The organism is Aestuariimicrobium sp. G57, assembly GCF_050110855.1.
Classification (GTDB): Bacteria; Actinomycetota; Actinomycetes; order Propionibacteriales; family Propionibacteriaceae; genus Aestuariimicrobium.
In genome coordinates this window covers 408,031-638,716 of the sequence record NZ_JBNINW010000002.1, presented here as the reverse complement: position 1 = coordinate 638,716, position 230,686 = coordinate 408,031, and the positions used below count along the sequence as shown (strand labels likewise).

General features: G+C 68.3%; 190 protein-coding genes, 4 tRNA genes and 1 pseudogene (1 of these 195 cut by a window edge). 95 read left to right on the top strand and 100 right to left on the bottom strand.

Annotated elements, in window-relative coordinates; translation table 11 throughout:
* Window positions 1-23 precede the first annotated feature (23 nt).
* Window positions 24-977 carry a VOC family protein gene (locus ACQCX5_RS06880; RefSeq protein ID WP_434541269.1) on the top strand — a complete coding sequence of 318 codons (954 nt, stop codon included), beginning with the start codon at window positions 24-26 and terminating at the stop codon, window positions 975-977.
* 118 nt (window positions 978-1,095) lie between these two features.
* Here ACQCX5_RS06880 and ACQCX5_RS06875 read toward each other — a convergent pair whose 3' ends face one another.
* From ACQCX5_RS06875 to ACQCX5_RS06865, 3 genes are all read right to left on the bottom strand, one after another.
* A complete protein-coding gene (locus ACQCX5_RS06875) occupies window positions 1,096-2,607 on the bottom strand; it encodes an FGGY-family carbohydrate kinase (protein ID WP_434541268.1) in 1,512 nt (503 codons plus the stop codon).
* The gene (locus tag ACQCX5_RS06870; protein ID WP_434541267.1) at window positions 2,604-4,247 is read right to left on the bottom strand and encodes a glycerol-3-phosphate dehydrogenase/oxidase; all 1,644 of its coding nucleotides are present in this window, start codon (window positions 4,245-4,247) and stop codon (window positions 2,604-2,606) included. Before ACQCX5_RS06870 ends, ACQCX5_RS06875 begins: the two co-directional genes overlap by 4 nt.
* 188 nt (window positions 4,248-4,435) lie before the next feature.
* Window positions 4,436-5,218, bottom strand: coding sequence for a DeoR/GlpR family DNA-binding transcription regulator (locus ACQCX5_RS06865; RefSeq protein ID WP_434541266.1), 783 nt, complete (start codon window positions 5,216-5,218; stop codon window positions 4,436-4,438).
* A 367-nt stretch (window positions 5,219-5,585) separates the two neighbouring features.
* Between ACQCX5_RS06865 and ACQCX5_RS06860 the strand changes: the two genes are divergently transcribed.
* A complete protein-coding gene (locus ACQCX5_RS06860) occupies window positions 5,586-6,446 on the top strand; it encodes a TY-Chap domain-containing protein (RefSeq protein ID WP_434541265.1) in 861 nt (286 codons plus the stop codon).
* Between the two features lie 48 nt (window positions 6,447-6,494).
* On the opposite strand, the gene ACQCX5_RS06855 is transcribed toward ACQCX5_RS06860, so the two are convergent.
* Window positions 6,495-7,271 (bottom strand): DUF1206 domain-containing protein, encoded by a 777-nt coding sequence (locus ACQCX5_RS06855; RefSeq protein ID WP_434541264.1) that lies wholly within the window; start codon window positions 7,269-7,271, stop codon window positions 6,495-6,497.
* Window positions 7,272-7,308: 37 nt separating this feature from the next.
* Here ACQCX5_RS06855 and ACQCX5_RS06850 point away from each other — a divergent pair, with 37 nt between their 5' ends.
* Complete coding sequence (locus ACQCX5_RS06850; RefSeq protein WP_434541263.1) at window positions 7,309-8,118, top strand: phosphatase PAP2 family protein; 810 nt, start codon at window positions 7,309-7,311, stop codon at window positions 8,116-8,118.
* Here the strand turns inward: ACQCX5_RS06850 and ACQCX5_RS06845 are convergent.
* From ACQCX5_RS06845 to ACQCX5_RS06825, 5 genes are all read right to left on the bottom strand, one after another.
* Window positions 8,108-9,148, bottom strand: a complete 1,041-nt coding sequence (locus tag ACQCX5_RS06845; RefSeq protein ID WP_434541262.1) for an alcohol dehydrogenase catalytic domain-containing protein — start codon at window positions 9,146-9,148, stop codon at window positions 8,108-8,110. The two genes, ACQCX5_RS06850 and ACQCX5_RS06845, sit on opposite strands and share 11 nt — an antisense overlap.
* A gap of 2 nt (window positions 9,149-9,150) precedes the next feature.
* A complete protein-coding gene (locus ACQCX5_RS06840) occupies window positions 9,151-9,942 on the bottom strand; it encodes a class I fructose-bisphosphate aldolase (protein ID WP_434541261.1) in 792 nt (263 codons plus the stop codon).
* A gap of 85 nt (window positions 9,943-10,027) precedes the next feature.
* Entirely contained in the window at window positions 10,028-10,852 is an 825-nt protein-coding gene (locus tag ACQCX5_RS06835; protein WP_434541260.1) for an aldo/keto reductase, read from the bottom strand.
* Between the two features lie 167 nt (window positions 10,853-11,019).
* Window positions 11,020-11,790: a DeoR/GlpR family DNA-binding transcription regulator gene (locus ACQCX5_RS06830; RefSeq protein WP_434541259.1), complete on the bottom strand. Its 771-nt coding sequence runs from the start codon at window positions 11,788-11,790 to the stop codon at window positions 11,020-11,022.
* A 555-nt stretch (window positions 11,791-12,345) separates the two neighbouring features.
* Window positions 12,346-13,728 (bottom strand): PLP-dependent aminotransferase family protein, encoded by a 1,383-nt coding sequence (locus ACQCX5_RS06825; RefSeq protein ID WP_434541258.1) that lies wholly within the window; start codon window positions 13,726-13,728, stop codon window positions 12,346-12,348.
* Window positions 13,729-13,841: 113 nt separating this feature from the next.
* On the opposite strand from ACQCX5_RS06825, the gene ACQCX5_RS06820 reads away from it, so the two are divergent.
* Together ACQCX5_RS06820 and ACQCX5_RS06815 are read left to right on the top strand one after the other, a co-directional pair.
* Window positions 13,842-15,068 (top strand): Tm-1-like ATP-binding domain-containing protein, encoded by a 1,227-nt coding sequence (locus ACQCX5_RS06820; RefSeq protein WP_434541257.1) that lies wholly within the window; start codon window positions 13,842-13,844, stop codon window positions 15,066-15,068.
* A gap of 58 nt (window positions 15,069-15,126) precedes the next feature.
* Window positions 15,127-15,954 carry a phosphoenolpyruvate hydrolase family protein gene (locus ACQCX5_RS06815; RefSeq protein WP_434541256.1) on the top strand — a complete coding sequence of 276 codons (828 nt, stop codon included), beginning with the start codon at window positions 15,127-15,129 and terminating at the stop codon, window positions 15,952-15,954.
* Between the two features lie 737 nt (window positions 15,955-16,691).
* Here ACQCX5_RS06815 and ACQCX5_RS06810 read toward each other — a convergent pair.
* The gene (locus ACQCX5_RS06810; protein WP_434541255.1) at window positions 16,692-18,566 is read right to left on the bottom strand and encodes an ABC transporter ATP-binding protein; all 1,875 of its coding nucleotides are present in this window, start codon (window positions 18,564-18,566) and stop codon (window positions 16,692-16,694) included.
* A 107-nt stretch (window positions 18,567-18,673) separates the two neighbouring features.
* Here ACQCX5_RS06810 and ACQCX5_RS06805 point away from each other — a divergent pair, with 107 nt between their 5' ends.
* On the top strand, window positions 18,674-19,120 hold the full coding sequence (locus ACQCX5_RS06805; protein ID WP_434541305.1) for a MarR family winged helix-turn-helix transcriptional regulator: 447 nt from the start codon (window positions 18,674-18,676) through the stop codon (window positions 19,118-19,120).
* A 528-nt stretch (window positions 19,121-19,648) separates the two neighbouring features.
* Here the strand turns inward: ACQCX5_RS06805 and ACQCX5_RS06800 are convergent.
* The 4 genes from ACQCX5_RS06800 to ACQCX5_RS06785 form a co-directional block, all read right to left on the bottom strand.
* On the bottom strand, window positions 19,649-20,902 hold the full coding sequence (locus ACQCX5_RS06800) for an FUSC family protein (RefSeq protein WP_434541254.1): 1,254 nt from the start codon (window positions 20,900-20,902) through the stop codon (window positions 19,649-19,651).
* Between the two features lie 77 nt (window positions 20,903-20,979).
* Window positions 20,980-22,263: a hypothetical protein gene (locus ACQCX5_RS06795; RefSeq protein WP_434541253.1), complete on the bottom strand. Its 1,284-nt coding sequence runs from the start codon at window positions 22,261-22,263 to the stop codon at window positions 20,980-20,982.
* Window positions 22,260-22,829, bottom strand: coding sequence for a SigE family RNA polymerase sigma factor (locus ACQCX5_RS06790; protein ID WP_434541252.1), 570 nt, complete (start codon window positions 22,827-22,829; stop codon window positions 22,260-22,262). Before ACQCX5_RS06790 ends, ACQCX5_RS06795 begins: the two co-directional genes overlap by 4 nt.
* Window positions 22,830-22,924: 95 nt before the next feature.
* A complete protein-coding gene (locus tag ACQCX5_RS06785) occupies window positions 22,925-24,481 on the bottom strand; it encodes a DUF2252 domain-containing protein (protein WP_434541251.1) in 1,557 nt (518 codons plus the stop codon).
* 113 nt (window positions 24,482-24,594) lie between these two features.
* On the opposite strand from ACQCX5_RS06785, the gene ACQCX5_RS06780 reads away from it, so the two are divergent.
* A complete protein-coding gene (locus ACQCX5_RS06780) occupies window positions 24,595-25,977 on the top strand; it encodes a sn-glycerol-1-phosphate dehydrogenase (RefSeq protein WP_434541250.1) in 1,383 nt (460 codons plus the stop codon).
* Window positions 25,978-26,117: 140 nt separating this feature from the next.
* On the opposite strand, the gene ACQCX5_RS06775 is transcribed toward ACQCX5_RS06780, so the two are convergent.
* Both ACQCX5_RS06775 and ACQCX5_RS06770 read right to left on the bottom strand, forming a co-directional pair.
* Window positions 26,118-26,474, bottom strand: coding sequence for a hypothetical protein (locus ACQCX5_RS06775; protein WP_434541249.1), 357 nt, complete (start codon window positions 26,472-26,474; stop codon window positions 26,118-26,120).
* Window positions 26,475-26,632: 158 nt separating this feature from the next.
* Window positions 26,633-26,884, bottom strand: coding sequence for a hypothetical protein (locus tag ACQCX5_RS06770; protein ID WP_434541248.1), 252 nt, complete (start codon window positions 26,882-26,884; stop codon window positions 26,633-26,635).
* A 266-nt stretch (window positions 26,885-27,150) separates the two neighbouring features.
* Between ACQCX5_RS06770 and ACQCX5_RS06765 the strand changes: the two genes are divergently transcribed.
* Both ACQCX5_RS06765 and ACQCX5_RS06760 read left to right on the top strand, forming a co-directional pair.
* Window positions 27,151-27,861, top strand: coding sequence for an NAD-dependent deacylase (locus ACQCX5_RS06765; RefSeq protein ID WP_434541247.1), 711 nt, complete (start codon window positions 27,151-27,153; stop codon window positions 27,859-27,861).
* A 48-nt stretch (window positions 27,862-27,909) separates the two neighbouring features.
* The gene (locus tag ACQCX5_RS06760) at window positions 27,910-29,571 is read left to right on the top strand and encodes a CopD family protein (protein WP_434541246.1); all 1,662 of its coding nucleotides are present in this window, start codon (window positions 27,910-27,912) and stop codon (window positions 29,569-29,571) included.
* Window positions 29,572-29,623: 52 nt separating this feature from the next.
* On the opposite strand, the gene ACQCX5_RS06755 is transcribed toward ACQCX5_RS06760, so the two are convergent.
* Window positions 29,624-31,150, bottom strand: a complete 1,527-nt coding sequence (locus ACQCX5_RS06755; RefSeq protein ID WP_434541245.1) for a xylulokinase — start codon at window positions 31,148-31,150, stop codon at window positions 29,624-29,626.
* 136 nt (window positions 31,151-31,286) lie between these two features.
* On the opposite strand from ACQCX5_RS06755, the gene ACQCX5_RS06750 reads away from it, so the two are divergent.
* Complete coding sequence (locus ACQCX5_RS06750; RefSeq protein ID WP_434541244.1) at window positions 31,287-32,015, top strand: glycerophosphodiester phosphodiesterase; 729 nt, start codon at window positions 31,287-31,289, stop codon at window positions 32,013-32,015.
* Window positions 32,016-32,040: 25 nt separating this feature from the next.
* Here the strand turns inward: ACQCX5_RS06750 and ACQCX5_RS06745 are convergent, their stop codons facing one another.
* The 7 genes from ACQCX5_RS06745 to ACQCX5_RS06715 form a co-directional block, all read right to left on the bottom strand.
* Window positions 32,041-32,703, bottom strand: a complete 663-nt coding sequence (locus tag ACQCX5_RS06745) for an HAD family hydrolase (protein ID WP_434541243.1) — start codon at window positions 32,701-32,703, stop codon at window positions 32,041-32,043.
* A 132-nt stretch (window positions 32,704-32,835) separates the two neighbouring features.
* On the bottom strand, window positions 32,836-33,069 hold the full coding sequence (locus ACQCX5_RS06740) for a hypothetical protein (RefSeq protein ID WP_434541242.1): 234 nt from the start codon (window positions 33,067-33,069) through the stop codon (window positions 32,836-32,838).
* Window positions 33,066-33,743, bottom strand: a complete 678-nt coding sequence (locus tag ACQCX5_RS06735) for an EcsC family protein (RefSeq protein WP_434541241.1) — start codon at window positions 33,741-33,743, stop codon at window positions 33,066-33,068. The genes ACQCX5_RS06740 and ACQCX5_RS06735 overlap by 4 nt, the downstream gene beginning before the upstream one ends.
* Before the next feature lie 479 nt (window positions 33,744-34,222).
* Entirely contained in the window at window positions 34,223-35,248 is a 1,026-nt protein-coding gene (locus tag ACQCX5_RS06730) for an NAD(P)-dependent alcohol dehydrogenase (RefSeq protein WP_434541240.1), read from the bottom strand.
* Between the two features lie 141 nt (window positions 35,249-35,389).
* Window positions 35,390-35,533 (bottom strand): hypothetical protein, encoded by a 144-nt coding sequence (locus tag ACQCX5_RS06725; protein ID WP_434541239.1) that lies wholly within the window; start codon window positions 35,531-35,533, stop codon window positions 35,390-35,392.
* A 49-nt stretch (window positions 35,534-35,582) separates the two neighbouring features.
* Window positions 35,583-36,134, bottom strand: a complete 552-nt coding sequence (locus ACQCX5_RS06720) for a DUF1648 domain-containing protein (RefSeq protein WP_434541238.1) — start codon at window positions 36,132-36,134, stop codon at window positions 35,583-35,585.
* A 16-nt stretch (window positions 36,135-36,150) separates the two neighbouring features.
* Window positions 36,151-37,200, bottom strand: a complete 1,050-nt coding sequence (locus ACQCX5_RS06715) for an N-acetylglucosamine kinase (RefSeq protein WP_434541237.1) — start codon at window positions 37,198-37,200, stop codon at window positions 36,151-36,153.
* Window positions 37,201-37,284: 84 nt separating this feature from the next.
* Here ACQCX5_RS06715 and ACQCX5_RS06710 point away from each other — a divergent pair, with 84 nt between their 5' ends.
* The 5 genes from ACQCX5_RS06710 to ACQCX5_RS06690 all read left to right on the top strand — a co-directional run bounded on the left by ACQCX5_RS06710 (window position 37,285) and on the right by ACQCX5_RS06690 (window position 42,908).
* A complete protein-coding gene (locus tag ACQCX5_RS06710; RefSeq protein WP_434541236.1) occupies window positions 37,285-38,040 on the top strand; it encodes a sugar isomerase domain-containing protein in 756 nt (251 codons plus the stop codon).
* A 92-nt stretch (window positions 38,041-38,132) separates the two neighbouring features.
* Complete coding sequence (locus ACQCX5_RS06705; RefSeq protein WP_434541235.1) at window positions 38,133-39,191, top strand: LLM class flavin-dependent oxidoreductase; 1,059 nt, start codon at window positions 38,133-38,135, stop codon at window positions 39,189-39,191.
* Between the two features lie 239 nt (window positions 39,192-39,430).
* Window positions 39,431-40,828, top strand: a complete 1,398-nt coding sequence (ngcE, locus tag ACQCX5_RS06700; RefSeq protein WP_434541234.1) for an N-acetylglucosamine/diacetylchitobiose ABC transporter substrate-binding protein — start codon at window positions 39,431-39,433, stop codon at window positions 40,826-40,828.
* 131 nt (window positions 40,829-40,959) lie between these two features.
* Window positions 40,960-41,961, top strand: coding sequence for a carbohydrate ABC transporter permease (locus ACQCX5_RS06695; protein WP_434541233.1), 1,002 nt, complete (start codon window positions 40,960-40,962; stop codon window positions 41,959-41,961).
* Window positions 41,958-42,908, top strand: coding sequence for a carbohydrate ABC transporter permease (locus ACQCX5_RS06690; RefSeq protein WP_434541232.1), 951 nt, complete (start codon window positions 41,958-41,960; stop codon window positions 42,906-42,908). Before ACQCX5_RS06695 ends, ACQCX5_RS06690 begins: the two co-directional genes overlap by 4 nt.
* Window positions 42,909-42,947: 39 nt before the next feature.
* Here the strand turns inward: ACQCX5_RS06690 and ACQCX5_RS06685 are convergent, their stop codons facing one another.
* Window positions 42,948-44,552, bottom strand: a complete 1,605-nt coding sequence (locus ACQCX5_RS06685; RefSeq protein WP_434541231.1) for a helicase HerA-like domain-containing protein — start codon at window positions 44,550-44,552, stop codon at window positions 42,948-42,950.
* A 201-nt stretch (window positions 44,553-44,753) separates the two neighbouring features.
* Between ACQCX5_RS06685 and ACQCX5_RS06680 the strand changes: the two genes are divergently transcribed.
* The 3 genes from ACQCX5_RS06680 to ACQCX5_RS06670 all read left to right on the top strand — a co-directional run bounded on the left by ACQCX5_RS06680 (window position 44,754) and on the right by ACQCX5_RS06670 (window position 45,788).
* A complete protein-coding gene (locus ACQCX5_RS06680) occupies window positions 44,754-45,047 on the top strand; it encodes a type II toxin-antitoxin system VapB family antitoxin (RefSeq protein ID WP_434541230.1) in 294 nt (97 codons plus the stop codon).
* Between the two features lie 20 nt (window positions 45,048-45,067).
* Entirely contained in the window at window positions 45,068-45,640 is a 573-nt protein-coding gene (locus ACQCX5_RS06675) for a LytR C-terminal domain-containing protein (RefSeq protein ID WP_434541229.1), read from the top strand.
* A gap of 60 nt (window positions 45,641-45,700) precedes the next feature.
* Window positions 45,701-45,788: transfer RNA gene (locus tag ACQCX5_RS06670), tRNA-Ser, on the top strand.
* A gap of 88 nt (window positions 45,789-45,876) precedes the next feature.
* On the opposite strand, the gene ACQCX5_RS06665 is transcribed toward ACQCX5_RS06670, so the two are convergent.
* Together ACQCX5_RS06665 and ACQCX5_RS06660 are read right to left on the bottom strand one after the other, a co-directional pair.
* A complete protein-coding gene (locus tag ACQCX5_RS06665; protein ID WP_434541228.1) occupies window positions 45,877-46,308 on the bottom strand; it encodes a nucleoside deaminase in 432 nt (143 codons plus the stop codon).
* A 62-nt stretch (window positions 46,309-46,370) separates the two neighbouring features.
* A complete protein-coding gene (locus ACQCX5_RS06660; protein ID WP_434541227.1) occupies window positions 46,371-47,156 on the bottom strand; it encodes a tRNA adenosine deaminase-associated protein in 786 nt (261 codons plus the stop codon).
* 494 nt (window positions 47,157-47,650) lie between these two features.
* Here ACQCX5_RS06660 and upp point away from each other — a divergent pair, with 494 nt between their 5' ends.
* The 3 genes from upp to ACQCX5_RS06645 all read left to right on the top strand — a co-directional run bounded on the left by upp (window position 47,651) and on the right by ACQCX5_RS06645 (window position 49,466).
* A complete protein-coding gene (gene upp / locus ACQCX5_RS06655) occupies window positions 47,651-48,292 on the top strand; it encodes a uracil phosphoribosyltransferase (RefSeq protein WP_434541226.1) in 642 nt (213 codons plus the stop codon).
* A complete protein-coding gene (locus ACQCX5_RS06650; protein ID WP_434541225.1) occupies window positions 48,289-48,990 on the top strand; it encodes a GNAT family N-acetyltransferase in 702 nt (233 codons plus the stop codon). Before upp ends, ACQCX5_RS06650 begins: the two co-directional genes overlap by 4 nt.
* A 77-nt stretch (window positions 48,991-49,067) precedes the next feature.
* Window positions 49,068-49,466: a hypothetical protein gene (locus tag ACQCX5_RS06645; protein ID WP_434541224.1), complete on the top strand. Its 399-nt coding sequence runs from the start codon at window positions 49,068-49,070 to the stop codon at window positions 49,464-49,466.
* Between the two features lie 121 nt (window positions 49,467-49,587).
* On the opposite strand, the gene ACQCX5_RS06640 is transcribed toward ACQCX5_RS06645, so the two are convergent.
* Window positions 49,588-50,508, bottom strand: a complete 921-nt coding sequence (locus ACQCX5_RS06640) for a 1,4-dihydroxy-2-naphthoyl-CoA synthase (RefSeq protein WP_434541223.1) — start codon at window positions 50,506-50,508, stop codon at window positions 49,588-49,590.
* 195 nt (window positions 50,509-50,703) lie between these two features.
* Between ACQCX5_RS06640 and ACQCX5_RS06635 the strand changes: the two genes are divergently transcribed.
* Entirely contained in the window at window positions 50,704-52,470 is a 1,767-nt protein-coding gene (locus ACQCX5_RS06635; RefSeq protein WP_434541222.1) for an alpha-amylase family glycosyl hydrolase, read from the top strand.
* 108 nt (window positions 52,471-52,578) lie between these two features.
* Here the strand turns inward: ACQCX5_RS06635 and ACQCX5_RS06630 are convergent, their stop codons facing one another.
* Window positions 52,579-53,136 carry a hypothetical protein gene (locus tag ACQCX5_RS06630; RefSeq protein WP_434541221.1) on the bottom strand — a complete coding sequence of 186 codons (558 nt, stop codon included), beginning with the start codon at window positions 53,134-53,136 and terminating at the stop codon, window positions 52,579-52,581.
* 288 nt (window positions 53,137-53,424) lie between these two features.
* Between ACQCX5_RS06630 and ACQCX5_RS06625 the strand changes: the two genes are divergently transcribed.
* Window positions 53,425-54,111, top strand: coding sequence for a DUF1707 SHOCT-like domain-containing protein (locus ACQCX5_RS06625; protein ID WP_434541220.1), 687 nt, complete (start codon window positions 53,425-53,427; stop codon window positions 54,109-54,111).
* Between the two features lie 23 nt (window positions 54,112-54,134).
* The gene (locus ACQCX5_RS06620; RefSeq protein WP_434541219.1) at window positions 54,135-56,153 is read left to right on the top strand and encodes a S9 family peptidase; all 2,019 of its coding nucleotides are present in this window, start codon (window positions 54,135-54,137) and stop codon (window positions 56,151-56,153) included.
* 188 nt (window positions 56,154-56,341) lie between these two features.
* On the opposite strand, the gene ACQCX5_RS06615 is transcribed toward ACQCX5_RS06620, so the two are convergent.
* Window positions 56,342-57,475 (bottom strand): glycerate kinase family protein, encoded by a 1,134-nt coding sequence (locus ACQCX5_RS06615; RefSeq protein ID WP_434541218.1) that lies wholly within the window; start codon window positions 57,473-57,475, stop codon window positions 56,342-56,344.
* Window positions 57,476-57,716: 241 nt separating this feature from the next.
* Window positions 57,717-57,792, bottom strand: a tRNA-Arg gene (locus ACQCX5_RS06610).
* Window positions 57,793-58,006: 214 nt separating this feature from the next.
* Between ACQCX5_RS06610 and ACQCX5_RS06605 the strand changes: the two genes are divergently transcribed.
* The gene (locus ACQCX5_RS06605) at window positions 58,007-59,866 is read left to right on the top strand and encodes a phosphoenolpyruvate carboxykinase (GTP) (RefSeq protein ID WP_434541217.1); all 1,860 of its coding nucleotides are present in this window, start codon (window positions 58,007-58,009) and stop codon (window positions 59,864-59,866) included.
* A 76-nt stretch (window positions 59,867-59,942) separates the two neighbouring features.
* Here the strand turns inward: ACQCX5_RS06605 and ACQCX5_RS06600 are convergent.
* A tRNA-Ser gene (locus tag ACQCX5_RS06600) sits at window positions 59,943-60,031 on the bottom strand.
* A gap of 216 nt (window positions 60,032-60,247) precedes the next feature.
* Between ACQCX5_RS06600 and ACQCX5_RS06595 the strand changes: the two genes are divergently transcribed.
* Window positions 60,248-62,011 (top strand): LCP family glycopolymer transferase, encoded by a 1,764-nt coding sequence (locus ACQCX5_RS06595; RefSeq protein WP_434541216.1) that lies wholly within the window; start codon window positions 60,248-60,250, stop codon window positions 62,009-62,011.
* A gap of 310 nt (window positions 62,012-62,321) precedes the next feature.
* Window positions 62,322-63,206: a DUF559 domain-containing protein gene (locus tag ACQCX5_RS06590; protein WP_434541215.1), complete on the top strand. Its 885-nt coding sequence runs from the start codon at window positions 62,322-62,324 to the stop codon at window positions 63,204-63,206.
* On the opposite strand, the gene ACQCX5_RS06585 is transcribed toward ACQCX5_RS06590, so the two are convergent.
* Both ACQCX5_RS06585 and ACQCX5_RS06580 read right to left on the bottom strand, forming a co-directional pair.
* Window positions 63,188-63,637: a hypothetical protein gene (locus ACQCX5_RS06585; protein ID WP_434541214.1), complete on the bottom strand. Its 450-nt coding sequence runs from the start codon at window positions 63,635-63,637 to the stop codon at window positions 63,188-63,190. The two genes, ACQCX5_RS06590 and ACQCX5_RS06585, sit on opposite strands and share 19 nt — an antisense overlap.
* A gap of 1 nt (window position 63,638) precedes the next feature.
* Window positions 63,639-63,721 (bottom strand) — tRNA-Ser (locus tag ACQCX5_RS06580).
* A 347-nt stretch (window positions 63,722-64,068) separates the two neighbouring features.
* On the opposite strand from ACQCX5_RS06580, the gene ACQCX5_RS06575 reads away from it, so the two are divergent.
* Window positions 64,069-65,079 carry an NAD(P)H-quinone oxidoreductase gene (locus ACQCX5_RS06575; RefSeq protein WP_434541213.1) on the top strand — a complete coding sequence of 337 codons (1,011 nt, stop codon included), beginning with the start codon at window positions 64,069-64,071 and terminating at the stop codon, window positions 65,077-65,079.
* 197 nt (window positions 65,080-65,276) lie between these two features.
* Here ACQCX5_RS06575 and ACQCX5_RS06570 read toward each other — a convergent pair whose 3' ends face one another.
* The 3 genes from ACQCX5_RS06570 to ACQCX5_RS06560 are packed head-to-tail and all read right to left on the bottom strand — an operon-like array spanning window position 65,277 to window position 69,726.
* Window positions 65,277-66,755, bottom strand: coding sequence for a HAMP domain-containing sensor histidine kinase (locus ACQCX5_RS06570; protein ID WP_434541212.1), 1,479 nt, complete (start codon window positions 66,753-66,755; stop codon window positions 65,277-65,279).
* Entirely contained in the window at window positions 66,752-68,551 is a 1,800-nt protein-coding gene (locus ACQCX5_RS06565; RefSeq protein ID WP_434541211.1) for an ABC transporter transmembrane domain-containing protein, read from the bottom strand. The genes ACQCX5_RS06570 and ACQCX5_RS06565 overlap by 4 nt, the downstream gene beginning before the upstream one ends.
* Entirely contained in the window at window positions 68,548-69,726 is a 1,179-nt protein-coding gene (locus tag ACQCX5_RS06560) for a hypothetical protein (RefSeq protein WP_434541210.1), read from the bottom strand. Before ACQCX5_RS06560 ends, ACQCX5_RS06565 begins: the two co-directional genes overlap by 4 nt.
* 239 nt (window positions 69,727-69,965) lie before the next feature.
* On the opposite strand from ACQCX5_RS06560, the gene argG reads away from it, so the two are divergent.
* The 3 genes from argG to ACQCX5_RS06545 all read left to right on the top strand — a co-directional run bounded on the left by argG (window position 69,966) and on the right by ACQCX5_RS06545 (window position 75,186).
* A complete protein-coding gene (argG, locus tag ACQCX5_RS06555; RefSeq protein ID WP_434541209.1) occupies window positions 69,966-71,384 on the top strand; it encodes an argininosuccinate synthase in 1,419 nt (472 codons plus the stop codon).
* Window positions 71,385-71,733: 349 nt separating this feature from the next.
* Window positions 71,734-72,579, top strand: coding sequence for an ABC transporter ATP-binding protein (locus ACQCX5_RS06550; RefSeq protein ID WP_434541208.1), 846 nt, complete (start codon window positions 71,734-71,736; stop codon window positions 72,577-72,579).
* Between the two features lie 3 nt (window positions 72,580-72,582).
* Window positions 72,583-75,186 carry an ABC transporter permease gene (locus tag ACQCX5_RS06545; protein ID WP_434541207.1) on the top strand — a complete coding sequence of 868 codons (2,604 nt, stop codon included), beginning with the start codon at window positions 72,583-72,585 and terminating at the stop codon, window positions 75,184-75,186.
* 120 nt (window positions 75,187-75,306) lie between these two features.
* Here the strand turns inward: ACQCX5_RS06545 and ACQCX5_RS06540 are convergent, their stop codons facing one another.
* The gene (locus ACQCX5_RS06540; protein ID WP_434541206.1) at window positions 75,307-77,253 is read right to left on the bottom strand and encodes an ABC transporter ATP-binding protein; all 1,947 of its coding nucleotides are present in this window, start codon (window positions 77,251-77,253) and stop codon (window positions 75,307-75,309) included.
* Entirely contained in the window at window positions 77,250-79,160 is a 1,911-nt protein-coding gene (locus ACQCX5_RS06535; protein WP_434541205.1) for an ABC transporter ATP-binding protein, read from the bottom strand. Before ACQCX5_RS06535 ends, ACQCX5_RS06540 begins: the two co-directional genes overlap by 4 nt.
* Window positions 79,161-79,599: 439 nt before the next feature.
* On the opposite strand from ACQCX5_RS06535, the gene ACQCX5_RS06530 reads away from it, so the two are divergent.
* Both ACQCX5_RS06530 and ACQCX5_RS06525 read left to right on the top strand, forming a co-directional pair.
* Window positions 79,600-80,172 carry a WhiB family transcriptional regulator gene (locus ACQCX5_RS06530; protein ID WP_434541204.1) on the top strand — a complete coding sequence of 191 codons (573 nt, stop codon included), beginning with the start codon at window positions 79,600-79,602 and terminating at the stop codon, window positions 80,170-80,172.
* Between the two features lie 202 nt (window positions 80,173-80,374).
* The gene (locus ACQCX5_RS06525; RefSeq protein WP_434541304.1) at window positions 80,375-81,139 is read left to right on the top strand and encodes an HAD family hydrolase; all 765 of its coding nucleotides are present in this window, start codon (window positions 80,375-80,377) and stop codon (window positions 81,137-81,139) included.
* A 39-nt stretch (window positions 81,140-81,178) separates the two neighbouring features.
* On the opposite strand, the gene serS is transcribed toward ACQCX5_RS06525, so the two are convergent.
* Window positions 81,179-82,453, bottom strand: coding sequence for a serine--tRNA ligase (serS, locus tag ACQCX5_RS06520; RefSeq protein ID WP_434541203.1), 1,275 nt, complete (start codon window positions 82,451-82,453; stop codon window positions 81,179-81,181).
* Between the two features lie 74 nt (window positions 82,454-82,527).
* Between serS and ACQCX5_RS06515 the strand changes: the two genes are divergently transcribed.
* Entirely contained in the window at window positions 82,528-84,093 is a 1,566-nt protein-coding gene (locus ACQCX5_RS06515; protein ID WP_434541202.1) for a diacylglycerol kinase family protein, read from the top strand.
* On the opposite strand, the gene ACQCX5_RS06510 is transcribed toward ACQCX5_RS06515, so the two are convergent.
* Genes ACQCX5_RS06510 through ACQCX5_RS06500 form a run of 3 tightly spaced genes read right to left on the bottom strand, consistent with a single transcriptional unit; the run spans window position 84,068 to window position 88,348 of the window.
* The gene (locus ACQCX5_RS06510) at window positions 84,068-86,593 is read right to left on the bottom strand and encodes an HAD-IC family P-type ATPase (RefSeq protein WP_434541201.1); all 2,526 of its coding nucleotides are present in this window, start codon (window positions 86,591-86,593) and stop codon (window positions 84,068-84,070) included. The genes ACQCX5_RS06515 and ACQCX5_RS06510 overlap by 26 nt on opposite strands.
* Window positions 86,590-87,495 carry a prephenate dehydratase gene (gene pheA, locus ACQCX5_RS06505; protein ID WP_434541200.1) on the bottom strand — a complete coding sequence of 302 codons (906 nt, stop codon included), beginning with the start codon at window positions 87,493-87,495 and terminating at the stop codon, window positions 86,590-86,592. The genes ACQCX5_RS06510 and pheA overlap by 4 nt, the downstream gene beginning before the upstream one ends.
* A 28-nt stretch (window positions 87,496-87,523) precedes the next feature.
* Window positions 87,524-88,348, bottom strand: coding sequence for a DUF2510 domain-containing protein (locus ACQCX5_RS06500; RefSeq protein ID WP_434541199.1), 825 nt, complete (start codon window positions 88,346-88,348; stop codon window positions 87,524-87,526).
* A 188-nt stretch (window positions 88,349-88,536) separates the two neighbouring features.
* On the opposite strand from ACQCX5_RS06500, the gene ACQCX5_RS06495 reads away from it, so the two are divergent.
* On the top strand, window positions 88,537-89,883 hold the full coding sequence (locus ACQCX5_RS06495; protein WP_434541198.1) for a S8 family serine peptidase: 1,347 nt from the start codon (window positions 88,537-88,539) through the stop codon (window positions 89,881-89,883).
* A gap of 68 nt (window positions 89,884-89,951) precedes the next feature.
* Here ACQCX5_RS06495 and eccCa read toward each other — a convergent pair whose 3' ends face one another.
* From eccCa to eccE, 4 genes are all read right to left on the bottom strand, one after another.
* Window positions 89,952-94,019: a type VII secretion protein EccCa gene (gene eccCa, locus ACQCX5_RS06490; RefSeq protein ID WP_434541197.1), complete on the bottom strand. Its 4,068-nt coding sequence runs from the start codon at window positions 94,017-94,019 to the stop codon at window positions 89,952-89,954.
* A gap of 68 nt (window positions 94,020-94,087) precedes the next feature.
* Window positions 94,088-95,518 carry a type VII secretion integral membrane protein EccD gene (gene eccD, locus ACQCX5_RS06485; protein WP_434541196.1) on the bottom strand — a complete coding sequence of 477 codons (1,431 nt, stop codon included), beginning with the start codon at window positions 95,516-95,518 and terminating at the stop codon, window positions 94,088-94,090.
* 202 nt (window positions 95,519-95,720) lie between these two features.
* Entirely contained in the window at window positions 95,721-96,392 is a 672-nt protein-coding gene (locus ACQCX5_RS06480; protein ID WP_434541195.1) for a hypothetical protein, read from the bottom strand.
* The gene (gene eccE / locus ACQCX5_RS06475; RefSeq protein ID WP_434541194.1) at window positions 96,392-97,564 is read right to left on the bottom strand and encodes a type VII secretion protein EccE; all 1,173 of its coding nucleotides are present in this window, start codon (window positions 97,562-97,564) and stop codon (window positions 96,392-96,394) included. The genes ACQCX5_RS06480 and eccE overlap by 1 nt, the downstream gene beginning before the upstream one ends.
* 211 nt (window positions 97,565-97,775) lie before the next feature.
* On the opposite strand from eccE, the gene eccB reads away from it, so the two are divergent.
* The 3 genes from eccB to ACQCX5_RS06460 all read left to right on the top strand — a co-directional run bounded on the left by eccB (window position 97,776) and on the right by ACQCX5_RS06460 (window position 99,991).
* A complete protein-coding gene (eccB, locus tag ACQCX5_RS06470; protein ID WP_434541193.1) occupies window positions 97,776-99,167 on the top strand; it encodes a type VII secretion protein EccB in 1,392 nt (463 codons plus the stop codon).
* A gap of 185 nt (window positions 99,168-99,352) precedes the next feature.
* Window positions 99,353-99,661: a WXG100 family type VII secretion target gene (locus tag ACQCX5_RS06465; RefSeq protein ID WP_434541192.1), complete on the top strand. Its 309-nt coding sequence runs from the start codon at window positions 99,353-99,355 to the stop codon at window positions 99,659-99,661.
* A gap of 39 nt (window positions 99,662-99,700) precedes the next feature.
* Window positions 99,701-99,991, top strand: coding sequence for a WXG100 family type VII secretion target (locus ACQCX5_RS06460; RefSeq protein WP_434541191.1), 291 nt, complete (start codon window positions 99,701-99,703; stop codon window positions 99,989-99,991).
* Window positions 99,992-100,050: 59 nt separating this feature from the next.
* Here ACQCX5_RS06460 and ACQCX5_RS06455 read toward each other — a convergent pair whose 3' ends face one another.
* Both ACQCX5_RS06455 and aat read right to left on the bottom strand, forming a co-directional pair.
* Window positions 100,051-100,914: an Fpg/Nei family DNA glycosylase gene (locus ACQCX5_RS06455; RefSeq protein WP_434541190.1), complete on the bottom strand. Its 864-nt coding sequence runs from the start codon at window positions 100,912-100,914 to the stop codon at window positions 100,051-100,053.
* Window positions 100,907-101,677 (bottom strand): leucyl/phenylalanyl-tRNA--protein transferase, encoded by a 771-nt coding sequence (aat, locus tag ACQCX5_RS06450; protein WP_434541189.1) that lies wholly within the window; start codon window positions 101,675-101,677, stop codon window positions 100,907-100,909. The genes ACQCX5_RS06455 and aat overlap by 8 nt, the downstream gene beginning before the upstream one ends.
* 107 nt (window positions 101,678-101,784) lie before the next feature.
* On the opposite strand from aat, the gene ACQCX5_RS06445 reads away from it, so the two are divergent.
* Together ACQCX5_RS06445 and alr are read left to right on the top strand one after the other, a co-directional pair.
* Window positions 101,785-102,462, top strand: a complete 678-nt coding sequence (locus ACQCX5_RS06445) for an EcsC family protein (protein WP_434541188.1) — start codon at window positions 101,785-101,787, stop codon at window positions 102,460-102,462.
* A gap of 33 nt (window positions 102,463-102,495) precedes the next feature.
* Window positions 102,496-103,641, top strand: coding sequence for an alanine racemase (gene alr / locus ACQCX5_RS06440; protein ID WP_434541187.1), 1,146 nt, complete (start codon window positions 102,496-102,498; stop codon window positions 103,639-103,641).
* Between the two features lie 89 nt (window positions 103,642-103,730).
* On the opposite strand, the gene ACQCX5_RS06435 is transcribed toward alr, so the two are convergent.
* From ACQCX5_RS06435 to pdhA, 4 genes are all read right to left on the bottom strand, one after another.
* Window positions 103,731-104,651 (bottom strand): ROK family protein, encoded by a 921-nt coding sequence (locus ACQCX5_RS06435; RefSeq protein ID WP_434541186.1) that lies wholly within the window; start codon window positions 104,649-104,651, stop codon window positions 103,731-103,733.
* A 716-nt stretch (window positions 104,652-105,367) separates the two neighbouring features.
* On the bottom strand, window positions 105,368-107,002 hold the full coding sequence (locus ACQCX5_RS06430) for a dihydrolipoamide acetyltransferase family protein (RefSeq protein WP_434541185.1): 1,635 nt from the start codon (window positions 107,000-107,002) through the stop codon (window positions 105,368-105,370).
* A 33-nt stretch (window positions 107,003-107,035) separates the two neighbouring features.
* Window positions 107,036-108,055 (bottom strand): alpha-ketoacid dehydrogenase subunit beta, encoded by a 1,020-nt coding sequence (locus tag ACQCX5_RS06425; RefSeq protein ID WP_434541184.1) that lies wholly within the window; start codon window positions 108,053-108,055, stop codon window positions 107,036-107,038.
* Window positions 108,052-109,197 carry a pyruvate dehydrogenase (acetyl-transferring) E1 component subunit alpha gene (pdhA, locus tag ACQCX5_RS06420; protein ID WP_434541183.1) on the bottom strand — a complete coding sequence of 382 codons (1,146 nt, stop codon included), beginning with the start codon at window positions 109,195-109,197 and terminating at the stop codon, window positions 108,052-108,054. The genes ACQCX5_RS06425 and pdhA overlap by 4 nt, the downstream gene beginning before the upstream one ends.
* A 241-nt stretch (window positions 109,198-109,438) precedes the next feature.
* On the opposite strand from pdhA, the gene ACQCX5_RS06415 reads away from it, so the two are divergent.
* The 3 genes from ACQCX5_RS06415 to ACQCX5_RS06405 all read left to right on the top strand — a co-directional run bounded on the left by ACQCX5_RS06415 (window position 109,439) and on the right by ACQCX5_RS06405 (window position 116,073).
* On the top strand, window positions 109,439-111,151 hold the full coding sequence (locus tag ACQCX5_RS06415) for an FG-GAP repeat domain-containing protein (RefSeq protein WP_434541182.1): 1,713 nt from the start codon (window positions 109,439-109,441) through the stop codon (window positions 111,149-111,151).
* Window positions 111,152-111,276: 125 nt separating this feature from the next.
* The gene (locus tag ACQCX5_RS06410) at window positions 111,277-113,010 is read left to right on the top strand and encodes an FG-GAP-like repeat-containing protein (protein ID WP_434541181.1); all 1,734 of its coding nucleotides are present in this window, start codon (window positions 111,277-111,279) and stop codon (window positions 113,008-113,010) included.
* Window positions 113,011-113,289: 279 nt separating this feature from the next.
* Window positions 113,290-116,073 carry a 5'-nucleotidase C-terminal domain-containing protein gene (locus ACQCX5_RS06405; protein WP_434541180.1) on the top strand — a complete coding sequence of 928 codons (2,784 nt, stop codon included), beginning with the start codon at window positions 113,290-113,292 and terminating at the stop codon, window positions 116,071-116,073.
* A 92-nt stretch (window positions 116,074-116,165) separates the two neighbouring features.
* Here ACQCX5_RS06405 and argF read toward each other — a convergent pair whose 3' ends face one another.
* On the bottom strand, window positions 116,166-117,164 hold the full coding sequence (argF, locus tag ACQCX5_RS06400) for an ornithine carbamoyltransferase (RefSeq protein WP_434541179.1): 999 nt from the start codon (window positions 117,162-117,164) through the stop codon (window positions 116,166-116,168).
* A 639-nt stretch (window positions 117,165-117,803) separates the two neighbouring features.
* Here argF and ACQCX5_RS06395 point away from each other — a divergent pair.
* The 5 genes from ACQCX5_RS06395 (at window position 117,804) to ACQCX5_RS06375 (ending at window position 122,240) form a co-directional block, all read left to right on the top strand.
* Entirely contained in the window at window positions 117,804-118,298 is a 495-nt protein-coding gene (locus ACQCX5_RS06395) for a low molecular weight protein-tyrosine-phosphatase (protein ID WP_434541178.1), read from the top strand.
* Between the two features lie 22 nt (window positions 118,299-118,320).
* Window positions 118,321-119,073, top strand: coding sequence for a hypothetical protein (locus ACQCX5_RS06390; protein WP_434541177.1), 753 nt, complete (start codon window positions 118,321-118,323; stop codon window positions 119,071-119,073).
* A 73-nt stretch (window positions 119,074-119,146) separates the two neighbouring features.
* Window positions 119,147-119,833 (top strand): response regulator transcription factor, encoded by a 687-nt coding sequence (locus ACQCX5_RS06385; protein WP_434541176.1) that lies wholly within the window; start codon window positions 119,147-119,149, stop codon window positions 119,831-119,833.
* Between the two features lie 130 nt (window positions 119,834-119,963).
* Entirely contained in the window at window positions 119,964-121,352 is a 1,389-nt protein-coding gene (locus tag ACQCX5_RS06380; protein ID WP_434541303.1) for an ATP-binding protein, read from the top strand.
* An 81-nt stretch (window positions 121,353-121,433) separates the two neighbouring features.
* Window positions 121,434-122,240: a DUF2786 domain-containing protein gene (locus ACQCX5_RS06375; protein ID WP_434541175.1), complete on the top strand. Its 807-nt coding sequence runs from the start codon at window positions 121,434-121,436 to the stop codon at window positions 122,238-122,240.
* Here ACQCX5_RS06375 and ACQCX5_RS06370 read toward each other — a convergent pair.
* Both ACQCX5_RS06370 and ACQCX5_RS06365 read right to left on the bottom strand, forming a co-directional pair.
* Window positions 122,173-122,712 (bottom strand): hypothetical protein, encoded by a 540-nt coding sequence (locus tag ACQCX5_RS06370; RefSeq protein WP_434541174.1) that lies wholly within the window; start codon window positions 122,710-122,712, stop codon window positions 122,173-122,175. The genes ACQCX5_RS06375 and ACQCX5_RS06370 overlap by 68 nt on opposite strands.
* A complete protein-coding gene (locus ACQCX5_RS06365; protein ID WP_434541173.1) occupies window positions 122,705-123,715 on the bottom strand; it encodes a DNA-3-methyladenine glycosylase family protein in 1,011 nt (336 codons plus the stop codon). Before ACQCX5_RS06365 ends, ACQCX5_RS06370 begins: the two co-directional genes overlap by 8 nt.
* Window positions 123,716-123,853: 138 nt before the next feature.
* On the opposite strand from ACQCX5_RS06365, the gene ACQCX5_RS06360 reads away from it, so the two are divergent.
* The gene (locus ACQCX5_RS06360) at window positions 123,854-125,272 is read left to right on the top strand and encodes a YibE/F family protein (protein WP_434541172.1); all 1,419 of its coding nucleotides are present in this window, start codon (window positions 123,854-123,856) and stop codon (window positions 125,270-125,272) included.
* A gap of 583 nt (window positions 125,273-125,855) precedes the next feature.
* On the opposite strand, the gene ACQCX5_RS06355 is transcribed toward ACQCX5_RS06360, so the two are convergent.
* Together ACQCX5_RS06355 and ACQCX5_RS06350 are read right to left on the bottom strand one after the other, a co-directional pair.
* Window positions 125,856-126,203, bottom strand: coding sequence for a DUF1905 domain-containing protein (locus ACQCX5_RS06355; RefSeq protein WP_434541171.1), 348 nt, complete (start codon window positions 126,201-126,203; stop codon window positions 125,856-125,858).
* Complete coding sequence (locus tag ACQCX5_RS06350; RefSeq protein ID WP_434541170.1) at window positions 126,181-126,867, bottom strand: alpha/beta fold hydrolase; 687 nt, start codon at window positions 126,865-126,867, stop codon at window positions 126,181-126,183. Before ACQCX5_RS06350 ends, ACQCX5_RS06355 begins: the two co-directional genes overlap by 23 nt.
* Before the next feature lie 125 nt (window positions 126,868-126,992).
* On the opposite strand from ACQCX5_RS06350, the gene ACQCX5_RS06345 reads away from it, so the two are divergent.
* The 3 genes from ACQCX5_RS06345 to ACQCX5_RS06335 all read left to right on the top strand — a co-directional run bounded on the left by ACQCX5_RS06345 (window position 126,993) and on the right by ACQCX5_RS06335 (window position 132,483).
* Complete coding sequence (locus ACQCX5_RS06345; RefSeq protein ID WP_434541169.1) at window positions 126,993-129,329, top strand: ATP-binding cassette domain-containing protein; 2,337 nt, start codon at window positions 126,993-126,995, stop codon at window positions 129,327-129,329.
* 65 nt (window positions 129,330-129,394) lie between these two features.
* The gene (locus tag ACQCX5_RS06340) at window positions 129,395-130,054 is read left to right on the top strand and encodes a TetR family transcriptional regulator (protein WP_434541168.1); all 660 of its coding nucleotides are present in this window, start codon (window positions 129,395-129,397) and stop codon (window positions 130,052-130,054) included.
* A gap of 116 nt (window positions 130,055-130,170) precedes the next feature.
* A complete protein-coding gene (locus ACQCX5_RS06335; protein ID WP_434541167.1) occupies window positions 130,171-132,483 on the top strand; it encodes an MMPL family transporter in 2,313 nt (770 codons plus the stop codon).
* 69 nt (window positions 132,484-132,552) lie between these two features.
* On the opposite strand, the gene ACQCX5_RS06330 is transcribed toward ACQCX5_RS06335, so the two are convergent.
* From ACQCX5_RS06330 to ACQCX5_RS06315, 4 genes are all read right to left on the bottom strand, one after another.
* Entirely contained in the window at window positions 132,553-133,197 is a 645-nt protein-coding gene (locus ACQCX5_RS06330; RefSeq protein ID WP_434541166.1) for a DUF305 domain-containing protein, read from the bottom strand.
* Complete coding sequence (locus ACQCX5_RS06325) at window positions 133,197-133,841, bottom strand: DUF3105 domain-containing protein (protein WP_434541165.1); 645 nt, start codon at window positions 133,839-133,841, stop codon at window positions 133,197-133,199. The genes ACQCX5_RS06330 and ACQCX5_RS06325 overlap by 1 nt, the downstream gene beginning before the upstream one ends.
* 184 nt (window positions 133,842-134,025) lie before the next feature.
* Window positions 134,026-134,457: a DUF4265 domain-containing protein gene (locus ACQCX5_RS06320; RefSeq protein ID WP_434541164.1), complete on the bottom strand. Its 432-nt coding sequence runs from the start codon at window positions 134,455-134,457 to the stop codon at window positions 134,026-134,028.
* 327 nt (window positions 134,458-134,784) lie between these two features.
* Entirely contained in the window at window positions 134,785-135,789 is a 1,005-nt protein-coding gene (locus ACQCX5_RS06315; RefSeq protein ID WP_434541163.1) for a YeiH family protein, read from the bottom strand.
* 133 nt (window positions 135,790-135,922) lie between these two features.
* Here ACQCX5_RS06315 and ACQCX5_RS06310 point away from each other — a divergent pair, with 133 nt between their 5' ends.
* The 7 genes from ACQCX5_RS06310 to ACQCX5_RS06280 all read left to right on the top strand — a co-directional run bounded on the left by ACQCX5_RS06310 (window position 135,923) and on the right by ACQCX5_RS06280 (window position 143,744).
* A complete protein-coding gene (locus ACQCX5_RS06310; RefSeq protein ID WP_434541162.1) occupies window positions 135,923-137,032 on the top strand; it encodes a low molecular weight phosphatase family protein in 1,110 nt (369 codons plus the stop codon).
* A 24-nt stretch (window positions 137,033-137,056) separates the two neighbouring features.
* Window positions 137,057-137,683, top strand: a complete 627-nt coding sequence (locus ACQCX5_RS06305) for an HAD-IA family hydrolase (RefSeq protein ID WP_434541161.1) — start codon at window positions 137,057-137,059, stop codon at window positions 137,681-137,683.
* A gap of 643 nt (window positions 137,684-138,326) precedes the next feature.
* Window positions 138,327-138,734, top strand: a complete 408-nt coding sequence (locus tag ACQCX5_RS06300) for a hypothetical protein (RefSeq protein ID WP_434541160.1) — start codon at window positions 138,327-138,329, stop codon at window positions 138,732-138,734.
* Window positions 138,735-138,859: 125 nt separating this feature from the next.
* A complete protein-coding gene (locus ACQCX5_RS06295) occupies window positions 138,860-140,905 on the top strand; it encodes a metallophosphoesterase family protein (RefSeq protein ID WP_434541159.1) in 2,046 nt (681 codons plus the stop codon).
* Window positions 140,906-141,708: 803 nt separating this feature from the next.
* The gene (locus tag ACQCX5_RS06290) at window positions 141,709-142,086 is read left to right on the top strand and encodes an ArsR/SmtB family transcription factor (protein WP_434541158.1); all 378 of its coding nucleotides are present in this window, start codon (window positions 141,709-141,711) and stop codon (window positions 142,084-142,086) included.
* Entirely contained in the window at window positions 142,079-142,738 is a 660-nt protein-coding gene (locus ACQCX5_RS06285; RefSeq protein ID WP_434541157.1) for an SRPBCC domain-containing protein, read from the top strand. Before ACQCX5_RS06290 ends, ACQCX5_RS06285 begins: the two co-directional genes overlap by 8 nt.
* 208 nt (window positions 142,739-142,946) lie before the next feature.
* Complete coding sequence (locus ACQCX5_RS06280; protein ID WP_434541156.1) at window positions 142,947-143,744, top strand: polyprenol monophosphomannose synthase; 798 nt, start codon at window positions 142,947-142,949, stop codon at window positions 143,742-143,744.
* 209 nt (window positions 143,745-143,953) lie between these two features.
* On the opposite strand, the gene ACQCX5_RS06275 is transcribed toward ACQCX5_RS06280, so the two are convergent.
* Window positions 143,954-145,237 carry a hypothetical protein gene (locus ACQCX5_RS06275; protein WP_434541155.1) on the bottom strand — a complete coding sequence of 428 codons (1,284 nt, stop codon included), beginning with the start codon at window positions 145,235-145,237 and terminating at the stop codon, window positions 143,954-143,956.
* A 205-nt stretch (window positions 145,238-145,442) separates the two neighbouring features.
* Between ACQCX5_RS06275 and ACQCX5_RS06270 the strand changes: the two genes are divergently transcribed.
* Window positions 145,443-147,287: a hypothetical protein gene (locus tag ACQCX5_RS06270; protein WP_434541154.1), complete on the top strand. Its 1,845-nt coding sequence runs from the start codon at window positions 145,443-145,445 to the stop codon at window positions 147,285-147,287.
* 72 nt (window positions 147,288-147,359) lie between these two features.
* Here the strand turns inward: ACQCX5_RS06270 and ACQCX5_RS06265 are convergent, their stop codons facing one another.
* Window positions 147,360-149,108 carry an FUSC family protein gene (locus ACQCX5_RS06265; protein WP_434541153.1) on the bottom strand — a complete coding sequence of 583 codons (1,749 nt, stop codon included), beginning with the start codon at window positions 149,106-149,108 and terminating at the stop codon, window positions 147,360-147,362.
* Window positions 149,109-149,205: 97 nt separating this feature from the next.
* Here ACQCX5_RS06265 and ald point away from each other — a divergent pair, with 97 nt between their 5' ends.
* Window positions 149,206-150,327, top strand: coding sequence for an alanine dehydrogenase (gene ald / locus ACQCX5_RS06260; protein ID WP_434541152.1), 1,122 nt, complete (start codon window positions 149,206-149,208; stop codon window positions 150,325-150,327).
* A 136-nt stretch (window positions 150,328-150,463) separates the two neighbouring features.
* On the opposite strand, the gene ACQCX5_RS06255 is transcribed toward ald, so the two are convergent.
* Genes ACQCX5_RS06255 through ACQCX5_RS06240 form a run of 4 tightly spaced genes read right to left on the bottom strand, consistent with a single transcriptional unit; the run spans window position 150,464 to window position 152,454 of the window.
* Complete coding sequence (locus ACQCX5_RS06255) at window positions 150,464-150,769, bottom strand: AzlD domain-containing protein (RefSeq protein ID WP_434541151.1); 306 nt, start codon at window positions 150,767-150,769, stop codon at window positions 150,464-150,466.
* Entirely contained in the window at window positions 150,766-151,413 is a 648-nt protein-coding gene (locus ACQCX5_RS06250) for an AzlC family ABC transporter permease (RefSeq protein ID WP_434541150.1), read from the bottom strand. Before ACQCX5_RS06250 ends, ACQCX5_RS06255 begins: the two co-directional genes overlap by 4 nt.
* A 9-nt stretch (window positions 151,414-151,422) precedes the next feature.
* Window positions 151,423-151,872, bottom strand: a complete 450-nt coding sequence (locus ACQCX5_RS06245) for a DUF2231 domain-containing protein (RefSeq protein WP_434541149.1) — start codon at window positions 151,870-151,872, stop codon at window positions 151,423-151,425.
* Between the two features lie 6 nt (window positions 151,873-151,878).
* The gene (locus ACQCX5_RS06240) at window positions 151,879-152,454 is read right to left on the bottom strand and encodes a COG4315 family predicted lipoprotein (RefSeq protein WP_434541148.1); all 576 of its coding nucleotides are present in this window, start codon (window positions 152,452-152,454) and stop codon (window positions 151,879-151,881) included.
* A 142-nt stretch (window positions 152,455-152,596) separates the two neighbouring features.
* On the opposite strand from ACQCX5_RS06240, the gene ACQCX5_RS06235 reads away from it, so the two are divergent.
* Together ACQCX5_RS06235 and ACQCX5_RS06230 are read left to right on the top strand one after the other, a co-directional pair.
* Window positions 152,597-153,166 (top strand): RNA polymerase sigma factor, encoded by a 570-nt coding sequence (locus ACQCX5_RS06235; RefSeq protein ID WP_434541147.1) that lies wholly within the window; start codon window positions 152,597-152,599, stop codon window positions 153,164-153,166.
* Complete coding sequence (locus tag ACQCX5_RS06230; RefSeq protein WP_434541146.1) at window positions 153,159-153,860, top strand: anti-sigma factor family protein; 702 nt, start codon at window positions 153,159-153,161, stop codon at window positions 153,858-153,860. Before ACQCX5_RS06235 ends, ACQCX5_RS06230 begins: the two co-directional genes overlap by 8 nt.
* Before the next feature lie 76 nt (window positions 153,861-153,936).
* On the opposite strand, the gene rplI is transcribed toward ACQCX5_RS06230, so the two are convergent.
* The 6 genes from rplI to ACQCX5_RS06200 all read right to left on the bottom strand — a co-directional run bounded on the left by rplI (window position 153,937) and on the right by ACQCX5_RS06200 (window position 157,733).
* The gene (gene rplI / locus ACQCX5_RS06225) at window positions 153,937-154,383 is read right to left on the bottom strand and encodes a 50S ribosomal protein L9 (RefSeq protein WP_434541145.1); all 447 of its coding nucleotides are present in this window, start codon (window positions 154,381-154,383) and stop codon (window positions 153,937-153,939) included.
* Between the two features lie 14 nt (window positions 154,384-154,397).
* Entirely contained in the window at window positions 154,398-154,637 is a 240-nt protein-coding gene (rpsR, locus tag ACQCX5_RS06220; RefSeq protein WP_434541144.1) for a 30S ribosomal protein S18, read from the bottom strand.
* A gap of 94 nt (window positions 154,638-154,731) precedes the next feature.
* The gene (locus tag ACQCX5_RS06215; protein WP_434541143.1) at window positions 154,732-155,256 is read right to left on the bottom strand and encodes a single-stranded DNA-binding protein; all 525 of its coding nucleotides are present in this window, start codon (window positions 155,254-155,256) and stop codon (window positions 154,732-154,734) included.
* Window positions 155,257-155,397: 141 nt separating this feature from the next.
* Window positions 155,398-155,688, bottom strand: a complete 291-nt coding sequence (gene rpsF / locus ACQCX5_RS06210; protein ID WP_434541142.1) for a 30S ribosomal protein S6 — start codon at window positions 155,686-155,688, stop codon at window positions 155,398-155,400.
* 470 nt (window positions 155,689-156,158) lie between these two features.
* Window positions 156,159-157,124, bottom strand: coding sequence for a peptidoglycan DD-metalloendopeptidase family protein (locus ACQCX5_RS06205; RefSeq protein ID WP_434541141.1), 966 nt, complete (start codon window positions 157,122-157,124; stop codon window positions 156,159-156,161).
* 150 nt (window positions 157,125-157,274) lie between these two features.
* Window positions 157,275-157,733, bottom strand: a complete 459-nt coding sequence (locus ACQCX5_RS06200; protein WP_434541140.1) for a MarR family winged helix-turn-helix transcriptional regulator — start codon at window positions 157,731-157,733, stop codon at window positions 157,275-157,277.
* Between the two features lie 104 nt (window positions 157,734-157,837).
* Between ACQCX5_RS06200 and ACQCX5_RS06195 the strand changes: the two genes are divergently transcribed.
* Window positions 157,838-158,299, top strand: coding sequence for a general stress protein (locus ACQCX5_RS06195; protein ID WP_434541139.1), 462 nt, complete (start codon window positions 157,838-157,840; stop codon window positions 158,297-158,299).
* Between the two features lie 88 nt (window positions 158,300-158,387).
* Here ACQCX5_RS06195 and thrC read toward each other — a convergent pair whose 3' ends face one another.
* Together thrC and ACQCX5_RS06185 are read right to left on the bottom strand one after the other, a co-directional pair.
* A complete protein-coding gene (gene thrC, locus ACQCX5_RS06190; protein WP_434541138.1) occupies window positions 158,388-159,830 on the bottom strand; it encodes a threonine synthase in 1,443 nt (480 codons plus the stop codon).
* Window positions 159,831-159,878: 48 nt separating this feature from the next.
* Window positions 159,879-160,535 (bottom strand): 4a-hydroxytetrahydrobiopterin dehydratase, encoded by a 657-nt coding sequence (locus tag ACQCX5_RS06185; protein ID WP_434541137.1) that lies wholly within the window; start codon window positions 160,533-160,535, stop codon window positions 159,879-159,881.
* Window positions 160,536-160,678: 143 nt separating this feature from the next.
* Here ACQCX5_RS06185 and ACQCX5_RS06180 point away from each other — a divergent pair, with 143 nt between their 5' ends.
* A complete protein-coding gene (locus ACQCX5_RS06180; protein WP_434541136.1) occupies window positions 160,679-166,234 on the top strand; it encodes a carboxyl transferase domain-containing protein in 5,556 nt (1,851 codons plus the stop codon).
* A 163-nt stretch (window positions 166,235-166,397) separates the two neighbouring features.
* Here the strand turns inward: ACQCX5_RS06180 and ACQCX5_RS06175 are convergent, their stop codons facing one another.
* Complete coding sequence (locus ACQCX5_RS06175; RefSeq protein WP_434541135.1) at window positions 166,398-166,673, bottom strand: hypothetical protein; 276 nt, start codon at window positions 166,671-166,673, stop codon at window positions 166,398-166,400.
* 156 nt (window positions 166,674-166,829) lie between these two features.
* On the opposite strand from ACQCX5_RS06175, the gene ACQCX5_RS06170 reads away from it, so the two are divergent.
* Window positions 166,830-167,834: an IS481 family transposase gene (locus ACQCX5_RS06170; RefSeq protein WP_434541134.1), complete on the top strand. Its 1,005-nt coding sequence runs from the start codon at window positions 166,830-166,832 to the stop codon at window positions 167,832-167,834.
* A 6-nt stretch (window positions 167,835-167,840) separates the two neighbouring features.
* Here ACQCX5_RS06170 and ACQCX5_RS06165 read toward each other — a convergent pair whose 3' ends face one another.
* The gene (locus tag ACQCX5_RS06165) at window positions 167,841-168,053 is read right to left on the bottom strand and encodes a hypothetical protein (RefSeq protein WP_434541133.1); all 213 of its coding nucleotides are present in this window, start codon (window positions 168,051-168,053) and stop codon (window positions 167,841-167,843) included.
* 175 nt (window positions 168,054-168,228) lie between these two features.
* Between ACQCX5_RS06165 and ACQCX5_RS06160 the strand changes: the two genes are divergently transcribed.
* The 3 genes and pseudogenes from ACQCX5_RS06160 to ACQCX5_RS06150 form a co-directional block, all read left to right on the top strand.
* A complete protein-coding gene (locus tag ACQCX5_RS06160; protein WP_434541132.1) occupies window positions 168,229-169,563 on the top strand; it encodes a hypothetical protein in 1,335 nt (444 codons plus the stop codon).
* 3 nt (window positions 169,564-169,566) lie between these two features.
* Window positions 169,567-169,908, top strand: coding sequence for a hypothetical protein (locus tag ACQCX5_RS06155; protein ID WP_434541131.1), 342 nt, complete (start codon window positions 169,567-169,569; stop codon window positions 169,906-169,908).
* Between the two features lie 485 nt (window positions 169,909-170,393).
* A pseudogene (locus ACQCX5_RS06150) lies at window positions 170,394-170,594 on the top strand (transposase); the annotation flags it as partial.
* A gap of 143 nt (window positions 170,595-170,737) precedes the next feature.
* Here the strand turns inward: ACQCX5_RS06150 and ACQCX5_RS06145 are convergent.
* Together ACQCX5_RS06145 and ACQCX5_RS06140 are read right to left on the bottom strand one after the other, a co-directional pair.
* On the bottom strand, window positions 170,738-171,109 hold the full coding sequence (locus ACQCX5_RS06145; RefSeq protein ID WP_434541130.1) for a rhodanese-like domain-containing protein: 372 nt from the start codon (window positions 171,107-171,109) through the stop codon (window positions 170,738-170,740).
* Window positions 171,109-172,476, bottom strand: a complete 1,368-nt coding sequence (locus tag ACQCX5_RS06140) for a glutamyl-tRNA reductase (RefSeq protein ID WP_434541129.1) — start codon at window positions 172,474-172,476, stop codon at window positions 171,109-171,111. The genes ACQCX5_RS06145 and ACQCX5_RS06140 overlap by 1 nt, the downstream gene beginning before the upstream one ends.
* 123 nt (window positions 172,477-172,599) lie before the next feature.
* Here ACQCX5_RS06140 and hemE point away from each other — a divergent pair, with 123 nt between their 5' ends.
* The 6 genes from hemE to ACQCX5_RS06110 all read left to right on the top strand — a co-directional run bounded on the left by hemE (window position 172,600) and on the right by ACQCX5_RS06110 (window position 178,842).
* Window positions 172,600-173,709, top strand: a complete 1,110-nt coding sequence (gene hemE / locus ACQCX5_RS06135) for a uroporphyrinogen decarboxylase (protein WP_434541128.1) — start codon at window positions 172,600-172,602, stop codon at window positions 173,707-173,709.
* Window positions 173,706-175,199 (top strand): protoporphyrinogen/coproporphyrinogen oxidase, encoded by a 1,494-nt coding sequence (locus ACQCX5_RS06130; protein WP_434541127.1) that lies wholly within the window; start codon window positions 173,706-173,708, stop codon window positions 175,197-175,199. The genes hemE and ACQCX5_RS06130 overlap by 4 nt, the downstream gene beginning before the upstream one ends.
* A 127-nt stretch (window positions 175,200-175,326) precedes the next feature.
* Complete coding sequence (gene hemQ / locus ACQCX5_RS06125) at window positions 175,327-176,001, top strand: hydrogen peroxide-dependent heme synthase (protein WP_434541126.1); 675 nt, start codon at window positions 175,327-175,329, stop codon at window positions 175,999-176,001.
* Between the two features lie 49 nt (window positions 176,002-176,050).
* The gene (locus ACQCX5_RS06120; protein WP_434541125.1) at window positions 176,051-177,289 is read left to right on the top strand and encodes a ferrochelatase; all 1,239 of its coding nucleotides are present in this window, start codon (window positions 176,051-176,053) and stop codon (window positions 177,287-177,289) included.
* Window positions 177,289-178,191 (top strand): hydroxymethylbilane synthase, encoded by a 903-nt coding sequence (hemC, locus tag ACQCX5_RS06115; RefSeq protein ID WP_434541302.1) that lies wholly within the window; start codon window positions 177,289-177,291, stop codon window positions 178,189-178,191. Before ACQCX5_RS06120 ends, hemC begins: the two co-directional genes overlap by 1 nt.
* 342 nt (window positions 178,192-178,533) lie before the next feature.
* Window positions 178,534-178,842 carry a hypothetical protein gene (locus ACQCX5_RS06110; protein WP_434541124.1) on the top strand — a complete coding sequence of 103 codons (309 nt, stop codon included), beginning with the start codon at window positions 178,534-178,536 and terminating at the stop codon, window positions 178,840-178,842.
* A 14-nt stretch (window positions 178,843-178,856) separates the two neighbouring features.
* On the opposite strand, the gene ACQCX5_RS06105 is transcribed toward ACQCX5_RS06110, so the two are convergent.
* Together ACQCX5_RS06105 and ACQCX5_RS06100 are read right to left on the bottom strand one after the other, a co-directional pair.
* Entirely contained in the window at window positions 178,857-179,300 is a 444-nt protein-coding gene (locus tag ACQCX5_RS06105) for a HepT-like ribonuclease domain-containing protein (protein ID WP_434541123.1), read from the bottom strand.
* Window positions 179,297-179,626, bottom strand: coding sequence for a nucleotidyltransferase family protein (locus tag ACQCX5_RS06100; protein ID WP_434541122.1), 330 nt, complete (start codon window positions 179,624-179,626; stop codon window positions 179,297-179,299). The genes ACQCX5_RS06105 and ACQCX5_RS06100 overlap by 4 nt, the downstream gene beginning before the upstream one ends.
* Before the next feature lie 73 nt (window positions 179,627-179,699).
* Here ACQCX5_RS06100 and ACQCX5_RS06095 point away from each other — a divergent pair, with 73 nt between their 5' ends.
* Genes ACQCX5_RS06095 through hemL form a run of 3 tightly spaced genes read left to right on the top strand, consistent with a single transcriptional unit; the run spans window position 179,700 to window position 184,359 of the window.
* The gene (locus tag ACQCX5_RS06095) at window positions 179,700-181,997 is read left to right on the top strand and encodes a RecQ family ATP-dependent DNA helicase (protein ID WP_434541121.1); all 2,298 of its coding nucleotides are present in this window, start codon (window positions 179,700-179,702) and stop codon (window positions 181,995-181,997) included.
* A 59-nt stretch (window positions 181,998-182,056) separates the two neighbouring features.
* Window positions 182,057-183,052, top strand: a complete 996-nt coding sequence (hemB, locus tag ACQCX5_RS06090) for a porphobilinogen synthase (RefSeq protein WP_434541120.1) — start codon at window positions 182,057-182,059, stop codon at window positions 183,050-183,052.
* A complete protein-coding gene (gene hemL, locus ACQCX5_RS06085; protein WP_434541119.1) occupies window positions 183,049-184,359 on the top strand; it encodes a glutamate-1-semialdehyde 2,1-aminomutase in 1,311 nt (436 codons plus the stop codon). The genes hemB and hemL overlap by 4 nt, the downstream gene beginning before the upstream one ends.
* Window positions 184,360-184,456: 97 nt before the next feature.
* Here the strand turns inward: hemL and ACQCX5_RS06080 are convergent, their stop codons facing one another.
* From ACQCX5_RS06080 to ACQCX5_RS06065, 4 genes are all read right to left on the bottom strand, one after another.
* Window positions 184,457-185,413: a type IV toxin-antitoxin system AbiEi family antitoxin domain-containing protein gene (locus ACQCX5_RS06080; RefSeq protein WP_434541118.1), complete on the bottom strand. Its 957-nt coding sequence runs from the start codon at window positions 185,411-185,413 to the stop codon at window positions 184,457-184,459.
* Window positions 185,414-185,556: 143 nt separating this feature from the next.
* On the bottom strand, window positions 185,557-187,089 hold the full coding sequence (locus tag ACQCX5_RS06075; RefSeq protein WP_434541117.1) for a carboxyl transferase domain-containing protein: 1,533 nt from the start codon (window positions 187,087-187,089) through the stop codon (window positions 185,557-185,559).
* On the bottom strand, window positions 187,086-188,252 hold the full coding sequence (locus ACQCX5_RS06070; protein WP_434541116.1) for a CaiB/BaiF CoA transferase family protein: 1,167 nt from the start codon (window positions 188,250-188,252) through the stop codon (window positions 187,086-187,088). The genes ACQCX5_RS06075 and ACQCX5_RS06070 overlap by 4 nt, the downstream gene beginning before the upstream one ends.
* Window positions 188,253-188,291: 39 nt before the next feature.
* Entirely contained in the window at window positions 188,292-189,005 is a 714-nt protein-coding gene (locus ACQCX5_RS06065) for a FadR/GntR family transcriptional regulator (protein WP_434541115.1), read from the bottom strand.
* Between the two features lie 165 nt (window positions 189,006-189,170).
* Between ACQCX5_RS06065 and ACQCX5_RS06060 the strand changes: the two genes are divergently transcribed.
* Window positions 189,171-190,529, top strand: a complete 1,359-nt coding sequence (locus ACQCX5_RS06060; protein ID WP_434541114.1) for an SLC13 family permease — start codon at window positions 189,171-189,173, stop codon at window positions 190,527-190,529.
* A 403-nt stretch (window positions 190,530-190,932) separates the two neighbouring features.
* Here ACQCX5_RS06060 and ACQCX5_RS06055 read toward each other — a convergent pair whose 3' ends face one another.
* Complete coding sequence (locus ACQCX5_RS06055) at window positions 190,933-191,679, bottom strand: potassium channel family protein (RefSeq protein WP_434541113.1); 747 nt, start codon at window positions 191,677-191,679, stop codon at window positions 190,933-190,935.
* Window positions 191,680-191,752: 73 nt separating this feature from the next.
* Between ACQCX5_RS06055 and ACQCX5_RS06050 the strand changes: the two genes are divergently transcribed.
* Complete coding sequence (locus tag ACQCX5_RS06050; protein WP_434541112.1) at window positions 191,753-192,718, top strand: NINE protein; 966 nt, start codon at window positions 191,753-191,755, stop codon at window positions 192,716-192,718.
* Between the two features lie 3 nt (window positions 192,719-192,721).
* Here ACQCX5_RS06050 and ACQCX5_RS06045 read toward each other — a convergent pair whose 3' ends face one another.
* Entirely contained in the window at window positions 192,722-194,659 is a 1,938-nt protein-coding gene (locus tag ACQCX5_RS06045) for an AMP-dependent synthetase/ligase (RefSeq protein ID WP_434541111.1), read from the bottom strand.
* Window positions 194,660-194,835: 176 nt separating this feature from the next.
* Between ACQCX5_RS06045 and ACQCX5_RS06040 the strand changes: the two genes are divergently transcribed.
* Window positions 194,836-195,297 carry a hypothetical protein gene (locus ACQCX5_RS06040; protein ID WP_434541110.1) on the top strand — a complete coding sequence of 154 codons (462 nt, stop codon included), beginning with the start codon at window positions 194,836-194,838 and terminating at the stop codon, window positions 195,295-195,297.
* Window position 195,298: 1 nt separating this feature from the next.
* Here ACQCX5_RS06040 and ACQCX5_RS06035 read toward each other — a convergent pair whose 3' ends face one another.
* On the bottom strand, window positions 195,299-196,090 hold the full coding sequence (locus ACQCX5_RS06035; protein WP_434541109.1) for a deoxyribonuclease IV: 792 nt from the start codon (window positions 196,088-196,090) through the stop codon (window positions 195,299-195,301).
* A 201-nt stretch (window positions 196,091-196,291) separates the two neighbouring features.
* Between ACQCX5_RS06035 and pta the strand changes: the two genes are divergently transcribed.
* Together pta and ACQCX5_RS06025 are read left to right on the top strand one after the other, a co-directional pair.
* Window positions 196,292-198,439 (top strand): phosphate acetyltransferase, encoded by a 2,148-nt coding sequence (gene pta / locus ACQCX5_RS06030; protein WP_434541108.1) that lies wholly within the window; start codon window positions 196,292-196,294, stop codon window positions 198,437-198,439.
* Between the two features lie 45 nt (window positions 198,440-198,484).
* Window positions 198,485-199,678 (top strand): acetate/propionate family kinase, encoded by a 1,194-nt coding sequence (locus ACQCX5_RS06025; protein WP_434541107.1) that lies wholly within the window; start codon window positions 198,485-198,487, stop codon window positions 199,676-199,678.
* A gap of 674 nt (window positions 199,679-200,352) precedes the next feature.
* Here ACQCX5_RS06025 and ACQCX5_RS06020 read toward each other — a convergent pair.
* Window positions 200,353-201,360 carry a Gfo/Idh/MocA family protein gene (locus tag ACQCX5_RS06020; RefSeq protein ID WP_434541106.1) on the bottom strand — a complete coding sequence of 336 codons (1,008 nt, stop codon included), beginning with the start codon at window positions 201,358-201,360 and terminating at the stop codon, window positions 200,353-200,355.
* 137 nt (window positions 201,361-201,497) lie between these two features.
* Between ACQCX5_RS06020 and ACQCX5_RS06015 the strand changes: the two genes are divergently transcribed.
* The 6 genes from ACQCX5_RS06015 (at window position 201,498) to ACQCX5_RS05990 (ending at window position 208,664) form a co-directional block, all read left to right on the top strand.
* Window positions 201,498-202,028, top strand: a complete 531-nt coding sequence (locus ACQCX5_RS06015) for a hypothetical protein (protein WP_434541105.1) — start codon at window positions 201,498-201,500, stop codon at window positions 202,026-202,028.
* Window positions 202,029-202,089: 61 nt separating this feature from the next.
* On the top strand, window positions 202,090-202,866 hold the full coding sequence (locus ACQCX5_RS06010; protein ID WP_434541104.1) for an SDR family NAD(P)-dependent oxidoreductase: 777 nt from the start codon (window positions 202,090-202,092) through the stop codon (window positions 202,864-202,866).
* A gap of 6 nt (window positions 202,867-202,872) precedes the next feature.
* Window positions 202,873-203,748, top strand: coding sequence for a lysophospholipid acyltransferase family protein (locus tag ACQCX5_RS06005; RefSeq protein ID WP_434541103.1), 876 nt, complete (start codon window positions 202,873-202,875; stop codon window positions 203,746-203,748).
* Entirely contained in the window at window positions 203,745-205,493 is a 1,749-nt protein-coding gene (locus ACQCX5_RS06000) for an FAD-binding oxidoreductase (RefSeq protein ID WP_434541102.1), read from the top strand. The genes ACQCX5_RS06005 and ACQCX5_RS06000 overlap by 4 nt, the downstream gene beginning before the upstream one ends.
* Before the next feature lie 907 nt (window positions 205,494-206,400).
* Window positions 206,401-207,603 (top strand): lipid II:glycine glycyltransferase FemX, encoded by a 1,203-nt coding sequence (locus tag ACQCX5_RS05995; RefSeq protein WP_434541101.1) that lies wholly within the window; start codon window positions 206,401-206,403, stop codon window positions 207,601-207,603.
* Window positions 207,603-208,664: an alanine racemase gene (locus ACQCX5_RS05990; RefSeq protein WP_434541100.1), complete on the top strand. Its 1,062-nt coding sequence runs from the start codon at window positions 207,603-207,605 to the stop codon at window positions 208,662-208,664. Before ACQCX5_RS05995 ends, ACQCX5_RS05990 begins: the two co-directional genes overlap by 1 nt.
* A 13-nt stretch (window positions 208,665-208,677) precedes the next feature.
* Here ACQCX5_RS05990 and ACQCX5_RS05985 read toward each other — a convergent pair whose 3' ends face one another.
* A complete protein-coding gene (locus ACQCX5_RS05985; protein ID WP_434541099.1) occupies window positions 208,678-211,431 on the bottom strand; it encodes a hypothetical protein in 2,754 nt (917 codons plus the stop codon).
* Window positions 211,432-211,713: 282 nt separating this feature from the next.
* On the opposite strand from ACQCX5_RS05985, the gene ACQCX5_RS05980 reads away from it, so the two are divergent.
* Genes ACQCX5_RS05980 through ACQCX5_RS05970 form a run of 3 tightly spaced genes read left to right on the top strand, consistent with a single transcriptional unit; the run spans window position 211,714 to window position 215,951 of the window.
* The gene (locus ACQCX5_RS05980) at window positions 211,714-213,540 is read left to right on the top strand and encodes a polysaccharide biosynthesis protein (protein ID WP_434541098.1); all 1,827 of its coding nucleotides are present in this window, start codon (window positions 211,714-211,716) and stop codon (window positions 213,538-213,540) included.
* Window positions 213,530-214,696: a glycosyltransferase gene (locus ACQCX5_RS05975; protein WP_434541097.1), complete on the top strand. Its 1,167-nt coding sequence runs from the start codon at window positions 213,530-213,532 to the stop codon at window positions 214,694-214,696. The genes ACQCX5_RS05980 and ACQCX5_RS05975 overlap by 11 nt, the downstream gene beginning before the upstream one ends.
* Before the next feature lie 37 nt (window positions 214,697-214,733).
* Window positions 214,734-215,951, top strand: a complete 1,218-nt coding sequence (locus tag ACQCX5_RS05970; RefSeq protein WP_434541096.1) for a glycosyltransferase family 4 protein — start codon at window positions 214,734-214,736, stop codon at window positions 215,949-215,951.
* A gap of 44 nt (window positions 215,952-215,995) precedes the next feature.
* Here ACQCX5_RS05970 and ACQCX5_RS05965 read toward each other — a convergent pair whose 3' ends face one another.
* On the bottom strand, window positions 215,996-217,300 hold the full coding sequence (locus ACQCX5_RS05965; RefSeq protein ID WP_434541095.1) for a nucleotide sugar dehydrogenase: 1,305 nt from the start codon (window positions 217,298-217,300) through the stop codon (window positions 215,996-215,998).
* A 323-nt stretch (window positions 217,301-217,623) separates the two neighbouring features.
* Here ACQCX5_RS05965 and ACQCX5_RS05960 point away from each other — a divergent pair, with 323 nt between their 5' ends.
* Window positions 217,624-218,547 (top strand): hypothetical protein, encoded by a 924-nt coding sequence (locus ACQCX5_RS05960; protein ID WP_434541094.1) that lies wholly within the window; start codon window positions 217,624-217,626, stop codon window positions 218,545-218,547.
* 123 nt (window positions 218,548-218,670) lie between these two features.
* On the opposite strand, the gene ACQCX5_RS05955 is transcribed toward ACQCX5_RS05960, so the two are convergent.
* The 5 genes from ACQCX5_RS05955 to ACQCX5_RS05935 form a co-directional block, all read right to left on the bottom strand.
* Window positions 218,671-219,396, bottom strand: a complete 726-nt coding sequence (locus ACQCX5_RS05955) for a hypothetical protein (RefSeq protein ID WP_434541093.1) — start codon at window positions 219,394-219,396, stop codon at window positions 218,671-218,673.
* Between the two features lie 634 nt (window positions 219,397-220,030).
* The gene (locus ACQCX5_RS05950; protein WP_434541092.1) at window positions 220,031-221,029 is read right to left on the bottom strand and encodes a Gfo/Idh/MocA family oxidoreductase; all 999 of its coding nucleotides are present in this window, start codon (window positions 221,027-221,029) and stop codon (window positions 220,031-220,033) included.
* A 1-nt stretch (window position 221,030) separates the two neighbouring features.
* Entirely contained in the window at window positions 221,031-222,125 is a 1,095-nt protein-coding gene (locus ACQCX5_RS05945; protein WP_434541091.1) for a DegT/DnrJ/EryC1/StrS family aminotransferase, read from the bottom strand.
* A complete protein-coding gene (locus ACQCX5_RS05940; RefSeq protein ID WP_434541090.1) occupies window positions 222,125-222,730 on the bottom strand; it encodes a DapH/DapD/GlmU-related protein in 606 nt (201 codons plus the stop codon). The genes ACQCX5_RS05945 and ACQCX5_RS05940 overlap by 1 nt, the downstream gene beginning before the upstream one ends.
* A gap of 124 nt (window positions 222,731-222,854) precedes the next feature.
* The gene (locus ACQCX5_RS05935; RefSeq protein WP_434541089.1) at window positions 222,855-224,381 is read right to left on the bottom strand and encodes an O-antigen ligase family protein; all 1,527 of its coding nucleotides are present in this window, start codon (window positions 224,379-224,381) and stop codon (window positions 222,855-222,857) included.
* 99 nt (window positions 224,382-224,480) lie between these two features.
* On the opposite strand from ACQCX5_RS05935, the gene ACQCX5_RS05930 reads away from it, so the two are divergent.
* The gene (locus ACQCX5_RS05930; protein WP_434541088.1) at window positions 224,481-225,197 is read left to right on the top strand and encodes a hypothetical protein; all 717 of its coding nucleotides are present in this window, start codon (window positions 224,481-224,483) and stop codon (window positions 225,195-225,197) included.
* A 142-nt stretch (window positions 225,198-225,339) separates the two neighbouring features.
* On the opposite strand, the gene ACQCX5_RS05925 is transcribed toward ACQCX5_RS05930, so the two are convergent.
* A complete protein-coding gene (locus tag ACQCX5_RS05925; protein ID WP_434541087.1) occupies window positions 225,340-226,644 on the bottom strand; it encodes an O-antigen ligase family protein in 1,305 nt (434 codons plus the stop codon).
* On the bottom strand, window positions 226,641-227,897 hold the full coding sequence (locus tag ACQCX5_RS05920) for a glycosyltransferase (RefSeq protein ID WP_434541086.1): 1,257 nt from the start codon (window positions 227,895-227,897) through the stop codon (window positions 226,641-226,643). Before ACQCX5_RS05920 ends, ACQCX5_RS05925 begins: the two co-directional genes overlap by 4 nt.
* 82 nt (window positions 227,898-227,979) lie before the next feature.
* On the opposite strand from ACQCX5_RS05920, the gene ACQCX5_RS05915 reads away from it, so the two are divergent.
* Window positions 227,980-229,419 (top strand): lipopolysaccharide biosynthesis protein, encoded by a 1,440-nt coding sequence (locus ACQCX5_RS05915; RefSeq protein WP_434541085.1) that lies wholly within the window; start codon window positions 227,980-227,982, stop codon window positions 229,417-229,419.
* On the opposite strand, the gene ACQCX5_RS05910 is transcribed toward ACQCX5_RS05915, so the two are convergent.
* A protein-coding gene (locus ACQCX5_RS05910) for a glycosyltransferase (protein ID WP_434541084.1) crosses the window boundary here: on the bottom strand, window positions 229,349-230,686 show its 3' portion. It continues 3 nt past the right edge of the window; 1,338 of the gene's 1,341 nt are visible here — the last part of the coding sequence; its start codon lies off the right edge, out of view — the gene reads right to left on this strand; it ends in the stop codon at window positions 229,349-229,351. The two genes, ACQCX5_RS05915 and ACQCX5_RS05910, sit on opposite strands and share 71 nt — an antisense overlap.

Genomic DNA, 230,686 nt, shown 5'->3' with positions numbered 1-230,686 from the left:
AACATTCAATTTATGCTGAGGGTATGACTTCGCAGGCCTCCCCCGCCACCGACCACAACCTCGCCGCCGAAACCCACCTCGCCGCCGAAACCCACCTCGCCGCCGAAACCCACCTCGCCGCCGAAACCCACCTCGCCGCCGAAACCCACATGGGCCGGCTCGAACTGCGCGTGCGAGACATGGCCACCCAGCTCGCCTTCTACACCGAGGGGGTCGGGCTCGAACCACTCACCGATGAGCCCGGAGCGGTCGTGCTCGGCCACGGCGGCACCCCGATCGTGCGACTGAGCGAGTCGAAAGACCTGCGCCCTGCGCGGCGCAACGAGGCCGGGCTGTTCCACACTGCGGTCGTCTATGACCAGCTGCCGAACCTGGCGATGACGCTGCTGAGCATGTTCCAGCGCTACCCCGAGACTTACACCGGCACCGGCGACCACCATGTGTCACAGGCCTTCTATTTCACCGACCCCGAGGGCAATGGCGTCGAGCTGTACCACGACCGCCCCCGCGACCAGTGGCTCTGGAACAACAACCAGGTGCACATGACCACCGAATACATCGACCCGGTCGACTTCGTGAATACCCACCTGGGTGGCCTGGACCTCGATCGCATTGCACCCACCGAGGCCGAGCTGGGCCACGTGCACCTGCAGGTGGGCGATGTCGCGTCGGCGCGGGCGTTCTATGTGGACGCCCTCGGATTCGACGAGACCGCAGCGCTGGGCAACCAGGCGCTGTTCGTCTCTGCCGGCGGCTACCACCACCACATGGCCATGAACGTCTGGAACTCCCGCGGCGCCGGCCCCCGCGCCAAGACGCTGGGCATGGGCGTGGTCGACATCCTGGTGCCGACCGACGAAGAGATCGCGAAGGTCAACGAGCGGCTGACGTTCGCGGGCCGGGCGGCGACCTTCGACGGGCGCACCCTGAGCACGCTCGACCCCTGGAACAACGAGATCCGGCTGTCGGTGGCCTGAGCCCGCGCCTGTCCTGAACCCGGCTGTCCAGAACCCGGCAGTCTTCATCCCCAACGACACTCTGCTGCCGCATTCGGACGAAGCCTGCCGGGTTCTGGTCACCAGCACTTCACGGGCGTCAGTGCTTGGCCGACTCCCACCACGACTTCTGGGCCTCGATCTGCTCCATGAACCGCTCGAAGCGGTGCTGCATCCGCGCGGTGCCCTCAGGCGTCGGCTCGATCACCTGGGTCTCACTGCCCATCGCCTCATAGGCCTCGGCGAGGTTGGCGAATTTGCCCGCACCCACCGCGGCCACCATGGCCGTGCCCAGCGCACCGCCCTCGGCCTTCACCGGAATCCGGATCGGCTTGCCCATCGCATCAGCGAACATCTGCGGCCAGATCGACGAGCGGGTCACGCCGCCCACCACGAAGATGTCGGTGACACCAAAGGCCTCGATCAGCGGGTCGCAGTGGATGCGGTGGTTGAACGCAATGCCCTCATAGACCGCGCGCAGCAGGTGGCCGCGCTTGTGCCACGCCCGCAGCCCCGCGAACGTGGCCTGGCCGTCGATGTTCATCGGGTTGCCGTACAGGAACGGCAGGAACGTCACGATGTCGTCGTCATCGCTGGTCTGGGCGATCTCTTCATCGATGAACCCGTACGGGTCCATGCCCGCTCGGGTGCGCCCATCCAGGTCGGCCTGGCACAGCGTGGTCGCGAACCACTCCAGGTTCGCCGAGCTGGCCGGCGAGATCGACATGTTCATCCATGTGCCCTTCTCGACGAAGGCGCGGCAGAACCACTCCTTGCCAAGCTTGGGCTTGTCAGAGATGACTTCGTTGATGCTCCAGGTGCCCGCCATCACGGCCAACTGGCCAGGGCGCACCGCACCCGCGCCGATGGCGCCGGCATCGACGTCATGCAGACCCGCGACGACGGGCAGGCCCTCGGGCAGACCCGTGGCGATGTGGGCCAGCTTGGTGACCGTGCCGATGACTTCGGTGGCATCGTTGATGGGCGGCACGCGGTCCTTGTACTCCTCGACGCCGTACAGCCTGAAGGCCTCGTCGGTGTACTCCTGGGTGTTGACGTCGGTGAACGCCGTGCTGGCCTCGGTCAGGTCGGTGCCGACCGAGTCGGTCAGCTTGATGCGCAAGAAGTCCTTGGCATAGATGAACCACCGCGCCTTGGCGTAGTTCTCGGGCTCGTTGTCCTTCAGCCAGCGCAGGATGACACCGGGCGATGCCGGCCCGACACCCTGCCCCGTCTCGCGCAGCAGGTCGTCGAAGCTGGACGCGTTCAGCGCCGCCGCTTCGTCAATGGCCCGCGAGTCCAGCGAGAGGATGCCAGGGCGCACCGCGTCACCCTCTTCATCGACCAGCCAGCCGCCGTCACCGTGAGCCGACAGCGCGAGTGAGATGGCCGTGTCACCGGCATTGTCGATCTTGGTCGTGACGGCGCGCATCATGCGCGAGAACAGCGCCCAGTACTCGCGGCCGTCGCGCTCGACCCAGTGCGGGTGCGGGATTTCCTGCGGTGAGGTCTCGCGGGCCTCGTGCACGGGCTCCCCGCGCAGGTTGAAGGCAACCACCTTCATACCGGTCAGGCCAATGTCAACGCCGAGGACGAGTTCCTGTCCACTCATGCCTGGGCCTCCTTCCAGGGGGTGAAACGGGTGATGTAGTGGCGGTACGCCGCAACTTCGGCCTCGCGGCGTTCGTTGCTCCAACCAAGGACGCGCGTGCACACATCGGCGATCGCGTCGAGGGCTGAGACGCCGAGGTCGTTCTCGACGCCGATCATCGTCCGGCGGGCAATGACGTCACTGAGCCGGTACGCGTCTTCGCGGGTGATGGCCCATTCGACTTCACCGACCGTCAGGCCGAAGTCCTGGTGAATGACCTGGCGGCGTTCGTCGCTGTTCACGATGAACTGGGCCAGGTCGGCCGCCCGGGTGCCGTAGAGGTCGGCGAGGCGGTCGAGGATGTGCGCCGGCAGGTCGAAGCGGTTCAGTTCGCGGCGCTGCTGGGCAAGGTCGCTGCGTCCGCCACCGGGCAGGCACAGCGAGTGGGTCACCGACTTGCGCTTGATGTGCATGCGCTTGGCGAGCAGGTCGACGACATCCTCACCCACCTGTCGGAAGGTGGTCAGCTTGCCACCGACCAGTGTGTACAACCCGTCGATGCCGGCGTGCTGGCGGATGTCATGGCGTCGGGTGATGTCAGAGACGTCCGATGCCTCGTCCGCATATGGCAGCGGTCGCACACCGGTGAACGAGTAGTGAACATCGTCCATCGTCAGGTGGGCACCGGGCAGCACCTTGTTGGTCTCGCTGAGGATGTAGTCAAACTCGTCCTGGGTGGCCGCGGCCATGTCGAGGTCATCGTCGAAGCGGATGTCAGTGCTGCCCAGCAGGTAACGACCCATCCAGGGGATGACCATCATGGGGCGGGCGTCGACCGACTCGTAGTAGAAGGCATCCTTGGGTGCCCCCGGGAACGGGTCAACGACCAGGTGCGTGCCCTTGGTGCCGCCGTTCATGCGCGGCAGCTTCAGCTCATCATTGTTCTGCCAGACGAGGTCGATCCACGGCCCAGCCGCATTGACCACGAACCGGGTGGGTACGGTGAATTCGGTGCCGTCGATCTCGTCGCGGACGACCACGCCGGTGACCTTGCCGCCCTCGCGGTTGAGCTTCAGCGCACGCACGTGCGTGAGCACCTCGGCCCCCGCGCCCTTGGCGGCCTCGGCGACCTCCCAGGTCATGCGCTCGGCATAGTTGACCTGGCCGTCGGAATACACGGCCCCACCGGTGAGGCCTTCGGGATTGAGCCCGGGCTCGCGGTTGAGGATCTGGGCGCGGTTCATCAGGTTGAACCGCTTCAGCGACTTGTCGAAGCTCAGGATGTCGTAGGCGACCATGCCGAGGGCCAGGATGGCGTCGGAGTGGGCGTTGTTCTTGTAGAACGGGATGATGAAGCGCAATTCCTTGACGAGGTGCGGCGCCGCCTTCAGCAGCCACTCGCGCTCGCGCAGCGACTCGCGGACGAGGCCCACGTCGTACTTCTCGAGGTATTTCAGGCCGCCGTGGATCATCTTGCTCGACCACGACGAGGTTCCCGAACCGATGTCGCCCTTCTCGACGAGCAGCACCCGCAGGCCGCGCAGGGCCGCATCCCAGGCGATGCCACAACCGTTGACGCCACCGCCGACAACCACCACGTCATAACCCGCGCGAGTCGCCTCGAGCCGGTCACGCCGCAGGTCTTGCGGGGTCTCCGCCATGATGTTCCCCCTTGAACTCAGGATCGCCTTGATGCGATGGGAACAACTATGGCACTTCTGAAACAGCGCTGATTGATGCTGGTGTTACGTCTTGCCGCTGGGTAAATCAGCTGACCACAGCCGGGTTGACTGATCGTCGCAACAGTGGCGTGTCACAGGTATCACATTTGCTCGCAGCAGAGTAACACTCAAACTGTTACGGTCTCGATGGCGACTTCAGCCAGCTCGGTCGGGTCGGGGCTGCCCGCGATGACCAGCAGGTCGAAGTCGTTGACCCGGCCCAGTTCGTGGGTGGCCCGGTGCCCGAACTTCGAGGCGTCAGCGAGCAGGAAGGACCGCCGCGACCGCTCGATCATCGTCCGCTTGATCGCGACGTTCTCTTCGATCGGGTGGTAGAGCATGCCGTTGCTGATGGCCGTGGACGACATCACGCAGAAGTCGGCCGTGAGCGTGCGCAGCACGGCGATGGTCGATTCGCCGGCATAGGAGTTGTACGTGGGCCGATAGGCGCCGCCCACCACGAACAGCCGCAGTTCGGGGTGGCGCGCGGCACTTTCGGCGATGGCCTGCGAGTTGGTGATGATCGTGATCGGCGCCTGCTCGGCCAGCATGTCGACAAGGGGGATGACCGTCGAGGAGTCGTCCATGAAGACGGTTGAGCCGGGACGGATGCGCCCCCGCACCGCACCACACATGGCGGTCTTGGCATCGGCATGCAGCGCGATCCGAAAGTTGTGCGCTGTTTCGGTGAAGGACGAGGCACTGGCGACGGCGACCCCATGCCTCAGGAACAGCGCCCCTGAGCCCTCGAGTTCGGTGATGTCGCGGTAGACGGTCATTTTCGTGACCCCGAAATACTCGGCCAGGTCGGCGATGGGGACGGCGCCGCGCTCGAGCACGTGCTGCGCCAGGGCCACGAGGCGTTGCTGCTTGCTGTTGGGCCGTACCGGCCGTCCCGGGTGGTCAACCATGGCTCCCCCTCCCGTGTTCGGTGACTGCGGCTTTGCGTGACATCACGGTATCGCGGGCGTGCGGCGAGCTGTGGTGGTGGCTTGCCAGGGGGATTTCTGGTCGATCCGACACCTCAGACCGTGGGCGGATCGACCAAGGTTGGGGCCTGGCGCCCCGGTGTCCAGAACCCGGCAGGCTTCGAGCCCGGCGACCCTCTGATGCCGCTACCGGGCCAGGCCTGCCGGTTTCTGGTCAACCCGACGGGCGGACGATACGCCCCGCCCTCGAGCCCACCGGCGCAGCGACACGCGCCCCTGTCAAAGCCGCGCAGAAAAATGTCAGACCCCCTCCGTAGCTTGGTTTCAGGGTCGACACACAGGAGGGGCAGTGGACTCACCGCAGTTCAACTTCGATGCCATGCTCGACGAGCAGTGGCACGATTTTCACCTCGAGCTGGCACGCCAGCTCGCCAGGCCCGAAATGGCCAGTTGGCACGTCGGGCTCGGGGATGAACACGACGACACGGAACGTGGCCCGTTCGCGATCCTGAGGGTCTACCCGGACGATGACGAGGTCACCCTCGAAGTCAACCGCAACGCCGAGGTGGCCCCCCGATACCAGCTGAGCCGGGCCCAGATGGCCACGGTGCGCAACGACCTGGGGCTGCACGCCGAGGGCATGGGGCACTACCAGGGCACCTTCGACTGGAGCCGGTGCGCCGACGTTGCCGAAGTCGTGGGCCGCTACTTCCGCGAGGTGATCGGGGTGCCGGCACCCTCGTTCCTGGTGTGGCACTGCCCGGATGATGACGCTGGGGAGGAAGATGCCGAACTGCTCAGCAAGGTTCACCTCGTCGCCTCCCTGGTGCAGGAGGTGCTGGGCGAATCGGCCGTCCGCCATGACCAGGACCTCTTCCACTGGACGATTGATGGCGAGTTCGGCCACTACCAGGCCTCGGTGCTACGCAACTCGGACAGTCTGCGGCTCTCGCGCACGTGGCAGCTCATGACCACCATCAACCCCGACGACCTGCTGCGCGCGATCAACCGGATCAACTACGACGTCGGGCCGCGGCTGGTCTCGATCGGGGATGGCCTGGTGTCGGCGATCAGCGACATCGACTGGCAGGTGCTCTCCGGGCCACGACTCCGCAGCATGGCCGCGGAGTTCGACGAGATGTCAGCCCTGGTCTACGCCGAGTTCCGCCGCTCCGTCCCCCACAGCGATGAGCCGGCAGACCAGCTCTGAGGGCCCACGGCTGCCGGGTCCGCGGGGGTCACCCACCCCGCGGGCCCGTCACACCCGGGCGTACTTCGCCCGGGCGAACGAGTACAACCCGTAGGCGACCAGACCCACGGCCACCAGTGTCACCAGGGCCTGGCCCCACGGCACGCCCATCAGGGTGCGCAGGGCACCGTCCATGCCCGATGCCTTCTCGGGGTCATGGGTCAGCGCGGCCGCCATGAACAATCCGCCGACCACCACCAGCGCCACACCCTTCGCGACGTACCCGACGGTGGCCAACACCTCGACCACGCGGCCGGGGTTCTCGCGCAGGTCGTCGTGGTACTTCTTCGCGACCCCCTTGTACACGTGGTAGCCGCCCACACCGAGCACGACCACCCCGATGACCACGACCACAGCCACCCCCGCCCCGCTCGACAGCAGTCGGGCGGTCAGGTCCCGGCTCTGGCCGGCGCTCGACTCGTCATTGCCGGCGACGACGCTGAGCGCGCCGAACGTCATCGCGGCATAGGTGAGCCCCTTCGCCACATGTTTCACGCGGGTACCTGCACCTTCCCGGGTCAGCGCCGCCTCGATGAGGTTCCACAGGCCCAGCAGCACGAACCCAATCGCCAGCACGACCAGCAGCACCAACCCGGCACCCGATCCGCGCAAGGTCTCGAACGCCCCCGCCTGGTCGGCCTCGCCGCCGTAGCTGCCCCATGCCAGCCGCAACGCCAGCCAACCCAGCAACAGGTGCAGCACCCCGCTCGCGGCATAGCCCACGCGCGCACCGTAGGTGACGACCGGATGGTTGGAGGCCCGCCGGACCTCTTGCTCGACGCTCATACGCCATGGGTACCAGAGATGGCGCTACCTTTTTGGGATGAGTGTTATGCCACGCCCGCAATCCGGTGTTGTGCCCGCCACGGCCCGCACCCACCCCGCACTGGTACCGGTCGGTCTGGTGATGTTGGCCGCCGGGGTGCTGCTGGGCATCCTGGGCCACGACCTCTCCGCCACCGCCACGGGCGAACTGCGCGTGCTGCAGTGGTTCCAGGGCATCCGCACCCCCGCGCTGTCGTTCGTCGCCGAGGCCCTCGAACTGCTCGGCGGCCCCAAGGTGGTGCCGTGGTTCCTGGCCGCGCTGGCCACCGCGCTCGCCCTGACCAGACGTTTCGTCATGGCCCTGCTGGCCGTGCTCATTCCGGGCCTGGGTTGGCTGCCGGGCCACTTCGCCAAGAAGCTGTTGCCCCGCGAACGTCCACCGGCATCACTCGAGCCGGTGGTCGTCTACCACGACATCGCCAGCTTTCCGAGTGGGCACACGGGCTTCGCCACCTCGATCACCATCTTCGTGCTGTTCGCCCTGACCATGTGGGGCCTGCGACGTCGTTGGATGGTCTGGGTCGGCGTGGCAGTGGTGGCCCTGATGGGCTTGTCGCGCATGTACGCCGCAGCTCATTTCCCCATGGACGTCCTCGGTGGCGCATTGCTGGCGGCGGGCACCGCGACCGCGCTGTGGTCGCCCGCGGCCTGGGCCTGGGGACGCGCGCAGGCCAGCGATTCGTGGCTCACCGAACCGCAGCTGCGCACACCCCCACGACCAGAACTCGCGGAGCAACCCGACCACACCGAGCTACCCGACCACACCGAACTGCCCAACCACACCGAGCAACCCGAAATCAGGGCTTGACGGCCACCTTCACACCCTGGCCGCTGCCGGTGAACTCGATCGCCTCGACCACCTGGTCGAGCGAGAACTGGTGCGTCACGATCTTCGATGCATCCAGCACACCCGATTCCAGCAGTCGCATCGCCGCCTCGCCATGATCACGCCGCGAGTTCGACGTGCCGGTCACATCGATCTCGCCGTAATGAATCAGGTTCGGGTCGAACTCCACCGAGCCGCCGGCCTTGAACCCGGCGAACGCGTTCACGCGTCCACCCTTTCGGACGAGGTTCAGGGCGTCGACGAACAACTCGCCGCGGCCGATGCAGATGACGGCCACGTCGGCCCCACGCCCGCCGGTGAGGTCGCGGGCGAGGTCGCCCAGCGGCTGCTGGGTGGGGTCGACCGCATGGGTCGCGCCCAGCCCCAGGGCGATCTCACGCCGCTCCGCCGACAAGTCCGAGACGATGACATTGCTCGCGCCGCCGATGCGGGCCAGTGCGGTGTGCAGCAGGCCGATCGGCCCCGCGCCCATCACCACCACCGTGTCGCCCAACTGCTGCTGGTAGTTCTCGCGGCCGTTGAGCACGCACGACAGCGGCTCCATCAGCGCCATGTGCTCGAACGGCAGGTCGGCGCTGTGCGAGACGATCGCGTTGCCGCGCTCAACGGCCCGGGCGGGCAGCACGCCGTACTCGGCGAGGCCCCCATTGATGCGGTAGCCGAACAGGTCGACCTGCTCGCAGAAATGTTCCTCGCCGTGCTTGCAGAACCAGCATCGTCCACACGTCACCGACGGGATCACCGCGAACCGGTCGCCGACCTTGTAGTTGGTGACACCGGCACCGACCTCGACCACCTCACCGGCGATCTCATGACCCAGGATCACACCGCGGTCGATGCCCTTGGACTTCTCACCACGCAGGATGCGCAGGTCGGTGCCACACACGGTGTTCGCGCCGACCTTGTACAGCACCTCACCGGGGCCAACGGTCGGGTCGGCGACCTCTTCGAGCGCGAGCTCGCCCGGTCCCTTGAAGATGGCAGCCTTCATGATCAAGCCTCCTGGGGTGCGTGGGTGATGGCGGTCAGGGCCTTGGTGGTGGCGACCACGTCGTCAGTGTTCCACACGTTGCGACCGAAGATCAGGCCCTTCGCGCCGGCCTTGATGGCACCGGAGGCAGCGTCGCGCACGGCCTGCTCGTCACCCTTCGCACCACCCAGCGTCAGCACCGGGATGTCGCCCACGGTCTCGATGATGCGCGGCATGGTCTCGGCATCGGTGTACTCGGTCTTGATGGCGTCCGCACCCATCTCGGCGGCGATCCGGTTGACGGTGGCGAGCGACTCGGGGTCCTTGCGGTCCACGTTGCGCAGGCCCCACAGGGTGCCCTCGACGATCAGCGGGATGCCGACGCGGCGCGCCTCCTGGGCGGCCTTGGCCACGGCGTTGACGTTGTCGGCGAACATGCCGCCGTCTGTGGGGCGGTAGATCAGGTACATGCAGATGGCGCCGGCGCCGAGCGCGAGGGCCTCAGCAGGGCTGGTCAGCACGCGGTAGCGCTCGCCCAGTTCGTTCTTGTCCTTCTCGTCCAGGAAGCACCAGTCAGCGCGCAGCACCGGGACGGGGGCGCCACGGCGCGCGAACAGGTGCGCGCCCTGGCGCAGGATGCCGGGGTTGACCAGCACGCCCTCGGGGCCGCCCTCGATGATCTTCTCGAGCAGCGTGATGGGGTGGCCCGAGGTGGCCGGCATCGGCAGCGACTGGCCGTGGTCGAAGGCGGTGATGAACGAGCGGCCGCTCTCGGCGTTGAACAGCTGCTGCAGGCGAATCTGGGTTCCACTCATGTTGTCCTCCATGACGGTGTTGGTGGCGGGGTTTTCTGTGGTGACGCGGTTGGTGGTTGGGGGTGGACGACGCGTGGGGCCCGGATCAGTACTCTTCGTCGACGTCCGGGTCCTTGCCGATGCGCACCTGCTCGAACGTGGCGAGCAGCGCCATGTCGTCATCGGTGAGCATGAAGCTGTCCAGGTCGAGGTTCTGGCGTCGGCGTTCGGGGTTGCCCGACTTGGCGATGACCGGCACGCCCTGCTGCCATGCCCAGCGCATGGCCACCTGCGCGGGGCTCACCCCGTGCTGGGCCGCCACCTGCTGCAGTCGTCCGTCTTCGAGCAGGCCCTTGCCACGCCCGATCGCACCCCACGACTGGACGACCACGCCCCGGTCAGCCATCTGCTGGCGAAGGGCGTCCTGCCGCCAGCCGACGTGGCATTCCACCTGGTTGACCGCGGGTGCTTCACCGGTGGCGGCGATGAGCGCGTCGATGTGCTCGGCGGTGAAGTTCGAGACACCGATCGTCCGGATGAGGCCCTGGTCGCGCAGTTCGTGCAGGGCCTGCCAGGTCTCGACATAGAGGCCCAGCCGTGGCAGCGGCCAGTGGATCAGGTAGAGGTCGACGTAGTCGAGCCCAAGGTTGCGCAAGCTGGCCTTGAACGCACGCTCGGCCTGCTCGGCGCCATGGTCGCCGCCGCGCAGCTTGGTGGTGACCATGAGCTGTTCGCGCGGCACCGACGCGGTGCGCATGCCGGCGCCGACACCGGCCTCATTGTGGTAGCGCTGGCCGGTGTCGAAGGCCCGGTAGCCCTCGGTGGCCGCATCGCGGACGGCCTGCTCGGCGGCAGTGTCGTCGAGCTTCCAGGTGCCGAACGTCACGGGCGGCAATACCTGGCCAGATGAGAGTTTCACTCCGTGCTCCATGGGTTCACTCTAACCGGGGGCCTCAGGACAGAACGGGACGGTCGTGATACTCGTTGAGCTGAATGAATAGCCTAGCCACACCGGCTTTGGCAGGCGTTGGTGACGCCGTGTTGGGACGACAAACGGCCTACTGTGACCGCAAGTATCAGCCTCGCGTGTGACAACTATCAGCCCTGTATCACCATCACGTTGGGCTCGTTGAGCACCGCGGCTTCGCCCGGTGGCACCTGGCCCGAGATGACGACGTGGTCGAACTCCGACAGGTCGGCAACGCGATGGGTGGCCCGGTGGCCGAACTTGGAGCCGTCGACGATCAGGATGCTGCGGTCTGCCTGCCGCATCATCGTCCGCTTGACGGCGACGTTCTCCTCCATGGGGTGGTAGGCGATGCCCTGGCTGATGGCGGTGACCGACATGATGCAGACGTCGGCGCTGACCTGGCGCAAGGCGCTGAGGGTGGCCTCGCCCAGGAAGGACTCGAACGATGCCCGGTAGCGGCCGCCGGTGACGAACAGCCTCAGTTGCGGATGCGCCGCCACCGCATTCGCCGCCGCCTGGGAGTGCGTGATCACAGTCATCGGCGCCAGATCGGCGAGCATCGGCACCAGCAACAGCGCTGTCGAGGAGTCATCGAGCATGACGGTCGACCCCGGACGCAGCAGCCGGCACACGGCCCGGCAGGCGGCGATCTTCGCGTCGCGGTTGAGCGTGCTGCGGAACGCATTCGTGGTCTCGGTGAACGACGACGCGCCGGCCACCGCCTCACCCTGGCGCAAGTACACGACCCCGGCCCGCTCGAGTTCGGCGACATCGCGATAGACCGTCATGCGCGAGATCTCGAACTGCTGGGCGAGCTCACGCATCGGCACGGCACCGGCTTCGAGCACGTACTCGGCCAGGTCGACGAGCCGTTGCTGGCGCGTGAGCGGACGGGTCATACGGCAATCCTATTCAGAGGGTGCTGAGCGGTTGGGGCCGGGGTTGGTGAACGGACGTGGGGCACCCAATCCTCGCCCCAGCCCCGGAACCTGCACACGTGACACCAGCGCCACCAATACCCCCCGAATCAGTCAAACGAGCTGCACACGCGACATGGGCGCCACGTGTGCAAGCCAGGGCGTCCCGGGGACGGTCCCCGCGGCTGCACTCGCGGCGCTGGCGCCAGGAGCGCAGGTGTGTCAGCACGCGGCCGGGCCCATGCCCGTCCACCCGCGCCCAACAACATGCACCAGCGCAACGATTTCGCCTCCACCAGCCCGAACACCCCGAAATCCTTGCCCCGGCGCAACGATTTCGGGCCGACACCGGGCAACGCCGAGCCCCCCAAACCTGCACAAGTGGCACCAGCGCCACCAATACACCCCGAATCAGCAGTACGAGCTGCACACGCGACATGGGCGCCACGTGTGCAAGCCAGGGCCTCCCCGGGACGGTCCCCGCGGCTGCACTCGCGGCGCTGGCGCCAGGAGTGCAGGTGTGTCAGCACCGAGCCCTCACCCCAACCGCCCCAGCGCCTGCGCCAATTGTTCCGGCTCATGCCACACCGGCAGCCGCAGCATGGTCCGCTGGCCCTCGTGCGCTGAGAAGCTCGGCCCGGCCACCAGCTTCACCCCGACCCTCTTCGCCCGCTCGGCCAGCGCCTGCGCGTCGGCGTGGGTGTCGATCCACAGCCCGGTGCCACCGGCCGGGGACGACCATGTCCACCCCGGAAAGAACCTGCGCACCACCTGTTCGGTCGCCGCCAGCTGGCGCCCCAATTGTCCGCGTCGTTCGGCCCTCGCGTCGTCCACATGGCGCAGCATGGCCACCCCATACAGCTGGTCGACGACCGAGGTGGCCAGGTCGGCCGCCTTGCGCAGTTCGACGACCGCGCGCACCCGTGATTCCGCCGCACGCATCCAGCCGACCCGCAACCCGCCCCAGAACAGCTTCGACAGCGTGCCCATGCTGATCAACAACTCCGGGTCGACCAACCCCACAAGTGTCCGCGCCGGTCCCCCACGCCTGGTGAGGTCATAGCTGCAGCAGTCCTCGACCACTGGCGCGCCGATCACGTTCAACACCGCCGCCAGCTCGCGACGTGCGGGCATCGCGGCCGTTGACCCCACGGGGTTGTGCACGCCCGTCTGGCAATAGATCATCGCCGGACGACGTGTTGCCGCACGCCGGAGCAATTCGACGTCCATCACCCCTCGTCGCAGGGGCACCGCCTCGACATGCGCCCCGAACGCACGCAGCGCTTCGATCGCGCCACGAAAGGTCGGGTCTTCGACCAGCGCCAGGTCGCCACTGCTGATCAGGTGGCGCACCGCCAGCGACGTCGCCTGCTGCCCACCCGCGGTCACCAGCACCTGCTGTGGCACCGTCGGCAGGCCGTCGCGGGTCAGCTGCTCGGCGATCGCCTGCCGCAGCACCGGCAACCCGGCCGGGAAGTACCCGTCTGTGCTCAGGTAGTGCGCCAGGTCGGGCGGCGGACCCGACGCCAGCACCCGCCGCGCCACCGCCGAGGCCGGCAACGCCCCCGTCGACAGGTCAATCACCTCCGCCGGGGCATTCGTGAACGAGAAGAACCGCCCCTCACCCACATGCTTCGACGCCACCCGGCCTGACCGCACCCGCGTGCCCGAGCCCTGCTGCGCGATCAGGTACCCGCGTTCGCCCAACGCCACATACGCCGCGGCGACCGTGCCGCGCGAGACGCCCAGCACTGCGGCAAGTTCCCGCTGCGGCGGCAGGGTGATCCCGGGCGGCACGAGTCCATCATCGACCAACCCGATCATCGCCGCCGCCAGCGCTTCGGGCAGCGCCGATGCCTCATCCGTCCACGATTGCAGCAGGCGGCTGAGCACCGCTGAGTCCATGCGGGTGGTGGCCATGACCCCCAGCTTGCCAATCCGTTCATCAGATTGGACCATTCCACCAGAATTGGTCCAGCAGCGCCCTCTCGTCCGGCCTAACGTCGGGCCCACGACGAGGAAGGGAGTACCCCATGGCAACAGTGGCGTTGTTGGGCACACTCGACACGAAGGGTGAGGAATGCCTCTGGCTGCGCGACCGCCTGCGCGAGCTCGGGGCCGACACATTGATCATCGACGTGGGTTCGTTCTCACACCACAAGATCGCCGACGTCACCTCGGACGAGGTGGCGCGCGCGGCCGGCGAGGACCCCGAGGCCCTGCGCGAGCACCACGACCGGGGCGAGATGATGCGCATCATGGGCACCGGCGCGGCAGCCGTGGCCAAGAAGCTGGCGTCCGAGGGTCGTATTCACGGCCTGCTGTCATTCGGCGGCTCGGGCGGCTCGTCGGTGGCCGCGCCGGTGATGCAGGCGCTGCCGGTCGGGTTCCCGAAGCTGCTGGTCTCGACGATGGCCTCGGGCAACGTGAAGCCCTACGTCGGCGAGGTCGACGCGACGCTGATGTATTCGGTCGTCGACGTGGCGGGCATGAACTCGATCTCGTCCAAGGTGTTCGGCAACGCCGCGGCCGGCATCGCGGGTATGGCGACCGACTACGAACGCCGCCAGGCCGCGCCGCACGACGAAGGTCACAAGCCGAACATCGGCATCACCATGTTCGGGCTGACCACACCGGCGGCCGATGAGGCCCGGCACACACTCGAGGCGTTGGGCTATGAACCGCTGGTCTTCCACGCCACCGGCACGGGCGGCCAGGCCATGGAGAAACTCGTGCACGACGGCCTGCTTGCCGGCGTGTGCGACCTGACCACCACCGAGCTGTGCGACGACCTGGCCGGGGGCATCCTGTCGGCAGGGCCCGACCGGCTCGAAGAGGCAGGCAAGGTGGGCCTGCCCCAGGTCGTCAGCCTGGGCGCGCTCGACATGGTCAACTTCGGCCCGCGTGACGAGGTGCCGGCCAAGTACGACGGCCGCAACTTCCTGGTGCACAACCCGACCATCACCCTGATGCGCACGACCCCTGCTGAGATGGCAGAACTTGGACGCCGCATCGCCCGCAAGCTGGCGGCCGCGACGGGGCCGACCGAGCTGTTCATCCCGCTGCGGGGCATCTCGGGCATCGACATCGAGGGTGGGCCGTTCTGGGACCCCGAGGCCAATGCCGACATGATCGCCGAGCTCAAGGCGGGACTTGAGGGTTCCGCGGTGGTCGTGCACGAGCTCGACCAGCACATCAACGATCCGGGGTTCGGCCGCGCCATGGCAGAGGCCCTGCACCGGTTGATCACCAGCGCATGAAGGCGTCCGGTCGTCCACGACTATTTCAAGATCAAGAAGCACTGACAAGGGGAAACACATGAACCGTGCAGATATTCTCGCCAAGTTCCGCCAGCAGGTGGCTGACGGCAAGCCCATTGTCGGCGGCGGCGCCGGCACCGGCATCTCGGCCAAGTCGGCCGAGGCGGGTGGCATCGACCTGCTGATCATCTACAACTCGGGGCGGTTCCGCATGGCCGGGCGCGGGTCGCTCGCCGGGCTGATGTCGTACGGCGACGCCAATGCCATCGTCATGGAGATGGCGATGGAGGTGCTGCCCGTCGTCAAGCACACCCCCGTGATGGCTGGTGTGCACGGCACCGACCCGTTCCGGATCATGCCGCTGTTCCTGAAGCAGGTGAAAGAGGTGGGCTTCGCCGGCGTGCAGAACTTCCCGACGGTGGGGCTGATCGACGGCGTCTTCCGGGCCAATCTCGAAGAGACGGGCATGAGCTATGGGCTCGAGGTCGACATGATCCGCATGGCCCACGAGCTCGACCTGTTGACCTCGCCGTACGTCTTCGACACTGACCAGGCCAAGGCGATGGCGGGGGCGGGCGCCGACATCCTGGTGCCACACATGGGGCTCACGACGTCCGGGACGATCGGCGCGAAGACCTCGATGACGCTCGAGGACGCCGCGAAGAAGGTGCAGGAGCTGGCCGATGCGGCGAAGTCGGTGAACCCGGACATCCTGGTGTTGTGCCATGGCGGCCCCATCGCCAACCCCGAGGACGCCCAGTACGTGCTCGACAACACCGAGGGCGTGGTCGGGTTCTACGGCGCGAGCTCGGTGGAGCGGTTCCCGACCGAGACGGGCATCAAGGAGCAGACCCAGAAGTTCAAGGCGATCACGTTCACGAAGTAGATCGTCGGTTCAGCGGGGGTGGGCGCGGGGTTCGTTGTCGGACGAGCCCCGCGCTTGCATTCGTCGCGCTTGCGCCAGGAGTGCAGCCAAGCCGCGCCAGTGCTCGTCCACGACCATCTCATAGGGGCATCATTGGTCAATCCGGCACCTCAGACTGTACTGAATTGACCAACGATCAGCCCAAAGAACGCTCCGCACCGGCATTCGTCGCACCCACACACGAAATGCAGGTCATCACCCCACCCGGCCTGCAATTCTTGCACTGGCGCAGGATACGCAGCCCCCGCCCTCAGGCAGCCTCAAGCTGGCCCACCTCGTGCGCCGCCAGCCTCGCGAACGCCCCGCCGGCCGCGAGATCCCCAAACCTGCACAAGTGGCACCAGTGCCACCAATACGCCTCGAATCGGCCGGACGGCCTGCACTCGTGGCATGGGTGCCAATTGTGCACGTCGGCCCCCACTAGAGCGACCGCACCGCCAGAAACCCCGGACGACCCCCGCGGATGCACTCGTAGCGCTTGCGCCAGGAGTGCAGCCAAGCCGCGCCAGTGCTCGTCCACGACCATCTCATAGGGGCATCATTGGTCAATCCGGCACCTCAGACGGTACTGAATTGACCAACGATCAGCCCAAAGAACGCTCCGCACCGGCATTCGTCGCGCCCACACACGAAATGCAGGTCATCACCCCACCCGGCCGGCATCTCTTGCACTGGCGAACGGAATCGCCGGACCACAGTCAGGCGGCCTCCAGCTCCACCTCATGGGCTGCCAGCCGCGCGAACGCCCCGCCGGCCGACCGCAACTGCTCGGCCGTGCCCGATTCGACCAGCCGACCGTCCTCGAGCACGACCACCTGGTCGGCGTCCTCGACCGTGGACAGCCGGTGGGCAATGGTGAGCGTGGTGCGTCCCTCGGCCAAGCTGTCCAGGGCCGACTGCACCTCGGCCTCGGTGGTGTTGTCCAGCGCGCTGGTGGCCTCGTCCAGCACCAGCACCTTCGGGTTGCGCAGCAGGGTGCGCGCAATCGCCAGCCGCTGCTGTTCACCGCCCGAGAACCGGTGCCCGCGGGCGCCGACGACGGTGTCGAGGCCGTCGGGCAACCCGGCGACAAGGTCAGCGATCCGCGCCAGCTCGAGGGCCCACCACAGCTGCGAGTCAGCAGCATCCGGCCTTGCCAGCAACAGGTTCTCACGCACGGTGGCGTGCACCAGATAGGTCTCCTGGCTCACCACCCCGACGATCGCCGCCAGGTCTTCGCCAGCCATGTCGCGCACGTCGATGCCGTCGATCAGCACCCGTCCAGCGGTCGGGTCGTACAGCCTCGGCACCAGCGACCCCAGCGTCGATTTGCCCGAACCAGTCGGGCCCACCACCGCCGTCGTCGTCCCCGCCGTGATCACCAGGTCAATGCCACTCAACACCGGCGCACCGTCGGCATAGGCGAACTCGACCCCTTCGAAACGCACCTCGCCACGCACCGCGTCGAGGTCCACCGCGACCGGGTCAACCGGCTCGGCCACATCGGGGGTGAGGTCGAGGTATTCGAAGATGCGGCTGAACAGCGCCATGGCCGTGACCCACTGCACGCCGACATTCATCAGGCCCATCACAGGGCGAAAGATCGTGCCCTGCAGAGCCGTGAACGCCACCAGCGTGCCGATCGTCATGCCGCCGGACGCCGCCGGGAACCCAGCTGCCAGGTAGATCGCCGCCGGGATCGCCGCGAACACGATCGCCATCGTCGCCATGCGCCACTGGCCGGCAAGCTGCGAGCGCAGTTCGAGCCCGACGAGGCGCTCGGACGATTCGGCAAACCGCTCGGCATTGCGTCCGGTGCTGCCGAGGGTCTTCGAGAGCCGGATGCCGGACACCGACAGCCCCTCTTCAACCTGGGTGTGCAGGGCGGCGAGCTCACGCTGGCGCGCGGCAGTGATGTCACGCCTCAGCAACGCCACGCGGCGGCTGAGCCAGATCGACGGTGGCAGCACCAGCAATGAGAGCAGCGTCAACCGGGGCGACAGCGCCACCATGGCCACGATGGTGGCGACCGCGGTGGTCAGGTTCGAGGCCACCGACGTGGCCGACGTGGTGACCACCGATTGCATGCCCGAGATGTCATTGGTCAGCCGCGACTGCACCTCTCCCCCGCGGGTGCGGGTGAAGAATGCCAGCGACTGCTTCTGCAGGTGGTTGAACAGGGACGTGCGCAGGCCATGCATGACGCGCTGCCCCATGCGCGTGGCCAGCCACGTCTGCACCACGCCGATGGCCGAGGTGAGCGCGGCCACGAGCACCATCGCCGCAGTGAGCATGATGAGCAGGCGGGTGTTCTGCTGTGGCAACGCGGTGTCGATGACGCCGCGCACCAGGAACGGCTGGGCCAGCCCGACCAGCGACGACGCCGTGATCAGCACGACCACCAGCGCGATCGTGAACTTGTGCGGGGTGAACAGTGCTGCGATGCGGCGCAGGTCGACGGGGTGCTGCGCCAGCTGTGTCCTGTCGGCAGCGCTGACGCGGCCCGGGCCATGGCCGTGGGACACGATGGCGACATCGGCGGCGGACACGGCCCTCGCGCCGGCACCGGGAGCGGAAGAAGATGGGGCTGCCATGAGGCATCACCTCCAGGAGAGGGAAGGCGCGGAGGGATTCACGCGCAATACTGAGGTTACCTCATTATGAGGTAACAGACAAGTTGGTGTAGCGTGGGGCCGTGCCCATGCCCGCCGAACTCGTGCCGCCCGAGCAGCCCACCGACCTGGGCACCCTGCTGCACGGCGCATTCCGGGGGCTTCGACACCGGTGGAGCGAACAACTCGCCCCCTGGGGCATCACCCCCGCGCAGTGGCGCGCGCTGATCACGCTGATGCACGACGACGAGGGCATGCGCCTGAAAGTCCTTGCCGACCGCCTGCGCATCGCCCCGCGCTCGACGACCGAGGTGATCGACCAGCTGCAGGCCCTCGAGCTGGTCAGCCGTGAACCTGACCCGTCCGACCGCCGCGCGGTGATCGTGACGCCGACGGTTGCCGGACGAGACCTGGCCGCGGCAGTGCTCGCCCAACGACGGCGTGACTCGGATGAATACTTCGCCCCGCTCGACGACGCCCAGCGGCAACAACTCGCCGAGCTGCTGACGGCGTTGGTCGAGGGCCACCGGCAATAGGGCCGCACCCCGTGTTTGCCTGCACCCGCCCCACTGGGGTTGTGCGACTTCCGAGCTCGTTCAACACCAGTCACCGCGTCCACCAGCCCTCATCCAGACAATGGTGCACCTGAACAAGTTCTTCGCCCGGATCAACCCACACCGCCCGAAACACTTGCACCAGCGCAAGTTTGTCTGGTTTCACCAGCTGCGCCGCTGTCGTGGGTCCGGCGCACCGATCACACCCCGGACGAGCATGAGCTCGGGCCTGCACCACCGCCAGCGAGCACCACCGCCGACACCTTGTTCGTCCACGCTGACACCCTTGGGTGCACTTCGACACCCGTCGACAGGTGTCGACGCGTACACAATGGTGTCGGCGCGCACCCAGGGGGCGGATCCGGCTCGCATCAACCCTAAACAAGGGCCCGAGCCCACTCCTCCCAATCCCGCACACACCACCAGTTGCCCTTCTAACGAAGTTTGCCTGCGACATATCGAAGGCAAACTTGGTTATGAAAGGCAAACGCGGACCAAACGCCCACCCCCTCACCCCTCCGGATCGCTCGGCGTCACCTGCACCGCCGGCATCGTCACCGTGCCCCACAGGCTCGACCCATGTTCCTCGGGCAGCTGCGCCTTCACCCGATCAGGGTCCAGCGTCCCCGGCTGCTCCAGCGTCGCCCGCGCCTGTTCAAGCGAGAGCCCCGTCAACAGCAGCAGGTCGACCACCACCGCCCGCAGCAGCGACACCAGCGCCGTGGTGCGCCAGTCCCCCTTCGCGGCCAGCTCGAGCGGCGTCAGGTCGGCCGCCACCTGCATGGCCTCGTTGCGCGCCAGCACCGGCTTGGTGAAGTGGTCGATCGCCGACGACAGGTGTCGCATCGCCGTGGCCACCTCGAGCACCAGTTTGCCCGGCACCGGCACCGCACCCTGTTCGCCCACCATCGAGCGCGCCTGCCTGGTCAGCATCGTCAACGACGTGTGCATGCGCGACGTGATCGTCAACAACCGGTCGATCTCGGCCAGCTCAACCCTGTCGCCCCGAAACCGCGGGTTGATCAGCGCCAGGTCAGCCGCCGACGACTGCGCCGCGCTGCCGTCGGTCACCTGGTGGCGGACGACGGCCAGGTGGCCCACCGCCGAGCGGATTTGGCCCCCGTCGCCCTTGACCAGCCCCTTGCCGATGGCCTCCAGGGCATCGGCCGACCGCTGCACCGCCGTCGCCGCGTACCGCCGCGGACGGGTCGTGATGCTGCGCGGCAACACCAGTGCCGCCACCAGTGCCACGCCCGAGCCAATCAGCGCATCCGTCCACCGGCTGATGCCGCTCTGGCCGGGCACGCCCGCCGCGATCGAGATCATCGAGGCCACCACCATCGCGTTGATCGTCGACTGGAATGTCATCAGGTCTGCCCGGTCGATGAATCTGGCCACCAGCGGCGTCACCATCATGATCAACAGCAATTGCCACCAGCCGAACCCCAGGAACCGCCCGACCATCTCACCGACGAACACACCGAATGTGGCACCCAGGCCGATCTCGAGCACCCGCCGCGGTTGGCGGTTGCGGCTGAACCCCATGGCCAGGTAGCAGGCGATCGCCGCAAAGATCGGGTGCGGCTCGTTTAACCCATACCGGCAGATCAACCATGCGATGGTCGCGAAGATGGCCGCCTGGGTGTTGGGGACGAGCGCACCGCGTGCGCGGGTCCAGCCGCTGCGGGCCCGTGACCTGATGTAGGCCGCGACCGAGCGCCACCCTGCCCGCAGGATCTGTTCCATGCTCTGGTCTTCGGCCACAGGACGAGTCTAGGGCGGGGCCATCATCCATGGCCCCGCCCAGCATCACCCGCTGTCACCCGCTCAGCAGCCCAACTTCAACAGCCCAACCTCAGCTCGGACGCATCCATGACAGCCCCCGCACCCTCGGCCCCCGGACCCGGGGCCCGCACCAGCACATCGTCTGCGGTGATGCGCCAGATGTCGTCGCTGGGGCCCGTGCTCGGCGGCAACGTGGTCCGTCCGCCGGTGCGCAGGTCGACGAGATAATAGGTGCCGGTGCCCTGGTTGTCCATGGCCCGCACCACGGCGAAGTTGCGTCCCACGCCGGGGTCGGTGTTCATCGCGTCGGTGACCTTGAGCGGCTGCGGCATGGCCGGCGACCACACCCAGGCCCCCGCCGAGTTGCTGGCCCCCGAGAACACGTAACTGTCGCCATTGCTGCCGAAGGGCGGGAACATCGTCTTGTCACCGGAACGCATCGCCGGCCCGGTGCCCGCGATTTTCACCGCTCCCGCGTTCGGGGTGAGCAGCACGTAGCGACCGCCGTCCAGCAGGTGTGCCGAGACGAACTCGCCGTTGTGCACGACCGTGCTCGTGCCGGCCGCGAGGTTGAACAGTGTCAGCTCTGCTGTCGCCTTCTCGGACGACGTGGTCGTCTTCGCGATCAGGGCATGGCCGTCGCGCACCTCGAGGGTGCCCGACTGGGGCGTGACGAGCAGTTGCTTCGGGTCACCACTGCCCTGAGAGTCCCATACGTAGTACGTGGCGGCCATGTCGTCACTGTTGGCGGTGTGGGCGACCGCGAGCACCACGAACCGACCGTCGGTCTGGGCACCGAGGTAGCCCATGGTGTCGGGCACGGTGTATTCCAGCTTCACCACATTGTCGATGGTGACCGTCGCAGTGCGGCTGCTGGCGGTGACCAACAGGCGCCCACCGGGGCCGGCAGCCATCAGCCCGGCCACCGAGCGCAGTTGCGGCAGCGCCGTCGTCGACGTGCACAGCCCCAGCACCGCCCCCTGCGACGTCGTGGATCGTGTGGTCTGCTGAGAGGTCGGCAACGTCGCGGGCAGCGAGCTCGCCGGCGCGCTCGGCTGTGCTGTCGTCGGCGACGGCCGCACGGGACTCGGCGAGGTCGTCGTCGGCGCAAAGGTCGGAGTGCCGGCCCAGGTCGGCGTGGTCTCGGTGGTGCGCCCGAGCGCGCCCGCGCCCCAGGCCACCGCGAAGGCCGTCACCGCAGCCGCGGCGGTCATGCCGCCAGCGACGACCCGCCTGCGGGTGCGGGCCTGCTTGGCGAACTGCAGCATCTGGGTGCCATCGAGGCGGTCGTCGCCAGGCCCGTTGCCCTGCATCAGATCGCGCAAATCGTCCGTGTTCATCGCTCGCCCCTTTCGTGTGCGGCGGGGCCGGCGGCCATCGCTGGCGCGGCAACGACCCTGAGTTTGGCGAGCGCCCGCGAGACGGTGCTCTTGACGGTGCCGACAGCAACCCCCATCTGGTTGGCCACTTCAGCCTCTGACATGTCTTCGCAGAACCTCAGCACCACAGCGGTCCGTTCGCGGTCCGTCAGTCGGTCGAGGCCCCGGCGCAGCAGGTCGCGGTTGACCACGAGCGCTTCGGGCGAACGCGATTCGGGGGTGACCCACTGCAGTTCGCCGTCGCTCATTACCTGGGTGCGTTCGGGGTCTCGCTGGCCTGACTTTCGTCCCCAGCGCATGACGCGGCGCAGCCCGTCGTTGTGGGCGTTGACCATGATCGTGCGCACGTAACCGAACTGGCCGCCCGGTTCGAGCTTCGCCCACTTGCAATAGGCGCGCTCGAGCGCGGTCTGCACGAGGTCGTGGGCCTCGTCGCGTTGCCCGGTCAGGTACATCGCCACGCGCAACAGCTCTGCGCTGCGTTCGTCGACGAATTGCACGAAGCTCGCGTCGGTGTCCCGGCTCATGCCTGCCCCCTCTCCCTGTCCGTCACCACGCCCGGCGGTCGGGAAAGGTTGAGCCGTTCACCACAGAATTCTCGACGATAGAATTCTGGACGAGCTCACTCACCCTCTGGTTGGGGCAGCCTGCCCTGCTTGACGGCCGCCAGCATCGCCGCGTGGTCGGCCTCGGTCTGGTCGGCATAGGCCTGCGCAAATCGGACGAAGGCATCCGGCACCGTGTCGGACTTGCCGATGTATCCGGCGATCATCGAGGCGCCGGACGTGCGGGCATGCCCCTTCGCCAGCAGCAGGCCCAACACCTTGGCGTAGTCAGCCAGCGCCGGGGCGTCCAGACCGTCGACGACGACCGCACCCTTGAGGTTTCGGTACTGGCGCACGTAATAGTGCTGTTCGGGGCCGTCATCGCCCGGCAGCATTGTCAGCCGGGTGTTTGCCGGGTCGACCGCGCCGATCGAGCACCAGCCCAGCAGCGGGTCGGACGCGGTCTGCAGCGCCTGCTGGTATTCCACGACGCGGCGGCCCTGGTGGTCGTGCAGCGGGGTGTCGCCGTGCACATAGGGGGCCAGCACTGAACGCCTGGCCTGCTTCAGCTGCAGGAACAGCACGTCGTCCGGGCTCGAGCCCTCGAGCAGCGCAATGAACGCCCGCAAGCCGACCGACCCCACGCCGACGACCTTGTGGGCGACGTCGACCAGGGTGTAGCCCGACACGGTGCGTGCCCACTGGGTGGGCAGCGTGGTCAGGTAGTCATCGAGGGCCTCGCCGATCTGCTCGAAGCGCTCCCGTGGTGAACGCATGGTGATGGGCGGCGCGTCGATGATGCGCCGCTGGCCGCTCCCATCGGGTTCGGTGAGCTTCGGCAGGGCGCGGTCAGAGGTCTTGCGGCGGGCCTTGGCGGTGGCCCGTTCGACCTCGTCGCGCAGCGACTCCTCGCTGACGGTTTCGCTGAGCCGATCGACATCGAGCCGGGCGAATGCCCTGGTCAGCAGCGGCTGCGCCGATTCATGGCGCAGCTCGTCGCGGTAGGCGCGCACGCACTGGGCGACGGCCTCGGCGCACTGGTCCTCGCGCAGGCCGTTCTGGCGACCTGCGACCCAGACGCTGGCGACGAGACGCCGCAGGTCCCATTCCCACGGGCCGGGGTGGGCCTCGTCGAAGTCGTTCAGGTCGATGACCAGTTCGCCCTCGCTGGTGCGGTAGAAGCCGAAGTTGCCCAGGTGGGCGTCACCGCAGATCACCGGCATGATGCCGGAATAGGGCATCACGGACGAGTCACTCGCGGCCACGTTCGCCGCCCCCCGCAAGAAGCCGTAGGGCGAGGCCGTCATGCGCGCCACCCGCAGCGGGATGAGTCGTTCGATGCGTCCGGCATGCGAGGCGATGATCTGTTCGACGGGGTCCTCGGTGCGGGCGGTGGGTGTCCAGAGGCCCAGGTCGGCGCGCGGCACCCGGTCGCGCAGCGACTTGCCATAGGCCATCCGCACGGGACGCGACGCGTTGCGGCGGCGTACCGAGAATTCCTGTTCGACCGACTCGGCGGGGTCACCGATGCGCACCTCGTCGTCGTTGGGCACGAATTGCTCGACCTCGGTACGCATCTGCGTCATCGAGTCGAAGGCGACGGAGCCCGGGGCGATGGGAGCTGGCGCTGGCATGGGCACGATTTTGCCACCAATCCCGCAGCACGCCGCACGTTGTCACCCACCCCTGACGTGATGGTCACGGATCGATATCGTTGGGCCATCGACTCGACTTGATGGAGGCAGTGATGTCAGAACTGATCGACAAGGCCCTTGAGAACGCCACGGATACCAAGGCCATCGTGACCGGCCACGGTGTGCTGGGGCAGGTCGGCGAGGTCTTCACCAAGACCTTCGGTGATGCCAAGGCCGTGCTGGTCGCCGACGAGAACACCTGGGGTGTCGCCGGCGAGCAGGTGAAGAAGTCGCTCGAGGATGCGGGCGTCGCACTCGAGGAGCCCATCATCTTTCCGGGCACCCCGACCCTGTACGCCGGCTACGAGAACGTGACCGCGCTGCGCGATAAGCTCGAGCCGCTCGACGCCGTGGCGGTCTCGATCGCCTCGGGCACCCTGAACGACATCACCAAGCTGGCCTCGGGCGAGCTGGGTCGGCTGTACATGAACGTGTGCACGGCCGCGTCGATGGATGGCTATGCCGCGTTCGGTGCCTCGATCACCCGGGACGGGTTCAAGATCACCCGCAACTGCCCCGCCCCGACCGCGCTGGTCGCCGACTATGACCTGATGGCGGCCGCGCCGAAGCGGCTGACCGCCACCGGTCTGGGCGACCTGATCGAGAAGGTTCCGGGCGGCGCCGACTGGCTGGTCGCCGACGAGCTCGGCATCGAGGCCGTCGACGAGTACGTCTGGGGCCTGGTGCAGGGCCCGCTGCGCGACGCGCTGTCCGACCCGGACGGCCTGGCCGCTGGTGATGCCAACGCCATCGAGGGCCTGGCCGACGAGCTGCTGCTGTCGGGCCTGGCCATGCAGGCGCACCAGTCGTCCCGCCCCGCCTCGGGTGCCGGGCACAACTTCAGCCACCAGTGGGAGATGGAGGGCCACGGCCTCGACTGGGAGCCCCCGCTGAGCCACGGCCAGAAGGTCGGCATCGGCACCATCGCCTCATCGGCCGTCTATGAGGTGCTCGACCAGCTCGACGTCGCCGCTGTCGACCCCGAGAAGCGCGCCGCCGAATGGCTCACCCCCGAGCAGAACGACCAGCGGATCATCGACCTGCAGCCGATCCCGGCCATCCAGGAGGCCGCACTGGGGCAGTCGCGCGCCAAGTACATCCCGCGCGAGCAGGTCGCCGAAAGGGTGCAGCTGATCAAGGACCACTGGCAGGCCATCCTCGACCGGGTCAAGCCGCAGGTGATGACCCCGGCAGAGATCGCCGACATCCTCAAGCGCGTCGGCGGGCCCTACCACGTCGCCCAGATTGACATCTCGATTGACAAGCTGAAGCAGACGTACTACCAGAGCCAGACCATCCGCTCGCGCTACACGATCATGGACGCGCTGTTCGAGCTGGGCCTGCTGGACGAGGTCGTCGAGAAGCTGTTCGGCCCCGAGGGCTACTGGACCAACGCGCCGGTGCCCACCGACGGCATGATCGCGCCGCAGGTGTGAGCTGAGGGCGGCATGACCGTCTGAAGCACGGTTTCTGAGGCATGGTTCGGGGGGCTCTGGGGAGCCCCCCGAACTGCGTTCCGAGCCGAACAGCGCCAACACCAGCAGGATGGGATAGGCAAGCCAACCTGGCTCGGGCGCTACCAGTCCCGGGGCCCCTGCCACGGTCGCTCGCGAGAACGATCCCCATCGCCGGAGCGCACGCCTCGCCACCAGCTGTTCATCACTGCAAAGGTGTAGCAGATTCCGAAAACGCCGATGGCGAGCGCAAATGCCGGTGAATCGAACGAGTCATGGCGGGCAGCCCGGTAACAGCCAACGAGCACGACCAAGACCGGCAACTGCAGCACGAGCGCAAGATTGGCAGGGCGGGTCGCACTCTCACGAGAATGCATCAACAGGCGGGATCCAAGCCATGGCAGCAGCGCGGCCAGGACCAACCACAGGACACCGCCGATACCACTGCCTTGCCAGTACCGCCATTCCAGGTCCGCCATCGGAGCACACGAGAGCATGGCGACAAGCCATGCGCCAGCTATGGCGCGCCAGCGGCCAGATCGATTCATGGGGGCAAGTTACCCTGATCCGAACTATGAGGTCACGCTATTCGCCATCATGGGACGCTACAGAAGGTGCGGTGATCCAGCTTGGACCCTCACTCCTCATCCAGAGGCTCGACGCCGTCCGCTTCCAGCCCGCGCTCTCCGGGCAGGTCGAGGTAGACGACATGCCCCTCGACCCGATCCAAGGGCAGGTCTCGAATCTGCCCGCGCAACGATTCAGCGGCTGGATCGCCTTCCCCCTCCATCTGTTCCAGGCGCAGCTTCCACAGTCTCGAACGATCACGCATCACAATCGCCCGGACCACTTTCAGCTTCCACAGCCATGGTCGTCTCGTCGGCTCCATACCTCGTTTCATCAGAGTGCACACTCCCAGCCGGTGCGTGAACGAGGCCTACCCACGATGCGCCCCGCACACGATGGTCTCGCCATCCCATTGGCAATGGTCGTCGGCCACACGCGATGTGAGACCCTCTTCAACGACTTGCCTCCACGTCGAGGCAATGGGAGTCCCATGACGAGTGCTCCGTCACGTCACCAAACATAGCGTGGGTGGTGCGGCCGTTGAGGGCCTTGGGTCCCCAGAAAGCCTGAATCGGATACCTTGCACCCATGAAGCTCGTCGTGCTCACCGGTGCCGGCATCTCGGCCGAATCGGGGTTGAAGACGTTTCGTGCCAGCGACGGACTGTGGGAGGCACACCGCATCGACGACGTGGCAACCCCCGAGGGATTCGCCCGCGACCCCGACCTGGTGCACGCCTTCTATGACACCCGCCGTGCGCAGGCCCAGGGCGTCGTCCCCAACGCTGCGCACGCCGCGCTGGCCCGACTCGAGGCGCACCTGACCAGCACGGATGACGCCGGCTTCACCCTGGTGACGCAGAACATCGACGACCTGCACGAACGCGCCGGTTCGGTGCGGGTCGTGCATATGCACGGCGAGCTCAACAGCGCACTGTGCAGCCAGTGCGGCGCCCGACTGCCGTGGACAGGCCCGCTCGGCAACCGCCCGCCCTGCCCCCGCTGCGGCGGGCACACGCTGCGCCCCGACGTCGTCTGGTTCGGCGAGATCCCCTACCGCATGAATGAGATCGCCCAGGCAGTCGACGAGTGCGACCTGTTCGTGGTGGTCGGCACGTCAGGCGTCGTGTACCCCGCCGCCGGGTTCTCGTCAATGGCCCGCGCTGCCGGGGCACGCACCGTGCTGCTGAACCTGGAAGAGCAGGACGGCTGGGCCCGCTACGACGAGGTGCACCTGGGGCCGGCGTCCGAGGTGGTGCCGCGGTGGGTGGACGACCTGATCGGCGAAAGCCACACTTGAGATACCCGGCCTGCCTGCGGCCGACTGCCCCACACAAGGACCTCGCCCATGCCCCGTCGCGTCATCACCACCGCCCCCGCTCGGCACCCGTGGCTGCGTGTCGGGCTGGTGACCCTGTTCATGCTGGTGCTGGCCATGCTCGGCGCGTCCCCGGCGCACGCCCACGCGGAACTGGTCGGCACCGACCCCAGCGACGGCGCGGTCCGGCAGACCGCGCCCGAGGTGGTCATCCTGACGTTCAACGAGCCCGTCTCACCCGTCGAGGGTGCCCTGACCCTGTTCGAGCCCGGCGGCAGGTCGGCGCGGGTCACGGCAGTTTCGCGCGATCGGCAGGTGCGCATCATCATGCCCACAAGCATGGGCGAGGGCACCTACCAGCTGGTCTGGCGCGTCGCCTCGGACGACGGGCACCCCATCAACGGTGTGCTGACGTTCCACATCGGGCAACCGGGCACCACCAACCCCGCCGCCGCGACGGTGCGCGACAACACCGCGGTCGGCACCATCGTCACCGCGCTGACGGGGCTGCAATACCTGGGGATGCTGCTCGGGGCAGGCATGGCCACCTTCACCGTGCTCGTGCAGCAGGGCACTGCGCTCGGTGACCGGTTCGATCGGCAGGTGCGCCGCATCGCGACGTGGGCCTGGGTGGTGGCGGTGCTGGCCACGGCGTTGCTGGTGCCGTTCCAGACGGTGCGCGTGCTGGGGCTCGGCCCGGGGACGGTGCTGCGCCCGTCGCAGTGGTGGCCCGATGTGCTCGAGGCCCAGCTGTTCGCCCTGGCGTTCATGGTCGTCGGGGCCGTCGGGGCGGTGCTGCTGCGCCGACTGCGGATCGGGGCGCTCGTCGCCGTCGCTGCCGCCCTGGTCGCGCCCGTGCTCATCGGCCACACCCGCACCGTGCCACCCATCCCAGTCATGGCGTTGGTCGACTGGGTGCACCTGGCGACGGCGGCCGTCTGGCTGGGTGGGTTGGTGTGCCTGGTGGTGGCCGCGCGTGCTCGTCCGGACGACGAGAGCGGCGGCACTCTGGCGACCATGGTGGCGCGGTTCTCGGGGGTGGCGCTGGTCAGCGTGGGGGTGCTCGCCGCGGCGGGGGTGTTGATGGCCTGGCTGGTGACCCGCGACCTGTGGTCGTTGCCGTCGACCAACTACGGACGCACGCTGCTGGTGAAGGTGGCGCTGGTGGCGGTGGCGGTCGCGCTGGCCATCTGGAACAGGTTCGGGTTGCTGCCGTGGCTGAGGCGCCAACCGGGCGACCGGGCCCCGGCGCGGCGGCTGCGGCGGGTGCTCATCGCCGAGGCCGGGGTGCTGGTGCTCGTGGTGGCGGTGACGGGGTCACTGACCCAGTTGACGCCGCACCCATCGGTGGCGGGGCCGTCCGGGGGCACGGCGGCAGAGGTGCGGGTGACCTCGCAGGGGCTCTCGGTCGAGGGCACCATCACGCCACTGCTGGCGGGGGCCAACACGTTCGAGATGACGCTGGCATACCACGGTGCGCCGGTCGCGGGGGGCCAGGTCGAGGTCACGGCGAGCCTGCCCGAGAAGCAACTCGGGCCGCTGCCGGCGGCTGTGAGGCCGGTCGAGAGCACGCCCGGGCGTTATCGGGTCGAGCTCACCCTGCCGACGGCCGGGGTGTGGCAGGTGCACGTGGGCGCGCGGGTGTCGCAGTTCGAACAACCGGTGGCGGTGGTGAAGGTGCCGGTGCGGTGATGTCAGGCACCTGGCCCCGCGGTGATCAGCACCGCGGGGCGCAGGGCATACCTCAGTCGTTCAGCGGGTACTTCTTCGAGAACTCGTACTGCGCCTCGAAGACGTCCTTCATCGCCGGGTAGACCTGCGCCTGGATGGCCCCCAGCTCGTTGTAGCGCTCATGGGTGGCCATGTCGGGTTCGCTGGTCGAACCGAGCGACGCCATCGCTTTGGCGGCCGACTCGATCGAGTCATGCGCCCCGGCGGCAGCCATGGCCATGACCGCGGCGCCCATGGCCGAGACCTCGGACTGGTTGACCTCGGTCAGGCCCACCCCGCACGCATCGGTCATGATCTGGCGCCACAACGGCGACCGCTGCCCGCCACCGACCACACGGATCGTGGTGAGCGGCACCCCCGTCGTCTCTTGCAGTCCTTTCAGGTTGCTGGCCATCTCGATGCTGATGCCCTCGAGCACCGAGCGGTACATCACGCCGCGGGTGTGCGCGCCAGCCAGGCCGACGATCGCGCCCTTGGCAATCGGGTCCCAGTGGGGCGACTGCACGGCATTCCAGTAGGGCAGGGTGACCAGGCCACCGCAACCGGCCGGCACCGCAGCCGCGGCCGCCTCGAGCGCCGGGTCGGGCTTGCCCTCGAGCGTCGGGTCGCCGAGCTCCTGGCGGAACCAGCCAGCCAGGTAGGCGCCGGAGTTCTGCACGATCTCGAGCACGTACTGCCCCGGCAGGCCCGCCGCATCGGTGCGGAACACCCCGGCATGCTCATACGTGGGCGAGTGGACGCCCGCCACCAGCGCGGTGCCCATGTTGAGGTAGGCCTCGTCCGTGCCGATGGCACCGGCACCCAGCGCCGCTGCCTGGCCGTCGCCACAGGACGCGACCAGCGTGACGGCCTGTGTGAGCCCCCAGCCCTTGCTGACCGACGGCAGCACGATGTCGATGCTCGAGGCGGAATCGACGAGCTCGGGCAGCTGCTCGCGGCGCAGGCCCACCAGGTCGAGCAGTTCGTCCGAGAATTCCTGCTTCGACATGTCGAACAGGCCCAGGCTGTCGGCGGTGCCGCGCGAGTCGACCCAGCGCCCGGTCATCGCATAGACCAGGTAGGCGTGCACACCGACGACCTTGGCCGCACGGTCGAGCACCTCGGGTTCGTTGTCACGCAGCCACGCGATCTTGTAGAACGACGGCGTCACATCGGGCTGGAACCCCGACAGCACATGCAGGTCCTCGCTGCCCAGGCGGCGCACCTGTTCGGCGGCGCGTCCGTCCAACCACAAAATGCCCGGACGAAGCGGCTGCCCGGCATGGTCGACCAACGCGAACGACTGGCGCTGGATGGTGGCGCAGACGTGGGTGATGCGGCCACGGTTGGGGCCAGAGAGGTTCGAGACCGCCTCTTTGATGGCGGCGTTGGTGGTGCGCCACCATTCGCGGGGGTCCTGCTCGTAGAAGTCGACGCGCGGGGTGCTCATCGGCACCTCGGCGCGGCCCTCGGCGAGCACGGTGCCTTCGGCATCGACGACGATCGCCTTGGTGCTGGTGGTGGATGAGTCCACCGCGATCACGAGTGCAGAATCAGACATCAGAACCTCCTTGTCCAGCCCAGGACGACCCCCGGACACGCGAATTGTTCCCAGACTAGACCGGCGTGGTTGGGAATTTGTCGCGGGGTCGCAGACAGGGTGCTGGGCCGTGGGTGGCTCGGGTAGCTTGTGCGTCATGACGCAGATCTGGGCCCACCGCGGCTCGTCGTCCGAAGCCCCCGAAAACACTCTCGAAGCGTTCGCGCTGGCGATCGAGCACGGTGCTGATGGCATCGAACTCGATGTCCAACTCTCCTCTGACGGTGTCGTGGTCGTCTGCCACGACGAAACGATCGACCGCACCAGCGACGGCACTGGGTTCGTCGGCCAGCAGACGCTGGAGCAACTGCGGCAGCACAACTTCAACAAGGGCATGCACGGGTTCACCTGTCGCATCCCGACGCTGGCCGAGGTCTTCGACCTGGTCGCCGACACCGACCTGGTGGTCAACATCGAACTCAAGAACTCGGTGCTGCCCTACCCCGGTCTCGAGGGCGCCTGCGAGGTCGCCATCGCCGGGTCGCGGCTGGCGAAGCACGCGGGCGAACGGGTGCTGTACTCGTCGTTCAACCACCGCTCACTGGCGAAGCTGGCCGATTCGGGCACGACGGTGCCGCTGGGCGTGCTGCACGTCGAGCCGCTGGTGCGCTCGTGGGACTACGCGCGCTCGTTCGGCGCGTCGGCGCTGCACCCGTACCACGGCAGCCTGGCCGAGGACGAGATCGCCAGTGCGCACCTGGCCGGGGTGAAGGTGAACCCCTGGACAGTGGACGACCCCGAGGTGATGAAGCGCCTGGTCGACCAGGACGTGGATGCGCTGATCACGAACGTGCCGCTGGTGGCGCGCGAGGTACTGGGGCGCTGAGGGCTGGTGCTGGTGCGCCGCGGAATCAGCGGCTGGTGAGCACGATGTCGACGGCCTCGCTGAAGCTGTCGGCCATGGCGGTCGGGGCCACGACACCCTCGGGGTAGTCACGGCCCCGGCGCAGCCAGATCGAGCGGAGCCCGGCACTGTGGGCGCCCTGCACATCGGCTTCGGCCGAATCACCGATGTGCCATGCCCCGGCGAGGTCGTCCGTGGTGAGGCCGGGCACCTGCTCGACGGCCAGGGTGAAGATGACGGGGTCGGGTTTGGCAACACCGCATTCTTCACTGATGACCCAGCCGTCGACGTGGGCGGCCAGATCGGTCGCGGCGAGCTTGGCCTGCTGCTGGCTGGTGGCGCCGTTGGTGACGATCAGCAGGGTCCAGCCCTGGGTGCGGGCGCGGGCCAGTGCTTCGATCGCATCGGGCACCAGCGTGAGGTGCTCGATGATGCCGGCGCGCAGGTCTTCGATGATGCGGGCGGACTCGTCCGGGGTGAGGTCGAGCAGCCTCGTGAGGTCGTCGCGCACCTCGGGCTTGGGGCGGTGGCCGCCGCCGTCGGCGGTGATGGCGGCATGGACGAGGCCCTCGTTGCCGCCGCGGGCAATGACGAAGGCGCGCAACCAGGCATTGGCAGCGGTGTCGCGGTCGACGAGGGTGCCGTCGAGGTCGAGGCAGAGCAGGGGCATGGTTCGACCTTAATTGGTGGTGGGCGACTCGGGGGCTGGTGACGTGTGGGCGCGGTCGGGCGTCCGGGCGCGGTCGCGGCGCAGGGCGGCGCGATCGCTGCGCAGGGCGCGGCGAGCCTGGACGAAACCGAGCTAGCCGTTCACGACGAACAGCGCGGTGATGGCAATCGCGACAAGGGCGACCACGGTGTCACCGGCGTTGATGGCTTTCACGGCGAACCAGCCGCCGACCACCAGCGCGCCGACGCCGAGCGCAGGGTTGAGCCAGTAGGAGAGCTTGGCATAGGGCTCGGTCTCCTGCAGCTGACCCTGCTCGTCGTACGGGGGGCGCGATGGTGGTTCGGGCGGCTGGTGCGACGGGATCACTGCCGTGGGAACTCCTTGCGGGCGTGACTGCCGATGCGCTGCATCATCCAGGCATCGAGGCCACCGCCGACGACACCGCCGGCGACGGGGACGCCCTTGCCGAGCTTGACGAGCAGCTTGCTCGTCGACGACTTCACGATCTGGAAGCCGACGGCCTTGTTGACCACCATCAGGGCGGCGGCGGGCAGCTTCGAGAGGGCGAGCTTGGTGATCGAGCCACCCATCGCCCCGCCGAGGCCGACCTTGCTGAGCACCTCGTCGGCCTGGTTGCCCGTCAGGGCAAGCAGCACCGCGGCGCGGACGCTGGGCTCGGCGAGGTTGTAACCGCGCAGGTGGGCGACCCCGGCGGTCATGCGGGTGGCGAGCACATAGAACTCGAGCACGTTCGCCGGCAGGGCGACGGGCAGGGTGATGAACCCGCCAAGACCGGTGACGAAACCGCCGGCGGTGGCGGCCTTGACGTGGTCGCTGACAAGGTCTTTCACGGCCTTCTCGACATTGCCGTTGGCCTTGTGCAGGGCCTTGTCCGCGGATTCCTTGGCGGGCTTGACGGGGCCGACACCGTCGATGCCGACCGAGAGCAGTTGTGAGACCAGCTTCGTGACGACGTCGTCGGGCACGTCATTGCTGGTGGAGCCTGACGAGTTGCTGGTGGTCTTGTCGAACAGTCCCATGCGGGTGGTTCCTCTCTGGCGGGCGGCTGGTGGGCGGGCGCCGTCTTCCAGCTTGCCAGTCTGCAGGTGGCAGACGGCGATTGTTCAGGGCAGGTTCAGGGAATGGTCGGGGGTGGTGCCCGGAACCGGGCGGGCTTGGGGATGGCGCCGGGTGCAACAGGGGGATTCGGGGCATGCCTGCCGGATTCTGGACACAGGCCGATGGTGGGGCTTGGTGCGGCGAGCGCATGACATCGACAGTGTGTGAAAAGACGTCCTCGGGGACGTCTTTTCACACACTGTCGCCCGGGTGATGGCCCCAGCCCACCACGGCCCCGCCACCAGACCCCGCCACCAGACCCCCGCGACCAGAATCCGGCAGGCCCGGGCCGAAGGCACCACCAACAGCGCCATCCGGCCCGAGCCCGCCGTGAAATGGACAGGAGCGGGGTGAAGGGGGCGGCGCGGCAGACCCAGCGGGCCGAACCACCCTCAGCCCGTCACGGAATCAGGATCGCCCGGCCCCGCACCCGGCCGTTGTCGAGGTCGTCGATGGCCTTCTGGAAGTCATCGAGCGCGTACTTCTGGGTGTGCAGCGTCACCTTGCCCTGCGCCGCCAGCGCCATCAGGTCCTGCAGGTCTGAATACGAACCCACCAGGTTGCCGATGAAGCTGATCTCGGTCGAGATGATGTCAATCGTCGGCACGTTGATGTTCTCGCCATAACCGATGACGTAGTAGAACCCTGCCCGACGCAGCATCCTCACGTTCTCGGCCGTGGCCCCACCCTCGCCGACGAAGTCGAGTACGGCCTGTGCACCCCGCCCCTCGGTGAGTTGCAGCACCTTGTCGATATGGCTGCCATCAGCCAGGAAGGCATGGTCAGCCCCCAGCTGCTTGGCCAGCTCAAGCGCTTCGGGATTGCGGTCGAGCACCACCAACGTGGCGCTGCTCATCGCCTTCATCACCTGGATGCCGATGTGCCCCAGCCCGCCTGCACCGACGATCAGGCAGAAGTCCCCCGGCCGCAGCAGCTTCGACGCCTTCGCCGCCGCATGCTGGGCCGTCAGGCCTGCATCCGCGAGCGCGGCCACATCGGCCGGCTCGAGTGAATCGTCCAGCTTCACGCAGCATCGCGACGACGTGCGCAGGTAGTCTGCGTAGCCGCCGTTCGTGTCGATGCCCGGAAACTGGCTGTTCTCGCAGTGCACGTCGTCGCCGATGCGACAGGCACGGCACTGGCCACAGGTCAGCAGCGGGTGCAGGATCACCTTGTCGCCGACCTTCACATTGGTGACGGCCTCACCGACCTTGTGCACCCAGCCGGCGTTCTCGTGTCCGATGGTGTAGGGCAGGGGCACGTGGGTCTTGGGCTCCCACTGCTCTTCAAGAACGTGCAGGTCGGTGCGGCAGACGCCTGCTGCACCGATCTTGATGATGACGTCGAGTGGTCCCTGCAATTCCGGTTCAGGGACGTCCTTCATTTCGAGGTTCTGGTGGTAACCAACAACCTGTACCGCGCGCATGTGTCCTCCTTGACATTCGCCCGGGCGGCGCCGAGTGGTGCCGTTCCCGGCATGGCGTTGCAGCTGACGCTACGTGGTCACCCCGGACGAGCGGAAGGTGGGGTTCTCACTGGGTGAGGCAACGCGCGCGGCTCAACCAGTTCACCCAGCCAGCGCGGCCACAGCAAGGCCGGCGACCAGCAGCACCGGCACCGCGAGCAGCACGGCCGCGCCGACCTTTCCGGCGGGGTGGGCCACGTTGACCGTGTAGTTCGTGCCCTGACCGCCGGTGGTGTCGACGAACACCCGTTCATCATCAGCGTCGCGATAGAACGGCCCCCACCACTTGGCGCGCTCAGCGGCGGGCAGCAGGGCCCGGGAGGTCCCGCGTGGCGACCACCACCAGCACTGCCGTCAGCGCAAAGACCGCCACCAGGAACACCAGCAGGTCCCATCGCGACGAGGTGCCGCTGTACCCCCGGGCGACAAGGGCCAACACCAGCGCCGACATCGCAAACAGGTACCAGCCCAGGTGTTTGCGGGTCACGGCCAGACCCTCGCTGCGCCGGCGCTGGCCTTCGAGTGCGGCCCCATCGCCCGGACGAGCACCCCGGTTGACCGCAGCCACCACTTCGATGATGCCGAAGACGACCAGGCAGAAGAACGGCCCGAGGCCGGCGATCGCGATGAATTCGCCGAGGCTCTTCGGCGTGAACCCGTCCGCAACCCCGGCGCCGTTCCAGTGCACGGGCATCGGGTCGGGCACGCCGGGATAGACCCGGACAACCAACACCCACACCCCGATGACGCCCAGCGCCAGCGTCGCGATCAGCCATCCCCAGTACGAGGACGAGGCCCGCACCTCGCCGGGGTGCTCGTCATCGGACCACAGGTGCTGATCGGTCATGGTCACCTCCCAACCCTCAGGCTACTTGCCCGTCGAGCCCCCTCGTGATCACCCCGAGCACCTCGTCATCGGCTCGCGCACCCAGTGCCCGCAGCGCCAGCAACCCCGCCCCCGCTCGGCCATCCCGCGCTCGTAACACCTTGTCAGCACCCAGTTGTTCGACCAGCTGGGCCATCACCAGGTCGCCCACCGGCGAGCCGGGCGAGACCACGCTGCCGCCGAGTACCACAGGCCCGTCGAGCGGACCCGCCTTCGGGGTGGTCACCGACGCATTCAGGTTCACCAGCAGCCGGTCGGCCGCCTCGGTGATGATGCCGCGGGCCACCGGGTCGTCCGGAACCCGCGCGACCAGTTCACCGGCGGCCGCGAGTTCGACCGGGCGGCGGCCGTACGACCAGGCGATGAGGTTGAGCAGCCGCTGGTCCTTCCAGGGCATGCCCAGCTCGGAATCGACGTCGACCATGGCCACCAGTTCGTCGACGAGCGCAGTGTCGGGGCCGCGCCGGTCGAGTGCGCGGCAGACGGCCTGCACGACCTTGCGGCCGATCCAGAACCCGGAGCCCTCGTCGCCGATCAACCAGCCCAGCCCGTCGTGGGTGTCGGCGATGGCCCCACCCGAGACCCTGGCCGAGGTGCAGCCGGTGCCCGCGATCAGCACCGCGCCCTCGTCGGCGGCGGTCGCCGAGAAATACGCGCTCAGCACGTCGCCGTGGAACGAGATGGGTGCGGGGATGCCCGCCTGTGCCAATGCCTCGTCCACCCCGGGCAGCCGCCCGCCCGCAGCCAGCACGCCCGCCATCGTGAAGGCAATGAAGCTGGGTGGGGGCACCTGGCCGTGGCGCTCGCGCGCCGTGTGGACGACAGCAGTGCAGGCGGCCACGATGTTCGCCACCGCCAGGTCATGCCCGGCCGAGGTGGGGTTGCCCGGGCCGGTGCGAGAAGTGGCGAGCACGCATCCGGTGTCATCGAGCAGCACTGCCTTGGTGCTGGTGCCGCCCGCATCGACCCCGATGACGATGCGCCGGGGTGGGTTCGGCGCGGTGATCTGCTCAGTTGGGGTCGTCATTGGCCCTCTCATCGATGGATTTGTCAGAGCGTGCCCCTAGAGTCTTGCGTGTCGCCACTGCTGCAACAATCCGAGAGGACCAACGTGACCACCATCGCCGACCGTTTCCAGGACGAAGTCACCCGTCGCCTGCCGCTGCTGACCCAGAGCTCGAAGGACGGCGACATCGCACGCGCGGCCGACATCATGGCCGACGCGGTGGCCGCTGGCGGCGTGATCACGGCGTTCGGCTCGGGGCATTCTGAGGCCTTCGCGATGGAGATCGCGGGGCGTGCCGGCGGCCTGATCCCCACTTCGCGCATGGCGCTGCGCAATGTCGTGCTCTACGGCAACCGCGAGGTCTCGGCGCTGAACAGCTCCGAGCTCGAGCGCGACCCGAGCGTGTCAAAGGAACTGTTCGAGCTGCACCCGCGCGACCCGCGCGACGTGTTCATCATCATCTCGAACTCGGGCGTCAACGGCTCAATCGTCGGTGTGGCCGAACAGGTGAAGCAGCACGGCCACCAGCTGATCGCCGTCACCAGCCTGGAGCACACCATGGCAGTGCAGCCCAAGCACCCCAGCGGCAAGCGGCTCAAGGACTTCGCCGATGTCACCATCGACAACCTGGCGCCATTCGGCGACTCGACCCTTGAGGTGACCGAGGGCATGACCATGGGCGCGATCAGCTCGATCACCGGCGCCTACGTCGCCCAGCTGCTGCAGCTGGGGGTGGCCGAGCGACTGGTGGCCCGCGGCATCACTCCCCCGGTCTACATCTCGGCGAACGTGCCGGGCGGCGACGAGCACAACAAGGCGTTGACCGACCAGTACGCCGGACGACTGCGCGTCGAGGCCTGAGGTCTGCAGGGCGGCGGCCCGGGAATGCCCACGGCCCCACCGTGGTTCTGCAGGTAGTTGATTCTTCAAGCATCTGATTCGAGGACCGCAGCATGACCGAGCAGCCCACCAGCCCCAGCACCACCGTCGAGATCGGGGTCGAAACCTTCGGCGACGTCACCGCCGACGCCGATGGCACCATGCTCAGCCACGGCCAGGTGCTGCGCGACGTCGTGGCCGAGGGCCAGCTGGCTGACCGGGTCGGGCTCGACTTCTTCGGCATCGGCGAACACCACCGCGTCGACTACGCCGTGAGCGCCCCCGAAGTGGTCATGGGCGCCCTGGCCTCGACCACGCAACGCATCAAGCTCGGCTCTGCCGTGACCGTGCTCAGTTCGGACGACCCAGTGCGGGTCTTCGAACGCTTCTCGACCGTGCAGGCCCTCTCGAACGGCCGTGCCGAGATCATCGCCGGGCGCGGGTCGTTCATCGAGTCGTTCCCCCTGTTCGGGTTCGACCTGCAGGACTACGAACTGCTCTTCGAGGAACGGCTTGACCTGCTCGTCGAACTGCTGCGCAACCAGCCTGTCACCTGGACCGGCCAGACCCGCGCCGGCCTGACCGACCAGCAGGTGTTCCCCACTGCAGAGCAGCCGATCCCGCTGTGGGTCGGTGTCGGCGGCACACCGCAATCGGTGGTGCGCGCCGCCCAGCACGGGCTGGGGCTGATGCTCGCGATCATCGGCGGCGAGCCCATGCGGTTCGCGCCACTGGCCAATCTCTATCGCCGGGCCCTCGACCAGCTTGGTCGTCCGCAGTTGCCGGTGGCGGCCCACCTGCACGGCTTCGTCGCCGACACCGATGACGAGGCGGCTGACCTGCTGTTCCCGCACTACGAGGCCCAGATGCGCAAGATGGGCTCCGAACGCGGCTGGGGCGGCTACAGCCGGACGGCGTTCGGCGCGGCGCTGGCCCCCGAGGGCAACCTGCTCGTCGGCAGCCCCGAGACGGTCGCCCAGAAGATGGCGGCCATCGTCAAGGGCCTGGGCCTGGCGCGCATCGACGTGAAGTACTCCAACGGCACGCTGCCCCATGAAGGCATCATGCGCTCGATCGAGCTGATGGGCACCCGGGTGAAGCCGCGCGTGCACGAACTGCTCGCCGGCCAGTGACCCAGGCCACCCCGACATCGGTTTCCATGCGCGAATGCCCCCAGCGTTGCGACCAGCAGTGCGTCGGCAGTGAGCGATCGCTCACTACCGTTGCAATTACGTCACGGCTTGGTGACGATCCGACGCACAACTGGGCACGCTGACTGTCTGTGGGCGTGACGCGGGGCTAGATTGCTCGCACGCCCTGTGTATGACCGGCGACGTGGCCGGCCAACACCTGAACCGCATACAGGAGCATCATGCCGGAATCCAAGATCGGTCGCCGCGGCATTCTGGGTGGCGCTATCGCCACCGCCGCGATCGCACCCCTCGCTGCGTGCGCTGGCTCGTCCAGCAGCAACGACACGACCGCCGCCCAGACGCAGGCCAAGTCGGACGACAACCCGTTCGGTCTCGCTGGCGGCACCTCGGTCGAGGCCGTCATCTTCAATGGCGGCTACAAGACCGACTACGTCGACTTCGCCGCAGCCGAGATGAAGAAGAAGTTCGCGGACGTCAAGGTTGAGGTCAAGCCCTCGACCCAGATCGCCCAGGAACTGCAGCCCCGCTTTGTCGGTGGCAACCCGCCCGACCTCATCGACAACTCCGGCGCCGGCTTCATTGGCTTCGGCTCGATCGTCGACCAGCTCGAGCCGATGGACGACCTGCTGGAGTCCAAGAACTACGAGGGCACCAAGATCGCCGACACCCTCTATGAAGGCGTCAAGGCCCCCGGCACCTACAACGACAAGTTCGCCGTGCTCAACTACGTGCTGTCCGTCTATGGCATGTGGTACTCGGCTTCGCTGTTCGAGGCAGAGGGCTGGACCCCACCCAAGACCTACGACGAGGCCATCGCGCTCGGCGCCAAGGCCAAGGCCAAGGGCAAGTTCCTGATGCTCTGGGGCAAGGAGGCCGCGACCTATTACCAGACCTCGGCCATGATCTCGGCCATCAAGGAGGGCGGCGACGAGGTTCGCCTGGCGCTCGAGAACCTGCAGCCGAACGCCTGGTCGCACCCCTCGGTGCAGGGCGTGTTCAAGGCGCTCGAGACCATCGTCAAGCAGGGCTACATGAAGCCAGGCGGCGCCGGCACCCAGTTCACCGCGGCCCAGGCCCAGTGGTCGAACGCCCAGGAAGCCCTGATCTACCCGTCGGGTGCCTGGATCGAGAACGAGATGAAGTCGCAGACCAAGGCCGACTTCAAGATGACCGGCATGCCGGAGCTCGTGCTCACCGACGCCCCCAAGCTCGGCTACGAGGCCCTGCGCGCCGAAGCCGGTGAGGGCTTCATCGTGCCGACCAAGGCCAAGAACCGCGCCGGCGGTAAAGAGGTGCTGCGCGCCATGCTGTCGAAGGAGGCCGCCACCAACTTCGCCAAGACGCGCCTGGCCCCGACCATCGTCAAGGACACCATCCCCGAGGATGGCTTCGGCTCGACCGCCCTGCAGTCGCAGAGCAAGATGCTGAAGGACGCCGGCACCAAGACCTTCGCGCTGCGTTTCGTCACCTACTACGGCCTGAACAAGGAACAGCTGGTGCTGTGGAACAGCTTCCTTGCCGGTCAGTCGGACGCTGCCGCCCTGACCTCGGGCTTGCAGAAGATCAGCGACCGTGTGGCCGCTGACTCGTCCGTCAAGAAGATCACGGTCACCTGATCGACTGACCCCAACCCGGTGCAACGCCCCGCCGACACGAGCCGCCGCCCGACCACGGTCGCTGCCTCGCGGCCGGCGGGGCGTTGCCCTGAGTGCTTGACCCCTACCGACCCCACAGCGAAGGGCACCCCATGACCACGCTGACACCGGTCGTCCCCGACACCGGAATGGCCACACCGTCGCGCAAGCGCAACCTGCGCGCCAGCCTCACCTTCGACAAGATTTCACTGTTCCTCGTCTTCCTCGGGTTGCCGCTGGTGTTGTACGCGGTCTTCGTCGTCTCGCCGTTCTTCCAGGCCATCGGCTACTCGTTCACCGACTGGAACGGCTTCACCGACAAGATGAACAATGTCGGCCTGAACAACTACACCAAGCTCTTCCAGGACGAACTGTTCCTGCGCGCCATGCGCAACAACATCCTGCTGGCGATCGTGCTGCCGCTGGTGATCGTCACGCTCTCGCTGGCCCTGGCCACGATGATCACCGTGGCCGGACGCAGCGTCGGCGAGATCAGCGGCTTGAAGGGCGCCAGCTTCTACCGCGTCGTCTCGTTCTTCCCCTACACGATCCCCGCCATCGTCGTCGGCATCATGTGGGGCCAGATCTTCGACCCCAGCGCAGGTCTCGTGAACGGTGTCCTGACCCGGCTCGGGTTCGAGCAGTTCGAGTCGTTCGCCTGGTTGGGCAATGTCAAGACCGCGATGCCCGTGACCATGTTCATCATCATCTGGGGCTTCATCGGCTTCTACATGATCCTGTTCATCGCCGCGGTCAAGGGCATCCCGTCCGAGATCTACGAAGCCGCACGCATCGATGGCGCCGGCCGTTTTCGCACCGCCATCTCGATCACGCTGCCGCTGATCCGTGAGAATGTGCAGACCGCCTACATCTACATCGGCATCATGGCGCTCGACGCCTACGTCTACATGCAGGCGCTGAACCCGTTCGGCGGCCCCGACAACTCGACCCTGACGATGCCGCAATACCTGATGACGACGGCCTTCGAGAAGAGCCAGTTCGGCCTGGCCTGCGCGATGGGCGTGATGATGGGCATTCTGACGGGCATCTTCGCAGCCATCGTGTTCACCGTGAACCGGCTGTCCGGCGGCAAGGACCAGGTGACGATGGCATGAGCACGACGACTGACACCAGCGGGGCGCAGGGCACCGCGCCCGAGGCACCGCGCCGCTCGATCGGCACGCTCGACACCCATGACGTGCAGGCCATCGCCAAGCGCCACCCCAGCGGCACACCCGGTGACAAGGCCTTCGGGGCCGTGGCCCATGTGCTGCTGGTCATCTGGACGATCATCGTCATCGCGCCCATGCTGTGGACGCTGATGACCTCGTTCAAGACGACGAGCGAGATCTTCGCGTCGCCGTTCGACCTGCCCAGCAGCCTGAACTTCACCAACTACGTGACGGCATGGAACACCGCAGGCATCGGCAAGTACTTCGGCAATACCGTGATCGTGGTGGTCAGCGCCGAAATCCTGGTGATGCTGCTCGGTGCCATGTGCGCCTATGTGCTGGCCCGGTTCAAGTTCCCCGGGGCGCGGCTGATCTATTTCGCGCTGCTGGCGGGGTTGATGGTGCCGGTGTTCCTGGCCATCGTGCCGCTGTTCTTCATCCTGCAGGGGTTCGGTCTGCTGAACACGCTGCCGGGTCTGATCCTGACCTACGTCTCGTACGCGCTGCCGTTCACGGTGTTCTTCCTGTATGCCTTCTTCCGATCGCTGCCCTATGAGATCAGTGAAGCGGCGGCCATCGACGGCGCCAGTGAGTGGACGACGTTCTTCCGCATCATGTTGCCCATGGCGCGGCCGGGCCTGGCCTCGGTGAGCATCTTCAACTTCCTCGGCCTGTGGAACCAGTTCCTGCTGCCCGTGGCCCTGAACACCAATGAAGACAACTACGTGCTCTCGCAAGGTCTGGCGCGGTTCGCCTCAGCCGCGGGTTATGACGTCGACTTCGGTGCACTGTTCGCCGCCGTGGTGATCACTGTGCTGCCGGTGCTGTTGATGTACGTCATCTTCCAGCGCCAGCTGCAGGGCTCGGTGTCGCAGGGCACGATGAAGTAGCCGCGCCATTCGGGGGCTCGGCCGTCCGGCGCCGTTGACTCAGCGGCGCCGGCGGGCCGTGCCGAAGATCGAGCGCACAATCTCGCGGGTCACGGTGTTGGTGGCCTGCCTGAACACACTGCTGCCGAACACCTTTTCGGCCATCGACGGCTCCGGCTTCGGCGCCCGTCCACGAGAACCGGACGACCGCTGGGGCGCGCGGTCGGCGGCTTCCTGCTGCTTTGCCGCCTGCTGTGCCCGCTTGGCTTCCTCAGCCTGCTGGGCCTCGATCTCGGCCTGCCGGGCGCCCGCCTCAAGCTTGCGGGTCAGCATTTCGTAGGCCGAGTCCCGATCGATCTCGGCGCCGTACTTCGCCATCATGGGCGAGCCCTGGATACCGGGGCCGAGCACCTGCGGCGACAGCGCCGCCATCAGGGTCTGCGGCGCCAGGATCCGCGTGGGGGCAACCGGCGTGGGCGCACCATCGGGGTCCATCACCGTGATGACCGCCTCGCCCGTGCCCAGCGTCTGCAGCAGCTCGGCCAGGTCGTAGTCGGTCGTCGGGAAGGTCTGCACGGTCGCCTTCAGGGCCTTGGCATCCTTGGGGGTGTGCGCCCGCAGCTGGTGCTGCACCCGTGAACCCAGCTGGGCCAGCACATCGTCCGGCACATCGGTGGGCACCTGGGTGACGAAGAACACGCCGACGCCCTTCGAGCGGATCAGCCGCACCGTCTGGGTGATGGCCTGCATGAACGCCTTCGAGGCGTCGGTGAACAGCAGGTGCGCCTCGTCGAGAAAGAAGACCAGCTTCGGCTTGTCGGGGTCGCCGACCTCGGGCAGCTCGGCGAACAGGTCGGCCAGCAGCCACATCAGGAACGTGCTGAACACCATGGGCCGGTCCTGCAGGTTCGGCAGCTCCAGCAGCGAGATGATGCCCCGGCCGTCACCGGTCACCCGCATGAAGTCAGCGGTGTCGAACTCCGGCTCGCCGAAGAACTCGTCCGCCCCCTGCTCGGCGAAGTTGATCAGGTTGCGCAGGATCACCCCGGCTGTGGCCTTCGACACACCGCCGAGGTTCGCCAGTTCGCCCTTGCCCTCGTCGCTGGTCAGGAACTGGATGACCGCGCGCAGGTCGGCCAGGTCGAGCAGCGGCAGCCCATTGTTGTCGGCGAAGTGGAAAATCAGGCCAAGAGTGGATTCCTGCACCTCGTTGAGTCCGAGCACCTTCGACAGCAGCACCGGCCCGAATGCCGTCACCGTCGCCCGGATCGGCACCCCGACACCCTGCCCACCGAGCGCGAAGAACTCGACGGGGGCCGCATGGGGCTGCCAGTCCTGGCCGATCTGCTGAGTGCGCTCGGCCAGCTTCGGGCTCGATTCACCGGGGGCGGCCAGGCCGGACAGGTCACCCTTGATGTCGGCGGCGAACACGGGCACACCAGCAGCCGAGATCGCCTCGGCCAGCACCTGCAGCGTCTTGGTCTTGCCCGTGCCGGTCGCACCGGTGATCAGCCCGTGGCGGTTCAGCATCGACAACGGGAAGCGGATACGGCTGCCCGGCACCGGCTCGTCATCGTGCAGCAGCACACCCAGGTCGATGGCCGGCTCGTCGAACGTGTAAGCCGTGGTGATCTGCTGGACGGGGTCGGTTGCGGGCTCACTCATGAGTCCTAGATTTGCACATCACGACGCCGGGGTGGGCACATCGGGGGACGGCATGCAGGCGCGACCCGCGTCCGGGTTTCGATCACGGCGCGGCATTCGATCACGGCGTGGCATTCGATCACACCGTCGTTCGATCACACCTTGGCAACGGACGGCTTGGCGGTGCCGCACGGCGCGCACCGTGTTGGGTAAGCTCGCAGGGTGATCTTCAAGCGAGTCGGCGATACGCGTCCCTACCCCGACCACGGGTATGTGCAGAAGCAGTGGGCTGCCATTGCGCCACACCAGGTGCGACTGGACGAGCTGGTGACCACCAAGCGCACGCTCGACCTCGAGGCGCTGCTTGAGGATGATTCCACGTTCTATGGCGACCTGTTCGCCCACGTCGTGGCCTATCGAGGCGAGCTCTACCTCGAGGACGGCCTGCACCGGGCACTGCGCGCCGCGCTGCAGCAGCGCCAGACCATGCACGCCCGCGTGCTCGAATTGAACTGACCGGACGAAAGCAGAAGCACGTGGCAGAGGGTTCGCAGCAACTGGAGTGGAAACGCGTCGCGCGCGCACTGGCGACGCCGGTGACGCTGCTGGTGCTGTTGGCGATCCTCTATTTCGGCGCACGCTGGGGCTACCGCAACCTGACCGCCGCAGTGCCGCCGGCCCCGGTGGCCTCGTGCACGCCCCAGTCGGTCGGCTCGGTGCTGCCCAGCTCGCGGGTGACGGTCAACATCTACAACGGCAGCACCACCCAGGGACTGGCCGCGAACGTGTCGCGCACCATGAAGGCGCGTGGATTCATCGTCGAGATCGTCGACAACACCGAAGAGAAGGTCGAGGGCACCGTCGTCGTCGGCGTCAGCAAGGACGACCCAGCCGTGAAGTTGGTGGCGGCACAGCTGGTGGGCGCGACCATCAAAGAGGACGGCGTCACCGACGGCGTCATCGACATCATGGTCGGCTCGAAGTTCGCGGGCTACACCAAGACGCCGTCGCCGTGGCAGATCGAGGTCAAGGACAACCCCTGCCTGCTGCCGCCGAGCGAGACCCCGACCCCCAGTGCACGGACGACCCCTGGCGCGACGCCGAGCTGAGCTGGTTGGTGGCGCTGCTCGATTTGCGGGGCAGCTTGCGGATTCGATAGCCTAATCGGCGGTGACGTGTCTGAGCGGCCGAAAGAGCTCGCCTCGAAAGCGAGTGTGGTGCAAGCCACCGAGGGTTCAAATCCCTCCGTCACCGCCAGCGGGGCCCCGGGAGACCGGGGCCCTTTGCATGTCTGTTCAGGTGACCAGTTGTGCCTGTCGGGCAGGGGTCAGGGTGACGGGGGATATCAGCGGTGGCCGGCGAAGAAGTCGCGCAACAGCTGGGCCGACTCCTCGGCCCGGATGCCGGCGACGACGTCGACCCGGTGGTTCAGCCTCGGGTCGCGCACGACATCCCACAGCGAACTGACCGCACCGGCCTTGTCATCGAAGGCGCCGAACACGAGCCGCTCGACGCGGCTCAGCACGATGGCGCCAGCGCACATGGTGCAGGGTTCCAGGGTGACCACGAGCGTGCATCCCTCGAGGCGCCAGCTGCCGAGCTTGTCGGCGGCGCGGCGCAGCGCGAGCACTTCGGCGTGCGCGGTGGGGTCACCGGTCAGCTCGCGCTCGTTGCAGGCGCTGGCCAGCGGGGTGCCGGTGGGGTCGAGCACCACACAGCCGATGGGCACGTCACCGTGCTGGGGGGCAATGCGGGCAGCATCCATCGCCGCCTGCATGGGTGCGTGCCAACGGGTGACGGGCTGGCCCTGGGGGTGCGCCGTGAGCGGATGGTCCGCGGTCAGCGGATGCTCCGGTCGGTGGCCAGGGCACGCTTGAATTGCACCCCGAACTTCAGCCGGTCGAAGAGTTCGGCGACCGCCTCGTCGGCGTCAACCTCGTCGGTCTCGTCGGCCAGTGATTCCATGTCCATCTCGCTGATGCCCAGATCGGCGAAGATGTCCAGGTCACCCAGGGCTTCGGAATCGTCATCGTCCTCAGGCGGGTCGACGCCGAGGAAGTCGGCGACGTCACGGGCGATGGGCCAGTCCTGCGCGGCCACGGAGTCGCTGAGCAGCACCCCAACGTTGTGCCCGCGCACCCGCACCAGCACGAAGAAGTCGCCGGCGATTGAGACGGCGCCGATGGCCCCGGTGTCACCGGGCAGGCGACGCAACTGGTTGATCAGCTCGTCCAGATCGTTGGCCAGTTCATGGTTGAGCGACTGCACGATGGGCTCGCCGTCTTCACGGTAGGCCGCGACGACCAGGTCGATGTCCTCTTCGGTGGCGTCCTCGATGAAGTCGTCGTCTTCGTCGTCTTCGTCGTCTTCGGAGTCGTCGTCCGAGTCGTCATCGTCGTCGTCCGAGTCGTCATCATCATCGTCGTCCGAGTCGTCGTCATCCTCTGCGTCATCCGAGTCGACGTCGTCCTCATCAAAGTCGTCGTCAACATCATCGAACGCGACGATGTCCTCATCAATCAGGTGGTCGTGCTCACCCCTGGCCTCGCGGGCATCCAGGTGTTCGACGTCTTCGCCGGTCATCACGTCCTCCTTCAAGGCGGCCAACAGGGTCCATCCTGCCATGCCGGACCGCATGTGCGCCCCCGGGTTAGGGGGTTCGTCGGCTGGGTGATCGCACGTGGTGTCCAAATCCCGGCGAGCTTGGCCGCAATGGCCGCTTGAACCCGCCATCCCACCCGAGTCCGCCGGGTACCGGACACCGGGCCAGACGCGGCTCGGCCCACCGCCCCTCACCACAAGCTCTCGGCGACAGTGAGCGAAAAGACGTCCCGGAACACGTCTTTTCACTCACTGTCCCCCCCACGGCCCCCGGATGTGCGGCGACTCGGCCGCCCCCAGCGCGGAGCCAACCCACGCTGCGTGAGCCGGCACCGGGGCGCCCCTGGTCTCCTGCTGGATCCGGATGAGGCCCGCCAGCCACTCCTCGCCCTCATTTGTCCAGATCCCGGCGGGCTTGGCCGGAATGTCCTCTCGAACCCGCCATCCCGCCCGAGCCGGCCGGGAATTGGTCACCGCCCTCATGTGCACCACCGCCCGCCTGTGGCAGAGTGTGCCCCGTGGAATTGCGCGTCGTCGATCACCCCCTCGTGGCCCAGAAGCTGTCCCTGCTGCGCTGCAAGGACACCCCGAGCACCACGTTCCGCCAGCTCGTCGATGAGCTGATGACACTGCTTGCCTATGAGGGCACCCGCGAGGTGCGCACCGAGCCGTGGCCGCTCGAGACCCCCGTCGCCCCGACCATCGGCACCAGGCTGTCGAAGCCGAAGCCCCTTGTCGTGCCGATCCTGCGCGCGGGACTCGGCATGCTCGAAGGGTTCATGCGGCTGATCCCGACCGCCGAGGTCGGCTTCGTCGGCATGGCCCGCAACGAAGAGACGCTGCAGCCGGTGACCTATGCCGAGCGGCTGCCCCATGACCTCACCGGCCGCCAGTGCTATGTGCTCGACCCCATGCTCGCCACCGGCGGGTCGCTGGGCGGCACGGTGAAGTTCATCGTTGACCGCGGCGCCGACCACATCACCTGCATCTGCCTGCTGGCCGCACCCGAGGGCATCGCCAACTTCCGCAAGCTGGTCGACGACCTCGACGTGCCCACCACCCTGGTCGTGGCCGCGGTTGACGAGCGCCTCAATGAGGTCGGCTACATCGTGCCGGGCCTGGGCGATGCCGGCGACAGGCTCTACGGGCTTGCGGAGTGACTCGCCACGCATCGCTCGACCTCGCCGAGGTCTACCCGCCGTTCGGGGTCCGCATCACCTGTGGTCCGCTGGTGCTGCGCGGCATCACCGACGACGACATCATGCCGCTCGTCGAAGTTGCCCGCCGGGGGCTGCACGACGCCGATGAAGAGCACAGCCCACTCAGCTTCGACTGGACCGCCGCTCCCCCGCAGTACCTCGCCATCAACTACGCCAGGTGGGCCTGGGGCCAGCGCTACCAGTTCACCGCGAAGTCCTGGATCCTTGCCCTGCTGGTCGAGCATGACGGCGAGGTCGTCGGTGTGCAGGAGGGCCGTGGTGAACAGTTCGCACGCGTCCGTTCGGTGTCGACCGGTTCGTGGCTTGGCCGGGCCGCCCAGGGCAAAGGCATTGGCACACTCATGCGCCAGGCCTTCTGCACCTTCCTGGTCGATGAACTCGGCGCGCTCGAGGTGACGTCAGCCGCCTTCACCGACAACCCCGCGAGCTGGCGTGTCAGCGAGAAAACCGGCTACCGCCGCCTCGGCACCCATCGTGCTGCCCGGGGCCGCGAAAGTGTCACTGACCAGGTCATGTACCAGCTCACCCCCGACACGTTGGTGCGGCCGCCGCATCCGCTCCAGGTCGAGGGGGCAGAACCGCTGCGACGCTTTCTGGGGCTGGACAGCTCAGCAGGCGGCACGGCCGAGCAGGGCTGAAGTCGTCCACGGGAATACCCCGGCAGGGTATGGCGTTGTGCGGGCGACAACCGATGCGCCCACTCGAAGGAGGACCCATGGACGCCCCCGACCTGACCGGATTCAACCTCGAGAGCTTCGAGTTCAAGCCCGACTGGAGCGGCAACCCCTACGGCCGCTACCGCTGGGCTGAGCAGTTGTTCTCGCAGAAGAAGTACCGCGAGGCCGCCCGCGAACTGCAGGCGCTGATCGCAGAGGTTGGCGTCGACGGTGATGTGCGACACGGCCTGCTCGACGCCCGGCTGCTGCTGGCCCGCGCGCACTACCACGCCGCGCACCTGAAGCCGGCCGAAGAGACCTGCCGCGCCATCCTGGCCGACCACCCGACCGAGGGTTATGCCGCGCTGCTGCTGGGCCGCACGCTCGAGCGGCAGTCGCGCAAGGACGAGGCCGCGCAGATGTTGGCCCGGGCCGCGGCCATGGGCATGACGGTGTGAAGGCGGCCGCCGCGGACTGATTGCCCTACAACGCAACATTTGCCCTTGTTCCGGAACAAGGGCAAATGTTGCGTTCTGGGGCAATGCGGTGGCTGGGCGGCCCTCAGCAGCAGCCGTCCGCTCAGTAGTAGTACGGAAATGCCGACCAGTCCGGGGCGCGCTTCTCGAGGAACGAGTCGCGCCCCTCGATGGCTTCATCGGTCATGTAGGCCAGCCGCGTGGTCTCGCCGGCGAAGACCTGCTGGCCGACCAGGCCGTCATCGACCGCGTTGAACGCGAACTTCAGCATGCGCTGGGCTGTCGGCGACTTGCCGCAGACCTTGGCCGCCCACTCGAGTCCGACGTCTTCAAGGTCGGCATGCGGCACCACCTTGTTGACCGTGCCCATCTCATAGGCGCGCTGGGCGTCATAGGTCTCGCCCAGGAAGAAGATTTCGCGGGCCACCTTCTGCCCGACCTGACGAGCCAGGTACGCAGACCCGAATCCGGCATCGAACGAGCCGACGTCGGCATCGGTCTGCTTGAACCGGGCCTGCTCGGCCGAGGCCAGCGTCATGTCACAGACCACGTGCAGAGAATGGCCGCCACCAGCTGCCCAGCCATTGACAAGGGCAATCACCACCTTGGGCATGAACCTGATCAGCCGCTGCACCTCAAGGATGTGCAGCCGGCCACCCTCGGCCGCCGCCCGGCGCGCGTCGACGGTCTCGGCGGTGTCACCCTCGGCGTACTGATAGCCCGATTTGCCCCGAATGCGCTGGTCACCGCCCGAACAGAAGGCCCAGCCGCCGTCCTTGGCCGAGGGCCCATTGCCGGTGATGAGCACGCAACCGACGTCGGGGCTCATGCGGGCGTGGTCCAGGGCGCGGTACAGCTCGTCAACCGTGTGCGGACGGAACGCATTGCGCACCTCGGGCCGGTTGATCGCCACGCGAACCGCCGGCACGTGCCTGGCCCGGTGGTAGGTGATGTCAGTGAAGTCGAAGCCGGGCACCTCGTCCCAGAGCTCGGGCTTGAACGGGTTCGTGTCGGCGTTGCTCATGGCCCTGAGCCTAGTGGGGTGTCCAGAAACCGGCGGGCTGGGGCCGAGGGGCGCCTCAACCCGCCCATCTGAAGAATGCCTGCCGGGTTTCGGTCACCACTCCGGCAGCAGGGCGACCAAGGCGGCAGACTGGGCACTGCAACCGCCGATGGACGCCCATGCCGGCGTCTGCGGCTTCGACACCAAGGAGCATCGATGGCCAACCTCGCAGGCATGGGAGCGATCCTCGACGGCAACGGCACTGCATTCCGCGTCTGGGCGCCGAACGCCGACAGCGTCGCCGTGAACGGCACCTTCAACGACTGGGATGAGACCAGTCACCCACTCGAGAACGAGGGCAACGGGTTCTGGTACACCTACGTCGCGGGCGCGAAGGCCGGTGACGAGTACCGCTTCATCATCACCAACGGTGAGCAGAAGCTCTCGAAGATCGACCCCTACGCCCAGCGGGTGACCAACTCTGTCGGCAACGGCGTCATCTTCGACCATGACGCCTTCGACTGGCAGGGCGACACCTTCGAGACCCCGCACCACAACAACCTCGTCATCTACGAGATGCACGTCGGCACCTTCGCTGCCGAAGATGGTGTGGGCACCCTCGAATCGGTGGCCAAGGGCCTCGACCACCTCACCAAGCTCGGCGTGAACTGCATCGAGCTCATGCCCGTCATGGAGTTCGCCGGCGACTACTCCTGGGGCTACAACCCCGCCCACATCTTCGCGGTCGAGTCGGCCTACGGTGGCCCCGACGCGCTGAAACTGCTTGTCCGCGAGGCCCACAAGCGTGGCATCTCGGTCATCGTCGACGTGGTCTACAACCACTTCGGTCCCAGCGACCTCGACCTGTGGCAGTTCGACGGCTGGTCCGAGAACGGCAAGGGCGGCATCTACTTCTACAACGACTGGCGTTCCTCGACCCCCTGGGGTGACACCCGTCCCGACTATGGACGAGGCGAGGTGCGGCAATTCATTCGCGACAACGCCCTCATGTGGATGGACAAGTACCACGTGCAGGGCCTGCGCTATGACATGACGCCGTACATGCGTTCGGTCAACGGTTCGGGCTTCGAGATCCCCGAAGGCTGGACCCTGAGCCGATGGGTCAACGACGAGGTGCACAAGGCCCATCCCAATGCGATCCTGATCGCCGAAGACCTGCACGGCGTGCACGAGGTGACCTCGGACGGGGCCGGCGGGGCCGGCTTCAGTTCACAATGGGATACCCATTTCGTGCACCCCGTCAGGGCCGCCATCACCGAGATCGACGACGCGAACCGCAAGGTCCCGTCCGTCGTTGACGCCGTGATGTACGACTACGGCGATGCGTTCGCGCGGGTGATCTACACCGAATCGCACGACGAGGTCGCCAACGGCAAGGCACGTGTGGTCGAAGAGATCGACCCGAACGACAACGGCAACTGGTTCGCGCAGAAGCGGTCGACGCTGGGTGCCGCACTGGTGCTGACCGCACCCGGCATCCCGATGCTGTTCCAGGGGCAGGAGTTCCTGGAGGGCGACTGGTTCCGTGATGACGTACCCCTCGACTGGGACCTCAACGAGGAATACCACGGCATCGTGCGCTACTACCGCGACCTGATCCGGCTGCGCCTGAACACGACCGGGGTCAGCAAGGGCCTGATGGGCCAGAACACCCAGGTGCTGCACGCCCACCCCGACAACAAGGTCTTTGCGTTCCACCGCTGGATGGATGGTGGCCCCAATGACGACACCGTCGTGGTGGTCAACCTGGCCAACAAGCTGTGGACGGGCTACCGCATCGGCATGCCCGCCGAGGGCGCGTGGACGCTGCAGTTCAACTCTGACTCGAAGATCTATTCCGACATCTTCAACGGCACGCCGAGCTTTGATGTGACCTCGGACGGTCATGACCAGGACGGCATGCCCGCCAGCGCCGCGGTCGACATCGCCCCGTACGGGGTGCTGGTCTACACCCGCAAGTGAGGGGCTGCGGCCCCCGTGATGCGCCCCTGAACGACACGTTTGCCCCTGTTTCGAAACAGGGGCAAACGCGTCGTCCAGGGGCAGGGCGTGGCGGGTGGTGCCGCAGGTTCAGCGCTGCAGCAGCGCGTCCATGCCCACGCCGACGGCCGCCGCGAACCTGAAGTCGATGCGCTGGTCACGGACGTCCACCGTGTACTTGTCGCGCACGCTGCCCTGGCGGTCGATGCTGAACAGCGGTGCGCCGCTCGAGTCGTTGTAGTCGAAGTGGATGGGCAGGAACGGGATGTCGCCGAAGCGCATCAGCAGCGCGACGAGCTGGCTGCGTTCCTGGCCTGTGCCCGCGAACCCGGGGCCCTCGACGTGGAAGGTCGAGCGGAAGAGGCTGGCTCCGAAGTCCTTCTTGAAGTAGCCGATGGGCGCGCCGGCCTCGTCGAACACGTCGTAGCCGGAGTTGAAATCCATCACCTTGCGGGCCTTGAAGCTGAACACCGGGCGGGTGCGCTGCGGGTCGGCGAAGAAGGTGACCTGCTCTTTGAACGCGAAGCGCTTCTGCTCGGCGGCGCAGATCAGTTCGCCCATCGAACCATCGGGGTTCGCCGCGATGATGTCGTAGCGGTTCACCGTCAGGGCGATCTTCTGCTTGATGAAGAAGCGGGGGATGTACATGGGGTCCTTCCGGGTGCTGGTGCGTGCAGCAACAAGTGTCCGGCGTGCGGGGGTCACCTGGAAGAGCGTGCGCAGGTGCACCTGATGCGTCTGGCCCGTTGAGCACCGGGGCACCCATCGGGCCCTCGTCCGGCCGCTCACAGCGGGGCGGCGTCCGTTTTCCGGCAGGCTCGGCCGCAGGGCCCACTCTACTGGCGGCCTCGCGGCAGGCCTGCCGCGTTCTGGACACCGCGCCACCAACCCCCTCGCCTGAACACCGCCGGCCTCGTCATCGATAACGTTGACCGCATGACGAGTGAGCCCTCGAACGGCGGCGACAACCGGCACCTGCGCATCGGAATCACCGAGCGCGAGCACGCCCTGGACGTGCTGCGCAATGCCGCCGCCGATGACCGCATCACCTTCGACGAACTCGAGGCCCGGGTGCCGGTGGCCCTGAACGCCCGCACCCGTGGCGACCTCGCCCAGGTGCTGCACGACCTCGTACCCGTCGAAGACCTCGATGGCGTGCTGGGCGACGCGTCGTCCGCTGGCGAGGGGCCGGGTTACACGTGGGACGACCCCGTGCGGCTGCAGGGCGGCAGCAACTTCGACGAGGTGACGATTGAGGGACCGTGGCACGTGCCGCCGTTCCTCGAAGTCGCCTCGAGTTGGGGCGGTGCGCGCCTCGATTTCACCCAGGCCACCACCCGCACGAAGGTCATTGACCTGGTGCTGATGGCGAGCGCTGGTACCGCCACGATCATCGTTCCCGAGGGCTGGGGTGTGGATTCGACCGCTTTCCAGGCCGAGCGCACCACCATGGAGCAGCGCAACGTCTGGTCCCGCCCTGACAAGGGCATGCCCCGCATTGTGCTGCGCGGCCATTCGAGCGGGGCCGTCAAAGTGCGCCGCACCAGCGAGCGTGACCGCAAGCGCGTGGCGAAGAAGCTGGCGAAGGGCACACTGACGAGACCACTGGCGATCGAGCCCTGATCAGGGGCGCTATGTTCTGACTCATGCGCCCCGATCAAGTTGACCTGCTCACGACCCTGTCCGCGCCCTCGCTGTCACCCGATGGCAACTGGGCCGTGGTCTCGGCCACTCGTCCCGACTTCAACTCTGACGAGTATGTCGGCCAGTTGTGGCGGGTACCCACCGACGGCAGCCCGCGGCGGCGCATCACCCGCGGCCACCGCGACACCGCCCCGCGGGTCTCGCCCGACGGCTCGGTGATTGCGTTCCTGCGCGCCACCCCCGGCAACCCGCCCCAGTTGGCCGTCGTCGAGGCCGCCGGCGGCGAACCCCAGGTGGTCACCGATGCCAAGCTGGGCGTGCCATCGTTCGCCTTCAGCCCCGATTCGGCCACGCTCGCCTATGTCACCCGTGTGCCTGACAAGGGGCGATACGGCGATGACGACGACATTCCCCCGGCCAAGGAGGACCCGCGCGACTTCACCGGCAACCGGCTGCAGGCCAACGGCACCGGCTGGTTCCGCGACCGCCCGGCCCAGGTCTTCACCGTCGCCGTGCCCGACCTGCAGGCCGAGCCTGCCACCAAGCCCGTGGGACGCGCGAAGGCCGCTGCCAAGCTGGCCGCCGACGACGCCGTCAGCCCGACCGAAGGCGCGCCGCAGAACCCGCTCGTGCCCACACCGCACCGGGTCACCGATGACCACACCGACTGGTCGGGCATCACCTTCACCCCCGACGGCACCGCCCTGCTGGCCATTGCCGCCCGCCACGACGGCCGCGAGGATGACCTGGCCAACGACATCTGGCGCCTGCCCCTCGACGGTGGCGAGCCGCAGCGACTGACCGGCGAGGGCGAGCTCGCCCTGGCCATCTCGGGCTTCGAGGTGGTTGGCGAGCAGGTCTTCTTCACCGCCGGCGACCTTGGCGAATCGCGGCGTGACTTCGTCGGCAACCACGCCGGGGTCTGGGTGGTCGACCTGGGCGGGGCGACCCAGCCACAGCGGCTGAGCGACTTGACCGTCACCAGCACCCTGGTCGCCCGTGACGGCGGGGTGCTGTTCGCCGACACCTGGCGCGGCACGGCACGCCTGCAGCATGTCGACGCCGAGGGCACGCTGACCCAGCTGAGCGATGGTGAGTTGGTGGTCGGCCAGCCCGACAGTGCGGGTGGTGTGGTGGTGGCCACGGTCACCAGCCCCCGCTCGATGGGCGAGGTGGCCGTGTTGCGCGACGGGGCCCTTCAGGTGCTCACCGATTTCTCGGCGGGGCTGGCGTCCGAAACGACCATCGTCGAGCCCGTCGAGGTCACCGCCACGTCGGCCGACGGCTACCCGGTGCATGGCTGGGTGATCACCCCGGCGGGCGAGGGGCCGCACCCGGTGCTGCTGAACATCCACGGCGGACCGTATGCCGCCTATGACAAGGCCTTTTTCGACGAGGCGCAGGTCTACGTCGAGGCCGGTTACGCCGTCGTGATGTGCAACCCGCGCGGGTCGTGGGGCTATGGCACCGAGCATGGACGAGCCATTCGTGGCGACATGGGCAATCTTGACGCCATCGATGTGCTGGCCTTCCTGGATCATGCGCTCGCGACCCTGCCGGGACTGGACGGGGAGCGCGTCGGCATCATGGGCGGCTCGTACGGCGGTTACCTGACCGCCTGGATCACGGCCAGCGACCATCGCTGGGCGGGGGCGATCGTCGAGCGTGGGTTCCTCGACTCGTGGACGTTCATCGGGTCCAGCGACATCGGCTGGTTCTTCCCGCGGGAGTACACGAGCTACGACCGGGCCGAGGCCGACCGGCAATCCCCCATGTCCTACGTGCACCAGGTGCGCACGCCGACCCTGGTGCTGCATTCCGAACTTGACCTGCGCTGCCCCATCCACCAGGCGCTGCAGTACTACACGCTGCTGCGGGCCGAGGGGGTCGAGAGCGAGCTGTTGGTGTTCCCGGGCGAGAACCATGAGCTGTCGCGCTCGGGCACCCCGTGGCATCGCCGCCAGCGGTTCGAGGCGATCCTCGACTGGTGGCAGCGGCACCTGCCGGTCGAACCGGCCTGATGGCCTGAACGGGCGAGCGGGGGTGAGCGGGTCTGCAGCACTGCAGCCCGACGCCCCCACCGGCGCTGACCATTTCCCGGCAGTCTCGGGCCGAGATCGCTTGTTGACGGTGATCCCGGCCCGGGACTGCCGGTTTCTGGTCATGGCGGCTGGCAGGGGTGGCACCTGGGCCCCAGTACCGCAGAGCCTCAGTGCCGCAGGAACCCCGCCACCGCCCGGCGCAGGTTCACCGGTCCCGCCGACAGTGCCTCAGCAAAGGGCTGCCCCGCCGGGGTGATGCCGGTCACCCCTGTGATCCCCGCCTTTCGCAGGGCATCACCGTCAGCCAGGTCAACCCGTCCAGCGAACACCTGGCACTCGACCCCAGCCGCACGGCACAACCCGGCCACACCCTGAACCACCTTGCCGCGCAGGGATTGCTCGTCGAACGAGCCCTCGCCCGTGATCACCAGGTCGGCCCCCGACACCAGTTCGCCCAGGCCCGTCAGCCCCGCCACCAACTCGAAGCCCGGCCCCAGGTCGGCCCCCACCAGCATCAGCGCCCAGCCCAGGCCGCCGGCAGCCCCGGCACCGGGGCGCCCAGCAACATCAGCACCCGCCACACCCGCAGCCCGAGCCAACCCGGCCAACAGCCCATCCAGCTCGGCCACCTGCTGCGGCGTCGCGCCCTTCTGCGGGCCGAATGTCGCTGACGCCCCGAGCGCACCCACCAGCGGTGCCGTCACATCGCTCGCCACCACCACCCGTGCCTGCGCCAGCCGCGCATCAAGCCCCGCCAGGTCCATCCCGACGGCTCCCCCGGCCAGCAACGCCGCCGGGGTCGTGCCCAGCGCCGCCCCGGCCTCGTCCACGAACCTCGCCCCCAGCGCCGCGAGCATGCCGGCGCCGCCGTCGTTCGTCGCTGTGCCACCCAGTCCCAGCACGATCTCGCAGCAGCCCGCATCGAGCGCGGCCAGCACCAGTTCCCCGACACCCGTCGTGTCCGACGCCATGATGTCGCGTCGCCCCATGGGAATGTCTGCCAGCCCCACCGCCTGCGCCACCTCGATCACGGCCCGCCGACCCTCGAGCAACCACCGCGCCACCACCGGTTCGCCCAGCGCATTCGGCACGGTCATGGTCTGCACGTCGAAGTCGCCGACGCCCACCAGCACATCGAGCAACCCCTCGCCCCCGTCCGAGAGCGGCACCAGCACCACCTGGCTGGCACCCAGCCCCGCGTCGAGCGCCCCGTCACGGATGGCTTCGGCGGCCACGCGGGCAGTCATGGATTCCTTGAAACTGTCGGGCGCGGCCACGATGCGCATCGCCGAAAAGGTCATGCCCCAGTCAATCACCCGGCTCGGACCGGCCCGGGTCACTGTGAGACTTCCCACAAACCGGTGTGCTTTTCAGTGTGATCCTGACAACACCCGACGCACTGCCCCCACCGGGGCTCGGACGAGTACAGGACACCTCACCCGATGCATAAGAGGCCGTCAGCGGCACCGCCGGGGAGGGGGAACAGAAAACCCTTCCAGCCACTCCCACCGGCCCGAATCCCGGCCAGCAGGGGCTGAAAGGTGGCGCGCTCGGAGGGACTCGAACCCCCAACCTTCTGATCCGTAGTCAGATGCTCTATCCATTGAGCCACGAGCGCAGGTCGGCTGATGCCAAGAGAAGAGAATAGTACGACTCTGCCCCGGACACCAAATCCAGCCCGCGAGCGTGCAGGTGCAGCGTCCCGCCCCCGCGGATTCCCGGCTTATGGTGGAACCAAGAAGTCTCGACGTGAAGAGACTTTGGTGCTCAGCCAACCAACCACCCCACACACAACCACCCCAACCACAACGAAGTGCTCTGGAGTTCCCGAGATGACCACCCTCGCCGCCCGCCCGTCCACCCACGAAGCCCCGATCTTCGGCAACGTCCCCGCCCTGCCCCGCCTCGTCGAGTGGGTCAATGAGGTCGCCGCGCTCACCAAGCCGGCCGCCATCCGCTACTGCGACGGTTCGGCTGAAGAGGCCGCCCAGCTGGTCGACGAGCTGGTCGCCGCCGGCACCGTCGTCCGCCTCAACGACGAGCTCATGCCCAACTCGATCTACGCACGCACCGACCCCGACGATGTCGCCCGCGTCGAGGACCAGACCTTCATCTGCTCGGTCAACGAGGCCGACGCCGGCCCCACCAACAACTGGATGGCACCGGCCGAGATGAAGCAGATCATGACGAAGCTGTACGACGGGTCGATGCAGGGGCGCACCATGTACGTCATGCCGTTCTGCATGGGCCCGCTCGATGCCCCCGAGGCCAAGTTCGGCGTCGAGATTTCGGACTCGGCCTACGTCGTGCTGTCGATGAAGGTCATGACCCGCATGGGTGACGCGGCCCTGGCCGAGATGATCAGGCGTGATGCCGAGTTCGTCCCCTGCCTGCACTCGGTCGGCTTCCCGCTGACCGAAGGCGTCAAGGATGTGCCGTGGCCGTGCAGCGACGAGAAGTACATCACCCATTTTCCCGAGGAGCGGATGATCTGGAGCTACGGCTCGGGCTACGGCGGCAACTCGCTGCTGGGCAAGAAGTGCTACTCGCTGCGCATCGCCTCGGTGATGGGACGCGACGAGGGCTGGATGGCCGAGCACATGCTGATCATCAAGGTCACCTCACCCGAGGGCAAGGCCTACCACCTCAGCGCGGCGTTCCCGAGCGCCTGCGGCAAGACCAACCTGGCCATGCTGCAGCCGACGATCCCGGGCTGGAAGGTCGAGACCATCGGCGACGACATCGCCTGGCTGCGATTCGGTGAGGACGGACGCCTGTACGCCACCAACCCCGAGAACGGGTTCTTCGGCGTGGCGCCCGGCACGGGTTACGAGACCAACCCGAACGCCATGGACACCATCAACGCCGGCAACAACATCTTCACCAATGTGGCGCTGACCGATGAGGGCACCGTCTGGTGGGAGGGCATGACCAAGCAGAAGCCCGCCCACCTGACCGACTGGAAGGGCCGCTCCTGGACCCCCGAAGCCGGCCCCGAAGGCGGCCGCAAGGGCGAGAAGGCGGCGCACCCGAACAGCCGCTTCTGCACCCCGATCGACCAGAGCCCCACCGTCTCGCCCGACTTCAACAACCCTCAGGGTGTGCCGCTCGACGCGATCATCTTCGGTGGCCGCCGCGAGAACACCATCCCGTTGGTGATGCAGGCGCGTGACTGGCAGCACGGTGTGTTCATGGGCGCCACATGCTCGTCCGAGACGACCGCGGCGGCGACCGGCGCGGTCGGCGTGCTGCGGCGCGACCCGATGGCGATGCTGCCGTTCATCGGCTACCACGTGGGTGACTACATGAACCACTGGCTGAACATGGAAAAGGTCGAGGGCGCGCAGCTGCCGCAGATCTTCTACGTGAACTGGTTCCGCCGGGACGGCGAGGGCAACTTCATGTGGCCCGGGTTCGGCGAGAACAGCCGCGTGGTCAAGTGGATCATCGACCGCATCGAGGGCAACGTCGGCGCTGAGGCAACCCCGATCGGGCTGCTGCCGGCCGAGGGTGACCTCGACACCGAGGGCCTGGACCTCGACCCGCAGGTGCTGCGCGAGGTGACCGCGTTCGCCCCGCAGGAATGGAAGGACGAGCTGCCCCGCCTCAAGCAGTGGCTCGACAGCCTGGGCGAGAAGACGCCGCACGCCCTGTACGACGAGTTGCTCGAGCTCGCCATCAGCCTCGGCTGAGCCAGGCGGGACAGCCGGGCAGGGCCCGGGAACAGCAGAACGCCCGAACCGAAAAACGGTTCGGGCGTTCTTCACGCGGAGGCGGCGGGATTTGAACCCGCGTGTGGCTTGTGACCACTCCCGCTTAGCAGGCGGGCGCCATGGACCGTACTAGGCGACGCCTCCCCATAGCTGATGGCGCCTGCGGCCACGGGGCCCATGACACCAACAGCCAGTCATGTTACCGGTACGGCGACAGCACCTGCAAAAGCTGCCCGTGGCGAGACCCTCATGCTGCGGTTGACGGATGAACAGGTGCCCTCGCCGAGGTTGGCGCGGGTTCGTATGATGGGGAAAGCTGCGATCGCGTGGCGACTACCGACATGCCGATCAGGAGGGCGCATGGGTGACGAGCCACAGGGCCCACTTGAGGACGGGTATGACGCCTTCTTCCGCCCGGGTTCGGCCCCGCGCCGCGCCGCAGAGCCCCGCCGGGGGTTCGTGCCGGACGACGGGGGCGAGGACTTGCCTGACGGCGAACACGACGCCTTCAACGACGACAGCCAAGGCCGGTTCGAGTCTGAACCGACGGTCGTGAACCCGATCGCCGCCCCGACGACACGTGCAGGGACGCCGCAGCGGCGCCACCCGTTCACCATCTCGCTCGGCTGGACGGCGCTGAGTGCAGTGGTGCCCGGCCTCGGCCTGTTGCCGACCCGTCGACGGGCGTGGGGGCTCGGGTTGGCTTCGGCATACGTGCTGGGGCTGCTGGGGCTCGCCATCTATGTGCTGCGCGATCCGTTCGAGGCGGCCAAGATCGCCACGCGGCCGACGGCCCTGCTGACGCTGTGCGTCGCGCTCGTGGTGCTGGCGCTGCTGTGGTCGACGGTCATCGTGGGTACCCACCTGTTGACCCGTCCGCGCCGGTTGACAGGCACCCAGCGGGTCGCCGGTGCAGTGGCCGTGGCCGTGTTGACGTTCGTGGTCTCGACGCCGCTGGCCGTGGCCGCGCGGTATTCATGGGACCAGGCCAGGCTCGTCCAGAATGTGTTCGGGCAGAACGACAACAGGAAATCGGGCACGCGGCCGACGATCAACACCAACACCTCATCGGACGAGGTGTGGAAGAACAAGCCGCGGCTGAACCTGCTGCTCGTCGGCACCGACCAGTCGTCGGTGCGCAACTACAGCGCCACGGACGTGTCGACCGACACGATGATGGTGGCCTCGATCGACACCCAGACCGGCAACATGGTGCTGATCCAGGTGCCGCGCAACATGGCGAACACGCCGTTCCCGCCCGACTCGGAGCTTGCGAAGGTCTACCCGAATGGGTTCAGCAGCGGCAGGGGCGACGACGCGCAGTACTTCGCGAATGCGATCTGGGGGCACGTGCCGGCCGAACACCCGGACCTGTTTGCCAACACCGACTACCCGGGGGCTGATGCGCTCAAGCTCGGCATGCAGGGTGCGCTCGGGCTGAAGATCGACTACTTCGTCGCGCTGAACATCGACGGCCTGGTGGGGCTCATCGATGCGATGGGCGGGGTGAAGCTGAACGTGAACGAACGCATCCCGGTGGCGGGCAACAGCGAGGGCAAACGGCCGACCGGCTACATCGAACCCGGCCCTGACCAGCATCTTTCGGGCTATTACGCCATGTGGTACGCCCGCAGCCGGTCGGCCTCGACCGACTTCTCGCGCATGAGCCGGCAGTCGTGCGTGATCAAGGCCGTGATCGACCAGGCCGACCCGCAGACGATGCTGACCCGGTACGAGGCCATCGCGAAGGCGGGGTCGAATGCGGTGAGCACCGACATTCCCTCGGACATGTTGCCGCACCTTGTCGACCTGGCCTCGCGGGTGAAGGACGGCAAACTGTCGCGGGTGCTGTTCGTGCACGGGTCGAACGGGTACGTGACCTATGACCCGGACTTCGAAATGATGCAGCGCCGGGTCTCGCAGGCCATCGCCGACCTGGGGGCCACTCCCCCGTCGATGCCCTTGGTGACACCCACGCCGACGCCTTCGGTGACTGCTACTCCGACGCCGACGCCCACACCGACGGTGACGCGGCCGGGGGCGACGCCGTCGAGCACGGGTACCCCGACACCGAAACCGGTCGAAGACCTGAACGATGCCTGCGCCTACAACCCAGTGAAGTAGGCGGCGCTCCCCGGCACCTGGCCATCTGGGGCTGTGCCTGGACCAGCACCCAGTGCGGCGTTCGGCCGTATTTGGCGGCCGGGAGTACGGCCCTCGCGGCACCCCCTTCGGCATGACTGGGCCTGCGTTGTCCAGATCCCGGCAGGCTTGCCCCGGATGGCGCTGGTGGAGCCACATACACTCGGCGCCTGCCGGAATCCAGTCAGCGGCCATGGTTGTGGACAACCCCTGCCGGGCAGATTCCCGCTGTGGAAAAGCGACACATCGGCTGATTCGGCCACATAACCGTGGTGTGAAGACTGCTGATGTGATGGATCACCTGCACCGTGCCGGGGTCGTGCGGGCCCGCGACCTGCCCGGGAGCGCCCGCACACTGTCGCGGCTGGCTGCCCGGGGGTTGGTGGTGCGGATGCTGCCGGGCATCTATGCACTGGCCGGGCTGGCCGACAACTTCCGCGCGAAATGCATGGCCATCATGTTGTGGGACCCCGACGCCGTCATCGCCGGGCGGGCCGCGGCCAAGCTCGACTACTGGCCTGACGCCCGGGTTGAGGTCGTGGAGTTCCACTCGACGCGCAAGAAGACGGCGCCGCGGGGCTTCCGGCTGCACCGGTCTCGCGTGCCGGACGCCGACATCGTCGAACGCGTTGGCCTGCGCATCACCCGCACCGCACGCACGACACTCGACCTGGCCCGCCACGACAATGGCGAGGCGATTGACGAGGCGTTCCGCCAGACCAGGCTGCAGCCCGGCGACCTCGTCAAGGCCCTGGGGCGCAGCGCGCGGCGGTGGGGCAACAAAGTGCGACGGTTCGTCGTGCGCAACAGCCGGGCCCGCCCGTGGTCGCAGGGTGAACGCCGCCTGCACAAGACCTTCTGGGACCACGGCTTGACCGGCTGGGTCACCAACTACAAGACCTATGCGTCAGGACGTCGGCGCTACCTCGACCTGGTGTTCCTGTCCGAACGGCTGGTGGTCGAGTTCGACGGCTTCAAGTTTCATGACCGCGAGCAGTTCGAGGGTGACCGCGAACGCAGGAATGCCCTTGTCAGGGACGGCTGGACCGTACTGCAGGTCACGTGGCAGATGCTGGCGGACCCCGCAGCCGTGGTCGCGCTGGTCAGGGAGGTGCTCACCCGGCTCAGGCGTCGGCGGCCCCGCCGGCGCCAGGTACCTCAGACGATGTTGCGGTAGCCGCGGCTCTTGTCGAGCCTGGTCACCACATCGTCGACAAGCGCCTTGAAGTCGGGGTCGGCAGCGCCCAGGGGCGACCACAGGTGGGTGCGCTGCACCTCGCCATGGCTGAACACCAACCGGGCGCCGTCGTCAGCCAGGGCCGCGCGGGTGACGTCTGACCATTGACCGTGCTTGTCAACACCGGGTCCGTGGATGTGGTAGCCGTCGTCGTCGACATCAACCAGCGTGCGCATCGTGCGCAGGGACAGCAATGCCCCTGCCGCCAGCAGCACCCCGAGGCCGAGCAGCACCAGCCCGATGATCGACACGGCGACGTGCCAACCCTGGGCGCTGCCCATGACCGCCACCAGCGCCCCGACGAGCGACAGCGCAGCGGCCACCACGAAGGCCCGCAGCGGCAGGCGTGGCCTGAGCGTGTAGGTCTTCACGCGGCGAGGGTGGGATTCGAACCCACGGAGGTTGCCCTCGGCCGCTTTCAAGGCGGCTGCACTAGTCCACTATGCGACCTCGCCATCCGGGCTGGGCCCGGCCGGACCATGCTACTCGATCGGCTCCGACTCCTCGATCCCGACGTGCGGGGTGTTCGACCTGCTTCGCCCATGCGCGGCCGCGCGCTATCCAGAACCCGGCTGGCTTGGCCCGGATGGCGCCTTGACCCGTGCTCTCACCCCGCGACGGCCCGGATCTGGACACCGCCTGCCGCGGTGCCCGCCCCGCCACCCTCCCACCCAACGCACGGAACCCCAGCACACGGAACCCCAGCACACCGAACCCCACCACACCGAACCCCACCACACGGAACCCCGCCGCATCCCACCCCACCATCCCCTGACCGCGGCACACATGGCAGGCTGGGCACATGCGCGCCATCACCGTCCGCCAGCCAGAACCCGGCCAGACCGACGAGTTGGGGCGCCCGCTGCGCCCCGGCCCCGAGGCCCTGGTCGTCGACCAGCAGCCCACGCCGATCCCAGGCCCCGGCGAGGTGCTGGTCAAGACCGTCGCAGCCGGCATCAACCGCGCCGACCTGCTGCAACGGCAGGGTCTGTACCCGCCGCCGCCCGACACCACCGATGTGATCGGCCTCGAAGCCGCCGGAATCGTCGAGCAGGTGGGCCCTGGCGTCACCGAATGGCAACCGAGTGACGAGGTGGTGGCCCTGCTGTCCGGGGGTGGCTACGCCGAATACTTCGTCGCGCCCGCGGGCCAGCTGGTCGCCCCGCCCGAGGGAACCGACCTCGTCACCGCCGCCACCCTGCTCGAGGTCGCCGCCACCGTGGTCTCGAACATGGACCTCGTGCAGCTCTCCCCCGGCGAAACCTTCCTGGTGCACGGCGGCGCCGGCGGCATCGGCACCTTCGCGATCCAGTACGCCAAAGCCCTGGGTTGCCGCGTCGCCACCACTGCGGGCACCGACGACAAGCGCGCCTTCTGCCGTGACCTCGGCGCCGACATCGCCCTCGACTACCACGGCGACTGGGTGGCCGGGCTTCGCCATGCCACCGATGACCACGGCGCTGACGTGATCCTCGACATCATGGGCGCCAAATACCTCGGCCCCAACATCGACGTGCTCGCCGCCGATGGCCGACTGGTCATCATCGGCATGCAGGGTGGGGTGAAGGGCGAGCTGAACATCGGCAGGCTGCTGAACAAGCGCGGCCTGGTCACCGCCACCAGCCTGCGTTTCCGCGACAGCGCCCAGAAGTCCGCGATCGCCGCCCGCGTTGCCGAATCGGTATGGCCGCTCGTCGAGAACGGCACCATCACACCCGCCCCGATCGAGCGCTTCGCCTTCGAGGACGCCGCAGCCGCCCATGCCCGACTCGCATCCGGCGAGGTCACCGGCAAGCTGGTGCTGACCTTCTGACCAGATTCCGGCAGGCTCGGCCCGGGTGCCACACCAATGATGTGATCCCAGTCAAGCCTGCCGGGTTCTGGTCACCGGCGCACCGCACCTCAGCCACACCGCCGCACCACCACCAGCGGCAGCCGCACCACAGCCACGCCGCCGCACCACTACCCCTCCGCCAGCGGCAGCCGCACCTCAGCCACGCCGCCGCACCACTACCCCTCCGCCAGCGGCAGCCGCACCTCAGCCACACCGCCGCGCGCCGCCCCAGCCCCAGCACCGTCCCCAGCCCCAACACCCAGCAACCGCACCGCACCCCCGTGCGCCTCGAACACCACCCGCGCCACCGCCAGCCCCAGGCCTGACCCGGCCCCCGGGTCCATCAACTCGTCCGGTGCCGTGCTGCTGCGCGCGAACCGCTCGAAGACCAGCTCACCCTCACCCTGCGGCACGCCCGCACCCGTATCGGTCACCCTGACCACAAGCTCCTGATCTTCGACCACGCTCGACACCACCACGCGGCCGCCGCCCCGCACCGCCTCGACGGCATTCGAGACCAGCTCATCGAACCCCCGTTCCACCAGCCCCACGTCGACCTGCAGCGGCACCGCCGCCGCCTGCCCCAGCACCACCTTTTCGGTCGCCCCCGCACCCAGGGCATGGGCCCAGCGCACCACCAGGTCGCGCAACACCTCGTCGCCGGCCACCACCTGAGGCACCACGAAATCCGCCCGACCGGCCCGGTTCAGCAACACCAGCGACGACGTGGCCCGTTCCAGCCGCACCACCTCGTCGAGCACTGCCGCCACCCCGTCAGCACCGCCCGCCACCAGGTCCTCGAGGCGTCCGTGGGCAATCGCCAACGGGGTCCGCAACGCATGGGCCAGGTCGTCCGAGAACTGCTGCTGGTCGGCCACCGCAGCATCGGCCCGCTCCAGCATCTGGTTGCCCGCCCGCGCCAGCCGCACGTATTCATCGCTGCCCTGCTCGACCAGCCGAAGCCGCTCACCACCCTCACCCACCCGGGCCGCCTCGCGTTCGAACTCCGCCACCGGACGAAGCACCCGCCCCGCCACAAACCATGCCCCGGCCCCGGTCGCGAGCAGTGCCGCCACCGCCAGCGCACTCAGCACCACCAGCTGCCGCTGCACATCGGCCTCGAGCGGGTCATGAAACCTCACCAGCACGATCAGCCCCGTCGTGTTGCCGACCCGCACCTCATGGTTGTCCCACGTCACCCTGCCCACCGGCCCGGACGCCATCGCCTCGCCGAACCGCCGCGTGCCCATCGACCCGGGCTCACTCAGCGTGTCGCGCACCCCCGGCGGCAGGTCACCCCACCGCGCGGCGTCCTGACCCACCGACTGCACCTCGTAGCCACGCTGCCCCAACCCGACGATCAGCTCGGCCCGCGCGGCCTGCTGCCGGTCCAGGTACACCTGCAAGAACCGGTCGACGCTCGTGAACGGCTTGCCCGTGTCGGGGTCGATGCCGTCCGTGGCGAACCGCGAGATCTCGCCGACCTCCTGTTCCATCGCCTCGTTGATGGACGAGTCCACGCCCGCGCGCAACACGAATGCGACGGCCACGATCAGCAGGGCCAGGCTGACTGCGGTCGAGATGAGCATCCAGCCCATCACCCGCAGCCGACCTGCTCCGGTCCGGCCATTGCGACCGCCCACACCCATGCTCATCCGTCCAGCTCCAGTTCCTCATCCACGTCGGCAGTCCCGCTGCCGACGGCCGCCACGGCCATCCGTTCGGGCGTCGCGCCGAACACCGGCGCACCGCTGCCACTCACATGGGTGCTGGCCCGCGGCAGTTGTGCTGCCACCACGGCCGGCCGGGCGACCACCCGCCCGGACAGGTCGTCCAGGTTCCACACGTCATAGGTCTCGCACAGTTCTTCGGGGTCGTTGGTGCGCATGACCACCGCCCCCGGGTAGTCCCGCAGCACCTGGCGCAGCATCCACCGACCCGCGGGGGCGAGCAGGTCGTCCAGGTGGTCGATGACCAGCAGCGGCGGGTTGCCGGCGATCGCCCGGGCCAGTTGCAGCCGGGCCCGGCCGTCGGGGTCGAGCGGCTCACCGCCGCGCCGAAGGGTGGTGCGTTCACCCTCGGGCAGGGCCGCCACGACCTCGTCCAGGCCCACCCTGGCCAAGTGTTCCATGGCAGGTGCCGACGAATCAGGCACCCGGTAGCGCACCAGCCGCGCGATCGTGCCGCGTCCCAGCAGCCCGGCCCGCGAGGCGACCCCCACCAGCGCCCGGCGTTCCGCATCGGGTAGGTCGCCGATGTGCCGGCCGGCGACCTCGACCCATGCCAGGGAGTCCTGCCGGTCGCCAACCAGGTGGTCGACCACCTGTTCGACGCGCTCGGTCAGGTCGCTGACCAGCAGCACCCGCGACCCCGGCGCCGCCACCAATCCCGGGATCGTGCCGTGCCCGTCGCGCAGCCCGGTCACGTGCACGGCCCCGCGCGCCAGCCCGGGGTGGTTGCCCCGGTGCGCCTGTCGGACGCGTGCACGCGCGCGGCGCCGACGGTCATCGACGGCCCGACGGGCCCGCACCAGTTCGGGCGCGAGCACCTTGGCGGCAGCCCGTTCGTTCTGCCGGTACTCGCTCACCCGCGCCAGGTCGTTGACGGGCGTGGCCAGCATGCCCGCCACCAGGATCGCTGCGGTGACCGCCTGCGGTGACGACCCGCCGGCGACGCCCACCACCACCACGAGCACGCCGATGACTGCGGCGAACGACGCAGCCGACCCTCTGATCACCCCTGAAACGGCCGCGCGCTCGAGCGCCGCCGACGAGACCTTCTCGCTGAGTTCGTCCACGTGCCGCAGTTCGCGGCGCACGCCGCCCGCCACCCGGATCGAGCGGCCCGCGCTGACGGTGTCGGCGATGTGGGCGGCCATGGTGCCGCGCACCTTGCGCAACCGGCGCGCACGCTTCAGGGCCGGCCCGGCCAGCACGACGAGCAGCAGCCCGAACACCAGCAGCACCGCGAGCACGGCCAGTCCCATGAGGGGGACGAGCACGAGCAGGGCCAGCACCACACCGCCAATCAGGGGGATGCCGACGGCCAGGGGGCCCACCCCGAGTGAGACCCAGTTCTTGAGCGCGGTCAGGTCGTTGGTGGTGCGGGCGACGGTGATGCCGAGGTTGGGGCCTCGTCCGGGGGTGAGCGCCGAGGCGATCAGCAGGCCGCGCACCTCGCGCACATAGTCCTGGCCCAGGCGTTCGGCGAGCATCCGCTCGGCCACCCTGGCCAGACCGATCAACAGCGCCGCCACCACGAGCCCGGCCAGCAGGCCCACCGGCACACCGGCCAGGTCGCCGTAGGTCATCAGCCGCGGCGTCAGCAGTGCCGTGGCCACGGTGAGCACCGCCTGCGCGGCGCCCACCCCGACCAGCAGCGCCAGCGTACGGCGGCGGCTGCCCGAGAAGACCGGGGGCAGCGCGCCGTCGTCCGCCTCGCGGGGGCTCACAGCCCGATCACGCTCCGGGCCACCTCGGGAACACACAGGTCGAAGGTGCCGATCACCGGGGCGGTGGTCACGGCCTGCGCTTCGCGGGTGATCAGGGGCGAGCTGGTGAGCCTGCCCGTGATCGCCCGCAGCGGCAGGTTCGCCTGCTCGAGCAGCGCCGAGCCGGCGGCCGCGCTCAGGGCCTCACCACACGCGAACACCACGGCGTCGACCAGTTCACGAAAGTCGTCGTCCTGGACCAGGTGGGCTGTCTCGCCCTGGTAGATGCCGTCGGCGATCTCGACCACGACCACCTCGGCACCGGTCTGCGCGAGTTCGGCGAAGACCGAGAAGACGGTGTCCTTGACCTCGGGCAGCGTCAGCTGGAACGTCGAGGCCAACCCGAAGTCGGTGAAGTCGAGCACCGTCGAGGCCCCCGCGTCGCGGAACAGGCCCGCGTCGTTGCCCGCACCGGTACCGGTGGCCTTGCCTGCGGCGACATCGAGCCCGGCATTTCCCAGCCCGTTGACGAGGCATCCGGCCGAGGTGGTCTTGCCCGAGTTCATGGACGACCCGAAGACCACCACCATGCGTGGCCGCTGCGGCAGCGCCTGGATCTCTTCGAGCGCCTGCTGCCAGCTGCGGACGGCGGCGGGGCTGTGGCGGCGCAGGTTGACCACGCCCTCGGCGTCAGCGATCAGCCCGATGGGCTCGATCTGGGTGGCAATATCGGTGTCGGCATGCTGTTCGATGACCCGGCCGGCCAGGCCGCCGGCGGCGACCAGGTTGGTGACGTCCAGGTTCGGGGGCACCTCGGCCAGGAACTGGTCCGGGGCGTAGCGGTGCCCGTACGCCACCACGATCTCGTCACCCACGAACAGGTGGCGGCGGCGCGAGTTGTGTGCCTCGAGCCGCTTGTGGTGACCGATTTCGACGATGCGGGCGAGCACCAGGTCGCCGGGGTTCGGCGCCACCGCGGCGCCGCGCACCAGGTGGTAACCCTCGGTACCCTCTTCACGGGTCACCTTGGCAAACGCACGCACCGTGTAGGCCTTCTTGGCCCGACGCAGGCGGCGCGGGTCGAGCGCGACCTCTTCATGGACGACCGCGACGGCCTCCCCGCGTCCGGCGGCGGCCGCTGCGAGGATGTCGGCCTCGGCCAGGTGGCTGAGTTCAGGGTTACGGGTGAGGGTCATCAAGGGTGCCTTCCGGGCTTCTCGAGTGGTGCGGCTGGTTCCGCCGCAATCATGAAGGTACGGGGCCAGCATGACTGGCCGGTGAACGCTGGATGAGAGAAACCTCACACGTTCTGGGAAATCCTGCGCCGCGCGCCCCCGCGGTGCCTGCTGTGCTGCGGCCACCCCCTCGCGCGGAATAGTTATTCGCCCCCAGGAATAGTTATGCCTTCACGGGGTGGTTGCGCTAGGCTCTGGCTGTGTCCAAAGTCCTGACCTCCATCCCCGCCGGCGAACGCGTCGGCATCGCCTTCTCCGGCGGCCTCGACACCTCGGTGGCGGTCGCCTGGATGCGTGAACACGGCGCGATCCCGTGCACCTACACCGGCCAGCTCGGCCAGTACGACGAGCCCGACATCGACTCAGTGCCCGGCCGCGCCATGGCCTATGGCGCCGAGATCTCACGCCTGGTCGACTGCCGCGAGGCGCTGGTCGAAGAGGGCTTCTCGGCCCTGGCCTGCGGCGCGTTCCACATCCGTTCGGGTGGCCGTGCCTACTTCAACACCACGCCGCTGGGTCGTGCTGTGACCGGCACCATGCTCGTCCGGGCCATGGCCGAGGACGACGTCAACGTCTGGGGCGACGGCTCGACCTACAAGGGCAACGACATCGAGCGGTTCTACCGCTACGGGCTGCTGGCAAACCCCAGCCTGCGCATCTACAAGCCCTGGCTCGACGAGGCCTTCGTGACCGAACTCGGCGGGCGCCACGAGATGAGCGCCTGGCTCACCGAGCGCAACCTGCCCTACCGCGACTCGCAAGAGAAGGCCTATTCGACCGACGCCAACATCTGGGGTGCCACGCACGAGGCCAAGACGCTGGAGCACCTCGACGCGTCCCTCGAAGACGTCGAGCCAATCATGGGCGTCAAGTTCTGGGACCCGAACGTGCGCATCGACACCGAAGAGGTCACGGTCACCTTCACCCAGGGACGCCCCGTTGCCCTGAACGGCAAGACGTTCGCGTCGTCCGTCGACCTGGTGCTCGAGGCCAACGCCATCGGTGGACGCCACGGCCTGGGCATGAGCGACCAGATCGAGAACCGCATCATCGAGGCGAAGAGCCGCGGCATCTACGAGGCACCCGGTATGGCGCTGCTGTTCATCGCCTACGAGCGGCTGCTCAACGCGGTGCACAACGAGGACACCCTGTCGAACTACCACTCCCAGGGGCTGCGCCTGGGTCGGCTGCTGTACGAGGGCCGCTGGCTCGACCCGCAGTCGCTGATGCTGCGCGAGTCGATCACCCGGTGGGTGGCCAGCGCCGTCACCGGCACGGTGACCCTGCGCCTGCGCCGCGGCGAGGACTACAGCATCATCAACACCGAGGGCCCGAACCTCAGCTACCACCCGGACCGCCTCTCAATGGAGCGTGTCGAGGATGCCGCCTTCGGCCCCACCGACCGCATCGGCCAGCTGACCATGCGCAACCTCGACATCGCCGACACCCGCGAGAAGCTCGAGATCTATGCCGAACAGGGTCAGCTCGGGGGTGCGCATGCGCACCTTGTCGGCGAGCTCGACCAGGGTCGGGCCGGCGCCATCCCGAGCATCGGCATGGGCCCCGACGAGGCCGACGAGCCGCTGGACCGCGCCGCCTTCGAATACGGCACCGACTGAGGTCGGGCCCGGCCTGCACGGCCCGGTCATCACCAGCGCCGCGTCCCTCTGGGGGCGCGGCGCTTTTTCCTGCGTTGTCCAGAACCCGGCAGTCCCGGCCACACCAGCACCACCATCGCGCCTTCCCGACCGGGCCTGCCGGATCCTGGTCACCGGTCAACCGCGTCGCCCGACCGATGCGTGCCGTGACCCACGTCACACCCCGGCCTGACCATCACTCAGGGGTTCTCAGGGTTGACGCCAGCATCATCCGGGGGTTCGTGGGGGTCGAGCCCCACAGACATGACCCCGCCCCGGCGACAAGGATCAAGACGTGAACATCCCCACGCCGCTCGAAGGATCCCCCACCATGTCCCCCACCCCCGCCGTCACCGCAGAGAACCTGATCAAGACCTATGGCTCCGGCTCTGCCAAGGTCACTGCCCTCGACAACGTCTCGGTGACGATCGCCCCCGGTCAGCTCACCGCCGTCATGGGCCCCTCGGGCTCGGGCAAGTCGACCCTCATGCACTGCATGGCCGGCCTCGACCGCCCCACCTCGGGCCGCGCGCTCGTCGGCCAGACCGACATCGGCTCGATGCGCGACCGCGACCTGACCAGGCTGCGCCGCGACCGCATCGGCTTCATCTTCCAGCAGTTCAACCTGGTCGCCACCCTCACCGCCAGGGAGAACATCCTGCTGCCGCTCAACATCGCCGGCCGCAAGCCCGACCCGACCTGGTACGACGAGGTCATCGCCGCGGTGAACCTGGCCGACCGCCTCGACCACAAGCCCTCCGAGCTCTCAGGTGGCCAGCAGCAGCGCGTCGCCTGCGCCCGCGCCCTGATCGGCGCCCCCGAGGTGATCTTCGCCGACGAACCCACCGGCAACCTCGATTCCACCAGCGCCGCCGAGGTGCTCGACTTCCTGCGCCGCAGCGTCGATGAGCTCGGCCGCACCGTGGTCATGGTCACCCACGACCCCTACTCCGCCTCGTACGCCGACCGCGCCCTCTTCCTCGCCGACGGGCGCATCGTCGACGACCTCGACAACCCCACCCATGCGCACGTCCTCGAGACCATGGGTCGCCTCGACCCCCGCCGCAGCCGCACCGGCGTGCGTGCGCTGCGCACCAGCCCTGCCACCCCGTCAACCGTCGACACCTCGGGCGACCTCAGCACCGACGACCTCGCAGGCGAAAAGGTCGGTGCCTGAACCATGTTCCGCGCCAACCTCACCTCGCTGTGGAGCCGCAAGCTGCGGCTCATCATGTCGCTGGTTGCCATCGTGCTCGGCGTCGCCTTCGTGTCCGGCTCGTTCGTCTTCGGCGACATGATGTCGGGGGCGTTCACGTCGATCACCCGCTCGACCATCTCTGATGTGGACGTCGCCAAGGACCCCGCGGCCACCACCACCGACGGCACCGCCGGCACCAGCAAGATCGACCAGGCCCTGGTTGACAAGGTCAAGCAGGTGCCCGGGGTCACGAACGCCGCCGGCTACATCAGCGTGCAGGGCGTCACCGTCATCGCCAGCAACGGTAAGGCCATCACGAGTTTCGGCCCGCCCCAGCTCGGCATGAACTACATCGACCTGCCTGCCTTCGACGGCGGCCAGGGCCTGCATGTGGTCACGGGTCGCGCCCCGCAGACCACCAACGAGATCGCGATCGATCCCGACACGCTGCGCAAGTCGGGCTACCAGATCGGCGACACGATCAAGGTGCTCACCCCCGAACAGGGCGCCATCTCGATGACCGTTGTCGGCACCGCCACCTATGGCTCGGGCGGCACCGCGGGTGCCACCTATGCCCTGATGACCACCGAGCGCATGCAGCAGCTGGCGATGGGCAGCAAGGCCACCTTCATGGGAATCTGGGTCGTCACCAGCCCGGATGCCGACCGCGCCCAGGTTGCCAAGGACATCCAGGCCATCATTCCCGACGGCTACCTTGCACGCGATGGTGAGGTGCTCGCCAAAGAGCTGGACGACAGCATTGGCCAGGCACTCGGCTTCGTGAACACCTTCCTGCTGGTCTTTGCCGGCATCGCGCTGCTGGTCGCCAGCTTCTTGATCATGAACACCTTCACCATGCTGGTCGCCCAGCGCTCGAAGGAGCTCGCACTGTTCCGGGCGATGGGCGCCAGCCGCGGCCAGGTGCTCGGCACCGTGCTCGGCGAGGCCTCCGTGCTGGGCCTGGTCGGTGCCGTCATCGGCGTGCCCGCAGGCATCGGCCTGGCGTTCGCCATCAAGGCGGCCATGGCGCTCGGTGGCTGGGACCTCGGCCCTGTGCCCGTCGGTCTCGACCCGATCGGTGTGGCGGCCGCGCTCATCACCGGCGTCGGCGTCACCGTGCTGGCGAGCCTCGGCCCAGCCCGGCGCGCCACCCGCATCGCCCCGGTCGAGGCAATGACCGCCGCCAAGACCGAGCAGGAAAAGGGCCTCGGTGCCCGCGCGGTCATCGGCACCGTGCTGGCCGCGGTCGGTGCAGCCGCGATCGTGGCCGCCCTCACCATGGACCTCGGCCAGGAACTCGCCGTGGCCGGCATCGGCATGGCGCTGGCACTCATCGGTGTGGCGATCGCCTCGCCGCTGCTGGGACGACCTGTGGTCTGGGTCGTTGGACGCGCCTACCGGGCCCTCTTCGGCGAGGTCGGACGGCTCGCCACGCTGAACTCGATGCGCCAGCCGCGCCGGACGGCCGCGACGGCGTCCGCGCTCATGATCGGGCTGACGCTCGTCACCACGGTGTCGATCTTCAGTGCGTCGGCGGCGGCGTCGGTGCGCAGCCAGGTGACCGACACGCTGCGCGGCGACTATGTCGTGGGGCAGCGCGGGTTCCTGGAGTTCCCCGCGGATGCGGGCGACAAGATCGAGAAGGTCGACGGCGTCGACAAGGTGTACCGCATGAGGTCGGGCATGTTCCTGGCGCTCGAGCCGGGCCAGGACAAGCCCACCGAGCAGCAGCTCAACGATGTCACCGGCCAGTACATGGTCGGCCTGGGTGCCATGCAGGCCGACAGCCTCGACAAGATCCTGCCGCAGTCGATCACCCAGGGCCGCATGTTCGCCGGGCCCCGCGAGATGATCGTCGAGAAGGAGACCGCCGAAAAGAAGGGGCTGGGAGTCGGTTCCACCGAGCGCTATTTCTCGCCCGAGGCCCAGCGCATCGTCGAGGTGACGGTCGTCGGCATCTACACCCGCGGCGACGGCCAGGCCATCTTCGACCGATGGGTCTCGACGCAGACGCTGACCGACCTGGGCCTGGCCAAGCAGGACACCTTCCTGGCCATCTACCTGACACCCGGCGCCGATGCGGCCGCGACGAGGACCGCGATCGATGCCGCCCTGGCCGACATGCCACTGGTCTCGGCCATGGACGTCAACGAGTACAGCGACCTGCTGATCGGCAATGTCGAGCAGGTGACCACGCTGCTGTATGCCCTGCTGGCCATGAGCATCGTCATCGCCGTGCTCGGCATCGTGAACACCCTCGGCCTGAGCATCGTCGAACGCACCCGGGAGCTCGGCCTGCTGCGGGCCATCGCCCTGACCCGCACGCAGGTGCGGCGCATGATCACCCTGGAGTCGGTGGTGATCTCACTGCTGGGCGCCGTGGTCGGTGTCGGCCTGGGCTGGGTGTTCGGCGTGGTGTTGCAGAAGGTGATGCCGGCTGATCAGGGCATCACCGTGCTCGAGGTGCCCTATCTGCAACTGGCGGCCTTCGTGGTGGCAGCCGGGCTGGTGGGCGTGCTGGCCGCCGCCTGGCCGGCGCAGCGGGCAGCCCGCACCAATGTGCTCGAGGCGATCGCCGCGGAGTGATGCCTGCCCGCACCCGGCCGCGCACTGTCTGCCCCTGAACGCAGCATTTGCCCTTGCTTCGAAGCAAGGGCAAATGCTGCGTTCGGGGGCACTTGTGGGGTGGCTCAGCTCGCTGGTGGGTCAGCTGGTCCAGGCCCGCCACAGCGCCGCATACTCCCCGTCGCGGGTCATCAACTCGTCATGGCTGCCCAGTTCGGCGATCCGCCCGTCGATGACCACCGCGATCCGGTCGGCGTCGTGGGCCGTGTGCAACCGGTGCGCGATCGCCACCACCGTGCGTCCGGTGAGCAGCGATGACATCGAGCCCTCGAGGTGCCGGGCCGTGCGCGGGTCGATCAGGCTGGTCGCCTCGTCGAGGACGAGCGTGTGCGGGTCGGCGATCACGAGCCTGGCCAGCGCCACCTGCTGGGCCTGCGCCGGCGTGAGCTTCTGGTTGCCCGAGCCCACCAGCGTGTCGAGCCCCATCGGCAGCCGACGCACCCAGTTCGCGGCGTCAACGGCCTCGAGGGCCTGCCACACTTCGTCGTTGGTCGCGGTGTCCTCACGGGCCAGGATGATGTTGTCGCGCACCGACCCCACGAACACGTGGTGTTCCTGGGTGACCAGCGCCACCTGCGTGCGCAGTTCGTCGACCGGCAGGCCCATGACATTGACCTCACCGATGGTGACCTCGCCCGTCCGGGGACCGTTGATGCCGGCCAGCAGGCGGCCCAGCGTCGACTTGCCCGAGCCGGAGGGTCCGACGATCGCCAGCCGTTCGCCCACCACCAGGTCGAGTTCGACCCCGTGCAGCACATCGTGCCCCTCGCGATAGGCGAACCGCAGGTCGGTGCCGACCATCTTCGTGCTGGCCGGGCGGGCCGGCAGCGCCGCCCGGTCGGGTTCGACCGAGTTGATGCCGAGCAGCCTCGCCGTCGACGCCACACCCGACTGCAGCCGGTCGACGCTCTGCAGCAGCACGTCCATGGGGCCGATCAGCTGCTGGCAGTACAGTGCCGCCGTCGCCACCTGCCCCAGGCTCACCCAGCCGCGCGAATACCCCACCGCACCGAGCACCACCAGCACCACCAGTGGCAGCTTCAGCGCGATGTCGGTGCCGGTGAACAAGATGTTGCGCAGGCTCATGGTGTAACGCTCGGCCTGCGATGACACTTCGGTGTCGCCGTCGGTGATGCGGGCGCGGCGGCGCTGCAGGTTGAGCGATTCCACGGTGCGCGCTGCCTCGACGGTCTCGGTCAGCGGCGTGTTCAGCGCCGAGTACGAACCGCCCTCGGTGATGTAGCCCGGCAGTGCCCGCCGCAGGTACCATCGCGCCACCGCGAAGAACAGGATCAACGCCACCAGGTTCGGCAGGGCCAGCAAGGGTGAGGCCACCAGCAGGGCCCCCAACGTGATCACGACCGTCGAGCTGCTGATCAAGAACTGCGGCAGCGCCCACTGCGCCGACTCGGCCATCACCGACACGTCGCGGGTCACACGAGTGACCAGGTCGCCGGTGCTGGCTGATTCCACCCGCGACAAGGGCAGGCGCAGCACCGAACGCACCACCTGCTCGCGGGCCCGCGCCAACAGGTCGTTGCCGAACAGGGTGGTCACGGTGCGCGCGAGAAATGCCAGCAGGGTCTGGACGAGCACAATGCCCACGCCCAGCAACACCAGCAGGCCAAGGTCACGCCCCAGCTCGGGGTCACCCGACTGGGCCCGGTCGATGATCCAGCCCAGCAGCGCCGGCAGCAGCACGCCGAACACCGCCGCCCCCGCATTGGTGCCCAGCAGCGCCCCCAGCATGCCCGGGCGCCGTCCGATCAGCTGGCGCATGAACGTGCCGACCTCGCTGTTCGAGGCCACGGGCAGCCCGCGCTCGGGCGTCCTCGAGGTACGGAAGAACTCAGTCGCACGGCGCTGGCGCAGCCGGTAGCGGGCCGCGAGGTCGCGCAGTCGCCGCAGCGGCCCGCCCTCGTGGGTCGGGAACAGCTCGTCGGGCAGGTCGGTGCGGCGCAGCGGGTCGTTGCTCCACGCCGCCTCCGAGCCGGCGAAGACCCGTTCAGGGGTCGGTGTCGTTGTCACACCAGCACCTCTTCGGCGTCGTCGTCGAACCCGCGGGCCACGATGCCGCGGTAGTCGGGGTGGCGCAGCAGGTCGTCGTGGCGGCCCTCGGCCACGCAGCGGCCGTCGACCATCAGCACGACCCGGTCGGCCTGGTGCAGCCACAGCGGTGAGGCGGTGGTGATCACGGTGGTGCGGCCGCGCCGGTGGGCGGGCAGCCGTTCGGCGATGCGCGCCTCGGTGTGCGCGTCGACGGCGGACGTCGGCTCGACCAGCACCAGCACCTCAGGATCGAGCAGCAATGACCGCGCCAGCACCAGCCGTTGGCGCTGGCCACCCGACAACCCGCGGCCACGCTCGTCGATGCGTCCCGACCAGCCGCCGGGCACCGCGTCATAGACGTCTTCTGCGTTGGCGACCACCAGCGCGGCCTCGGCCTGGGTGCGGGTGGCGAGCGCGTGGGGATCGACCAGTTGCTGCAGCGTGCCGGCAAAGACCGACGCCTGTGCATCGCTCACGACGATCCGTTCACGCACCTGGACCATCGGCACCTCGGACAGGTCGACCCCGCCCACCGTGACGCCCCAGCGCCCGCCGGCCCGTTCCCGGTCGCGTGCGGCCTGCGCGGCGCGCTCGGCGCGCAGCCGGCGGCGTTCGACCCCGGCGGCCTTGCGCGCCAGGTCGGTGTCGGCGGCCACCTGCACCTCGTCCTCGTCGGACAGGTAGCGACCCAGCCGGTCGGCCAGCGCGGCCGTGTCGTCGGGCACCGACGACACCACGACCGTCAGTTCACCCGGACGAGCGGTGAACCCGCTGCGCTCGTCGGCGATGACGGCATCGCGCGGCAGGTCGACCGGGTGGGTCGGGGGCGTCCAGGGCACCTCCTGACGCAGCACATGCAGCGCCTTCTCGGCCGACACGAGGCCCTGGTTCCAACGGTTGATGAAGACGAACAGCGTCTGGATGGGACCCACCAGGAACACGGCGTAACCGAAGAACGAGACCAGCTCACCGGCCGTCAGCTGCCCTGCCAGCACCTCGCGGGTGCCGAGCCAGGTGATCGCGACCATCAGGCCACCGCTCATCAACCCGGCCAACGCATCGACGCCGGCCTGCCACGGTGCGGCCCGGTCGCCGGACTGGCGCACCAGCTGCGACTGCCGGGCGTAGTTGTCGCCGAACGTGCGCTCACCGCCGATGCCACGCAGGATGCGCAGGCCGGCGACGATGTCGGTGGCCATGCCGGTGAGCACGGACGACCTCGACCTCATCTGCACGCGGATGCGCCCGAGTGGGCCCAACAGCGGCCACGACGCGATCACCATCAGCGGCGTGGCGACCAGGACAACCACGCCGAGCCGGGGTGAGGCCTGCAGCACCACGATCGAGACGACCACGATGGCGAGCACCGCGGCCAGCACGCGGGTCATGACTTCACCGACGGCGCCGAAGATGTCGGAATCGCCCATGGCGACCGAGAGCACCTCTCCCGTGGGGGTGCGCCGGGGCAGGTGGTGGCCGAGTTCGAGGCCCTTGCGGTTGACCAGCAGGGTGCTGCGGAACATCACCTGCAACCACTGGGACACCACCGTGGTATGCATCAGCGTGCCGCAGATCGAGGCGAAGGCGATGTTCAGGCCCAGCAGCAGCGCCCACCCTGCGGTGGTCGCGACACTGCCCGAGGCCACCCCGGCGTCGATCGTCCGCCCCAGGAACCACGGCGTCAGGCCGTTGGGCACGTACCAGAAGATCGCCAGCAGGTTGGTGGCCAGGAACAGACCCCGGGCCTTCCAGACCAACCACCACATGAACCGGGCGGGCGAGCGCAGGTCGGGGTTCTCGGGATTGGCCGACAGCGTCACCGGCAGGGGGCCCTCTGCGGTGGCGGGCAGTCCGAAGGCATGGACGCGGGGCGGGAAGGTGTGCATGGCACCCGCCAGCCTACGCGGCTGGACGCGCCCGCCGCATCGGACTTTTGGCCGTGCCGGGGCAGCCGGGCAGACGCCTCACACCGGCCATTCTGCTACATCGCGTAGTAAGAGCTCGGCGGGGGATCGAGGGCCGCGCAGCGCACATTGTTCACCCACTGTTCACTTCTGGGGATCTTTTCAGTTGAAGTTTGTATCAACTGCGTGCTGACTGAGTACTTCTACTCAGAACCACCCACGCCCCTACTCAACTTCGCGGCGTGCCAACACCCAGAAAAGTCAAGTAGTACGCCTGCCACTAGGCACTTCATCGCCGCGTCAGCTGCTGGAACCCTAGATGAGGGCAGGGTCAGGTCAATTTCAGTGGGAACCCGGAACGACCCTGACGACGTCACAGATCACGTAACTCAGCAGTTCGAGAAGGATGGAAATTCGCGCCATGAGCAAGACCATGAATGAGACTGTGACGATTCCCGTGTGTGTCGAATATGCCGACCTCTTCCAGCACCCGATGCTCGAGGACCAGGTGACCCCCAAGAACGTGGGCGAGCGCCGCGAGCACACCATGTTGGTGCGCAAGGCCGAGAACCTGTGCCTTGACTGCCCGCTGATGACCAGGTGCCTCTACACCGCCGTCGTCGAGCACGACGTGGCCGGGTACGTGGCCGGCACCACTGCTCGCCAGCGCGCCGAGATGCGCAACCTGCTGGGAGTGCGCCCCCAGCCCGAAGACCTGGACACCCTTGCCGGTGTGAGCTCGCCGAACCGCCAGGTCGACCACAACGAGGTGTTGCGCCTGCGCAATGCCAACCCCTACGACTCGCTCGAGTCGATCGCCCAGCGACTGGGTTGCTCGCTGTCGACCGTCAAGCGCCACCTGCGCAAGGCCCGCACGCTCGGCGAGCAGGCCGTGGCCGCTCCGTCGGTCGTGCCCCCCAGCCCTGAACAGGTGATGACCGCCTACGCCGTCGTCACCCGCCGTCGCTCCGCTGCCGAGGAGCGTGCCGCCTGAACCTCCCCGCCAAGGTTCTCACCGCCCGCCCGGTCATGCACCGGCGGGCGGTGCTGCGTTTCCACCCCGGACGAGCGCATGCTCGTCCACGAACCGACCCCACAACGCGTGCTGCCACCGAATCGCCACCCACGCGACACCCCCCGTTCAACTCGCAACTGGCATATTGGGGCGCATGACTCTCTCTGACTGGCGACCGAAGCTGGTGGCCCTTGACATCGACGGCACGCTGGTCGACGAGACGGGCTACATGCCCTCACACGTCAAGGATTCGGTGGCGCGTGCGCTCAAGGGTGGCGCGAAGGTGGTGCTGTCGACCGGGCGCGGCTGGTACGCGACCAAGCCGATCTTCGACACCCTCAGCCTGCCGCCCGGCCCTGCCGTGTGTTCCAACGGCGCAGTGCTGTGCACCTACCCGCCCTTCGAGATCACCAGGGTCGCGACCTTCAACCCCGAGAAGGTCATTCGCCATGTCGTCAGCCGGGCCCCCAATGCCCGGATCGCGGTCGAGGTGATCGGCAAGGGGTTCCGGCTCAACAAGATGTTCCCCGACGGTGACCTCGACGGTGAGATGACCATCGAGAGCATCGAGCAGCTGTGCGCCGAGCCGGCAAACCGCATCATCATCCGCGACCCCGACGTGCCCTCGGAAGAATTTCTGGGCCTTGCCGAAGAGATGGGCATGCATGGCGTCAGCTATGCCGTGGGCTGGTCGAACTGGCTCGACATCGCCCCCGAGGGTGTCAACAAGGCCAGTGGCCTCGAGGTGATCTGTGCCGACCTGGGCATCGACCGCGCCGATGTGCTGGCGATCGGCGACGGGTTCAACGACGTCGAGATGCTGGCATGGGCCGGCCGGGGGGTCGCGATGGGCAACGCGGCCGACGGGGTCAAGGCATACGCCGATGCCGTCACCGACCACTTCACCCAGGACGGCATGAGCGCCGAACTGCGGCGCTGGTTCTGACTGCGCTGGTTCTGAGGCGGTCGCGGTCCCCGGGCCCGATCAGGCGATCGGCTCGAGGGTCTGGCGACCGCCGATGAACGGCTGCAGGGCCGCCGGGATGCGCACCGACCCATCGGCCTGCTGGTGGTTCTCGAGCAGCATGATGATCATGCGGGTCATCGCGCACAGCGTGCCGTTGAGCGTCGCCACTTGGCGGGTGCCGTCGGCGAACCGGCTGCGGATGCCCAGCCGGCGGGCCTGGAAATCGGTGCAGTTCGAGGTCGACGTGATCTCGCGGTAGCGGTCCTGGGTGGGCAGCCAGCCGTAGCAGTCGAACTTGCGGGCGGCCGACAGGCCCAGGTCACCCGAGGCCACGTCGAGCACCTGGAACGGGATCTCGAGCGCAGTGATGAACTCCTTTTCCCAGGCCAGCAGTTTCGCGTGCTCGGCCTCGGCGTCAACCGGGTCGCAATAGACGAACAGTTCCCACTTGTCGAACCAGTGCACGCGGAAGATGCCGCGCGTGTCCTTGCCGTACGAGCCCGCCTCGCGCCGGAACGCCGGCGAGAACCCGGCATAGCGCAGCGGCAGCGAGCCCGCCGCGAGGATCTCGTCGGAATGGTAGGCGGCCAGCGGCACCTCAGCGGTGCCGACCAGGTACAGGTCGTCCTCGGCCAGGTGGTACACGTCCTGGGCAGCCTGCCCCAGGAAGCCTGTGCCCTCCATCGCGGACGGCTTCACCAGCGACGGCGGGATCATGGGCGTGAAGCCCCACTCGAGCGCCTTGCTCAGGGCGAACTGGCTCAGTGCGAATTCGAGCAAGGCACCCTGGCCGGTGAGGTAATAGAACCGCGACCCCGACACCTTCGCGCCGCGCGCCATGTCGATGGCCCCGAGCATCTCGCCCAGTTCGAGGTGGTCACGCGGGGTGAACCCTTCGGCGGCGAAGTCGCGGGGGGTGCCGACGGTCTCGAGCACGACACCGTCGTCCTCGCCACCCGTGGGCACCGCGTCGATCACCAGGTTGCCGAGCTGCTTGAACAGTTCGGTGTAGACAGCCTCGGTCTCATCGACGGCGGCCTGGGCCTGCTTCACATCAGCGGCGAGGCTCTTGGTGCGGGCCAACAGGGCAGCCTTGTCGTCACCGGTCGCCTTCGCGACGTCCTTGCCAATGCTCTTCTGCTCGGCACGCAGGGTCTCGAAGCGGCTGATGCTTGCGCGGCGTGCCTCGTCGGCGACCAGCACCTGGTCGACGAGTTCGACCGATTCGCCGCGTCGCTGCTGGGACTGGCGGACGCGGTCGGGATCGTGGCGGAGCACGGCGGGATCGATCATGGTGACACTCTATCGAGCTACTAGGCTTCGACGTGACCGCAATGTGTGCGGGCCCGGACGGGAGGAACGGCGCCATGCGCGTGTCGAAGTTCGCGCTGACCAGCCTCGCGCTGACCACCGCCCTCGTCGTCGTGTGGACCTGGCTGGCCATGGACAGCGCCACCCTGCGCGACTTCGACACCGCCATGAGACCGCCCCGTCTGGGTGGGGCAGCCCAAGAGATCGTCCGCGCCCTGCAGGTGGTCACCATGCCCCAGGTGCTCGTCGTCGCCAGCTTCGCGCTGGGGGCGCTGGCCTGGCAGCGACGGCTGCGCAACCTGGCGTTCGCGCTGGCGCTCGCCCCCACGCTGGTGTGGGCCCTGAGCGGCACGATCCGGCGCCTCGTGGGCCGGGACCGGCCCCCGCAGTGGTACGAGCATTCCTTCGCAGAACTGCCGCTGAGCTACCCCGACTCGCACGTCGCCGTGGCCACGACGTTCGCCACCATGCTGGTCGTCAGCGCCACCGTGGTGCGCTCGCCGTGGCGGGTGCTCAGGGCACGTCGGGCCTGGTCGGTGACGGCGGTGGTCGCCGTGGCGCTGGTGCGCTGGCTTGCCGGTGCCGTATGGGCGAGCGACATCATCGGGGCCGTGCTGGTCGGGTTGGCCGCGTCCTCGGCGGCCGGCGCCGTCTCGGGCGTCGTGCGCCAGCCCGTCTGGTTCAGCCTGAGCCGCGGCAGCGCTCGTCCGGCCGAAGAGGCCACCGGGGTCTGTGCCGTGGTCTACAACCCCGCCAAGGTCGGCGACGAACAGGGGTTCCGGCGGCGGATCGCGCACGAATGCGCCGAGCGCGGCTGGTCCGAACCGAGGTTCCTGACGACCACCCCCGACGACCCCGGGTATGCGATGACCCGGGATGCCATCGCGGCCCATCCCGACCTGGTGCTGGTGGCCGGGGGTGACGGCACGGTGCGGGTCGTCTGCTCCGAGCTGGCGCACACGGGCATCAACCTCGGCATCGTCCCGGCCGGTACGGCGAACCTGCTGGCCCGCAACCTGGGCGTGCCGCTGGACGAGGTCGAAGCGCTCACCGCGGCCTTTGACGGGCAGCCCACGCCGACCGACCTCGTCAAGGTCACCATCGACGGCGACCGGCGCAATGCCGAGCATTTCGCGGTCATGGGCGGCCTCGGCATCGACGGCAAGGTGATGGCTGACACCAACGCGCAGCTGAAGAAGGCGGTCAAGTCGGTCGCCTATTTCGTGGCCGTCGCCCAGAACCTCAACACTGCCCCCGTGCAGGCCAGCGTGACCCTCGACGGCAAGCTCGTCAACGACAACCCTGCGACGCTGATGCTGGTGGGCAATGTGGCAGAGATCCAGGCCGGGCTCGCGATGTTCCCGCACGGCAGTGCCCACGACGGTGAACTCGACCTGATCGTCACGGGCCCCAGCGGGCTCGGGCAGTGGGTGAAGTGGGGGCTGCGGCTGCTGCGCAAGCAGAGTTCACACCAGGTCACCGAGATGCAGGGCAAGCACGTCGAGATCCGGGTGGCCGAGCCGATGCCCTACCAGTTCGACGGCGACACCCTGGGCAGGGCCAGCACCTTCGAGGCCGAGGTGGTGCCCGCGGCCATCAGCGTGATGCTGCCGCACCGCTGATCGTGGGGGCGTGCGGGGCGTTCGGGGCGTGCGAGGCACCGCCGGCCGCCGCGTGTGCCTCGTCCTCGCGACGCTGGGCCGCCCGTCGCCACCACCAGACGACCTCGACCAGTGCCGCCCCGACCAGGCCCACGACCACGCCGAGCAGCAGCTGGGCAGGGTTGCCGGTGTCGATGTGGATGAAGGGGTGCAGCCAGGTGAGGTTGAACAGCAGCACGTAGAAGCCCATCGAGCCGGCGACCAGCAGCACCTTCCACCAGGCAAAAGGCCTTGCGACGACGGCAAGCACCCACGAGGCGGCCGTCAGCTGGGTGACCAGTGCCGCGGTGCTGGCCTGCGCCCACGCCTGGTCGGTCGCGGCGCCGGGGTTGCCTGGTTGCACGAGCAGCCAGGTGGTGAAGGTGGCCAGGCCGACGATGATGCCCGCCGGGATGGCGAGCCGCATCACCCGCGTCACGAAACCGGGACGGGCCCGCTCATTGTTCGGGGCCATTGCCAGGAAGAACGCGGGGATGCCGATGGTGAACCAGCCGGTGATGGTGACGTGGATCGGCACGAACGGGAACCGGTCGGTGATGCCGATCAGCCCTGCGATGCCGGACAACAGTGCGAGCAGCACCGAATAGACCGTCTTGGTCAGGAAGAGGTTCGCGACCCGCTCGATGTTGCCGATCACGCGGCGTCCCTCACCGACCACGTGGGGCAGGGTGGCGAACTTGTTGTCGAGCAGCACGATCTGGGCGACACCGCGGGCAGCGGCCGAGCCCGAACCCATCGCGACGCCGATCTGGGCATCCTTGAGGGCGAGCACGTCGTTGACGCCATCACCGGTCATGGCGACGGTGTGGCCCTCGTGCTGCAGGGCGTGCACCATCTGGCGCTTCTGTTCGGGGCTGACGCGCCCGAACACGTCGGCCTCGTTGACCACCGCGTCGAACTGGTCGCCGGGTTCAGGCAGGGTGCGGGCGTCGACCGGGTCGCGGGGTGCCTGCCCGGCCCCGAGCTGGTGTGCGCCGATGCCCACCGACCGGGCGACCGCGCCGACCGAGACGGCATTGTCGCCAGAGATCACCTTGACCCGCACGCCCTGCTGGTCGAAGTAGTCGATGGTGGGCGAGGCATCGGGACGGACGCGTTGCTCGAGCACGACCAGCGCGACAGCATCGACCGGCGGCGTGTGGTTGCTGGTGGGCGCCTCGGTGGCGCGGCCCACGAGCAGCACCCGCAGGCCCTCTGACCCGATGGCCTCTGCCCTGGTGGCGACCGGCGACCCGGGGGCAGCCAGCACGTCGGGGGCTCCGATGAGCCACCAGGTCTCGCCCGACCGGATGCCCGAGAACTTGCGGGCGCTGGTGAACGCGAAGACGTCGTCGGTGGCCAGCCCGGTGGGATTGCCCGGCTGCCGCTGCCCCAGGTATTCGGTGATGGCGGCCATCGACGCGTTCTCGGACGGGTCGGCGCTCGCAAGGGCGGCGAGCGCCCTGTGCAGCTCTGCCCGGTCGGCGGCTGCGTCGTCCAGTGTGATGACGTCGGCGACGCGCATACCGTTCTCGGTGAGCGTGCCGGTCTTGTCGGCGCAGACGACGTCGACGCGCGCCAGGCCCTCGATGGCGGGCAACTCCTGCACCAGGCATTGGCGTCGTCCCAGCCGGATCACACCCGCGAAGAACGCCATCGAGGTCATCAGCACCAGGCCCTCGGGCACCATCGGCACCAGCGCGCCCGCGAGCCCGAGCAGTGCGGTGCGCCAGTCGCGTTCGGCCTGCTGCAGCGAGGCGACGATGCTCAGGATGGCGACGGGCACCAGCAGGAAGGTGATGACGCGCAGGATCTTGTTGATGCCCTGCATCAGCACCGACTCGGTGAGGGAGAACTTGTTGGCCTCGGCCGTGAGCTTGTTGGCATGGCTCCGGGCCCCGACGCGGGTGGCCCGGTAGACCGCGGACCCCGCGACCACGTGGCTGCCCGAGAGCACCTCGTCACCGACGGCCTTGGCGACCGGCTCGTTCTCGCCCGTCAGCAACGACTCGTCCACCTCGAGCGAGGTCGCGCTGACCAGTTCGCCGTCGACGAGCACCTGGTCGCCGCGGCCCACCTCGACCAGGTCGTCGACGACGATTTCGTCGGGGTCGTAGGCCCGCGTCGGCTCACCGGCGCGGCGGATGCGCGGTTTGGACTCCCCCAGCACGGCGAGGCGGTTGAGGGTGCGACGGGCGCGCAGTTCCTGGACGATGCCGATGCCGGAGTTGACGACGATGAGCAGGCCAAAGGCGCCATTCGTCCAGGAGCCGGTGATGATCACCAGCGTGAACAGCACCGCCAGGATCGCATTGATGCGCGTGAACAGGTTCGCGCGCACGATCTGGGCGACGCTGCGGCCCGAGGACGGCGGGCGGGTGTTGACCAGCCCGGCGGCGTGGCGCTGCTCGACCTCGGCGCGGGTGAGGCCGTCAGGCCCCGCGGGGGTGACGACAGGGGTGGCAGGTTCGTCCACACTCACCGCAGGCCCGCCAGCCACGCGTGGGCGCGACGGTAGTCATGGTCGCTGGCCCCTCGCGGCAGGTGTGCCTCGACCTCGTCGGCCCGGGGGTAGGAGCCCAGGAAGACGACCTCGCGGCAGGTGCGGTGCAGGCCGAGCAGTGTTTCGGCCATGCGCTCGTCCTCGATGTGGCCTTCGGCATCGATCGAGAAGCAGTACTGGCCCAGCGTCGTCTTGGTGGGACGCGACTCGAGTCGGGTGAGGTTGATGCCGCGGGCCGCGAACTGCTCGAGGATGTCGAGCAGGCCGCCGGGGCGATCGGTGTAGGGGTAGAGCACCATGGTCGTCTTGTCGGCCCCGGTGCGGGTCGGGCGGGCGGCATCGGGTCGGGCCACGAGGACGAAGCGGGTGACGGCGGATTCATTGTCGGCGATGCCACCGGCGAGCTCTTCGAGGCCATACATCTCACCGGCGATGCGGGCACAGACGGCGGCATCGTGGGTGGCGTCGGGTGCCGCGACATGTTCGGCGGCGCCCGCGGTCGAACCACCCTCGGTGATCACGGCATCGGGAAGGTGGTCGGCCAGCCAGTGGCGCACCTGGGCGGCGGCGGTGGGGTGGGTCAGCACCTTCTTGACATCTTCGAGGCGGGTGCCGTGCTTGGCATAGAGGCCGAACTGCACCGGCAGCAGCACCTCACGGACGATGCGCAGCGCGGGCTCGGAACCGAGGTTGTCGAGCGTGGCCGAAACACCGCCCTCAACGGAGTTCTCGATGGGCACCAGCGCAGCCTCGACCTCGCCGCTGCGCACCGCGTTGAGCGTGGCGACGACCGAGGCATAGGCCACATGGTCGTGGTCGCCGAGGGTCAGGAGCGCCTGGTGGGTGAAGGTTCCGACGGGGCCGAAGAATCCGAGCTGCACCAGACCACTTTATCGACCGCCCAAACGCTCAGCGTTCGAAGCGCATCGAGGCGAGCGAGGTGGTGATCGCGTCCTTGGACTGCGCCGGGGAGTCGTCGAAGGTCACCTGCACCCAGAGCATCCAGGTGGGGGTGGCGCCGACCTGCACCGTGACGGCCGTGACCTCACCCTTGCGGGTGGTGCCGTCGGCGGTGAAGGTCACGGGGATCGTCGAGGACCAGGCCCGGCGGCCGTCGAGGGTGACCTGCTTGCTGGTGGGTGCACCGAGCGTCGGCTTGAACTCGCCGAGGATGGCGCGGGCGACCTCGGCGGCGGCGACCTCGGAGTTGAGCTGTTCAGACCCGGTGATGAACAGGCCCTCGGCGGCCGTGCCGACGCGCACCTGGGTGGCGGGGATGGTGGCGTCGTCGACGGTGACGTTGATCTGGTCGTCGAAGAGGGGGTTGCGCTCGGCGTAGGCGTTCTCGGCGTTCTGCGAGGGCAGCTTCACCGAGAAGTAGCCGCTGACATTGAGCACACCGTCGCTGATCCGGGCGCGCGGGTTCTCGGGGGTGGTCGTGACGAGCGGCCCCGTGGGCGTGGTGGCGACCGCGGCGGGCATGTCGCGCCGGTTGAGGTACATGCCGATGCCGGCCAGCACTGCGAAGCCGAGCAGCAGCACCAGGGCCAGGATGCCGAGCTGGCGCAGGATGCGGTCAGCGGCAGAAGGCTGTGGGGTGATGCGGCGACCGGGTCGGGCCGGCGGCGCGGCGTGACGGTCGGTGCCGACCCAGCTGGTCCAGCCGGTGCCGTCCCACCAGCGGTAGCGATCGGCGGTCGACGGGTCGTCATACCAGCCGGGGTCCTTCGCCATGGGATCACCTGCCTCGGGGTGTGGGGTCGCTGGAGTGTGGGGTCGCGTCGGCCCAGACTAACCCCCGTCCGGGTCTGTCCGGATTCCGGCAGGCCCGGTCCGACGGGGCGTGTTGGGGTGGTTTGCGCCCCATGCCTGCCGGAATCCGGTCAGCTTGGGTTGAGACGCGGGCTCGGTACAGTGCGGGTGTGCCCTCGCCCGACCGCCATCACCCCCGCCAGCAGCACCCTGTCCGCCGCCGTGGCGCGTCGTGGGCCGTGCGTGCCACCGCCGCGGTGACGCTGGTGGGCATGGCGGCGGTCGGGGCCACGGCACCACAGGCCCACGCCGCCGACCCCCTCGAGGTGTCGCTGTGCCGGGCTTTCCAGCCACTGGGCAACCAGGGCAACACGGCATGGCAGATGGACCGGCTGCACCTGCGCGAGGCCTGGACCATTGCCACCGGCAAGGGCGTCAGCATCGCCGTCATCGACACGGGCACCAGCAATGTCAACAGCGCCTATTTCAATGCCAACGATGTCAAGAGCTTCAACATGGTGCCCATCGACGACCAGGACCGCAAGGACGGGCTCGACTGCGGCCACGGCACCCAGGTCACCAGCCTGATCGCGAGCACCCACGGCATCGATGCCCGCACCAACTTCGGCGGGGTGGCCCCCGATGCGACCGTGCTGGCCTACCGCGCGCTGGCGGTGCCGATCGACCAGAACGGCAACCAGCAGTCCGAATCGCCGGCAGCGACGGTGGCCGCCATCAACGAGGCCATCAAGGCCAAGGTGCGCATCATCAACATCAGCCAGGCGATGGGTGTGCGTGACGCGGCGTACGAGGCCGCCATCGCCCGGGCCATCGCCGCGGGCATCGTCGTGGTGGCCGCGGCGGGCAACACCGACATGGGCCTGACCGGCCCGGCCTACCCCGCCGCCTATCCCGGGGTGATCGCCGTCGGTGCCACCCGCCCCGATGACACCCCCTCAGAGGTCACGCATTCGGCCACGGGCATGCAGGTCACGGTCGCCGCGCCGGGTGAACTGGTGACGGCACTGAACCCGTCCATGAAGCCTGCCAAGACCGACCAGGCGTCGATGGTGGCCAACCAGGCCTATGTGAACGTGACCGGCACGTCGTTCGCGGCGCCGCTGGTGACCGGCGTGGTGGCGCTGCTGCTCGAGAAGGAGCCGAACCTGACCCCGGCGCAGGTCAAGCAGCGGCTGATCGAGACCGCCGACCGCCCGGTGGCCACCCCACCCGACCCGAAGCTCGGCTGGGGGGTGGTGAACCCGGTGCGCGCACTGGTCGGCACCGCCGTGCCCACGTCGAGCCACCCAAGCCCGACGGTGCCCGAGACACCGACGCCGCCGCCCGCCGAGGCGCCGGTCGACCCACGCCCGCAGCGGTTCACCCTGGCCGCTGCGGCCGGCGCCCTGGGCCTGGCGGGGCTTGCGCTCACGTTGAAGCTGGTGATCCCTGCCGCCGCGAAACGTGACTTCGCCCCGGCCGAAGAGCCGCGCGACGAGGACGAGGGCGAGGGCTGACCCCCGCCGGTGCACGTTGACACCCTCGGTGCACGTTGACACCGGTCAACGGGGTGCCCGGGGCGGTGCTACTTCTGCTGTTCGCCCGTCACATCCGCCACCTGCACCAGCACCTTGCCCGCCCTCGTGACCAGCGTGCCGCGCCCCGGTGGCAGCGGCGACGGCTTCACATCGGCCCACAGCGCGCCCTCGTCCTTGGTGCCGCTCATGATCAGCGCCGGGTTCACGGCGTCCTTCATGCGGGCCACGATCTGGTCGCTGAACACGGTCCGGCCGGCACCACCCATGCCCCGGGCCAGGATGATGTGCAGACCGATGTCCTGGGCCTGGCTGACCAGGTCGGCGAACGGCATCATCGGGTTGCCCAGGCTGGTCGCCACCAGTTCGTAGTCATCGACCACCACGAACATGTCGGCGCCCGACCACCACGACCGGTCACGCAGCTGCTGCTGGCTCACATCCGGTCCGGGCAGTCGCGTGCGCACCGCGTCCGCGGCATTCTTGAGCAGTTCGGTGCCGGCCTGTGATGAGGCCGCATAGCCGATGAGGTGCTCAGTCTCGATCTCGCCCAGCAGGTCACGGCGGTAGTCGACCAGGATGATCTTGGCTTCCTTGGGGGTGTAGCGCGCCGTGATGCCGCGCAGCAGCACCCGCAGCAGGTTCGTCTTGCCCGATTCGGGAGCACCGAAGATCACCATGTGCGGGTCCGACAAGGGGTCGAGCACGGCCGGGGCCAGTTCGAGCTCGTCGATACCGAACGGGATGAACCTGTGCTGGCCGTCGTGGATGGGCTGCGGCAGGGTCTTGATGTCCAGGCTGTCCGGCAGCATGCGCACCGGTGCCGCCCCCGGCGCCTGCCAGGCCCGGTTCATGGCCTCGATCATGGCCCGCTGCCCCACGGCGACGTCGTCAGCCGATTCGACCGAGTCGACCCGCGGCAGCCCGATCAGCGAGTGCAGGCCCTCGTGGGTGATGCCTCGTCCCGGACGACCGGCCGGCACCAGCGCCTGGGTCTTGCGGTTGATCTCGGACTCGAACGGGTCGCCCAGCTTGAGTTCGAGGCGCGACTGCATCATGTCGCGGATGTTCGCGCGCATCTCGGACCACTTGCTCGCCGCGATCCAGACATGGATGCCGAAGCCCAGGCCGGTTGCCGCCAGGTTGGTGATCACCTGCTCCTGGGCCTCGAACTCCTGGCGCAGGGTGTTCCAGCCGTCAATGACCAGGAACACGTCGGTCGGGAACCGGTCGGGCGGGATGGTGCCCTCACGGCGTCCACGCCGGTAGGTGTTCATCGAGTCAATGCCGTGCTCGGCGAAGAACACCTCACGTGCGGTGCGCAGCGTGTTCATCTCGGCGATGGTGCGCCGCACCCGGTCAACGTCGAGTCGGCCACACACCGAGCCCATGTGTGGCATGTCACGCATCGAGGTCAGGCCACCGCCGCCGAAGTCGAGTGCATAGAAGCCGACCTCGTGCGGGGTGTGCGTCAGCGCCAACCCGGCCACCGCCGCGCGCAGCCCCATCGACTTGCCGGCCTGCGGGCCGCCGACCACCGCGAGGTTGCCACCCGACCCGGAATAGTCGATCCACATCGGGTCGCGACGCTGCTGGCGCGGGCGGTCGATCAGTGCGACCGGGCCGCGCAGTTGGCCATGGACGCGCGGGTCGGCGGTGGTCAGGCCGCGCCCGGGCACCTCGGCGAGGTTGCCGCCCAGCAGCTGGTCCATCGCCGGCGGGTCGTCCAGCGGCGGCAGCCACACCTTGTGCGCCGGCCAACCGTGCCCCTTGAGCCGGTTCACCACGAGGGTCAGCAGGGTCTCTTCCTCTTCCTCGTCGTCGTCGGACGAGTTCTTGGCCGCGGGCAGTTCAGCACGCGTCGGCGCCGCCTCGATGACCGGCTGCTCGACCACGGGGCGTTCGACCAGCGGCACATGCGCGGCCGAGAACTCCAGCACCGGTGGGCGCCATTCGTCGACCTCGCGGATGCCCCCGCCCAGGTCGTCCCGCTCGACCACGCCACCGGCAGACGGTGACCCGTGCCACGGGCCCGAGACGTAGGCGGCCTTGAACCGCACCATCGAGACGGTGTCGAACTTGAGGTAGCCGTTGCCGGGGCCGGGCGGCAGTTCGTACGCGTCGGGCACACCGATGACGGTGCGCGATTCGGCCGGTGAGAACGTACGCAGGGCGATGCGGTACGACAGGAACGTGTCGAGGCCCTTGAGCTTGCCCTCTTCGAGTCGCTGCGAGGCGAGCAACTGGTGCACGGCGATCGATCGTCCGACGCGACCGATCTGCAGGAACAGGTCGATGAACTCGGGACGGGCTGTCAGCAGCTCAGAGAACTCGTCGACCACGATGAACAGGTGCGGCATCGGCGGGATGTCGGCGCCGGCCTGGCGGGCCTTCTCGTAGTCCTCGCGGTTCTTGAAGTTGCCCGCGGCGCGCAGCACCTCCATGCGGCGGTCGAGTTCACCGCCGATGGCGTCCTGCATGCGGTCGACCAGGCTCATCTCGCCCTCGAGGTTGGTGATGACCGCCGAGACGTGCGGCAGGTCGTCCAAGCCCAGGAACGTCGCGCCGCCCTTGAAGTCGACCAGCACCAGGTTGAGCTGTTCGGTCGAATGGGTCATGGCCAGCCCGAGCACGAGCGTGCGCAGGAACTCGGACTTGCCCGAACCGGTGGCGCCGATGCAGATGCCGTGGGGGCCCATGCCGCCCTGGGCCGCCTCTTTGATGTCGAGTTCGACGGGGCGGCCGTCCTCGGCGGTGCCGAACGGGATGCGCAGGTGCTGGCGAAGCGGACGCAGCTTCCAGGCCTGGCGCACGTCGAGGGTCAGCGGGTCACCGACACCGACCATCGCCGGGTAGTCCTTCGGCGGCTCGAAGACGACTTCCTGCGCGTCCTCCTCGTCGGAGACTGCGGTCAGCGGCAGGCGATAGGGCGACAGCTGGCGGGCGAGCATCTCGACGTAGACCTGCGGGGTCAGGTCGGGACGACCCAGCGAGGTGCGGGCGATGACGCCCTTCGGGGTGCGGCGGTGCAGGGTGAGCCCATCGTCCTTGATCTCGAGGAAGGCGACGCGTTCCTGCATACGGCGCGGCACCTGGGTCTCACCGGTGATGTGGATGCCGATGGCATGTGCCGAGGGGGTGGCGTACTGGCTGGCGATGACGTCGTCGACCGAGTCGACCACGACCATCACCTGCGAGGGGTCGGCGTCGGGGCTGACCTGGTTCATCGACAGCGTCTGCAGGTCGTCGGCCGAGGTGGCGAACAGGCGCACGTTGCCCGCGCCGTCCTTCTCGTTGGGATGCTGCAGGTGGGGCAGCCACTTGACCCACGACCAGCGGTCCTGGACGTCGGGGGCCGCGCACACCATCAGGCGGATGTCGTTGGGCGCATGCCAGGTGACGGTCTGGGCCACCATCGAATAGGCCAGCCTGCGGCAGGCCTCGACGTCGCCGATCAACCGGATCTCGCGGAAACCATCGAGGTTCATCGCCAGCGGCACCGACTGCACGAGCCGGTGGGTGCGGATGAAGCGGCGCAGCGCGCCGGTGGTGAGCGGCTCGAGGTCTTCGAGCGGCTGCGACTCGGGCGGGGTCAGGCGCTTGGCGAACTGCTGGGGGCCGACCGCGACCCGGATCGAGGCGAAGTCGTCGTCATCGCGGCGGCGTTCCCACATGCGCTTGTTGCCGATGATGGTCCACAGGGTTTCCGGCGGTGGGTGCCGGAAGGCGACGGCTGCGCGCTGCTGGTCGGCCCCCTGGCGCACCTGCCGACGGGTCTGGCCGAGATAGCGGAAGTAGTCACGCCTACCGGCATCGAGCTGCTGGGACTGGTCGTCATTGCCTCGCCCGGTCTGGCTCATCATCATGCCGAGCATCGAGATGGCGTACATGCCGCCGACGATGCCGCCCAACGGGCCGCGCCCACCCATACCACCGCCCATCATCATGATGCCCATGGCCAGTGCACCAGCGATCATCGGCAGCATGCGCAACATGTTGCCGAAGGGCTTGCTCGGTGTCGGCGGCGGGATCTCGGGGGGCGGTTCGAGCAGCAGGTCACCGCGGGGCATCGGGGGCGGCGCGGCGCGCTTGGCCCGGTTGAACGTGATGACACCCATGCGTGCGGTTTCCTTGGTGGTTTCGATCTGTGGCGGCAGCGTCGCTCGTCCGACGCGATGTGCCCAAACTAGCCGCTGGTCAGTCCACGGAAGCGGGCGTACATGTTCAAGGCGGCCAGCAGCAGCGGGACGATGGACATGATCGACAGCCATTCGAAGATGTCGGCGACGCGGCCCCAGACCGGGCTCGCGATCTTGTCGTACAGGTTGGTGGCATAGAAGCTGAGGGCCAGCACCCCGACGAGGACGATGACCATGGCGATCGCGATCTGGTACATCGGCGAGAAGTTGCTGATGCCCACTGCCACGGCTGCGAGCAACATGGCCGTGCCACAGAACAGCAGGGCGAAGCGCTGCTGCAGTCCGATGAAGCCGTTGGCGCGCAGCAGCACGGCCAGGCCGACGGCCCCGACGAGCAGCAGTTCCCAGAGCCCGCGGGTGAGCACGACCGGTAGACTGGTGAACAGGGCGGTCAGGCTCGTGGCCAGGAGGAACGCCGCCAGCATGCGGTCGGCGAGCAGCGCGCGCGAGACGATGTCGCTCTGCACGGGGGTCTCGTCAGCCATCATCGTCTCGGCATCGGACGGCAGCGCGGGCAGGGCGATCTGGGCGAGACGGTAGGACCAGGTGGGCAGGGCCGCGGTGATGGCGACCATCAGGCACATCGACACCATCGCGATCGTCAGCAGGTGCTCGGGGAAAATGGTCATGACCGAGCCGACCAGCAGCATCAGCACCGAGGTCATGGCGGCGGTGAACAAGGGCATCACGCTGACCTGGGCGGCGATCGCCAGCGTGGCCGAAGCCACGAGCACGCAGGCAGCGCCCACGGTCAGCCGCAGCGGCACTGAAGCGCTCGAGGGCAGGATGCAGTAGCCCGCCAGGAATGCGAGGGCGACCGAGGCCCAGGCCAGGGCCGAGGCGACCCGGTATTCACCGGCGGCCCGCGACACCGAGATCGAGGCGATGGTGGTGGCGAAGGCGAGCACACCACAGACGATGGCGCCCACGAACACGTGCTGGCCGACCGGGGCGAGCAGGGGGCCGAGCAGGTCCATGGTGGCTGGTTCGAACGGCTGGGTGATCAGCATGATCGGCAAACCGATCAGCAGCACCAGCAGTACCCCGAGCGCGAACCGCTGCGAATGGCGTGGGACCCACGACGGCCGCTGGTTGGTGGTGGTGGCGACGGCATCAATCACATCGTCGAACGCGGCATCGGGGATGGCGTTCTCACGCTGGCGCAGGTGCAGGGTCTCGCCGTCGCTGATGGCGAGCTTCGAGACTTTCGCCTGTGGGTCGAGCGGGTCTTCACCGAAGCGTTGCAGCACCCAGGTGTGCACCGCGTCGGTGGCATTGCTGGCCTCGAACCCGGCGAACTTCACGATGCTGGGCATCAATTCGCCCAGCGTCACCGCGCCGGGCAGGGCAAGGTCCACCCTCCGGTTCGGGGAAATGATCGTGACCCGCGCCAGGTCTTCGTCCATCACACTGCTCACGCAGGTCACCCTACTTGCGATGGGGTCGGGTGGCCTCGGGCTGTTCGTGCGGCAGTGGTGACCAGAAACGGGCAGGCCGGCCGGGATGGCGCCTTCACTGCGCAGATCGGGCCAAGCCCGCCGGGAAATGGACAGCCCGTCAGCAGGCCAGTGGAAGCACCCCATGCAGGGGACGATCGGGCGAGCCGCGCACCCGCCCCGCTCAGCCGTTGAACAACAGCCGGTATTCAGTCGCCGACGGCGGCATCGACACCCGCGTCATGCGTCGCGGCATCGCCAGCACCACATCGCTCTGGCCCAGGTTCGAGGCCTGCCGCAACTGTGCCTGGCTCAGCACATAGGCGCGGCGCACGTTGTCGAGCCCGCGCTGGTCAACCGGTCCGAGCAGCGCCAGGTCGCAGTTGCGCAGCGAATGCACTGCCGAACCGGCCGAAATGTCGGCGAGCACGGCAATCGTCTGCCACGCCCCCACCGCGACCTGCGAGGCGTCAAACCCCGCCGAGTCGTCCACGACGAGACTCGGCCGGTAGGGACGGCCCTGCCCCGGGATCCGGTCCTGTCGCCCCAGCAGGTCAATCGTGCCGCCACAACGCTGGATGGTCTGGGCCAGTGAACGCCAATTGCGGTGGTCGTCGGCGATCACGGTGATGTGGGCGCCCAGGCAGAACGCCCGGAACACCAGCAGCCACACCGCATAGTCCGGTGCCGCCATGAAAACCCTCGACCCCTGCGGGCGGAACAGCCGCAGCGCCACCTCGGCACGGTTCGTCCGCCCCAGCACCAGCCCCGACGGGCCGGTACGCACCACCGCAGCCTTGCCGGTCGCCTCGACCTCGGGCAGTTGCCAGTCGTTGGTCATCGTGGTCACAGCCATCAGTCCACCTGCTTGCCGAGCGGGACGGTCGCCAGCATGGTCGGCACCTGCGCGCCACCGGCGAATGACAGCTTGACCGACCCGGGCAACGCGTCGGTCAACTGCTCGGACGCGGCCTTCGCCATGCCGGCGTTCGGCGCCACGAGGCGGACCGCTCCGGTGGCGTTCGACGCCGCATCCAGCGTGAACGAGGTCACGGCGAACAGCACATTGGCGCTGGTCAGCGCCCCCAGCAACGACTGGTAGCCGAGCGAACGGTTCGACCCCCATGACCGCACATGGCGACCCGTATGGGTCAGGCCGTCGCATTCCCACGTCGTCCAGCCCTCTTTCGACCGGGGCTCGGTGTGGTCGGGGGTCGACCCGGTGGTCAACGTGAGCACGTCATAGATCTCGAGGGGCGTCAGCGCCCGGGTGACGATGCCCTGGCGCTTCAGCGCCGCCTGCACCCGGTGCATGCCGAACCGCAGGGTGGCATAAATACCGTCCGAGGACGCCCCCCGTCGGGCGACGGCCTCGAGGCAGAGTCGGGGGTCGAGGCGCACACACAGCCAGGTCATCCGCACGGCCGGCGGACCGTCGGCCCCGGCAACCTCACGATAGGCAGCCGCTGCGGGCGAGCCCTCGGGCAGCAGAGCCGTGACGGGTGCCGGCACCGTATAGGTGACCACCTGCAACCCGGCGAACACAATGTCGTCCTGCCGGGTCAGGCCCGAGAGGGCATCCAGGTCGATCTTCTGACCCGAGTCGGCGACCAGCACATCGTCGGAGTTGAGCGCCAGCACACCGGTCCAACTGCGTCCGTCGGTGACCACCCCCACCTCTGCCCCTTGTGCCGAGCGGGTCTGGTGCACTGTGAGTCCGGGTGCCCACTGGGCCAGCGGCACCAGGTCGACGGGAATGTCAGTCGGCTCGTCAGCGGGGCGGCGTTGGCGGCGCAGGTAGCCGACGAGCTTGGCGGCCCAGCCGAGCGCCGAGCGTCCCCGCACGGGCAGGCCGAGCAGCAAAGCCACGAACATGACGACCCCTGCGGCGATGTAGCCGCGCATCTCGCCCGTGAGCACGAGCAGCACGGCGGCCAGGATCGCGACCTCCCAGCCGAGGCACCGCAGCCAGAACTCGACAGAGAAGCGGCTCGGCGTCCTGACCGCCAGTTGCGCGGCGCGTGCCATGCTGTCCTCCTCTGGGGTTCAGGCTTCTGCAGGCCGGGTTCGCCCGGGGCGTGCTGCCCCACACTCTATGGGTCAGGGGTGCATGCCCGTCGTCCGGTGGCCGTGGCTCGTGCGACAAGGAGTGCACCAGGACCGTCGAGTGGGCTGACCCCTGACAGGGCAGAATGGCCCCGTCTGAGTATCCGCACCCACACCCGACGGGAGGCACGTCATGGCCAGCCGCAAAGACCTGCTCAAGGCGCACGGCTTCACGACGTCGCGGCTCGTCTCGGCACTCGTGACGCGCAACCCTGACGACCAGGCACCTCCGCTGCGCCGGGTCGGCACCGCAACGTTCGTCTCGATCCTGATCGGGGTGGTGCTGCTGGCGGGCTCGGCGCTGTTCGGCCTGATCCGCAAGCAGGTCACCGTCGACCAGTGGCAGAAGGCCGGCGTGGTCATCCACGACAGCGATTCGGGGCAGTTGTTCATCTGGGACGAGCCCACCAAGGCCCTTGTCCCCATGAACGACGTCACGTCGGCCAGGCTCGCGGCTGCTTCGGGGGGTGCCCCCGAGCAGGTGACGGTGAAGAGCAAGGACCTCGTCGGCATCAGCCAGCGCCCGCGCCGCGGTATTCCCGGTGCCCCGTACCAGTTGCCGCTCGAGGCCAACATCGACCCTTTCCCGCTGCGCGTCTGCGCGACCGAGCCGAACCCGACCGGTGAGCGATTCCTGACCGCCCAGATCGGCAGCCAGGCACCGCAGCCGACCTCGTCGGTCGACGTCGCGGTCGAGACCCCGGACGGCCAGCAGTACGTGATCATGAACGGCACCAGCCACAAGCTGGTCACCCAGGGCGGCGTTTCGCCGCTGATCGAGAACCTGCCCCTGTTCCGGGTCAGCGCGGCGTGGCTCGCGTCACTGCCGTTCGGCCAGCCGATCGAACGCCACGAGATCCCGGGCGCCGGTGGGCGCCCCGCCAAGGGCACGTGGACGATCGGGACCCTGACCCGCATCGGCGCCGAGAACGACGCCAACACGCGCTACTACGTGCAGCTCAACGATGGACTTGTACGCATTTCCTACCTGGACATGCGTCTGCTGGTCGTAAGTGGCACCCCCGAGGCAACACCCATTTCTGAGTCGGACTACTCACAGTACGCAGACAACACCGCTAGCTTCGGCACCCAGGGGTTGCCATTCGGGCGCCCGAATGGCCCCAGCAACATCGGCAATGTCGATTCGCTCTCACTGTGCGCCACCTATCCCGGTGGTGACCAGACCTGGCCGAGCATCGCGATCGGTGCCCCCACACCGACGCGGCCGTCCACGATGATCCACCCTGTCGGCAACCGTGCAGACCTGATCGTGATGGACTCCCTGTCCGGGGCGATCCTGCAGAACTCCACGCTCAAGGCCGGTGCCGGCAACCAGTTCGAGACCGCGACCTTCCTGGTCACGAACGGCAAGATCTACGGCATCCCCGACAAGGAGTCGCGCCTGGCGCTCGGCTACGGCGACAAGACCCCGATCGGACGAGTGCCCGAGGGCGTGCTGAACCTGTTCCCCTCGGGGCTGCCCGCTGGTGTGAGCCTCTCGAAGGGGTCGATCGCCGCGACCTGATGGCGATTTTTCGCGCCCTGACCAGCGCAAACACCGGGCATTGGGCGATTCCGTCGCCGAAGTGACCCCAGCCGGTCCTAGTGTTTTTCTCAGATCGAATGAGTTCCTCCGCCACGACTCGGGGGGAGCAACCCACGAGGTCGGGAAACCCTCTCGGCCACCCCTTCAGGAAAGGTAGTACCCCTATGTCGGGACAGAGCCAGGTCAACCGCGCCGCCATGAACACCGCCGCTGGGCAGATCGAGGAAGCCCACGGCCAGATCCACGGCATTCAGACCAACCTCTCGGGCCAGGTCAACAGCCTGCGTTCGGGCTGGATCGGGCAGGCCTCTGACGCCTTCTACGGCGCCTACACCCAGTTCGACAACGAGTTCGAGAAGACCAAGAAGGGTCTGGACGACATCCACCAGAAGCTGGTCGGCTCGCAGGTGTCGTACACCCAGACCGAAGACGAGCAGAAGGCTGCCTCGAACCCGATCCTGGGCATGCTCTGAGCAGCCTGCTGACAAACCACTAGAACTTAGGAGAACATCATGGGCGACTTCACTCTTGTCAACTCTTCGGCTATGCAGCAGGGCATCGGCGACCTTCGCAACGCGCACACCCAGCTGAACAGCACCCTGGACACCCTCAAGGGCCAGCTGAACCAGAACCTGTCCGAGTGGGACGGCGCTGCTCGCGAGGCCTACACCGTCGTGCAGCAGCAGTGGGACGCTTCGGCCGCCAAGATGGCCGACATCATCAACAAGATGACCTCGGTCATGACCTCGATCTCTGAGGGCTACGACAGCAACGAGAAGTCGGTGCAGTCGCGCTGGAGCTGACGCTTCGCGCACCCAAGCAGAAATCAGGAGCCCCGGCCAGCACGGCCGGGGCTCCTGCCCTATTTCAGCAGCTTGCTCATGCGCCGGTCGGCCAGCGGCTTGCCCCCGGTCTGGCACCCGGGGCAGTACTGCAACGACGAATCCGCGAAGCTGACCTCGGCGATAGTGGTGCCGCAGACGGGGCACGGCTTCCCTGTACGTCCATGCACCCGCAGCCCCGCCCGCTTGGAGTCCTTGAGCGATTCCGCCCCGAGGCCTTCGGTGGCGTCGACCGCCTCGGCCAGCACAGTCCGGATGGTGTCGAGCAGGTCGTCACGCTGCGGACGGGAAAGCGAGCTGACCGGCAGGAACGGGCTGAGCTTCGCCACATGCAGGATCTCGTCGGAATAGGCATTGCCGATGCCGGCGAGCACCCGCTGGTCCTTCAGCACGCCCTTGACCTGGGCACGCCCTGACCTTGTCAGCAAGGCATCGAAGTCATCGGCGGTGAACAATTCGTCGGTGGGGTCCGGTCCCAGCGTGGCCACCATGTCGATCTGGTCGGGGTCAGTCACCACGTGCACCGCCAGATGCTTCTGGGTGCCGGCTTCGGTCAGGTCGAACCCCGAGCCGTCCGACAGCCGCACCCGCAGTGCCATCGGTCCCTTGCCCAGCTTCAGCGGCTTGTCGGGCATCTCATCGCGCCACACCAGCCAGCCGGCCCTGGCCAGGTGAAAGACCATGTGGACGCCCTGGGCATCGATGTCCAGGAACTTCCCATGGCGTGACACCCCCGAGATGGGCATGCCGTGCAGCGCATCGAGTGGCGGCAGCACCGTCTTGAGCGCGCTGAAGGCCACCAACTGGGTCGAGATGATCGCCTTGTCGACCAACTTGTCGGCGAGGAACCTGCGCAGCGCCTCGACCTCGGGCATCTCAGGCATCTGCGTCCCCCTGCATCGTGTCGTGGTCGTCGTCGGCAACCCCCACCGTAGGCACCAGACCCGGACGACGGAAGGCCTCGCCGCGGTCGAATTCGGGCGGGTCGAGGGTCAGCACCCGGTTGAGCTGGCGCAGGTATTCGCGTCGCGGCACCTCGATGGCGCCGAGGCTCGCCAGGTGCGGGGTCAACCACTGCACGTCGAGCAACCGGTCACGGCGCCGCTCGGTCCAGGACAGGCCGCGCCCCAGCTCGTCCACCAGTCGCACCAGCGCCACCTTCGACGCGTCGCGGCCGTGCTCGGCGTCATGGAACATGGATTCGCCGGCGAACAAACCCCCGACGCTGACGCCGTAGAGCCCACCGACGAGCCGGCGGTCGGCGTCCCAAACCTCGACCGAGTGGGCCTGGCCGCGGGCGTGGAACTGCTGGTAGACCTCGATGATCCCCGGGGTGATCCAGCCGCCGGAACGGCCCGGGGCCGCGCAGCGGCGCACCACCTCGACGAAGGCGACATCGACGGTGGTGGTGAAGCGCTTCGCGCTCTTGCGCAGGCTGCGGCTGGCCACGAATCGGTCGAGCGGCAGCACACCCCTGTGCACCGGCGACCACCAGCCCATGTCGTCGGGGTGGTCACCCTCGAGCAACGGCATGGGGAAGACGCCGCTGCAGTAGGCCAGGTAGGCCAGCTGGGCGTCAAACTCCTCCGAGAAGGCAATGAGGTCCTGGTCGGGCCACTCGCTCTCGGGACCGAACAGATGCAGCACCGCTCCAGTGTGGCAGCAGTTCCGGGACGAATCCGGGTGCGACCCGATGGGCACGTGAAACCGGTGCGCCTAGTCTGGGGGCAGTAAGGCAACCCAGGAGGCATCCCATGGCCAACGCCAAGGATTTCGGCAAGGCACTCATCGCGACAGGGCAGAAGATCACCCCCACGGCTGGGGGCGCGATGCGGCGTGTGCTCGACCTGGCCATCGACGGGGCCGCCGGTCTTCCGGGCGCACGGTCGTCCGCAGCCGGCCACCTGGACAAGAAGAACGACCGCGAAGAGGCCATCGACTCACTCGTCACCCAGCATGTGGCCCTCGCCGGTGCGCAGGGCTTCGCCACCAACATTGGTGGGCTCATCACCATGGCAGCCACGGTGCCCGCCAACCTCGTGGGTGTGACGGTGATCCAGTGCCGCATGGTGGCGGCGATCGCCCACCTGCGCGGCTACGACCTGAACGACAACCGGGTGCGCAGCGCCATCCTGATGTGCCTGCTCGGCGAGAACCACGCCACTGAGCTCATCCGCGACCAGGTGTTGCCCTCGAGCCCCATGGCCATCGCGACCGCCCCCGCCTTCGATGCGAAGCTCGACCAGGAGATCTCGAGCCAGGTGATCGCGCAGCTGCTGCAGATCGTCGGCGGCAAGAAGATCGGCCTGCTGCTCGGACGACGCATTCCCGTGATCGGTGGCGGTGTGGGGGCCGTGACCGACGGCTGGCAGACGTTCTCGGTGGCCAGCTATGCCCGGGCCGAGTTCATCGACCGGCGCCACCGCAGCTGAGCGCACCCGGGGGTCGTGCGGCATGATGTGGACATGTCCACCCGCCCGCCATCGCCAGTGATCGCCACGATTGACCTGCAGGCGATCACTGACAATGTGACCGCCCTGCGCACGCGGCTGCCCGCCGGTGCCGGGCTGCTGGTGGCGGTCAAGGCGAATGCCTATGGGCATGGCGCGGTGGCTGTGGCGCAGCACCTGGAGCGCCATGACCTGGCCGACCTGCTGGGCGTGGCGACGGTGCCCGAGGCGGACGAACTGCGGGCCGCGGGGGTGGGCCTGCCGATCCTGAAGCTGTCGCACTGCCTGCCCGATGAGTTGCCCGCAGCGCTCGAGGCGGGCTGCGAGCTGACGATCGTGGACGAGGCCACGGCGCGTGCGGCCTCGGCAGCCGTGGCGGCCGGCGCTGGGGGGACGACCACCAGTGCGGCGCGGGTGCACCTGAAACTCGACTCGGGCATGGGGCGCATCGGGGCACCGCTCGGCGACGGTGTCGAACTGGCGCGGCTCGTGCGATCTCTGCCGGGCCTCGACCTCGTCGGCGTCTTCACCCACCTGCCCATCGCCGACCTGGGCGACGACGGCGGGTTCACCGACGACGAACTTGCGGCATTCCTGTCTGTGGTCGCCGGCATCGAGGCTGACTCGGGGCCGCTGCAGTGGGTGCATGCCGCCAACTCGGGCGCGCTGCTGGCCCACGACCTGACGGGGTTCACCCTTGCCAGGCCGGGAATCGCCGTCTATGGGTGCTATCCCGATGCCACCACCCCCAGGACTGTGCCGCTGCGGCAGGTGATGCGGGTGGCGACACGGTTGTTCTTCCGCAAATGGGTCGAGCCGGGCACGTCGATCGGCTACGGCCGCACGTGGACGGCGTCGTCCGGCACCTGGATCGGGACTGTGCCGATCGGCTATGGCGACGGGTTCAGTCGGCTGAACTCGAACCGCGGGCAGGTGCTCGTCAACGGGCGCCGGGTGCCGGTGGTGGGCCGGGTGTGCATGGACCAGACGATGGTCGACCTGGGGCCGGACTCGTCCGATGCGGTGGGCGACGAGGTGGTGGTGCTCGGCGGCCAGGGCGATGAGTTCATCAGTACTGATGAACTGGCGGGGTTGATGGGCACGATCAGCTATGAGGTGACGTGCCTGTTCACCGACCGGGTCGAGCGGCGCCACAGCTGAGCTGACGCGTGGGCTGACAAGAGGGCTGACACGGGGACTGACAAGGCCATCCGTGGTCGATCCGGCACCACAGACGGTGCCGGATCGACCTATGTTGCCGTGATCTGCGCTTCGCGCACCCGCACCCAGTGGGCGACACCTACCAGGGCGCTGCGGGCGGGGTCGTCGGCCAGGGCAACTGGGATCGGTCCACCATCGGGACCGGCTCCGTCGAGACGGCAGGTGAAGAACCGGGCCAGCAGGTCGGACGATTTCGAAATCGACCCGCCTACGACGAGCGCCTCGGCCCCGAATCGCTGCAGCACGGGCACGAGCGCGCGGGCCAGTGACGCATAGGCCTGGTCGAGCACGTCGACGGCGACAGGGTCGCCCTGTCGGGCCAGGTCGGCGATGTCCTTGACCTCGAGCCACTCCCCCGTGCGGTCGCGGTGGGCCTCGCGGATCGCCACCCGCGAGAAGAGTTGCTCGACGGGCACGCCATCCAGCTTCGCGGTGTGGATCTCGCCGAGGCGCGGTACCTCGTCCCCCGAGGTGATGGGCATGCCATCGGCGACGAAGGCCGAGCCGATGCCGGTGCCGAGGGTGATGCCGACGCCGCGGCGTCGTCCCTGCAGGCCACCGGCCATCGCCTCACCCACACCGAACGCGTCGGCGTCGTTGATGAAGTGCACGCGGGCGGCGGCCAGGCCGGCACGCAGCACCGCGCCCAAGTCGAAGCCGCGCAGCGACCAGAACTTCTCGACGCCGGTGTAGTCGCCGATGCCGCCCTCATAGTCGAACGGGCCGGGCACGGCGGCGCCCCAGACGGTGCCGGCGGGGGCATCGAGGGTGCGTCCCGAGGCCACGAGCACGGCGACGATGTCATCGGCGGGTGCGGCGTTGTCGAGCGGACGGGTGTCGACGACCTCGACATGGCCGTCATCGCCGGCCCAGGCTGCGGTGACATGGGTGCCGCCGACCTCGAGCACGGGGACGAGGTGGGGCTGGGTGTCGTCGGCGACATGGTTCACACGGGTCAGTACACCATGACGGCCGCGGGCGGGGATCACAGGGAGGCTGGGATCACGGGGAGGCGGGCCCTGCACCCCGCTCGCCCGCTGCACCACCCCGGGCCACTGCACCGCCCGGGCACTGCACCGCCCCGGGCACTGCCCCACCACCCGGGCACCACTTGGCTTGCGTTACTCGACTCAGCTTGTGCTGTCAGTGCAAGCCAAGTCGAGTTGCGCAAGCCGAGTGGACGATGGCTGGGGTCGGGCTCGGGATTCCACCAGCTGACGGCTGCTGAACTCGTCCGGGATGGGCCCGAAGTTGTAGACGCGGCGCTGGTGCAGGTTGTATCGGCGTTCAGGCGTGCAGACGTGGCGCTGGTGCCAGTTGTGCAGGTGGTGTCGGCATCCCGGCCTGCAGAGGTGCCGCTGGCGCCACTTGTGCACGTGGGTGTGCTCCCAGCGGTGTTGAACCGTTGGTAGTCGAACGGTTCGGCACCGCTGTGCCGGCCCTGAACGCCGCGGCGCCCTGAACCCCTCCGCCCGGGTCATCCCGCCCCGCCGTGAACGCACCTGGCTTGCGTTACTCGACTCAGCTTGTGCTGTCAGTGCAAGCCAAGTCGAGTTTCGCAAGCCAAGTGGAAGAGGCGGGGTGGTCAGTACAGCCGTGCGGTCAGTACAGGGGTGGTCACTACAGCCATGTGGTCACTACAGCCATGTGCTCAGTACTGGGATGGTCAGTACAACATCGCCAGCTCGGGGTCCGACAGCAGTGACGCCACTTCGCGCAGGAACCGCGACCCCTGCTCGCCGTCGATCAGGCGATGGTCGAAGCTGATCGAGACCGTCGTAACCCAGCGCGGCTCGACCCGTTCGTCCGCGCCCTCACCGACGACCCACGGACGCCGCTCGATCGAGCCCATGCACAGGATCGCCGACTCGTTGCCGTTGATGATCGGGGTGCCCGAATCGATGCCGAAAACGCCCACATTGGTGATGGTGAACGTGCCGCCGGCGTAGTCAGCGGGCTGGAGCCTGCCCTCTTTGGCCACCTGCACCATCGAGTTGATGGCTCGGCACAGGTCGAGCATGCTCATGCGCTGCGCACTCTTGATGTTGGGCACCATCAGCCCCCGCGGTGTCGCGGCGGCGATGCCCAGGTTCAGCTCGCCGTGCTGCACGATCTCCATGTTGCGGTCGTCCCACGACGCGTTGATGTCGGGGTTGTTCGCCATCGCCAGGCACACGGCCTTGGCATAGACCAGCAGCGGGCTGACCCGCAGGTTGGCGAACTCGCGGCGGGCGCGCAACCGCTCGACCATCTGCATGGTGGCCGTGACGTCGACGGTCACCCATTCGGTGACATGCACGTGGGTGTTGACCGAGTTGACCATGGCCTCGGCGGTCACCTTGCGCACGCCGCGAATGGGGATGCGCCGCTCGCCGTTGGTCTGGTAGCGCCCGTGGGGCGGTTCGTTGACGAAGCTCGAGCCCTGTCGCGGGTCGGCGAACGGGTCGCCGACGTAGTCGGTGCCGAACCCGCCGGCACCAAACCCGGACGAGTCCTGGCCACCGCCCATGAAACCACCACCGCCATAGTTCGGCTCGGTTCCCGGTCCGGTCACGGTGGCGCGGCTGGCCAGGCTGGCCATGGCGGCGGCAGCCTCGACGTCGGCCCGGCTGATGGTGCCGTTCGGCCCGCTGCCGCGCACGTCGTTCAGGTCAACGCCCAGCATCTTGGCCAGCTTGCGCACCGGCGGCTTGGCGCGGGCGATGTGCTCGGCGCCGCCCACCAGCACCAGCTCGGAGCCGCGCACCGGCTCGCCGGGCGTGGGCAGCGGGTCGCCAACGGCCTCGGCCACCACCCGGTGCGGCGCCGAGACGGCGTCGGGGCGGCGCGAGGGCTCGGTCTGCTGCCAGGCGTCGGCGAGGGCCTGCGAGGCGGTCACCTCGGCGTCTGACTCGTCGGGCTCGACGGTGCCACCACGACGGCGACGTCGGCGGGCCGCCGGGCCGGAGTCCTTGGGCCCGTAGCCGACCAGCATGGGCTCGCGCTCCTCGGTGGGGCCGGCTGCGGGGGCAGCGGCGTCAGGGGCGGCAGCGCCCCCGGGCGCCGCGGCAGCCGGCTCGTCCGGGGTGCCGTCGTCGATGACGATGACAGGTGTGCCGATCGGGACGACTTCGCCCTCGGCCACCAGGATCTGGTGCACGCGCCCGGCCCACGGGATGGGCAGTTCGACCAGTGACTTGCTCGTCTCGATCTCGACGACGATGTCGTTGACCTTGACCTCGTCACCCTCGGCGACACGCCACGAGACGATCTCGGCCTCGACCAGCCCCTCGCCCGGGTCGGGCAGGTTGAAACGCTTCATCGTTCCCCCACGTTCATCGTTCCCCCAGGTTCATCAGTACCCCATTGACTCGTCGACGGCATCAAGGATTCGGTCCACACCCGGCAGCCAGTCCTCTTCAACCCGGCTGATCGGGTAGGGGGTGTCGTAGCCGGTCACCCGCAGCACGGGTGCCTCCATCACATAGAACAGTTCTTCGGTCAGGCGGGCCGACAGCTCTGCGCCCATGCCCAGATTGCGGTGCGCCTCGTGCACCACGATGGCGCGCCGGGTGCGCTTGACCGAGTCGACCACGGTGACCATGTCGATGGGCGACAGGGTGCGCAGGTCGACCACCTCGAGTGAACGGCCCTCTTCGGCAGCGATGACGGCGGCCTCGAGGCAGGTCTTGACCTGCGGGCCATAACTCAGCAGCGTCAGGTCGGTGCCGCGCCGGGCGACGCTGGCCTGGTGCAGCGGCAGCGGTGTCCGGGTGGCCTCGTCGACCTCACCCTTCTCGTGGTAGCGCCGCTTGGGTTCCAGGAAGATGATCGGGTCGTCCGAGGCGATCGCCTGCTGGATCATCCAGTAGGCGTCGTTGGGGTTGGACGGCGAGACCACCTTCAGGCCGGGCGTGTGGGCGAAATAGGCCTCTGGCGACTCGGAATGGTGCTCAATGGCCCCGATGCCCCCGCCATAGGGGATGCGGATCACGATCGGCATCGAAATGCGCCCGGACGAGCGGAAATGCATGCGCGAGAGCTGGCTGACGATCTGGTTGTAGGCCGGGTAGACGAAGCCGTCGAACTGGATCTCGACGACGGTGCGGTAGCCGCGCATCGCCAGCCCGATCGAGGTGCCGACGATGCCCGACTCGGCCAGCGGCGAGTCGATGACCCGGTCTTCGCCGAAGTCCTTCTGCAGGCCCTCGGTGATACGGAAGACGCCGCCGAGCCGGCCGATGTCCTCACCGGCGAGCAGCACCTTCGGATCGGCCTCGAGCGCGCGGCGCAGGCCGGCGTTGATGGCCTTGCCGAGCGTCATCGTCTTCGTGCCCGGCGTCGCGGGCGCCTGGGACGTGCGAATGGCGGTCATCGGTCCTCCTCTGAACCGTCGGCTGCCCAGGCAAGGTATTCCTCGCGCTGCTCACGCAGTTCGGCGGTGGTTTCTGCATGGACGAGGTCGAAGATGGCTTCCATCGGCGGCACGACCAGTTCGTGGCACGCCTTGCGCACATCGGCGCCGAAGTCGTCGCACTGCTGGTCGAGGTCAGCCAGCCAGGCGTCGTCCAGTTCGCCCTGGCTGGTCAGGTAGGTCTTGACCCGCTCGATGGGGTCGCGGCCCAGCCAGTGCTCGTCCTCTTCGGCGAGGCGGTACTTGGTGGGGTCATCAGACGTGGTGTGGGCGCCGCGGCGATAGGTGAAGGCCTCGATGAAGGCCGGGCCCTGGCCAGACCTGGCGCGTTCCATGGCCCACTGGGTGACGGCATGCACAGCGAGCACGTCATTGCCGTCGACGCGAATGCCGGGGAAACCGAAGCCGCGGGCCCGCTGGTAGAGGGGGATGGGCGTCTGCCGGTCGGTCGGTTCGCTGATGGCCCACTGGTTGTTCTGGCAGAAGAAGACGACCGGTGCGTTGTAGGACGCTGCGAAGACATAGGACTCGTTGACATCACCCTGGCTCGAGGCGCCGTCGCCGTGGAAGGCAAGCACGGCGGCGTTGTCGCCCGGGTCGGGGTTGCCGACCATGCCGTCGAGCTGCAGACCCATGGCGTAACCGGTGGCGTGCAGCGCCTGCGACCCGATCACGAGCGTGTACAGGTTGAAGCGGAAGGTTGCCGGGTCCCAGTCGCCCTGGCCGGTGCCGCGCCACAGCTTCAGCATGTCGGCCACCGGCACGCCCATGGCCAGCGCCACGGCATGTTCGCGATAGCTCGGAAAGACGAAGTCGTGGCCGGCGAGTGCGGCGGCGGCGCCGACCTGGGCAGCCTCCTGACCGAGCAGCGGCGGCCACAGGCCAAGCTCACCGTGGCGCTGCAGCGCGGTGCCCTCGGCATCGAACCGTCGGGCGATGACCATGTTGCGCAACAGGCCGCGCAGCTGGTCAGGGTTGCCCTGCCACGAGAAGTCCGGGTGCTCGACCCGCTCACCGTCCGGGGTCAGCAACTGCACCATGTCCTGCGGGTCACGCTGGCGTGCGCGGGTCTGTGGATCTGTCACTCCGACGAGTGCGCTCATGAGTCCTCCAAGGGGAATGTCTTCCGCCTTTCCTACGGTAGCGTAGGTTTCTCGCCGCGCTGGTTGTGGGAATCCCACTGACCCACTGGGCAGGCGTTGGGGAATACGGCCAGCGGTTGGGCTGCGAGGGGCTGCGCATCCGATCAGCCGGGGGGCGGGGCAGATTTTGTCGGGGGCGCCCGCTAGCGTCAGCGACAACCCCGCAATCCGGGACGATGCCTACTTGCCACACAGGAGTGACATGACCATCCGCCCCCTGCGCGCCCTGGCCGGCCTGGCCCTGGCGTTCGCCCTGGCCGCGACGTTGAGCCCGTCCGCGCTGGCCGACGACACCGAGTCCGCACCCGCGCGTCCCGGCACGCGCTCTGCAACCAGTTGGACGAACGCAGCCCCACAGGCCACGACCCCGGCACCGACGCTGGCACCACAGGCCTCGGTCGAAGAAAGCAATGCCGTCGCCCGGCTGAACGCCTACCGCGCGCGGGCGGGGCTGCGGCCACTCGCCCTGGTCGGGGCACCAGGGGCAGTCGTCAACCACGCCAAGTACCTGGACCAGAACATCGGCGTCGCGGGGCTGAACCCGTTCATGGAGGACCCGTCGCTGCCGGGCTACACGGCTGCGGGTGACGCGATCGCGGTCGAGACCTGGCCGGGGTTCAGCGAGACGGGAACCTATTCGCAGGTCGTCGATGACTGGCTGGCCAACCCCGAGGCGCAGTACTGGGAACTGCTCGACCCGACCACCGCCCAGATCGCGTTCACGCGTCAGGGAGCCGTCATCGTGGCCTGGTTCGGCCACAGTGCCGCGACGGCCCCCGAGCCGGTGGTCTTTCCCCAGGGCCCGAACTTCGGCCTGCGCACGATGCCCGCGGACTACTCGGCGCTCTTCACGCTGGGCTGCTCGGCCCGCGCCACCTGGGGCTTCCCCATCACCTTCCAGTGGGACCCCGGCCTGTACGAGCAGATGTTGGTGAACAACGTGTCGGTGCGAGTCGACGGCAGCGCCGTGGGCGTGTGCATCGTCAACAACACCTCGCAGCTGGCCGCCCCCGGTCAGGTCGTGGTCATCCCCGAGCAGCCGCTGGCACCCGGCACGCAGGTGAGCGCGTCGGTCTCGGTCACGGGATTCCTCGCCGACGGCAGTGGTTCTGCCCAGCTCGCGGCCACCTCGGAATTCTCGGTGCAGGCACCGGCCAGTGGTGTGCTGGGCGACCAGACCGGTGACGCCACGGCAGACGTGCTGGCCGTGACCGCGTCGGGTGACCTGTGGCTCTACAAGGGACGTCGCCCGGGCACGATCGGGCACGGCTACCAGATCGGTCGCGGCTGGAACGAGTTCACCTGGTTCAGCCACACACCCGATGTCAACGGCGACCGTCGCGACGACCTGATCGGGCGACGCAGTGACGGCCACCTGTACCTGTACTTCGGCCAGGGCAACGGCTCCTACACCGCGGGCCGCAAGGTCGGCCAGAACTGGGGCGGGTTGCGCAACCTGACCGTGGTCGGCGACATGAATGCCGACGGCACTCCTGAGGTGGTGGGTATCGGCGAGAACGGCAACCTGTACCGCTACACGCTCACCCAGAACGGGTTCGTCGGGGCATCGCTCATCGGCAAGAACTGGCAGGGCATCGCCATGACGGCCTCTGTCGGCTCGTTCAATGCCAACACCGACAGGTACGCCGACCTGATCGCCGTCGGCACCAATGGCCGGCTCTACGTGTACTATTCCGGGGCCAACGGGTTGTTCATCCAGGCCGCGGTGATCGGCCAGGGCTGGTCGGGCTTCACGGCGCTGTTCTCGCCCGGTGACCTGTCGGGCGACGGACGTCCTGACCTGATCGGGCGCAACGCGGCGGGCACACTGTACTCGTACGAGAACCGGGCCGGTTCGTGGGGCGCGGCCCGGCAGGCGGGCACGGGCTGGGGCGGCATCCGGCTGTTCGGCTGAGCCGTCGCGCCACTCACCATGGCGTGGGGGATGACCGTGAGCGGTCATCCCCCGCGCATGGCGTGCGACATCGTCGGCGTTTACACTGGCCAAGCCACAACCCCACCCTTTGGAGGTTCGCCACCATGCGCGACCAGAAGTTGCTCGTCAGGCTGGTGGGCGTGCTTGCCGCCGCCGCCACCGCCTTCACCTTGTCGATTTCTTCGCTGGCAGGGACGGCGGCCGCCGACCCCACCACCGATCCCACCGAACAGGGGGTGACGACCCGGCCCGAGGGACGAATCCACACGCCGAAGTCGCCCATGGACGAGTCGAAGCCCGGCGGCCTCGCCCCCCAGGGACCGATTGACTCAGCCGTCGCGCTGCTCAATGGCTACCGATCCAAGGTGGGCGCCCGGTCGGTCGTCTACGACTCCAGCCTGGCCTCGGCCGTCCAGGCCCATGCGAACTACCTGGAATTGAACAAGTCCGACCCCAACCTCAACCCGGCCGTCGAGGTGTCCGGCAAGCCCGGCTACACCGCTGCCGGTGCGGCCATCGCCCCCTGGACGCTCGTCTCGACCGGGGTCTCAGCCAACGGCACCGCCATCGACCTGTGGATGATGGACCCCTGGGAGCGCAGCGCCCGCCTGCTGCACCCGCTGACCAATGGCATCGCGTTCGGCAAGACCGCCACGTTCCTGGTGGCCGGGGTGAACTTCAACAACAGCGCGCCGCAGGTGTGGCCACAGGTGTTCCCGAACCAGTCCAACCAGCGCAGCCTGGCATTCAACTCGACCGCGGCCTCGTACTACGCGAGCAACTGCACGCAGAAGCCCGCCGTGTGGGGCTTCCCGATCACGGTGCAGTGGGACCACCAGAACCTGGGCGCGATCAGCGGTGTGACCGCCTCGCTGTACCGCGACGGTGTGCCGGTGCCGTTCTGCCTGATCAGCAACCCTGACGCCCTGGACATCAACGCCCAGGTCGTGATCATGCCGACGGCACCGTTGGTGCCGGGCTCGTACTATTCCGGTTCGGTCAGCGGCACCGCCGCCAAGACGGCCGGCGGCACCCAGGCCGTCAACGCCACGATCTCGTTCACCACCTATGCCGACAACCGTGTCTGGGGCGACCAGACCGGTGACCACATCGGCGACCTGCTGGGCATCGATGCGGCCGGCAACCTGCGCATCTACAAGGGCATCAAGCCGGGCCGATTCGGCACGTCGTGGATCGTCGGTACCGGCTGGGGCCAGTTCACCTGGTTCAGCCACACCCCCGACATCAACGGTGACAAACGCGACGACCTGATCGGGCGCCGCGCCGACGGCAACCTGTACCTGTACTACGGGCAGGGCATGGGGTCGTACTCGTCGGGCAAGCGGGTCGGCACGTCGTGGAACGGCCTCGACAACATCACCGTGGTCGGCGACATGACCGGCGACGGCACGCCCGAGGTGGTCGGCATCGGCAACGCCGGGGCCAATGACGGCAAGCTGTTCCGCTACACCCTGACCAATGACGGGTTCATCGGCGCTTCGCAGATCGGCAAGAACTGGCAGGGCATCAAGCAGATGACCAGCGTCGGTTCGTTCAACGGTGACGCTGCCGCCGACATCATCGCCATCGGTGACAACGGCAATCTGTACGTCTATTACACGAGCCGCGGCAACATCATCCAGGCCGCGCAGGTGGGCCGTGGCTGGAACGGGTTCACCGCGCTGTTCAGCCCCGGCGACCTCACCGGCGACGCCCGTCCCGACATCGTCGGACGCAACGCGGCCGGCACGCTGTACAGCTACGCCAACCAGCAAGGCTCGTTCGGCTCGGCCCGCCAGGCCGGCACCAACTGGAACGGCTTCCGCCTGTTCGGCTGACCTGAGGACGTGAACCCCGGCGCCTTCGGGCACGGGTGATTCCGGCGCACAAAACGCCCGGTCGTGACCGCTGCACCCAGCGACGCGGCCGGGCGTTGTGCTGCCGCCATGCCAATTCTTGGTGAACAGCTCACAAAATCTGCAACATCTGCTTGCCCTTGTCAGAGGGGTGCAGCAAAGTGAGGCTCAAAGACCCACCCGTGCGTTTCGGGGGGTCTGTTGAGCATGGGCGGTGCCGTCCACTGCTCACGCCAGCACCACCCCACACCAAGGAGAATCATGGCTCTCAACCCCTTTGCCGGGGTGCGCCGCACGGTCGCCACTGTGGGTCTCAGCGCTGCGATGATCGCCGGCGGCCTGGTGGCCCCGGCGTTCGCTGAGGTCACCGCGCCGACCAAGTTGCTGCCCACCGCCGCCTGCACCAGCGGGGCAACCCAGCTCGAGATCTACACCTTCAACGACTTCCACGGCCGCATCCAGGAAGCCGCCAAGCTGTTCACCCCGGTCGAGCAGGCCCGCGCTGCGGGCAAGAACGTGCTGCTGCTGTCGAACGGTGACAACATCGGTGGTTCGACCTTCGAGTCGGCCTCGCAGAACGACGACCCGACCATCAAGATCCTGAACGCGGCCAAGGTGGATGCGTCCTCGGCCGGCAACCACGAGTTCGACAAGGGCCTGCAGGACCTGGTCGACCGTTACGCCGACGCCGCCCGCACGCCGGACTTCCCGATCCTGGCCGCGAACGTCGTCAAGTCGGACGGCACCGTGCCGGCCCCGCTGAAGGCGTACGAGATCAAGGAGGTCGCGGGCGTCAAGGTGGGCATCGTCGGTGCCGTCACCAGCGACCTGCCCGCCCTGGTCAGCCCCGTTGGCATCGCCGGCCTCACGGTCGGTGACCCGGTGCAGGCGGTCAACAAGGTCGCCACCGAGCTGAAGGACGGCAACGACGCCAACGGCGAGGCCGACATCGTCATCGCCCTGATCCACGAGGGTGCTGCCGTCGGCGGCACCACCGCCGACCCGACCGCGGGCGACCCGGCGGCCAATGCCGCCACCAGCCCCGCCTTCAAGTCGATCTACGAGAGCGTTGATCCCAAGGTGAACGTGGTCATCAACGGCCACACCCACCAGCTCTACAGCTGGCAGACCACCTCGGGCCAGCCGCTGCTGCAGGCGCAGTCGTACGGCGCCTGGTACGGCAAGGTCGTCATCAACGTCGAGGCCGGTGCAGAGTGCGGCACCACCACCGCCACCGCATTGCCGGTGCCCGCCGCCGACCTGGCCGATCCCGAGATCAAGGCCATCGCTGACCTCAGCGCTGCCGCCGTGGCCGAGTCCGATGTCATCGGCGCCAAGGTCGTGGCCCAGGCCGACGGCACCATCTCGCTGCCCGCCGGTCTGATGAAGCCCGACGTCCGCGACAAGGAATCGCCGGCCACCAACCTGGTCGCGAAGTTCTTCGGCGAGGTGCTCGACGGGAATGCCAACTACGACGGCAAGAAGGTGATCGGCATCCAGAACCCGGGCGGCACCCGCGCGGGCTTCGACAACGGTGACATCACCTACAAGGAAGCCGCGTTGATGCTTCCGTTCGCCAACACCATCAAGACCACCGAGATCACCGGGGCCCAGTTCAAGAAGGTGCTCGAGCAGCAGTGGCAGCGCACCGCGTCGGGCACCGTGCCCAGCCGCGCCTACCTGCGCCTCGGCCTGTCGCCGAACGTCACCTACACCTACGACGAGAACCTGCCCGAGGGCTCGCGGATCACCAACATCTACTACGACGGTGCACCGATGAGCATGACTGACACCTTCACCGCGGTGTCGGGCAACTTCCTGATCGAGGGCGGCGACAACTTCCACGAGCTCGCCAAGGGCGCCAACACCCGCGACACCGGTCTGGTCGACCTGACCGCGTTCACCGAGTGGGTCAGTGCCCAGGGCACCATCCAGGCCGACTACCGCCAGGGCGGCGTCTCGCTCAAGGGCAACCCGTCGGTCGCCGTTGAGGGCTCGAAGTACACGCTGGCCGTGGGCGTCCCGCTCACCGGCGGCGTGGCCACCGACACCCTGAACAGCACCGGCGCCGAGGCCACCCCGAACACCACCCTCAACGCCTTCGTCGTCCAGGGCACCACCAAGGTGAAGGTCGGGACTGCCCCCATCGTTGATGGCAAGGTCGGCGAGATCGCGTTCCGCATTCCCGTCGGCTCGGGCCTGGCCAAGGGTGCTGCCACCCTGCAGCTCGAGGCCGAACCCACCAAGACCCTCGCCCAGGTGCCGCTGACCCTCGTAGTCGCCGGCAAGAACTTCGCCTGGGGCGACCAGACCGGTGACCGGATCGGCGACATCATCGCCGTCGACGGTCACGGCGTGCTCAACCTCTACCAGGGCAAGGTGGGCGGCCTGACGGGCCTGTCGACCAAGGCCGGCGGCGGCTGGGACGCGTTCACCTGGATCTCGCACACCCCCGACGTGAACGGTGACGGCAAGGACGACCTGCTCGGCCTTCGCAACGACGGCGCGATGTTCCTGTACCTGGGCCTCGGCATGGGTCAGTACACCTCGGCCCGTCTCGTCGGCACCGGCTTCGACGGCATGAAGAAGCTCGTCGTCGTGGGTGACATGAACAACGACAAGCTGCCCGAGCTCGTCGCCATCGGCGCCGACAACGGCCTGTACCGCTACTCGATCGCCAACGGCGGCACCCTGCGCGATGCCCGCCAGATCGGCAAGAACTGGGGCGCGATCACCAACCTGGCCTCGGTCGGTGACTTCAACAATGACGGCAGCGCCGACATCCTCGCCACCAATGCCACCGGTGACCTGTTCGTGTACTACTCCAGCCCGACCGGCACCATCATCCAGGCCGCCCACATCGGGCGCGGCTGGACCGGTTTCACCGCGATGTTCGGCCCCGGCGACCTGACCGGTGACGGCCGGGTCGACCTCGTCGGCCGCAACGCCGACGGCAAGCTGTTCCTCTATGCCAACAACAATGGCAAGTGGGGCGTTGCCAAGCAGATCGGCAACGGCTGGGGAAGCTTCACCCTGTTCGGCTGATGCTGGCCAGGTGATCAACACCTGAAACTGCCGAATCACGATGGCCCGCCGGGAGCAATCCCGGCGGGCCATCGTCGTGCAAGGAAGCAGCGTCACGCCCCCAGCGTCGCGACCATCACTGCCTTGATCGTGTGCATGCGGTTCTCGGCCTGGTCGAAGATCACCTCGCGCTGGGCCTGGAAGACCTCGTCGGTGATCTCGAGCGCATCCATGCCCGTCAGCTGGAACACCTTCTCGCCCACCGTCGTGTTGCGGTCGTGGTAGGCGGGCAGGCAGTGCAGGGCGATCGCGTCCGGGTTGCCGGTGGCCGTCATCAGCGCCGCATTGACCTGGTAGGGACGCAGCAGCGCGATGCGTTCGGCCCAGACCTCTTCGGGCTCACCCATCGAGACCCACACGTCGGTGTAGATGACATCGGCACCGGCGACGCCCTCGGCCACATTGTCGGTCAGGGTAATCCGGGCGCCGGTCTGCTCGGCGACCCCGCGGGCCTGTGCGACAACCTCGTCGGTGTTGTGCAGCGCCTTGGGAGCCACCATGCGCACGTCCATGCCCATCAGCGCACCACCGGCAAGCACCGAGTTGCCCACGTTGTTGCGGGCATCGCCCAGATAGGCGATCGAGACCTGGTTGAGCGGCTTGCCCACCCGCTCGAGGATGGTCAGCTGGTCGGCCAGCGTCTGGGTCGGGTGCCACTCGTCGGTCAGGCCGTTCCAGACGGGCACGCCGGAGTACTTCGCGAGGTCCTCGACGGTGTCCTGGCCGAAGCCGCGGTACTCGATCGCGTCGAACATGCGCCCGAACAGCAGCGCGGTGTCGACGATCGATTCCTTGCCGCGGATGTGACTGCCCGACGGGTCGAAGTACGTGGTGTGCGCGCCCTGGTGAAACGCCGCCACCTCGAAGGACGAGCGCGTGCGCGAGCTCGACTTCTCAAAAATCAGGGCGATCGTGCGGCCCACCAGGCGCTGCTGTTCGACCCCGCGACGGCGCTCATCCTTCAGCTGGGCGGCCAGGTCGAGCAGGCTGCGCCATTCAGCAGGGGTGAAGTCGAATTCCTTGAGGAAGCTGCGTCCGGTGAGCGATGTCATGGGCCTACGTTAGCGGTCGTGCTGGTGGACTGCGTGTCGCGTCCCGGTTGACCGGGCCGCAGCGCCGCGACGCTCCTCCGCACCATCACGACGACCGCCACGACCACCACCACGACCACCCGCCCGCTCCCCCGCGCCGACCACTTGGCTTGCGCAACTCGACTTGGCTTGCACTGTAAGCACAAGCCAAGTCGAGTAACGCAAGCCAAGTCGAGGATTTCGGCCCGTGAACCCATGTAGCTGGCGTTGTTCGACCCAGCTGGTCTCCAGAGCGCCAGCTGGGTCGATTACCGCCAGCCAGGTGAAGAGTTTGGGCAGCCCGGTGCAGGGTTTGGGCAGCCGGGTGAAGAGTTTTGGGCAGCCAGGTGCAGGTGTGGGCAGCCAGATGCAGGGTTTGGCTCGGGTGGGCGAACCGGCCGTCACACGGACGTATCCGCACCGACCTGCTGCCGCTGCCGTCGTCCTCGCTGGGCCAACCACCCCCGGGATGCTGATGATCCCCAGCAGTGTGCATCGACCGCAGCAGAACCGGCCCAAACCCGCACCTTTGGCCCAGTCGATGCACGCTGCTGGGTCAAGCGGGTCCCACGAGCCGCCGACCTCCATGGTCGAACGACCCGGACGAGGCAGGATGGGCCCATGATTGATCCCGGCGCCCATGACACCCAGCGAATCCCGCACGTCCTGTTCCTCTGCTGGGGCAACATCTGCCGCAGCCCCATGGGTGCGGTGGTGGCCGCCGAGGCGGCTGAGCGGTCAGGGGTGCCCGGCCGGTTCAGCAGCGCCGGCGTCAGCGACGAAGAACATGGCAACCCCATGGACTCCCGCGCCATGACCGTGCTCGCCGACCATTCCTATCGCCCGGGTGACCACACCGCGCGGCAGGTCACGCCGGGCATGCTCGCCGATGTCGACCTGGTCATCGCCGCCGAGCAGCACCACCTCGATCGGCTGCAGCACCTGGGCGTCGACCTGCCCGAACTGGCGCTGGTCAGCGATTTCGATCCCGAGGCCAACCCCGGCGACCCGTTGCCCGACCCCTGGTACGGCGGCCGTGAAGACTTCGAGCAGACACTGGCAGCGCTCGTCCGCTCGATGCCGGGACTGCTCGACCGGCTGCGCGAGCTCAACTGAGAAACCCCATTAGGCTGGCGCCATGACCTTGTTCCTCGTGGGCGGCGGACCCACTGACCAGCTCTCTGATGTGCATGACGTGTTCGCGGCCAGCATCGGGGCACGCGTGCGCGGCATCGCGGGCCGTGCGCCGCGGGTGGCGTACCTCAGCGCCGGGGTGCCCGACGAGGTGGCCCAGTTCAAGGACGCCTACCTGGCCCCGCTGCTCGAACGCCTGCCCGAGGTCGAGGTCACCGAGGTCTACCTGCTGCCCCATGCGGCTGACGAACCCGACCCCACCGTCTGGCCCGACGACTTCGACGACATGGACGCCATCATCGTCGCCGGTGGCCACACCCCCAGCTACCTCGCCGGGCTGGCGCCCCACCGAGACCAGCTGGCCCGCATGGTGCGCGGCGACGTGCACTACCTCGGCTATTCGGCCGGCGCCAGCATCACCTCACGGCATGCGCTGATCGGCGGCTGGCAGCTCAACGGCCGTCCCGTGGCCAGCCAGCAGTGGTCCGAGGGGCTGGACGAGGCCACCGTGATCGACGGGCTGGCCATGATCACCCCCACCATCGCCACCCATGCCGACGTCGCACTGAACGACGGGCTGGTCATCGGTGTGCTCGAGGCCGACCTGACCAGACAATGCGTCGGCATCGACGAGCACACCTGCCTGGTGGTCGACCCGATCACGGGTCGCACCGCCCACTATGGCCGCGGGCGTCTGCGCTGGTTCAGCCGTGAGTCGTCCAGCGTGGTGGTGACAACCCAGCACGTCGACGCGTGAGCCGCGTGGCGCCCCGGCTGCGACAGGCACGGGGTGGCAAGCCAGTTCAGGCAAGGCATGGCAAGCTATGACCATGCAGATCTTGGTGGTGGACGACGACCAGGCAGTGCGCGATTCGCTGAAGCGGTCGTTGACGTACAACGGCTATGAGGTGGCGACCGCCGCGGACGGGCTCGAAGCGCTGGCGCAGTTGTCGGCGATCCGTCCCGATGCCGTGGTGATGGACGTGATGATGCCCCGCCTCGACGGGCTCGAGGCGACCAGGATGCTGCGGGCCACCGGCAACGACGTGCCCATCCTGATCCTGACCGCACGCGATGCCGTCAACGACCGCGTCGATGGGCTCGACGTGGGGGCGGACGACTACATGGTCAAGCCCTATGCGCTCGATGAACTGCTCGCCCGGCTGCGGGCGCTGACGCGGCGCGCACGCCCCGAGCCGGAACAGAACCACGACGTCAAGCAGTTCGAAGACCTGGTGCTCGATCCGCAGACCCGCGAGGTCTCGCGCAATGGGCGACGCATCAGCCTGACACGCACCGAGTTCGCCCTGCTGAACGTGTTCATGGACCACCCCCGGCGGGTGCTCGAGCGCGGCTGGCTGCTCAACGAGGTGTGGGGCTTCGACTTTCCCACCACGGCGAACTCGCTCGAGGTCTACATCGGCTACCTGCGACGCAAGACCGAGGGCGAGGGCGAGTCGCGGCTGTTGCACACCGTGCGTGGCGTGGGCTACGTGCTGCGCGAGACCCCGCCGTGATCGTGGGGCCCATCGATAGTCCGGGGGTCGTCGAGCAGGGTGGGCACAGTCGTGGACGGCCGCGACAGTGACCCTGTGGAGCAACATCTGGGGCATGCTGCGGCGCTGGATGCCTCGGCTGCGCAGCCAGATTCCGCTGGGTCGACGCCTGGTGACCATGACCCTGCTGAGCCTCACCCTGGTGGTGCTGGCGGTGGGGATCACGGCGTACTTCGCCACCCGGGCTTCGCTGTACCAGCAACTCGACCGTGACCTGACGGCCGTCGGCACGTCACTCGTGCAGACGGTGCAGCAGGATCCAGCCACGGTGGGCGGCCTGACTGCCGAAGCGACCACGACTGCGAACGTGACCGTGCTGGTGGTGCGCGCAGACGGTGTGGTGACCGGTGTGCCCGGGGTCTCGACGATCATCACCCCTGGCCCGCAGGAGATTGCTGCCGCACGCACCCAGCTGCCGTCCGCGAATCGCACGCTGACGACCGGGTCGGGTGTGCAGTTCCGGGTCGCGACGGTGCCGTTCACTGTGGACGGGCAGAGCTATGCCCTGGTGGTGGCCCGGCCGCTGGACTCGACGCACGCGACGCTGCGCAACCTGTGGTGGGTGCTGCTGGCGGTGGGCCTGGTCGGCATGGTGAGCGTCTCGGCGGGCGCGTGGTGGGTGAGCCGGCAGACACTGGCCCCGATCAGGCAGTTGTCGAATGCGGTGGCACGCATCACCGAGACCGATGAACTGACGCCGATCCAGTCGGTGAGCACTGACGATCTGGGCAACCTCACCGAGTCGTTCAACACCATGCTGAACTCGCTGTCGAGCTCGCGCGAACGCCAGAAGCGCCTGATCGCCGACGCCGGCCACGAACTGCGCACCCCGCTCACGTCGATGCGCACGAACGTCGAGCTGCTGGTGGCTGACGAGAACCGGCACATGCTGCCCGACGGGGCCCGCGCCGAGATCCTGCACGACATCGCCGCGCAGCTGGGTGAGTTCACCTCGTTGGTGGGTGACCTGGTGCAGTTGTCGCGCGAGGACAAGGCCACTGCTGCGCCCGAGGCGCTGGACTTCGCGGAGGTGGTCAAGGCTGCGATCGTCCGCGCCCGGCGCCGGGGCCCGAACCTGCGTTTCGACGTGGAACTCGACCCACTGTTCATCATGGGCGAGTCGGACACATTGGAGCGCGCCGTGACCAACCTGCTCGACAATGCCGTGAAATTCTCGCCCCCCGGGGGCACGATCAGGGTGCATCTCGAGGGCGATGTGTTGCGCATCTCGGACGAGGGGCCGGGCATCCCGGACGACGACCTGCCGCATGTGTTTGACCGGTTCTTCCGTTCTGACAAGGCGCGCAGCACCCCCGGCACCGGACTTGGACTGTCCATCGTGGCGCACACGGTCGAGGCGCACGGCGGCTGGGTGACGGCGGGCCATGCCGCCGAGGGTGGCGCCGAGTTCACGGTGCACCTGCCGGGCACGAGCCACCCGCCCGAGCCGGGTGAGCCGGGTTCGCCTGGCAGCAGTTGATCGGGCCTGTGGATAACCCTGCTGGGATGTCAGTGGTGGCGTCTAGCGTGGTTCGCAGGTTCATCGAGGAAGGGTGTGATCGTGTCGGACAAAGCCATGGCCGTCATCGGCAAGTTGCTGCGCAAGGCAGAACAGACGTCATCGTCGGACGAGGCCGACGCCCTGATGGCGAAAGCCCAGGAGTGGGCGACCAAGTATTCAATTGACCTGGCCAGGGCTCGGTATGCGGATTCGCAGTCACAGGCCCGCGAGCTGGTCGAGGAACGCACGTTCACGATCGGGCGGCCCCGCCAGCGGCATGTGGTCGCGTTGCGCAAGCTGTACACGGTGGTGGCGCAGGTCAACGACATCGAGGTGCTGATGCGTGGCGGCGAGTCCGAGGTCTATCCCATCGGCATGCCGAGCGACCTGGAGGCAACTGAGGCGCTGTACCGCTCGCTGGTGGTGCAGATGGTGGCAGCGGCAGACCGCTGGGTCGAGTCGGGTGAGCACCGTTCGATGGAACGGATTGTGCGGCGTGGGCGCGCGGTGGTGCGCGAGCCGTTGCATTCGTCGACGGCACGGGGGGTGTTCTACGACGGGTACATACACCGCATCCAGGTGCGGCTGCAGCAGGCGCGCGACGAGGTGTTTGCCCGCGAGCTGGCTGAGGAATCGGTCGGTGGGTGGGAGCACGCTGCCGCGGGGCGGGAGTTGTCGTCGACGGCGCTGGCGCTGCGGGCGAAGTCGGAAGAGGTCAGCGACTTCATCGCGCAGAAGTACCCACGGGTCGGTGTGCGGCGCCAGCAGGCCAAGCACGCGGGGCAGTTCACTGAGCAGATCAGGGCCGCTGGGCGGGCGGCGGCTGACCGGGCGAGCCTGGGCGGGCAGCAGGCGCTGCCGGGCTGATCCGGGTGATCGGCAGGTTGGCCCGGTCGAACAGGCGGGCAAGTTCGTCGGCCTGGCGGGGCAGGTCGGTGTGCCGCAGCAGGGCGAGCAGGTGGGCACGGAACAGCGGGCCGTGGTCTGCGCCTGCTGAGTGGTGGTCGGCGTGGCCGGTGGCATGGTGGGCCGAGTGGTGGGCCAACTCGTGCAGCACGACCAGACGGGCGTTGCCCCAGGATGCCAGGGCGATCTCGCCGCGGGCCGGGTCGTAGTGTGACATCCGCTCACCCTGTCGCAGCCGCACGCTGACCGGAGGCAGCCCGAGTTCGAGGCAGGTGAGCGTGCAGAACAGCCGCGCCGAGGCCAGGTCGGTGAAGTCGTGCTCGGGCTCGACGACCACCATGCGGCCATCGACGACCACGGCACGACCGGCCCTGGCCCAGCGCGAGAGCCGGTCCTCGCACAGGTAGACCGCCTGGGCGTCGGGGTCAGCCATGGTGACGCCTGCGAGTGCCCTGAGGTGACCCGCTCCCCCACCTGCCCTGACCGCGGCCACCAGCCGTCCAGCCGCCGCGCACGGGCAGGTGGCTCGGCAGCGTCCGTCGTGGGCCATGGCGTTCGGGCAGGCCGAGCCCCATCAGCGCGATCTCGACGCGCCAGCGATGCGGGCGGAAGGGCTCGAGCGCTTCGCCGGGGTCGCCGCCGTCGGCGAGGTGGGCGCTGACCATTCCGGGCACGTGGTAGTCGTCGATGCTCCAGGCGTCGGGGTCACCCAGCACGTTCTGCCGCACCTTCGCCGCCGTCCACGGCCCGATGCCGGGCAGGGTGCGCAGCGCACGCTCGAGTGCCTCGCCGCGGGGGGTGACCGGCTCGTCGGCGGCCCGGGCAAGCACCCGCTCGAACGCCCCGACCTTGGCCATGGCCCGCGCGATGGTGCCGGCGCGGCGCTCGTCGACGCCGGCCTGCAGGTATTCCCAGCTGGGGATGGCCGCCCACTGGCCCGCAGCCGGCGCCGCGACCATGCCCGCTGCCGGGTGGGCGGCGTCGTCCGGGTCGATGCCGGGTGGTTGCTCACCGAAACGCCTGACCAGTCGACGGATCGACGTGAACGCCTCAGCGCCGGTCACCTTCTGCTCGATGATCGTCTGCGCGAGCGATTCGGCCAGCAGCCCGGTGCCGCCGATGCGGGTGCTGCGCCGGCGCAGCAGGACCGCCAACAGGTCATGGTCAGGGGTGAAATCGTCGGGGCGGTCATCGACGCCGAGCAGCAGCGGCGCCCGGTCGAGCGCCCATGCGGCGCCGTCACCGAGGGCTTCGGCGGTGACATCCTCGTCGGTGCGGGTGAGCCGCAGCAGCACCGGCCCATCGGGTGTGATGGCCGCCCGCCACCATGACCCCGCCGCCAGTCTCGTCGTGGGGTCGCCATGACCGCGCTGCAGGCGTCCGAGGATGCCGTCGAGCCCGGCGCCGACACCGCGGATCACGATCGAGCTGGACATGGGTTCAAGAGTAGGTGCTGAGGGGTGTGACCGTTTTCCGGCGGGACCGGCGCTGAATCCACCTGTGCAGGCGCCCCGGCGCCGGGCCTGCCGGGATTCGGTCACGGTCTTCTGGATCGGGCCGGTATCTTTCGCGTCATGGCCCACTCGCACTCCCATGACGAGCCCGCTCCGCTGACCCCGACCCAGCAGCGCCAGCAGCGCCACGCCAGCCGCATCCTGGTGATCGTGCTCGTGCCGCTGGCGATCGCCACGTTCGCCGCGCTGCTGTTGATGTGGCCCAAGAACACCCAGGACCACATCCGGCAGGACACCGGCATCGTGCGGCTGCCCGGCACGACCTACCAGACGGGCACGATCACCGGCGTCCAGGAGAAGAGCTGTGAGGGGCAGGTCGGCACCTACCCCGGCGACACGTCCGTGTGTGCGACGCTGACGGTGACCGTCGACGACGGGCCCGAGGCGGGCAGCACCCAAAGCTTCGACATCACCGCGCCGGTCTACCGGTCCGGGGCGACCCCCGGGCAGCAGGTGCGCATGTACCGCGTGCCTCTCGAGGGCGGCGGTTCGCTCTATTCGTTCGTCGACTTCGAGCGCACCACGCCGTTGGTGTTCTTCGTGGCCCTGTTCGCGGTGCTGGTGGTGGCGGTGGCCCGTCTGCGCGGCCTGTTGGCGCTGGTGGGGCTGGGGTTCGCGTTCTTCATCCTGATCGAGTTCATGATGCCGAACCTCATCCAGGGCAAAGACCCGGTGCTGGTGGGTGTGGTGGGCAGCGCGGCGATCATGTTCGTGGTGCTCTACACCTCACACGGGTTCACGACCAGAACGACAACTGCGCTTGTCGGCACGTTGTTCGGGTTGTTGGTGGCGGCCATACTGGGCGCGATCTCGACCAGGTGGGCACACCTGACGGGCGTGATCGAAGAGGACGACTTCATCCTGGCGGCATCGGCGCCAGACCTGAACATGACCTCGGTCGTGATCTGTTCGATGATCGTCGCTGCCCTCGGTGCGCTCAACGACGTGACGATCACACAGGCCTCGTCGGTGTGGGAGCTGGCCCGCACGGTGCGCAAGCCGTGGGACCTGTACCGCAGCGCCATGCGCATCGGCCGCGACCACATCGCCTCGACGGTCTACACCATCGCGTTCGCGTCGGCGGGTGCCGCGTTGAGTGTGCTGCTGCTGATCCAGATCATGGACGCCCGCCTGGCCGACATGGTCGTCGAGGAACTGTTCGCCGGTGAGATCCTGCGCACGATCATCGGGTCGATCGGGTTGGTGCTGGCGGTGCCGCTGACCACCGGCATCGGCGTGTTGGCGGTCACGGCGGGCCGTGCGGTTGATGCGCGCAGCGGCGGCCCGGACGAGGACCAGCGCGCGGCCCTGCAGCATGCCGGGCATGACCATGGCGAGGTCGTCCACGAGGTCGCCGAGCAGGAGTTCGCCCGCGGCGATGTGATGACCGATGCGCCGCGCCGGGGGAAGGCGGCCGGTTCAGGCGAGGGATCGGGGTCACCCGGAGACGACAGCGCATTCAAGCGCCCAGGCAGCTAGCTGGGCGGGTCGTCCCCCCAGTCATCCCCACTTAGCTTGCGTAACTCGACTTGGCTTGCACTGTAAGCACAAGCCAAGTCGAGTTGTGCAAGCCAAGTGGCGAGGGATGGGGTGGGTGGCGCTGACCGGCCGTCCCGTGGGGTCGGCCGCCCCCTTCGCAGGGCCCACACCAGAGAAAGTCGCCCTGAAACAACTTTTTGGGCCGGTTCAGCCCCGATCGGCCCGACAAACTCGCCCAGGTGCGACTTTTTCTGGTGCGGCGTGGACGAGGCTGACGCTGAGCTGGTGTCTGCCCCCAAGCAACTGGTCGGGGTAGCGGCGGTTCGCGGGCGTCACGCCGCTCACGGCCGCGTCATCCCCACTCAGCTTGCGAAACTCGACTTGGCTTGCACTGTAAGCACAAGCCAAGTCGAGTTGTGCAAGCCAAGTGGCGAGGGATGAGGTGGCGTGGAGGCCGAGGTGGTGTGGAGGCCGAGGTGGTGTGGAGCCCGAGGTGGTGCCATGCCGCGCGGGCGCACTGGCCGGCTGGTCCGTGGCCCGCAACCGGCTCCGCCCGGGCCCGGCTGACGTCACACCCGTCTGCTCAGTCGCGCCCCAGCCGCAGCCGGATCTCGACCGTATCGCCAAGTTCGATCCCCTCGGCACGCTGCACCGCCAGCTTCAGCGGCACCAGGTAGCCACCGTCCTTGGGGAACAGCGCCGTGTACCAGGTCGTTGCGCCGATCGTCAGGGTGCCGGGGATCATGCCCCAGCCGTACGTCACCCGGGACGCCTCTTCATGAATCTCGTCCGCCACCTCATCGGGTACCCGCACGTAGATGAACGGCGCCGGTCCGCGCCATTCAAAGACGACCCCCGTGAAGGTGAACTCGACGGGGTCGAAGCTCACCTCACCGAGGTCAGCGTCGTCACTGCGCCCGCGCGATGGCATCGATCGCCGCCGCGAATTCGTCGGGCTTGCTGTACATCGGCCAGTGCCCGCTGTCGATGTCGACGAAGTCGAGGGTCTTCGCCGCGCTGAACTCGACCAGGTCACCCGACGCAATCCACTCCTTGGCGTCAGCAATGCTGAACTCCGGGCAGACCAGCGTGATCGGCACGTCATGGCGCCGTGCGTCGCGCAGGTGCACGGTCGCGTGGGTGACGGTGGTGGGCACGAGCACGAGGTGGCTGTCCATGAGCCTGCGGGCGTCGTCGTCGAGGTCGTCGGAATCGGGCCCCGCGAACGCGTCCCAGCCCGGGAACCTGACCATGCCGTCGACCGGTTCGATGGGATCGAAGTAGACCTGGCCGTCGGCCACCGGGAACCCGCCGACCATCACGACCCGGGTGACCTTGTCAGGACGCGCATCAGCCGCCTGCCACGCCAAGGAGCAGGCGGCCGAGTGCCCGACGACGACCACGGGGCCGGTGGCCGCGTCAACGGCCGCCACCACGGCGGCAGCCTGGTCGTCCAGGGTGGCATCGGCGGGTTCTGCGCCCTGGCCGGGAAGATCGAGGGCCACGACGTCATGGCCGGACGCGACGAGGTGAGGGGTGACCTGCTGCCAGGCACGGGAGTCGAGCCACATGCCGGCGATGAGGATGATCGTCATGGCGCCACACTATGCACCTGCTCTGACATTTTTATCCGGTGTGACATTTGTCAGTGGCCCGTGTCACAGTCAGTTGCGCCACCCAGCACCCGCAGCAGCCACCCCACCCAGCACCAGGAGCCAGCATGCACCAGGCCGACAGCCACGACGTGATCACGGTGCGCGGTGCGCGCGTCAACAACCTGCGCGACATCGACCTTGACCTGCCCAAACGCCGCATGACCGTCTTCACGGGCCTGTCGGGGTCGGGCAAGTCCAGCCTGGTCTTCGGCACCATCGCCGCCGAGTCACAACGCCTCATCAACGAGACCTATTCGACCTTCGTGCAGTCGTTCATGCCCAGCCAGGCTCGTCCCGACGTGGACGAATTGGCGAACCTGTCGGCCGCGATCATCGTCGACCAGGAACGACTGGGCGCGAACCCACGCTCGACCGTCGGCACCGCCACCGACGCCGCCGCCCTGCTGCGACTGGTCTTCAGCCGCTTGTCACAGCCACATGTCGGCCCCTCGACCGCGTTCTCGTTCAACATCGCCACCGCCTCGGGCGCGGGCGCGGTCACGGTGCAGAAGGGTGCGGCCATCCGCAAGAAGGCCGAGTTCACCACCCTGGGCGGCATGTGCCCGCACTGCGAGGGACTGGGCCGCACCAGCGAGATCGACATGACCCAGGTCATCGACGAAGACCGTTCGCTCAACGACGGTGCCATCCTGGCCCCGAACTTCGGGACGGGCACCTGGTACTGGGTGTACTACGGCGAATCGCCGAAGCTCGACCCCGACAAGCCCATCAAGAAGTTCACGAAGAAGGAACGCGACTACTTCCTCCATGGCGAGCCCGAGAAGATCACGCTGCGCACCGGCATCAACACCACCTATGAGGGGCTGATCCCCAAGATCCGCCGCGTGTTCCTCGAGAAGGACACCGAGATCAAGCAGGCCCACATCAAGGCGTGGGTCGAGCGGGCGGCGACGTTCCAGCCCTGCCCCGAGTGCGGGGGCACCCGGTTGAACAAGGCCGCACGTGAGGCGACGGTTGCCGGACGGACGTTGCCCGAGGTGTGCGACCTGCAGGTCAACGAGTTGCGCGACTGGGTGGCCACGCTGCACGAGCCGACCGTGGCACCGGTGCTGGCCAACCTCATGGGCATCCTCGACGCGATGGTCAACGTGGGGCTCGGCTACCTGTCGCTGTCGCGTGAGGCCGGTACCCTGTCAGGCGGTGAGGCCCAGCGGGTGAAGATGATCCGCCACCTGGGCTCGTCCCTGACCGACATCACGTACGTGTTCGACGAACCGACCATCGGGCTGCACCCGCACGACATCGCGCGCATGAACGACCTGCTGCTGGCGCTGCGCGACAAGGGCAACACGGTGCTGGTGGTCGAGCACAAGCCCGAGGTGATGGCCGTGGCCGACCACCTCGTCGACCTGGGGCCGGGGGCCGGCTCGGACGGCGGCACCATCACCTTCGAGGGTGACCTGGCGGGCCTGCGGGCCTCGGGCACGCTCACGGGCAGGTACCTGGACGCGCGCATGCCGCTGCGCAGCGGGGTGCGCACCCCCACCGGCGCCCACGAGATCCGCGGCGCGAACCTGAACAACCTGCGCCATGTCGATGTCGACGTGCCCACGGGGGTGCTGACGGTCGTCACGGGAGTGGCCGGATCGGGCAAGTCGTCACTCATCCACGGCTCACTGGCCGACCGGGACGGGGTGCTGGTGGTGGACCAGACCGCGATCAAGGGCTCGCGCCGGTCGAACCCAGCCACCTATTCGGGGCTGCTCGACCCGATCCGCTCGGAATTCGCCAAGGCCAACGGGGTCAAGCCGGCGCTGTTCAGCCCGAACTCCGAGGGCGCGTGCCCCAACTGCAGCGGCCAGGGCGTGATCTATACCGACCTGGCGATGATGGCCGGGGTGATCACCCCCTGTGAGCAGTGCGGCGGCAAGCGCTTCCGCGACGACGTGCTGCAATACACCCTGCACGGGCTGAGCATCGCCGACTTCTTCGGGCTGTCGGTGGCGCAGGCCCACGAGGTGTTCACCGGTCCGAAGCCGAAGAAGATCCTTGACCGCCTGATGGACGTCGGCCTGGGCTATGTCAAGGTCGGCCAGCCGCTGACCACCCTGTCAGGCGGCGAGCGGCAGCGGCTCAAGCTCGCGGCCTCGATGGGCGAGGCCAGCACCTACATCCTCGACGAGCCCACCAGCGGCCTGCACCTGGCCGACACCGAACGACTCGTCGCGATGCTGCACCGGCTGGTCGACCAGGGCCTGACGACCATCGTGATCGAGCACAACCTGGCCGTGATCGCCCAGGCCGACTGGATCATCGACATCGGCCCCGGGGCAGGCCACGAGGGCGGGGCGGTGGTCTTCGAGGGCACGCCACAGCAGATGGTCGAGGGCTCGGACACCCTCACGGCCGAGCACCTGCGGCGCTGGGTGTCGTCCGACTGAGGGGTTGGGCGCCCGACCCCCCGCACTATTTGCATGCAGTGCAATAAGTGCATAGAGTGCAACTTGTGACCAGCACCACCAACGGCGACACCACCCCGAGCCGTCGCGACCGCAACAAGGCCGCGACCCGCCAGGCCCTCACCCGGGCCGCGGTCGACCTGTCGTATGAAGTCGGTTTCGACGCGGTCACCGCCGATGCCGTCGCCGAGCGCGCAGGGGTCTCACGGCGCACGTTCTTCAACTACTTCCCGAGTCTCGAGGAATGCATCACCGACCCGATCCAGCAGGTGCTCGACGACGCCCTGGCGATCGTCGACGCCGCCCCGGTCGAAGCACCGATCATGCCGCTGGCCACCACAGCGTTCAGTGAGGTGTTCAGCCCCGCGACCACGCCGCACCTGGTGCGCGTGATGCTGCTGGTGCGTGAGCACCCGCGACTGGCCCGCAGCCACCTGGCCCAGTGGCGCCTGATCGCCGGACCGGTATCCGACGCGGTCATGCGCCGCACGCCCGACGCCGACCCCCTGTGGGCCATGACCCTGGCCAGTTCGGTGCTCGGGGTAGCCGAGGCCGCCATCGAGAACTGGCTCACGTCACTGCCCGTCGCCGACATCACCCCGGACGACGCGGCCCTCGCGGCGGCGTCCGAATCGCTGCGCGAGACCGTCGCGCGGTCGTTCGGCTACCTGGCCGACGGCTTCGCCACTCCCCCGCCGACGCCGTAACCCGGAACCCACACCCACCACCCCACCCCGCACCCGCACGAGAGCGACCACGACCCGTGGATCGCCACGACGAGTGCGCCCAAAACCACCCGATCAATCACCACAGGAGCCCCACCATGGCACGCCTACTCCAGAAGCTCGGCGCCGGCAGCGCGCACCGGCCCTGGCTCGTCATCCTCATCTGGCTGCTGGTGCTCGGCGGCGCGACCTCGGCAGCCATCGCGCTGCAGAAGCCCACCACCACCGAGTTCAACATCCCGGGAGCACAGTTCCAGCAGGTGCTCGATGACCTCAAGCAGAACTTCCCCGAGGCCGCCGGCGGCACCGCCCCGGTGGTCTTCCAGACGAGCGACGGCAAGCCCTTCACCGACGCCCAGAAGGCCGCGATCTCGTCCACGATCGAGCAGTTCAAGGGCGTCAACGGCGTGACCGATGCCGTGAACCCGTTCGCCGCGCAGGCACAGCTCGACGGCATCGGCCCGGACGGCAAACCCGTCATGCCGACCACCCCACAGCAGGCCGAGGCGATGAAGCGCCAGGCCGCCGTGATCAACGGGCTGCGCTTCGTCTCACAGGACGGCACCACCGCCATCACGCAGGTGCGCTGGGACCAGTCGATCCAGAACGTGCCCCTCGCCGAGCGCGACCAGCTGCAGCAGGTCGGCAACCAGCTGACCCACCAGGGCATCACCGTCAACTACGCCAAAGAGATCACCCAGAACATCGCCAGCATCATCGGCCCCGGTGAGATCATTGGCGTCGCCGTCGCGGGTGTCGTGCTGCTGGTGATGCTGGGCAGCCTCGTCGCCGCAGGACTGCCCATCCTGAGTGCGCTGATCGGCGTCGGCGTCGGCATGGCCGCGACCTTCGCGGCCAGCCACTGGATCGAGATGCAGTCGATCACGCCCGCCCTGGGCCTGATGATCGGGCTGGCCGTCGGCATTGACTATTCGTTGTTCATCCTGAACCGGCATCGCATCCAACTGCTGCAGGGCATGCCTGTGCGCTCCTCGATCGGGCGCGCCACCGGCACCGCAGGCAACGCCGTGCTGTTCGCCGGGCTCACGGTGATCATCGCGCTGGCCGCGCTGACCCTGACCGGCATCCCGTTCCTGGCTGTCATGGGTCTGGCCGCCGCCGGCACCGTGCTCGCCGCCGTGCTGGTCGCGCTGACGTTCACCCCTGCGGTGCTCTCGCTGCTCGGCCACCGGGTGATCGGACGAAAGACCTGGGCCAAGCACGGCTTCACGGCCACGGGCGAGCCCACCGACACCGCCAAGCACCTCGCAGACCACGACGAGGTCGTCGAACCCCGAGGGTGGATCCGCACCGTCACCGAGCACCCCATCATCACGTCGCTGGTGGCGCTGCTGGTGCTGGGGGCCATGTCGATCCCGGTGGCGGGCATGCGGCTGGGCCTGCCCGACGGCGCGTCGGAGCCCGCCAATTCGACCGGCTACCGCACCTACCAGATCACCGCCGACAAGTTCGGCGCCGGCATGAACGGCCCGATCGTCGCCGTGGGCGAGCTGCCGCAGGGTGCCAACCAGCAGCAGGTCGCAGCGCTGCAGCTGCAGACGTCAGAAAGGCTCAAGACCATCGACGGCGTGCAGCACGTCGTGCCGATGGGCGTCTCGTCCGATGGACGCACCGCCGCCTGGCAGGTCGTGCCCACCGATGGGCCGAACGCTGAATCAACGGTCACGCTGGTGCACACGATCCGCGATGATGCGTCCTCGATCAAGGACGCGACCGGTGTCGACGTGCGAATCACGGGCCAGACCGTCGCCAACATCGACATCTCACAGACCCTGTCGGACGCCCTGCCGGTGTACCTCATCGTGGTGGTGGGGCTGTCGCTGGTGCTGCTGTTGCTGGTCTTCCGCTCGATCCTGGTACCGCTGATCGCGACCGGCGGGTTCCTGCTGTCGATCGGCGCGTCGCTCGGCGCGGTCGTGCTCGTCTACCAGCACGGCTGGCTCGGGTCGGTGTTCGGTGTCACCCAGCCCGCGGCGCTGTTGAGCTTCCTGCCGACCATCCTGATCGGTGTGCTGTTCGGCCTGGCCATGGACTACCAGATGTTCCTGGTCTCGGGCATGCGTGAGGCGCACGCCCACGGTCAGGACGCCCGCGCCGCGGTGGTCACCGGCTTCCGCCATGGACGCCGGGTGGTGACAGCCGCGGCACTCATCATGGCTGCCGTGTTCGCGGGATTCATTCACGCCGAGCTCACCATGATCCGGCCCATCGGCTTCGGCCTGGCGGTCGGTGTGCTGGTCGACGCCTTCATCGTGCGGATGACACTGACCCCCGCGCTGATGCACCTGCTGGGCGAAAAGGCCTGGTGGCTGCCGAAGTGGCTCGACAGGATTCTGCCGGATGTCGATGTCGAGGGCGCCAAGCTCGACAGGACCCACCTGACCTCCTGATCCATGCAGACATCGAGGGCACCCGGTTCACCCGGGTGCCCTCGATATGTCGGCACGAACCTGGTCTGGTCAGCCCAGCTTGGCCAGCTCACTTTCGAGCAGCGCAGTCTCAGCCGTCTGCCCCGCGTGCATCTTGGTCGCCAGCGTCTTCACGTAGTCAGTGTCCGCCAGCTCAGACCCCGCCTTCGCCATTTCGATTCCCGCCTTGTGGTGGGTGATCATCAGCTGCAGGAACAACTTCTCCGCCGCCACACCCGTGGCCCCACGCAACTGCTGCAGCTGCTCGGCGCTGGCCATGCCGGCCATCATGCCATTGGGCTGCACGTGCCCACCAGAGGAATGCGTGTGCCCGCCCTGGGCGTCCTCACCGCTCATCCACGCCATCGGCGCACCCGTCCGGGTCATCGGGTAGCCCCACACCTTGAGGATGCCCTCCATCTGCCCCATCTGGTTGCCCTGGCTGGTGGCGATGTCGTAGGCGATGGCCCGCAGCGTGGTGTTCTGCGTCTTTTCGCGGAAGATCAGGGACATCTCCACCGCCTGGCCGTGGTGTTCGTACATGTCACGGACGAAGCCGACATCGGCCGAGGATTCAGCAGGCGGCGCCACACTGTTTCGTCCGATGAAGAACCCACCGAGCCCCGCGACCAGCGCGGCCAACACGGTGACGACCGCGAGCGGTGCGACGAACCGCGAACGCGAGGTCTCACTCATCACGCCACCTCGCTGGTGCCACCGGTGCAGGCGGCGCCCGGCTCGGGGGTCTGCGGGCCCTGGCGGTAGTCACGGATGAAGGCGGTGATCTTGGTGTCGTCCACGGTGTCGAGCTTCAGCTGGTGGCCCCACGCGCTCAGCGCCACCTTGCTGCCCAGGTTCGGGTACGGCGAGAGCAGCATGAACGTCTGGCCCGCATAGCCCTTGAGCTTGTTCACCTGGTCGGCCGGCAGGGACGGGTCGTAGGTGATCCAGACCGCGCCGTGTTCGAGCGAGTGCACCCCGTGGATGCTCTTGATGGGCGTGTCATAGATGCCGCAGTTCTGCCAGACCGGGTGGTGGTCGCCACCGACGGGCGGGGTCTGCTCATAGGTCACGTCAGTCTCGACGTGGTTCGCGCTCATGTTCGGAAAAGTCGCCACATCGCCCAGCGCGGCGTCCATCTGGCGGCTGCGGGCCACGCCGGCGTAGATGACGCCGCCGATCAGGGCAATCGCCAGCACGCCGGCCACCACCCAGAGTGCGGCGGCGCCGCGGCGGTCCTTGCGACGGGCCTGGCGCTGCATCTCGGCCAGCTTCGCAGCACGGGCCTTCGAGGCCTCCGACGCCGCCGCCGTGCCGGTGCTGCGTTTCTTGTTGCTCATCGGTTCCTCCTGGGGCTCGGCCGCCCTCGTTGTCTGCTCCAGTGTCTCTCAACCAGTCCACTGGTTCTCAACGAGTGGCAACCGCGAAAGATCGCGGCCGTTCCCGTCGTCCAGCGTCACTGAATTGTAGAACATTCAACAAACATCGGACGAGCCGGACGAGCACCCCAGCAGGTACGACGCCTCAGGCCCGGGGGTCCACGCCGAGGTCGAAGTCCCAGTCACCCTCGCGACGCCCCGCCTCGAGTTCGGCGAGCACATGCTTCACGTCGACGCTCGCGTCGAAGTCGACCGTGACCAGCCCGTAGGGCGTGTCGGCGGCGGTGCCACCCATCGAGGCCATGATCTCGAGGATCCGCTCGTGCTCATAGCCGTTCAGGCCGACGATCCGCGAGCACCAGTGGTCACCCTGCTCGACCACCTCGGTGGCCCACTCGGTGCCATCGGCCAGGGTCTGCGTGCGCAATACGTCGTCCACGGCGATGCCGACCGCGAAGGCCGGGGTGGCCTCGAGCCGGTGCAGGTTCTCGCCGACGGGCGTGGTGTGCAACTGCTCCTCGGCGAACGGCGGGTAGCCGTCCTCGTCCTGGGGCAGCGAGATCCAGATGTGCGACATGCGTTGAACCCTACTTGTTGGATTTGGCCAGGTTGCAGGCACGACACAGACACTGGCCGTTCGACGGGTCGTCGGGACCTCGCTGGCTCTGCGCATCCCCCGATGCGGGCTCCGGTGCACCGTCACTGCTCGTTCCAGGCGCCATACCGATGTCCGTAACCCGGCAGTCCCGGCGCGGCTCCACCATCAGATCAAGCTCTGCGGCCGAGCCTGCCGGAAAATGGTCAAGGTGAGGCGGCCAGGCCCGGCATCTCCTCAGCCTGGGCCCCTGGATGACGGACCCCTCGCGTGCGCGCCGACACCAGTTGGGACGATGCCGGCCGGGCCTCAGCCGATGATCAGCGCGCCGCCCAGTGCCACCACGTTCACGGCCACCGTGGCCAGCACCCCGAACAACAGGGCTCGTCCACTGGCCTTGGCCAGCACCTTGCGGTTGACACCAAGACCCAGCGCGAACATCGCCATGGCGAGCAGCACGGTCTGCAGCAGGCCCGCGGCGTCGAGGGCCACGCCCGGCAGGGGCACGAACGTGCGCACCAGCACGGCAATGATGAAACCGACCACGAAGCCCTGCACCAGCGGGGGGCGCCTGCCTGCCTCACCCACGCGGCGGCGCTGCCAGATGGCCACGCCCACCATCACCGGGGCGAGCAGCATGACCCGGGCCAGCTTCACGATGACCGCGGTGGCCAGCACGGCTCCGCCGCCCATGATGCCGCCGATGGCCACCACCTGGGCGACCTCGTGGGTGCCGCCGCCGGCCCACAGGGCGGCCTGCTGGTCACCCAGCCCGGCCAGTCGGGCCACGACCGGCACGAACGCGATCATGGTGGTGCCGAACAGCACCACCAGGGCGATGGCTTGGGCGACGGCCTCTTTGCGGGGACGGATCACCCCGTCGACGGCGGCGACTGCGGCGGCTCCACAGATGGAAAAACCCGCCGCGACCAGCATCGAGAGGTCCTCATCGAGGCCCAGGGCTCGTCCGATGGAATAACTGGCGACCATGCCGATGGCGACGATGGCACAGACCAGCGCGATGACCGGCCAGCCGAGGCCGGCGATGTCACCCAGGCTGATCTTGAGACCGAGCAGCACGATGCCGGCGCGCAGCAACTGTTTGGCGGCGATGCCGATGCCGGGGTGCAGTTGCGCGACCTGGGGACGGACGTTGCCCACGACCACTCCGAGCAGGATCGCGACGAGCAGGGCACTGAGCACGGGCACGAAGTGCGAGACCAGCAGCCCGACCAGTGCGGCGGCCAGGCAGATGGCCAGACCGGGGACCGGGGAGGGGCGCTGGGCAGGGGGCTCGGGCTTGGTCGTGGTCACCACCACAGTGAACCACCATCCCAGTTGATCTTGGTCACCAGAAAGGGTGGGCGCACTCACGGGAAGCCCCACACGCACCCATGTCGCGATGCGATGATCGTCGCGTACGGACCATTCCCATGGAGGCATGATCATGACCACGCCGGACACGTCCACCGCCGAGCAGCCCGTCGCCGACACCGATTCCACCCCCGAGACTGATTCCACCCCCCGCCACGCACGCCCGCCGCAGGTGCTGTTCGTCTGTGTGAAGAACGGCGGCAAGTCGCAGATGGCCGCTGCACTGATGCGCCAACTGGTCGGCAACCGGGTCACTGTCACGTCGGCGGGCACTGCCGCAGGCAGCAAGCTGAACGACCTGTCCGAACAGTCACTGCAAGAACTCGGCGCCACGATGCAGGGCCAGACCCCGACCCAGCTGACCGACGAGATGCTGCGTGCCGCCGACCGGGTGATCGTGCTCGGCGACGACGCCAAGGTCGAGCCGGTCGAGGGCATGGGCGCCGAAGTCGAGACCTGGCCGATTGATGAACCGTCGCTGCGCGGCATCGAGGGCGTCGAGCGCATGCGGCTGGTGCGCGACGACATCAACCGGCGCGTGCTCGACCTGTCAATGGAGCTCACGGGTCAGTCGTCGACCAACGCCGCGAAGTACCTGAACATCAGCGACGACCTGTCCCAGCATTTCGAGGGCATCTTCACCCGGGACGAGGTGCGCGAGACGGTGCGGCGGGCCCACGCGGACCTGTTGGCGAACAGCAAGATCACCAGCTTCTTGCCGATCATGGTCGAGCGTCATGCCCGTGCCGAGTTGAACGACCGGGCCACCGCCGCGGGCCATGCCGTGACCCACCTGCCCGAGCTTGTGTTCGTGTCGCAGCGAAACATCGGACGCACCCCGCTGGCCGCGAACCTGGCCAGGCACCTGGGCGAGGGCAAGGTGGTCGTGCGGGCCGTCGGACATGTGACTGACGAAGTGTTGCCCCTTGTCAGGCAGGTGTTGCAGGAACGGGGTGCACCCGTGCAGGACATCGCTGAGCCGCTGCACGAGTCGGTGCTGCAGTCGGCCGACGTGGTGGTCACGGTGGGCGGTGACGAGCACGAGGACCTGCCGGGCAAGCGGCACGTGCACTGGGACGCGCCGGCGATCGAGGGCCTCAGCCTCGAGCAGGTGCGCGCAGTCGCCGATGATGTCGAGGCCAGGGTGCGCGCCTTGTTGGCCGAGGTGCTGCAGGCCCGCTGACGACCCGACCGTAGGCTGTGCCGCATGTACCGGCACGTGTTCTGGGACCTCGGCGGCACGCTCGTCGACACCTACCCGCAGTTGGACGAGGCATTCGTCGGGGTGGTGCGTGCCCATGGCGGCGAGGTGTCGCTGGACCAGGTGGCGAAGCTGACGCGGCGGTCGACGGGTGCGGCGGTGGCGGAATTGTCGCGCGGGTTCGGGATCGACGGGGCCGAGTTCGAGCGCGCCAATCGGGAGTTGAAGGCGTTGTGGCGGCAGAATCCGGCACCGGTGATGCCGGGGGCGCGCGAGTTGCTCGCCGACATTGCCGCCGCCGGCGGGTTGAACCTGGTGGTCACCCACCGCGACCGCGCCAGTGCGCTGTCGCTGGTCGAGGGGCTGGGGCTGGGGGTCGATGACCTGGTCAGTACGAGCGACGGCCACCCCCGCAAGCCCGACCCGGCAATGTACCGGGTGCTGCTCGAGCGGCACGGGCTCGCTGCGGCGGACTGCCTGGCGGTGGGTGATCGGCCAATCGATGCCGAGGCGGCGCATGCGGCGGGCATTGAGGCGGCGATGCTGGAGTCAGCCGCGGCGCCGGTGGATGATGACGCGGAGCACTCAGTGGACACGCTGGACGGGTTGAGGGTGCTGCTGGGCCTGGGGTGAGCGGGGGCGGGTGAGGGGTGTGCCGATGCCCCTCTGGGCCCACGCCGACACCCTTGTGTGCACACCGACACCGTTGTACAGGTGTCGACGCGCACGTAAAGGTGTCCGCGCGCACCCCACGGGTGCGGCGCCGGAGTGGGCCCGAGAGCCAAGGAACACGCCGCCGGGCCCGACCGCCGACGCATGACCATTTCCCGGCAGGCTCGGGCGCAGAGCTCGATCTGATGGCGGATCCACACCGGGACTGCCGGGTTATGGACACCGGCACGATGCACCCCGGGGCGGTGTGCGCGTCAGGGGATGCCACATCGAGCCGCTCCCAGGGGCGCGAGGACGCCGTCAGCCCTGACAAGCCGCAGTAGGTGATGCGCCGACACCTTCTCCAGTCGTCCTGACACCCCCGAACGCACGTCGGCACCTGTCAACGGGCGCCCCATCAGCTGGACCGCGCTCGGGCGGCGTCAACCCCAGCCGATGTGATCTTCGTCACGCTGTTCCCAAACTCTGGAAGCGCGACGCGCCGGTAACGGTGAACATCGGGCGAACACCACCTGAAGACGCTTTCTCAGCACATCGCCACTGCCCTAGCTTGATCGCGGCGGCAATTCCGCAGCCCAGTTTCCCCTCCCGTGGAGGCCCATCCATGAAGAAGCTCCTGCTCTCGACCCTGCTCGCACTCACCATCGCCATTGCATCCACCATTCTCTCGAGCAAACCGGTCCAGGCCGGACCCGGCTGCACCACCTACGGATACTGCGCCACGCTTGACATTCGTGGCGGCATGCTTGCATATACGCTGCTGTGGAAGGACGGATGGGACTGGGAAAAGTCCCCCGGCGAGTCGCTGCGGCCGAACATCGACGGTTACGCCCAGGGCGTCGTCGGCGGCAGGATGGACCTCGACGGCTACCGCACGAACGCCACTGGCTGCAGGACCTACCGCGGCATCAAATCAGAGCGAGGCACGCTCATCGGCTGGACTTTGCTGCCCGCGAACACTTGGTACAAGGTTACCGATGGCAGCTACACCTATCTGAAGGTCGCCTGCTGAACCACCTATAACCCGGACACCTAGCCCAGTTTTCTGCCAGCGGGTGGCCCACTGTGGCCACCCGCTCCGGCCACCACTTCCAACACCTATCCAACACTTATTGGTCGACCACCCAAAGGAATCCCATGACCGCGCTGTCCCGTCGGCATTTCAATGCCGTCGCCATGACCTTCGCCGCCGCCTCCCTGGCCCCGCTGTCCGCCTATGCCGTGCCTCGCGACCAGCAGACGACCTCGTCCGCGATCGACCTGCTCACCGACCCCTTCTTGCAGCTGCCGGGCATGGACTCCGTGCGCGTGGCATGGTTCACCGAGATCAGCGGCGGTCGCCATCTCGTGCTCGTGGGTGACTCGGTCGAGTCGTTGACGCTTGCCCAGGTCGTCGCCGGCACGTTCGGGGCCGCCCGGGTGTTCAACGCCAATGACGTCACCATGACCCAGACGGCCGAAGACTTCCAGTCTCAACTGCCGGCGGACCGCAAGCCCACACCCGAGCAGGGCATCGTCGCCCGCCCGATCCATCGCCATGAAGCAGCAGTCACCGGACTTTCGACCGCCGGCCGCACCAAGTACCGCGTCGCCAGCATCAAGGGCACCGAGGCCGCCCTTTCGGCCGTGTACACCCTGGCCCCGGCCGTCCCCGCTGGCGCGGGCGCAAAGCTGATGCTGACCAGCGACCACCAGGCCATGCAGAACACCGCCACGAACCTGGAGCTCGCAGCCAAGACCATGGGACAGCTCGACGCGGTGTTGGTCGCGGGCGACCTCGTCAACATTCCCGACCGCGCTTCCGAGTGGTTCGACGACACCCGTGGCAGCGCATTCTTCCCCTGCCTTCAGGGTTCGGCTGGTCGCGCCGACCGCGGCGGTCACATCGGACGAGGTGCCGCCATTGTGCAGAACACGCCGATGTTCCCCGCGATCGGCAATCACGAGGTGCAGGGACGACGCAGCGGACCGGCCATCACCGGGCTGAACGCCTCATTCGGGATGCCGGTGCCGACTGACATCGCCGCCGGCGTCTATGACACCGTGGCCGGCACCGTGAATCCGTCCGGGAACGCCGCGACGAAGGCCCGCTGGATCGAGAACCACTCCTTCTCGACGCGTACCTACGAAGAGGTCTTCACCCTTCCCACCAACGACCAGGGCCACAGCCGGTGGTACGCCACGACCATCGGCAATGTGCGGGTGATCACGCTGTACCAGACCCGGATCTGGCGCGGCACCGACGCCAATGCGGATTCCGCCACGCGTACCGCCAGCAGTCGGTACCAGGAATCAGCGGTGGCCCTGGCCGACCCGTTGCTGCAGGGTTACGGCGAATTCATCTTCGAATCGATCGCGCCAGGCACGCCGCAGTTCGACTGGCTGGCCGCCGAGCTCAAATCGCCCGAGCGCAAGGCGTGTGAGTACACGATCATCCAGCTGCACGAGGCCCCTCACGGGTTGGGCGACAACATCACGCCGCCGTTCAGCGATCCTGAGCGCATCGAAGAGAAGGATCCCGCCGGAAATGTCGTGGGCGTGCGCTACGAGTACCACGTCGACCGCAACCCGTTCTTCACGCAGGCCATCCCGATGATCGAGGCCGCGGGTGTGCAGCTCGTGCTCAACGGGCATTCCCACCTGTGGAACCGCTTCGTCGCCCGCAACGGCATCACCCACTACATGGAGGGTTCGAACACCGGCAACACCTACGGGGCCTTCACCACCCGCAACCAGCGGGCGCGTCACGTGCCGCCTGCGCCGTGGCTCTCGCAGAACTACCCGAAGTTCGACGACCCCTACGGCCTGCAGCCGCAAGTGCCCAACATTGAGCCGTACCGCTTCGGCGAGGGCGACCCGATGCCCTACGTGTCAGACAATTTCGTGATGGCATTCCAGTTGTTCGACTCACACACTGGCGAGCTCAGCACCTGGAGCGCCCCGGTCGGCGCCACCCTGCAGCAGCCGGTGCTGATCGACCGCATCAAGCTGCAGCCCAGCACAGTGGTGCCGCTTCCCGAACCGACGCCGAGCACCCCGCCGCCCAGCACCGGTTCGCCGTCAACCCCGCCCGCCGGCGGGGGCTCACCCTCGACCACCGGCACCCCGTCGACCTCGAACCCCAGTAGCGCACCCGGCTCGACCCAGCCGGTGCCGCGACCCTTGCCGAACACCGGCAACTGAGTCGCAGCGGGTCCATCCCCCGCGATGCCTTGCACAGACCTGTTCTCGACGTATCGAGGGCAGGTCTGTGCATTCACGGATTGGCCCCGGGTTCTAGCTGTGAGGCTGCGGCCGCTGAGCAAGAGTCCGTCAGCGCCACCGGCCGGACCAGGCCAATCGCATCCTGGTGCCTACCCCGGAAGCGCCCGACATCCCGCCTTGGAGCTCTGTGCCCGGAGGTGTCCAGATCCCGGCAGGCTCGGGCGAGCGACTGGCTCCGACGGCGGATCCACGCCCGGGACTGCCGGGATATGGACATCGGCACGATGCGGCCACCTCACACCGGTTCTTGACCGTCGAGCCCAACATCCTGGTGCCGCCCCCGGATAGGTGCCGCCCCCGGATACTCGTAGCCCGGCTGGGTGCACGCCGCCCATCTGTGTCTCCTGCTTGGGCACGCCGCTCCCCCACAAGTTCACGACGCTCCTCTTGGTGCCACGCCGCACCCCTTGGAGCCGCGCCCAAAGGGAGCGCGGCGACCCGCAAAGGAGCGCCATGCACCTCAGGGGGTGCGCCATGCACCTCAGGGGGTGCGGCGCGAACCGCACGGGTCCGTGGCCGAAGTGGGCCCCAGCGCCGACGAACACGCCGCCGGGCCCTGGCCGTCGACGCATGACCATTTCCCGGCAGGCTCGGCCGCACAGCTCGATCTGATGGCGGATCCACGCCGGGACTGCCGGGTTATGGACACCACCTCCCCCAGCCCCCTCACCGCCCAATCCATCACTCTTGACCTATATAAGTCCACGCGCAATAATCGACCCATGCATGCGCTCGATGTGCTCGGCGACCCGGTCCGCCGCCGGATCCTCGAACTGCTCACCGGCGGTGAAACCAGCGCCGGTGAGATCGCCGCGCAGATCCACGACGAGTTCGGCATCAGCCAACCGGCCGTCAGCCAGCACCTGCGGGTGCTGCGCGAGCAGGGCTTCGCCAGCGTGCGCCCCGAGGGCACCAGGCGCCTCTATGCCCTCGCACCAGAAGGGCCGACCGCCGCCCGCGAATGGCTCAGCGCGTTTGACCAGTTCTGGCTGCCCAAGCTCGCCGCCCTCGACACCGAACTCGCCCGGGGACGACGCCAGCGCCGGCTGGGCACCGCAGATTCCACCACCACCACCAACCAGGAGCAACACCATGACTGATGTGCAGCAGCAACTCGATGCCGTGACCCGCGCGTGGCGCCAGCAGGCCCACGACGGCGTCACCGAGAACGTCCAGACGCTGGCCCAGACCTATGCCAGCCCCATCGACGACGTCTGGGACGCCGTCACCAGCACCGAACGCATCCCGCGGTGGTTCATGCCCGTGACCGGCGACCTGCAACTCGGCGGCCGCTACCAGCTCGAGGGCAACGCTGGCGGTGAGGTGCTCGAGTGCGCTCCCCCGGCCGACGGCCGCGCCCACTACCGCATCACCTGGGAGTTCGGCGGCGGCACCTCCTGGGTGACCCTGCGGCTCTCCGAGCAGGACAACGCCACGCGCGTCGAGCTGGAGCACATCGCCCACGCCGATGACATCCCCGCCGAGATGGCCGCCATGTTCGGCCCGGGAGCGACCGGGGTCGGCTGGGACGGCGGCCTGCTCGGCCTGGCCCTGCACCTGTCCGGCACCGGCGGCGCCATGTCGCCGGCCGACCTCGCCGAGTGGGTCACCTCTGACGAGGGCAAGGCCTTCTACCGCGGCGCGTCCGACGCCTGGGGACGAGCAAGCGTGGCCGCCGGGGTCGACCAGGCCACGGCCCAGCAGCAGGCTGACGCCACCTACGGCTTCTACACCGGCACCGGACAGGCCTGAATTACATCCATGTGGTTATCCACCTGTGGATAACTCCTGTGGACAACCGGTGGAAGGTAAGCATCACCGGGCGTGTCCGGTGGCAGGTTGGCTCATGCCGCGGTCATGCTCGTCCCCGATTGACCCCCAGAATCGCCACCTCGCTGCGGGAGCCATGACTCGGCGCCCGCTAGCGTTGGTGGGGTCAATCGCTGCGAAAGGAGCATCCATGAGCGACGACCTGTACCCCGGTCTCGGCAAGGTGCTGGTGATCATCCCCACCTACAACGAGGTCGAGAACATCGAGCCCATCGTGAAGCGGCTGCGCAGCGCAGTCCCGCAGGCCCATGTGCTGATTGCGGACGACAACTCCCCCGACGGCACCGGTCAGCTGGCCGACCAGCTGGCGTCCGACGACGACCACGTGCATGTCAACCACCGCAAGGGCAAAGAGGGCCTGGGCGCCGCCTACCTCGACTCGTTCAACTGGGGCCTCGAGCACGGCTACGACGTGCTCGTCGAACATGACGCAGACGGCTCCCACCAGCCAGAACAGCTGCCGCGCCTGCTCAACGCGCTCGCCGGCGGCGCCGACATGGTGAAGGGGTCACGCTGGGTCAAGGGCGGCTCGATCGTCAACTGGCCCAAGTCGCGCGAGTTCCTGTCGCGGGGTGGTTCGGTCTACATCCAGCTGATGCTGGGCATGCCGATCAAGGACGTCACCGGCGGCCTCAACGCCTTCAAGGCCGACGTGCTGCACGACATCATCGCCGATGGCCGGATCGACCGGCACGGCTACGGCATCCAGCGCGACCTGACCTGGAATGCCTACCAGAAGGGCTACTCGATCGTCGAGGTGCCGATCGACTTCATCGAACGCGAGCGCGGCGACTCCAAGATGGGTTCCCATGTCGTCGTCGAGGCGATCAAGTCGACGACGAAGATGGGCGTGCAGCACCGCCTCGGCCAGCTCAAGGGGCTCCTCGACAAGCTGCGTGGACGAAAGACCCTGGGCACTCACAGCTGAGGGGACTTGGGGCTGAGGGGACTTGGACGAGGACCACAAAACCTGCACACGTGACACTGGTGCCACGGAATGCGCCTCATCCCGGGCGAATGAGCTGCGGACGAGGCACTGGTGCCACTTGTGCAACATCTGGAGCCCATGCACCCCTGGCAAGGACTTGTCCACAGGCTCGTCCACAGCTGGGGAGAACTACATGGCTGTGATTAACCTCAGCCAGCCACCGCCGTGTGGAACGCCTTCGCCACCGCCAGCACCTGGTCGCGCGTCGCCTTCTGCGCCCCACCACGCGAGTTCACCGTCAGGAAGGACTGCTGCTCGTACTTGCGCAGCGCGTGGGTGAGCCCGCCGACGTCCCCGACCGTCCAGCCATCGACCTCGGTCGCGCCCTGAAGTTGTTCCAGCGCACGCTTCCAGTCGCTGTCGCGCTGGTTGCGCTTGGTCGAGGTGAACGACACCGACACGACCGCCGCGCCGTTGCGATAGCTGAACATGAACGTGTCGTTCGCGTCGCGCATGGTGCGGTCGGCCGGGGCGACTGTGTAGTTCGGGTCGTCGGCCCAGCCGCCGGGCAGCGTCGTCGGCGCCTTCTTGCCCACCAGGCCCGCCTGCCCTGCACCGACCGACTGCTGGTGCTTCGTCCAGTTCTGGGCGTCCAGGAACACGATCACGCCCGAGGCGTCGACCTCGTCGGCACCGAGCAGCAGCGCGGCCCCGTCGGTGATGCCGACCGAGGTGTTCGAAACGAGTTCGATGCGCACCGCCCCCATCGCATCCCACGCCTGCTTCTCGCGGGCGAGTTCTGATTCGACCCGGCCCAGCAGCGTCGCGGCGTCCAGGTCGGCCGGCACCGTGGCGTCGTCCGCGGTGAGTTCGCCGGCCTCGATGCTGACCAGCCCGGTCTCACCGACCGCCGCGAGCCGCTTCACATGGAACGCCTGCTCGCCGGCCAGCCCATAGCTGATGGCCTTCGCGTCGCCCTTGAAGCCCGACAGCTTGCCGCCGGTCACGGCCAGCATTTCGGTCCAGACCGCGCTGAGGCCGTCTTTCGAGATCAGGTTGTCGGACGCCTTCGCCTCGACACCACCGAGCGTCGTCGAGGTCTTGCCGCTGAAGATGTGCTTGTCGCCGGCGAGCATCACCGCCTGGCCGCCCCAGTCACCGGTCGTACCCGCGGCAGCAGACAGCTTGTCGAAGGGGAACGTGCTCACCTCGGTGGCGGCGAAACTCTTGGCCCCGGCGAACGAGGTCGTGCCCCCGGCCGGGGTGTGCAGGTCGTCATTCACGAGCACCGAGACACCGGCCGCGCCCGCCTTCACCCAGGCCGTCGTGGTGGCGCCCTTGTCGGTGAGCACCTTCTCGGTGGCCGCCTTGATCGACTCGGCTGACGGGTCGACGCTCGTGCTGCCGCCGCCCCCAGTGGTGGTGTTGCAGCCCGCCAGCACACCCACTGCCAGCGCGGCCAGACCACCGGTCACGAACGCTCGCCTGTCCATTGCATCCCCTTGCCTCATGACAGCCACAGCTCGCGCCGCAGCCCATACGAGACTAGCGACCACCGGGGGCAGCGGCTCGGCCACTGGCACGTTATCCACAGGACGATCCACAGCTGGGGAGAACTACAGCGATGTGATTTCGGTGGCCAGCGCGTCCTGTGGCCCTGCGGCGCTGCCGGGGGTCCGCACATGGGAGCATTTCCACATGGACGTACTGACAAGGCAGGACATCCGCCGCGCGGGACCGCCGCTGCGGCTGATCCAGTCTGTGGTCAGCGTCCTGATGGTGGTGTTGTTCCTCATCGAGGCGGTGGCGGACCCGCTCGTCGCCCCCGACCAGTTCCTGCGGGAGCCGCTGAACTCGCTGCCCTATCTCGTCTCGGGACTGCAGGTGACGGTCATCGGCCTGGCCGTGACCGTCTGGGTGGCACCACGCACCAGCCTGGCCCTGCTGGCCCCGGCCGGCGCGCTGCTGCCGCTCGCCGGCACCAGCATCGGCCCCGCGTGGCCCCTGGTCGGTCTGGCCGCGCTCGCCACCCTCGGATGGCTGCTGTGGCCGCTGCGACGTCCCGACCCTGCACCCGTCGGACCCACCGGGGTGCCGGCCGACCTGTGGTCGATGAGCGCGACGCGCAGCGGCGTCCTGAAGCGGGTTGCCGGGGTGACGATGGCGCTCGCCGCAGTCGTGGTGCTCGTCGGTGCCCTGGTCGTCCATGCACGCGATGTCGCCGACACCCGCGCGTTCGAGCACCGGGCGCTGCGGCTCACGGCCACCGCGGTGGAACCGGCCGCCGACGACACCTGGGTCTATGACATCGGCGGGCGCCGTCTCACCCGCCCCGGACTGGTGATAATCCCCATGGCGCCGGGCCAACGGTACGCGGTGCTGGTCGACCCCCTCGACCCGGACCGGGTCGCGTTCGCCGTCGAGCCCGAAGACCCGTCGTGGCTGATCGGCCTGGCAGCACTTGCGCCGACACTGCTGGCCTGGGGTGTCGGCGCCCTCATGACCCGACCACGCCAGGATGCGCTCGTCCTGCGCGGTGGCCCGACGCGGCGTGCAATGCTGCAGAGCGGGCGCAAGGCCTATCTGGAACCGGTCGGCGACCCGGACGGACCCGCGCTGAGTTTCACCAGTCTGCAGGCAACCTATGTACCCCCGGACTGGGAGCGTGGCCGGCACTACGGGCCGCTGCGCTGGGATGAGCAAGTGCTGCGGGACCTGATGCGTGAGGACGAACCCGGAGATCCGCAGGCCGAGGACGACCACCAACCTGGCGACATGGTGCCGGTCGATGCCCACGAACTCGCCGCGTGGGCCGACGGGGCGCGGGACGAACTGGCCTCACGACTCAGCCTGAAGGCGCCCGCGGGACCACTGCTGCACCGCGACGTGGAGGCCACGATCGTGGGCAGGGTCGTCCAGGGCGCACCGGTGGTGGTGCGCCTGGACGACGGTCGCGTCTACCTTGGCGAGCTGCGGACCTCGTGGCAGACGGCGAGCCCACGGCACTGGTGGGTCCTGGCGGCTTCGCTGCTGCAATGGCACGGACGGCTGCTGCGGTGGCTGGTCGTGCCCCTGGCGGTCGGCCTCGCGGTGCTGGGCATCTGGCTGGTCGAACCCGGCGACCACGGGTTCTTGCACTGGTTGCGGCTGCTGCTCATCCACGGCGTGCTGGTGGCGGCCCCTGTGCAACTGTCACACTGGCTCGGCGCCGATGCCGTCTGCCCCGACTCGCAGGGCCTGCGCACGCTGGGCATGTTCACGGACGAGGTCATCTGTTCGGCGAACGTGCTGAAGGTGACGGCGGGCCACCACTCAGTGGCGCTGCGGCTCACTGACCCTGCTGATGCCAAGAGCCTCGACCCGCTGCGATTCCGCAGTCACGACGTGGACAGCCCCGAGGAAGCCGCCAAGCTGGCGCGTTCCTGGCTGGCGCAGGCAGGGCCGGAAGGCCGCAGCAGGCGCGTGCCGACACCCGGGCTGATCGGTGCCGTGCTGATGGTGGTCATCTGGGCCGTGGCGTCCGGGGTGTGGCTGCTCGGGTGAGCTCCCTGAAGCACGCCAGCTATGCCTCCGGCAATAGGTGGCCGCGACCGTGCCGACCGACTCCCAGCGGCCTCATTCCCAGTGTCGCAACTCCGCCCGTACCGCCTGCACATCGGCCATCAGGTCTTCGGCCGACCGCGGCTGCGTCACCGGGTGCTTCGTCAGTTGCTCCAGCCCCTGCGAGGCCCGTGTCGCCGCGGCCCCGGCCCGGTGGCCCTCGGGGTGCCAGCAGGCCCCCAGCACGGTGTAGCCGAGCTCGGCGACCGCGGTGAACATCGGCTTGTAGGGCTCGACACGCACCGGGTCATCGGTCATCGACTGGTTCACGAAATGTTCGAGTTCGAGCAGTTCGTAGTAGAGATGGCGGCGCTGTTCGGCCGAGCCCGGCGTGGCCATCCGGTCGTCCGAGATCGCTGCCAGCACGGGGGCCAGCCCCTCGATCACCGCGCGGGCCTGCGCGCGGGCAAGCAGCAGCGGCGTGCGGCGGCCCACCAGCCACAGCACACTCAGCGCGACGGCGATGGCGAGCATCGTGTCGAGGCCGCGCTCGAGCACCACGGCACGGGGATCACCTGCCGGCGCCGAAGCATGCGCGATGGTCAGGGCCAGCGGCGTGATGAACGCCACTGCGAGCGCGTAGTTGCGCACCACCAGCAGCTCAATGCAGAACTGCAGCCCCGCGATCATCAACACGAGCCACAGGCCCTGGGGGTTCCACCACAGCACCAGCACATAGAAGCCAAGCCCGAGCACGGTGCCGAGCAGGCGCTGCACGCCGCGCACGGTCTGCGCGGCCCTGGTGCCGCCCTGGTGCAGCACGAGGACGGCGAAGGAGACCGCCCAGTAGGGATGGTTCACGGTGAACGCGAGTGCGATGCCACCGGCAACAAGGGCCGCGATCGCCACCCGGGCACCGATCAGCATCCGTTCGGACGGCCAGCTGAGCGCGCGGCGCATCAGGTAGCTGCCATGGGGTCGCCCCAGCGAGGATTCGCGCAGCTGCTCGGTGCTGATGTCGGCTTGGAAAACGGCGAACCGTGAGTCGTCGGTGCCCTCTTCGCCCTCGGACGAGCCCCACGGGTGCACCTCGAAACCTGCCACCGCGCCGCTGATCATGGCTGAGCGGCGTTCGTATCGTGCCTGCAGGTCGACCATGCGGGCCTGCAGGTCGCGGGCCGTGGCCGACGGGTCCCCGATGGTCCCGTCCGTGACGGTCGTCCAGGCATGGTGCAGTGACTGGGACGCCAACGCCCTGGCCTGATTGAGCCCAGGCCGGTCGGACTGCTCGAACCCGGTGACGGCTTTCTCGGCCCCCGCAAGGGCTTTCACTTCCGCCCCGCGCGGGGCCCACAGCAGGTCGAGCAGGCTCACCACCACGGCGACCGCGCCGCCGGTGGCGGTCATCAGCACTGTGAGCCACGGCGACTGGCCATGCGTGGTCGCAAACGAGGCGATGCCCGCCACCAGCACCATGAAATAGGCACCGGGTGGGCCGACCTTCAGCGCCCCCATGGTGATGGCGGCCACCACGCCGATCACGGCGAGCACCAACAAGTTCAGCACGGGCGAGGCATGGGTGAGCACACCGAGCGCGGTGGCCGCGGTCAACCCGGCCGCCACCGATGCCACCAGCCGCGCCCTGAATCGTCCGGCGGTATAGGGGCCGTACAACACGGCGAACGCACCCAACCCGGTCATCAACCCGTAGCGGGGCTCGCCAAGCAGGGTCGCCACGAGCAGCGGCCCGGCCACGGCGATCGATGCCTTGACGGCGACGGGCCACCGGCCGCTGGCCTTGTTGATGGCGAGAACGGGGTGCACGTGGCGAGTTTGCCACTCCGGTGCGCGCGGCGGAGCCGGGTGGTGTTATGTGTGGGTGGTCGGCAGGTCGCCGGACGCAGATGTGCAGGAGGTCAGCATGAGGGTCGGAGTGCCGCGCGAGGTCAAGGACCAGGAACTGCGGGTGGCCCTGACCCCCGTGGGTGCGCGGGTGCTGGTGGCCCATGGCCACAGCGTGGTCGTCGAGTCGGGAGCGGGGGCGGGCTCGCGGTTCAGCGACGAGGAGTACGCTGCCGCCGGCGCGCAGGTCGTCGCGGGCGCCGGGCAGGTGTGGGACGAGGCCGAGCTGGTGCTCAAGGTCAAGGAGCCCGTCGAGTCGGAATACGGGCTGGTGCGCCCGGGCCTGACACTGTTCACGTACCTGCATCTGGCCGCCAATCCTGGGTTGACAAGGGCATTGCTTGATTCCGGGGTGACGTCGCTGGCGTATGAGACCGTGCAACTTCCCGACCGGTCGCTGCCCCTGCTGGCGCCGATGAGCGAGATCGCCGGGCGGTTGGCGCCGACGATCGGTAGCTACCACCTGTTGAGTCCGCAGGGTGGACGAGGTGTGCTGCTCGGGGGTGTGCCCGGTGTGGCCCCGGCAGACGTGGTGATCCTGGGCGGCGGGGTGGCAGGGCGTCGGGCGGCCGAGATGGCGCTGGGCCTGCGGGCGAATGTGACCGTGCTCGACATCAACCTGGCGACGTTGCGGGCCATCGACCAGCAGTTCCACGGGCAGGTGAAGACCGTGGCCTCGAACCTGGTGGCGGTGACCGAGGCGGTGGTCAAGGCTGACCTGGTGATCGGGGCGGTGCTGGTGCCGGGAGCGGCGACGCCGAAGCTGGTGACCAACGACGACGTGGCCCAGATGCGCGAGGGCTCGGTGCTGGTCGACATCGCCGTCGACCAGGGCGGATGTTTCACCGATTCACACCCGACGACGCATTCTGACCCGACGTTCAGGGTGCACAATTCGCTGTTCTATTGCGTGACGAACATGCCTGGTGCGGTGCCGCGCACGTCGACGGCGGCACTGACGAATGCGACGCTGCCGTATGCGTTGGCGCTGGCTGACAAGGGGTGGCGGATGGCCTGCGCGGGTGATCCGGCGCTGGCAGCAGGCCTGTCGACGCATGCGGGAGTGTTGACGAACGAGGCGGTGGCTGCCGCGCAGGGGCTCGAGTCGCGTGCGGCCGATGAGGTGCTGCGGGCGGGGTGAGGGTGGCCGGCTCAGGCATGCCAGACGTGCCCTCACCCCAGCAACGTGCATCGACCGACGGATTTCCGGGTCATGACGACCAGTTCGACCCGGTCGATGCACGCTGCTGGGCGCACCAGATCAAGAACACCCCGCCTCAGGGCAGGCCCAGCATCCGCCCGATCGCCACGGATGCCGCCCCCAGCACCACCACAACGATGAACGGTGCCTTCAACCGCAGCGCCACCAGCGCCACCACCACCGCGATCAGGCGCGAGTCGAGCACCAGAGCATGCCCGCGGGTGACGGCATTGGTCGCGATCAGCGCCCCCAGCAGGCCAATCGTCATGGCTGACATCACCGCCATCACGCGCCGGTTCTCGAGCACCGACTCCGGCAACAGGTAGCCGACGAGCTTCGTGGCGAACGCGATGGCGCAGGCCGTGAGGATCCACCAGATCATCGCGCCCACCGCCACCCCAACAACCCCGCCACCAGCGCCGCGACCAGGATCGGCGTGCCCAGCGGCGCGACCGGGGTGGTCACCACCGCAGCCAGGGCAGCCACGGCCGCAATCGACCACGCCTCGCGGTTCTTCAGCCTGGGCCAGAGCAGTCCGACGAAGGCCGCCACCGCTGCCCCGTCCAAGCCCCAGACCGACGGGTCGACGCGCGATGTGAGCAGCGACCCGGCCAGTGTCATCACGTTCCAGCCGATGAACACACCCCAGCCGGTCATCGCGAACCCCTTGGCGCGTTCTTGCCCGGCGGGCTGGGCCATCGCGACCGCCACCGATTCATCGATGGTCACGTGCGCCGCCAACAACCGACGAAACCCCTTGGGACGAAGTTCGGCATTCATCTGCGCACCATAGACGGCATTGCGCAGCCCCATCAGGGACGCGGCCGACACCGCGGCCCAGCCACCCCCACCGCCGCTAATCGCCGCGACGAAGGCGAACTGCGACCCGCCCGTGAACATCAACAGGCTCAACAACTGCGTCTGGACGACCGACAAGCCGGCAGCCACCGCCAGCGCCCCGAACGAGATGCCGTACAACGAGGTCGCCACGGACACTGACAACGCAGTACGGGCGAGGGAACTCACCCCGGGAGTCTATGACCCCCAGACGGCCGACGCCCCCGCGTGACCAGTGAGCCCCACCATGACCAGGCTGGCAATCGCGGCGACCACGGTGATGGCCGCAAAGACGCCGACGAGTGTCTTGTTTCGCTTGTCAGGGGGCCTTCCTGCCGACCAGACGAGTCCGGCCACGGCGATGGCCAGCACACCAGCAGGCAGGGGCGTCCACGTGCCCAGTGCCATGTGCCGGGCGATCAGGCTCGAGGTGGTCAGGTGCAGGTCGGCGGCGAGCGCCGTGCCCGACACCCGGGCAACGACCGCCGAGATGGCGCCCACGACCGCGAACGCCACCGTCAGCCAGCCATATGCGGCGCGCAGTCTGGGCACGGCCACGAGCAGCAGCGCGCCCAATGCCGCCAGCGGGACGATGACGACAACCGCATGCACGACCAGGGGGTGCAGCGGCAGCCCGAAGATGTCCATGGTCGGCTACTTGACCGGGTCGCCATCACGGTCGAGCACGAACCACACACCCTGGACGTTCTGCCCCGACACATCACCGGGCTTCTTGTCATTCATCCAGTAATAGACGGGCCAGCCGTTGTAGGTGGCCTGCACACGGCCGTCCTTGCGGGTGAACGAGCCGAGCTTGGAATCGTCCACGCCCGCACCTTCGGTGGGCATGCCGATCAGCGGCGGCCAGGCGGTCAGGCACGGCCCTTCACAGTTGCTGGTGTTCTTGGTGTCGTTGGTGAACATGTACAGCGTCATGCCCTTGCCGTCGACGAGGATCTGCCCGAGGGACGAATCGGCCATCTTCAGATTGAGCGCGGCCCCTTCAGCGGCGGGGGCCGAGGTGGTGCCGGCAGCGGTGGTGGTTGCGGCGGTGGTGGTTGCGGCAGTGCCCGCGGCGGTCGTCGAGGGGGCCGTGGTGGCGGTCGTCGCGGGGGCCGTGGTGGTGGTCGGGTAGTACGGCGACCCGGCGCCCCCGGAACACCCGGCCAGGGCGAGGGCGGTGAGTGCAACCCCCACCGCGATCCGGGTGCGAAGAGCTGACGAAAGCATGGTTCCTCCTGTGTGCAGGGCGGCGCACTCGCGTCGTCAACCCCTGAAAGGGGGTCGGCAGTGATACGAATCAGCGGTGGTGGATGGATTGCACCCCGGCGCAATCCTTTTCGTCGGCCGATCCGTATGACATGGTGTGACGATGTTCTCGCTGGCCGATCGTGCCCCGGACGCCACGCTGGTGGCGGGCATGGCCGTGAACGATGAGCAGGCCACCGTCGCGTTCGTCCGGCGCTTCGAGGGGCCCGTGTTCGGCCTGGCTGTGTCGATCACGCGTGACCGCGGGCTCGCCGAAGATGTGAGCCAGGAGGCGTTTCTGCGGGCATGGCGCGCGGCGGTCAATTTCGACCCCCGCCGCGGCTCGGTGCTGGCGTGGATGCTGACGATCACCCGCAACCTGGCCATCGACGCGCTGCGCGCCCGCCGCTCGACACCGATGGACGCCGACCTGCTCGAACAGCTGGTCTCGACCACCCTGCGCGGGCAGCAGAACGGCGACATCGGGGTGCACCTCGAAACAGTCGAGGCTGAGCGCAAGGTCGCCGCGTTGCCCCCCGAGCAGGCCCGGGCCGTGGTGCTCGCGGTGATCGGCGGCAACACGGCCCAGCAGGTGGCCGACCACGAAGGCATCCCGCTCGGCACGGCCAAGACGAGGATCCGTACGGCACTGCGACGACTCCGGCGCTCCATGGAGGTGGGCGACCATGACTGACGAGCACCCCCCTGTCGACGACCTGGTGGCCCTGGCCCTGCGTGAACTGGACGCGGAGCAATCAGCGGGGCTCAACCAGCACCTGATCGGCTGTGGCCAATGCCGGGACACCTATGCCACGATTGACCTGGACGTGCAGCAGGTGCTGGTCGCGGCGCCGTCGATCGCCCCTCCTGCGGGGTTCTCTGGACGAGTGCTGGAGCGGATGGGCCTCTCGGACGAGGCGTCGGCTATCGCACCGGGCCCCGGGGTGACACCGGCCGTCGCGCCGCAGGTCGTCCCGATTCATCGGGGGTTGGCACGCAGGACAGCGGCCCTGCTCGTGGCAGCGGCTCTGCTGGTCGGCGCGCTGGTCGGGGTGGGTGCGACACTCGCCGTGCGGGCGCCGGACCCGGGTGCTCCGGCGCAGGTGGCAACGGTGCCGCTGCGCACGAGCGACGGTGCGACTGTCGGCAGCGTCGGGTTGGTGTTCATGGACGGGCGCCAGCAAGTCGTGGTGAATGTCACCGCGGGCCGTGCGGGATGGGCCTACGACTGCGTGCTGGTGGACCGGGCCGGCCAGCGTCACCAGGCAGCGACGTACACCCTGCACGACGTCGCAGATGCATGGATGGTGCCGGTGCCGGCGTCCGGGTTGGCCCGGGTGGAACTGATCAGTCCGTCGGGCAAGGTCTGGTCGAGCGCGACGCTGTAGTCGGTGATGGCAACACAAACGGTCCCCGCCTGCCAATGCAGACGGGGACCGTTGTTGGTTACTACCGCGGACGACCTCAGGCGGCGACCACGGTCAGCGCCACGTGGGCGGTGACGGCGTCGTGCAGCTTGATGCCGACGGTATGGGTGCCGACGGTCTTGATCGGCTTGGCGATCTGCACCGTGCGCTTGTCGATGGCGGGGCCACCCGCCTTCTTGACGGCCAGCGCGATGTCGGCCGGGGTCACCGAACCGAACAGCTTGCCGGTGTCGCCGGCGTGCACCGGCAGCTCGACCTTGAGGTCCTCGATCTGGGCGCGCACCTGCTGGGCGTGCTCCACACCGCGGATCTCGCGGGCGTCGCGGGCACGCTGGATGCCCTCGATCTGCTTCTCGGCGCCGCGGGTCCACGCGATGGCATGGCCCTGGGGCAGCAGGTAGTTGCGGCCGTAGCCGTCCTTGACCTCGACGACGTCACCGGGGACGCCGAGCTTGTCAACCGCAGTGGTGAGAATGAGCTTCATCCATCTGTCCTTTCTCAGCGAGCGGTCGAGGCGTAGGGAAGCAGGGCCAGTTCGCGCGCGTTCTTGATCGCGATGGCGACCTTGCGCTGCTCCTGGACCGACAGACCAGTGACACGGCGGGCACGGATCTTGCCGCGCTCCGAGATGAACTTGCGCAGGGTCTGCGTGTCCTTGTAGTCGATGTTGCCGATCTTGATCGACTTCATCGGAACGATCTTCTTCTTGTTCACAGGCTTGCGCTGTGGACCGGCCATTGTGGTGCTCTCCTTCTGAAAGCCCGGCTCGCGCCGGAATGTGCCTTGTCCCGTTCCGCCGGGTCAGGGCGGAGGGGTATGGAAATCGGGTGGATCAGAACGGGGGCTCTTCGCTCTGGGCCTGGGCCCAGGGGTCGTTGCCACCGCCACGGTTGCCACCCTGGCCACCGGACGACGACCAGTTGTCGCCGCCGCCGCCCTGGTTGCCACCGCCCCAGTTGCCGCCGCCGCCCTGGCCACCACCGCCACCACCACCGGTGGTGCGGGTGACCTTGGCGGTCGCGTAACGGAGTGAAGGACCGACCTCGTCGACATCAACCTCGAACACGGTGCGCTTCTCGCCCTCGCGGGTTTCGTAGCTGCGCGCCTTGAGGCGTCCGGTCACGACGACACGCATCCCCTTGCTCAGGGATTCTGCGACGTTCTCGGCTGCCTGGCGCCACACCGAGCAGTTGAGGAACATGGCGTCGCCGTCCTTCCACTCGTTCGTCTGCCGGTCGAACGTGCGAGGGGTCGAGGCCACGGTGAAGTTGGCCACGGCCGCACCCGACGGGGTGAACCGCAGATCGGGATCGGCGGTGAGGTTGCCGATCAACGTGATGGGGGTTTCGCCTGCCATGTCTGTCTCCAAGTCGGACGTGGATGAACTGTCGGGATCAGCCTGCCACCTGCTGGTGACAAAAACTCGTCCGGGGTTCGTCCTGTGGATGACCTGAACGCCGCACACCAGTCACCCGGTGCGGGGCCATCGGTCGTCCGGTCAGTGGTTGTCGGGTCGCATCACCTTGGTGCGCATGATCGACTCGTCAATCGTCATCAGACGATCCATCTCCTGGACGACGGCCGGCTCAGCGGTCAGGTTCAGCACGACGTAGGTGCCTTCGGGCTTCTTGTTGATCTCGTAGGCGAGGCGACGGCGGCCCCACACATCAACATTGTCGACGGTCCCCTGGCCATCAGTGATGGTCTTCAGGTGCTTCTCCACGAGCGGAGTGACCTGGCGGTCGTCAACGTCGGGGTCAATGATGACCATGACTTCGTACTTGCGCATCGCGAACTCCACCTCCTCTGGTCTCAACGGCCACGGGTCGATCCCGTGGCAGGAGGGCGATATGCCTCGGCCCCCGCCCGGTGGCGGTGACCAAGTGCACACCTTACCGTTCGGGTGCCCGGTGCTCCAAAAGGGGGACGAGCCTGGGCGCGGGGGTGGTGGCGGCCGGTCGTGGGGCGTCTGGCAGCGAGGGCTCAGGTCGTCCGAGCCGCTGGCAGACGTGAGTGGCAGCCAGGGTGGGGCCAGCGGCGCCGAACACGCGTCGCCAGCCCTTCTGGCATCGACAGTGCGTGAAAAGACGTCCGCGGAGACGTCTTTTCACACACTGTCGCCTCTGGATGGGCCCGCCGTGGCCGCCAGGCCGACCCCCATCCGCCGGCTCGTTGCTGGGCCCAGGTCGTTCCAGACCACAACACACACCGTGCCCGCCCCGGATCCCCGGGACGGGCACGGCATCTTCACACCCGCACTCAGTAGTACTTGCGCTGGTCGTTCAAGAAGTTGATCTCGGCACGCACCGTCAGTGGGCCGCGGTCCCCGTCGATCACGCCACCATAGAAACCACGGTCACGCAGCAGTCGCTGCAGGGCCTTGACACTGACCGGGCCGAACACGCCGTCCACGGCACCGGTGTAGTACCCCTTGGCCTTGAGCCAGTTCTGCAGGTTCACCGACAGCGACGAGTGGCGGTAGCCGATGTCGTACATCAGCTTCACCCACGCCGCATGCGAGGCGGCCGTGTGGTAGTCGGTGACCGGCAGGGCCACTTCGGGCCAGGTTCCGGTGACACCGGGAACCACCGGCCGGGTCGTGCCCGGCACGATGCCCTTGCTCGCGAACCAGGCCGCGGGGTCACGGTAGGCCGACCCGTAGCGGGAGTACACCGGCTTGGGGTCGTTGACGAAGATGCCCATGTGCAGGTGCACGGCGAAGTCGTTGGCGCCGGTCGCACCCGAGCCGCCCATGGTGCCCACGCGGGTGCCCGGCTGCACCTTCGTGCCCGCCGTCACCAGGATCTGCTTCAGGTGGCCGTAGTAGCTGTACAGCCGGTTGCCGTCGACGGTGCCGTGGTCGATGATCACGGCGAGCCCCGAGTGGTACGGCAGGGTGACCGACGTCGAGCCGCCATTGCCACGACCCGTGCGCAACACGGTGCCACCGGCGATCGCGGTGATGGGTCCGCCGCTGACACCCGCGGTCGGCGGGGCGTAGTCAGTGCCGGCATGCAGCCGCACGGCATTGCCGAAGCGTTGCGTCTCGAGCCACGGCGGACGAGCGCCGACCTCGACGGGTGAACTGAAGACCTGGGCGGCCGCGGCCTCGCCGACGACCTGGGATGCCAACCCGATACCGGCGATGCCAGCCAGGGCGGCGGGGGCGAACTTCAACACTGAGCGGCGACCCACGTGGTCGGCGAAGTGCTCTGTTGCGGACATGAAAGTCCCTTTCTGCCGGTCGCTGAGGGGGTGCTACCGGCAGGGACGAGACAATCACCCGACTGGGGCGGGCGTCTTCTCACGCGGCAAACGCTCACACTCGCTGAGCGTTTACACCCACGCCCTCGACCCGCGTCCCGTCGCCTGTTGTCAGTCGCGCGCGTCAATCGCCCGCTCGAGGCTGGCCGCGAACCGCGCCAACTGGCTGCCGAACACGGCCAGGTCCTCGTCTGACCAGTCGGCGACTGCTGCATCGAGCAGGCTCGTCGCCTCAGCCAGGTGCATCGCCAGCGTGGCTCGTCCCCGCTCGGTCAGCCCAACGGCCACCGCACGCCGGTCGCCGGGGACGTGCGTGCGCTCGACCAGTCCGCGCTTGACCAGGCGCGCAATCTGCACGGTCATGGTCGAGCGGTCCACGTCCTGCCAGGCGGCTAGGTCGGACATGCGCGCCGCTCCCTGCGTCGACAGCCTGTCGAGCAGCCAGACGTCGGTCGAGCTCAGCCCCGAGGCGGCGCGGTGGCGTCCGCGGGTCGACCAGCGCAACACAGTGTCGACCGCGGTGCGCAGTGATTCGGCGACGACGCGGCGGTCGTCAGGTCGTGGGGTCATCAATCCTCCCGGGGTTGCTGAACAGAAGAGATGGTTGCATCTCTCAAACTAGTTGGTATACTAAAACTATCAGATCGCTCAAATCTTCTAGAGAGGCTACCCACATGACCGCCATCAACAACCCTGCTGCCCCCGCCGGCCTGACCATCGCCACCTTCGACAACTACGCGCAGGCCCAGGATGCCGTCGACCTGCTGGCCGACAAGGGCTTTGAGGTGGGTTCGGTGCGCATCATCGGGCACGACATCAAGACCGTCGAACAGGTCGTCGACAACCTCACCTACGGCAAGTCCGCCTGGCAGGGCGCGCTCGCCGGCGCCTGGTTCGGCCTCATGATCGGTCTGCTCATGGCCATCTTCGCCCCCGTGGCGATCGGCTGGACGATCCTCAGCTCGGTGCTGTTCGGCGCCGTGTGGGGCATCATCTTCGGCCTGATCTGGTACGCCATCAATGGCAAGGAGCGCAGCTTCCACTCGGCGAGGGCCTTGGCAGCCACGACCTACACCCTCGAGGTCGCCCCCACGCAGGCTGATGAGGCGCTGCGCCTGCTGGCCCAGGGTCGCTGACCCAACAACTAAACAGCCAGCGGCACGCGCCCTCGAATTCCCCGGGGCGCGTGCCGCTGGCTACTTGTTTCTGAACACCCCAGCACCCTCACACCCGCGCCGCGATGTACTCCTTCAACGCACCCGCATCATTGGCGATCTCATCCACCTTGCGCGGTGCCTGCAACAACCCTGCGAACCGCTCCGGCACCTGCGGCTCAACCCCGGTGGCCTCGACGATCGTCTCGGCGAACTTCACCGGCAGCGCCGTCTCGAGCACGATCATCGGCTCGGCCCCCGCATGGTCACGCGCCACCCGCAACGCGTCGGCCGTATGCGGGTCGACCAGCACCCCCTCTTCGGCCATCGCACCGATCGTCATCACCCGGTCGGCATGGCTCGACGAACCCGACACGAACCCGAACCGCTGCTCGATCGTGGCGAACTCGGCCGTCGCCGACAGGTCGAACTCACCATCGCTGCCCAACTGGTCGACGAACCGCTTGCGCAACCGTGCCGGGTCACGCCCGAGCAGGTCGAAGACGAACCGTTCAAAGTTGCTCGCCTTCGAGATGTCCATCGACGGGCTCGAGGTGGCCGCCGTCTCTGCCGCCGACCGCACCCGGTACCGCCCCGTCCGGAAGAACTCGTCCAGCACATCGTTCTCGTTCGTGGCCAACACCAGGTGCTTGATCGGCAACCCCATCTGGCGCGCGATGTGCCCGGCGCAGATGTTGCCGAAGTTGCCCGTCGGCACCGCAAAGCTCACCTGCTCGTCGTCCGACTCGGTCACCCGCAACCACGCCACCACGTAATAGACCAGCTGCGCCAACACCCGCGCCCAGTTGATCGAGTTCACCGCGCCCAGGCGGTGGCGCTGCTTGAACTCCGCATCACCCATGACCGCCTTGACCAGGTCCTGACAGTCATCGAAAACCCCGTCAACCGCCAGGTTGTGAATGTGCGGGTCATCGATACTGAACATCTGCGCCTGCTGGAACGGCGTCATCCGCCCCGCCGGCGTCAACATGAACACGTCGATGCCCTGGCGCCCCAGCATGGCGTACTCCGCCGCCGAACCAGTATCACCGCTGGTCGCACCAAGAATCGTGATGGTCGTGCCGCGCCGGGCCAACTCGTACTCGAACAACTGGCCCAACAGCTGCATCGCCATGTCCTTGAACGCCGCCGTCGGCCCATCCGACAGGTGCGCCAACCAGATGCCCCCGGGCGCATCATCACCCGATTCAGGCAACCGTGTCACCGGGACGACGTCATCGCTGGCGAACACCTGCCCGTTCCACGCCCGACGGCAAATACCGAGCAGGTCGTCACTGGGAATGTCATCGATGTACAGGCCCAGCACCCGGTGCCCGACCGCCGCGTAACCCTCGTCGGCCAGCAGCTGGCGCCACTCCGCCAGCGTGGCACGGTCAAGCTGCGGGTAGTCCACAGGCAGGTAGAGACCACCGTCGGGGGCAAGCCCCGCCAGCAGGATGTCACTGAACCCGACCTGGCGAGATTCGAGGTCACGCGTGGAGATGTAACGCATGTGACAAGCCTAGACGAGCACCATGTACGCGCCGCGGCCTGCCCGCGCTCAGGGCGTCCGACCCTCGCAGGTGCACAGGCACACCTTGTTGCCCTCGGTATCGGCCAGCACCCAGAACCGCGGCGCGTGCGAATCGTCGACCAGCGTGCCACCGGCCGCGATGGCTGCGGCCATGCGCGGCTCGACCTGGTCGCGGGCGACCTCGATGTCGAGGTGGAACCGCTGGCGGTCGGGAGCGTCGGAATCGGTGTCCTGGAACCAGAGTTCGGGCAGCAGTTGGTCGCGGTGCTGGACAGCATCGTCGGACGCCTTCCAGCCGGTGATGGCCTGCCAGAAGGCGATCGTCCCGGGAGCGTCCCGGGTGTCGAGGGCCACGGTGAACTCGCTCACCGACAGGGGGTCGGCCCGGATGCCCAGGTCGGCGGCCACCTGGGTGATGGCCCTTGCCAGGTCGAGGTCGCGCGAGGTCAGGCCGCCGACGTCGTGGCTGCTGGTGGTCACGGCGACCAGCCCCCACTTGAGCGTGATGTCGGGGTGGTGGTTGGCGGCCTCGGCGGCCTCGCCGATGCGGTTGACGAAGGCCAGTCCTGCGGCGAAATCGGCTGGACGATAGGTGGCTTTCAGGGTGCGGCGGATGTGGACCCAGTCGGCCAGACCGGCTGCGGCGACGTCATCGAACCCGAGGCGGGTGGTGGAGTCTGTCATGTATCCAGCACAACACGTCGGGGCCGGTGACGCCAGAGGTGGGGCCCGCCCCACCATCCCCCTCCCCACTCCAAATCCCCCACCCAGACCTTGGTCACGCCGCACAACTGCTTGACCGCCCCAGAAGTGAGAGAGTCGAAGCCGTGACTTCTCTGACTCGCATCGCCATCGTGAACCGCGGCGAGGCCGCCTTGCGCCTGATCCATGCCGTGCGCGACCTGAACTCCCGCCGCGAATGGACCGGCGAGCCACCGCTGACCACGATTGCGCTGTACACCGACGTCGACGCCACCGCCACCTTCGTCCGCGAGGCCGACGAGGCCTACGAGCTCGGCGCCGCCGCTGATCGCCCCTACCTTGATCTCGCCCGCCTCGAGCAGGCCTTGGTCGAGACCCGCGCCGACGGCGCCTGGGTCGGTTGGGGGTTCGTCGCCGAAGACCCGAACTTCGCCGACCTGTGCACCCGGCTCGGCGTCACCTTCATCGGCCCCAGCGCCGACGCGATGCGCCAGCTCGGCGACAAGATCGGCTCAAAGCTGCTGGCCGAGCAGGCCGGTGTGCCCGTCGCGCCGTGGTCCGGCGGCCCCGTCAACACCGTGGACGAGGCACTCGCGGCGGCTGAACGCATCGGCTACCCGCTGATGTTGAAGGCCTCAGCCGGTGGCGGCGGTCGCGGCATCCGCCGCATCGACCGCGCCGATGACCTCGTCGATGCCTACCAGCGCACGCGCGACGAGGCCCTGCGCTCGTTCGGCAACGACACCGTCTTTCTCGAGAAGCTGGTCACCGGCGCCCGCCACGTCGAGGTGCAGCTGATCGCCGACGGCCAGGGCAGTGCCTGGGCCGTGGGGGTGCGTGACTGCTCGGTGCAGCGGCGCAACCAGAAGGTCATCGAAGAATCCGCGAGCCCGCTGCTCGACGACGCTGCCGTCGCCGACCTCAAGGCCGCCGCGGAGCGTCTCGCGCTGCTCGTCGACTACTGCGGCGCCGGCACGGCCGAGTTCCTCTACAGCCCCGCCGACAAGGCCTTTGCCTTCCTTGAGGTCAACACCCGGCTGCAGGTCGAACACCCCGTCACCGAGCTGGTCACCGGTCTCGACCTGGTCGCGCTGCAGGTGCAGGTCGCCGAGGGCATCCCCCTGGCCGGTGATCGCCCGCTCGAACGCGGCCACGCCGTCGAGGCCCGGCTCAATGCCGAAGACCCCGACCACGGCTTCGCCCCCGCCCCCGGACGCATCGCCCGCCTCGAACTGCCTGCCGGTCCCGGCGTCCGCGTCGACACCGGCGTGGCCGAGGGCGACACCATCCCGGCCGACTTCGACTCGATGATCGCCAAGGTCATCGCCTACGGCGCCGACCGCACCGAGGCCCTGGCCCGCCTGCGCCGCGCCCTGCTCGAGACCACCGTGGTGATCGAGGGCGGGGCCACCAACAAGAGCTTCATCCTCGAACTGCTCGACGCCCCCGAGGTGCTCGCGGGTGACCCGGCGTGGGCCGACACCGCCTGGATCGACCGCACCATGGCCGAGGGTCGGCTGGTCGCCGACGACTTCGCCGGCGTCGCGCTGGTCACCGCGGCCATCGAGATCCATGCCGAAGAAGAGCGCGCCGAGATCTCGCAGCTGCTGACCACCGCCCGCGGCGGCCGCCCCCAGGTGCAGCACGAGGCCCTGCGCAAGGTCGAACTGAAGCTGCGCGGGGTCGTCCACACCCTCACGGTCGCCACGATCGGTGCGCACGCCTACCAGGTCAGCCTTGAGACCGCCGCCGGCCCCGCCACCGTGGTGGCCGACCTCGACCGCGTCGACGACGTGCACGCGCGGCTGCGCATCGGTGCCGAGACCTACCGCATCGTCACCGCTGCGCACGGCCCCACCCAGCTGGTCGAGGTCAACGGGGTCACCCACCGCATCAGCCGCGACGAGGGCGGCGTGCTGCGTTCGCCCGCGCCCGCGCTCGTGGTGGGGACGCCCGTGGCGGTCGGCGACGTCGTCGCTGCCGGGGCGCCGGTGATCGTGCTCGAGTCGATGAAGATGGAAATGGCGCTGCGGGCCCCCGTCGACGGCCGCATCAAGGAGTTGCTGGTGCGCACCGGCACCCAGGTCGGCACCGGCGAGGCGCTGGCCAAGCTCGAGCCGCTACCCGATGCGGACGACGCGGCCGCCGGCACGGCGTCGTCCAGTGGGGCGACCGCGTCGTCCGATGACCCCGCAGACCTCGCCCTGCCCGCCGACCCGACCAAGGCGCTGGACCCCGCCGGACGCGCCGCGTACAGCCTGTCGGTGCTGCGTGACCTGCTGCTCGGCTACGACGCCGGGCCGGGTGGGGCCAAGCAGGTGCTGGCCGACCTGGGCGCCGGGCGCGACGCGCTGGCCGAGACCGGTGTCAACGTGCTCGACCACGAGACTGCCCTTGTCAGCCTGTTCACCGACCTGGCCGAACTGACCCGCAACCGGCCCGCCGACGAAGAACTGCATGACCTGCGGGTGCACAGCGCCAAGGAGCATTTCCACACGTTCCTGAACTCACTCGATGCCGACCGCGGCGGGTTGCCCAGCCACTTCAGGGCCAAGCTCAGCACGGTGCTCGCGCACTACGGCGTCGACAGCCTCGACCGCACCCCTGAACTCGAACAAGCGATCTTCCGGATCTTCCTGTCGCAGCGGTCGAGCACCGATGTCGAGATCGTCACCGCGCTGCTGCAGCGCTGGCTGACCATCGACGCCCCCACCGGCGACTGCGCACGCGACGCACGCGCGCTGCTCGAACGGGTCGTGCGCACCACCCAGCGCCGCCACCCGCTGGTCGGCGAACTGGCCCGCTCGGTGCGGTTCGTCTGGTTCGACCAGCCCGCAGTCGACGCCGAGCGTGACCGGGTGCTCGCCGGGGTCGCGGACGAGGCGGAGGCCCTGGCCGACCCGCACGCCGAGAACCGCCAGCAGCGGCTCATTGACCTGGCGGCGATTCCCGAGCAGTTGATCACGTTCTTCCGTGACCGGATCGTGCGTGGGCCGGTGCCGGTCGAGCCGATGCTCGAGGTGCTGGTGCGGCGCCACTACCAGGACTACGCGTTGGCCGACCTGGCTGTTGAGGACGGGTCGGCTGGGCGCTGGCCCCTGCTCACCGCCACCTTCGAGTCGCCCGGCCACGGACCGACCTGCATCGTCGGCACCATCGCGACCCATGCCGACCTGGTCGAGGGCCGCGCCCTGGACGAACGCATCCAGGCGGCGATGGCCACCGGGCATGACTCGGTCGTCGAGCTGTACCTGTCGTGGGCAGACGCGACGTCCGACCTCGACGAGGCTGCCCAGCAGTTGCGTGACCTGCTGGCCCCGCTCGGGTTCGCGGGCCGCGCCCGCCGGGTCGCGGTCACTGTGTGCCCGCCGGCGCCTGCCGCGATCGAGTTGTTCACGTTCCGTCCGGGTGAGGGCGGGGCTGGGTCGGATGCGGTCGGGTTGGCCGAGGATCGGTTGGTGCGCGGCGTGCACCCGATGGTGGCCCGCCGCCTGAACCTGTGGCGCCTGCGCGATTTCGAGGTGACAAGGCTCGATGCCCCTGGTGATGTGCTGCTGTACGAGTGCGTGGCACCGTCCAACCCGGACGACCGGCGCCTGGTGGCGATCGCCCAGGTGCGGCAGATGGCCGTGGTGCGTGACGGTGACAAGGTGACCTCGTTGCCGCACGCCGAGCGGGCGGTGCTGCACTGCCTCGAGGCGATCCGGCGGGTGCGCACCACGCGCGGGCGGGCCGGGTCGAAGCTCGAGATGAACCACGTCTGGATCACCGTGTGGCCCACCCTCAAGGCCAATGTCGAGCAGTTGTCGGTGCTGCAGAACCGCATTCGGCCGCTGACCGATGGCACCGGCATCGAAGAGGTGCTGGCCCAGGGTCGGGTGTTCGACCGGGCCGGCAATGAGCGTCCGGTGGCGATCCGTTTCCGGGCACGTGCTGACGGTGGCACCGCGGCTGACATCATCACTCCCCCGACCGAGCCGCTGGCCCCGGTCGATGACTACGCGACCAAGGTCACCAGGGCGCGTCGCCGCGGGCTGGTCTATCCCTATGAGCTGGCCGAGACACTGACCCGTGGCGGCACGCTGGTCGAGCATGACCTCGATGCCTCGGGTGAGCTGGTGCCGGTCGACCGGCCGTACGGGCGCAACACGGCGGGCATCATCGTCGCGGTGGTGACCACCCCCACGCCGCTGTACCCCGAGGGCATCACCCGGGTGGTGCTGTGCGGCGACCCGACGAAGGCATTGGGTGCCTTGTCTGAGCCGGAATGCCGACGGGTGATCGCGGCGCTCGACCTGGCCGAGCAGATGGGGGTGCCGCTGGAATGGTATGCGGTCTCGTCCGGGGCCAGGGTGTCGATGCAATCGGGCACCGAGAACATGGACTGGGTCGCGGCCGCGCTCAAGCGCGTCGTCGAGTTCACCCAGGATGGTGGCGAGATCAACATTGTGGTGGCGGGCATCAACGTGGGCGCGCAGCCCTATTGGAATGCCGAGGCGACGATGCTGATGCACACCAAGGGCATTCTGGTGATGACGCCTGATTCGGCGATGGTGCTGACCGGCAAGACGTCGCTCGACTTTTCGGGTGGCGTGTCGGCTGAGGACAACTTCGGCATTGGCGGTTATGACCGCGTCATGGGCCCCAACGGCCAGGCGCAGTACTGGGCCCCCGACCTGGCCGGTGCACTCGAGGTGGTGCTGTCGCACTACGAGCACAGCTACGTGTTGCCGGGTGAGTCGGGCCCGCGGGTGGCGAGGACGAGCGACCCCAGCGACCGCGACATCTCGTCGGCGCCGCACCCCGGTGAGGAGTTCGCGACTGTGGGTGAGGTGTTCTCGTCCGACAAGAACCCCGACCGCAAGAAGCCGTTCGACATTCGTGCGGTGATGCGTTCCGTTGCCGACGCTGATTTCGAGCTGGTGGAACGCTGGGCCGGCATGGCCGAGGCCGAGACGGCCGTGGTGGTCGATACCCGCATGGGCGGTCACGCGGTGACCATGATCGGCATTGAGTCGCAGCAGGTGACCAGGGCCGGGTTCCCGCCCACCGACGGGCCGGACACGTTCACGGCTGGAACGCTGTTCCCGAAGTCGTCGAAGAAGGTCGCGCGGGCATTGAATGCGGCATCGGGCAATCGCCCGGTGGTGGTGCTGGCGAACCTGTCGGGCTTTGACGGGTCACCGGAATCAATGCGCAACCTTCAGCTGGAATACGGCGCAGAAATCGGTCGGGCCATCGTGAACTTTGACGGGCCGATCGTGTTCTGTGTGATTTCGCGGTACCACGGCGGGGCGTTCGTGGTGTTCTCGAAGCAGCTGAACGAGAACATGACCGTGCTGGCGCTCGAGGGGTCGTACGCCTCGGTGCTGGGCGGCGCGCCGGCGGCTGCGGTGGTGTTCGCGGCCGAGGTGGCGAAGCGGACGAGCGCTGATGCCCGGGTGGTCGAACTGGAGCAGCGGCTGGCGTCAGGACCATCGGACCAGCGGGGTGTGCTGGCGCTGGAGCTGACCGACCTGCGGGCGGAATTGCGGGCCGAGAAGATCAACGAGGTCGCCGCGGAATTCGATGCGGTCCACAGCATTCACCGGGCCGTCGAGGTGGGTTCGGTCGACCGGGTGGTGAGCGTGGCCGAGCTGCGTCCCGCGATCATCGCGACGATTGAGGGCAAGCTGGGCTGAGGGTGCACGCCGACACTTTTGGGTGCGCGTTGACACCATCCTGAAAGGTGTCGGGGTGCGCGCAAGGTGTGTCATCGTGGACGAAGCAGTGTCCGAGGTGATACGGCTGGGGCCCACCGCTGGTGTTGCGGTGGGCCCCAGCACTCGGGTCAGGCCAGTTTGATCAGGCGCAGTGCGTCGATCGTGAAGCTGGTGTCAGCGGAGGCGGTGTTCTTGCCTGCGCGGTGATGGTGAGCCTGTGGGTGGTGCCGGCTTGGAGTTTTACTGGCACGCCGAGCTCGTGGGCTGCCAGGAATAGTGGACTGGTGTTCACGTACAGGTCGGTGGTGATGGGCTCGATGATGACCTGGCCCCAGTCGTTCGGGTCGGGTGTGCTGGTTGCGAGATCAACACCGTTGATCTGGTAGGTGACCTTTCCGTAGAAGTTGGTCTTGACCATGACCGGCCATGAGCGCCCTGCCGCAACTCGCCGTCGGGTTCCTGAGGGCCCGGTGTTGCGGGTCATGAGGTTGTAGTCACGGTGGGATGAGGGAACGGACCCCTGTCGGTCAGGATGGAGGTGCTGAAGCCGTCATCCGTGAGAAGGAGCCCGTTCATGACCCACCGTAATGCCCCGTTGACCCCACACGGTAGACAACGCCTGATCGACAGGGTCGAGGCAGGTCGCCCGATCGCCCATGTCGCTGCCGAGGCCGGCATCTCCAGGGCGTGCCTGTCGAAGTGGGTCCACCGGTACCGGGTCGATGGCCCCGACGGGCTGACCGACCGCTCCAGCGCCCCGGCCCATCGCCTGACCCGGCTGCCGATCGCGGTGATCACGTTGATCGACCAGTGGCGACGCGACCACAAATGGTCGGCCCGCCGGATCACAGCAGAACTGGCCGACCGGGGCCACAGGTGCAGCGTGCGGATCGTGTCACGCTGGCTGGAACGACTCGGGATCAACCGCCGCCGCGACCTGGACCCCACCGGTGAGGACAATCGTGAACCCGGCCAGATCATTGCCCGGTTCCCCGGCCACATGCTCGGCCTGGACGTGAAGAAGGTCGGCCGGATCCCAGACGGCGGCGGCTGGCGGGTCCACGGCCGCGGCACCCAGAAGGCACTGGCCAGCAAACGGGCCCACAAGCAGAAGGTCGGCTACACCTACCTCGGCTCCGCCATCGACGGGTTCTCCCGGTTGGCCTACACCGAAGCCCTCGAAGACGAGACCGCCGCGACCACGATCGCGTTCTTCTGCCGCGCGCGGCGCTTCTTCGCCAACCACGGCATCACCCGCCTCGTGCGGGTCGTCACCGACAACGGCGCGAACTACCGCGCCAAGACCTTCGTGCGCACCATGAGGGCGTTCGCGTCACGACACCAACGGACCAGGCCCTACACCCCCCAACACGACGGGAAAGTGGAGCGCTACCAGCGCATCCTCACCGAGGAATGCCTCTACGCCAGGGCCTACCCCTCAGAACAGGCCAGACGCGACGCCATCGGGTTCTGGGTCCAGCACTACAACTATCATCGACCACACAGCGCCTGCCGGGACCAACCACCCGCCACCCGCGTCCACACACGCGTCACCAACGTCATGCCCTCCTACAGCTAGCAGCGCTCAGCTCCCGGATGCCCTGGTCCGGGAGCTGAGCAGGCCTGAGATGTAGACCAGACAGCCGGCCCAGACGACGACCAGGCCGATCCAGTACCCGAGACTGACCTGGTGGCCGAAGACGAGCACCCCAATCAGGAACTGCATGGTGGGCACGATGTACTGCATCAGCCCGATGGTGCTCAGCGGCAGACCCCAGACCGAATAGGCAACAGCCACAGCGGGATCACGGCGACAAGGCCACCGACGACGAGACGAGGCGGCGCGGATTACGCCCCGGGGCCGATCTGACCAGCGACGACGGGGACCCCTGAAGAGTTACTGAACAGCGCCAGAGAGGCCCTGAACCGACCTATAATAACCTTGAATGACAGCGGGTTGAAAAGGAGCCAGCATGACCCAGTTCACGATCCGATTTCGCTGGATGTTGGCCGTCGCGTTGACGCTCGCGATGGCGCTCGCCCCGTCCTCGCTGGCCCACGCGGAGGAGAGTCAGTTCGGGTTCTACACGATTCCGAGAGCAGAGTTTGACGCCATGGCGCTCCGGGGACCGGTGCCGACGAACTGGGCCCTGGCCTACCAACTCGCCGAGTATCGGCCAGACGACTACGGCTACCCGCTGGTCGTTGACGGGGTTGTGGTGGTCAGGGCACGTGGAGCCGCGGCCCAGCAGGTGGCGCTCGACATGGCCTCCGGCGTTTCCGTCGAGTTTGAACACGGCCACGGCAAGACATCCCACATGACCTTCGCTGTCACTGACGGACCAATCAGGGTGGAGCCGAGCCAGCGCGTCGCTTCACACGAGCAGGAACTTGCCGCGAAAATCGCATCCTTGGGACTCGCTCCGGAGTATCGTGGAACCGGACTCGAGGGCGTGTCGGTGAGCCCGTGGGACGGGCGCTACGTGGTGACAGTTCACAAATTCTCTGAGGCCTTCGCCACAGCGTTGCGCGCATTGGTGGCACCCGAGCTGGTGTTGATCGCCATCGATGACGATCCAACCACCACCTCGATTGCCTCCCGCGGCGATGACTATTCACCTCACCGAGGTGGTTCCAGAATCTGGATGAACGCCACTGGCTCGAGCGGAACCTGCACCGCAGGATTTCCATGGACGGTTTCGGGGGTAGACCACGTGCTCTTTGCCGGTCACTGCAGTCCCAATGGTTTATGGAGGCATTGGCCCAACGGAGACACCATTTATGTATACAATCAAAGTCGGGAGAACTGGGATTCTGGAACCGGCACCGTACCATTTTTCGGCAGATCTGATCACCAAGGTGATCTCGCCCTGGGCCAACTCAAGAGTGGATGGATGTCATCGTCCATCTATATCGGCGGCACGGCCAGCAACACATCGGTTGGAATCGAAGGGCGCTGGTCCCGTTACTCCCTGATAGGCGACCAGCTCTGCACTGGCGGGCAAACCACAGGTGAACTCTGCGGCTGGACCGTGTCCGAAATTCGCCTACAATACCCAACCAACGATGGCATCGCAAGGAATGTGGTCTTGGCAACCAACACCGGGCCATGCATCAAGACTGGGGATTCCGGTGGCCCGGTCTACACCAAGGATGCGAACGGGCTAGTCTGGGCAAAAGGCATCATCAACACTACCGATGGCGGTGGCGATGACGGCTACGGTGGCACCTTTGACAAGTGTGTCCTTGGATTCACAGATATTCACAGGGCATGGCAGGTTCTGCCTGGTGACGTGAAGCAGGTGTGACCGATGCTGAGCCGCCGCGCCCTGGCCTTGGTGGCCATCGTGGGATCCTTGTCTGCCTGCAGCAGTGACCGGGTCAGTCTGGAGGTGGAGTCGGTGCGACGCATGGGCGAAGGGGATCGCAACTTCGAGGCGATGGCCTGGGTTCCTCACCATGCTCTGGAGCCGATCAGGGTCGAGGTCGATGAGAACGACCAGACGATCGAGATCACAGTGACGTACCGGAAGGACGAGCGGCCAGTGCACCCGGTAGGGCCGCCACTCACCGCGGTGGCCTTCTCGCTCAGCCAAGCCTTGGGGACCCGGTCGTTCGTCCGACCTGACGGCAGCGTGGTGGCGCTCACCTGACACTTGTGAGGCCCTCTGACCGGGCGGCCCCCGGTCGCGTCCCGGGACCGGTCAGCCGCCCCGAGATATACACCAGGCACCCGGCCCAGACGATCACCAGCCCCACCCAGAAGACCGGGGCCACCGGCTGCCGGAACACCAGCACCCCGACCAGGAACTGCAGGGTGGGCGCGATGTACTGCATCAGCCCGATGGTGCTCAACGGCAGGCCCCTGGCCGAATGCGCGAACAGCCACAGCGGAATCATGGTGACCAGGCCACCGACGATGAACAGCCACCACAGGTGTGGCGTGGTCCAGTGCCCCCGACCGCTGCCCTCGAGCCAGAGCACATAGGCCAGGCAGGGCACCAGCATGATGCCCGATTCCACCAGCAGGCCGGGCTCGCCGGCAGCGTGATCGACTTCTTCAGCACCCCGTAGATGCCGAAACTGACGGCCAACAGCAACGAGATCCACAGCGTGCGCCAGCTGTCGAAGGCGATCACTCGGCATCACCTCACCCGAGCAGCTGCGCAAGTGGCGTCGCCAGGCCGAGATCGACGGCGAGGTCCGGCCCGGCAACACCACCGACGACATCGCTGGGATCAAGAAGCTCAAGAGGGAGAACGCCGAGCTTCGCCGGGCGAACGATACTTTGAAGGCGGCATCGGCTTTCTTCGCGGCGGAGCTCGACCGCCCCAACAAGTTCTGATCGACTTCATCGCCGACCACAAGGCACTGTCGGACTTGACCCCGCTGGCCGCCGAGGAACTCCACCACGCTGCAAAGAACAAGCTCCAGCCGACCGGCCGAGCCACCAAATTCAGCCTCCGGACTCGCCGGGGCGGCTCAGCGACGATTGCGCGGCGGCCCCGGGATCAAGTACTGCCCATCCTCACGCCAGCCGCGCAGCCCATTCGCCACGAACTCGGCGTTGTATCCGCGGTCCCGGGAAATCTTGGCCGCCATCGACGACCGCAGCCCCGTGTCGCAGATGAACACCATCACGCCATCCGGTTCAGCCAGCGGGTCATCGCTGTGCACCGCAGTCCACGGGTCGTCGGCAACCAGCTTCGGGTCGACCAGTCTGGCCCCCGGCGCATGGCCGGCCTCGTATTCCCTCAGCGTGCGCACGTCCACGAGCACGCCGCCCTTGGCCAGCAGCTGCAGCGCCGTCGCCACATCGATGCCACCCTGCACGCTCTTGTTGAACCAGCCCATCAGCTGACCTCCGCCTCTGAACCGGTCTCGGCCTGCTGCACCGCCGAGAACACCGCATCCAGCGGCAGCTTCTCGGTGTCGATCACCGCGGTCGCCTCACGATTGTCCATGTCGATGCCCATCACCATGTGCAGTGCGCGCAGGTATTCATCCGTCTGGCCCGCCTGGGCATGCCGGTGCGCGTTCACCGTCGGCGTGTGCAACACCTTGCGATAGACCCGGCGCACCGACCGTTCGACCTCGGCCACCGTCTCTTCGGGCAGCCGGGTGCGCAGCGAGGCCATCTCTTCGTCGACGATGCCGCGCAGGTACTGGCGCATCCGCACGATCACGGGGTCGGCGCGACGTTCGCGGCGGCGGTTCTCGAACCGGTCGACACCGTCACCGACCACGACTTCGGCCTCGGCCAGCGCCTCGTCGCCCACCCCGGACAACCCCACGGCCAGCGAGTTCAACCCCAGCACCTGCACCCCGGCCAGCTCGGCCACGCCGTCGGCGACATCCGACTGCAATGCCGCATCCATGACCACCAGCGGCCGCACAGCACCCTCGCGCCCCGCCAGCGACTCCACCGTCACCGTCGCCACGCCCTGTCCCGAGCAGGTGACGATGACATCGGCCGCGCGCATCCACTCGTCCACCGTCTCGGCGGTCACATGCTCATAGCCGTACGCATCGATCGACGCCGACCGGCGCCCCGACGGCGAGAACACCCCGACCTCGTTGACCCGGCGCAGCGCCAACTCGGCGCAGACCACCCGGCTGTACGCACCAGACCCGATGACCAGCACCCGGCGCCCGGCCAAGGTCGATGCCCCAGAACCACCACCCAACGCCGCCGCAGCCGTGTCCAGCACCACCTCGGCGCTCGACCGGCCGGCACGCCCCAGCGATGTCGCCGAGCTCACCCGCTTCGCCGTCCGCAGCGAATGCTGGAACAACTCGTTCAGCATCGGCGTCGTCGACCCCTCGTGCAGCGCATCGTTGAATGCCGCCCGCACCTGGCCTGTGATCTCGGCCTCGCCGAGCACGATCGACTCGAGCCCCGACGCCACCCGGAACAAGTGCTCAGCCGCCGGCCGCCCCGCCCGCACCTGAAAGCTCGTCGTCAATTCCGGACGACGCCAGCCCGTGGCCTGCTCGAGCGCTTCGACGACCACATCGAGACCATCGTGAAAGAGCGTCGCATCGACATGGATCTCGACCCGGTTGCACGTGCTCAGCACCACCCAGCCGTCGAGCGGCACCCCATCGTGGGCAGCGTTCGCCTCTGCCAGCGCCGCCCCGAAGTCAGCGGTGGCGGCAGAAAGGTCGGCCAACCGGCCGAGCGGCAACTCGGCGTGGCTCGCGGCAAGGCTCAACAGCACCCGGCCATGATAATGCCCAGTGCCGACAACCCGGAATTTGGTCACCGCCCACAGACTTCGGGCCCGCTCATTGGTCGACCCCGGTTGGCCCGCACCCGCCGGCTGGGCGAGAATGGAATGCAAATGAGCGACCTTGACGTGACCCATCCCTGGCACCAGCACCACACTTCGACCTCACCGCTGCTGGCGGCCGCGACGGGGCACCGCCCCTCACCCGACATCCCGGGAGCGACACACCGGCCCGTGTGGTTCATGCGCCAGGCCGGGCGCTCCCTGCCGGAATACCGCGAGGTGCGCCAAGGCACAGACATGCTCGACGCCTGCCTGAATCCCGAGCTGACGGCCGAGATCACCTGCCAGCCGGTGCGCCGCCACCACGTCGACGCGGGCATCTTCTTCAGCGACATCGTGGTGCCCATGAAGCTGGCCGGCATCGACGTCGAGATCGTGCCCGGCACCGGCCCCGTGGTCGCCCACCCGATTCGCACCGAGGCCGACATCGCCGCGCTCGAGGCCACCAGCGCCGATGACTTCGAAGCAGCGCTCGACCCCATCCGCGAGGCCGTCCGGCTGACCACCGCCGAGCTCACCACGACCCCCCTCATCGGCTTCTGCGGTGCCCCGTTCACAGTCGCGTCGTACCTGGTCGAGGGCGGCCCGAGCCGGGAATACCTGCACACCAAGGCCCTGATGTTCAGCCGCCCCGCCCTGTGGCACCGGCTCGCCGCGTGGGTGGCCGACCGGTCCGGACGATTCCTGCGTGCGCAGGTGCTGGCCGGGGCCAGCGCCGTGCAGCTGTTCGACTCGTGGGCCGGCGGGCTCAGCCTCGAGGATTACACCACCTACGTCCAGCAGCATTCCGCCGAAGTGTTCGACCACGTCACAGACCTGCCGGTGCCGCGCATCCACTTCGGGGTGAACACGGCCGAACTGCTCGTGGCCATGCGCGCCGCCGGGGCGACCGTGATGGGCGTCGACCACCGGCTGCCACTGGACGAGGCCAACGCCCGCCTGGGTGGCACCACCCCCCTGCAGGGCAACATCGACCCGGCCATGCTGTTCGCCACACCCCAGGCCCGCGAGACGGCAGTCAGGCGCGTCCTCGACCGCGGCACGGCCGCGCCGGGGCACATCGTGAACCTGGGCCACGGGGTGCCGCAGCACACCGACCCGGGTGTGCTCACCGACCTGGTGGCCATGGTGCACGACCTGACCCGGGTGGGCGCCCGATGAGCCGCTGCATCGTCATCGGCGGCGGCATCGCCGGACTGGTCGCCGCGTGGCAGCTGACCCGTGACGGCATCGAGGTCGACGTGTTCGAGTCGGCGCCGCTGATGGGCGGTGCGCTGCTGGCGCACACCGTCGCCGGGCTCGAGCTGAACTCCGGCGCCGAGGGCTTCGCCACCGCCGCTCCGCACATGTTCGAGCTGGTCGACGAGCTCGGGCTCAGCGACCGGGTCGTCTACCCGTCCACTCGCACCTCGTGGATCATCAACATCCGCGGTTCATTCCCCAGCCCGGTCAACAGCTACCTGGGCATCCCCGCCGATCCTCTGGCCGACGATGTCGTCGCAGTGATCGGCCACGACGCCGCCCAGCACGCTGCCCTCGACGCCCAACTGCCTGCTGACTACGGCTATCGCCCGGGAGTCTCGCTCGGTGAATATGTTGAGGCCCGCATGGGCCGGGCGGTGCGGGCGCTGCTGGTCGAACCCATCGTCGGCGGGGTGCACTCGACCCACCCCGACCTGCTCGAGCTCGACTCGATCGCGCCGAGGCTGCACCCGCTGGTGCGCCAGCAGGGTTCGCTGCAGGCTGCCGTGGCCGCCCTGCGCAAGAACGCGCCGTCGTCCGGTGCGGCGGTCGCGTCCCTCGACCCGGTCATCGACCTGCTGCCCCGAACGCTCGCGGCGCAGGCCGAGGCGAACGGGGCGCGGTTCTACAACTCCATGAACGTGCGCAGCGTGCGCCGGGGCCGCGGCGACGGCTGGAACATCGTGCTCGACGACCACATCGCCCACGCCGACCAGGTGGTCATTTCGACGCCCGCGGTGGTCACGCGCGACATGCTCAGCCACCTGCCCGATGTCGCGGCCGCGATCCCCGAGGTGAAGGCGTCGCCGGTGGCGCTGGTCACCCTGGTCGTGGACGACGAACGCCTGGACGATGCCCCCCGCTCGAACGGCGCGCTGGTGGCGGCACACACGCCCGGCATCACCGCGAAGGCGCTGACCCATGCCACCGCCAAGTGGGACCACATTCGTCGCGCCGCCGAGGAATCCGCGCCCGGCAGGCACCGGCATGTGGTGCGGCTCAGCTATGGGCGCTCGGGTGACCAGCTGCCGCCCCGTCACGAACTGCCGCAGCTAGCGCTTCGTGATGCCGGCAAGATCCTGGGCGTGCCGCTGACCGAAGACCAGGTCGTGGCCGTCGACGTCACCCGCTGGGGGGCCACGATGACCCAGGCCCGGCCGGGGCACCAGACGGCGCTGAAAGAGGTCGCCGGGCACCTGTCACACCACCCGGGGCTGGCGCTGACCGGGGCCTGGATCGCCGGCACCGGCATCGCGGCGATCAGCGCGCATGCGCGGGCGGTGGCTGACCACGTGGCGGGGCTCATCCCGAACCACCCGACGCCGGCTGCGGCCGTCCCCGAGGACACGGCCTCGCAGGTGGCGATCGGGGCAGAGACCGCGACCACGACCGAGATCGCGGGCGTGTGAGCGGGGGCGTGTGACCGCGGGCGGCATCGGCCGCCACCCCCTGGACCACGGACCGGTTCGGGACTTGTCAGACGGTGGGGGTAGCGTTCATGGGACTGGCCACACACCTGAAGCAGGAGCCCACCCGATGACCGAGGTTGCCGAGCAGATCGCCTACACCGAGTACGCCGTCTATTCGAAGGTGGCCGGCTGCGGCCTCTCGGAACAATCCGTCGAGGCCGAGCTCACGGGCTGGAAGGAACGGCTGGCCGAACTGGGAGTCACCCTGCGCGGCGTGTATGACATGACCGAGTTCAAGCCTGATTCGGACGTCATGATCTGGACCCACGCCGAGAAGCCCGAGGCGCTGCAGGCCGCTGGGCAGTACTTCCGCAGCCTTGGCCTGGCCCAGGGCCTGTCGCGCGCCTGGACCGCGGTCGGCGTGCACGTGCAGGCCGAGTTCAGCAAGGCCCACGCCCCGGCGTTCATGTACGGCCGCGAACCCAAGAGGTGGGTCACCGTCTACCCCTTCGTCCGCAGCCACGAGTGGTACCTGCTGCCCGAGGACGAGCGTTCCGAGATGCTGCGCGAGCACGGGTTGGCGGGCCGCAAGTTCCCGAACGTGCTGGCCAACACGGTGGGCGCGTTCGCGCTGGGTGACTATGAATGGCTGCTGTCGTTCGAGTCGGACGAGCTGATCGAACTCGTCGACATGATGCGCGACCTGCGCTACACCCAGGCCCGCCTGCACGTGCGCGAGGAGCTGCCGTTCTATACCGGGCGGCGCATCAACGCCGAAGAACTGACCTGGCTGCTGGGCTGAGCACAGCTCGCCCGCTGACCTGCCCGACCCGCCCCTGACAAGGAATGACATGACCGAACCACAGCTCGCCCCCTCGGCCATCGACGCGTCCGTGCGCCATGACGTGCCGATGACCACGCAGACCGGAGTGGCGCATGTGACCGCGCCCTACGATGCGCTGCTGCTGGCCAGTTTTGGTGGGCCCGAGGGGCAGGACGACGTGATCCCGTTCCTGCGCAATGTCACCCGCGGGCGCGGCATTCCTGACGAACGGCTCGAAGAGGTCTCGACGCATTACCGGGCGCTGGGTGGGGTTTCGCCCATCAATGAACAGAACAGGGCATTGAAGGCGGCGCTCGAGGCCGAGCTGGCCAACCGGGGCATCGAGCTGCCGGTGTTGTGGGGCAACCGCAATTGGGCGCCTTACACCAGCGACGTGATCGCCGGGGCGCACACCACCGGCCACCGGGTGCTGCTGGGGCTGGCCACGAGTGCCTACTCGTCCTATTCGGGTTGTCGGCAGTACCGCGAGGATTTCGGCATGGCGCTGGCCGGGCTCGACGCGGGCGTGGCCGATGACCTGCGCATCGACAAGCTGCGGCACTACTTCAACCTGCCCGGGTTCCTCGAGCCCGTGGCCGATGGTGTGGTGGCCGGGGTGCGGGCGATGCTGGCCGAGGCGCATGGCGCCGAGGGCATTGTGGTGATGTATTCGACCCATTCGGTGCCCGACACGATGGCGGACGCCTCAGGTCCTGAAGACACCCGTCGTCCGGGGTCTGGCGGCTGGTACATCGCCCAGCACCAGGCCGCGATCGACTGGGTGCACGCGCGGGTCGAGGCAGAACTCGGTGTGGCGTTGGCATCGCAGTTCGTGTTCCAGTCGCGGTCGGGCAATCCCCGCCAGCCGTGGACCGAACCCGACATCAACGACGCCATCGAACAGGCCGCCGCGCAGGGCCGGTCGGCGGTCGTGTGCGTGCCGATCGGGTTCGTCAGCGACCACGTCGAGGTGGTGTGGGACCTCGACCACGAGGCCGCCGACACCGCCGCCGGGCTGGGGCTCGGCTTCGTCCGCACGCCCACCGCGGGCACCGACCCCCGGTTCGTGGCCGCACTGGTCGACCTGGTCGAAGAGCGACTCGGACGACGTGGGCCCGTCGAGACCGTCACCCGGTTCCCCGCCACCCCGGATGTGTGTGGCGTCGGCTGCTGTTCGGGGGCACGGTTGCGCCCCACCGTGGCCGGGGCCGATTCAGCGGCCGACTGCGCTGGCGCCGCAAACGCCGCGAAGGCGGGCACGCAGTGATCCGGATCGGCACCCGGGCCTCACTGCTCGCCCGCACCCAGTCGCAGATGGTGGCCGATGCCCTGGCGGTGGCGGCCGGTGGTACGGAGCGCGCTGAGCTGGAGTTCATCAGTACCGAGGGTGACGTGAACCTGGCCCCGTTGGAGCGGATCGGTGGCACCGGGGTCTTCGTCTCGGCCGTGCGCGACGCCCTGCTTGATGGACGGGTCGACCTGGTCGTCCACTCGATGAAAGACTTGCCCACCGCCCCGGCCGACGGCATCACCCTGGTGGCGGTGCCCCAGCGGGAGGACCCGCGCGACGTGCTGGTGGCCCGTGACGGGTTGACGCTGGCGACGCTGCCGCAGGGTGCGAGGGTCGGCACGGGTTCGGCGCGGCGGGCTGCGCAGTTGTTGGCGGTGCGGCCCGACCTGCAGGTGAGCGGCCTGCGGGGCAACATCGACACGCGGCTGGGCAAGGTGGGTGAGCTGGATGCGGTGGTGCTGGCCGCAGCAGGGCTGGCCCGTGCCGGGCGTGGCGAGCATGTGACTGAGTTCCTCGACCCCACGGTGATGCTGCCGGCCGCGGCCCAGGGGGCGTTGGCGATCGAATGCCGCGCCGACGACCTTGACTCGGTGGCCGCGAGGCTGGCTGCGGGGTTGGACGATGCCGCGACGCGTGCGCGTACGGTGGCGGAGCGGGCATTCCTGGCCAGGCTCGAGGCCGGCTGCACGGCCCCGGTGGGGGCCTTGGCTGAGGTTCACGGGGATGAGCTGGTGCTGCAGGGACTGGCGATCAGCCGCGACGGTGCGGTGCGGTTCGCGGGTCAGCTCACTGGTGGGGTGGATGACGCAGCCGGGGTGGGGGTGCGGCTGGCGGAGCGACTGCTCGACGACGGCGCGGGCGTGGTGTTGGCGGGCTGAGGGTGCGGGTCGGTCAGCGCACCGTCTCGGCTCGTGCCGATCGGGAAAGCGCGCGATCGCTCAGTGCCCGCAGGCGTGGATAGACCAGCCACCTGAGCACCAGCGGTCGGGTCCGGGTCACGGAGGCGACTGATCCCGAGTTGTTCTGACCTGTTTGACACGGTCCGCACGCTGCACCCGTAACCCAGATCGACCAGTTCTGCTGTGATCCAGCGGGCAAACCATGCTGGTCACGTCGCCACTGGTGGATCAACGTGATCACCTCGATCGGCAGCCGGCTCGGGGTCGATGGCCCCCGTTCTCGCCGTCCGGGTGCAGGCCTCACCGCGATGGCATTGTGGCATGTGGTGGCTCGCGCTGGGGGCTCCGGGGCAGGTGGTGTTCCCCACATTGGCGCTGTGCGGCGGCGTTGTGGGTGCGGCGGCCATGGTCGGACGCTTCCTGCCGCGCGGGGTGCTGGTGCCGGCGATCCTGGTGCTCGCCCTGACGCTCATGCCCGGCGTGCTGCCCACCGCCGTCCACCCCTTGACGCCCACGCAACACCCGATGGTCGTGAGCCTTGTGCTGGGAGCGCTCTGGCCGGTCGGAGCGCTGGTGCACGTGTTGCCCCAGGGAACTCGGGTGATCTTAGGTCACTTTGGCACCGTGTGAGGTGCTGGATTGACCTACGTTGACCCTGCATTGACAGGAGGCGTCCCATCTCCCAAGTCCGGCACCTGTAGTTCGATGTGCAGCGGCTCGAACTCTATGTCGAAATCATCCTCGACATCGTCGTCCATGTCGAGGATCTGGCTGCGCAGCGCGTCGGCAAGCGGCGGTAAATGCGTCACCACGACCTCGCCGACAACCTCCACGTCGACCCCGAAGTACCGATGGACAAGGATATTCCGGAATCCCCTGATCTGCGGCCACCCGATCAGTGGATGCGCAGCCGTGACCTCCTCGGGAAGGTTGTTCACCGCTTCTCCGATAATCTGCAGGTTGCGCTCGATCGCGTCCTCTGCCATTTCCACAAGATCTGTGTCGCCACCAAGAGCTACGACGTAGCGCTGGCATCGCTCGATGGCGGCGAGGATGTCCGCGATTCGCTCGGCCGGATCGCGGCTCATAGCGCCACCATGTCAATGAGAGCCGTGGCAGAGACCGGGTGCTTGAGCAGTTGAACCGGAAACACGTCCACGTCGTCGCGTCCGAACAGCGCGCGCGTTTCCTCCATCAGCCCGGATGCCCGCATGAGGAGGTTCCCGGCAGCAGGATCCATCTCGACGAGGATGTCAATGTCGGAGCCCGCCTGGGCAGTGCCGCGGGCGACGGAGCCGAACAGCCTCGGGTTGGTCGCGCCGTAGCGGTCGAGCAGCACCTGGAACTCATCACGGTACGCCTCGATCAGCTCGCGCAGGGCGAGCGTCTCGGGTGTGATGGCGACGTCGGGCATGCATTCAGGATACTGTCCACAGCCCACGCCGTCTGCGGCAGCAATTGTCAGACCGGGGTGAAAGGCTGTGCCCATGAGCGACCCCCTCTGGTTGAGCGAGCCCCCGCCCGATCCTGACGACCTGCCGCCCGACGATGCCTACTGGGCGCCGGACGAGCAGCCGCGTGACACGGCGCCCGCCACCGACCGGCCCGCCACCGCCGTGCAGCGCTCCCCCGAGGGCCTGCGCGACGAGGCGCTGGCCGTGCTGCGTGACCTCACCGGACGTCCCGGGGCCGAGTTCCATGACGGCCAGTACGAGGCCATCGAGGTCCTGGTCGCCCACCACCGCCGGGCGCTGGTCGTGCAGCGCACCGGCTGGGGCAAGTCGGCGGTCTATTTCATCGCCGCCCTGCTGCAGCGCCGCGCAGGCTCCGGGCCCGCGCTGATCGTCTCGCCGCTGCTGGCGCTGATGCGTGACCAGGTCGCCGCGGCCGAGCGCGCAGGGGTGCGGGCCGCGGCGATCAACTCCGCGAATGTCACCGAGTGGCGCGACATCGAGGCCCAGCTCGACGCCGGCACGGTCGACGTGCTGTTCGTCTCTCCGGAACGCCTTGTCAACCCGAGGTTCCGTGAGCAGCAGTTGCCGCGCCTGGTGGCTGACTGCGGCCTGCTCGTCATCGACGAGGCGCACTGCATCAGCGACTGGGGCCACGACTTCCGCCCTGACTACCGGCGCATCCGCGACCTGATCGCCGAACTGCCTGACGGGGTGCCGGTGCTGGCCACCACCGCCACGGCAAACGCCCGGGTGGTCGCCGATGTCGAAGAACAGATGGCCGCAGGGGGCCATGAGGTCTTCACCCTGCGCGGCGCCCTCGCCCGTGACTCGCTGCGCCTCGGGGTGCTCGACGTTGGCACCCCCGCGCGGCGGCTCGCCTGGCTCGCCGAGCACCTCGACTCGCTGCCCGGCAGCGGCATCATCTACTGCCTCACCGTGGCCGCGGCCGACGACACCGCCGCGCTGCTCACCGCCGCCGGGCACCGGGTGCTGCCCTACACCGGACGCACCGACGCCGCCGAACGCGAACAAGCGGAACAGGCGCTCAAGGCCAACGAGGTCAAGGCCCTGGTCGCCACCTCGGCGCTCGGCATGGGCTTCGACAAGCCCGACCTCGGCTTCGTCGTGCACCTGGGCGCCCCCAGTTCACCGGTCGCCTACTACCAGCAGGTCGGGCGCGCCGGCCGGGCGACCGCGAGCGCCGACGTGCTGCTGCTGCCGGGCGTCGAAGACCGGGAGATCTGGCACTACTTCGCCACCAACGCGATGCCCACCCAGCAGCGCGCCGACGCCGTGCTGGCTGCCCTCGCCGACTCCCCCACGCCGCTGTCGGTGGCGGCACTCGAGGCGCGGGTCGACATCCGCCGCAGCCCGCTCGAACTGCTGCTGAAGGTGCTCGCCGTCGACGGAGCCGTCGAGAACGTGTCGGGCGGCTGGGTCTCGACCGGCGCACGGTGGGCCTACGACGCCGAACGCTACGAACGCATCGCCGCCGCCCGCGTCGACGAGCAGCAGGCGATGCTCACCTATGAGCGGTTGGGCGCTGACGGTGCCGGCGCCGAGGGGTGCCGCATGGCCTTCCTCACCGCCGCACTGGACGACCCCGAGTCGGCTGCCTGCGGGCGCTGCGACGTGTGCGCCGACCCCTGGTACCCGACTGACATCACCGTGACGGCGCTGGAACGGGCCGAGCAGGGCATCGACCACGTCGGGGTGCCGATCACACCGCGGGCCATGTGGCCCTCGGGGCTGGACACCCTCAAGGTCACCGCGGATGGCAAGCCCGTCAAGGGCAAGCTGCCACCCGACGAGCTCGTCGACGAGGGCCGGGCAGTGGCCCGACTCACCGACCTCGGCTGGGGCGCCGCGCTGCGCGAGCTGTTCGCCACCGACCGCGACGGGCGTGCAGTCGACGCCGAGGTGCCGGCAGACCTGGCGAAGGCGGTGGTGCGGGTGCTGGCCGGGTGGGGCTGGGCCGAGCGCCCGGTGGGGGTCGTCTGGGTGCCGGGCCTGGGTCGTCCACGGTTGGTGGAATCGCTGGCCACCGGCATCGCGCAGGTCGGCCGCCTCGACCTGCTCGGCCCGCTTGACCTGAACCCGGCCGCGGAGCCCCTGCGCGGGTCGACCAACAGCGCCTACCGGGTGCGCGACGTGTGGGACAGGTTCCGGGTGGGGCCGCAGCTGGCGGGGCGGCTGGCGGCTCTCGACGGGCCGGTGCTGCTGGTCGACGACCTCGTCGACTCCCGCTGGACCATGACCGTGGCCGGACGACTGCTGCGCCGGGCTGGGGCCCGGGCGGTGCTGCCGCTGGCGCTGGCATCGGTGGGCTGAGGGGTAGCGTTGCCCCCGGGCCATCCCACAGACTGGGCACCCACGACGAGGAGTTGATCATGAACCAGTACCACCTGCCGGTCAGGCCGCGGCGACTGCGCCAGTCGGCGCCGATGCGGGCACTCGTCCGCGAGACCACGCTGCGCCCCTCTGCGCTGGTGCTGCCGGTGTTCGTGCGCGAGGGCGCCACCGAACCCCAGCCGATCACTTCGATGCCGGGGGTCGTCCAGCACACCCTCGACTCGCTCGTCGCCGAAGGGCACCGCGCACTCGAGGCGGGCGTCGGCGGCATCATGCTGTTCGGCGTGCCCGAGGCCAAGGACGCCGTGGGCTCGGGGGCGGTCGACCCGGACGGCATCCTGAACCTGGCCACGGCACGCCTCAGCGAGCAGTTCGGCGACGACCTGCTGATCATGACCGACCTGTGCCTCGACGAGTTCACCGACCACGGCCACTGCGGCGTGCTCGACGAGCGGGGGCGCGTCGACAACGACGCCACCCTCGAGGTCTATGCCCAAATGGCGGTGGCCCAGGCCGAGGCCGGCGCGCATGTCGTGGGCCCCTCCGGCATGATGGACGGGCAGGTCGGCGTCATCCGGCATGCCCTGGACGACGCGGGCTTCGATGACGTGACGATCCTTGCCTACACCGCCAAGTACGCCTCGGCGTTCTACGGCCCCTTCCGCGAGGCCGTGAACTCGTCCCTGCAGGGCGACCGGCGCACCTACCAGCAAGACCCGGCCAACCTGCGCGAGTCGCTGTACGAACTCGAGCTCGACATTGCCGAGGGTGCCGACATCGTCATGGTCAAGCCCGGCATGCCCTACCTCGACGTGCTCACCCGGGTGGCCGAGGCCTCCCCGGTGCCGGTGGCGACCTACCAGGTCTCGGGCGAATACGCGATGATCCAGGCCGCGGCCGAACGCGGCTGGATCGACCGGCAGCGGGTCATCCTCGAATCGCTGACCAGCTTCGCCCGGGCTGGGGCCGACATCGTGCTGACGTATGCGGCCATCGAGGCCGCCACCTGGATTCGTGAAGGGGCCCACGCATGAACCGCCGTCACCCGCTCAAGCGCAGCGCCGAACTGTTCGGCCAGGCGCAGCACCTGATTCCCGGGGGCGTCGACTCGCCCGTGAGGGCCTTCGGCAGCGTCGGCGGCACCCCACCGTTCATCAGCCACGCACGCGGGCCGTACCTGTACGACGTCGACGGCAACGAATACGTCGACCTGGTCTGCTCGTGGGGGCCGATCATCCTGGGGCATGCGCACCCGGCGGTGCTCGAGGCCGTCAACCTGGCCGCCAGCCGCGGGCTGAGCTTTGGCGCCCCGCACCCGGGCGAGGCCGAGCTGGCCGCCGCCATCGTGGCCCTGATGCCGGTCGAAAAGGTGCGGCTGGTCAACTCGGGCACCGAAGCCACCATGAGCGCGATCCGGGTCGCGCGCGGGGCCACCGGACGCGACAAGATCATCAAGTTCGCCGGCTGCTACCACGGCCATTCAGACGGGCTGCTGGCCGAGGCCGGGTCGGGGGCGGCGACGTTCGCGATCCCCGGCTCGGCGGGGGTGCCGGCAGCGACTGCGGCCGACACCATCGTGGTGCCCTACAACGACCTCGACGCGGTGCGTGCGGCGTTCGCGGCCCACCCCGACCAGATCGCGGCCATCATCACCGAGGCGGCCCCCGCGAACATGGGCGCCATCGTGCCCGGGCCGGGCTTCAACAAGGGGCTGCACGACCTCGCCCATGAACACGGCGCCCTGCTGATCAGTGACGAGGTGCTCACCGGCTTCAGGTCGTCCGCGCAGGGCTACTGGGGCCTCGACGGGGCCGACGAGGGTTGGGTGCCCGACCTGTTCACCTTCGGCAAGGTGATCGGCGCCGGCCTGCCGCTGGCCGCGTTCGGTGGACGCGCCGAGCTCATGGACCTGCTGGCGCCGTCCGGGCCGGTCTACCAGGCCGGCACCCTGTCGGGCAACCCGCTGGGCACCGCGGCGGGGCTGGCGCAGCTGCAGTTGTTGGACGAGGCACTGTACGGCCGGCTCAACGACAAGGCGGCGCGACTGAAGGCGGCATGGCACGAGGCCCTGTCCCAGGAGTCGGTGCCGCACACCATCAACAGCATCGGCACGATCTTCTCGGTGTTCTTCACCGACAAGGTCGTCACGGACTACGCCAGCGCCAGGACCCAGAACACGAGGGCATTCGCTGCTTTTCATGCCGAGATGCTGGCGCAGGGGGTCTACCTGCCGCCGAGCGCGTTCGAGGTGTGCTTCGTCTCGGACGCCCATGATGCGCGGGCCCTGGACCGAGTGGTGGCGGCACTGCCGTCGGCGGCGAGGGCGGCGGCCCGGGCCTGAGGGCGGAAAGGGCCGACGGTGGTCGATCCGGCACCTCAGACGGTGCCGGATCGACCTAAGATGAGGCGTTTCCACCCCTTCACGGGCCTCGGACGCATCACGCCGCCGCCCTGCATGCCCTGCATGGCCGAAGTTGCCCCGTCCAGCCGTTGTTCTGCAGCACCGCGGCGATGAGTGCAGCCATCTCACAGGCCCGACGCACCACATCGGGCCAGCCGAACCTCAGCGTGCCCAGCCCACGGCTCAGGTGTCGGGCATCACGCCAGGAATCCCGGAGCTCACCGGCGCCCCGGTGCCCCAGCTGGCCATCGAGCTCGACGATCAGGTTGAACTCGTCATAGACCATGTCTGATCGGGTGCCACTGGATACCGACTGCTGGCGCACCCCGTGGGGCAGGCCGTGGGCACGTTCCACATCGCGCAGGTAGCGCACCTCGAGCGGGCTGTGTGAACCACCACCGGCAACCTCGAGCAGTTCGGCGAGCTGGCCGCGGCCGGTGAGCCGGGGGGCGTCGTCGAGCGCGCGCGTCAACCGGGTCACGGTCGTCCGACGGTTGGCGAGGGCCTGGCCGAGCCAGTGGCTCTGCTGGTCGGCATCGGCACCGGCACACAGGTCGAGCACTGTCTGCTCGATGCTGGTGCGCGGCGGCGAACCCACGACCTTGCGTTCGCCCCTGTGGAACCTCCACACCACCCCGTCGGGCTGGTCCAGGGGTATGCGCGGCCTCGTCGCCCCCGGTCCGCTGGTGATCCAGACGTCGATGGGCAAGGACGCGGGCGCGAACCCGTACAGGTGTGCCGCCGCTTCGGCGCCCAGCGCGGCGCCATCGCCGGCCAGCAGCACACCGGCCCAGGCCAGGTCGTCCCAGCTGCGCGACGAGAACCGGACGGCGAAGACACCGCGGGCGAGCCTGGCCCAGGCGCCGCGCAAGACCAGACCCGCAATCTGCCGTGCGCTGAGCCCTGCCGCCAGCGCCTGCTCACGGGTGACCAGCCCGCCCTGGTTCGAGGCGAGCACCTCGAGCTGCTCGGGAACCTGCGCACGTGGTTTCATGCGCCCAGCGTTGCGGGTGAGGGGAGCAGTTCGCGGCGACCCCCGCCAACCTGTGGATAACCCCGGCGAGCCGGGGCACCCAGGCCCAACGTTGGTCGATCCAGCACCTCAGACGGTGCCGGATCGACCAATGATCGGCCCCCTTACACCCCCAGTCGCCGGTACCGCTCCATCCGCCGTGTCAGCCGCTCATCAGCCGGCATCGCCAACAACCGCGCCGCCTCATCGCTGATCGCCGCCGCCATCCGGTGCGTGAACGCCTCCGGCTCGTCGGCCGCGTCGGGCAGCTCCGGCACGATCCGGTCGACAATGCCCGCCGCATGCAGGTCGCGTGAGCGCACGCCCTGCTGGGCCGCCAGTTCCGGGGCCCGCTCGGGCGTCCGGTACAGGATCGCCGAGGCCCCCTCGGGCGGCAGCGGCGACAGCCACGAATGCTCCGCACAGATCACCCGGTCGGCCGGCAGCAGTGCCAAGGCCCCACCGCCGGTGCCCTGCCCCAGCAGCACGCAGATCGTCGGCACCTGCAGCGTCACCAGGTCGTGCAGGCAGCGGGCGATCTCGCCGGCCATCCCGCCCTCTTCGGCCTCTTTCGACAGGGCCGCACCGGCGGTGTCGATCACCGAGATCAGCGGCAGGTTCAGCTCACGCGCCAGCCGAATGCCGCGCCGCGCCACCCTCAACCCCGACGGCGACAACGGCTTGTCCGCAGCCTCGGCCCGCCGGTCCTGGCCGATCACCACACAGGGCAACCCGTCGAACCGGGCCAGCGCCAGCCCCAGCGTGCGGTCCCATTCGCCCGCGCCGGTGCCGAACAGCGACAGCGACGGCTCGGCGCCGACACGCATCAGCGTCCTGAACCCCGGACGATCAGGGCGACGGGTCTTCAACACCGACTCCCAGGCCGGCACGTCGGGCAACTCGTCGGGGTTCGCCGCGGGCACCGGCTGCGGGTCGTGGTCGGCGGGCCGCAGCACATCCAGCAGCCGCGACGCGACCTTGCGCAGCGCCTTCGGGGCCAGCACCGCATCGACCAGCCCATGCGCGAACAGGTTCTCACCGGTCTGCACGCCCTCGGGGAACTTCTCGCCGTACAGCGCCTCGAAGACCCGCGCCCCCAGAAAGCCGATGGTCGCGTCCGGCTCGGCCACGGTCACATGCCCCGTCGAGCCCCACGATGCGAACACCCCGCCGGTGGTGGGGTGGCGCAGATAGGTGATGTAGGGCAGGTTCTGCGACTTGAACGCCGCGACGGCCGCGGTGATCTTGACCATGGTCACGAACGCCGGGGTGCCCTCCTGCATGCGGGTGCCGCCCGACGCGGTGCCCGAAAAGACAGGCAACCGCTCGACGGTGGCCCGCTCGAAGGCCCGGACGATGCGCTCGGCGGCCGCGGCCCCCACCGAACCAGCGAGGAAGTTGAATTCCGAGACGATGGCTGCGACCCGGTGGCCGTTGATGGTGCCCTCGCCGGTGATGACGGCCTCGTCCTCGCCAGACTTGGCCCTGGCCCTGTCGAGGTCGGCGACATAGGCCTCGCCGAAGTCGGGTTCATCGGCGACCGGTTCGTCCCACGAGACCCACGAGCCCTCGTCGAAGACCTCGGCGATGAGCTCACGGGCGTTGCGGCGCACCGGCCTGGGGGTGGTGCCGGGCTGGGTGACAGGTGCCGCGCTCATGAGGCGTCCTCGTCCAGCCACGCACGCACCGACTCGTTGTGCTCACCGAGCGCGGGCGGCGGCAGCACCTGCGCGCGCCCACCCGAATAGGGGTTCTCGTCGTAGCGCAGCGCCGAGCCGGGCACCTTGGTGCGGCCCAGCACGGGGTGGTCGAACTCGTAGATCAGGTGCTGGCTGGCGACCTGGTCCCACTCATAGACCTCGTCGAGCGTGCGCACCTTGCCCGCAGGAATGCCCGCCTCGGCCAGCTTGTCGAGCACCTCGGCGCTGGTGTAGCCGGCGAACGCCGCGTTGACGACCTCGATCAGGTGGTTGCGGTTGGCCACGCGGTCGGGGTTGCTCGTGAAGCCCTCGGTGTTCGGGTCGATGCCGAACGCGGCTGTGAAGTTCTGCCACAGCTTGTCGTTGGCCACCGAGATCTGGACGGGCCCATCCGAGGCCTCGAACAGGCCGTACGGGGCGATCGCCGGGTGGTGGTTGCCCTGGGCGCGGCCGACCTGGCCCGCGACGGTGTACGCGGTGCCCTGCAGCGCGTGCACGCTGACCACCGACGCCAGCAGGCTGGTGCGCACGTGGCGCCCCTTGCCAGTGCGCCCACGTTCGTACAGCGCGCTGACAACGCCGAACGCGCCGTTCATGCCCGAGAGCAAGTCGGCGATCGGCACGCCGACGCGCTGCGGGTCGTCGGGGCCCGAACCGGTCAGCGACATCAGGCCGGCCTCGCCCTGGGCGATCTGGTCATAGCCCGGACGACCCCCCTCGGGCCCGTCATGGCCGAAGCCGCTGATCGACAGCACGACCAGCCGTGGGTTGAGCTCGTGCAGGTGGTCGATGCCGAAGCCGAGCCGGTCCATGACCCCGGGGCGGAAGTTCTCGATCACCACATCGGCGCGCTTGACCAGCCGGGTGAGCACGTCGCGGCCGTCGTCGCTCTTCAGGTCGAGGGTGATCGATTCCTTGTTGCGGTTGCACGACATGTAGTAGGTCGAGATGTCACCCTCGGGCCCGACGAAGGGAGGGCCCCACTTGCGGGTCTCGTCACCTTCGGGCGACTCGACCTTGATCACGCGGGCGCCCTGGTCGGCCAGCATCATGCCGGCGTGCGGCCCGGCGAGCGCGCGGGACAGGTCGATGACGAGGATGTCCTGAAGGGGGCTGGTCACTGGTGTGCTCCTGGTGGGTCGGTGGTCGGTGGGATGGTGTCACTGGTTCAGGTCGACGTCGACCTGCGGATGGTGTGGATCGAGTGGGTGGTGCGGGTGGTGCGGGTCGTGGCGGACGGCCGGACGCCCGAGCAGTCCCGTGCACGCCATCGCTGCCGCGCTCGGGTCTGACCTTAGGATCGCGTCGGCCAGCAGGGCGAGGCGTCCACGAAGTGTGGGACTGTCCGGCGGTGGTGGGGCGCCGGCCGCCAGCCCGTCATCAAGGTCGGTGAGCAGCGACGAATCAGCCAGCCGCTTGATGCACCGCCAGGTGTCGTCGAACAGGCGCGGGCGCCCGTCGTCGGCCAGCAGCGCCGCCTTGAGCGCTTCGCGGGGGTTCGAAGCGGCGGCCCGGGCGATGCCGGCGAGGACGGCCTCGCGGGCCTGGGCGATCTCGCCGCTGGGGCGTCCACCAAGATCAAGGCTGGGCAGGGTCTCGCTGTCGCCCGCCGGCCCGACATGCGCCGCACCCGGCGCGACAAGGGCACCAACCCCGTGGCGCACCTGGATCACCCCGCGCGTCTCGAGTGCCGCAAGAGCCCGTGACAGGGTGGCGCGCGAGACGCCGAGGTCGGCCGCCAACTGCCGCTCACTGGGCAGGCGATCGCCCGGGCCCAGGCCCTGGGCATCGATGAATGACGAGATGTGCTCGGCCAGGCTCTCATAGAGCCGTTCACGGCGCAGAGGCGTCACGTCGGTCCTCCTTGACGACATGCCGGAAGTCTATGTGGACCAGTTGACCAGTGGCTAGTCCACTGGCAGTATCGTGAACCACTGAAGGCCGGTGTGATGAATGTCACAGTTTGATCCACCGACTGGAACCTTGTCCCTGTCAACCCGTCCCTGATCACAGTCGATCAAGTCCCGGAAGCTGGCTTCATGTCACACGAGATTCTCTCGCTCCTGATCCTCGCGGTCGTGTTCCTGGTTGCCACCGTGCGCGGTGTCAACATGGGTGCGCTCGCGCTGGTGGCCGCGTTCATCGTCGGCCTGACCGTCTACCACGTCGAGGTGGGCGACATCCTCGACGGGTTCCCGTCGAACCTGTTCGTCACACTCGTCGGCGTCACCTATCTGTTCGCGTTGGCGAAGAACAACGGCACGGTCGACTGGATCGTCCACGGCGCCGTCAAAGTCGTCGGCGGACGCGTCGCCCTGGTGCCGTGGGCCATGTTCGTGGTCTGCGCCATCGTCACCGCCATCGGCGCGGTGAGCCCCGCCGCTGTCGCGATCGTCGCCCCCGTGGGCATGGGTTTCGCGCTGCGCTACAAGATCCACCCGATGCTGATGGGCATGATGATCGTGCAGGGTGCGACCGCCGGTTCGTTCTCGCCCATCGGCATCTTCGGCTCGATCACCAACGGCGTCGTCGACCGCAACAACCTTCCCGGCAACCCGCTGTTCCTGTTCGCGACGAGCTTCGTCGCGGCGTTCCTGATCGCCCTGATCGCGTTCTTCGCCTTCGGTGGACGAGCGCTGATGGCACGTGGCCGCGAGACCACGACCCTGGCGCACCTCGATGACGAGACCGAAGAAGGCATGGGCCTGACGACTGCCAACCAGGAGACCACCGAGCCGCACTCGAAGGTCGAGGCTGAACGCCAGGTCAAGCACGTCACCGCCCAGCGTGGCGACACCCACAAGCTCAACACTGAGCGCACCCTGACCGTCATCGGCCTGGTCGCCCTGATCGTGGGAGCCCTCGGCTTCAACCTCGACGTCGGCTTCACCGCGCTGGCTGTCGCGGTGACCCTGACGCTGGTGTTCCCCAAGTCGGCCAAGGGTGCCGTCGAGCAGATCTCGTGGGGCACCGTGCTGCTGGTCGGCGGCATCGTGACCTATGTCGGGCTGCTGCAGAACCAGGGTGTCGTGCAGTGGCTGGGCGACTCGGTGGCCAACATCGGCGCCCCGCTGGTCGCTGCGCTGATGATCTGCCTCATCGGTGCGGTGGTGTCGGCGTTCGCGTCGACCACCGGCATCATCGGTGCGCTGATCCCGCTGGCCGTGCCGTTCCTGATGCGCGGCGATGTCAGCGCCGTCGGGCTGATCGCGGCCCTGGCGATCTCATCGTCCGTCGTGGACTGCAGCCCGTTCTCGACCAACGGCGCGCTGGTGGTGGCCAATGCCGAGGCGAGCCAGCGCGACGGGGTGTTCAGGCAGTTGATGATCTGGGGCATGAGCATCATGGTCATCGCCCCACTGGTGGTCTGGGCGGCGCTGGTGGTGCCGACCGCCTGAGCACTCGTTCTTCCGCTGGTTTCCGGAGCTGCCCTCGATGTGTTCGGGGGCAGCTCTGGTCTTTGTGGGCGGGGCGGGGTGTCGCGCCGCTGCCCCGGCACCTCGTTGTCGGGGTGCAACCCGAGCGGCCCCATCGCCCCGCGCCCGACACCCCAACGTCCGCCGCGACGATTCAAGGGGCGCGTCGACACCTTTGGGTACACCCCGACACCTGTTGACCGGTGTCGGCGTGCACATAACGGTGTCGGCGTGCACATAGGGCAGCGATCATGCGGACGACCTGCGGCGCGCGGCCGGGTTCAGGAGCCGCCCGGCCTGGGATCAGGAGGCGCCCAGCCGGGTTCATGGCGCGCCCGGCCGGCTGATCACGCTCCCCGCAGGATCATGCCGCACCAGCCCAACCTCACCGACCCCGGCGCACGGCCCGTTCCCGCCCCACCCGCAAGGTCACCAACCGGCTGATCACCATCGCGATGTACAACATGCCCGCGATCTGCTGCACCATCACCACCGCCCGGGCCAGCGGACGCACGGGCACCACATCCGAGAGCCCCGTCGACGTCAGCGTGGTGCAGCTCAGAAAGAGCAGTTCCATCCAGCTGCGGTTGCCCTCGGCATTGATCGCCGCGATGAAACTGCCCGGTTGCACGTACTGCAATGCCGAATACGCATGCGCGAATGCCCACACCAGCACGGTGAACGCCGCCCCCACGGCGAAAAGCTCATCGACGGTGACATGGACGTCCTTGACCATGTAGCCCACCAGCGCAACGGCCGCCCACAGGTAGAAGACCATGTGGGCGATGTCGCTCCAGAAGTGCCAGGGCTGGGCCCAGCCGGTCACCACATCGACGACGCTCAATCCGAACGCGGCCAGTCCCACCGTGGCCGAGACCCACACCGTCACCGGCGACTGGGCCACCACCCGCACGCTCATCACCAGCGCCAGCAGCCCCAGCAGGGCGACGATGCTGCGGCCGGTGGTGCTGTCGGGATTGTCCACGAACGGATAGATCAGCAGGCTCGCCAACTGCACCACGAGCAGCGCAGCCGAGGGGTTCCTGCGCACGGTGCGCCAGCCCGACACGATTGGTTCGGGAAGTTCGGGCAGTTCAGGGGTCGGCGTTGATGCGGTTGCGCTCGAGTTCACGCCTCGATGGTGGCATCAATCGGACGATCTGCGGCGGGATAGGCTGGTAGAAGTCAATCCCAGGAGCATCATCATGTCGTCGCTGTACCCCGAATCACGCGACGAGCAGCCGCCGTCGCACGACCCCTCCACATCGGCAGCGAACGAGCCCGACCCGACGCTGCACGACCCATCGTTCAGCGACCCGACGCTCGACCAGTCGCCGTGGCAGCAGTCGAGCCTGGGCGATTCCTCGCTGCATTCACCTGTGCCGAACCCCGCCACCCCGGACGAGTCGCAGCCCCCGTCGACCGATGTCTGGTCGGCGCCCGCGGGTTCGCCAACGTGGGACGCCGGGTCAACCCCACCCACCTGGGGTCAGCAGCCCGCCCAGCCGACCTGGGACCAGCCGCAGTCCTCGACCCCACCCGCATGGGACCAGCAGCCCGCCCAGCCGACCTGGGACCAGCCGCAGTCCTCGACCCCACCCACGTGGGACCAGCAGCCGGTCCAGCCAACCTGGGACCAGCCGCAGTCCTCGACCGCATGGGACCAGCCGCCCGCCCAGTCGTCGTCCTCGCCCACCTGGGACCAACAGCCCCACGCCAACCAGCAGGGCTACTCCGCTGACCCGTATGCCGGCGATCCGTATGCCGCCCCTGCCGGCTACGCTGCGGATCCCTACGCTGCCAACCAGTACGCCGCAGACCCCTACGCCGCCCAGCCCTACGCCGCCACAGGCGTCGGCTACCCCGCCCCGTACCAGGCGTATGCCGCGCCCGGGTACGCCGTCGCGGTCCCCGGCGCACCCTGGGGGGTCGACCCCAAGACCGGCATCCCCTATTCAGAGAAGACCAAGATCGCCGCCGGCCTGCTGCAGATCTTCCTGGGCGGGTTCGGCATCGGCCGGTTCTACACGGGCCACTACGGCATCGCCATCGCCCAGCTCATCGTGACCATCGTCACCCTCGGGTTCGGCTACATCTGGCCGCTCATCGATGGCATCGTGCTGCTGTCGACCGATTCGAAGGACTCCAAGGGCTACCCGCTGCGCCCCTGAGGCTCACTTCTCGGCAGGGTCCGCCTTCCCCTCACCATCGGCCTTGTGCCCCCGGCGTGCCTCGGCCAGCCGGGCGTACATGTCGTCGATCACTTCCTGGAACTTCTTCTCGACCTCGCGCCGACGCACCTTCAATGTCGGCGTGAGCAGCCCGTTCTCCATGGTCACCTCGCCCAGCGATGCCCGCAGGTCCCTGATTTGTTCATGGCTCGGCAGCTTCGCGGTCAGCTGGTTCACCCGCTCGCGCATGGCGTCGAGAATGCGCTGGTCCCTGACGAGTTCGTCGTCCTTCTCGTGGTGCACGCCCAGCATCGCCGCGACCTCGCGCAGCTGCGGCATCGACGGCGTCACCAGCAATGTCAAGAACGGACGACCCTCGCCCACGAGCACCGCATGCTCGAACAGGGGGTCGGCCAGCACCAGGCCCTCGATCTGCTGCGGGGCGACATTCTTGCCGCCCACGGTGACGATGATGTCCTTCAACCGGTCGGTGATCACCAGGAAGTCGTCATTGTCGATGTAGCCCGCATCACCGGTGCGCAGCCAGTCGTCGTGGAACGCCTCGGCGGTCGCCTCGGGGTTGTTCCAATAGCCGGCCATCACATTCGGACCGCGATACAGGATCTCTGATTCGGCACCGATCGCCAGTTCGCCGCCGGCCATGACCCGGCCGGCGGTGCCGATCTTCCAGGCCTGCCTCGAATTGAAGCTGACAAGGGGCGATGCCTCGGTCAGGCCATATCCCGTGAAGATCTGGATGCCCGCAGCCGAGAAGAACTCCTCAACCTCTTTGCGGATCGGCGCCCCGCCGCAGGCCAGCACCGTCTTGGGCCCGCCCATCGCCGCGCGGATGTTGCTGAACACCAGCTTGTCGGCCACCGGCAGCTGCGAGCGCCACCACAGGCCGGGCTCGCGGCCCTTGCGGTAGGCGTGCTGCAGTCGTCCACCGACGTGGAACGCCCAGTCGAAGATTTTCTGCTTGACCGCCGACGACGCGACCTTCTCGCGGGCCAGTTTGTAGACGGTTTCGTACAGTTTGGGCACGCTCACCAGCAGGGTCGGGTTGACCTCGACCAGGGCCTGGGACGCCTGCCGCGCGTTCGGCAGGTAGGTGTTCATGCAGCCATGGGCGAAGACAATCGTCGTCCAGGCCCGCTCCAGGGCGTGGCTCAGCGGCAGGAAGCACAGGCTGTGGTCGTCCGGCGTGATCGTGAACAGGGTCGCGACGGCCTCGAGCTGGGCAATCATCGCCTGGTGGGTGAGCATCACACCCTTGGGGTCGCCCGTGGTGCCAGAGGTGTAGATGATCGAGGCCAGGTCGTCCGACGCCGCCTGTCCCATGCGGGCGGCGACCTGTTCGTCGAGCGCGGCCGCGTCCGGGTCGGTGGCCGGGACGAGCCACTGCGCGAGCGGGGTGACGTCGTCTTCGACGAGCGCCGGGATCGAGATGACGAACTCGATCGTGGGCAAGTTCGCACGAGCCTCACGGACGCGCGCCGATTCACTGGCCCCGCCGACGACGATGCCGCGGGCACCGGAATCACGCACGATGTGCTCGATCTGGTCCGGTGTCGAGGTGGCATAGATCGGCACAGGCACGGCACCGACGGTGAGCAGGGCGAAGTCGACCTCGCTCCATTCGGGGCAGTTGTTGGCGAACAGCGCCACCCGGTCGCCGCGCTGAATGCCGTCGCGCACCAGCGCCCTGGCCATGGCCTGGATGCGGGCGTTGAACTCGCGGTAGGTCTGCGTCGTCCATTGGGGTGCGGCGTCGAGGTCGGCGTTCGCACGGATGCGGGTGGCGACGCGCCCGCCATGCTTCTCGACGGTCTGCGCGAGCAGGTGGGCGAGGTGGCGCACGGCGAGGTGTTCGGTGACGAGCCCCTTGTTGGACAGCGGTTCGCCCCCTGATTGGGGTCGGATGGTGGACGAATCGTTCACTGGGGGCTCCTTCGGCTGGCCGTTCCTGCCAGCTTATTGAGCGGGACGAGGGCTGGTGGATGCCGGGGTGGTTCCTAAGGCGAACTCTCAGCTAGTAGGGGCGCGCCCTCGACACGGGGGGGGAAGGTGAGACGATATCCCTGATCCCTTCATCGGTCGAAGAAGGCGAGGCACACATGGTGTCCCCCAAACGTGGCTCGCCGCGTCGCCCGGCAACCATCACCGCCATTGTGGCGGTGATCGTGCTGGCAGTCGTGGTCACCCTCTACAACCTGAACCGTTCTACTTCTTCGGCGCGCCCCGGTGACTCCTCACCGACCGGGTGCCCCGGCGTCAGCGCATCAGCAGGCACGAGGGTCGCGGAGGACTACCCGGGGCTCGTGGTGTGGCAGTCGAAGACCTACCTGCTCAGCGAGGCGCCCGCGGCCCCCGGCGAACAACTCGGCAGCGTCACCTGCAACCTCGTCGAGATCAACGACCGCACCGGCGCCGGCGTGCCGACGCCCTGGCCGAACGGCACCTCGAGCGTGGCGAAGGTCGGCTCGCCGATCCACGCCCAGCAGGGAGCTGCCGTGATCTGCGAGGTGACCGTGCGCATCGACGGCGGCTGGCGCCTCTTCCGCGCCCAGGACTGCTGAATCACACCCGTTCGCGCAGCCAGTCCAGGTCGGCCTTCTGGCCCTCGACACCACCCGGGGTCTCGACCACGACGGGGGCGCCGCTGAGCCTGACCACCTCGACGATGCCGTCGGGGTCGGCGAAGCCCTCGCCGAAGTTGGCATGCCGGTCGGCCCCCGAGTCGAACCCGTCGCGGGAGTCGTTCGCATGGATCAGGTCAATGCGTCCCGTGATGCCCAGCACCCGTTCGACGAGCCCGACCAGTTCTTCGCCGCCGGCGTGCGCGTGGCATGTGTCGAGGCAGAAGCCGATCATGTCGAAGTTCGGTGAACCGGCCAGGGTCGTCCACAACTGGTCGATGCGATCGAGTTTGCGGGCCATGGCGTTGGCGCCACCTGCGGTGTTCTCGATCAGCAGCGGCACGGCGATGTCGAGCCCGTCGACGGCCTTGCGCCAGTTCTCGAACCCCACGGCCGGGTCCTCGTCCGCGGTGACGTGCCCACCGTGGACGATCACGCCCTTGGCCCCGACCGACGCCGCGGCCGTGAGCGTCTGCTGCAGGGTCTTGCGGCTGGGAATGCGGATGCGGTTGTTCGTGCTGGCCACGTTCATGACATAGGGGGCATGCACGTACAGGTCGATGCCGGCGGCTTCGGCGTCGCCCTTCAGCGCCTCGGCACCGCCGGGGTAGCCGATTCTCGGGGCCTTCCAACTCTGTGGGTCGCCCAGGAAGAACTGCGCCAGCCCGGCGCCGCGAGCCTGCGCCTCGGCAATCGGGTCGTCGGACTCACCATGGCCACCCATCACGATCATGGGGGTGAGTCTAGGTGAGGGGGCGGACTGCACCTGCCCCTCGTCCGCGCACCTGACCTGCCGCTGACAACCTGCACCCTGAATGTCAGCTGCCCCCGTTGCACAGTCGGCGGCTGAGATCCCGCGGGGCAGCCAACCCGGCACCGTCCCGCTTCGGACCCCCGCGGGCAATGTGTCGTGGGTCACCGTTAAGCTCTTGACGTGACCAAGGTTGTGTTCATCGCCTCCCCCGAGGGGCGCGTCGGCAAGTCAGTGATCGCCATGGGCCTCGTCGAGGCCCTCAGCGCCCAGGTGAAGTCGGTCGGTGTCTACCGACCGCTGGTGCGCACGCTGCGCCGCGACGAGGTGACCGAGGCGCTGATCGGGCTGCCGGGCATCAGCCAGGGCTTTGAAGAGGCCGTCGGCGTCAGCTACGACGAGATGTCGGCCGACCCCGACGCCGCCATGTCGCTGATCGTCGAGAAGTTCGGCCGCATCCGTGACAAGTTCGACGCCATCGTCGTCGTGGGCTCCGACTATGCAGGTGCGCTGTCGTCCACCGAGATGAACTTCAACGCGACCATTGCGGCGCACCTCAACGCGCCCGTGCTGATGGTGGTCTCGGGACGCAAGGACTCACCCGATGCCGTCGAGCGCACCGCGCGCGCGGCCATCGGCGAAATGATGGGCAACCACGCGAACGTCATCGGCGTCATCGCCAACCGCGTCGACCCGAACATGCTCACCCAGGTCAACGAAGCACTCAAGGGCATCGACCCCACCTATGTCACCGCCGCGATCCCCGAGAACCGGGTGCTCGCCGCCCCCACCGTGCGCGCCCAGTTCGAGGCCACCCACGCCAGCCTGTGGACCGGTGACCCGCGCCTGCTCGACCGCGAGTCGCTGGGTGTGCTCGTCTGCGGCATGACCCTGCCGAACGTGCTCGACCGGCTCGAGCCCGAGTTCACGCTGATCGCGCCGTCCGACCGGCTCGACCTGCTGCCCGGCCTGATCATGGCGCACCGGTCGGCGACGTTCCCGACGATGGCCTCGGTGATCCTCGTCGGCGGCTACCCCGTGCCCTCGACGATCAACCGGCTGCTCTCGGGCACCGACGTCGACCTGCCCATCGGGTTCACCAGCACCGGCACCTACACCACCGCCGAGCGGCTGTTCGGCATGCAGGGCACCATGACCAGCTCTGCCCGCAAGATCGAGGTCGCCCGGCGCACGTTCGCCGAGCACGTCGACGTCGAGGCGCTGCTGAAGTCGCTTGACGTCGCACGCGCCTCGGTGCGCACCCCGCTGATGTTCGAGTTCGAGCTCATGCAGCGGGCCCGGGCCGACAAGAAGACCATCGTGCTGCCCGAGGCCAGCGACCCGCGCATCATCGAGTCGGCGTCGATCCTGCTCGCGCGCGATGTCGCCCACATCATCCTGCTGGGTGAAGAGTCCGAGATTCGTGGACGAGCGCACCTGCTCGGCTTCGACATCACCGACGCCCAGGTCGTCAGCCCGCACAACCGGGTGCTCATCGAGAAGTTCGCCAAGGAATACGCCCGACTGCGGGCCCACAAGGGCGTCACCCTCGAGCAGGCCCGCGAGACCCTGACCGACCTGTCGTACTTCGCGACGATGATGGTGCACTTCGGCATGGCCGACGGCATGGTCTCGGGTGCGGTCAACACCACCGCGAACACCATCAAGCCCAGCCTGGAGTTCATCAAGACCAAGCCGGGCGTCAATGTGGTCAGCTCGTCGTTCCTGATGTGCATGCCCGACGAGGTCGTGGTCTATGCCGACTGCGCGGTCAACCCTGACCCCACCGCCGAGCAGCTGGCCAGCATCGCCGTCAGTTCGGCCGAGACCGCCGAGGCGTTCGGCATCGATCCCCGCGTGGCGATGTTGTCGTACTCGACGGGATCGTCGGGTTCGGGTGCCGACGTCGACAAGGTGCGTGCCGCGACTGACCTGGTCAAGCAGCAGCAGCCCCAGCTCAAGGTCGAGGGGCCCATCCAGTTCGACGCCGCGGTCGACCCGGTCGTCGGCAAGAAGAAGATGCCGGGTTCCGAGGTGGCCGGGCAGGCGTCCGTGTTCATCTTCCCCGACCTGAACACCGGCAACAACACCTACAAGGCCGTGCAGCGCACCTCGGGCGCCGTCGCGATCGGCCCGGTGCTGCAGGGCCTCAAGAAGCCCGTCAACGACCTGTCGCGCGGCGCGCTGGTTGATGACATCGTCAACACCGTCGCCATCACCGCGATCCAGGCGCAGATGGACGCCGCGCGCGCCAGCCAGCAGGCGTCGTCCGAGGCGCAGCCCGCCGGTGAGGGCGACCCGCGCCTCGCCGAGCCCACCCGGCAGGCCTGACCGCCTGCCCCATCGACCCACCGCACACCCCGAAAGGCACCGACCATGGCCCGTCTCGTCCTGCTGCTGAACTGCGGCTCGTCCTCGATCAAGTACCAGGTCAGCGACGCCGACACTGAAGAAGTGGTGGCCAAGGGCCTGGTGCAGAAGGTCGGTGACGTCGGCGTCGGCACGCTCGACCACGAGGTCGGCGACCAGGAATTCCACATCGACCAGCACTTCGCCAACCACACCGAGGCGCTGAACACGGTGCTGGGCATGTTCCGCGAGCATGGGCCCGACCTCGATTCGGTGATCGCCGTGGGCCACCGGACGGTGCACGGCGGGCGCACGTTCCAGAAGACGACGCTGATCAACGACGAGGTCGTGGCGAAGCTGAAGGAACTGTTCGGCCTTGCCCCGCTGCACAACCCCGCCGGTGTGGCCGGCATCGAGGCCGCGGTCGCGGCGCTGCCCGACGTGCCGCACGTGGCGATCTTCGACACCTCGTTCTTCAGCACGCTGCCGGCCGAGGCCTACAGCTATGCCGTCGACACCGAGTTGGCCGACCAGTACGGCATCCGCAAGTACGGATTCCACGGCACCAGCCACGACTATGTGAGCGCCACCGCCGGCGAGTTCCTGGGTACGACCCGTGACGAGTTGAAGATCATCGTGCTGCACCTGGGCAACGGTGCCTCGGCGTCGGCGATCGACCACGGCCAGCCCGTCGAGACGTCGATGGGCATGACGCCGCTGCAGGGCCTCGTGATGGGCACCCGCACCGGTGACATTGACCCTGGTCTGGCGGCGTTCCTGCACCGCAAGCTTGGTTGGGAGGTCGACGAGATCGACACCTGGCTGAACAAGAAGTCGGGCATGCTCGGGCTGACCGGCAAGACCGACATGCGCGAGGTGAAGGCGCTGATCGATGCCGGGGACGAGAAGGCCAAGGCCGGCGTGGAGGTCTATGTGCACCGGCTGCTGAGCTACATCGGCTCGTACACCGCGGTGCTCGGTGGTCTGGACGCGCTGGTCTTCACCGCCGGCGTGGGCGAGAACGCCGACTGGATTCGTGCGCTGGTGGTTGAGCGGCTGGCCCCGTTCGGGGTGAAGCTCGATGCCGACGCGAATGCTGTGCGGTCGAAGGACCCCCGCGCGATCACGACCGAGGACTCGAGCGTGAAGGTGCTGGTGGTGCCGACCAACGAAGAACTCAAGATGGCGCGCGAGGTTGTCGCGCTGATTGAGAACAGCTGAGGTTGTAGGGGCTGCTGCCCTGAGTGCACGCTGACACCTTTGAGTGCGCGTCGACACCGTCGTGCGGGTGTCGACGTGCACACAAGGGTGTCAGGACGACTGAAGAGCGCGCGGCGTGTACCCGACGGTGGCGGCATGCTCAGGGTGGCGAAGTGCTCGGGGGTGGCGGCGGTCCTGCGGGCCCGGCGGCGTCGCACCCCGCCCAGTCCACCCACGCTCACGGCGTCCGGGGTGGACGACCGCGCCCCCTCAGCGGCACCACGCCCCCCTACAGGTTCACCACGCTCCCTTTGTGTGCACGGCGCTCCCGGTGGGCCGGGCCCTCAAGGGGGCGGCGTGGCCCGAAAAGGTGCGTCGCGGCCCTGAAGGGGAGCGGCGTGCCCCGAAGGGGTGCGCGACCACGGCCCCAGGTGCGCGCTGACACCTTTGCGTGCACCTCGACACCGTCGTGCGGGTGTCGACGTGCACACAAGGGTGTCAGGACGACTGAAGACCGCGCGGCGTGTACCCGACGGTGGCGGCATGGTCGGGGTGGCGGCGTGCTCGGGTGGCGGCGTGCTCGGGTGGCGGCGTGCCCGACGGTGGCGGCTGCTCGGGGTGGCAGCGGCCCTGTGGGCCCGGCGGCGTCGCACATGCCCAGTTCTCGAACACGCTCACGGCGTCCACCCCGCACCTCACTCGCCCGGGTAGCTCACCCCGATCTGGCGGCGCACCTCATCGAGCGTGCCCATGATCGCCACCGTCTCGTCGATCGGCAGCAGGTCGCTGTCGAGGTGGCCGGCGGCGATGAACCGCTCCGCAGCCAGTGCCTGGTACTGCATGCCGCGCCCCTCGACCTCACTGGTCCAGGTCTCGCGCACCGCACCCTCGCAGTCGACCAACCTGAACGAGGTGGGGGTGTACCAGACACTGTCGATGTCGATGCGCGCCTCGGTGCCCAGCACCGACGCCGTGTTCGGCCCGGCGACCCGCGATGACGTCAGCGTGGACGAAACAGCACCGTCGGCATGGGTGAACACCGTGGCCACCTCGGTATCGGCACCCGTTTCGCCCAGTCGTCCGCTCGCCCGGACCTCGACCGGGGCACCCAGCATGTCCCAGGCGAACGAAATGGGATAGATGCCCAGGTCGAGCAGCGCCCCACCGCCCAGTTCGAGCGCATTCAGCCGATGCGCCGGGTCGGTCGACAGGCTCTGGGTGTGGTCAGCGCGCAGCGCCCGCACCTCGCCAAGAGCACCCGAAGCGACCAGTTCGCGGATGCGTGCCATGTGCGGCAGGTAGCGGGTCCACATGGCCTCCATGACCAGCACACCCGCCTCGATGGCCGCGTCGCGCACCCGTGCCGCCTCGGCCTCGGTGAGCGTGAACGCCTTCTCGACCAGCACGTGCTTGCCGGCAGCGATCGCCGTCAGGGCGTTCTCGGCGTGCATCGGGTGCGGGGTGGCGACATAGATGATGTCGACGTCGTCGTCAGCGCACAATGCTTCGTACGAGTCGTGGGCCCGGGAAATCTCGAACTGCTCGGCGAACCGCTTGGCCGACCCAGCCGTGCGCGAACCCACCGCGGCGACATCGAGCCCAGCCGTGCGCAGGTCGGCGGTGAACAATTCGGCGATCCACCCGGTGGCGAGAATGCCCCACCTGAGCCCTGGGCCGGTGAGTTCCGTACGCAATTCGGTCATGCCCGCAGCCTAGTGAGCCGGGCCGCGCACGCGCCACAGGGCCACGCGTGCGGGTGCCCACGCGCGTCCCTGCGCAGTCCCATGTAACGGACTGCAACCAGATCGACACGCCACCCGCCCGCACTAATCTGTGCTGCATGCCCGCCCCCATGCGCGAACTCGCCCAGGTGATCAAGGTCGCCCACCTGCGCCTCGCCGGCGCTGAACCCGAGATCAGCGCCGTCGGCCTGCTCGCGACCGCCGATGCGCGCACGCTGACCCTGTCGATCCAGACCGGTGTGAACGAGGTGCGCGAACTCGTCGCCACCGGTGCCGTGCACATCATCGAGAACCTTGATGAGATCGCCGAGATGCGTTGGGACCCGCGCCACCACCAAGAAGTGGACGAGACCACGCTGCCGACGGCCCTGCGTGAACTGGGCCTGACGGGCCCGCCGGCGCTCGAGGCGGTGCTGGGTGCCATCCAACTGCTGGTCGATGATGACACCCTGGACGTGCTCGCCGCCGGCGCGGTGCGGGCAGTGCTGGTGCTCGACGACCCCGAACGCACCCGTGAGGCGGTCGAGGCGTTGAACACGCCCGCGGCGTTCACCGAATGGTTGTCAGTGCAAGACCCGGGCGAGGCCGCCGCGGCCGACGCGAACGCGAACCACCTCACCCCTTCGTGAGCAGGGGCTGCGTCCACGGGCCACATCACGTGAGGTCGCCGAAACAGGTAAGTTGGGCTCCATGGCAACTGCATTGGTGACCGGCGCCACAGCCGGGATCGGTCACGCGTTCGTCCGTCATCTGGCGGCCCGCGGCAACGACCTGGTCCTCGTGGCACGAGACACCGAACGCCTCGAAGCCCTCAAGGGCGATCTTGAACAGCAGTACGGCATCAGCGCCGAGGTGTTGCCCGCCGACCTGTCGCTCGCGGCCGACGTCACCCGGGTGGCCGACCGCATCGAAGACCCCGAGCGACCCATCGACACGCTGGTGAACAACGCCGGCTTCGGACTGCACGCCAGCATCATGGACCGCGATTCGCTGCCGCTGCACAAGCGCGCCTATGACGTGATGATGTGGGCAGTGCTCGAGCTGAGCGGGGCGGCCGGACGCGCGATGAGCGCCCGCGGCGAGGGCGCCATCATCAACGTGTCGTCGACCTCGGCCTGGATCATGGCGGGCAACTATTCGGCGGTCAAGGCCTATGTGCTGACGCTCACCGAGAGCCTCGCCATGGAGCTGAAGGACACCGGCGTGCGCGTCACGGCGCTGTGCCCCGGCTGGGTGCACACCGAGTTCCACGACCGCGCGAACATCAAGAAGACGAACCTGCCCGACATCGTCTGGGTCGACGTCGACGTGCTGGTCAGTGAGGCACTGAAGGACAGCGACAAGGGCAGGATCGTGTCGATCCCGACGTGGAAGTGGAAGATCGCGATCGCGATTGCCACCCATGGCCCCAAGGGGTTCATCCGCTGGTTCAGCCACAAGCTCTCGTCCAGTCGTCGCAAGAAGTGAGGCCCGATGGCACGCAGCGATGACAAGGACCTGACCAACGGCCGCCAGCAGGGTGACGCGGGGCGCAAGTACGGCAACCCGGCCCAGGCGGCCGCTCGGCGCGCGACCCGCATGTTGCTGGTCAAGCCCTACCTGTGGCGCACGCTCAACGTGACCGTGCACGGGGTCGAGAACCTGGACGACTGCCCTGCCACGTTCATCGTGATCGGCAACCACTCGAGCCACTTTGACACCCCGCTGATCTTCGGCTCGCTGCCCCCGCGCCTGGCGCGCTACCTGTCGGCGGGCGCGGCGGCCGACTACTGGTTCACCAACTGGTGGCGCTCGGCCTCGGTCTCGCACCTGTTCAACGCGTTCCCCGTCGAGCGGCGGGCGAAGAAGACCCCCGAGCAACGGGCAGCCGAGAAGGCCCAGAAGGCGGCGGGCAGCAGCCCCGTCGAGGATGAGAAAGCCAAGCGCAAGGCCGCGTCGCACCGCGGGCTCGCGGCCGCACTGCTCACCGATGGCATCCCGATCCTGCTGTTCCCCGAGGGCGGACGCACCTATACCGGTGCCATGGGTGTCTTCAACCCGGGCGCGGCGGGTCTGGCGATCAGCCGCAACGTGCCCGTCGTCCCGGTCGCGATCGTCGGCGCCTATGCCGCATTTCCACCGCACCAGTCGGGCATGCCCAAGGGACGCCCGCCGATCCACGTCGTCTACGGGCACCCGATGCGCCCTAATCCCGGCGAGATCACCCATCATTTCAATGAACGCATCCGTCGCAAGGTCATCGAATTGCATGACACGACGGCACGCGCCTATGGCATGAAGACGATGGCCGAATACGCCCGCGCAGTGGCCATCGAGAAGTCGCGCACCAAGAACCAGGAGACCAAGTGACCGGCGTCAAGAATCAGAAGTGGTGGGGCTGGGGCGACGAGGGCACCGCCTATTCAATCGACAACAAGCCCAAGTTCAAGCCGTTCGTGCGTGACGTGATCGGAGTCGACGTCGACAGCGTGCCGGTCAAGAAGCCCCGCTTCGAAGACCTGGACGTGCCCGCCTGTGAGCTGGGCGACGCGCTCAAGCAGTCATTGACGGACGCCGTGGGCGCGGCAAACCTGTTCGTCGACGACGAAGTGCGGGTGGCCCACTGCTACGGCAAGGGTGTGCGCGACCTGCTGCGGCTGCGCCAGGGCATCCTGGGGCGCATCCCCGACGTGGTCGTCTACCCCGGCACCGAGGACGAGGTCATTGCGGTCGCCGATGCGGTGATTGCGGCCGATGGGGTGCTGATCCCCTATGGCGGCGGGTCGAACATCGTCGCGGCGCTCGAGGCGGTGCCGGGCGAGACGCGCCAGGTCGTCTCGGTCGACATGGGCCGGTTGAACAAGGTGCTCGAGATCGACGAGGTCTCGGGGCTGGCTCGCATCCAGGCCGGCACGTACGGGCCGGACATGGAGAAGCAGCTCAACGCCCGCGGTTGGACGCTGGGCCACTTCCCCGACTCCTTCATCTGGTCGACCGTCGGCGGTTGGGTCGCCACCCGATCGTCGGGAAACCAGTCCGACAAGTACGGCGACATCGCCGATGTGACCCGCGGCATGCGCGTGGTGATGCCCTCGGCGACGGCGGCTGACCGGGTGCCGGGCCAGTGCACGCAGGTATTACACCTGAACCCGCTGCCGTCCAGCTCGTCCGGGCCCAGCGTGCGCGAGATGCTGATCGGCTCAGAGGGACGCCTCGGCATCATCACCGAGGTCTCGATGAATGTGCACCGCATCGCCGAGGCCAAAGAGATCCAGGCCTATTTCTTCCCGAATTACGATGCCGGGCTGGAGTTCGCCGAGGCCGTGTGCCATTCGGATGCCTCGCCGGTCATGCTGCGGGTCTCGGACGCGAATGAGACCAAATTCTCGATGGCGAACGCGTCCGGTGGCAAGTCGAAGATCAGCCAGTACGTGAACAAGGCCGTGCAGAAGATCATGGTGTCGAAGGGCTGGGACCTGGACCAGATCTGCATGAGCTTCATCGGCTTCGAGGGTTCGCCGGCGAATGTGCGGTTCCAGAAGGGGCTCGTGGGGCAGCTGGTACGCAAGCATGGCGGCATGGGCGTGGGCAAGGGCCCCGGCTCGATGTATGACGAGAAGAAGTTCGACATCCCCTACATCAGGGACTTCCTGCTCGACCTGGGCATCCCGGCGGACGTGTCCGAGACCACGTCGACCTGGGCGAATGCCAAGACCATGCACGACGAGACCGTGAAGCGCGCCGAAGAGGCGTTCGCGAAGACCGGGCACAAGGGCTTCATCATGTGCCACGTCTCGCACAGCTACCACATTGGTGCCTGCCAGTACTTCACGTTCGCGATCGCCGACTCGAACCCCGAGACGGTGTTCGAGAGCTACGACGCGGTGAAGCAGGCCGTGCAGCAGTCGTTCATGGACCTCAAGGGCACCGTGAGCCACCACCACGGTGTCGGCGAGGAGCATTCCCCGTGGATGGCGCAGGACATCTCGGAGGCCGGGGTGCACGTGCAGAAGGTGCTGTTCGAGGGTGTGGACCCGGGGCACAACCTGAACCCGGGCAAGATCATCCACGAGGGTGTGCCGGGGGTGTCGAGCAACTCGAAGCAGCCGGAGTGATTGTTGGCTGAGCGGCCCCGGGAGCATGTGTGGCTCCCGGGGCTGTTTGTTGTTCAGGTGTGACCAGAACCCGGCAGGAGTGGACCGGACGCGCCGGTCGATCGGGGGATCGGGCCGGTGCTGCCGGGTTCTGGACACTGGCGTCGGTGACCGGCCCAGGACCGGGGTTCCTGGAGATTGCCCATCGGCGGGAACTTTGCCTCGCGGCGCCGGGCGGCAAAGTTCCCGTCAGGATGCAGAGTTCCCGCCGGGCGGCAGAGTTCCCGCCGAGCGGCAAACGTGGCCCGGGCGCGGCAAACGTGGCCCGGGCGCGGCAAACGTGGCCCGGGCGCGGCGAACGAGCACGAGGACGAGGCCAGGCCGGCCCCGCGAACACCCCACACCGGGCACGCCGACACCTTTGGGTGCACGCCGACACCTGTGGGCAGGTGTCGGCGTGCCCACAAGGGTGTCGGCGTGCACCTGCCTGCTACTTCGTGGGGAGCGGGGGCGTCGGCCGTGGCCCAGCACCTGCTCGTCCAGCGGCCAGGGAGACTCTCGGCCAGGGAGACTCTCGGCCAGCCAGAGACGTGACCAGAACCCGGCGAGAGTCCGCCGGACCGGCCACCAACTGCCCACTCTGGCCCGCTCCTGCCGGAATCTGGACGCGCTCGCTCCGGGATCCCCATGGGCACCGAGGTCTGCCTGTCGACGGCAACTTTGCCTGTCGGCGGGGACTTTGCCCTGCGGCGCCGCACGGCAAACTTCCCGCCAGGCGGCAGACTTCCCGCCGGGCGGCAAACGTGGCCCGGGCTTACTCCCCCACCCCACATGTCCAGAACCCGGCCGACGTCCCCACCACCGCCGACCCCCAGACGAGCCCTTCCACCAACTGCTGCCCGATGCCGGTCACCGCTAGATTGGTGCCGTGATCCAGATCAGGCAGGTCCAGTCGTCCGAGTACCTCGCGTTCATCCAACGCGTCGCCGCGCCGGGTTCGGACTTCCCGGTCACGGTGAGCTTTCTGCAGACGCCCGCCTGGGCGAAGGTGAAGCCCGAATGGGGTTCCGAACTGCTCGGTTGGTTCGACGGGTCCGAACTGGTCGGCGTCGGCCTGGTGCTCTATCGACAGCTGCCGAAGCTGAAGCGCTACCTGGCCTACCTGCCCGAGGGCCCCGTGCTCGACTGGACCCGCGCCGACATCCCCGAGATGCTCGATGCCCTCACCACCCACGCCCGCAAGAAGGGCGCCTTCGCCGTGCGCATCGGCCCCACCCTGGTGCACCACCGCTGGCACACCGACACCATCAAGAACGCCATCGCCGACCCTGCGGCCACCACGCTGGCCGAGGTCACCCCTGACGAGACCGACAAGGCCGGCACCAGGCTCGCCAACCAGCTGCAGCACCTGGGCTGGCGCGCCCCGAAGGCCGCCGAGGGGTTCACGGCCGGACAGCCGCAGTACAACTTCCAGTTGCCGCTCACCCGCACCACTGACCCCGACGACCCAACGAGCACCCGCACCCAGCTGACCGCTGACGAGGTGCTCAAGGGCATGAACCAACTGTGGCGCCGCAACATCAAGAAGGCCGACAAGTCCGGCGTCACGGTCACCCGCGGCACCCGGGACGACCTCGCGGCGTTCCACCAGGTGTACCTCGAGACAGCCGCCCGTGACGGCTTCACCGGCCGCCCACTCTCGTACTTCGAGACCATGTGGGACGCCCTGCGCGCCGAACCCGCCGGCGGCACCGCCCCGGACGATGCCGATGGCCGCATGCACCTGTACCTGGCCCACCACGAAGGTGACCTGGTCGCCGCCACCACCTGGGTGCAGGTCGGTCGGCACACCTGGTACTCCTACGGTGCGTCCACGAACGCCAAGCGCGAGGTGCGCGGCTCGAACCGCATCCAGTGGCAGATGATCCAGGACGCACTGTCGGCCGGCGCCGAGGTCTATGACCTGCGCGGCATCACGCCCGCCGTCGCCGAGGACCACCCGGAAATCGGGCTCATCCAGTTCAAGGTCGGCACGGGCGGCGAGGCCGTCAGCTATGTCGGCGAGTGGGACAAGCCCATCAACCCGGTGCTCTACGCGGCTTTCATGGCCTACATGGAACGGAGGCGCTGATGTCACTCGTGCTGCACCTCGACACGCCCGCCTGGCGGGCCCACCTCGCCGCGACCTGCGCCGACGTACCGGGGCTGGTGCCCGTCGCCAAGGGCAACGGCTACGGCTTCGGCCTCGACCGGCTCGCTGCCGAGGCCGACCTGCTCGAACTCGACACCCTCGCCGTCGGCACCACCCCCGAGGTGGCCGAGGTGCGCAACGGCGGCTGGAGCGGCGACATCGTCGTGCTCACCCCCTGGTCGCGCCACGATCCGCTGGCGGTCGACTACCTGGCCGACGAGCAGGTGATCACCACCGTGTCACGCCTGGACGACCTGAAGCTGGTGGCCGAGCGCGCCCCGCGCGCCCGCGTGATCGTCGAGCTGCTCACCTCGATGCGCCGCCACGGCATGGGCCCGGGCGACCTGCCGGGCGTGCGCTCGCTGCTCAGTTCACCCCAGGACTCGGGCCTGCGCTTCGAGGGCTGGACCATCCACCTGCCCATGAAGGCCGCCAACGCCCTCGCCGAGGCCCGCGAACTGTCGAGCGCGGCCGCGTCCACGATCGAGGCACCGGTCTGGCTGTCGCACCTGACGTTGGACGACTACCGCACCCTGACCCGGGAGCTCAACGTGGCCACGCGGCTGCGCATGGGCACCGCGCTGTGGCTCGGGGCACCGAACACCCGTCGGACGACCGCGCGGGTGCTGGACATGCACCCGGTCAAGCGCGGCGAACGCGTCGGTTACTGGCAGCACCGCGTCAGCCAGGACGGCTGGGTCGTCGTGGTGTCGGGCGGCACGGCGCATGGGGTGGCGCTGACAGCCCCCTCACCCGGTGCCAACCTGCGCCAGCGGGCGGTCACGTTGGCGACCGGTGCCATGGACGCCGCGGGACGCGCGCTGAGCCCGTACACGATCGACGGCAGGAAGCGCGGGTTCATCGAACCGCCGCACATGCAGTCGAGTCTGGTGTTCCTGCCGGGGGCGGCCACGGTGGCGATCGGCGACGATGTGCCCGTCGAGCTGCGGCTGACCACGGCCCGGGTTGATGAGATCCGCGAGGTCGACGCCGAGGCGTGAGGCCTGGGAACGCTCAGTCCTTCGCCCGGCGGTAGCGCAGTGCCGCCAGTGTGGCCACAAGCACGCTGCAGACGGCCCAGACCAGCAGCGTCCCGACCCGCGCCGACGTGCCCTCACCACCCGCCAGGGCGATGCGCAGCCCGTCGAACAGCGGAGTGGCGGCCGTCGTGTCGCGAATGAATTCCAGCCACTGGGGCGCCGCGGCGCTCATACCCATCAGCGTCGTCGCGAGCAGCCCGAGCACCACCCACACACCGACCGTCGCGCCCAGGAACCTGCGCGCCGCCATCGCCAGCGCCGCCGCCGCCACGCTACCGACGAAAACCATGGCCGCGAGGTCGCTGCGATGGCCGGCGGCCGCCGGCGCCACCACCGCGAACACGGTGCCGCCGACCAGCGCTGCCACCACACCGACCTCGACGACCACCGAGCGCAATGCCATGCGCAGTCGTCCGTCGGCACCGGGCATCGTCACGTCCTGGCCGTCGGGATTGGCGCGCACATGACCCCGCGCCCTGTCGATGACGCCCACACCGGCCAGGGCACCCACCCAGATGGCGACCAGGATGGCCATGGCCGTCCAGTTCACTGCCTCACGGTGGTCGACGTCGGGGGTGACTGGCAGCTCGAGCAGTGAGGTCACCTTCTGCCGGGTGCTGGGGTCGAGCTGTGGCCAGGCGTTGGGGTCTTCGAACTGCTTCGCATTGCCCTGCGCCTGGGTGTTGAGCTGCTGGCCCTGCTGCTGCAGCTGCTGCAGCTGGGTGGTGAGCACCTTGCCCGCAGCCTCGGCATCGGCGATCTGCTTGTCGATCTGGGCGAGCTTCTGGTCCTGCTGGTTGATGGCCGACTTCGCCGCGCCCAGCTGCCGGTTCAGTTCGGCGCTGTTGCGCTCGAGCTGGTTCAACGTGGCCTGCAGACTCGTGCCGGTCTGTTGCAGTTCAGTGTTCTGCTGGGTCAACGACGCCACGGTCTCGGTGAGGCCGTCGAGCTGCTGGCTGAGTCCCGCCACGGTCTGGGTCAGGCCCGACAGCTGGGCCCCCTGCTGTTGCAGGGTCTGGTTGAGCGCCGCAGCCGAGTCGTCCAGTTGTTTGACGGCCGGGCTGTCCTTGTCGATGGCCTGCAGCGCGGCTGACTGCTGCTCTGATTCCTGGGACAGGCCCTGTGCTGACGTCGACAGGCTCTTCGCGCTCTGGGCGACCTTGCTGACCTTCTCGATCACCTCGGGCGCCGAGCCGGCGCCGTTGTCGATCGCCCGTTGCAGCGCCACTGCCGCGGCCCGGGCCGAGGTCAGCAGGTCAGCGCGGGTGGTCGAGATGGCGTTGACGTTGTCGAGGTTCTGCTGGGCCAGCTCACGCAGTTTCGCTGACCGGGCGCCCAAGTCTGTCTGGCTGAGTTCGTCCAGTGCGATGTCGAGGCCGTCGACGACACCCGCACGCCAGGCACGACACTGTTCCGACAACCCGCCGCCAGGCGCATCCGGATAGGGGCAGGCCACCGGCAGCTGTTGGCCGACGCCGGCATTGTCGTACTTCTTGCGAATTGCCTTGAGCCGCGATTCCAGGTCACCGACGTTGCCGTCGGCGCCGTCGGCGAAGTCCTTGAGCTGGACGGCCAGGGCCTGGGCAGTGCTGACCGTCTGGTCGGTCTCGAGCTGGTTGACCAGGCCCTGCAGCGAGGCCAGCGCCGCGGCGAGGTCGGCCGCCGAGTCGGTGCTGGTCTTGCGCAGCGACGATGGGGCAACCCCCTGGCGCTGGGCCGACGAGGTGCCGGCGATCTGGCCGAGCTGGTCGCTGAAGCTCGCCAGCTGTGTCTTGATGCCCTTGAGGCTGGCATCGATGCCGCGCTGGCGCTCGGCCGCCGCGGCCACCGAATTGGTATAGGTGTTGACCCCCTGCTGCTGGGTGCTGGCCTGCTGGTCGATCTGCTTGGCCAGCGCATCCAACGCATCGATGGTCGACTTGCTGGCCGCCCCCGAGGTCTTGGCATCGGCGCTCGCGGCGGCGGCACGGGCCAGCGCGGCCTGCGCCTCGGCTGTGAGCGCGCCCTGCTGGTTCAGCTGCTGGTTGGCGGCTGCCGATTGCTGCTGGCTGCCCGAGGCATCGGGCAGCCCGGGGCCCTTGCCGAGCCCACTGCGCTGCTGGCCCAGGGTTCCCAGCATGCCGGTCACGGCCGCACCGGCGTCGGCCGCCGACTTCTGCTGGGTTTCGGCATCGCCGGTCCGCGTGGCCAGGTTCTTGGCCCTGTCCTGTGCGGTGCGGAACGCCTCGTCGGCGTCGGTGAACGTCAGGTAGACCGAGTCCATCGCGGCACCCGCCACGCTGGTGCCGACGGTCTGGTTGGTGGCGCGGGCTACTGATCGTCCGATGAGGCTTTCGGACGAGGGTGCCATCGGCGACGAGATCACGCTGACGTTGATCTGGGCCTGCTTGCCGCCGGCCACGGCCAGGGTCGCTGCCGTGAAGTCCTCGGGCACGGTGGCGACTGCGGCGTAGCGCCCCGACTGCACGCCGGCCTTGGCATCGGCGGCGGTGACCTGCACCCACTTCACATCGCTCGCGGCCAGCAGCCGCGCCACCAGGTCGCGTCCGAGCCCGACGGACGAACCGCCCACCGTCTGCGGTCGGTCGTGGTCGACGACGGCAGCAACCGGCACCGCCACTGGGTTGTCAGCACGGGGGTTGGTGCGCAGCAGCAGCACCAGGGCCGCTGGAATGGCCATGACGAGCAGGGCCGAGATGAGCGTGCGCCACCAAGAACGCTGTGCCATCTCACCTCCCCGATCCGACAGTCCTGGCATTCGCCACGATAATTTCCGGGGTTGAGACACACCCACCGGCCGAGCCTAATCGTCAGCGAGCCTTCATGTACTCCGACACAGCGTCGTGGGCACCGCTGTAACACGTGTGGTATTGCCTGAGGCAGCGGCTGGGGCCGCAGTCAGCAGGGTCACGGTAGACTGCGCCACGTTGTGTCCGCTCACGAAGGGAAACCGATGGCCCGTCCATCTGCTCGAACTCTGCTGCTTCGCGCAGGCCTTGCAGTGTGGGACATGGCCTCATGGGCCCTGGCCACCACCTTCATGGTGGCAGAGCGCTACAACTTCCAGGCCCTCAGCAGCTATGAACAGGGCATCATCGTGCAATACGCCATCATCGCGATGGTGCTGCAGCTGGTGCTCGGCGTGCTCACGAAGCTCTACCGCGGTCGGCACACGCTGGGCAGCTTCGACGAGGTCATCAACATCGCCGCGATCACCGTGATCATCGGCGGCGCGCTGGCGGCGTACTACTTCTTCTTCGGCGAACCGGGCTACCCCCGCGGGGTCACACTCATCGTGCCGTTCGGTGCCGTGGTGCTGATGACCGCGGCGCGGTTCGTGGCCCGCACCATCACCTCGTCGCTGAGCGACACCACCCGCGATTCGGCCGTCGACGTCGTCGTCTACGGCGCTGGCAATGCGGGCCAGCAATTGTCGCGCCTGCTCGCGTTCGACCCCGACGCGCCGTACCGCATCGTCGGTTTCGTGGACGACGACCGTGACAAGCGCAACCTGCGCATCAACGGCAAGCCGGTGCTCGGCACGGGTGACGACCTGGTCAAGGTCGCCGACCGGGCCGGTGTCGGCACCGTGGTCGTGGCCATCCCGACGGCCAACCGCGCACTGATGCGCCGCATCAACGACCTTGCCGAGCCCGAGGGCCTCAAGGTGCTGGTGATGCCCAACACCCAGGCATTGATCAACGGCAATGTGCAGCTGAACCAACTGCACCAGCTTGACGTCGCCGACCTGCTCGGCCGCTCACAGATCAAGACCGACCTGAGCTCGATCGCCGGCTACCTGTCAGGCAAGGTCGTGCTGGTCACCGGCGCCGGCGGCTCGATCGGGTCTGAGATCGCGCGCCAGGTGCACAAGTTCGGCCCCAAAGAACTGGTCATGCTCGACCGCGACGAATCGCTGCTGCATGGCGTGCAGCTCTCGATCTACAAGCAGGGTCTGCTGGACACCCCGAACATGGTGCTCTGCGACATCCGCGATGAGGCCGCCCTCGATGCCGTCTTCGCGGCGCACCACCCCGAGGTCGTCTTCCACGCCGCGGCCCTGAAGCACCTGCCGATGCTCGAGCAGTACCCGCTCGAGGGCTGGAAGACCAACGTGCTCGGCTCGCTGAACCTGCTGAAGATGTCCGAGAAGTACGGCGTCCGCAAGTACGTCAACGTCTCGACCGACAAGGCCGCTGATGCCACCTCGGTGCTCGGCAAGACCAAGCGCATCGCCGAAGAGCTCACCGCCCACTACGCGCGCAAGACCGGCGACGTCTACCTGTCGGTGCGCTTCGGCAACGTGCTCGGTTCGCGCGGGTCGATGCTGCACACCTTCACCAACCAGATCGAGCAGGGCGGGCCCATCACGGTGACCCACCCCGACATCACGCGCTATTTCATGACGATCCCCGAGGCGTGTGAGCTGGTCATCCAGGCCGGTGCCATCGGCCAGCCGGGCGACGTGCTCGTGCTCGACATGGGCGAGCCCGTGAAGATCCTCGACGTGGCCCGGGGCCTGATCGCCCGCTCGGGCAAGGACATCGCGATCACGTTCACGGGCCTGCGCCCCAACGAGAAGATGCACGAGGTGCTGTTTTCGGGCGACGAGGCCTCGACCCCGACCGCACACGAGCTGATCAACCGCGTCGAGGTGCCACCGCTCGACCCCGGCGCGCTCGACGGTGTGGACGGCGGCAACCCCGCGGCTATGGAAGAGCTGACCCACCAGAGCCTGCTCAACCAGGCCAAGGCGCTCAACGCCGCCCAGGCCGCCACCGTCTCGACCGACATCAGCGCCCTGGTCGATGAGCATGCGGACAGGCATGTCGACTGACGCCTCGGCGACAGACTCTGCCGCGGCGGGGGCCGCCGCCACGGGGCCGGGGCAGCTGCCCGGGCATGTCGACGTGCTGCACCTGTCGACGGTGCACCACAGCCACGACAACCGGGTGCGCAACAAGCACGCGCTGGGGCTGGCCCGCAGCGGCGTCGACGTGGGCCTGGCCATCCGGGCCACCGTGGACGACCCTGACGGCCCGTTCCCGGTCTATGCGCTGCCCCAGCCCAGGGGCCGCCTGGACCGCCTGACCGGCAGCCAGCGCAAGGCCTGGAAGTTGCTGTGCCGGCTCAGGCCGAAGGTCGTCCACATTCATGACCCCGAACTGGTGCCGATGACGTGGCTGTGGGCCAAGCTGTACCGCGCGCACGCCGTCTATGACGCCCACGAAGACCTGGTCAAGCAGATCGACACGAAGCCGTACCTGAACAGGTACGCCAAGCCGTTCATGAAACTTGCGTCACGGCTGCTGATCGGCTGGGCCGATCGCGGCATGGATGCTGTCGTGGCCGCGACCCCCGAGGTGGCGCAGGGGTTCGGCAACCCGCGCACCGTGGTGGTGCGCAACTACCCGTGGCTCTCGGACTTCACCGACCACCCCACCCCGGTGCCGGGTCGCATGGTCTATGTCGGTGACCTGTCCGAGGAGCGCAAGCTCAGCCTGATGATCGAGGCCACCCGCCGCGTGCGTGAGCAGGTGCCGACCGCGCACCTCGTGCTGGCCGGGCGTGGCCTGGGCAAGGCCAAGCAGGTGCTGGCGACCGAGCCCGACGGCGAGGTCGTGCGCTACCTGGGTCTGCTGCCGCCGACCGACATCCCGGGGATCGTCGCGAGTGCGCAACTGGGGCTGATCCTGCTGGCGCCGCTGCCGAACTACGTCAACAGCCTGCCGACGAAGCTGTTCGAGTACATGGCCGGCGCCGTGCCGTTCCTGGGCAGTGATTTCGAGGCGTGGCGCACGATGTTCCCCGCGGGTGGGGTGTTCGTCGATTCCGAGGACGTCGATGCCACCGTCGCGGCGATGGCCCAGCTGTTGGCCGACCCGGACCGGTGCGCCCGGATCGGGCGTGAGGGTCGGGGCTACCTCGAACAGCACTTCACGTTTGAGTCGCAGCTCGAGGTGCTCGAAGGGGTCACGCGGGCGCTGCTGTGATCGTGGGCCCGGGCACCGGGCCGGTAGGCTCGCCTGCGTGAAGGTGCTCTACATCGACCATTACGCCGGTTCGCCCACGCTCGGCATGGAGTTCAGGCCCCACCTGATGGCCCAGGAATGGGCGCGGTCAGGCGTCGAGACCACGCTGCTGGCGGGGTCGTACAGCCACCTGCGCAAGGTCAACCCCACCGTCACCCGCACCGGTGAAGAGCAGGTGATCGACGGGGTACCGTTCCGGTTCATCAAGACCCGTGAATATGAGGGCAACGGGGCCCAGCGCGTGGTCTCGATGGTGGAATTCGTGGGCAAGGGCCTGCGGGATGCCTCGTCCATCGCGAAGGTGACCCGGCCCGACGCGGTGATCGCGTCGTCCACGTACCCCTTCGACACGTACCTGGCCGAGCGGATCGCGAAGATCGCCGGGGCCCGGCTCGTGCACGAAATTCATGACCTGTGGCCGCTGACCCCGCAGGAACTCGGCGGCTATTCCGACAAGCACCCCTTCATCGCGACGATGGCGGCGGCCGAGAAGTCGGCGTACCGCAACTCGGATGTGATCGTCTCGATCCTGCCCAATGCCGAAGAGCATGTGCGCAGCCTGGGCATCACCACGCCCGTGGTGAACGTGCCCAATGGTGTGCAGCTCGACCGCGAACCGGGGCCGGCGGACGAGGCCGTGGTGGCGCTGGTGACCAGGCTTCAGGCCCAGGGCAATGATGTGATCAGCTACGCGGGCGGGCTGTCGGTCTCGAACGCGATGGACGACCTGGTCGAGGCCATGGCACTGCTCAAGGATGAGCCGGTGGCCGCGGTGGTCATCGGCGACGGGGTCGACCGGGGCGCGCTCGAGGCGCGTGCCGCCGAGCTGGGGCTGGACAAGGTGTTCTTTGTCGGGTCGATCCCAAAGGCGGCGGTGCACAACACCCTGTCGGCGATGGACGGGCTCTACATCGGCTCGGAGAAATCGCGGCTGTACCGCTATGGGTTCAGCGCCAACAAGATCTTCGACTACATGCTGACGGGGTTGCCGATCGTCGACGCGCTCGACTCGGAGCACACGCCGCTGGCCTATGCGGGGTGTTCGGTGCGGGCTGCGGCGAAGCAGCCGGCCGACATTGCGCGTGCGATCCGCGAGGTGGTGGCCCTGGACCCGACCCAGCGTGGGCGGATCCGGGCCACCGAGACGGCGTACGTGCGTGAGCACCACGCCTATGACAAGCTCGCGGCTGACTTCCTGGCGGCGCTGAAGGGCTGATCAGGCGTGGCCGGTCAGGCAGTCAGGCCTGGCCGGTCAGGCCGTCAGGCCTGGCCGTCACCAATCACGTGGCGTTCGACGCCGGGCCAGTTCTCGGCGGTCGTGACATTGCGTCCGTCCACGAGCACCTTGATGCCGGGCAGCTGCTCGGGCGTGAGCTGCTTGTATTCGGGGTGGTCGGCCTGGATGACCGCCGCGTCGACCGGGTCGCCCAGGTGGTAGGGCTGGAAGCCGAACTTCTCGAGCTCTTCGTCGGTGAACATCGGGTCGTGCACGAAGGTGTTGGCACCGCGGGCGTTCAGGGCGGCGACGGCCGGGAAGACACCCGAGAAGGCGGTCTCTTTGACCTTGCCGCGGTATGAGGCGCCGAGCACGACGACCGACTTGCCGGACAGGTCGCCATTGAAGGCGTCCTCGACCTTGGCGATGGTGTATTCCGGCATGGTCATGTTGGCCTCGCGCGCGACGCGGACGATGGTGGCGTCCGGGTCGGTGTACAGGTACAGGCGCGGGTAGACGGGGATGCAGTGGCCGCCCACAGCGATGCCCGGCCGGTGGATGTGGCTGTAGGGCTGGCTGTTCGACGCGGCGATGACCTTGAAGACATCGATGCCGTTCTTCTCGGCGAACTTGCCGAACTGGTTGGCCAGGCCGATGTTGACGTCGCGGTAGGTGGTCTCGGCGAGCTTGGCCATCTCGGCGGCCTCGGCGCTGCCCATGTCCCAGACACCGTTCGTCGCGGGGGCGAGGTCGGGGCGCTCGTCGAAGTCGAGCACCTGCTGATAGAACTCGATGCCCTTGGCAGTGCCCTCGTCCGACAGGCCGCCGACCAGCTTGGGGTACTTGCGCAGGTCTTCGAAGACGCGGCCGGTGAGCACCCGCTCGGGGCTGAAGATGAGGTGGAAGTCCTTGCCCTCGACCAGGCCGGAGACCTCTTCGATCATCGGCTTCCAGCGGTTGCGGGTGGTGCCGACGGGCAGCGTGGTCTCGTATGAGACGAGCGTGCCGGGGGTGATGTGCTCGCTGAAGCTGCGGGTGGCGGCCTCCATCCAGCCGAAGTCGGGCTGCCAGGTCTCGTCGTTGACGAACAGCGGCACGACGATGACGATGGCATCGACCCCGGGGATCGCCTCGGCGTAGTCGGTGGTGGCGCGCAGCTTGCCGGCGGGCACGAGCTCGGACAGCTTCTGCTGCAGGTGCGCCTCGCCCGGGAACGGCTCCTTGGCGGCGTTGACCGAGTCGACGACCTTCTGCTGCACGTCGATGCCGACGACGTCATGACCCTTGTCAGCGAACTGGACGGCCAGCGGCAGGCCGATCTTGCCGAGCGCGACAACCGCGATCTTCATCCGGGCTCCTTCGAGTGTGTCTGGTGCGGTCACAGCCTACCGTCTGTGGGCGTGGTGGCGCGGGTGGGGCGTGGACGAGGCAGGGCAGGCGGGCGTCCGGGGCCTCGGGCCCGAGAGGGCGCGCCGACACCCTTGGGAACACGCCGACACCCGCACAACGGTGTCAAGGTGCACACAAAGGTGTCAGCGTGCACACGACAGGCTGTCCATGGGCCAGCGGACGAGGTTCTGGACGTGCGGCCATTCTGTGCACCATCGAGCTGGTTGTCCACAAGGTGTTGTCCGTTCAGGAGAACGGCATCGGAAGAGCACATGGTCGTGATGTGACGATCCTCCTGAGCCGAAGCGCCCTCATTGACCAGGGCTACGATTCCCGCGAAATCCGACGGCAGGTCAGTGCCGGCCAGCTGGTTCGGGTGCAACGCGGCTACTACACCATGGCGACCCCGGTCGAACAGGAGCGATGGCGTCTCGAGCGGCAGGTTCATCTGCACCGCATCCATGCCTGCGTTGCCGGCGCCGAGCACCCTGTTGTCGTGAGTCATGCCTCGGCCGCGGTCGTCCATGATCTGCCGGCACCCCGAGCAGCCCTCAGCAAGGTGCACCTCGTCCAGGAACGGGACGGCGGCTGGCAACGGCAGGGGGTTCGCAAGACGACCGGCCGCATCGACCCGGTGGACATCGTCCAGGTCGGCGCCCTCATCGTCACCAGCGTGGCCCGAACCGTGATCGACCTGGGCCGGTCCGTGCATTTCGGGTGGGCCGTCGCCGCGGTCGACCATGCGCTGCGTGAGCAGCTGTGCACGCTAGATGACCTGCACGACTGCCTGGCCCGATGCAGTGGGCTGCCCGGCATCGTGTCCGCGCGACGTGCCGTCCTCTTCGGTGACCCCCGTGCCGAGAGTGTCGGTGAATCACGCAGCCGAGCCCTTTTGTGGAGCGCGGGCCTGGCCCCGGATGAGCTACAGCGGGAGTTCCCGCACTCGCGAGGCACGGATCGGGTCGACATGTGGTGGATGGGCGGGCTCATCGGCGAGTTCGACGGTCGGGGCAAGTACCTCGCCAACTTTCGGCCCGGTGATGATCCCGGTGAAGCCGTCTGGCAAGAGAAGGTCCGCGAGGATCGCCTGCGCCGCCAGGGCAATGCTCTCGTCCGCTGGACGTGGGACGAGGTGGAACGACAACCGGACGACGTGGTGTCGCGGGTCAGGACGGCGCTCGCGGGCGTCCGGCGGCGACTGTTCTAATGCCACCAGACACCCTCAACGCGAACGGGGACACCCTTGCGGGCATCCTGACACCGTTCTGCTTGTGTCAGCGTGCCCACAAGGGTGTCGGCATGCGCTGTGCCGCGTGGGGAAGGCCCGGGTTCACGCCCCAGTCTTCGGCAGCGGCCGGTTCGGGGTGCCGCCCTGGCCAGACGCCTTGATCTCGAACCGCACGACCGCGCTCTCGCCGGTCTCGGCCGCCACGAACACCACATACGAGCCGGCCGGCAGGTCTGTGGTGGTGAGCGTGAACTCCGCAGCTGATTCGGTGCCGCCGAGCACGCCGGTGCCGTAGTCGACCCGGGCGCCGCCGAGCACAACCTCGAAGGTGTACTTCGCGCCCACCGTCAGCTGGTCGGTGGCGATGGTGACCTGGTCGCGCGTCTGGCGCATCACCGCGGTGCCCGGCTGGGCGGAGGCCATCACCACCACGATCTCGTCGGTCAGCACCCGGCCGCCCACGTGGCTGGTGGCGGTGAGGGTGAAGGTGCCGGACTTGGCCTTGGCCAGGTCGACCCGGAACTGGCCCTTGTCGCCCGCAGGGTTCACCTTCACCAGGTCGACGCTGTCGATCACCCTGGTCCCCTGCGTGAGCTTCCACCGGATCGGCTCGCCCTGCTGGAACACGTCAGTGGTGATCACGGCAATGCCGCCGGGCACCAGGGCCCCGGTGATCTCGGTCTGGGCGGGCAGCGCCTTGTTGACGACGGTCTGCGGGATGACCTGGGGTGCGCGGTCTTCGGCCATGGCGGGCAGGACGGCGGCAGCGACTCCACCGGCGAGCGAAACGGCGAAGGCGGCGGCGATGAGGGCGGACTTCTTGAACATGGGATTCTCCTGGGGTGGCGCGGGTGGCAACGTGGTGGGCGCGTCTGCGGTGACCTTCTGACCTGCACCACGCCCGGCACCAGAAGAAGGTTGAGCATCCCCGAAGATTCCTTTACAGGCGCTGAACGCACGTCGCATTTCGCACTGGACGAGCACGCCGACACCCTTGCGAGCACCCCGACACCCGCCCACAGGTGTCAGCGTGCACACAAAGGTGTCAACGTGAACGAAACCGGGCCGCGGCGGCCATACAGGAGCCCCGGCGGTGGTGGGCGGATGGGAGCACGCGCCTGAGTACGGGCGGGGCACCACAGGGGCCGCCGCTGTCCGAACCTGCGCCGAGGCCGCCACCCTCCACCAGCCGCACGCCCAGAACCTCGTCCGACACGAGACCCAGCGCCCCAATGAGCACGCCGACACCCTTGCGAGCACCCCGACACCCGCCCACAGGTGTCAGCGTGCACACAAAGGTGTCAACGTGGACGAAACCGGGCCGCGGCGGCCATTCAGGTGCCCCGGCGGTGGATGGATGGATCCAACGCGACGCCACCCCCGACCCACCCCCAACCCCCGCCACACACCACAAGAGCCCGCCGGATCACCGACGGGCCCCTGCAATCACACCAACCAGCACTCAGCTGATCGCCACGAACTGGTTCGTCCTGCTCGATTCGATCATCGCCTCGCACACCTCGACGACGCGGGCGCCCTCGTCCAGCGTGACGATGGTCGCACCCTCAGCACCGAGCACCGCGTCGCGGAAGTTCTCATGCTCGGTGCGCAGCGGCTCGGGCTTGGGAATGGCAAACCTCGTCATGTCCCCCTCGGAGACACCGCGGAAGTTGGCGATGTCGTCCCAGGTCGTCTCGACCGTGCCATTGGCGAAGAACGTCAGGTCGGCGGTCAGCGTGTCGGCCACGAACATGCCGCGCTCGCCGGTGACGATGGTCAGCCGCTCCTTGGTGGGCGAGAGCCAGTTGACCAGGTGGTTGCTCATCAGCCCGCCCGACAGTGTGCAGGTGGCGCTGACCATGTCCTCGTACTGGCGGCCCGACTTGAACATCGACCGCGCTGCGACCTGCTCGTACTTGCGCTGGGTCACCCAGGCGGTCAGGTCGATGTCGTGGCTGGCGAGGTCCTTGATCACACCGACATCGGCGATGCGGTTCGGGAAGGGCCCCTGACGACGGGTGACGATCTGGTACAGGTCGCCCAGGTCGCCGTTCTCGAGCCGCTTGCGCAGGCTCTGCAGCGCCGGGTTGAACCGCTCGATGTGGCCGACCGCACCGATCAGTCCTTTGGACGCGAACGCCTCGGCCAAAGTGCGGGCCGCCTGCGTCGACGCCGCCAGGGGCTTCTCGATCAGGGCATGCTTGCCCGCCTCGGCGATCTTCAACCCGATCTCTTCATGGGTGAAGGTCGGGGCCGCGACCACGACATAGTCGAGGTCGGGGGTGGCCAGCAGTGCATCGATGTCGGGCAGCACCGGCAGGTCACCGGCGACACCGAACGGGTCCTTGCCCGAGGCATCAGCCACGGCCACCAGGTCGACACCGTCGATCGCCTTGAGGTTGCGGGCATGGTTCTTGCCCATCGACCCGATGCCGATCAGGCCTGCGCGCAGGTTCGCCATCTCATGCACCTGCCTTGGCCAGGGTGTTCACCGCGGTCACGATGCGCTCCAGGTGCTCTGCAGTCACCGACGGGTGCACCGGCAGCGACAGGCATTCCAGCGCCGCGCGCTCGGTCTCGGGCAGGTCGACCGGCGACTGGAACGGCTTCAGACGGTGATTCGGCACCGGGTAGAACATGCCCGAGCCGATGTTGTACTCATCCTTCAGCGCCTTGGCCAGGCTGTCACGGTCCTCAGCAACCCGGATCGTGTACTGGTGGTAGACGTGCACCGCACCCTCGGCCACATGCGGCGGGGTGACACCCTCGAGGTTGGCCGACATGAACGCCGCGTTCTGCTGGCGGGTCGCGGTCCACGCATCAACCTTGGTCAACTGCACCCGGCCAATCGCGGCATGAATGTCGGTCATGCGGTTGTTCAGGCCCACGACTTCATTGTGGTACTGCTGCAGCATGCCCTGGTTGCGGTACAGGCGCAGGTTGCGTTCGATGGTCTCGTTCGCGGCCGACACCATGCCACCCTCACCCGAGGTCATGTTCTTGGTCGGGTACAGCGAGAACATCGCGAACTCGCCGAACGCGCCGACGGGCGTGCCATTCAGCGAGGCGCCGTGGGCCTGCGCGGCGTCCTCGAACAACTGCAGGCCATGCTTGTCGGCCAGCTCACGCAGCGCCACCATGTTGGCCGGGTGGCCGTACAGGTGCACCGGCATGATCGCCTTGGTGCGCTCGGTGATCGACGCCTCGACCGAGGCGGGGTCCAGGCAGAAGGTCTGCGGGTCGATGTCGGCGAACACCGGCGTGGCACCGGTCAGCGCCACCGAGTTCGCGGTCGCCGCGAACGTGAACGACGGGACGATCACCTCATCACCCGCGCCGATGCCACACGAGAGCAGACCCAGGTGCAGGCCCGACGTGCCGGAGTTGACCGCCACACATGCGCGGTCGAGCTTGAAGTGCTCCGAGAACTCCTTCTCGAAGGCGGCGACCTCGGGGCCCTGGGCGATCATGCCCGAGCGCAGCACGCGGTCGACAGCCTCGCGCTCCTCGTCCCCGATCAGCGGCTTGGCCGGCGGGATGAACTCAGCAGCAGACATCAGTTGTTCTCCTCCACAAGAGTCAGCACTTCGTTGGTTTCGACGAACTCATCGCCGGTCATCGGATCCTTGAATCGGCCCTCGCCGATCTGTTCGAGCGGGAACCCGGAACGCCCCACCCACTTGATCCGGCGGGCCGGCACCCCTGCCACCAGAGCGTAGTCGGGCACATCCTTGGTGACGACAGCGCCCGCCGCAACAGTCGCCCAGCGGCCGATCGTCACCGGTGCCACGCACACGGCACGCGCGCCGACCGAACTGCCCTGCTTCAGCGTGACGCCGACGGGTTCCCAGTCGTGGGCGCTCTTGGCGCTGCCGTCGGGGTTGATCGCCCGCGGGAATGTGTCGTTCGTCAGCACCGCCGCAGGGCCGATGAACACGCCGTCCTCGAGGTGGGCGGGTTCGTAGACCAGCGCGTAGTTCTGAATCTTGCAGTTGTCGCCCACATGGACGCCGCTGCCGATGTAGGCGCCGCGCCCGACGACGACGTTCTCGCCGATCACCGCACCGCCGCGCACCTGCGCCAGGTGCCAGATGGACGAGCCGTCACCGATCTGGACGCCGTCGTCCAGGTCGGCACTGGGCTGAATGCGTGCGTTGCTCAAGAGGTTCCTCCAGTCCACGGGGTGCGGCACCCGTTCAGGTGGCACGCCCGCCATTCTGTCACGCAGGCGTTGGCCGCGATCAGCGCACCGCGCAAACACGCGCGCCATGACGTGCAAGCCGGCATCACCCGCTGCGCAGCACACCGGGTCTCTGGTCGACGCCGCCGAGCAACGCACCGAACACGCCCGTCCACCACACCAGCGAGACGCCGAAGTTCTTGAACACGTACAGGTCGAAGGCCATGCCCGCCAGGCATGCCGCCACGGCCGAGGTCAGCACCACGTTCGCCGTGCTGGCACCCCGCAGCCAGCGGGTCGCGATCGGCCACACCACGGCGGCGAGCAGCAACAGCCCGATGATGCCGAGTTCGGCCAGCACCTCGAGATAGAGCGAGTGCGAGTGGTACAGCGTGTAGCCGAACGGGCCCGTCACCCGGCTGCGCCACGGGTGGGCCTGCCAGCCGGACTCATAGGCGAACCAGGGCCAGATCGAGCCCGAACCGACCCCGAAGAGCATGTGCACGGGGCTGTCATTCCAGGCACCCATGCCGACCCGCCACGTCATCAGCCGCCCGGCGCTGCGCTCGTCCAACCTGCCGAGGATCGGCGATGTGAACACGGCCACCAGCACCGCCAACCCGCCCAGCACATAGACCCGCACCGGCAACCGGCGCAGGCGTTCACCAGCACCGGTGTGGGTGCGGTTCAGCCGGATGACCAGCAGCACCACGAACGCGCCCAGCATCAGCAGGCCACCCCGCGACCCCGTGGCCAGCAGCAGCACCACATGCGCCACGAACAAGTACATCGACGCACGCGGCCGGTAATGGCTCAAGAAGCTCGCCAGTGCGATGCCCGCGGCGACCATCAGCGCGCCAGGGTAGACGGCCGCGCCGCCCAGCTGCGTCCAGACGCGCGGCTCGAACTGGCCCTGGGTGATCGTGACGCGCAGCCAGCCCAGCACGGTCATCGGCACAAGGGCGAACGAGATCCACCAGAGCAGGCGCAGTCGTCCGAGCCGTGGGGTCACCGCCATCACGACGAACCCGGCCCAGGCGGCGCACAGCCCGTTGACCAGCGGGATCCAGATGATCGCCTTGGGCACGTCGGTGACGACGTGGGCGAAACCCACCCAGATGAACTGCCGGTGAAAGAACGTGGTGGCCATCGCATAGCCGAACAGCACGGTGACCGCGGCAATGCAGGCCCACGCCACCGCCGAGAGCCGGCCGAACTGTCGTGGCACGAACCGCCCGGGGCGCACACCGCGCAGTGACAGGCCGGTCAGCTGCCGGGAGCGCTGCTCGTCGGCCCACGGGCCGCGGCTGGGCACCGCCGCCGTCTGCTGTTCGGGAGGCACGGGCAGGTCGGCGAGCTGACGGCCCTCGCGGTAGCGCAGCACCATGAGCACGACGCCGACCACCACGAACGCGATCGAGGCGATCGTGAAGGCGGTGACGTAGCCAAGACCCCGCACCGGGGCCTCGAAGTTGACGACCGACATGACGCCGATCCAGATGATGTAGGCCCAGCCGTACCAGGTGATTGCCTGCGCGAGCCGGCTGCTGTGTTGAAAGCCGCGGGCCAGCCTCGTCCTGCCTGTGACCGGGCGCGACGAGGCGCGCTGGGTCGCGGATGGACGTGAGGGCATGAACTCCAGCGTACGGTGACAACAAATTGCCGGGCCAATCAGCGCCTCACGAGACCCGCCGTACCCACCCCCCGGGCGAACAGCATCTACGATGGGCGCGTGACTGAGACCACTGCCGCCAGCCAGGTGACCCGCACCCAGACGTCTGCCGTCGAGACCCTGTACGAGGACGACAAGGCCCTCGACGTGGTCGGCTACGTCATTTCGCTGAAGCGCTACCTGCTGCCGGCGGTCATCGTCGCCGCGGTCGTGCTCGCGGCTGGCAGCGTGTTCGCGTTCACGCGTCCCGACACCTATGTCGCCCGCTCGACCATCGCGCTGGTGCCCGGCGAGGTGCAGTCCGAGGCCGAGGCGACCCAGCAGGCGGCGATGCTGCCGATGGTGGCGCGCAGCTATTCCCAGTTGGCGAATGCGCCGCTGGTGCTCGACCCCGCCGCCAAGGTGCTCGACCCGTCCGGCAAGTTGACCGGGTCGAAGCTCGGGGCCGACGTCAAGGTGGGCTGGCCCAGCAACTCGCTGATCATCAACCTCGACGTCACGGGTGCCTCGTCCGATGAGGCGTTGGCCCGGGTGAAGGCGATCACCGACTCGTTCGTGACCGAGGCGCCGAAGTCGGCCGGCACCGACGGTGGCGTGGCGCTGGCCGCCAAGGCGATCTATGTGCAGCAGGGTCCGCTGCAGCCCGAGCCGTCGACCACGCCCGAACTGCTGGCCGTCTCGGTCGTGGGTGCGCTGGCGCTGGGCTTCCTGACCGCGGTTGCGCTTGACCTGACCGTGGGACGCCGCCAGCGGCGGGCGGCGGCAGTTCAGGGCTGAGCCGGGAAGATTGCCTGCCGGCGGGAAGATTGCCTGCCGGCGGGAAGTTTGCCTGCCGGCGGGAAGTTTGCCGCGCGGCGCCGGGCGGCAAAGTTCCCGCCAAGGGGCAAACCTGCCGCCGGGCGGCAATCCCGGACGGGCGTCAGGGGGTGGACGGCGCCCCAGCCCGGGCGATGATCGTCCGGCGCCGCTTGGCCTGCATCTGCAGCGCCGCGAACGCAGCCGCCAGGAACATGTGCACCCAGTAGTAGCGCAGCGTCGAACTCGGCACGATGCCCAGCACCGGCATCAGCACGGTGATGCACACAGCCGAAACCTCGCGCCAACCGGCGGTGATGCGCAGCTGCCACACCCCGCGATAGAGCACATAGGCCCAGACCAGCACATAAGTGATCATCGCCGGCAGGCCATACATGGTGACCAGTTCGAGCAGCAGGTTGTGCGGGTCCATCAGCATCTCTTCATAGAGCAGCGCCGCGTCCTCGCGGAAAAGCACCATGTTGCTCCAGCCCGCCCACAGCCGGTGCGGGTCGTCGAGCAGCATCTGGATGGTGTTGCCGATGATGTCGCCGCGCAGCGCCGTCGAGCTGTCCTGCACGAACGGGGTGGCCATGAAGAACATGCCCGCCGCCAGCACACACAGCAACAGCACCAGCATGTTCGGCACCGACAGCAACCGGCGCCGACGCAGCCGGGCCGCGGTCAGCGCCACCAGCACCATGCCCAGCCCGAGCCCGATCAGGGCACCGCGTGAGCCGATGACGACGATGAAGAACGTCAGCGCCAGCAGGGCACCGATGCGGGCGATCTTGACCAGCGGGCCCACGCGGGCGCCGAGCAGCAGCTGTGCCGTCAGCAGCACCCCGAAGATGGCCATGGCCACCGAGAAGTCGTTGTAATTGGGAAAGAACCCGGCCACGATGAACCGGTTGCCGGCCACGGCGGCGGCGGTATTGGCATCGGGATAGATCAACGGCAGCAGCTTGACGCCGCTGATCACCTCGAAGATGCCGCTCAGCAGGCAGGCCCACAGCCCGAACAGGATGCCGTTCATGAAGAACCGCAGCGCGTCGCGGGTGGCGCTGGTGCAGGTGATCGCCGCGGTCATCACGATGAGCACGGCCATGATGGTGGCGTTGTTGACCACCGGCACACCCGGATTGGTCAGCCAGGCATAGGTCGAGGTGACCAGGCTCGTCAGCAGGAACAGCCACAGCAGCGCCGTCTGCGGGCGGGGCCAGCGGATGCCGTCCCAGACCAGCACGACGAGCGGCAGCAGCCCCGCGAGCACCACGCTCAGCGGCAGCCGCAGGATCAGGAAGACCGCCACCACCCACAGCAGGAATGCGGCCGACCGGGTGCGCCGCGTGAACCTCACCGGGGTGGCCGTGCCGAACCAGCGTTCGGCCAGTCCCTGCCGTGCTGGCGCCTGCTCGGTCTGGCTCACGCGTGGCTCCTGGGTTCGGCCAGCGCGGCGAGCAGGTCAACCACCTGCACCGCGTTCGCGTCGGCGTCGTATCGGTCGGCCACGATCATATGCGCCGCCTCCCTTTCGGCCCGCAGCTTGGCGCGTTCGGCCCAGTCAGCGAGGGTTTCGGCGATCTCGTGCGGCGTCGGGGACGACCCCAGCAACGCACCGCCCGGGCCCTGGGCGGGCACGAGCTCGTCGATGGCCCCCACCCGCGGGGCGAGGGCCGGCACGCCGTGGGCCATGGCCTCCATGATCGAGACCGGCACGCCCTCTGATTCTGAGGTGTTGACGAACACGTCGACCGGTTGGCCGGCCAGATGCGCAGTGACCTCGTCGGGGCTGACCTGCCCGGCCCAGGTGACCGTGAGGTTGGCCGGCGGGGTGCCCTGCGCGGCCCTGGCCCGCAGCTCGGGCAGCAGCGTGCCGCCACCCAGGTGCGTCCACGAGACCTGAAGGTCGGGGCGAGACTCGGCGAGCAGGCGGGCGGCGTCGACCAGACGGTCGATGCGTTTGACGGGCAGGGCGCTGGCGACGCTGAGGATGGCCACGTGGCCGGGCGCCGACGTCGCGGCCCGCTGTGCCGGGATCGGCGTACCCAGCGGGGCGTGGTGCACCACCCCGGCCGGTACGCCGAAGGTCTTGACGGCGACCTGTCCCCCGCTGACCGAGACGGGCAGCAGCAGGTCGAGGTCGCCCGCGAGCTGTCGCTTCAGCCCATGGAACCCGGCAGCGTGGCGCGACTCGTGCAGGTCATAACCGTGCACGCGGGTGGCGACATGGCCCACCGCGGCCGGGTCGGCACGTGTGGCGAGCAGTGCGCCGAGGGTCCAGACGTCGAACCAGTAGCTGTAGACCACATCGATGCGGCCGTGGCGGCGGGCGTCGTCGAGCAGCAGGTCGCGCACCAACAGCGCATTGCGGGTGGCCTGCAGCGCCTCGGTGGCGGTGGCGCGGTTCAGTCGGCGCTGCGACCGCAACCAGCGCAGGTCGCGGAACAACCACGGGCTGACCAGCGCTTTCGCCGTCGCGAGGGTCCGTTGGCGGCTGGTGGCCCGGGCCAGCGTCAGGTCGACGGTGATGCGCTCGTCCACCCCGACCGGCTCGCCGGCAGCAGCCCAGGGCATGACGGTGACGCGTCGTCCGGGCCCCGCCCAGTGGGCGGCCTCGGGCGCGACGAACTGCTCGCCGGGTGGGTACGGAAAGGCCCGGGTGAGCACGAGTAGGCGCATGGGGCCAGTCTGCCAGTGCCGCGCCCGCGGGTGCCCGCGCCGCCGGGCTGTCACGCGGCGCGACCACGTAGCATGGTGCGTTGTGAGTGACGATCCGCGCCCTGAGGTGGCCCCCGACCCCACCGAGGACGCGCCCGCCGCTGCGGCCCCGGCCCACGAGGCGCCCGCGTCGTCCGGGTTGATGGCGAAGCTGCGCCAGAAGCTGTCGGGCCAGGAGTTCCTGAAGCATGTGCTGACCCTGATGACCGGCACCGCGTCGGCGCAGGTGTTGCAGTTCGTGGCCATGATCTTTGTCGCGCGGTTGTTCACGCCCATCGAGTTCGGTGTCTACGTGCTCATCATGTCGGCCGTCTCGACGGTGGTGCCCATCGCCGCCGGCCGCTACGAGCTGGCCATCGTGTTGCCACGCAGCGACAACGACGCCCGGCAGCTGCTGCGGCTGAGCACCTGGATCAACGTCGTCGTCAGCCTGGTCACGATCGTGGTGATGGTCTGGCTCGGCCCGACGTTCGCCCATCTGCTCACCGACCAGTCCGACCCGAATGCCCCCGCGATCGAACGCTCGCTGCGCAACTGGCTCTATGCGGTCGGGCCGATCGTGTGGCTGGTCACCCAGCTGGGCGTGATGTCGTACTGGCTGACCCGCACCAAGAACTTCCGCCAGGTGGCGCAGAACAAGATCTACCAGTCGGGCGCCGTCTCGGGCCTGCAGATCGGCACCGGCCTGGTCGGCATGGGTGTCTCGGGACTGGTGCTGGCCACCGTCGCCGGCTACCTGGCCTCGCTTGTCAACCTGATGCGCAACACCCGTGGCCAGTACCGGTTCGACCCCGACACGGCCGCGCCGGCATCCAAGGGTGCGCTTGCCCGTCGCTACTGGAAGATGCCCGCCCTCAACGGCCCCAATGCGCTGGTCGATGCGGTGCGGCTGAACGGCATCAACTTCTTGATCGCAGCCCGGTATGCCGGTGGACCGGTGGGCCAGTTCGGCATGGCCTGGCGGCTGCTGCAGGCCCCGATGGGTCTGATCAATGCCGCGGTCTCGCAGGTGTTCTTCCAGCGGTTGGCCACGGTCAGGCGCGGGCAGATGACCTCGATCGTGTGGCGGGCGGTGCTGCGGTCAGCGGTCGTCGGCATCATCCCGTTCGCGCTGATCTGGTGGCTGTCGCCGTGGATCCTGCCGTTCGTGCTGGGCAGCCAGTGGCAGCTGGCCGGCGACATCGCCCGCGTGCTGGTGCCCTGGCTCTACCTGAACTTCATCACGTCGCCGATCAGCACGGTGTTCGTCGTGGTCAAGCGGCAGTTCACGATGCTGCTGTTCTCGATCGCCTATTGCGTGGTGCCGCTGACGCTGATCTGGGTGCTGCCACAAGACCTTCTCGCCACCATGAACTGGGTGGCCTGGTCGATGTTCGGGCTGCTGGTCGTCTTCGTCGGGCTGGCCCTGCTGGTCAGCTGGCAGTACGACCGTGGTTTCGGTCGGTCAGCTGATGAGGACGAGGCAGAAGCGGCGGCCTGGTGAGCTCCTGGACGAAGGCCGGGTAGACGACGGCCTCGTTGAACGCCTCTTCCCACCTGGCGCGAGCGGCGCGGCAGATCTCGGCATAGCGTTCGGGCGGGGCCGTGACCAGCGCATTCAGTGCCGATGCCGCTTGCGCGTCCTCGAAATCCTTGGGCAGCAGGTAGCCGTTGACGCCGTCGATCACGATCTCGCCGACCCCACCGACGTCCGTCGCCACCACCGGAATGCCCAGGGCGATGACCTCCATGATCGAGACCGGCACGCCCTCGGATTCGGAGACGTTGAGGAATGCCACCGGCCGCAGCTCGCGGTAGCGGTCGGCCAGTTCGGCATTGGCGACATAGCCCGGCAGGTCGGCATGCCCCGGGCCGAGGGTCTGCTCGGCCTCGGTGCGCACCTGGTCGAGCAGGTCACCGGTGCCCTGACCCGCCGAACCCTGACCCGCCGAGCCCTGACCCGCCGAGCCATAGTGTGTCCAGGCCACCCCGCCCTCGAGGCCCGCGAGAATCCCCGGGATGCGGTCGACCCGCTTGACCGGCACCACGAACGAGCACGACACCACGCGCGCGGGCTGCTGGCGGCACTCGACCGGTGCGCCGGGGTCGCGGGTGCCCAACCGGCGGGTGGTGACCTTGGGGGCGAACCGCGGCCAGGTGCGCTGCAGCAGGGCCGTGCCGTGGTCCGAGACCGGGTGCACCTCGTCATAGGCACCCAGCAGCAGGCCCCGCTCGGGTACGTGGCCGAACGGGGATTCCTCGGGGTACAGGTCGTAGCGGTGGGCACGGCTGACGAGCTTGCCCACGGCGACACCGCGGCGGCGCAGTTCATCGGCGAGCAGCATGCCCACGCGTGCCGTCACATGCAACCAGTAGGAGTACACGACGACCTGCTCGAAGCTGCCCAGCCCCAGCGCGTCGAGCTGTGGGGCCAGCTCACGCATCGACTGCTGGGCGCGGCCCTCGAACAGCGATTCGGTGGCGACCTTGCCCGGGTGCAGCGGTGCCCCGCCGGGGCCGCGGCGCAGCACGTGCAGCGCACCCCGGGCCACGGTCGTCGCCGCCGCCAGCCCGGTGGGCCGCGGGCCCCCCGCGCGCAGCACCGTGCAGTTGTCGGGCACCGTCCGGGTCTGGGACGCGTCGGCGGGCACCTGCGTGGCGACGATGACGACGCGGTCGAAACCGGCGGCGAGGTGGCCGATCTCGTTCTCGAGGAACTCCTCGCCCTTGTGGAACGGGAAGACGTTGGTCAGCAGGACGACGGCGCGTGG

Coding starts and splice junctions, on each gene's coding strand:
- ACQCX5_RS06835 (WP_434541260.1), bottom strand. CDS start 10,852: ATGGAGCACGGAGTGAAACTCTCATCTGGCCAGGTATTGCCGCCCGTG.
- ACQCX5_RS06715 (WP_434541237.1), bottom strand. CDS start 37,200: ATGACGACCCCAACTGAGCAGATCACCGCGCCGAACCCACCCCGGCGC.
- ACQCX5_RS06205 (WP_434541141.1), bottom strand. CDS start 157,124: ATGTCCGCAACAGAGCACTTCGCCGACCACGTGGGTCGCCGCTCAGTG.
- eccE (WP_434541194.1), bottom strand. CDS start 97,564: ATGGCACGCGCCGCGCAACTGGCGGTCAGGACGCCGAGCCGCTTCTCT.
- ACQCX5_RS06145 (WP_434541130.1), bottom strand. CDS start 171,109: ATGGGCTGGTTCAACAAGAGCGTGCAGGGTGGCATCGATGTGGCGACG.
- ACQCX5_RS06865 (WP_434541266.1), bottom strand. CDS start 5,218: ATGGTTGACCACCCGGGACGGCCGGTACGGCCCAACAGCAAGCAGCAA.
- ACQCX5_RS06780 (WP_434541250.1), top strand. CDS start 24,595: ATGTCAGAACTGATCGACAAGGCCCTTGAGAACGCCACGGATACCAAG.
- ACQCX5_RS06605 (WP_434541217.1), top strand. CDS start 58,007: ATGACCACCCTCGCCGCCCGCCCGTCCACCCACGAAGCCCCGATCTTC.
- ACQCX5_RS06300 (WP_434541160.1), top strand. CDS start 138,327: ATGAAGAAGCTCCTGCTCTCGACCCTGCTCGCACTCACCATCGCCATT.
- ACQCX5_RS06875 (WP_434541268.1), bottom strand. CDS start 2,607: ATGAGTGGACAGGAACTCGTCCTCGGCGTTGACATTGGCCTGACCGGT.
- ACQCX5_RS06100 (WP_434541122.1), bottom strand. CDS start 179,626: ATGCCCGACGTCGCCATCACACCCGAGACGCTCGCCCTGCGCGAGCTG.
- ACQCX5_RS06415 (WP_434541182.1), top strand. CDS start 109,439: ATGACCATCCGCCCCCTGCGCGCCCTGGCCGGCCTGGCCCTGGCGTTC.
- ACQCX5_RS06105 (WP_434541123.1), bottom strand. CDS start 179,300: ATGAGCCGCGATCCGGCCGAGCGAATCGCGGACATCCTCGCCGCCATC.
- ACQCX5_RS06720 (WP_434541238.1), bottom strand. CDS start 36,134: ATGACCGATCAGCACCTGTGGTCCGATGACGAGCACCCCGGCGAGGTG.
- ACQCX5_RS06775 (WP_434541249.1), bottom strand. CDS start 26,474: ATGGCGGACCTGGAATGGCGGTACTGGCAAGGCAGTGGTATCGGCGGT.
- ACQCX5_RS06665 (WP_434541228.1), bottom strand. CDS start 46,308: ATGCAGGCGGCGATGGATGCTGCCCGCATTGCCCCCCAGCACGGTGAC.
- ACQCX5_RS05980 (WP_434541098.1), top strand. CDS start 211,714: ATGGCCTCATGGGCCCTGGCCACCACCTTCATGGTGGCAGAGCGCTAC.
- ACQCX5_RS06175 (WP_434541135.1), bottom strand. CDS start 166,673: ATGGTCAAGACCAACTTCTACGGAAAGGTCACCTACCAGATCAACGGT.
- ACQCX5_RS06620 (WP_434541219.1), top strand. CDS start 54,135: ATGCGCCCCGATCAAGTTGACCTGCTCACGACCCTGTCCGCGCCCTCG.
- ACQCX5_RS06405 (WP_434541180.1), top strand. CDS start 113,290: ATGGCTCTCAACCCCTTTGCCGGGGTGCGCCGCACGGTCGCCACTGTG.
- ACQCX5_RS06765 (WP_434541247.1), top strand. CDS start 27,151: ATGAAGCTCGTCGTGCTCACCGGTGCCGGCATCTCGGCCGAATCGGGG.
- ACQCX5_RS06395 (WP_434541178.1), top strand. CDS start 117,804: ATGATTGATCCCGGCGCCCATGACACCCAGCGAATCCCGCACGTCCTG.
- ACQCX5_RS06825 (WP_434541258.1), bottom strand. CDS start 13,728: ATGGCCACCACCCGCATGGACTCAGCGGTGCTCAGCCGCCTGCTGCAA.
- ACQCX5_RS06595 (WP_434541216.1), top strand. CDS start 60,248: ATGGGTGACGAGCCACAGGGCCCACTTGAGGACGGGTATGACGCCTTC.
- ACQCX5_RS06840 (WP_434541261.1), bottom strand. CDS start 9,942: ATGAGTGGAACCCAGATTCGCCTGCAGCAGCTGTTCAACGCCGAGAGC.
- ACQCX5_RS06625 (WP_434541220.1), top strand. CDS start 53,425: ATGACGAGTGAGCCCTCGAACGGCGGCGACAACCGGCACCTGCGCATC.
- ACQCX5_RS06630 (WP_434541221.1), bottom strand. CDS start 53,136: ATGTACATCCCCCGCTTCTTCATCAAGCAGAAGATCGCCCTGACGGTG.
- ACQCX5_RS06750 (WP_434541244.1), top strand. CDS start 31,287: ATGACGCAGATCTGGGCCCACCGCGGCTCGTCGTCCGAAGCCCCCGAA.
- ACQCX5_RS06370 (WP_434541174.1), bottom strand. CDS start 122,712: ATGGCTGACCCCGACGCCCAGGCGGTCTACCTGTGCGAGGACCGGCTC.
- ACQCX5_RS06155 (WP_434541131.1), top strand. CDS start 169,567: ATGCTGAGCCGCCGCGCCCTGGCCTTGGTGGCCATCGTGGGATCCTTG.
- serS (WP_434541203.1), bottom strand. CDS start 82,453: ATGATCGATCCCGCCGTGCTCCGCCACGATCCCGACCGCGTCCGCCAG.
- ACQCX5_RS06035 (WP_434541109.1), bottom strand. CDS start 196,090: ATGATCGTGATGGGTGGCCATGGTGAGTCCGACGACCCGATTGCCGAG.
- ACQCX5_RS06130 (WP_434541127.1), top strand. CDS start 173,706: ATGAGCCGCTGCATCGTCATCGGCGGCGGCATCGCCGGACTGGTCGCC.
- ACQCX5_RS06235 (WP_434541147.1), top strand. CDS start 152,597: ATGTTCTCGCTGGCCGATCGTGCCCCGGACGCCACGCTGGTGGCGGGC.
- ACQCX5_RS06320 (WP_434541164.1), bottom strand. CDS start 134,457: ATGTCGCACATCTGGATCTCGCTGCCCCAGGACGAGGACGGCTACCCG.
- ACQCX5_RS06355 (WP_434541171.1), bottom strand. CDS start 126,203: ATGCCATCGCGCGGGCGCAGTGACGACGCTGACCTCGGTGAGGTGAGC.
- ACQCX5_RS06845 (WP_434541262.1), bottom strand. CDS start 9,148: ATGAAGGCTGCCATCTTCAAGGGACCGGGCGAGCTCGCGCTCGAAGAG.
- ACQCX5_RS06660 (WP_434541227.1), bottom strand. CDS start 47,156: ATGGCAGGATGGACCCTGTTGGCCGCCTTGAAGGAGGACGTGATGACC.
- ACQCX5_RS06730 (WP_434541240.1), bottom strand. CDS start 35,248: ATGCGCGCGGTACAGGTTGTTGGTTACCACCAGAACCTCGAAATGAAG.
- ACQCX5_RS06120 (WP_434541125.1), top strand. CDS start 176,051: ATGACCGAACCACAGCTCGCCCCCTCGGCCATCGACGCGTCCGTGCGC.
- ACQCX5_RS06010 (WP_434541104.1), top strand. CDS start 202,090: ATGGCAACTGCATTGGTGACCGGCGCCACAGCCGGGATCGGTCACGCG.
- ACQCX5_RS06755 (WP_434541245.1), bottom strand. CDS start 31,150: ATGTCTGATTCTGCACTCGTGATCGCGGTGGACTCATCCACCACCAGC.
- ACQCX5_RS06690 (WP_434541232.1), top strand. CDS start 41,958: ATGAGCACGACGACTGACACCAGCGGGGCGCAGGGCACCGCGCCCGAG.
- ACQCX5_RS06065 (WP_434541115.1), bottom strand. CDS start 189,005: ATGTCGTCAAGGAGGACCGACGTGACGCCTCTGCGCCGTGAACGGCTC.
- ACQCX5_RS06465 (WP_434541192.1), top strand. CDS start 99,353: ATGTCGGGACAGAGCCAGGTCAACCGCGCCGCCATGAACACCGCCGCT.
- ACQCX5_RS06550 (WP_434541208.1), top strand. CDS start 71,734: ATGTCCCCCACCCCCGCCGTCACCGCAGAGAACCTGATCAAGACCTAT.
- ACQCX5_RS06445 (WP_434541188.1), top strand. CDS start 101,785: ATGGCCAACGCCAAGGATTTCGGCAAGGCACTCATCGCGACAGGGCAG.
- ACQCX5_RS06560 (WP_434541210.1), bottom strand. CDS start 69,726: ATGACCCTCACCCGTAACCCTGAACTCAGCCACCTGGCCGAGGCCGAC.
- alr (WP_434541187.1), top strand. CDS start 102,496: ATGTCCACCCGCCCGCCATCGCCAGTGATCGCCACGATTGACCTGCAG.
- ACQCX5_RS06705 (WP_434541235.1), top strand. CDS start 38,133: ATGACCGAGCAGCCCACCAGCCCCAGCACCACCGTCGAGATCGGGGTC.
- ACQCX5_RS06075 (WP_434541117.1), bottom strand. CDS start 187,089: ATGAGCGCGGCACCTGTCACCCAGCCCGGCACCACCCCCAGGCCGGTG.
- ACQCX5_RS06040 (WP_434541110.1), top strand. CDS start 194,836: ATGGTGTCCCCCAAACGTGGCTCGCCGCGTCGCCCGGCAACCATCACC.
- ACQCX5_RS06160 (WP_434541132.1), top strand. CDS start 168,229: ATGACCCAGTTCACGATCCGATTTCGCTGGATGTTGGCCGTCGCGTTG.
- rpsF (WP_434541142.1), bottom strand. CDS start 155,688: ATGCGCAAGTACGAAGTCATGGTCATCATTGACCCCGACGTTGACGAC.
- ACQCX5_RS05985 (WP_434541099.1), bottom strand. CDS start 211,431: ATGGCACAGCGTTCTTGGTGGCGCACGCTCATCTCGGCCCTGCTCGTC.
- ACQCX5_RS06410 (WP_434541181.1), top strand. CDS start 111,277: ATGCGCGACCAGAAGTTGCTCGTCAGGCTGGTGGGCGTGCTTGCCGCC.
- ACQCX5_RS06785 (WP_434541251.1), bottom strand. CDS start 24,481: ATGCCAGCGCCAGCTCCCATCGCCCCGGGCTCCGTCGCCTTCGACTCG.
- ACQCX5_RS06820 (WP_434541257.1), top strand. CDS start 13,842: ATGGCAACAGTGGCGTTGTTGGGCACACTCGACACGAAGGGTGAGGAA.
- ACQCX5_RS06880 (WP_434541269.1), top strand. CDS start 24: ATGACTTCGCAGGCCTCCCCCGCCACCGACCACAACCTCGCCGCCGAA.
- ACQCX5_RS06535 (WP_434541205.1), bottom strand. CDS start 79,160: ATGCACACCTTCCCGCCCCGCGTCCATGCCTTCGGACTGCCCGCCACC.
- ACQCX5_RS06790 (WP_434541252.1), bottom strand. CDS start 22,829: ATGAGCCGGGACACCGACGCGAGCTTCGTGCAATTCGTCGACGAACGC.
- ACQCX5_RS06870 (WP_434541267.1), bottom strand. CDS start 4,247: ATGGCGGAGACCCCGCAAGACCTGCGGCGTGACCGGCTCGAGGCGACT.
- ACQCX5_RS06215 (WP_434541143.1), bottom strand. CDS start 155,256: ATGGCAGGCGAAACCCCCATCACGTTGATCGGCAACCTCACCGCCGAT.
- ACQCX5_RS06060 (WP_434541114.1), top strand. CDS start 189,171: ATGTCACACGAGATTCTCTCGCTCCTGATCCTCGCGGTCGTGTTCCTG.
- ACQCX5_RS06770 (WP_434541248.1), bottom strand. CDS start 26,884: ATGGAGCCGACGAGACGACCATGGCTGTGGAAGCTGAAAGTGGTCCGG.
- ACQCX5_RS06020 (WP_434541106.1), bottom strand. CDS start 201,360: ATGACCGAATTGCGTACGGAACTCACCGGCCCAGGGCTCAGGTGGGGC.
- ACQCX5_RS06350 (WP_434541170.1), bottom strand. CDS start 126,867: ATGACGATCATCCTCATCGCCGGCATGTGGCTCGACTCCCGTGCCTGG.
- ACQCX5_RS06515 (WP_434541202.1), top strand. CDS start 82,528: ATGCGCGTGTCGAAGTTCGCGCTGACCAGCCTCGCGCTGACCACCGCC.
- ACQCX5_RS05975 (WP_434541097.1), top strand. CDS start 213,530: ATGTCGACTGACGCCTCGGCGACAGACTCTGCCGCGGCGGGGGCCGCC.
- ACQCX5_RS06110 (WP_434541124.1), top strand. CDS start 178,534: ATGTGGTGGCTCGCGCTGGGGGCTCCGGGGCAGGTGGTGTTCCCCACA.
- ACQCX5_RS06200 (WP_434541140.1), bottom strand. CDS start 157,733: ATGACCCCACGACCTGACGACCGCCGCGTCGTCGCCGAATCACTGCGC.
- ACQCX5_RS06735 (WP_434541241.1), bottom strand. CDS start 33,743: ATGGGACTGTTCGACAAGACCACCAGCAACTCGTCAGGCTCCACCAGC.
- ACQCX5_RS06015 (WP_434541105.1), top strand. CDS start 201,498: ATGCCCGCCCCCATGCGCGAACTCGCCCAGGTGATCAAGGTCGCCCAC.
- thrC (WP_434541138.1), bottom strand. CDS start 159,830: ATGCGTTACATCTCCACGCGTGACCTCGAATCTCGCCAGGTCGGGTTC.
- ACQCX5_RS06275 (WP_434541155.1), bottom strand. CDS start 145,237: ATGGACAGGCGAGCGTTCGTGACCGGTGGTCTGGCCGCGCTGGCAGTG.
- ACQCX5_RS06430 (WP_434541185.1), bottom strand. CDS start 107,002: ATGAAGCGTTTCAACCTGCCCGACCCGGGCGAGGGGCTGGTCGAGGCC.
- ACQCX5_RS06760 (WP_434541246.1), top strand. CDS start 27,910: ATGCCCCGTCGCGTCATCACCACCGCCCCCGCTCGGCACCCGTGGCTG.
- hemL (WP_434541119.1), top strand. CDS start 183,049: ATGAACCGCCGTCACCCGCTCAAGCGCAGCGCCGAACTGTTCGGCCAG.
- ACQCX5_RS06285 (WP_434541157.1), top strand. CDS start 142,079: ATGACTGATGTGCAGCAGCAACTCGATGCCGTGACCCGCGCGTGGCGC.
- rpsR (WP_434541144.1), bottom strand. CDS start 154,637: ATGGCCGGTCCACAGCGCAAGCCTGTGAACAAGAAGAAGATCGTTCCG.
- ACQCX5_RS05955 (WP_434541093.1), bottom strand. CDS start 219,396: ATGTTCAAGAAGTCCGCCCTCATCGCCGCCGCCTTCGCCGTTTCGCTC.
- ACQCX5_RS06345 (WP_434541169.1), top strand. CDS start 126,993: ATGCACCAGGCCGACAGCCACGACGTGATCACGGTGCGCGGTGCGCGC.
- ACQCX5_RS06365 (WP_434541173.1), bottom strand. CDS start 123,715: ATGTCCAGCTCGATCGTGATCCGCGGTGTCGGCGCCGGGCTCGACGGC.
- ACQCX5_RS06545 (WP_434541207.1), top strand. CDS start 72,583: ATGTTCCGCGCCAACCTCACCTCGCTGTGGAGCCGCAAGCTGCGGCTC.
- ACQCX5_RS06255 (WP_434541151.1), bottom strand. CDS start 150,769: ATGATCTGGTGGATCCTCACGGCCTGCGCCATCGCGTTCGCCACGAAG.
- ACQCX5_RS06530 (WP_434541204.1), top strand. CDS start 79,600: ATGAGCAAGACCATGAATGAGACTGTGACGATTCCCGTGTGTGTCGAA.
- ACQCX5_RS06005 (WP_434541103.1), top strand. CDS start 202,873: ATGGCACGCAGCGATGACAAGGACCTGACCAACGGCCGCCAGCAGGGT.
- ACQCX5_RS06270 (WP_434541154.1), top strand. CDS start 145,443: ATGGACGTACTGACAAGGCAGGACATCCGCCGCGCGGGACCGCCGCTG.
- eccB (WP_434541193.1), top strand. CDS start 97,776: ATGGCCAGCCGCAAAGACCTGCTCAAGGCGCACGGCTTCACGACGTCG.
- ACQCX5_RS06460 (WP_434541191.1), top strand. CDS start 99,701: ATGGGCGACTTCACTCTTGTCAACTCTTCGGCTATGCAGCAGGGCATC.
- eccCa (WP_434541197.1), bottom strand. CDS start 94,019: ATGGGTGTCATCACGTTCAACCGGGCCAAGCGCGCCGCGCCGCCCCCG.
- rplI (WP_434541145.1), bottom strand. CDS start 154,383: ATGAAGCTCATTCTCACCACTGCGGTTGACAAGCTCGGCGTCCCCGGT.
- ACQCX5_RS06305 (WP_434541161.1), top strand. CDS start 137,057: ATGTACCGGCACGTGTTCTGGGACCTCGGCGGCACGCTCGTCGACACC.
- ACQCX5_RS06170 (WP_434541134.1), top strand. CDS start 166,830: ATGACCCACCGTAATGCCCCGTTGACCCCACACGGTAGACAACGCCTG.
- ACQCX5_RS06335 (WP_434541167.1), top strand. CDS start 130,171: ATGGCACGCCTACTCCAGAAGCTCGGCGCCGGCAGCGCGCACCGGCCC.
- ACQCX5_RS05945 (WP_434541091.1), bottom strand. CDS start 222,125: ATGTCTGCTGCTGAGTTCATCCCGCCGGCCAAGCCGCTGATCGGGGAC.
- ACQCX5_RS05950 (WP_434541092.1), bottom strand. CDS start 221,029: ATGGCGAACCTGCGCGCAGGCCTGATCGGCATCGGGTCGATGGGCAAG.
- ACQCX5_RS06830 (WP_434541259.1), bottom strand. CDS start 11,790: ATGACCCGTCCGCTCACGCGCCAGCAACGGCTCGTCGACCTGGCCGAG.
- ACQCX5_RS06695 (WP_434541233.1), top strand. CDS start 40,960: ATGACCACGCTGACACCGGTCGTCCCCGACACCGGAATGGCCACACCG.
- ACQCX5_RS06500 (WP_434541199.1), bottom strand. CDS start 88,348: ATGGCGAAGGACCCCGGCTGGTATGACGACCCGTCGACCGCCGATCGC.
- ACQCX5_RS06645 (WP_434541224.1), top strand. CDS start 49,068: ATGGACGCCCCCGACCTGACCGGATTCAACCTCGAGAGCTTCGAGTTC.
- ngcE (WP_434541234.1), top strand. CDS start 39,431: ATGCCGGAATCCAAGATCGGTCGCCGCGGCATTCTGGGTGGCGCTATC.
- ACQCX5_RS06310 (WP_434541162.1), top strand. CDS start 135,923: ATGACCACGCCGGACACGTCCACCGCCGAGCAGCCCGTCGCCGACACC.
- ACQCX5_RS06050 (WP_434541112.1), top strand. CDS start 191,753: ATGTCGTCGCTGTACCCCGAATCACGCGACGAGCAGCCGCCGTCGCAC.
- ACQCX5_RS06455 (WP_434541190.1), bottom strand. CDS start 100,914: ATGCCTGAGATGCCCGAGGTCGAGGCGCTGCGCAGGTTCCTCGCCGAC.
- hemE (WP_434541128.1), top strand. CDS start 172,600: ATGAGCGACCTTGACGTGACCCATCCCTGGCACCAGCACCACACTTCG.
- ACQCX5_RS06025 (WP_434541107.1), top strand. CDS start 198,485: ATGGCCCGTCTCGTCCTGCTGCTGAACTGCGGCTCGTCCTCGATCAAG.
- ACQCX5_RS06570 (WP_434541212.1), bottom strand. CDS start 66,755: ATGAGCATGGGTGTGGGCGGTCGCAATGGCCGGACCGGAGCAGGTCGG.
- ald (WP_434541152.1), top strand. CDS start 149,206: ATGAGGGTCGGAGTGCCGCGCGAGGTCAAGGACCAGGAACTGCGGGTG.
- ACQCX5_RS06240 (WP_434541148.1), bottom strand. CDS start 152,454: ATGCTTTCGTCAGCTCTTCGCACCCGGATCGCGGTGGGGGTTGCACTC.
- ACQCX5_RS06745 (WP_434541243.1), bottom strand. CDS start 32,703: ATGCCCCTGCTCTGCCTCGACCTCGACGGCACCCTCGTCGACCGCGAC.
- ACQCX5_RS06195 (WP_434541139.1), top strand. CDS start 157,838: ATGACCGCCATCAACAACCCTGCTGCCCCCGCCGGCCTGACCATCGCC.
- ACQCX5_RS06810 (WP_434541255.1), bottom strand. CDS start 18,566: ATGGCAGCCCCATCTTCTTCCGCTCCCGGTGCCGGCGCGAGGGCCGTG.
- ACQCX5_RS06290 (WP_434541158.1), top strand. CDS start 141,709: ATGCATGCGCTCGATGTGCTCGGCGACCCGGTCCGCCGCCGGATCCTC.
- argF (WP_434541179.1), bottom strand. CDS start 117,164: ATGACATCGCTCACCGGACGCAGCTTCCTCAAGGAATTCGACTTCACC.
- ACQCX5_RS06360 (WP_434541172.1), top strand. CDS start 123,854: ATGGCCCACTCGCACTCCCATGACGAGCCCGCTCCGCTGACCCCGACC.
- ACQCX5_RS05920 (WP_434541086.1), bottom strand. CDS start 227,897: ATGCGCCTACTCGTGCTCACCCGGGCCTTTCCGTACCCACCCGGCGAG.
- ACQCX5_RS06615 (WP_434541218.1), bottom strand. CDS start 57,475: ATGACCTTTTCGGCGATGCGCATCGTGGCCGCGCCCGACAGTTTCAAG.
- ACQCX5_RS06815 (WP_434541256.1), top strand. CDS start 15,127: ATGAACCGTGCAGATATTCTCGCCAAGTTCCGCCAGCAGGTGGCTGAC.
- ACQCX5_RS06080 (WP_434541118.1), bottom strand. CDS start 185,413: ATGAAACCACGTGCGCAGGTTCCCGAGCAGCTCGAGGTGCTCGCCTCG.
- ACQCX5_RS06805 (WP_434541305.1), top strand. CDS start 18,674: ATGCCCGCCGAACTCGTGCCGCCCGAGCAGCCCACCGACCTGGGCACC.
- ACQCX5_RS06245 (WP_434541149.1), bottom strand. CDS start 151,872: ATGGACATCTTCGGGCTGCCGCTGCACCCCCTGGTCGTGCATGCGGTT.
- ACQCX5_RS05935 (WP_434541089.1), bottom strand. CDS start 224,381: ATGCCCTCACGTCCATCCGCGACCCAGCGCGCCTCGTCGCGCCCGGTC.
- ACQCX5_RS06185 (WP_434541137.1), bottom strand. CDS start 160,535: ATGACAGACTCCACCACCCGCCTCGGGTTCGATGACGTCGCCGCAGCC.
- ACQCX5_RS06480 (WP_434541195.1), bottom strand. CDS start 96,392: ATGGCTGTGACCACGATGACCAACGACTGGCAACTGCCCGAGGTCGAG.
- ACQCX5_RS06230 (WP_434541146.1), top strand. CDS start 153,159: ATGACTGACGAGCACCCCCCTGTCGACGACCTGGTGGCCCTGGCCCTG.
- ACQCX5_RS05990 (WP_434541100.1), top strand. CDS start 207,603: ATGTCACTCGTGCTGCACCTCGACACGCCCGCCTGGCGGGCCCACCTC.
- ACQCX5_RS06590 (WP_434541215.1), top strand. CDS start 62,322: ATGGATCACCTGCACCGTGCCGGGGTCGTGCGGGCCCGCGACCTGCCC.
- ACQCX5_RS06685 (WP_434541231.1), bottom strand. CDS start 44,552: ATGAGTGAGCCCGCAACCGACCCCGTCCAGCAGATCACCACGGCTTAC.
- ACQCX5_RS06390 (WP_434541177.1), top strand. CDS start 118,321: ATGACCTTGTTCCTCGTGGGCGGCGGACCCACTGACCAGCTCTCTGAT.
- ACQCX5_RS06330 (WP_434541166.1), bottom strand. CDS start 133,197: ATGAGTGAGACCTCGCGTTCGCGGTTCGTCGCACCGCTCGCGGTCGTC.
- ACQCX5_RS06325 (WP_434541165.1), bottom strand. CDS start 133,841: ATGAGCAACAAGAAACGCAGCACCGGCACGGCGGCGGCGTCGGAGGCC.
- ACQCX5_RS06850 (WP_434541263.1), top strand. CDS start 7,309: ATGAGTGTTATGCCACGCCCGCAATCCGGTGTTGTGCCCGCCACGGCC.
- hemB (WP_434541120.1), top strand. CDS start 182,057: ATGAACCAGTACCACCTGCCGGTCAGGCCGCGGCGACTGCGCCAGTCG.
- ACQCX5_RS06385 (WP_434541176.1), top strand. CDS start 119,147: ATGCAGATCTTGGTGGTGGACGACGACCAGGCAGTGCGCGATTCGCTG.
- ACQCX5_RS06640 (WP_434541223.1), bottom strand. CDS start 50,508: ATGAGCAACGCCGACACGAACCCGTTCAAGCCCGAGCTCTGGGACGAG.
- pdhA (WP_434541183.1), bottom strand. CDS start 109,197: ATGAGCGCACTCGTCGGAGTGACAGATCCACAGACCCGCGCACGCCAG.
- ACQCX5_RS06855 (WP_434541264.1), bottom strand. CDS start 7,271: ATGAGCGTCGAGCAAGAGGTCCGGCGGGCCTCCAACCATCCGGTCGTC.
- ACQCX5_RS06280 (WP_434541156.1), top strand. CDS start 142,947: ATGAGCGACGACCTGTACCCCGGTCTCGGCAAGGTGCTGGTGATCATC.
- ACQCX5_RS05965 (WP_434541095.1), bottom strand. CDS start 217,300: ATGAAGATCGCGGTTGTCGCGCTCGGCAAGATCGGCCTGCCGCTGGCC.
- ACQCX5_RS06575 (WP_434541213.1), top strand. CDS start 64,069: ATGCGCGCCATCACCGTCCGCCAGCCAGAACCCGGCCAGACCGACGAG.
- ACQCX5_RS06095 (WP_434541121.1), top strand. CDS start 179,700: ATGAGCGACCCCCTCTGGTTGAGCGAGCCCCCGCCCGATCCTGACGAC.
- ACQCX5_RS06795 (WP_434541253.1), bottom strand. CDS start 22,263: ATGAACACGGACGATTTGCGCGATCTGATGCAGGGCAACGGGCCTGGC.
- ACQCX5_RS06425 (WP_434541184.1), bottom strand. CDS start 108,055: ATGACCGCCATTCGCACGTCCCAGGCGCCCGCGACGCCGGGCACGAAG.
- ACQCX5_RS06635 (WP_434541222.1), top strand. CDS start 50,704: ATGGCCAACCTCGCAGGCATGGGAGCGATCCTCGACGGCAACGGCACT.
- ACQCX5_RS06295 (WP_434541159.1), top strand. CDS start 138,860: ATGACCGCGCTGTCCCGTCGGCATTTCAATGCCGTCGCCATGACCTTC.
- hemQ (WP_434541126.1), top strand. CDS start 175,327: ATGACCGAGGTTGCCGAGCAGATCGCCTACACCGAGTACGCCGTCTAT.